Source organism: Aquibacillus rhizosphaerae (genome assembly GCF_030282825.1).
Classification (GTDB): Bacteria; Bacillota; Bacilli; order Bacillales; family Amphibacillaceae; genus Aquibacillus_C; species Aquibacillus_C rhizosphaerae.
This window is the reverse complement of sequence record NZ_JASTZU010000063.1, coordinates 1-230,686: the sequence shown is the minus strand read 5'-3', so window position 1 is coordinate 230,686 and position 230,686 is coordinate 1. Positions and strand designations below refer to the sequence as shown.

The 230,686-nt window shown below is 34.7% G+C and carries 259 protein-coding genes, 1 tRNA gene, 1 rRNA gene, 1 pseudogene and 1 other annotated feature (1 of these 263 cut by a window edge); of the genes and pseudogenes, 71 read left to right on the top strand and 191 right to left on the bottom strand.

The annotated features are described in order from the left end of the window. On the top strand, positions 1–1,092 hold the 3' portion of the coding sequence (locus QQS35_RS21265; protein WP_285934262.1) for a class II fumarate hydratase. The gene continues 288 nt to the left of window position 1, outside the view; the window shows 1,092 of its 1,380 coding nt (coding positions 289–1,380); the start codon falls outside the window, past its left edge; it ends in the stop codon at positions 1,090–1,092. Between the two features lie 274 nt (positions 1,093–1,366). Here QQS35_RS21265 and QQS35_RS21260 read toward each other — a convergent pair. Next, positions 1,367–1,439: transfer RNA gene (locus QQS35_RS21260), tRNA-Val, on the bottom strand. Between the two features lie 143 nt (positions 1,440–1,582). Here QQS35_RS21260 and QQS35_RS21255 point away from each other — a divergent pair. Next, positions 1,583–2,008 (top strand): hypothetical protein, encoded by a 426-nt coding sequence (locus tag QQS35_RS21255; RefSeq protein WP_285934261.1) that lies wholly within the window; start codon positions 1,583–1,585, stop codon positions 2,006–2,008. Between the two features lie 51 nt (positions 2,009–2,059). On the opposite strand, the gene QQS35_RS21250 is transcribed toward QQS35_RS21255, so the two are convergent. Next, positions 2,060–2,629, bottom strand: coding sequence for a biotin transporter BioY (locus tag QQS35_RS21250; protein WP_407933998.1), 570 nt, complete (start codon positions 2,627–2,629; stop codon positions 2,060–2,062). Between the two features lie 210 nt (positions 2,630–2,839). On the opposite strand from QQS35_RS21250, the gene QQS35_RS21245 reads away from it, so the two are divergent. Continuing rightward, on the top strand, positions 2,840–3,895 hold the full coding sequence (locus QQS35_RS21245) for an iron-containing alcohol dehydrogenase family protein (protein ID WP_285934259.1): 1,056 nt from the start codon (positions 2,840–2,842) through the stop codon (positions 3,893–3,895). A gap of 60 nt (positions 3,896–3,955) precedes the next feature. Here QQS35_RS21245 and QQS35_RS21240 read toward each other — a convergent pair whose 3' ends face one another. The 4 genes from QQS35_RS21240 to QQS35_RS21225 form a co-directional block, all read right to left on the bottom strand. After that, positions 3,956–4,135 (bottom strand): hypothetical protein, encoded by a 180-nt coding sequence (locus QQS35_RS21240; protein WP_285934258.1) that lies wholly within the window; start codon positions 4,133–4,135, stop codon positions 3,956–3,958. 108 nt (positions 4,136–4,243) lie between these two features. Next, a complete protein-coding gene (locus QQS35_RS21235; RefSeq protein WP_285934257.1) occupies positions 4,244–4,591 on the bottom strand; it encodes a hypothetical protein in 348 nt (115 codons plus the stop codon). 162 nt (positions 4,592–4,753) lie between these two features. Beyond that, positions 4,754–4,981, bottom strand: a complete 228-nt coding sequence (locus QQS35_RS21230; protein ID WP_285934256.1) for a DUF4367 domain-containing protein — start codon at positions 4,979–4,981, stop codon at positions 4,754–4,756. 17 nt (positions 4,982–4,998) lie between these two features. Further along, positions 4,999–5,229, bottom strand: coding sequence for a hypothetical protein (locus QQS35_RS21225; protein WP_285934255.1), 231 nt, complete (start codon positions 5,227–5,229; stop codon positions 4,999–5,001). A gap of 330 nt (positions 5,230–5,559) precedes the next feature. Between QQS35_RS21225 and QQS35_RS21220 the strand changes: the two genes are divergently transcribed. Both QQS35_RS21220 and QQS35_RS21215 read left to right on the top strand, forming a co-directional pair. Next, positions 5,560–6,150, top strand: a complete 591-nt coding sequence (locus QQS35_RS21220; protein ID WP_285934254.1) for a cell wall hydrolase — start codon at positions 5,560–5,562, stop codon at positions 6,148–6,150. A gap of 205 nt (positions 6,151–6,355) precedes the next feature. Further along, positions 6,356–6,868 (top strand): DUF3231 family protein, encoded by a 513-nt coding sequence (locus tag QQS35_RS21215; protein ID WP_285934253.1) that lies wholly within the window; start codon positions 6,356–6,358, stop codon positions 6,866–6,868. A 126-nt stretch (positions 6,869–6,994) separates the two neighbouring features. Here the strand turns inward: QQS35_RS21215 and QQS35_RS21210 are convergent, their stop codons facing one another. Then, positions 6,995–7,165 (bottom strand): hypothetical protein, encoded by a 171-nt coding sequence (locus tag QQS35_RS21210; protein ID WP_285934252.1) that lies wholly within the window; start codon positions 7,163–7,165, stop codon positions 6,995–6,997. Positions 7,166–7,231: 66 nt separating this feature from the next. Next, positions 7,232–8,080, bottom strand: a complete 849-nt coding sequence (locus QQS35_RS21205) for an SDR family oxidoreductase (RefSeq protein WP_285934251.1) — start codon at positions 8,078–8,080, stop codon at positions 7,232–7,234. Between the two features lie 206 nt (positions 8,081–8,286). Here QQS35_RS21205 and QQS35_RS21200 point away from each other — a divergent pair, with 206 nt between their 5' ends. The 4 genes from QQS35_RS21200 (at position 8,287) to QQS35_RS21185 (ending at position 11,222) form a co-directional block, all read left to right on the top strand. Next, positions 8,287–9,015, top strand: coding sequence for an alpha/beta hydrolase (locus tag QQS35_RS21200; protein WP_285934250.1), 729 nt, complete (start codon positions 8,287–8,289; stop codon positions 9,013–9,015). Positions 9,016–9,132: 117 nt separating this feature from the next. Continuing rightward, complete coding sequence (locus tag QQS35_RS21195) at positions 9,133–9,645, top strand: YjcG family protein (protein ID WP_285934249.1); 513 nt, start codon at positions 9,133–9,135, stop codon at positions 9,643–9,645. A gap of 9 nt (positions 9,646–9,654) precedes the next feature. Further along, entirely contained in the window at positions 9,655–10,077 is a 423-nt protein-coding gene (locus QQS35_RS21190) for a GNAT family N-acetyltransferase (RefSeq protein WP_285934248.1), read from the top strand. 167 nt (positions 10,078–10,244) lie between these two features. Beyond that, on the top strand, positions 10,245–11,222 hold the full coding sequence (locus QQS35_RS21185) for an NAD-dependent epimerase/dehydratase family protein (protein ID WP_285934246.1): 978 nt from the start codon (positions 10,245–10,247) through the stop codon (positions 11,220–11,222). Positions 11,223–11,469: 247 nt separating this feature from the next. Here the strand turns inward: QQS35_RS21185 and QQS35_RS21180 are convergent, their stop codons facing one another. The 4 genes from QQS35_RS21180 to QQS35_RS21165 all read right to left on the bottom strand — a co-directional run bounded on the left by QQS35_RS21180 (position 11,470) and on the right by QQS35_RS21165 (position 14,375). Next, positions 11,470–12,066, bottom strand: a complete 597-nt coding sequence (locus QQS35_RS21180) for a class I SAM-dependent methyltransferase (protein WP_285934245.1) — start codon at positions 12,064–12,066, stop codon at positions 11,470–11,472. Positions 12,067–12,177: 111 nt separating this feature from the next. Continuing rightward, complete coding sequence (locus QQS35_RS21175; protein ID WP_285934244.1) at positions 12,178–12,780, bottom strand: DedA family protein; 603 nt, start codon at positions 12,778–12,780, stop codon at positions 12,178–12,180. Positions 12,781–12,895: 115 nt separating this feature from the next. After that, positions 12,896–13,537: a PAQR family membrane homeostasis protein TrhA gene (gene trhA, locus QQS35_RS21170; RefSeq protein WP_285934243.1), complete on the bottom strand. Its 642-nt coding sequence runs from the start codon at positions 13,535–13,537 to the stop codon at positions 12,896–12,898. Positions 13,538–13,868: 331 nt separating this feature from the next. After that, positions 13,869–14,375, bottom strand: coding sequence for a hypothetical protein (locus QQS35_RS21165; RefSeq protein ID WP_285934241.1), 507 nt, complete (start codon positions 14,373–14,375; stop codon positions 13,869–13,871). A 219-nt stretch (positions 14,376–14,594) separates the two neighbouring features. On the opposite strand from QQS35_RS21165, the gene QQS35_RS21160 reads away from it, so the two are divergent. Further along, positions 14,595–15,272 (top strand): DUF421 domain-containing protein, encoded by a 678-nt coding sequence (locus tag QQS35_RS21160; protein ID WP_331490899.1) that lies wholly within the window; start codon positions 14,595–14,597, stop codon positions 15,270–15,272. 33 nt (positions 15,273–15,305) lie between these two features. Here QQS35_RS21160 and QQS35_RS21155 read toward each other — a convergent pair whose 3' ends face one another. The 4 genes from QQS35_RS21155 to QQS35_RS21140 form a co-directional block, all read right to left on the bottom strand. After that, positions 15,306–16,211: an MBL fold metallo-hydrolase gene (locus QQS35_RS21155; protein WP_285934240.1), complete on the bottom strand. Its 906-nt coding sequence runs from the start codon at positions 16,209–16,211 to the stop codon at positions 15,306–15,308. 68 nt (positions 16,212–16,279) lie between these two features. Then, a complete protein-coding gene (locus QQS35_RS21150; RefSeq protein WP_285934239.1) occupies positions 16,280–16,552 on the bottom strand; it encodes a hypothetical protein in 273 nt (90 codons plus the stop codon). Positions 16,553–16,634: 82 nt separating this feature from the next. Further along, on the bottom strand, positions 16,635–16,838 hold the full coding sequence (locus QQS35_RS21145) for a hypothetical protein (protein ID WP_285934238.1): 204 nt from the start codon (positions 16,836–16,838) through the stop codon (positions 16,635–16,637). A gap of 58 nt (positions 16,839–16,896) precedes the next feature. Next, positions 16,897–17,175 carry a hypothetical protein gene (locus tag QQS35_RS21140; protein WP_285934237.1) on the bottom strand — a complete coding sequence of 93 codons (279 nt, stop codon included), beginning with the start codon at positions 17,173–17,175 and terminating at the stop codon, positions 16,897–16,899. A 211-nt stretch (positions 17,176–17,386) separates the two neighbouring features. Between QQS35_RS21140 and QQS35_RS21135 the strand changes: the two genes are divergently transcribed. Continuing rightward, positions 17,387–17,845 carry a CotY/CotZ family spore coat protein gene (locus tag QQS35_RS21135; RefSeq protein ID WP_285934236.1) on the top strand — a complete coding sequence of 153 codons (459 nt, stop codon included), beginning with the start codon at positions 17,387–17,389 and terminating at the stop codon, positions 17,843–17,845. A gap of 52 nt (positions 17,846–17,897) precedes the next feature. On the opposite strand, the gene QQS35_RS21130 is transcribed toward QQS35_RS21135, so the two are convergent. The 4 genes from QQS35_RS21130 to mgtE form a co-directional block, all read right to left on the bottom strand. Further along, complete coding sequence (locus QQS35_RS21130) at positions 17,898–18,527, bottom strand: CotO family spore coat protein (protein WP_285934235.1); 630 nt, start codon at positions 18,525–18,527, stop codon at positions 17,898–17,900. A 198-nt stretch (positions 18,528–18,725) separates the two neighbouring features. Next, positions 18,726–19,505, bottom strand: a complete 780-nt coding sequence (gene fabI, locus QQS35_RS21125; protein WP_285934234.1) for an enoyl-ACP reductase FabI — start codon at positions 19,503–19,505, stop codon at positions 18,726–18,728. A 169-nt stretch (positions 19,506–19,674) separates the two neighbouring features. Further along, positions 19,675–21,537, bottom strand: a complete 1,863-nt coding sequence (locus tag QQS35_RS21120) for a monovalent cation:proton antiporter family protein (protein WP_285934233.1) — start codon at positions 21,535–21,537, stop codon at positions 19,675–19,677. A gap of 18 nt (positions 21,538–21,555) precedes the next feature. After that, entirely contained in the window at positions 21,556–22,923 is a 1,368-nt protein-coding gene (gene mgtE / locus QQS35_RS21115; RefSeq protein ID WP_285934232.1) for a magnesium transporter, read from the bottom strand. Positions 22,924–23,301: 378 nt separating this feature from the next. Between mgtE and QQS35_RS21110 the strand changes: the two genes are divergently transcribed. Next, complete coding sequence (locus tag QQS35_RS21110) at positions 23,302–24,474, top strand: FtsW/RodA/SpoVE family cell cycle protein (protein ID WP_285934231.1); 1,173 nt, start codon at positions 23,302–23,304, stop codon at positions 24,472–24,474. 79 nt (positions 24,475–24,553) lie between these two features. Continuing rightward, positions 24,554–25,297 carry a bis(5'-nucleosyl)-tetraphosphatase PrpE gene (gene prpE, locus QQS35_RS21105; protein WP_285934230.1) on the top strand — a complete coding sequence of 248 codons (744 nt, stop codon included), beginning with the start codon at positions 24,554–24,556 and terminating at the stop codon, positions 25,295–25,297. A gap of 375 nt (positions 25,298–25,672) precedes the next feature. Here prpE and QQS35_RS21100 read toward each other — a convergent pair whose 3' ends face one another. The 3 genes from QQS35_RS21100 to QQS35_RS21090 all read right to left on the bottom strand — a co-directional run bounded on the left by QQS35_RS21100 (position 25,673) and on the right by QQS35_RS21090 (position 28,038). Continuing rightward, on the bottom strand, positions 25,673–26,518 hold the full coding sequence (locus QQS35_RS21100; RefSeq protein WP_285934565.1) for an RluA family pseudouridine synthase: 846 nt from the start codon (positions 26,516–26,518) through the stop codon (positions 25,673–25,675). A 72-nt stretch (positions 26,519–26,590) separates the two neighbouring features. Further along, the gene (locus tag QQS35_RS21095) at positions 26,591–27,394 is read right to left on the bottom strand and encodes an NAD kinase (RefSeq protein ID WP_285934229.1); all 804 of its coding nucleotides are present in this window, start codon (positions 27,392–27,394) and stop codon (positions 26,591–26,593) included. 23 nt (positions 27,395–27,417) lie between these two features. Further along, a complete protein-coding gene (locus tag QQS35_RS21090; protein WP_285934228.1) occupies positions 27,418–28,038 on the bottom strand; it encodes a GTP pyrophosphokinase in 621 nt (206 codons plus the stop codon). Between the two features lie 339 nt (positions 28,039–28,377). On the opposite strand from QQS35_RS21090, the gene QQS35_RS21085 reads away from it, so the two are divergent. The 3 genes from QQS35_RS21085 (at position 28,378) to QQS35_RS21075 (ending at position 30,387) form a co-directional block, all read left to right on the top strand. Continuing rightward, positions 28,378–28,947, top strand: coding sequence for a CYTH domain-containing protein (locus QQS35_RS21085; protein WP_285934227.1), 570 nt, complete (start codon positions 28,378–28,380; stop codon positions 28,945–28,947). Positions 28,948–29,101: 154 nt separating this feature from the next. Then, the gene (locus tag QQS35_RS21080) at positions 29,102–29,497 is read left to right on the top strand and encodes a globin domain-containing protein (protein ID WP_285934226.1); all 396 of its coding nucleotides are present in this window, start codon (positions 29,102–29,104) and stop codon (positions 29,495–29,497) included. After that, complete coding sequence (locus QQS35_RS21075; RefSeq protein ID WP_285934225.1) at positions 29,494–30,387, top strand: ClpXP adapter SpxH family protein; 894 nt, start codon at positions 29,494–29,496, stop codon at positions 30,385–30,387. The genes QQS35_RS21080 and QQS35_RS21075 overlap by 4 nt, the downstream gene beginning before the upstream one ends. Before the next feature lie 551 nt (positions 30,388–30,938). Here QQS35_RS21075 and pepF read toward each other — a convergent pair. The 11 genes from pepF to QQS35_RS21020 all read right to left on the bottom strand — a co-directional run bounded on the left by pepF (position 30,939) and on the right by QQS35_RS21020 (position 44,164). After that, on the bottom strand, positions 30,939–32,756 hold the full coding sequence (gene pepF, locus QQS35_RS21070) for an oligoendopeptidase F (protein WP_285934224.1): 1,818 nt from the start codon (positions 32,754–32,756) through the stop codon (positions 30,939–30,941). A gap of 126 nt (positions 32,757–32,882) precedes the next feature. Beyond that, a complete protein-coding gene (locus tag QQS35_RS21065) occupies positions 32,883–34,061 on the bottom strand; it encodes a competence protein CoiA (RefSeq protein ID WP_285934223.1) in 1,179 nt (392 codons plus the stop codon). Positions 34,062–34,244: 183 nt separating this feature from the next. Further along, the gene (gene mecA / locus QQS35_RS21060; protein WP_285934222.1) at positions 34,245–34,931 is read right to left on the bottom strand and encodes an adaptor protein MecA; all 687 of its coding nucleotides are present in this window, start codon (positions 34,929–34,931) and stop codon (positions 34,245–34,247) included. Positions 34,932–35,258: 327 nt separating this feature from the next. Continuing rightward, positions 35,259–35,654: a transcriptional regulator SpxA gene (gene spxA, locus QQS35_RS21055; protein WP_285934221.1), complete on the bottom strand. Its 396-nt coding sequence runs from the start codon at positions 35,652–35,654 to the stop codon at positions 35,259–35,261. Between the two features lie 296 nt (positions 35,655–35,950). Beyond that, entirely contained in the window at positions 35,951–36,544 is a 594-nt protein-coding gene (locus tag QQS35_RS21050) for a GNAT family N-acetyltransferase (RefSeq protein ID WP_285934220.1), read from the bottom strand. Positions 36,545–36,754: 210 nt separating this feature from the next. Next, positions 36,755–37,969 (bottom strand): putative glycoside hydrolase, encoded by a 1,215-nt coding sequence (locus QQS35_RS21045; RefSeq protein WP_285934219.1) that lies wholly within the window; start codon positions 37,967–37,969, stop codon positions 36,755–36,757. Between the two features lie 256 nt (positions 37,970–38,225). Beyond that, positions 38,226–39,161 (bottom strand): ABC transporter ATP-binding protein, encoded by a 936-nt coding sequence (locus tag QQS35_RS21040; RefSeq protein WP_285934218.1) that lies wholly within the window; start codon positions 39,159–39,161, stop codon positions 38,226–38,228. Beyond that, entirely contained in the window at positions 39,158–40,219 is a 1,062-nt protein-coding gene (locus QQS35_RS21035) for an ABC transporter ATP-binding protein (protein ID WP_285934217.1), read from the bottom strand. Before QQS35_RS21035 ends, QQS35_RS21040 begins: the two co-directional genes overlap by 4 nt. A 16-nt stretch (positions 40,220–40,235) precedes the next feature. After that, complete coding sequence (gene opp3C / locus QQS35_RS21030; protein WP_285934216.1) at positions 40,236–41,384, bottom strand: oligopeptide ABC transporter permease; 1,149 nt, start codon at positions 41,382–41,384, stop codon at positions 40,236–40,238. Beyond that, a complete protein-coding gene (gene opp3b / locus QQS35_RS21025) occupies positions 41,384–42,316 on the bottom strand; it encodes an oligopeptide ABC transporter permease (RefSeq protein WP_285934215.1) in 933 nt (310 codons plus the stop codon). The genes opp3C and opp3b overlap by 1 nt, the downstream gene beginning before the upstream one ends. 147 nt (positions 42,317–42,463) lie before the next feature. Beyond that, positions 42,464–44,164 (bottom strand): peptide ABC transporter substrate-binding protein, encoded by a 1,701-nt coding sequence (locus tag QQS35_RS21020; RefSeq protein ID WP_285934214.1) that lies wholly within the window; start codon positions 44,162–44,164, stop codon positions 42,464–42,466. Between the two features lie 438 nt (positions 44,165–44,602). Between QQS35_RS21020 and QQS35_RS21015 the strand changes: the two genes are divergently transcribed. Both QQS35_RS21015 and trpS read left to right on the top strand, forming a co-directional pair. Then, a complete protein-coding gene (locus QQS35_RS21015) occupies positions 44,603–44,878 on the top strand; it encodes a DUF3899 domain-containing protein (RefSeq protein ID WP_285934564.1) in 276 nt (91 codons plus the stop codon). 57 nt (positions 44,879–44,935) lie between these two features. After that, positions 44,936–45,149: a binding site (T-box leader), on the top strand. A gap of 82 nt (positions 45,150–45,231) precedes the next feature. Then, entirely contained in the window at positions 45,232–46,227 is a 996-nt protein-coding gene (gene trpS / locus QQS35_RS21010) for a tryptophan--tRNA ligase (RefSeq protein ID WP_285934213.1), read from the top strand. Between the two features lie 58 nt (positions 46,228–46,285). Here the strand turns inward: trpS and QQS35_RS21005 are convergent, their stop codons facing one another. The 4 genes from QQS35_RS21005 to QQS35_RS20990 all read right to left on the bottom strand — a co-directional run bounded on the left by QQS35_RS21005 (position 46,286) and on the right by QQS35_RS20990 (position 49,731). Beyond that, a complete protein-coding gene (locus QQS35_RS21005) occupies positions 46,286–47,056 on the bottom strand; it encodes a YjbA family protein (protein ID WP_285934212.1) in 771 nt (256 codons plus the stop codon). Between the two features lie 80 nt (positions 47,057–47,136). Next, positions 47,137–47,358 carry a hypothetical protein gene (locus tag QQS35_RS21000; protein WP_331490895.1) on the bottom strand — a complete coding sequence of 74 codons (222 nt, stop codon included), beginning with the start codon at positions 47,356–47,358 and terminating at the stop codon, positions 47,137–47,139. Between the two features lie 127 nt (positions 47,359–47,485). Next, positions 47,486–48,724 (bottom strand): beta-ketoacyl-ACP synthase II, encoded by a 1,239-nt coding sequence (fabF, locus tag QQS35_RS20995; RefSeq protein ID WP_285934210.1) that lies wholly within the window; start codon positions 48,722–48,724, stop codon positions 47,486–47,488. 71 nt (positions 48,725–48,795) lie between these two features. Beyond that, the gene (locus QQS35_RS20990; protein ID WP_285934209.1) at positions 48,796–49,731 is read right to left on the bottom strand and encodes a beta-ketoacyl-ACP synthase III; all 936 of its coding nucleotides are present in this window, start codon (positions 49,729–49,731) and stop codon (positions 48,796–48,798) included. Positions 49,732–50,025: 294 nt separating this feature from the next. Between QQS35_RS20990 and QQS35_RS20985 the strand changes: the two genes are divergently transcribed. Continuing rightward, positions 50,026–50,268: a hypothetical protein gene (locus QQS35_RS20985; RefSeq protein ID WP_285934208.1), complete on the top strand. Its 243-nt coding sequence runs from the start codon at positions 50,026–50,028 to the stop codon at positions 50,266–50,268. Between the two features lie 73 nt (positions 50,269–50,341). Here QQS35_RS20985 and QQS35_RS20980 read toward each other — a convergent pair whose 3' ends face one another. Together QQS35_RS20980 and QQS35_RS20975 are read right to left on the bottom strand one after the other, a co-directional pair. After that, positions 50,342–51,307 carry a BMP family ABC transporter substrate-binding protein gene (locus tag QQS35_RS20980; RefSeq protein WP_285934206.1) on the bottom strand — a complete coding sequence of 322 codons (966 nt, stop codon included), beginning with the start codon at positions 51,305–51,307 and terminating at the stop codon, positions 50,342–50,344. Positions 51,308–51,441: 134 nt separating this feature from the next. Continuing rightward, positions 51,442–52,092: a Rossmann-fold NAD(P)-binding domain-containing protein gene (locus QQS35_RS20975; protein WP_285934204.1), complete on the bottom strand. Its 651-nt coding sequence runs from the start codon at positions 52,090–52,092 to the stop codon at positions 51,442–51,444. 119 nt (positions 52,093–52,211) lie between these two features. Here QQS35_RS20975 and QQS35_RS20970 point away from each other — a divergent pair, with 119 nt between their 5' ends. Beyond that, positions 52,212–52,388, top strand: a complete 177-nt coding sequence (locus QQS35_RS20970) for a DUF2929 family protein (RefSeq protein WP_285934203.1) — start codon at positions 52,212–52,214, stop codon at positions 52,386–52,388. 170 nt (positions 52,389–52,558) lie between these two features. Here the strand turns inward: QQS35_RS20970 and QQS35_RS20965 are convergent, their stop codons facing one another. After that, positions 52,559–52,885 (bottom strand): hypothetical protein, encoded by a 327-nt coding sequence (locus QQS35_RS20965; protein ID WP_285934202.1) that lies wholly within the window; start codon positions 52,883–52,885, stop codon positions 52,559–52,561. Between the two features lie 98 nt (positions 52,886–52,983). Between QQS35_RS20965 and QQS35_RS20960 the strand changes: the two genes are divergently transcribed. Both QQS35_RS20960 and QQS35_RS20955 read left to right on the top strand, forming a co-directional pair. Beyond that, a complete protein-coding gene (locus QQS35_RS20960; protein ID WP_285934201.1) occupies positions 52,984–53,805 on the top strand; it encodes an undecaprenyl-diphosphate phosphatase in 822 nt (273 codons plus the stop codon). A gap of 60 nt (positions 53,806–53,865) precedes the next feature. Beyond that, the gene (locus tag QQS35_RS20955) at positions 53,866–54,558 is read left to right on the top strand and encodes a Crp/Fnr family transcriptional regulator (RefSeq protein WP_285934563.1); all 693 of its coding nucleotides are present in this window, start codon (positions 53,866–53,868) and stop codon (positions 54,556–54,558) included. On the opposite strand, the gene QQS35_RS20950 is transcribed toward QQS35_RS20955, so the two are convergent. The 3 genes from QQS35_RS20950 to QQS35_RS20940 all read right to left on the bottom strand — a co-directional run bounded on the left by QQS35_RS20950 (position 54,555) and on the right by QQS35_RS20940 (position 56,843). Continuing rightward, positions 54,555–55,271, bottom strand: coding sequence for a YwiC-like family protein (locus QQS35_RS20950; protein WP_285934200.1), 717 nt, complete (start codon positions 55,269–55,271; stop codon positions 54,555–54,557). The two genes, QQS35_RS20955 and QQS35_RS20950, sit on opposite strands and share 4 nt — an antisense overlap. Before the next feature lie 26 nt (positions 55,272–55,297). Further along, positions 55,298–56,422, bottom strand: coding sequence for a TIGR04053 family radical SAM/SPASM domain-containing protein (locus QQS35_RS20945; RefSeq protein WP_285934199.1), 1,125 nt, complete (start codon positions 56,420–56,422; stop codon positions 55,298–55,300). A gap of 178 nt (positions 56,423–56,600) precedes the next feature. Then, positions 56,601–56,843, bottom strand: a complete 243-nt coding sequence (locus QQS35_RS20940) for a DUF2249 domain-containing protein (protein ID WP_285934198.1) — start codon at positions 56,841–56,843, stop codon at positions 56,601–56,603. 347 nt (positions 56,844–57,190) lie between these two features. Between QQS35_RS20940 and QQS35_RS20935 the strand changes: the two genes are divergently transcribed. After that, positions 57,191–57,883, top strand: a complete 693-nt coding sequence (locus QQS35_RS20935) for a Crp/Fnr family transcriptional regulator (protein ID WP_285934197.1) — start codon at positions 57,191–57,193, stop codon at positions 57,881–57,883. A 96-nt stretch (positions 57,884–57,979) separates the two neighbouring features. Here QQS35_RS20935 and QQS35_RS20930 read toward each other — a convergent pair whose 3' ends face one another. Beyond that, positions 57,980–58,291, bottom strand: coding sequence for a metal-sulfur cluster assembly factor (locus QQS35_RS20930; RefSeq protein WP_285934196.1), 312 nt, complete (start codon positions 58,289–58,291; stop codon positions 57,980–57,982). Positions 58,292–58,408: 117 nt separating this feature from the next. Then, positions 58,409–59,173: an alpha/beta fold hydrolase gene (locus QQS35_RS20925; protein WP_285934195.1), complete on the bottom strand. Its 765-nt coding sequence runs from the start codon at positions 59,171–59,173 to the stop codon at positions 58,409–58,411. A 175-nt stretch (positions 59,174–59,348) separates the two neighbouring features. On the opposite strand from QQS35_RS20925, the gene QQS35_RS20920 reads away from it, so the two are divergent. The 3 genes from QQS35_RS20920 to QQS35_RS20910 all read left to right on the top strand — a co-directional run bounded on the left by QQS35_RS20920 (position 59,349) and on the right by QQS35_RS20910 (position 60,648). After that, complete coding sequence (locus tag QQS35_RS20920) at positions 59,349–60,182, top strand: Cof-type HAD-IIB family hydrolase (RefSeq protein ID WP_285934194.1); 834 nt, start codon at positions 59,349–59,351, stop codon at positions 60,180–60,182. 113 nt (positions 60,183–60,295) lie between these two features. Next, positions 60,296–60,445, top strand: coding sequence for a hypothetical protein (locus QQS35_RS20915; protein ID WP_285934193.1), 150 nt, complete (start codon positions 60,296–60,298; stop codon positions 60,443–60,445). An 11-nt stretch (positions 60,446–60,456) separates the two neighbouring features. After that, complete coding sequence (locus QQS35_RS20910; RefSeq protein ID WP_285934562.1) at positions 60,457–60,648, top strand: DUF3813 domain-containing protein; 192 nt, start codon at positions 60,457–60,459, stop codon at positions 60,646–60,648. 25 nt (positions 60,649–60,673) lie between these two features. On the opposite strand, the gene QQS35_RS20905 is transcribed toward QQS35_RS20910, so the two are convergent. From QQS35_RS20905 to QQS35_RS20895, 3 genes are all read right to left on the bottom strand, one after another. Then, the gene (locus tag QQS35_RS20905; protein ID WP_285934192.1) at positions 60,674–63,505 is read right to left on the bottom strand and encodes an ATP-binding protein; all 2,832 of its coding nucleotides are present in this window, start codon (positions 63,503–63,505) and stop codon (positions 60,674–60,676) included. Further along, the gene (locus QQS35_RS20900; RefSeq protein WP_285934191.1) at positions 63,498–63,860 is read right to left on the bottom strand and encodes a response regulator transcription factor; all 363 of its coding nucleotides are present in this window, start codon (positions 63,858–63,860) and stop codon (positions 63,498–63,500) included. The genes QQS35_RS20905 and QQS35_RS20900 overlap by 8 nt, the downstream gene beginning before the upstream one ends. Positions 63,861–64,067: 207 nt before the next feature. Continuing rightward, positions 64,068–65,687 carry a GGDEF domain-containing response regulator gene (locus QQS35_RS20895; RefSeq protein WP_285934190.1) on the bottom strand — a complete coding sequence of 540 codons (1,620 nt, stop codon included), beginning with the start codon at positions 65,685–65,687 and terminating at the stop codon, positions 64,068–64,070. Between the two features lie 197 nt (positions 65,688–65,884). On the opposite strand from QQS35_RS20895, the gene QQS35_RS20890 reads away from it, so the two are divergent. Then, entirely contained in the window at positions 65,885–69,004 is a 3,120-nt protein-coding gene (locus QQS35_RS20890; protein WP_285934189.1) for a hypothetical protein, read from the top strand. Positions 69,005–69,035: 31 nt separating this feature from the next. On the opposite strand, the gene QQS35_RS20885 is transcribed toward QQS35_RS20890, so the two are convergent. From QQS35_RS20885 to QQS35_RS20875, 3 genes are all read right to left on the bottom strand, one after another. Next, entirely contained in the window at positions 69,036–70,388 is a 1,353-nt protein-coding gene (locus QQS35_RS20885; protein WP_285934561.1) for a glycosyltransferase family 2 protein, read from the bottom strand. 56 nt (positions 70,389–70,444) lie between these two features. Then, positions 70,445–71,500 carry a HEAT repeat domain-containing protein gene (locus QQS35_RS20880; protein ID WP_285934188.1) on the bottom strand — a complete coding sequence of 352 codons (1,056 nt, stop codon included), beginning with the start codon at positions 71,498–71,500 and terminating at the stop codon, positions 70,445–70,447. Positions 71,501–71,563: 63 nt separating this feature from the next. Further along, complete coding sequence (locus QQS35_RS20875) at positions 71,564–71,992, bottom strand: hypothetical protein (protein WP_285934187.1); 429 nt, start codon at positions 71,990–71,992, stop codon at positions 71,564–71,566. Between the two features lie 258 nt (positions 71,993–72,250). On the opposite strand from QQS35_RS20875, the gene QQS35_RS20870 reads away from it, so the two are divergent. Continuing rightward, entirely contained in the window at positions 72,251–72,514 is a 264-nt protein-coding gene (locus tag QQS35_RS20870; protein WP_285934186.1) for a NifU N-terminal domain-containing protein, read from the top strand. 165 nt (positions 72,515–72,679) lie between these two features. Here QQS35_RS20870 and QQS35_RS20865 read toward each other — a convergent pair whose 3' ends face one another. From QQS35_RS20865 to QQS35_RS20855, 3 genes are all read right to left on the bottom strand, one after another. After that, a complete protein-coding gene (locus QQS35_RS20865) occupies positions 72,680–74,830 on the bottom strand; it encodes a heavy metal translocating P-type ATPase (protein WP_285934185.1) in 2,151 nt (716 codons plus the stop codon). After that, on the bottom strand, positions 74,823–75,191 hold the full coding sequence (locus QQS35_RS20860) for an ArsR/SmtB family transcription factor (RefSeq protein WP_285934184.1): 369 nt from the start codon (positions 75,189–75,191) through the stop codon (positions 74,823–74,825). Before QQS35_RS20860 ends, QQS35_RS20865 begins: the two co-directional genes overlap by 8 nt. A gap of 182 nt (positions 75,192–75,373) precedes the next feature. Beyond that, positions 75,374–76,219, bottom strand: coding sequence for a YitT family protein (locus QQS35_RS20855; RefSeq protein ID WP_285934183.1), 846 nt, complete (start codon positions 76,217–76,219; stop codon positions 75,374–75,376). Positions 76,220–76,509: 290 nt separating this feature from the next. On the opposite strand from QQS35_RS20855, the gene QQS35_RS20850 reads away from it, so the two are divergent. Together QQS35_RS20850 and QQS35_RS20845 are read left to right on the top strand one after the other, a co-directional pair. Then, the gene (locus QQS35_RS20850; RefSeq protein WP_285934182.1) at positions 76,510–77,370 is read left to right on the top strand and encodes a DegV family protein; all 861 of its coding nucleotides are present in this window, start codon (positions 76,510–76,512) and stop codon (positions 77,368–77,370) included. Between the two features lie 182 nt (positions 77,371–77,552). Beyond that, positions 77,553–78,419, top strand: coding sequence for an SDR family oxidoreductase (locus QQS35_RS20845; protein WP_285934181.1), 867 nt, complete (start codon positions 77,553–77,555; stop codon positions 78,417–78,419). A 282-nt stretch (positions 78,420–78,701) separates the two neighbouring features. Here the strand turns inward: QQS35_RS20845 and QQS35_RS20840 are convergent, their stop codons facing one another. From QQS35_RS20840 to QQS35_RS20820, 5 genes are all read right to left on the bottom strand, one after another. Then, positions 78,702–79,739: a LacI family DNA-binding transcriptional regulator gene (locus QQS35_RS20840; RefSeq protein WP_285934180.1), complete on the bottom strand. Its 1,038-nt coding sequence runs from the start codon at positions 79,737–79,739 to the stop codon at positions 78,702–78,704. Positions 79,740–79,813: 74 nt separating this feature from the next. Next, positions 79,814–82,174 (bottom strand): glycoside hydrolase family 31 protein, encoded by a 2,361-nt coding sequence (locus QQS35_RS20835; RefSeq protein ID WP_285934179.1) that lies wholly within the window; start codon positions 82,172–82,174, stop codon positions 79,814–79,816. Positions 82,175–82,292: 118 nt separating this feature from the next. Beyond that, positions 82,293–83,135 carry a sugar ABC transporter permease gene (locus QQS35_RS20830; RefSeq protein WP_285934560.1) on the bottom strand — a complete coding sequence of 281 codons (843 nt, stop codon included), beginning with the start codon at positions 83,133–83,135 and terminating at the stop codon, positions 82,293–82,295. Between the two features lie 5 nt (positions 83,136–83,140). After that, positions 83,141–84,439, bottom strand: coding sequence for a carbohydrate ABC transporter permease (locus QQS35_RS20825; RefSeq protein WP_285934178.1), 1,299 nt, complete (start codon positions 84,437–84,439; stop codon positions 83,141–83,143). A gap of 79 nt (positions 84,440–84,518) precedes the next feature. Continuing rightward, entirely contained in the window at positions 84,519–85,820 is a 1,302-nt protein-coding gene (locus QQS35_RS20820; RefSeq protein WP_285934177.1) for an extracellular solute-binding protein, read from the bottom strand. 313 nt (positions 85,821–86,133) lie between these two features. Between QQS35_RS20820 and QQS35_RS20815 the strand changes: the two genes are divergently transcribed. The 3 genes from QQS35_RS20815 (at position 86,134) to QQS35_RS20805 (ending at position 91,029) form a co-directional block, all read left to right on the top strand. Beyond that, complete coding sequence (locus QQS35_RS20815) at positions 86,134–87,891, top strand: glycoside hydrolase family 13 protein (RefSeq protein ID WP_285934176.1); 1,758 nt, start codon at positions 86,134–86,136, stop codon at positions 87,889–87,891. 19 nt (positions 87,892–87,910) lie between these two features. Continuing rightward, on the top strand, positions 87,911–89,590 hold the full coding sequence (locus QQS35_RS20810) for a glycoside hydrolase family 13 protein (protein ID WP_285934175.1): 1,680 nt from the start codon (positions 87,911–87,913) through the stop codon (positions 89,588–89,590). Positions 89,591–89,670: 80 nt separating this feature from the next. Beyond that, positions 89,671–91,029: an MATE family efflux transporter gene (locus QQS35_RS20805; RefSeq protein ID WP_285934174.1), complete on the top strand. Its 1,359-nt coding sequence runs from the start codon at positions 89,671–89,673 to the stop codon at positions 91,027–91,029. A gap of 49 nt (positions 91,030–91,078) precedes the next feature. Here the strand turns inward: QQS35_RS20805 and QQS35_RS20800 are convergent, their stop codons facing one another. The 7 genes from QQS35_RS20800 to QQS35_RS20770 form a co-directional block, all read right to left on the bottom strand. Continuing rightward, on the bottom strand, positions 91,079–93,154 hold the full coding sequence (locus QQS35_RS20800; RefSeq protein WP_331490890.1) for a cation:proton antiporter: 2,076 nt from the start codon (positions 93,152–93,154) through the stop codon (positions 91,079–91,081). A 48-nt stretch (positions 93,155–93,202) separates the two neighbouring features. Then, entirely contained in the window at positions 93,203–94,666 is a 1,464-nt protein-coding gene (locus QQS35_RS20795) for an alpha-amylase family glycosyl hydrolase (protein ID WP_285934172.1), read from the bottom strand. 113 nt (positions 94,667–94,779) lie between these two features. Further along, positions 94,780–96,627, bottom strand: coding sequence for an asparagine synthase (glutamine-hydrolyzing) (gene asnB / locus QQS35_RS20790; RefSeq protein ID WP_285934171.1), 1,848 nt, complete (start codon positions 96,625–96,627; stop codon positions 94,780–94,782). 416 nt (positions 96,628–97,043) lie between these two features. Further along, positions 97,044–97,409, bottom strand: coding sequence for a YisL family protein (locus tag QQS35_RS20785; RefSeq protein ID WP_285934170.1), 366 nt, complete (start codon positions 97,407–97,409; stop codon positions 97,044–97,046). A 113-nt stretch (positions 97,410–97,522) separates the two neighbouring features. Continuing rightward, on the bottom strand, positions 97,523–98,023 hold the full coding sequence (locus QQS35_RS20780) for a GDYXXLXY domain-containing protein (protein ID WP_285934169.1): 501 nt from the start codon (positions 98,021–98,023) through the stop codon (positions 97,523–97,525). Further along, positions 98,020–99,228, bottom strand: coding sequence for a DUF2157 domain-containing protein (locus QQS35_RS20775; protein WP_285934168.1), 1,209 nt, complete (start codon positions 99,226–99,228; stop codon positions 98,020–98,022). Before QQS35_RS20775 ends, QQS35_RS20780 begins: the two co-directional genes overlap by 4 nt. A 2-nt stretch (positions 99,229–99,230) precedes the next feature. After that, complete coding sequence (locus QQS35_RS20770) at positions 99,231–100,418, bottom strand: DUF418 domain-containing protein (protein WP_285934167.1); 1,188 nt, start codon at positions 100,416–100,418, stop codon at positions 99,231–99,233. A 123-nt stretch (positions 100,419–100,541) separates the two neighbouring features. Here QQS35_RS20770 and QQS35_RS20765 point away from each other — a divergent pair, with 123 nt between their 5' ends. The 7 genes from QQS35_RS20765 to QQS35_RS20735 all read left to right on the top strand — a co-directional run bounded on the left by QQS35_RS20765 (position 100,542) and on the right by QQS35_RS20735 (position 102,733). After that, entirely contained in the window at positions 100,542–100,760 is a 219-nt protein-coding gene (locus QQS35_RS20765) for a spore germination protein (protein ID WP_285934166.1), read from the top strand. A 10-nt stretch (positions 100,761–100,770) separates the two neighbouring features. Continuing rightward, positions 100,771–100,980 (top strand): spore germination protein GerPB, encoded by a 210-nt coding sequence (locus tag QQS35_RS20760; protein ID WP_285934165.1) that lies wholly within the window; start codon positions 100,771–100,773, stop codon positions 100,978–100,980. Positions 100,981–101,047: 67 nt separating this feature from the next. Beyond that, complete coding sequence (gerPC, locus tag QQS35_RS20755) at positions 101,048–101,638, top strand: spore germination protein GerPC (protein WP_285934164.1); 591 nt, start codon at positions 101,048–101,050, stop codon at positions 101,636–101,638. A gap of 2 nt (positions 101,639–101,640) precedes the next feature. Then, entirely contained in the window at positions 101,641–101,844 is a 204-nt protein-coding gene (locus QQS35_RS20750; protein ID WP_285934163.1) for a spore gernimation protein GerPD, read from the top strand. Beyond that, positions 101,837–102,214, top strand: a complete 378-nt coding sequence (locus tag QQS35_RS20745; RefSeq protein ID WP_285934162.1) for a spore germination protein GerPE — start codon at positions 101,837–101,839, stop codon at positions 102,212–102,214. Before QQS35_RS20750 ends, QQS35_RS20745 begins: the two co-directional genes overlap by 8 nt. A 48-nt stretch (positions 102,215–102,262) precedes the next feature. Beyond that, complete coding sequence (locus tag QQS35_RS20740) at positions 102,263–102,481, top strand: spore germination protein (RefSeq protein ID WP_285934161.1); 219 nt, start codon at positions 102,263–102,265, stop codon at positions 102,479–102,481. Positions 102,482–102,514: 33 nt separating this feature from the next. Continuing rightward, a complete protein-coding gene (locus QQS35_RS20735; RefSeq protein WP_285934160.1) occupies positions 102,515–102,733 on the top strand; it encodes a spore germination protein in 219 nt (72 codons plus the stop codon). 551 nt (positions 102,734–103,284) lie between these two features. Here the strand turns inward: QQS35_RS20735 and QQS35_RS20730 are convergent. The 5 genes from QQS35_RS20730 to addB form a co-directional block, all read right to left on the bottom strand. Continuing rightward, a complete protein-coding gene (locus QQS35_RS20730; RefSeq protein ID WP_285934159.1) occupies positions 103,285–104,760 on the bottom strand; it encodes a DUF4153 domain-containing protein in 1,476 nt (491 codons plus the stop codon). Between the two features lie 107 nt (positions 104,761–104,867). After that, the gene (locus tag QQS35_RS20725; protein WP_285934158.1) at positions 104,868–105,500 is read right to left on the bottom strand and encodes an HAAS signaling domain-containing protein; all 633 of its coding nucleotides are present in this window, start codon (positions 105,498–105,500) and stop codon (positions 104,868–104,870) included. Then, entirely contained in the window at positions 105,497–105,829 is a 333-nt protein-coding gene (locus QQS35_RS20720) for a PadR family transcriptional regulator (RefSeq protein WP_285934157.1), read from the bottom strand. The genes QQS35_RS20725 and QQS35_RS20720 overlap by 4 nt, the downstream gene beginning before the upstream one ends. Positions 105,830–105,982: 153 nt before the next feature. Further along, a complete protein-coding gene (addA, locus tag QQS35_RS20715; protein ID WP_285934156.1) occupies positions 105,983–109,708 on the bottom strand; it encodes a helicase-exonuclease AddAB subunit AddA in 3,726 nt (1,241 codons plus the stop codon). Then, positions 109,708–113,202: a helicase-exonuclease AddAB subunit AddB gene (gene addB, locus QQS35_RS20710; protein WP_285934155.1), complete on the bottom strand. Its 3,495-nt coding sequence runs from the start codon at positions 113,200–113,202 to the stop codon at positions 109,708–109,710. The genes addA and addB overlap by 1 nt, the downstream gene beginning before the upstream one ends. 124 nt (positions 113,203–113,326) lie before the next feature. Between addB and QQS35_RS20705 the strand changes: the two genes are divergently transcribed. After that, positions 113,327–114,463 (top strand): MFS transporter, encoded by a 1,137-nt coding sequence (locus QQS35_RS20705; protein WP_285934154.1) that lies wholly within the window; start codon positions 113,327–113,329, stop codon positions 114,461–114,463. A 496-nt stretch (positions 114,464–114,959) separates the two neighbouring features. On the opposite strand, the gene lepB is transcribed toward QQS35_RS20705, so the two are convergent. Together lepB and QQS35_RS20695 are read right to left on the bottom strand one after the other, a co-directional pair. Next, a complete protein-coding gene (gene lepB, locus QQS35_RS20700) occupies positions 114,960–115,508 on the bottom strand; it encodes a signal peptidase I (RefSeq protein WP_285934153.1) in 549 nt (182 codons plus the stop codon). A gap of 54 nt (positions 115,509–115,562) precedes the next feature. Beyond that, a complete protein-coding gene (locus QQS35_RS20695) occupies positions 115,563–116,243 on the bottom strand; it encodes a TVP38/TMEM64 family protein (RefSeq protein ID WP_285934152.1) in 681 nt (226 codons plus the stop codon). A 294-nt stretch (positions 116,244–116,537) separates the two neighbouring features. Here QQS35_RS20695 and QQS35_RS20690 point away from each other — a divergent pair, with 294 nt between their 5' ends. Continuing rightward, positions 116,538–116,924: a hypothetical protein gene (locus QQS35_RS20690; protein WP_285934151.1), complete on the top strand. Its 387-nt coding sequence runs from the start codon at positions 116,538–116,540 to the stop codon at positions 116,922–116,924. A 37-nt stretch (positions 116,925–116,961) separates the two neighbouring features. Here the strand turns inward: QQS35_RS20690 and QQS35_RS20685 are convergent, their stop codons facing one another. Then, entirely contained in the window at positions 116,962–117,363 is a 402-nt protein-coding gene (locus QQS35_RS20685) for a hypothetical protein (protein WP_285934150.1), read from the bottom strand. Between the two features lie 155 nt (positions 117,364–117,518). After that, positions 117,519–117,872, bottom strand: coding sequence for a competence protein ComK (locus tag QQS35_RS20680; RefSeq protein ID WP_285934559.1), 354 nt, complete (start codon positions 117,870–117,872; stop codon positions 117,519–117,521). Positions 117,873–118,306: 434 nt separating this feature from the next. Here QQS35_RS20680 and QQS35_RS20675 point away from each other — a divergent pair, with 434 nt between their 5' ends. The 3 genes from QQS35_RS20675 (at position 118,307) to QQS35_RS20665 (ending at position 120,857) form a co-directional block, all read left to right on the top strand. Further along, positions 118,307–118,753, top strand: a complete 447-nt coding sequence (locus QQS35_RS20675) for a hypothetical protein (RefSeq protein WP_285934149.1) — start codon at positions 118,307–118,309, stop codon at positions 118,751–118,753. Positions 118,754–118,942: 189 nt separating this feature from the next. Next, positions 118,943–119,407 carry a hypothetical protein gene (locus QQS35_RS20670; RefSeq protein ID WP_285934148.1) on the top strand — a complete coding sequence of 155 codons (465 nt, stop codon included), beginning with the start codon at positions 118,943–118,945 and terminating at the stop codon, positions 119,405–119,407. A gap of 277 nt (positions 119,408–119,684) precedes the next feature. Beyond that, positions 119,685–120,857 (top strand): agmatine deiminase family protein, encoded by a 1,173-nt coding sequence (locus QQS35_RS20665; RefSeq protein WP_285934147.1) that lies wholly within the window; start codon positions 119,685–119,687, stop codon positions 120,855–120,857. Positions 120,858–120,911: 54 nt separating this feature from the next. Here QQS35_RS20665 and QQS35_RS20660 read toward each other — a convergent pair whose 3' ends face one another. From QQS35_RS20660 to QQS35_RS20650, 3 genes are all read right to left on the bottom strand, one after another. Next, on the bottom strand, positions 120,912–121,154 hold the full coding sequence (locus QQS35_RS20660) for a DUF3006 domain-containing protein (RefSeq protein ID WP_285934146.1): 243 nt from the start codon (positions 121,152–121,154) through the stop codon (positions 120,912–120,914). Between the two features lie 12 nt (positions 121,155–121,166). Further along, a complete protein-coding gene (locus QQS35_RS20655) occupies positions 121,167–122,783 on the bottom strand; it encodes an S-layer homology domain-containing protein (protein ID WP_285934145.1) in 1,617 nt (538 codons plus the stop codon). A gap of 172 nt (positions 122,784–122,955) precedes the next feature. Further along, positions 122,956–123,345 (bottom strand): hypothetical protein, encoded by a 390-nt coding sequence (locus QQS35_RS20650; protein WP_285934144.1) that lies wholly within the window; start codon positions 123,343–123,345, stop codon positions 122,956–122,958. A gap of 285 nt (positions 123,346–123,630) precedes the next feature. Here QQS35_RS20650 and QQS35_RS20645 point away from each other — a divergent pair, with 285 nt between their 5' ends. Beyond that, the gene (locus QQS35_RS20645; protein ID WP_285934143.1) at positions 123,631–124,578 is read left to right on the top strand and encodes an S-layer homology domain-containing protein; all 948 of its coding nucleotides are present in this window, start codon (positions 123,631–123,633) and stop codon (positions 124,576–124,578) included. 118 nt (positions 124,579–124,696) lie between these two features. On the opposite strand, the gene QQS35_RS20640 is transcribed toward QQS35_RS20645, so the two are convergent. The 30 genes from QQS35_RS20640 to QQS35_RS20495 all read right to left on the bottom strand — a co-directional run bounded on the left by QQS35_RS20640 (position 124,697) and on the right by QQS35_RS20495 (position 146,688). After that, positions 124,697–125,485 (bottom strand): N-acetylmuramoyl-L-alanine amidase family protein, encoded by a 789-nt coding sequence (locus QQS35_RS20640; RefSeq protein ID WP_285934142.1) that lies wholly within the window; start codon positions 125,483–125,485, stop codon positions 124,697–124,699. A 51-nt stretch (positions 125,486–125,536) separates the two neighbouring features. Then, positions 125,537–125,773 carry a phage holin gene (locus tag QQS35_RS20635; RefSeq protein ID WP_285934141.1) on the bottom strand — a complete coding sequence of 79 codons (237 nt, stop codon included), beginning with the start codon at positions 125,771–125,773 and terminating at the stop codon, positions 125,537–125,539. 14 nt (positions 125,774–125,787) lie between these two features. Continuing rightward, positions 125,788–126,129 (bottom strand): hypothetical protein, encoded by a 342-nt coding sequence (locus QQS35_RS20630; RefSeq protein ID WP_285934140.1) that lies wholly within the window; start codon positions 126,127–126,129, stop codon positions 125,788–125,790. Between the two features lie 133 nt (positions 126,130–126,262). Continuing rightward, complete coding sequence (locus QQS35_RS20625) at positions 126,263–126,568, bottom strand: hypothetical protein (protein ID WP_285934139.1); 306 nt, start codon at positions 126,566–126,568, stop codon at positions 126,263–126,265. A 15-nt stretch (positions 126,569–126,583) separates the two neighbouring features. Next, the gene (locus tag QQS35_RS20620) at positions 126,584–129,751 is read right to left on the bottom strand and encodes a phage tail spike protein (RefSeq protein WP_285934138.1); all 3,168 of its coding nucleotides are present in this window, start codon (positions 129,749–129,751) and stop codon (positions 126,584–126,586) included. Then, positions 129,748–131,247, bottom strand: a complete 1,500-nt coding sequence (locus QQS35_RS20615; protein WP_285934137.1) for a distal tail protein Dit — start codon at positions 131,245–131,247, stop codon at positions 129,748–129,750. The genes QQS35_RS20620 and QQS35_RS20615 overlap by 4 nt, the downstream gene beginning before the upstream one ends. 11 nt (positions 131,248–131,258) lie before the next feature. Then, entirely contained in the window at positions 131,259–133,829 is a 2,571-nt protein-coding gene (locus QQS35_RS20610; RefSeq protein ID WP_285934136.1) for a phage tail protein, read from the bottom strand. 4 nt (positions 133,830–133,833) lie between these two features. Continuing rightward, positions 133,834–134,160 (bottom strand): hypothetical protein, encoded by a 327-nt coding sequence (locus tag QQS35_RS20605; protein ID WP_285934135.1) that lies wholly within the window; start codon positions 134,158–134,160, stop codon positions 133,834–133,836. Between the two features lie 41 nt (positions 134,161–134,201). Then, positions 134,202–134,591 (bottom strand): tail assembly chaperone, encoded by a 390-nt coding sequence (locus tag QQS35_RS20600; RefSeq protein WP_285934134.1) that lies wholly within the window; start codon positions 134,589–134,591, stop codon positions 134,202–134,204. 54 nt (positions 134,592–134,645) lie between these two features. After that, on the bottom strand, positions 134,646–135,191 hold the full coding sequence (locus QQS35_RS20595; protein WP_285934133.1) for a phage major tail protein, TP901-1 family: 546 nt from the start codon (positions 135,189–135,191) through the stop codon (positions 134,646–134,648). Positions 135,192–135,202: 11 nt separating this feature from the next. Next, positions 135,203–135,592 carry a hypothetical protein gene (locus tag QQS35_RS20590; RefSeq protein ID WP_285934131.1) on the bottom strand — a complete coding sequence of 130 codons (390 nt, stop codon included), beginning with the start codon at positions 135,590–135,592 and terminating at the stop codon, positions 135,203–135,205. A 1-nt stretch (position 135,593) separates the two neighbouring features. After that, positions 135,594–135,941: an HK97-gp10 family putative phage morphogenesis protein gene (locus QQS35_RS20585; RefSeq protein WP_285934130.1), complete on the bottom strand. Its 348-nt coding sequence runs from the start codon at positions 135,939–135,941 to the stop codon at positions 135,594–135,596. After that, positions 135,932–136,243 (bottom strand): hypothetical protein, encoded by a 312-nt coding sequence (locus tag QQS35_RS20580; protein WP_285934129.1) that lies wholly within the window; start codon positions 136,241–136,243, stop codon positions 135,932–135,934. Before QQS35_RS20580 ends, QQS35_RS20585 begins: the two co-directional genes overlap by 10 nt. Continuing rightward, positions 136,243–136,581, bottom strand: a complete 339-nt coding sequence (locus QQS35_RS20575; RefSeq protein WP_285934128.1) for a phage head-tail connector protein — start codon at positions 136,579–136,581, stop codon at positions 136,243–136,245. The genes QQS35_RS20580 and QQS35_RS20575 overlap by 1 nt, the downstream gene beginning before the upstream one ends. A gap of 4 nt (positions 136,582–136,585) precedes the next feature. After that, a complete protein-coding gene (locus QQS35_RS20570; protein WP_285934127.1) occupies positions 136,586–136,927 on the bottom strand; it encodes a hypothetical protein in 342 nt (113 codons plus the stop codon). Positions 136,928–136,939: 12 nt separating this feature from the next. Then, a complete protein-coding gene (locus QQS35_RS20565) occupies positions 136,940–137,158 on the bottom strand; it encodes a hypothetical protein (protein WP_285934126.1) in 219 nt (72 codons plus the stop codon). 52 nt (positions 137,159–137,210) lie between these two features. Beyond that, positions 137,211–138,200, bottom strand: a complete 990-nt coding sequence (locus tag QQS35_RS20560; RefSeq protein WP_285934125.1) for a major capsid protein — start codon at positions 138,198–138,200, stop codon at positions 137,211–137,213. A gap of 22 nt (positions 138,201–138,222) precedes the next feature. Then, positions 138,223–138,906 carry a capsid assembly scaffolding protein Gp46 family protein gene (locus QQS35_RS20555; RefSeq protein WP_285934124.1) on the bottom strand — a complete coding sequence of 228 codons (684 nt, stop codon included), beginning with the start codon at positions 138,904–138,906 and terminating at the stop codon, positions 138,223–138,225. Between the two features lie 128 nt (positions 138,907–139,034). Then, complete coding sequence (locus tag QQS35_RS20550) at positions 139,035–139,169, bottom strand: hypothetical protein (RefSeq protein ID WP_285934123.1); 135 nt, start codon at positions 139,167–139,169, stop codon at positions 139,035–139,037. 10 nt (positions 139,170–139,179) lie between these two features. Next, on the bottom strand, positions 139,180–140,133 hold the full coding sequence (locus QQS35_RS20545; protein WP_285934122.1) for a minor capsid protein: 954 nt from the start codon (positions 140,131–140,133) through the stop codon (positions 139,180–139,182). A 9-nt stretch (positions 140,134–140,142) separates the two neighbouring features. Beyond that, positions 140,143–141,543 carry a phage portal protein gene (locus QQS35_RS20540; RefSeq protein WP_285934121.1) on the bottom strand — a complete coding sequence of 467 codons (1,401 nt, stop codon included), beginning with the start codon at positions 141,541–141,543 and terminating at the stop codon, positions 140,143–140,145. An 11-nt stretch (positions 141,544–141,554) separates the two neighbouring features. Beyond that, positions 141,555–142,841, bottom strand: coding sequence for a PBSX family phage terminase large subunit (locus QQS35_RS20535; protein WP_285934120.1), 1,287 nt, complete (start codon positions 142,839–142,841; stop codon positions 141,555–141,557). After that, positions 142,831–143,271, bottom strand: coding sequence for a terminase small subunit (locus QQS35_RS20530; RefSeq protein ID WP_285934118.1), 441 nt, complete (start codon positions 143,269–143,271; stop codon positions 142,831–142,833). Before QQS35_RS20530 ends, QQS35_RS20535 begins: the two co-directional genes overlap by 11 nt. Before the next feature lie 71 nt (positions 143,272–143,342). Next, positions 143,343–143,534, bottom strand: coding sequence for a TMEM175 family protein (locus QQS35_RS20525; RefSeq protein ID WP_285934117.1), 192 nt, complete (start codon positions 143,532–143,534; stop codon positions 143,343–143,345). 182 nt (positions 143,535–143,716) lie between these two features. Beyond that, positions 143,717–143,926 (bottom strand): hypothetical protein, encoded by a 210-nt coding sequence (locus QQS35_RS20520; protein ID WP_285934116.1) that lies wholly within the window; start codon positions 143,924–143,926, stop codon positions 143,717–143,719. A 137-nt stretch (positions 143,927–144,063) separates the two neighbouring features. After that, the gene (locus QQS35_RS20515; RefSeq protein WP_285934115.1) at positions 144,064–144,555 is read right to left on the bottom strand and encodes a sigma-70 family RNA polymerase sigma factor; all 492 of its coding nucleotides are present in this window, start codon (positions 144,553–144,555) and stop codon (positions 144,064–144,066) included. Further along, positions 144,548–144,778 (bottom strand): hypothetical protein, encoded by a 231-nt coding sequence (locus QQS35_RS20510; RefSeq protein WP_285934114.1) that lies wholly within the window; start codon positions 144,776–144,778, stop codon positions 144,548–144,550. The genes QQS35_RS20515 and QQS35_RS20510 overlap by 8 nt, the downstream gene beginning before the upstream one ends. Further along, positions 144,760–144,933 (bottom strand): hypothetical protein, encoded by a 174-nt coding sequence (locus QQS35_RS20505; protein ID WP_285934113.1) that lies wholly within the window; start codon positions 144,931–144,933, stop codon positions 144,760–144,762. Before QQS35_RS20505 ends, QQS35_RS20510 begins: the two co-directional genes overlap by 19 nt. 88 nt (positions 144,934–145,021) lie before the next feature. Beyond that, positions 145,022–146,488 (bottom strand): hypothetical protein, encoded by a 1,467-nt coding sequence (locus tag QQS35_RS20500; protein ID WP_285934112.1) that lies wholly within the window; start codon positions 146,486–146,488, stop codon positions 145,022–145,024. Continuing rightward, positions 146,485–146,688 (bottom strand): XtrA/YqaO family protein, encoded by a 204-nt coding sequence (locus tag QQS35_RS20495; RefSeq protein WP_285934111.1) that lies wholly within the window; start codon positions 146,686–146,688, stop codon positions 146,485–146,487. Before QQS35_RS20495 ends, QQS35_RS20500 begins: the two co-directional genes overlap by 4 nt. A 232-nt stretch (positions 146,689–146,920) precedes the next feature. Between QQS35_RS20495 and QQS35_RS20490 the strand changes: the two genes are divergently transcribed. Then, positions 146,921–147,085: an aspartyl-phosphate phosphatase Spo0E family protein gene (locus tag QQS35_RS20490; RefSeq protein WP_285934110.1), complete on the top strand. Its 165-nt coding sequence runs from the start codon at positions 146,921–146,923 to the stop codon at positions 147,083–147,085. Positions 147,086–147,108: 23 nt separating this feature from the next. Here the strand turns inward: QQS35_RS20490 and QQS35_RS20485 are convergent, their stop codons facing one another. From QQS35_RS20485 to QQS35_RS20400, 18 genes are all read right to left on the bottom strand, one after another. After that, positions 147,109–147,579 carry a hypothetical protein gene (locus tag QQS35_RS20485; protein WP_285934109.1) on the bottom strand — a complete coding sequence of 157 codons (471 nt, stop codon included), beginning with the start codon at positions 147,577–147,579 and terminating at the stop codon, positions 147,109–147,111. After that, positions 147,576–147,941, bottom strand: a complete 366-nt coding sequence (locus tag QQS35_RS20480; RefSeq protein WP_285934108.1) for a DUF1064 domain-containing protein — start codon at positions 147,939–147,941, stop codon at positions 147,576–147,578. The genes QQS35_RS20485 and QQS35_RS20480 overlap by 4 nt, the downstream gene beginning before the upstream one ends. After that, positions 147,941–148,117 (bottom strand): hypothetical protein, encoded by a 177-nt coding sequence (locus QQS35_RS20475; RefSeq protein WP_285934107.1) that lies wholly within the window; start codon positions 148,115–148,117, stop codon positions 147,941–147,943. Before QQS35_RS20475 ends, QQS35_RS20480 begins: the two co-directional genes overlap by 1 nt. Further along, positions 148,117–148,260, bottom strand: a complete 144-nt coding sequence (locus tag QQS35_RS20470; RefSeq protein WP_285934106.1) for a nucleoside triphosphate pyrophosphohydrolase family protein — start codon at positions 148,258–148,260, stop codon at positions 148,117–148,119. Before QQS35_RS20470 ends, QQS35_RS20475 begins: the two co-directional genes overlap by 1 nt. Then, on the bottom strand, positions 148,260–149,495 hold the full coding sequence (locus QQS35_RS20465; RefSeq protein WP_285934105.1) for a DNA cytosine methyltransferase: 1,236 nt from the start codon (positions 149,493–149,495) through the stop codon (positions 148,260–148,262). The genes QQS35_RS20470 and QQS35_RS20465 overlap by 1 nt, the downstream gene beginning before the upstream one ends. Continuing rightward, on the bottom strand, positions 149,492–149,722 hold the full coding sequence (locus QQS35_RS20460) for a hypothetical protein (RefSeq protein WP_285934104.1): 231 nt from the start codon (positions 149,720–149,722) through the stop codon (positions 149,492–149,494). Before QQS35_RS20460 ends, QQS35_RS20465 begins: the two co-directional genes overlap by 4 nt. Further along, positions 149,719–150,669 (bottom strand): Lin1244/Lin1753 domain-containing protein, encoded by a 951-nt coding sequence (locus QQS35_RS20455; RefSeq protein WP_285934103.1) that lies wholly within the window; start codon positions 150,667–150,669, stop codon positions 149,719–149,721. The genes QQS35_RS20460 and QQS35_RS20455 overlap by 4 nt, the downstream gene beginning before the upstream one ends. Further along, positions 150,662–150,856 (bottom strand): hypothetical protein, encoded by a 195-nt coding sequence (locus tag QQS35_RS20450; protein WP_285934102.1) that lies wholly within the window; start codon positions 150,854–150,856, stop codon positions 150,662–150,664. Before QQS35_RS20450 ends, QQS35_RS20455 begins: the two co-directional genes overlap by 8 nt. A gap of 3 nt (positions 150,857–150,859) precedes the next feature. Beyond that, positions 150,860–151,669 (bottom strand): PD-(D/E)XK nuclease-like domain-containing protein, encoded by an 810-nt coding sequence (locus QQS35_RS20445; RefSeq protein ID WP_285934101.1) that lies wholly within the window; start codon positions 151,667–151,669, stop codon positions 150,860–150,862. Continuing rightward, the gene (locus QQS35_RS20440) at positions 151,620–152,522 is read right to left on the bottom strand and encodes a hypothetical protein (RefSeq protein WP_285934100.1); all 903 of its coding nucleotides are present in this window, start codon (positions 152,520–152,522) and stop codon (positions 151,620–151,622) included. Before QQS35_RS20440 ends, QQS35_RS20445 begins: the two co-directional genes overlap by 50 nt. After that, a complete protein-coding gene (locus QQS35_RS20435; RefSeq protein WP_285934099.1) occupies positions 152,497–152,694 on the bottom strand; it encodes a hypothetical protein in 198 nt (65 codons plus the stop codon). The genes QQS35_RS20440 and QQS35_RS20435 overlap by 26 nt, the downstream gene beginning before the upstream one ends. Before the next feature lie 98 nt (positions 152,695–152,792). Beyond that, positions 152,793–153,011 carry a YqaI family protein gene (locus QQS35_RS20430; protein WP_285934098.1) on the bottom strand — a complete coding sequence of 73 codons (219 nt, stop codon included), beginning with the start codon at positions 153,009–153,011 and terminating at the stop codon, positions 152,793–152,795. Positions 153,012–153,070: 59 nt separating this feature from the next. After that, positions 153,071–153,283, bottom strand: a complete 213-nt coding sequence (locus QQS35_RS20425; RefSeq protein WP_285934097.1) for a hypothetical protein — start codon at positions 153,281–153,283, stop codon at positions 153,071–153,073. Between the two features lie 67 nt (positions 153,284–153,350). Further along, on the bottom strand, positions 153,351–153,539 hold the full coding sequence (locus tag QQS35_RS20420) for a hypothetical protein (protein WP_285934095.1): 189 nt from the start codon (positions 153,537–153,539) through the stop codon (positions 153,351–153,353). An 89-nt stretch (positions 153,540–153,628) separates the two neighbouring features. Continuing rightward, complete coding sequence (locus tag QQS35_RS20415) at positions 153,629–153,913, bottom strand: hypothetical protein (RefSeq protein WP_285934094.1); 285 nt, start codon at positions 153,911–153,913, stop codon at positions 153,629–153,631. A gap of 4 nt (positions 153,914–153,917) precedes the next feature. Then, complete coding sequence (locus QQS35_RS20410) at positions 153,918–154,439, bottom strand: XRE family transcriptional regulator (protein WP_285934093.1); 522 nt, start codon at positions 154,437–154,439, stop codon at positions 153,918–153,920. Between the two features lie 57 nt (positions 154,440–154,496). After that, positions 154,497–154,628: a hypothetical protein gene (locus QQS35_RS20405; RefSeq protein ID WP_285934092.1), complete on the bottom strand. Its 132-nt coding sequence runs from the start codon at positions 154,626–154,628 to the stop codon at positions 154,497–154,499. Further along, complete coding sequence (locus QQS35_RS20400; RefSeq protein WP_285934091.1) at positions 154,629–155,390, bottom strand: BRO family protein; 762 nt, start codon at positions 155,388–155,390, stop codon at positions 154,629–154,631. A gap of 67 nt (positions 155,391–155,457) precedes the next feature. Here QQS35_RS20400 and QQS35_RS20395 point away from each other — a divergent pair, with 67 nt between their 5' ends. Continuing rightward, positions 155,458–155,808 carry a DUF2513 domain-containing protein gene (locus QQS35_RS20395; protein ID WP_285934090.1) on the top strand — a complete coding sequence of 117 codons (351 nt, stop codon included), beginning with the start codon at positions 155,458–155,460 and terminating at the stop codon, positions 155,806–155,808. A gap of 3 nt (positions 155,809–155,811) precedes the next feature. Here QQS35_RS20395 and QQS35_RS20390 read toward each other — a convergent pair whose 3' ends face one another. Then, the gene (locus tag QQS35_RS20390) at positions 155,812–156,015 is read right to left on the bottom strand and encodes a hypothetical protein (protein WP_285934089.1); all 204 of its coding nucleotides are present in this window, start codon (positions 156,013–156,015) and stop codon (positions 155,812–155,814) included. Then, positions 156,015–156,248, bottom strand: coding sequence for a helix-turn-helix transcriptional regulator (locus QQS35_RS20385; RefSeq protein ID WP_285934088.1), 234 nt, complete (start codon positions 156,246–156,248; stop codon positions 156,015–156,017). The genes QQS35_RS20390 and QQS35_RS20385 overlap by 1 nt, the downstream gene beginning before the upstream one ends. 163 nt (positions 156,249–156,411) lie before the next feature. Between QQS35_RS20385 and QQS35_RS20380 the strand changes: the two genes are divergently transcribed. The 4 genes from QQS35_RS20380 to QQS35_RS20365 all read left to right on the top strand — a co-directional run bounded on the left by QQS35_RS20380 (position 156,412) and on the right by QQS35_RS20365 (position 160,307). After that, positions 156,412–156,804 carry a helix-turn-helix domain-containing protein gene (locus QQS35_RS20380; RefSeq protein ID WP_285934087.1) on the top strand — a complete coding sequence of 131 codons (393 nt, stop codon included), beginning with the start codon at positions 156,412–156,414 and terminating at the stop codon, positions 156,802–156,804. 294 nt (positions 156,805–157,098) lie between these two features. Continuing rightward, positions 157,099–158,766, top strand: a complete 1,668-nt coding sequence (locus QQS35_RS20375) for an AAA family ATPase (RefSeq protein ID WP_285934086.1) — start codon at positions 157,099–157,101, stop codon at positions 158,764–158,766. Positions 158,767–158,823: 57 nt separating this feature from the next. Then, positions 158,824–159,699, top strand: coding sequence for a DNA adenine methylase (locus tag QQS35_RS20370; RefSeq protein WP_285934085.1), 876 nt, complete (start codon positions 158,824–158,826; stop codon positions 159,697–159,699). 86 nt (positions 159,700–159,785) lie between these two features. After that, positions 159,786–160,307 (top strand): ImmA/IrrE family metallo-endopeptidase, encoded by a 522-nt coding sequence (locus QQS35_RS20365; protein WP_285934084.1) that lies wholly within the window; start codon positions 159,786–159,788, stop codon positions 160,305–160,307. Between the two features lie 54 nt (positions 160,308–160,361). Here the strand turns inward: QQS35_RS20365 and QQS35_RS20360 are convergent, their stop codons facing one another. Continuing rightward, positions 160,362–161,249, bottom strand: coding sequence for a hypothetical protein (locus QQS35_RS20360; protein ID WP_285934083.1), 888 nt, complete (start codon positions 161,247–161,249; stop codon positions 160,362–160,364). Between the two features lie 129 nt (positions 161,250–161,378). Between QQS35_RS20360 and QQS35_RS20355 the strand changes: the two genes are divergently transcribed. After that, entirely contained in the window at positions 161,379–162,818 is a 1,440-nt protein-coding gene (locus QQS35_RS20355) for a recombinase family protein (RefSeq protein ID WP_285934082.1), read from the top strand. On the opposite strand, the gene QQS35_RS20350 is transcribed toward QQS35_RS20355, so the two are convergent. Further along, positions 162,815–163,024 (bottom strand): competence protein ComK, encoded by a 210-nt coding sequence (locus QQS35_RS20350; protein WP_285934081.1) that lies wholly within the window; start codon positions 163,022–163,024, stop codon positions 162,815–162,817. The two genes, QQS35_RS20355 and QQS35_RS20350, sit on opposite strands and share 4 nt — an antisense overlap. Before the next feature lie 219 nt (positions 163,025–163,243). Here QQS35_RS20350 and QQS35_RS20345 point away from each other — a divergent pair, with 219 nt between their 5' ends. After that, on the top strand, positions 163,244–163,714 hold the full coding sequence (locus tag QQS35_RS20345; protein ID WP_285934080.1) for a DUF3939 domain-containing protein: 471 nt from the start codon (positions 163,244–163,246) through the stop codon (positions 163,712–163,714). Between the two features lie 39 nt (positions 163,715–163,753). On the opposite strand, the gene QQS35_RS20340 is transcribed toward QQS35_RS20345, so the two are convergent. From QQS35_RS20340 to QQS35_RS20330, 3 genes are all read right to left on the bottom strand, one after another. Continuing rightward, positions 163,754–164,965, bottom strand: a complete 1,212-nt coding sequence (locus tag QQS35_RS20340) for a M48 family metalloprotease (RefSeq protein ID WP_285934079.1) — start codon at positions 164,963–164,965, stop codon at positions 163,754–163,756. 73 nt (positions 164,966–165,038) lie between these two features. Further along, on the bottom strand, positions 165,039–166,034 hold the full coding sequence (locus tag QQS35_RS20335) for a lipoate--protein ligase (protein WP_285934078.1): 996 nt from the start codon (positions 166,032–166,034) through the stop codon (positions 165,039–165,041). Positions 166,035–166,128: 94 nt separating this feature from the next. Then, positions 166,129–166,860, bottom strand: a complete 732-nt coding sequence (locus QQS35_RS20330; RefSeq protein ID WP_285934077.1) for an MBL fold metallo-hydrolase — start codon at positions 166,858–166,860, stop codon at positions 166,129–166,131. A gap of 109 nt (positions 166,861–166,969) precedes the next feature. Here QQS35_RS20330 and yhfH point away from each other — a divergent pair, with 109 nt between their 5' ends. Then, the gene (gene yhfH / locus QQS35_RS20325) at positions 166,970–167,098 is read left to right on the top strand and encodes a protein YhfH (RefSeq protein ID WP_285934076.1); all 129 of its coding nucleotides are present in this window, start codon (positions 166,970–166,972) and stop codon (positions 167,096–167,098) included. Between the two features lie 545 nt (positions 167,099–167,643). Beyond that, positions 167,644–168,696: a tRNA 2-selenouridine(34) synthase MnmH gene (gene mnmH, locus QQS35_RS20320; RefSeq protein WP_285934075.1), complete on the top strand. Its 1,053-nt coding sequence runs from the start codon at positions 167,644–167,646 to the stop codon at positions 168,694–168,696. Between the two features lie 225 nt (positions 168,697–168,921). Here the strand turns inward: mnmH and QQS35_RS20315 are convergent, their stop codons facing one another. The 8 genes from QQS35_RS20315 to QQS35_RS20280 form a co-directional block, all read right to left on the bottom strand. Continuing rightward, entirely contained in the window at positions 168,922–169,170 is a 249-nt protein-coding gene (locus QQS35_RS20315; RefSeq protein WP_285934074.1) for a hypothetical protein, read from the bottom strand. Positions 169,171–169,191: 21 nt separating this feature from the next. Further along, positions 169,192–169,893: a hypothetical protein gene (locus tag QQS35_RS20310; protein ID WP_285934073.1), complete on the bottom strand. Its 702-nt coding sequence runs from the start codon at positions 169,891–169,893 to the stop codon at positions 169,192–169,194. Beyond that, positions 169,890–170,636, bottom strand: a complete 747-nt coding sequence (locus tag QQS35_RS20305; RefSeq protein WP_285934072.1) for a hypothetical protein — start codon at positions 170,634–170,636, stop codon at positions 169,890–169,892. The genes QQS35_RS20310 and QQS35_RS20305 overlap by 4 nt, the downstream gene beginning before the upstream one ends. After that, entirely contained in the window at positions 170,617–171,519 is a 903-nt protein-coding gene (locus QQS35_RS20300) for an ABC transporter ATP-binding protein (protein ID WP_285934071.1), read from the bottom strand. The genes QQS35_RS20305 and QQS35_RS20300 overlap by 20 nt, the downstream gene beginning before the upstream one ends. Continuing rightward, positions 171,516–171,902, bottom strand: a complete 387-nt coding sequence (locus QQS35_RS20295; RefSeq protein ID WP_285934070.1) for a GntR family transcriptional regulator — start codon at positions 171,900–171,902, stop codon at positions 171,516–171,518. Before QQS35_RS20295 ends, QQS35_RS20300 begins: the two co-directional genes overlap by 4 nt. A gap of 143 nt (positions 171,903–172,045) precedes the next feature. Beyond that, positions 172,046–172,990 (bottom strand): ferrochelatase, encoded by a 945-nt coding sequence (gene hemH / locus QQS35_RS20290; protein ID WP_285934069.1) that lies wholly within the window; start codon positions 172,988–172,990, stop codon positions 172,046–172,048. 32 nt (positions 172,991–173,022) lie between these two features. Then, positions 173,023–174,057 carry a uroporphyrinogen decarboxylase gene (gene hemE, locus QQS35_RS20285; protein WP_285934068.1) on the bottom strand — a complete coding sequence of 345 codons (1,035 nt, stop codon included), beginning with the start codon at positions 174,055–174,057 and terminating at the stop codon, positions 173,023–173,025. A 143-nt stretch (positions 174,058–174,200) separates the two neighbouring features. Then, entirely contained in the window at positions 174,201–176,363 is a 2,163-nt protein-coding gene (locus QQS35_RS20280; protein WP_285934067.1) for a transglycosylase domain-containing protein, read from the bottom strand. A gap of 176 nt (positions 176,364–176,539) precedes the next feature. On the opposite strand from QQS35_RS20280, the gene QQS35_RS20275 reads away from it, so the two are divergent. Further along, the gene (locus QQS35_RS20275) at positions 176,540–177,055 is read left to right on the top strand and encodes an antibiotic biosynthesis monooxygenase family protein (RefSeq protein WP_285934066.1); all 516 of its coding nucleotides are present in this window, start codon (positions 176,540–176,542) and stop codon (positions 177,053–177,055) included. A 54-nt stretch (positions 177,056–177,109) separates the two neighbouring features. On the opposite strand, the gene QQS35_RS20270 is transcribed toward QQS35_RS20275, so the two are convergent. The 6 genes from QQS35_RS20270 to QQS35_RS20245 form a co-directional block, all read right to left on the bottom strand. After that, positions 177,110–177,577, bottom strand: a complete 468-nt coding sequence (locus QQS35_RS20270) for a thioredoxin family protein (protein ID WP_285934065.1) — start codon at positions 177,575–177,577, stop codon at positions 177,110–177,112. Further along, on the bottom strand, positions 177,574–178,011 hold the full coding sequence (locus QQS35_RS20265) for a disulfide oxidoreductase (RefSeq protein ID WP_285934064.1): 438 nt from the start codon (positions 178,009–178,011) through the stop codon (positions 177,574–177,576). The genes QQS35_RS20270 and QQS35_RS20265 overlap by 4 nt, the downstream gene beginning before the upstream one ends. Positions 178,012–178,123: 112 nt before the next feature. Next, positions 178,124–178,756, bottom strand: a complete 633-nt coding sequence (locus QQS35_RS20260; RefSeq protein WP_285934063.1) for a response regulator — start codon at positions 178,754–178,756, stop codon at positions 178,124–178,126. A 14-nt stretch (positions 178,757–178,770) separates the two neighbouring features. Then, the gene (locus tag QQS35_RS20255) at positions 178,771–179,808 is read right to left on the bottom strand and encodes a sensor histidine kinase (protein ID WP_285934062.1); all 1,038 of its coding nucleotides are present in this window, start codon (positions 179,806–179,808) and stop codon (positions 178,771–178,773) included. A gap of 12 nt (positions 179,809–179,820) precedes the next feature. Continuing rightward, on the bottom strand, positions 179,821–180,597 hold the full coding sequence (gene liaF, locus QQS35_RS20250; RefSeq protein ID WP_285934061.1) for a cell wall-active antibiotics response protein LiaF: 777 nt from the start codon (positions 180,595–180,597) through the stop codon (positions 179,821–179,823). A gap of 180 nt (positions 180,598–180,777) precedes the next feature. Then, positions 180,778–181,443: a phosphatase PAP2 family protein gene (locus QQS35_RS20245; protein WP_285934060.1), complete on the bottom strand. Its 666-nt coding sequence runs from the start codon at positions 181,441–181,443 to the stop codon at positions 180,778–180,780. A 157-nt stretch (positions 181,444–181,600) separates the two neighbouring features. Between QQS35_RS20245 and QQS35_RS20240 the strand changes: the two genes are divergently transcribed. Both QQS35_RS20240 and QQS35_RS20235 read left to right on the top strand, forming a co-directional pair. Further along, entirely contained in the window at positions 181,601–182,065 is a 465-nt protein-coding gene (locus QQS35_RS20240) for a ferritin-like domain-containing protein (RefSeq protein WP_285934059.1), read from the top strand. Between the two features lie 826 nt (positions 182,066–182,891). Next, complete coding sequence (locus QQS35_RS20235) at positions 182,892–184,064, top strand: M20 family metallopeptidase (RefSeq protein WP_285934058.1); 1,173 nt, start codon at positions 182,892–182,894, stop codon at positions 184,062–184,064. 129 nt (positions 184,065–184,193) lie between these two features. Here QQS35_RS20235 and QQS35_RS20230 read toward each other — a convergent pair whose 3' ends face one another. The 3 genes from QQS35_RS20230 to QQS35_RS20220 are packed head-to-tail and all read right to left on the bottom strand — an operon-like array spanning position 184,194 to position 186,874. Beyond that, positions 184,194–184,907 (bottom strand): EcsC family protein, encoded by a 714-nt coding sequence (locus QQS35_RS20230; RefSeq protein ID WP_285934056.1) that lies wholly within the window; start codon positions 184,905–184,907, stop codon positions 184,194–184,196. Positions 184,908–184,920: 13 nt separating this feature from the next. Further along, on the bottom strand, positions 184,921–186,135 hold the full coding sequence (locus tag QQS35_RS20225; RefSeq protein ID WP_285934055.1) for an ABC transporter permease: 1,215 nt from the start codon (positions 186,133–186,135) through the stop codon (positions 184,921–184,923). After that, positions 186,128–186,874 (bottom strand): ABC transporter ATP-binding protein, encoded by a 747-nt coding sequence (locus tag QQS35_RS20220; protein ID WP_285934054.1) that lies wholly within the window; start codon positions 186,872–186,874, stop codon positions 186,128–186,130. Before QQS35_RS20220 ends, QQS35_RS20225 begins: the two co-directional genes overlap by 8 nt. 514 nt (positions 186,875–187,388) lie before the next feature. Here QQS35_RS20220 and QQS35_RS20215 point away from each other — a divergent pair. Both QQS35_RS20215 and QQS35_RS20210 read left to right on the top strand, forming a co-directional pair. Next, positions 187,389–187,820, top strand: coding sequence for an HIT family protein (locus tag QQS35_RS20215; protein WP_285934053.1), 432 nt, complete (start codon positions 187,389–187,391; stop codon positions 187,818–187,820). A 114-nt stretch (positions 187,821–187,934) separates the two neighbouring features. Continuing rightward, a complete protein-coding gene (locus QQS35_RS20210; RefSeq protein ID WP_285934052.1) occupies positions 187,935–188,297 on the top strand; it encodes a YtxH domain-containing protein in 363 nt (120 codons plus the stop codon). A 71-nt stretch (positions 188,298–188,368) separates the two neighbouring features. Here the strand turns inward: QQS35_RS20210 and QQS35_RS20205 are convergent, their stop codons facing one another. From QQS35_RS20205 to QQS35_RS20195, 3 genes are all read right to left on the bottom strand, one after another. Continuing rightward, complete coding sequence (locus QQS35_RS20205) at positions 188,369–189,301, bottom strand: glycine betaine ABC transporter substrate-binding protein (RefSeq protein ID WP_285934051.1); 933 nt, start codon at positions 189,299–189,301, stop codon at positions 188,369–188,371. 74 nt (positions 189,302–189,375) lie between these two features. Then, positions 189,376–190,218: an ABC transporter permease gene (locus QQS35_RS20200; protein ID WP_285934050.1), complete on the bottom strand. Its 843-nt coding sequence runs from the start codon at positions 190,216–190,218 to the stop codon at positions 189,376–189,378. Next, positions 190,211–191,407: a quaternary amine ABC transporter ATP-binding protein gene (locus tag QQS35_RS20195; RefSeq protein WP_285934049.1), complete on the bottom strand. Its 1,197-nt coding sequence runs from the start codon at positions 191,405–191,407 to the stop codon at positions 190,211–190,213. Before QQS35_RS20195 ends, QQS35_RS20200 begins: the two co-directional genes overlap by 8 nt. A gap of 314 nt (positions 191,408–191,721) precedes the next feature. On the opposite strand from QQS35_RS20195, the gene QQS35_RS20190 reads away from it, so the two are divergent. Further along, positions 191,722–192,225 carry a GbsR/MarR family transcriptional regulator gene (locus tag QQS35_RS20190; RefSeq protein WP_285934048.1) on the top strand — a complete coding sequence of 168 codons (504 nt, stop codon included), beginning with the start codon at positions 191,722–191,724 and terminating at the stop codon, positions 192,223–192,225. Between the two features lie 9 nt (positions 192,226–192,234). On the opposite strand, the gene QQS35_RS20185 is transcribed toward QQS35_RS20190, so the two are convergent. After that, positions 192,235–192,573, bottom strand: coding sequence for a DUF1878 family protein (locus tag QQS35_RS20185; protein WP_285934047.1), 339 nt, complete (start codon positions 192,571–192,573; stop codon positions 192,235–192,237). A 173-nt stretch (positions 192,574–192,746) separates the two neighbouring features. Here QQS35_RS20185 and QQS35_RS20180 point away from each other — a divergent pair, with 173 nt between their 5' ends. Beyond that, entirely contained in the window at positions 192,747–193,283 is a 537-nt protein-coding gene (locus QQS35_RS20180) for a DUF3267 domain-containing protein (protein WP_285934046.1), read from the top strand. A 109-nt stretch (positions 193,284–193,392) separates the two neighbouring features. Next, on the top strand, positions 193,393–193,572 hold the full coding sequence (locus tag QQS35_RS20175) for a hypothetical protein (protein WP_285934045.1): 180 nt from the start codon (positions 193,393–193,395) through the stop codon (positions 193,570–193,572). Positions 193,573–193,817: 245 nt separating this feature from the next. Here the strand turns inward: QQS35_RS20175 and QQS35_RS20170 are convergent, their stop codons facing one another. Then, entirely contained in the window at positions 193,818–193,901 is an 84-nt protein-coding gene (locus QQS35_RS20170; RefSeq protein ID WP_259868645.1) for a YjcZ family sporulation protein, read from the bottom strand. A gap of 197 nt (positions 193,902–194,098) precedes the next feature. Between QQS35_RS20170 and QQS35_RS20165 the strand changes: the two genes are divergently transcribed. Continuing rightward, positions 194,099–194,998 carry a peptidylprolyl isomerase gene (locus QQS35_RS20165; RefSeq protein WP_285934044.1) on the top strand — a complete coding sequence of 300 codons (900 nt, stop codon included), beginning with the start codon at positions 194,099–194,101 and terminating at the stop codon, positions 194,996–194,998. A gap of 72 nt (positions 194,999–195,070) precedes the next feature. Here the strand turns inward: QQS35_RS20165 and QQS35_RS20160 are convergent, their stop codons facing one another. The 10 genes from QQS35_RS20160 to QQS35_RS20115 all read right to left on the bottom strand — a co-directional run bounded on the left by QQS35_RS20160 (position 195,071) and on the right by QQS35_RS20115 (position 206,307). Beyond that, positions 195,071–195,259, bottom strand: coding sequence for a sporulation YhaL family protein (locus QQS35_RS20160; protein WP_285934043.1), 189 nt, complete (start codon positions 195,257–195,259; stop codon positions 195,071–195,073). An 83-nt stretch (positions 195,260–195,342) separates the two neighbouring features. After that, positions 195,343–196,602 (bottom strand): MDR family MFS transporter, encoded by a 1,260-nt coding sequence (locus tag QQS35_RS20155; RefSeq protein WP_285934042.1) that lies wholly within the window; start codon positions 196,600–196,602, stop codon positions 195,343–195,345. A 27-nt stretch (positions 196,603–196,629) separates the two neighbouring features. After that, a complete protein-coding gene (gene yhaM, locus QQS35_RS20150) occupies positions 196,630–197,574 on the bottom strand; it encodes a 3'-5' exoribonuclease YhaM (RefSeq protein ID WP_285934041.1) in 945 nt (314 codons plus the stop codon). 87 nt (positions 197,575–197,661) lie between these two features. Beyond that, positions 197,662–198,213, bottom strand: a complete 552-nt coding sequence (locus QQS35_RS20145) for a GbsR/MarR family transcriptional regulator (protein WP_285934040.1) — start codon at positions 198,211–198,213, stop codon at positions 197,662–197,664. 151 nt (positions 198,214–198,364) lie between these two features. Further along, positions 198,365–201,322: an ATP-binding protein gene (locus QQS35_RS20140; protein WP_285934039.1), complete on the bottom strand. Its 2,958-nt coding sequence runs from the start codon at positions 201,320–201,322 to the stop codon at positions 198,365–198,367. A 5-nt stretch (positions 201,323–201,327) separates the two neighbouring features. Next, positions 201,328–202,557 (bottom strand): metallophosphoesterase family protein, encoded by a 1,230-nt coding sequence (locus tag QQS35_RS20135; RefSeq protein WP_285934038.1) that lies wholly within the window; start codon positions 202,555–202,557, stop codon positions 201,328–201,330. A gap of 663 nt (positions 202,558–203,220) precedes the next feature. Then, positions 203,221–204,486, bottom strand: a complete 1,266-nt coding sequence (locus QQS35_RS20130; RefSeq protein WP_285934037.1) for an ABC transporter permease — start codon at positions 204,484–204,486, stop codon at positions 203,221–203,223. After that, positions 204,479–205,378 (bottom strand): ABC transporter ATP-binding protein, encoded by a 900-nt coding sequence (locus tag QQS35_RS20125; protein WP_285934036.1) that lies wholly within the window; start codon positions 205,376–205,378, stop codon positions 204,479–204,481. Before QQS35_RS20125 ends, QQS35_RS20130 begins: the two co-directional genes overlap by 8 nt. Before the next feature lie 76 nt (positions 205,379–205,454). Further along, on the bottom strand, positions 205,455–205,976 hold the full coding sequence (locus QQS35_RS20120) for a DUF2812 domain-containing protein (protein WP_285934035.1): 522 nt from the start codon (positions 205,974–205,976) through the stop codon (positions 205,455–205,457). Beyond that, a complete protein-coding gene (locus tag QQS35_RS20115) occupies positions 205,957–206,307 on the bottom strand; it encodes a PadR family transcriptional regulator (protein WP_285934034.1) in 351 nt (116 codons plus the stop codon). Before QQS35_RS20115 ends, QQS35_RS20120 begins: the two co-directional genes overlap by 20 nt. A 156-nt stretch (positions 206,308–206,463) precedes the next feature. On the opposite strand from QQS35_RS20115, the gene QQS35_RS20110 reads away from it, so the two are divergent. After that, entirely contained in the window at positions 206,464–206,649 is a 186-nt protein-coding gene (locus QQS35_RS20110) for a YhzD family protein (protein WP_285934033.1), read from the top strand. Positions 206,650–206,765: 116 nt separating this feature from the next. Here QQS35_RS20110 and QQS35_RS20105 read toward each other — a convergent pair whose 3' ends face one another. Then, on the bottom strand, positions 206,766–207,119 hold the full coding sequence (locus tag QQS35_RS20105; protein ID WP_285934032.1) for a YlbF family regulator: 354 nt from the start codon (positions 207,117–207,119) through the stop codon (positions 206,766–206,768). Positions 207,120–207,189: 70 nt separating this feature from the next. Then, positions 207,190–208,326, bottom strand: a complete 1,137-nt coding sequence (locus QQS35_RS20100; RefSeq protein WP_285934031.1) for a DUF445 domain-containing protein — start codon at positions 208,324–208,326, stop codon at positions 207,190–207,192. 204 nt (positions 208,327–208,530) lie between these two features. Here QQS35_RS20100 and QQS35_RS20095 point away from each other — a divergent pair, with 204 nt between their 5' ends. The 4 genes from QQS35_RS20095 (at position 208,531) to QQS35_RS20080 (ending at position 212,318) form a co-directional block, all read left to right on the top strand. Then, positions 208,531–209,811, top strand: a complete 1,281-nt coding sequence (locus tag QQS35_RS20095) for a YheC/YheD family endospore coat-associated protein (protein ID WP_285934030.1) — start codon at positions 208,531–208,533, stop codon at positions 209,809–209,811. Between the two features lie 54 nt (positions 209,812–209,865). Beyond that, positions 209,866–210,048, top strand: coding sequence for a hypothetical protein (locus QQS35_RS20090; RefSeq protein ID WP_285934029.1), 183 nt, complete (start codon positions 209,866–209,868; stop codon positions 210,046–210,048). 143 nt (positions 210,049–210,191) lie between these two features. Then, on the top strand, positions 210,192–211,103 hold the full coding sequence (locus QQS35_RS20085; protein ID WP_285934028.1) for a PucR family transcriptional regulator: 912 nt from the start codon (positions 210,192–210,194) through the stop codon (positions 211,101–211,103). Positions 211,104–211,217: 114 nt separating this feature from the next. Continuing rightward, positions 211,218–212,318 (top strand): ABC transporter ATP-binding protein, encoded by a 1,101-nt coding sequence (locus QQS35_RS20080; RefSeq protein WP_285934027.1) that lies wholly within the window; start codon positions 211,218–211,220, stop codon positions 212,316–212,318. A 178-nt stretch (positions 212,319–212,496) separates the two neighbouring features. Here QQS35_RS20080 and QQS35_RS20075 read toward each other — a convergent pair whose 3' ends face one another. The 9 genes from QQS35_RS20075 to wrbA form a co-directional block, all read right to left on the bottom strand. Then, entirely contained in the window at positions 212,497–212,745 is a 249-nt protein-coding gene (locus tag QQS35_RS20075) for a hypothetical protein (protein WP_285934026.1), read from the bottom strand. A gap of 646 nt (positions 212,746–213,391) precedes the next feature. Next, a complete protein-coding gene (locus QQS35_RS20070) occupies positions 213,392–213,595 on the bottom strand; it encodes an alpha/beta-type small acid-soluble spore protein (protein ID WP_285934025.1) in 204 nt (67 codons plus the stop codon). Between the two features lie 90 nt (positions 213,596–213,685). Continuing rightward, complete coding sequence (locus QQS35_RS20065; protein ID WP_285934024.1) at positions 213,686–213,889, bottom strand: alpha/beta-type small acid-soluble spore protein; 204 nt, start codon at positions 213,887–213,889, stop codon at positions 213,686–213,688. Positions 213,890–213,991: 102 nt separating this feature from the next. Continuing rightward, positions 213,992–214,195 (bottom strand): alpha/beta-type small acid-soluble spore protein, encoded by a 204-nt coding sequence (locus QQS35_RS20060; RefSeq protein WP_186579206.1) that lies wholly within the window; start codon positions 214,193–214,195, stop codon positions 213,992–213,994. A gap of 128 nt (positions 214,196–214,323) precedes the next feature. After that, entirely contained in the window at positions 214,324–215,709 is a 1,386-nt protein-coding gene (gene fumC, locus QQS35_RS20055) for a class II fumarate hydratase (protein WP_285934023.1), read from the bottom strand. A gap of 328 nt (positions 215,710–216,037) precedes the next feature. Then, a complete protein-coding gene (locus tag QQS35_RS20050; RefSeq protein WP_285934022.1) occupies positions 216,038–216,907 on the bottom strand; it encodes a M15 family metallopeptidase in 870 nt (289 codons plus the stop codon). 200 nt (positions 216,908–217,107) lie between these two features. Further along, positions 217,108–217,353 carry an IDEAL domain-containing protein gene (locus tag QQS35_RS20045; protein WP_285934021.1) on the bottom strand — a complete coding sequence of 82 codons (246 nt, stop codon included), beginning with the start codon at positions 217,351–217,353 and terminating at the stop codon, positions 217,108–217,110. Between the two features lie 147 nt (positions 217,354–217,500). Beyond that, positions 217,501–218,802, bottom strand: coding sequence for an MFS transporter (locus QQS35_RS20040; RefSeq protein ID WP_285934020.1), 1,302 nt, complete (start codon positions 218,800–218,802; stop codon positions 217,501–217,503). Between the two features lie 105 nt (positions 218,803–218,907). After that, positions 218,908–219,510 (bottom strand): NAD(P)H:quinone oxidoreductase, encoded by a 603-nt coding sequence (gene wrbA / locus QQS35_RS20035; protein WP_285934019.1) that lies wholly within the window; start codon positions 219,508–219,510, stop codon positions 218,908–218,910. A gap of 268 nt (positions 219,511–219,778) precedes the next feature. Between wrbA and QQS35_RS20030 the strand changes: the two genes are divergently transcribed. Continuing rightward, positions 219,779–220,669: a cation diffusion facilitator family transporter gene (locus QQS35_RS20030; protein WP_285934018.1), complete on the top strand. Its 891-nt coding sequence runs from the start codon at positions 219,779–219,781 to the stop codon at positions 220,667–220,669. 77 nt (positions 220,670–220,746) lie between these two features. Here QQS35_RS20030 and QQS35_RS20025 read toward each other — a convergent pair whose 3' ends face one another. The 14 genes and pseudogenes from QQS35_RS20025 to rrf form a co-directional block, all read right to left on the bottom strand. Continuing rightward, a complete protein-coding gene (locus QQS35_RS20025; protein WP_285934017.1) occupies positions 220,747–221,277 on the bottom strand; it encodes a GNAT family N-acetyltransferase in 531 nt (176 codons plus the stop codon). A gap of 25 nt (positions 221,278–221,302) precedes the next feature. Continuing rightward, positions 221,303–221,602 carry an AzlD domain-containing protein gene (locus QQS35_RS20020; protein ID WP_285934016.1) on the bottom strand — a complete coding sequence of 100 codons (300 nt, stop codon included), beginning with the start codon at positions 221,600–221,602 and terminating at the stop codon, positions 221,303–221,305. Then, complete coding sequence (locus QQS35_RS20015; RefSeq protein ID WP_285934015.1) at positions 221,599–222,324, bottom strand: AzlC family ABC transporter permease; 726 nt, start codon at positions 222,322–222,324, stop codon at positions 221,599–221,601. The genes QQS35_RS20020 and QQS35_RS20015 overlap by 4 nt, the downstream gene beginning before the upstream one ends. Before the next feature lie 336 nt (positions 222,325–222,660). After that, positions 222,661–223,416, bottom strand: coding sequence for a type I methionyl aminopeptidase (map, locus tag QQS35_RS20010; protein WP_285934014.1), 756 nt, complete (start codon positions 223,414–223,416; stop codon positions 222,661–222,663). Between the two features lie 235 nt (positions 223,417–223,651). Beyond that, a complete protein-coding gene (locus QQS35_RS20005) occupies positions 223,652–223,798 on the bottom strand; it encodes a YjcZ family sporulation protein (protein WP_285934013.1) in 147 nt (48 codons plus the stop codon). Positions 223,799–223,942: 144 nt separating this feature from the next. Then, a complete protein-coding gene (locus QQS35_RS20000) occupies positions 223,943–224,053 on the bottom strand; it encodes a YjcZ family sporulation protein (protein ID WP_285934012.1) in 111 nt (36 codons plus the stop codon). 342 nt (positions 224,054–224,395) lie between these two features. Then, a complete protein-coding gene (locus QQS35_RS19995; protein WP_285934011.1) occupies positions 224,396–224,500 on the bottom strand; it encodes a YjcZ family sporulation protein in 105 nt (34 codons plus the stop codon). Positions 224,501–224,776: 276 nt separating this feature from the next. After that, positions 224,777–225,532, bottom strand: coding sequence for a (S)-benzoin forming benzil reductase (locus QQS35_RS19990; RefSeq protein ID WP_285934010.1), 756 nt, complete (start codon positions 225,530–225,532; stop codon positions 224,777–224,779). Positions 225,533–225,553: 21 nt separating this feature from the next. Further along, positions 225,554–226,054, bottom strand: a complete 501-nt coding sequence (gene mug, locus QQS35_RS19985; RefSeq protein ID WP_285934558.1) for a G/U mismatch-specific DNA glycosylase — start codon at positions 226,052–226,054, stop codon at positions 225,554–225,556. A 136-nt stretch (positions 226,055–226,190) separates the two neighbouring features. Next, on the bottom strand, positions 226,191–226,343 hold the full coding sequence (locus tag QQS35_RS19980; RefSeq protein ID WP_285934009.1) for a hypothetical protein: 153 nt from the start codon (positions 226,341–226,343) through the stop codon (positions 226,191–226,193). 184 nt (positions 226,344–226,527) lie between these two features. Beyond that, a pseudogene (locus QQS35_RS19975) lies at positions 226,528–227,100 on the bottom strand (C39 family peptidase); the annotation flags it as partial. 690 nt (positions 227,101–227,790) lie between these two features. Continuing rightward, complete coding sequence (locus tag QQS35_RS19970) at positions 227,791–228,924, bottom strand: zinc-dependent alcohol dehydrogenase (RefSeq protein WP_285934008.1); 1,134 nt, start codon at positions 228,922–228,924, stop codon at positions 227,791–227,793. A gap of 353 nt (positions 228,925–229,277) precedes the next feature. Continuing rightward, positions 229,278–230,420: a trans-sulfuration enzyme family protein gene (locus QQS35_RS19965; protein WP_285934007.1), complete on the bottom strand. Its 1,143-nt coding sequence runs from the start codon at positions 230,418–230,420 to the stop codon at positions 229,278–229,280. A gap of 174 nt (positions 230,421–230,594) precedes the next feature. Beyond that, positions 230,595–230,686: ribosomal RNA gene (gene rrf / locus QQS35_RS19960) — 5S ribosomal RNA — on the bottom strand; the annotation flags it as partial.

Below are 230,686 nucleotides of genomic sequence, written 5' to 3'. Positions count from 1 at the left end.
TATCAAGCAGGAGCAGGTACTTCACAAAATATGAATGCCAATGAAGTAATTGCCAATCGTGCAACAGAAATAATGGGGGGATTGCAGCGAATTCACCCAAACGATCATGTTAATATGTCGCAATCAACGAACGATACATTTCCTTCAGCACTAAATATAGCGGCAGTCGAAATGATAAATAAACAGCTTCTACCAGCACTTACAACTCTGGAACAAACTTTTAGTCACAAAGCAGATCAATTTATGCCTATATTAAAATCAGGACGTACTCATTTGCATGATGCCGTTCCAATCCGCTTAGGTCAAGAGTTTTCAGGTTTCACCGAAACAATAAGTGCTGTAAGAAGGCGGTTAGAAGAAAGATTAGACGCATTATACGAAATCGGTTTAGGCGGAAATGCAATAGGAACGAAAATTAACTTACAACCAGAGTACATCCCAAAAGTCATTCAAGAGGTTTGTACACGGACGAACCAACCTTTTCGTCAACCTACCAACATATTCGCTTTTATGCAGAATACAAGTGAGCCAATCCGTTGTATGCTTACCCTTAAAGAACTTGCGGTTCATCTAATTAAAATTACGAGTGATTTGCGTTTACTAAGCTCTGGGCCAAGAACAGGATTATCAGAAATTACATTACCGTCTGTACAACCAGGTTCAACAATTATGCCCGGAAAAGTAAACCCAGCTATTCTAGAAATGACACATATGGTCTGTTGCCAAGTAATCGGCTATGAAACGGCTATTGCAACTGCTGGAATAGCAAGCCAATTGGAAATAAATGTGATGATGCCTATGATTGCACATACATTTTTACATTCCATTGATATCCTTTCAAATGCGATACAAACGCTTGAAGTAAGGTGTATTCGTGGTATTCAAGCTAATCAAGAACAATGCCAAAAGTGGATGAAAGAAAGCCTTTCTTTGGTTACCGGTTTGAGTTCAAAAGTGGGATATGACATGGCATCCCAAATTGGTATGCAAGCAGATATAGAAAATAAATCCTTAAAGGAAATTCTTCGAGAAAAAGGTTTACTTACTGACGAAATGTTAAAGGCCATTGATCCAAAGGGAATGGTCGAATAGTTGGCTAATACGATAATAATCTCTAAAAAGGTCACTACCTTATGTGGCCTTTTTTGTGAAGCGATTTAAATAATTTTATAAGAAAGAACTAAATATTTTACAATTGAAGTATAGAAGTTTTATTTATATATAGTGTACATTTCTATCCAAGTATTTTTGAGCGAAAAGTAAACAAAATTGGAAAGGTCCTCAAATCGTCCCCCATCGCATCAATTTCAAATAAATTGTAATAATAAAAAGAAAAGAACCCTTATCTATCAAGGGTTCCTTGGTATGATTCCGACTGGGCTCGAACCAGCGACCTCTACCCTGTCAAGGTAGCGCTCTCCCAGCTGAGCTACGGAATCTTGTTATAAGATAGTGAACTGGATAAATATTAATATAATCGGAATCCATTACTTTTGTCAATAAAAATTAAATTTCTCCATAAAACAAGCAACCATACACTTCTAGATGAATATCATGTATTGGAAAAGAAAGGAGGAATAAAATGAATATAGAAAATCAGGAATATAACAATAACGAGTTCCCATCTAGAAATATGCATGATCACTGTCACAAATACATGCATCATCACGTTATGTTAAATAGTACGGATGGAAGTTCATTTGATGGAATTATTGTTAATGTAGATGTAAATAATGTTACGGTATTAATCGGTGAAGATGTGATGGAAAGAGAAGACCAACAACAAGGGCTTAATCGTCAATATGGTGACTATGACGGTTATGGTTATGGTGATAATGATGATTATGGACGTCCACGTCGTAGAAGAAGGTACAGACGATATAGACCTCGGACATTCCCACTTGCTAGCTTAGCTGCACTGTCACTTCTACCATACTTTAGCCCTGGTTATAATCCTTACTATCCACCTTATTATCCATACCCAGGACCAGGCTATCCGTATTATTAAGAATAAGCGCTATAACAGAGCCATCAGTGATGGCTCTGTTTTCATTCCTTCTCAAGCAACTTGTTTATTCGTTTGTGGAACTAACTTCGCCTGAATTAATCGTTTTCTAACGGTTATTCCAAGCCAGCTAGCTAAATATGCTTTTATTAGCCCAACAACAATAAACGGATAAACGCCAGTAACCAATGCCTGTCCCCAAGTCATGTCGAGAACAAATTTCAACTGAGTAGCTCCAAATGCTAACGTAATGATCATCCCTATCGTATTAGCAATCATAGCCATCGTTATTGTGAACTTTGTTTTTTCTAGAATCAGTCCTGTCACATAAGCAGCTAAAATAAACCCAAATATGTATCCACCAGTCGGTCCAATCAATACTTGCACGCCACCTTTAAATCCTGCGAATACCGGTAATCCGGTTGCACCTAATAAAGCATAACAAATCATAGCAATTGCACCGTATCTACTACCGATAATTGTTGCTGTTAAACCAACGGCTAACGTTTGTCCACTTATTGGTACGATAGGTATTGGGATTTCGATTTGTGCTAATATAGCTGTAATAGCTGCAAAAATACCACAAATAATAATTACCCTAAGTTTTGAATTACTGTTATACAAAATAAAACCTCCATTGTTAACCATATAATAATTTAGGTTAACATACTAATTTGGAATAGGCTAGTATTTTTATATAAATTTTAAGAAATTAAATATCGACAATAAGATGGTCATTGCAGCACTGTTTTACTAACCTTCATTACAGACTATATAAATGGTACAATTTAAACTAACATTTAGAAACATACAAATTTAAGGAGATATGCCACTATGTCACAGCCAATAACAAATATCCCTATCCCTGCGATACTAGAAATTAATAATGGTGCTGTTTTGCAAATAGAAAAGATATTGAAAAAACACTTCTTTTACAATGTTGTTTTTCTTTTTGATGAATTTACATATGCCAATTATGAGCATGTTATTAAAAAGTCGATTACCACGTTGAAAGTAAACACCGTTAAGATGGATGCTGATTTAGACATCCAAGATCTTATTTCACAGGCATTTTCAATGGAACGATATGATGCTGTTGTTGCAATGGGTGGTGGTTCCGTTATTGACTCTGGTAAGTATATTGCTTTTTCTCGACGTGTCCCATTTATAAGCATCCCTACTTCCGCTTCCAATGATGGATTTGCTAGCAGTAACTGTTCCCTTATGGTTAATAACAAAAAAACAACTGTTCCAGCCAAGGTTCCCTATGGCATTATTGCAGACTTAGATATTATTCAGCATGCACCTAAACATTTCATTCTAGCGGGAATTGGTGATTTAATGTCAAACTTAACTGCTCTATATGATTGGGATTTTGAAGAGGAGAACGGAGTAGCGGACGTTAATCACTTTGCTGCGATGCTAAGTAAAAAAGCAGTGAATAGCTTTATTCGAACACCTATGGACGATATAAAACAGCCGATTTTTCTAAAGGAACTTGTAAGCTCATTAACAATGGGGGGTATTGCTACGGTTATCAGTGGCAACAGCGCGCCTATAAGTGGATCAGAACATCTAATTTCCCATGCACTTGATAAAATTGCTAAAAAACCTGCAGCGCATGGAATCCAAGTCGGAGTCGCTACCTATATCATGGCACATACACAAGATCATCGCGCAGAGCGAATGGATAAAGTATTTTCTAGAACCGGATTTTTCGACTATGTGCAAGGGCTTGAATTAATAAAAGAGGAATTTCAACAAGCAATCGAAATCGGTCCAAGTATAAAGCCCAGCCGATTTACTTTTTTACATGATAAACAGTACCAAAATAAAGCGTTACAATTTTTAGATGAAGATGCTCTTATGCAGCGAATTTTCTCTAAATAATAGGATACCAAAAAAAGATGAACTGACGTGCTATGCGTTCACCTTTTTTACAAGATAAACCTATTCCCGTTTATCTTGTATTCTCTCAAGTAGATGGATCATTTGATTGTTTTGTTTGACTTGAATTTCACTATTTTTCTTTATATTATAAACCCAAATTAGTAATAAGACTGTAATTACGATTGGTATAAGAAACATAATGGATGACAACATTAAACCTACTGGTGCAAAACTTTCCATCATTGACTCCCCCTATTTAGTTATATAATCTATCATATCTTTGAATACTCCTTAAACCTTTTGAACTATTAACTTTGCTTATTGCATTTTATTGTTAATTTAGCTAGGTTAAACAATATTGTTGTTTTTTTGTCCAAAAGATAAGAACCTCAAATTCGTAAGTTGTTTTTCAAGTTTTAGGATTGTTCTTTGCAATGGGACTCCTCCCATACTAACATTTCTCTCAATAAACAGATAATTTTTTCCGTCTATTATAAACCTGCTATGACCTTTGTAATAGACTTCTTTACCTTCGTTTTCAAGTTTGTTTTTAATGGCTTTTACATATTCTTTTTGATTGAAATAGCGTTCTTCAAAATCAATCGTTATATTTCCTTTTTTGTAACCCATTAACCAGTTAAATAAGAAAAGACCTCCAATACCTGAAATGATAAAAATAGTGATAGTTATATACATTTATATACCCCCTTATACGACTAATACGGATTAGTTAATAAGAGGTTCCATAAAACTCTTAAAGTAATTATATATATCAACAGAGTTGTTTAACAAAGCTATAAAATTAAAATTTTGTACCATCAGAATCCAAATACCTCCATCAACTTCCACCAATCGACGTTAACCAAAAGACTCTGCCATTTTTATTAATTGTCTTTTACTAATCTCTTTCCTTGTTACTTTCGGAAAGTATGTAATTTCATAATTTAGTCCACTGTCCATCCACGTAACAGTCACTTTTCCATCATTATTTGGTATGTATATACCTTCAACACCAGCTATATTAATCTTCTTTTGTTTTATCTCATCAGAATAAACGTTAGATTGATTGCTAATGCGTAGTAACATCGAATTTTTATTAACATTTATAAAATCGTATCACTTCCATTATGTGAAATAATCGAACCGTATCCTTCCATATTTTTAAACGGAACTTTACTTGGAAGTTTGTATGCGGAAAACTTTTCTTGAAACTGGGAATCTGAATCTAGTTCCGTACGATCAAACCCATACATTCTATGACCTTCGAATAAAAACAATCCCGAAATAATCAAAGTTGGAATTAGTAGAATGAATATCCACAGGCGCTTTCTCATAAAATCCTCCTTTTTATTTTATTTATCTCTATGTACAGGCTAGGCAAATCATTTATTTTTTATATCATACCATATTTTTACAAAAGTAATGCAGCTCTAAACTCTGTCACCAAGCTGAAAAGTAGTTGTTATAATTGACCCTAAATCTACCATTTTACTAAACTATTGGAAATTTAATAGTACAGGAAATCATTTCCTTGTTCTATGTTCAACTTACTTACTGGTATAGTTTCTTCAAGGTTACTACAATTGGGCTTTTTTGGTTAATGATAATCTATGTTACAACTGTTAGCATTTTAGTAGTCAACAAGATTACTAGGAGGTTATTACATGAAAAAATTTAAAAAGATATTACTTACATTAACATTATCTATAAGTGTATTTGTACTTCCTTACACGACAGATGCTGCATCTTATATAGTGCAATCTGGAGATTCATTTTGGACAATTTCCAATAAATTCGGTGTAACATTATCAAACTTGCAAAAAACGAATAATCGTACAGGCAGTGTTTTATATGCCGGAGAAACGTTAACAATTCCTTCATCCATAGCGAATGCAGATAAAGAGTTAATGGCAAAATTAGTACAAGCTGAGGCTAAAGGGGAATCTTACGCTGGAAAGGTAGCTGTAGCCACAGTTATTCTTAACCGCGTGGATAGTAATTTGTTTCCTAACACAGTGAAAGCCGTCATTTATGAACGCTCTGCTGGAGGCTACTATGCTTTCAGTCCTGTTAAAAACGGGACAATCAATCAAACTGCTACTGCGGAATCCAAGCGAGCTGTTAACGAAGCAATTGCATTTAGAGGTCAGGGGTCTGGTTCATTGTATTTCTATAATCCTAAAACTGCGACAAGTTCTTGGATTACGTCTCGTCAAGTTACAGTGACTATCGGAAATCACCGTTTTGCAAAATAAAGTTGAAAAGACTAATTTTTAGGCTCAGAGTATCCTTCTCTGAGCTTTTTTTATTCATTAGTTATTGTTCACTACATAGTCAAAACAATTCAATTAAATTAGAAATCGTTAGCATACTTACAAATAAATTAAACAGTTATGGAGAATATAACACTGTGCATAAAGAAAGGTGGCACATTACATGAATATAATTAGGAGGTTTACAATGGGAATTTTAAGCGGAAATCCAACAGATGAACCGATGCATTACGGAGAAGTATTTAGCACATGGTCATTTCTTATGACAGCTCAAGATGCAATTGCAGGCTATCAGACGAAGCTAAATCATGCTGGTGATGAAGATTTACAAAAGTTAATAGAAGAATCTATTCACCAATGCCAACAAGAAAGCAAACAGATTGAAACATTGTTAAAAGACAACGGCATTGGTTTACCACCAGCTCCACCTGAGCGCCCAAAAGCTTGTGTTGATGACATCCCTGCAGGTGCTCGCTTCCAAGACCCTGAAATAGCAGCAGCTTTGTCTGCAGCAAATGCCGCTGGTCTTGTTGGTTGTAGTACAGTTATCGGGCAGTGCATACGCGAGGATATTGCCATGATGTTTAGTCAATTCCATACACAAAAGGCAACACTTGGAGCGAAATTATTACGCCTAAATAAAGAAAAAGGTTGGTTGATTCCACCTCCACTTCACCATTCAAAAGCAAAAGATTGCTAAAATAATTTTTCCACAAAAAAATTACGGTGTATAGAATGAAGCTAAAAACATTGAACCATGAAAAAAACGCATGCGAATTTGATTGTATCAAATCCATGCGTTTCATTTATATAGATAAAAACAAAATTAACCCATTTTTCTACGCGTGTTGCTCGCCTTTTTCGTTTGTTGACTTTTCATACGCTGACTTGAACTGTTCAAGTTCATTGAGTTCTTACTACCAGCCTGAGCTTGTTTCTTTTTTTCAAGTTGTTGCTTAACTAATTCCTGTGTACTAAGTTTCTTTTCGCTAGACATTATTTGTCTCCTCTACAAATTTCTGTTATTACTAACTTATTATAATACAACTTAGGCAAAATTAATCTATTTTTCTTTTAAAATGGTGCTAATTATTATACTTTCCCAGCGCCGCCATGACAAAAACTGTTTCAACTTAAGCTGAATCTTTACTCCTTTTCCGATTGGGTATCTAAGTTTTGTCACGTCCTCCAGTAATGCAATGTTACATATCAGATTAGCAACACGTCTAGGATCCTCATGATTCTTCTTTCCAGCCTCTAAAGTTGAAGTTAACTTTTTCATATATGTATAATACGGTGACTGCTCATCGTCAGACCCTGCAGTCATTTCCATTCCGAATGACCAGATATTTGTTTTAAATGATCCTGGTTCTACCAAAGCAACCTGGACACCAAATGGTTGCATTTCTAAGCGTAGACTTTCTGAATAACCCTCAATCGCATGTTTAGAGGAGACATAGGCAGAAAGACCAGGGAAACCAACCTTACCACTTATACTACTCACATTTATAATGGTACCACTTTCCTGTTTACGCATTTTTGGTAGCACCGCTTGTGTCACAGCCATTACCCCAAATACATTCGTTTCGAACTGCTTACGGTAATCATCAATAGGAATCTGCTCCACAAATCCGCCAATCGCCATACCAGCATTATTAACGAGTACATCTAATCGATCTAAACTTTCTACTTTGTCTTGAAATACTTCAATTGAATCCTTGCTCGTCACATCCAATTCAAACACTTCAATTCTTCTCAAAACGTTTGAATCTGTTGTGACCGTTTTAAGTACATCTTGCTTATTTAGATTACGCATCGTTGCAATAACATGAAATCCTCTTTTTGCTAATGCGATCGTTGTTAATAACCCAAAACCACTAGATGAACCTGTTACAATTGCAACTCTTTGCATCTATTTTCTCTCCTTAATTTTCACTTTCAACTGATATTTATATAGCACTTTTAATTATAGTTTCAAACATATTCATTAATGTTACTTTATTTTACTTTGTGAACTTTAATATATCCACTCTTAGGAACCAAAGAAAGCATGCACATCGTTTTTTTCTAACTATTTTGCTACACTAAAAAGAAAAGTTCGTTTTAGGGGTGTGAATATTGGGTCGAAAGGGAAAAATGGTAGAAAATGAAATAAATAGTTCTTATTTAAATGAAAAGATGATAATTACCTGGTACTTACCAGAAGCTTTTACACCGTTAAGTTCTTATCATGTCTGCATTATGCAGGATGGAAAAGATTACTTTCAATTAGGAAAAATTGCAACATTGAGTGACCAGTTACACGGTGATGGAGAAATTGACAACACGGTTTTTGTAGGTATACATTATCGGGACCGCTATGATCGGTATGAGAAATACCATCCTAATGGGGCACAAAATAGTGCTTATATTCAATTTTTAATCAGAGAGTTAGTGCCTTTTTTGGATGGGGAGTTACCTACTTACCAAGTTGGAGGTTCACGGGCATTGATGGGAGACTCTCTTGCTGGGACATTAGCATTAATGACAGCGACTAAATACCCAAATACGTTTGGCAAAGTAATCATGCAGTCTCCATATGTCAATCAAACGGTACTTGATGCAGTTCGGAGCGCGGGAAATCTAGATGCGATTTCTTTTTACCATTCCATTGGAACGCTGGAAACTGCCGTCAATACAACCAATGATGGTGAATTGAATTTCATAAATCCAAACCGTGAGTTAAACGAAGCTTTCCAACAAAAACAGTCTGATTACATATATCGAGAGTTCGATGGAGATCATACATGGAAATATTGGCAAAGAGAACTGCCAGATGTATTAAAAATGATGTTTGGTTGGGATTAATATTAAGTTATTATTAGAAAGTACTCCATATGTTTTTTTGTTATAATTAAAAATACCAATAGAAGTTAAAGCAACCAATCTGTTTATGAAGATACAATAGAAAAGGAGGACAACCAAATGAAATATGGTGTAGCTATTTTCCCATCAAAAAAAATACAAGATGAAGCTAATTCTTACCGGATGCGTTACGACCCGCATTATGCTCTCATACCACCACATATTACTCTAAAAGAACCTTTTGAGGCTGACGAAAAAGATCTTGATAAGATTATTGAAGAACTAAAAAACGTAGCAAAATCAACACACCCATTTCAATTGCGTATTAAAAAAGTCAGCTCATTCTCTCCAGTCACAAATACGATTTACTTGAAGGTAGAACCTGTAGATGAGCTAATTGATTTGAACGAAAGATTACACACAGGGAAACTTCCTAAGGAACAGTCCTTTGCTTTTGTGCCGCACATAACCATTGGCCAGAAACTTTCAGACGACGAATTTTCTGATGTATTTGGCAGCTTAAAAATGCAGGAATTCAATATAGAAGAAACCGCTGATCGTTTTCAATTAATGTACCAGCTAGAAAATGGAGCTTGGACCGTGTACGAAACATTCACTTTCAATAAGGAGTAAGAGAAATAAATGATTGTAAAAATTGTAGCAACAGATGAACAATTAAAAGATGCTTATTATGTAAGACGAACTGTATTCGTTGATGAACAAAATGTTCCCCCAGAGTTAGAGATTGACGATTTGGAGAACGAAGCCATCCATTTTGTTGGCTATGATAATGACCTACCAATTGCTGCAAGTCGGTTACGTCTTGTTGAAAACTATGGAAAATTAGAGCGGATATGTGTATTAAAAGGATTTAGGGGATTATCATATGGTAAGCAAATCATTTCGAAAATGGAAAAGGTAATCACAGACAAAGGGTTTACACAAGCAAAACTTAATTCACAAACACATGCTGAGGAGTTCTATCAATCACTTGGGTATCAAACCAATTCGGGTGAATTTATGGATGCCGGAATTCCACATGTTACAATGATCAAAACATTATAAAGCGAAGACCTTTCAATTAAGGACATGGACTATCTAGAAGTATGTTACTACTTGTGGATAGTCCCTCTTTATATTTAAAATTGTATTGTGAAATCATGAATTTGGTTGACTTCCAATTTATTACATCTTATGATTGAGTAAGGGGTAACATTTTCCGAGGAAGGAACGTGAACAATTTGAGAGATATTCAAGTCATTTTTGGTACGGGGCCATTAGGTATGACCGTAATGGAAGAACTCCTCCTTCAATATAAACACGTTATTATGGTAAGTAAGAGTGGAAAAGCTAATTTAGCTGATTTACCGAAATCGGTCGAATTAGTTCGTTGTGATGCCAAAAATCAAGATATGGTTGCTGAAATTTGCAAGCGTGCTTCTGTAGTGTATAACTGTATTGGTCTACCTTATAAAGATTGGGGAGAGTTCCCTGACATTATGGAAGGGTTAATTAACGGCGTTGGTCAAACGAACGCAACACTCGTTTTTGCTGATAACTTATATGCCTATGGGCCTACTGAAGGAGCCATGACTGAGCAAACAAGCTATCATCCTGTTGGTCGTAAGACAGAAATTCGAGCAAAAATGGCTAATCAAGTAATCGATGCACACAACAAAGGCAAAATCAAAGCAACTATTTGCAGAGCTCCAGACTTTTATGGTCCAAGAGTTAGAGAATCAATTCTCGGCTCCAGAGTAATTGAACACCTGATGCAAGGAAAACCGGTAGAAGTTATTGGTAACATCGAGTTGCCTCATTCTACTATTTATATAAAAGACTTTGCCAAAGGACTAGTTCTATTAGGGTCTAAGGAAGCGTCGCTAGGTCAAATTTGGCATATTCCTTGTGATGAAACAACGACATTGCATGAATTAATTGAAATGTGTGCTACAGAACTTAAAACAACAGCATCTTATCGAGTGGCAAATGGGGTTATGCTAACTATAATGGGGATTTTTAATCCAGAGATGCGTGAATTGAAAGAAACCTATTACCAATTCAATAGACCTTTTATCGTTAGTCATGAAAATTTTCATCGTTTGTTTTCTTTAAATGTCACTCCTCACTATACGGCAATAAGAGAAACGATTGCATGGTTTGTAGAAAACCAATCCGAGAAACATGAAAATGAACAAGAAATAAGTTAATTTTAATAGCCTTACATACCTAACTCAGAAGTTAATGGTAATCATTAACCTCTGAGTTCTTTTTTATAAAATTTCATCAAGAATTTATTTTTTTTACGAAAGTTCCTGTTAAGGCTTTTTTTATGTTGACGTTTGGCATCGCAGTTGAAAAACTTTGAAAAGTACTGAATGACTCACTGTTTATCAAGTTGAGTGCTCTCACAAGTTAAACAATAAAGCAATACAAATTGTCACCAACCTTTTCAATTCACTTAGTATCAATGGTCGCAACAATTGATACTACCAGACTGGAAAGATAAGTATTTTTGGATACTATTCTAAATCCGCTTTTTCTAATCATCGATTCTGTTTCACGATCAAGATGACAACCGTCAGCAATACGTTTCCATACAGGCGTTAGTATTTGTTGGAGACGTGCATAAATCGTTTTTTCCATTTTCACATGTTCCAACACTAATAAGTTCCCACCTGGCTTTAAGACTCTTCTTAACTCCTTTAACGCTATATCCATATTATCAACCGAACACAGGACAAGCATAGATACAATGGTATCAAAGTGATCATCTGGTAAAGGAATTTTTTCAGCACTACTATCCATTACTTTAATTGGAACACCATTCAGATTAATTCGTGATTTAGCTTTCTCTATCATGTAAGGATTCGGTTCAATGGCAATCACTTCCTCACATTTGTTATAAAGCGAAAAATTCACTCCCGTTCCTGCGCCTATTTCTAACACCTTACCTTTTGCATAAATAAGTAGTTTTTTTCGCCACGAATTAATGTACCTTTTTTCTAAAGGAGCCATTGCATAATCATATATCCTCGCAAAAGACTTTTGCATACTTTCCTCCAATTAAACACAAATATTTAAATATTATGTACTTTAACTAATCAATTTCATAATACCAATTTTGTCGTCACCTAGGTAATTATGAAATTGACTCAAACATTACTATTTTCTTTTTTTAATAAATTTATATATAAATAGGAGAAATAATATAAATACGATTACATAGATAGTATTAGAATAGATATCCATATAGCTAACGATAACATCCCATGACCCCCCAAGTTTTGCACCTAAATTCACAAGTACAACGTTCCAAATTAGAGTCCCTATCGTTGTAAAAAGCAGAAACAAGCCTAGATTCATATGTGACATTCCAGCAGGTATCGAAATTAAACTACGGATAATAGGAATAAATCTACAAATTAAAACCGTCCAAACACCATATTTATCAAACCAAGAATCAGCCTTATATATATCTTGTTTGGTTAGTCGAAGTAAGCCGCCCCACCGATCAATTATCTTTTCTAATCTGTTAACATCAAGTTGCAAACCGATTCCATAAAGAATCATCGCCCCTATCACAGATCCCGCTGTGGATGAAATGACTACGCCCATAATTGTAAGGTCAGAGGTGGTAGTCATGAAGCCTCCAAATGTTAGTATTATTTCAGACGGAACTGGTGGAAAGATATTTTCAATAGCAATTAAAAACATAATTCCCATATAACCATATTCATTTATAATTCCAATCAACCAATTTTCCACTAGCTACTCCTCCTTCAACTTACTCTCCTAGTTAACTTGCTTTGAAACGAGTCTTATATAATAAACAGGTGCAAAGATTCTAAACCAATGCACCTGTTTATTGTGTACTATAATTCTATGGTAATAGATAGAGTAATACGCAGAAAAAGTGTGTAGTAGTACCAGCAATTACGAAAAGGTGCCATACTGCATGGTGAAATTTAAATGCTCTCCATACGTAAAAAACAGCTCCTAATGTATAACAAATACCGCCTGCTACAAATAGAATAACTCCATTAATATTTAAATTTTCAACTATTTGGTTCCAACCAAGTACAACCATCCATCCCATGACAATATACAATACTGTCGAAGTAAATAGATATTTTTTAACAAAAAAAGCTTTGAAAACAGTTCCAGCAATTGCTAATCCCCATATGATTCCAAACATCGTCCAACCAAGAGTTCCTTTTATAACAATAAATGTAAACGGTGTGTAGGATCCTGCAATAAATAAGTAAATCGAAGAATGGTCAAATATCTCAAACAAGTCCTTCGCTTTACCTTGGGGTAATGCATGTACCATTGTCGAAGACATATATAGGATGAACATTGTCGAACCAAATATAGTAAAACTAACTACATGCCAAGCCGTTCCATAGATTGATGAATAGACAATCAATACAACTAATCCAACAACGCTTAACATGGCTCCTATTCCGTGTGTAACCGCATTTGCGATTTCTTCACCTTTAGAAAAAATATGTGTTTGTGCCAATAGATCATCATCCCTTAAACTTTTGTATTCATAGATTAATCAATTTCATAATTACCTTATTCAGTCATCTGCGATAATATATAGTTTGGAAATGGTTTTATCCAACTATATATTGTTATAGGTGACGACAAAATTGGTATTATGAAATTGACTCAGATAAAAAGCATGTCAAAAAAGTTAACTCAAATCTGTAACTTTTATTGATTATATCAGAACTAAGCAATGAAAAGTTAACATTTTAAACTGCATGTGTTGAAGCTTCTATAAAAAAGCGTTCTTTTATACAAAGTTGTCACAATTTCCATAGACAATTATTACTTCACTTCGAATATTAATCTTCAATATTTATAAGAAATTGTTTCGTTACATAACCCTTATCATAAAGATCAGCAATTATTGCATTTTTCACATCCATTTCCACTTCTTCATTTACACTTATATGTACTTCAAGTTCTTTATCCTCTATTTTAACTATTTCCACGCTTTCACTTAGGCGATTTGGCAAATATTGATTTAAAATGTCAATAAGATCTTGGGTTGCTTGGTCATGCATCTTTTCTAATTTATACGTATCTTCAATAGCTCCTGAATACAATGATTCCCCTATATAAAATCTTATATCGGGATTTTCTTTTTCATAAGCTGAACCAGTATATGAACTATGTATAAAGTCATATTCAACACTACCTAATACTAATTCTTCATCGTATGAAGCCAAATGACTTTGGAAAGAACGTTTAGCTTCCATGTAGTTCCAAGGAAGTCCATAGTTAAATACATACCAAAAAATTACTATTATTAATCCCACTATCAAAAAGAAATAAGATTTTTTTGACAAGATTACGCACTCCCTTGAATAGCTCTATTACATTTAAAATAGGTTACCTCGATTGGTATTATTATCAACTCTATAATAATCATATTTTAACATATGTCCCAGTGGATTTTATTTGCTGCATTTAATTTTTTATACTTGTCAGTTCACTTCCTTTCGTATGAAATAGGTTGGTTTGGTCAACAATAGGTAATGAATTTTCAATGGAGGGGATGAGTCAGATTGGGTAGAACTGGTTCGATTTTAGTGGAAACACTATTTGGTTTTTTTGCATTATTTATGATTGCTAAGATAATTGGGAAAACACAAATTTCTCAGCTAACAGCATTTGATTTTATATCTGCACTAATATTTGGGGAACTTGTTGGGAATGCAATTTTTGATGACCAATCGGGTATTAAAGAAATTGCTTTTGCTGTATTTCTTTGGGGAAGTTTACTGTATATAACAGAGTTATTAACTCAAAGGTTTAAAAGAACACGGGCATTATTTGAGGGAAAGCCTAACTTAATAATACATAAAGGTAAAATGCAACGTGAAGAGATGAAAAAGAGTAAGTTAGACGCAAATCAATTGCTCCATCTTCTCCGTGGTAAAGGGGCATTCTCTGTAAAAGAAGTAGAATATGCTGTGTTAGAAACGGATGGGTCGTTATCAGTCTTAAAAAAGACTCTGGATCAAACACCAACACGTCAAGACATGAACTTGATGGCACAGGATGTATATTTACCATTCATGTTAATCAATGACGGGGAAATAATTAAGGATAGTTTACATGAGATAGGAAAAGACGAACCTTGGCTAAAAGAAGAATTAAACAAACAGAATGTTCGCTCGCACAAAGACGTTTTTTATGCAGAGTATCAAAAAGGTGAGGCATTGTATGTACAAACATTTTAATTACATAGAAAAAGTGAGGATCTCTCTAGATCTTCACTTTTTGTCACGCGCGCGTAGTATCCACTTTGCATCTTCAATCTCACTTATTATTTTTTCTTGTTTTATTAACGCTATGATATAGCTTGTAACAGCCGTTCGAAATAACACCCACTGAGACAACTGGGTTGATTGGACTCCAAAGTGTAGACACATATCTGCAACGATTGTTTCATGCGTTAATCCTTCTGGATAGCAAATGATTTTTTGCTCTAACCAATTTAACAAGTTATGATGATATTTAATATTTTTATCTACAGTAATTTGAAAATTTTCTTCATATTCACCATGACCAGGCAAAGCTCCATCACATTGAATTTCTTTTAATTTGTATAAACTTTTTATCGCTAGGTCTGCGTCAGTTAGAAATGGAATTTTATGCTTAAAGAGTTGTTCTTCACCAAAGTATCCATCAGCTGCAAACAGAACATTATCGATATGAAACGCTAATTGATAATAACTATGACCAGCTAAAAGAATAGTTTTAAAGGTGAATTGATCAATTTGATATTGCCCTTCTTCAATCACTCGATCAATTCTAATTGGATTTGCTTCCAAAAATTTATTGCGAAGTTCAGGAAGTGGATCATTACCAGTAAATAAATAGGTTGGTTCTAACACGGGATAACGCATAATTGCTTCTTCTAAGAATGGAGCAATTGTAAGTATATGATGTTGCTCTTGCAAGTAATGCGCTCCACCAAAATGATCAGCATGTGCGTGGGTAATAAACAGATGCGTGATTGGAAGCTCATTTTCTTTGATTTGCCTTAACACTTTTTTCATTGTTGCTTTATCAATACCTGAATCAATCAACATCCCTTGTGAATTAAGATGTACATATCCGATATTCACTGGACCATGAAAGTAAAAACACGTTTGGTTTATTCTCCTTAATTCCATTCTACCTACTCCTTATTAAAGGGGGTTAGGTATAGAATACAGAATTTCACCTTGGAATTCCAATAGAATTAAACAATTTCATTCAAATACTGTCCTTTTCCAGTTAGTTCTGTATAGACTTTTTCGATGACTTCATTGTTTTGTTTCATGGTTATTTGTTGCTCTTCTTTTGTTTGCATTTGTGATAACTGTTGATATTGTTGTTGATCTTCTTGTGTATAAGACATACTTAACTGTGCAGGATAGGGTTGTTCGATTGGATATGGATCTCTTTTCGGTTGTGATATCCGGTTCTGATACTGTTCATACTGGTAATTAACTATTGGTAAAATATATCCCATCATTTTTCCTCCTCATACACGCTATACTAACTTATACCCTTTTTTGATATAAAGTATGCCTTAAAGTTAACATTTATTTATATTAACGGCGCTCCTCACGATAATCACCCATTGTTTTTTCTAATTCATTCATACTATTTATAAAAGAACGATTCCATTCAGTTATTTCACCTTCAAACTCTTTCATACTTATTTCTGGTCTTTGTAACCATTTCTCATTCTTGTTTAGATGTTTATCAAATATCCTTAAATTTTTAATTACCTGTTGGTGAAACTTTGACAACATATTCTACTCACTCCTCCTAAAAAAATAAGGTAGCCTTAAAAGCTACCTCAATAAAAGATTATATCCAAGAAAATGGTCTTCTATGATCATCATCTCTCTGATCGTCTTCTTTTTTATAATCATCCTCTACTGTTTCAACTTCTTCATCCGCTTCAACTTCTTCTTTTTTTTCGTGTTTATCTTCCACCACTTCTTCTGCTAAGAATTCTTCTCTTCTTGGACCGAAAAATGGATCGATTGGTCGCGGACGTGGCTGATGTTTTGGTGGTTCGATCGTTACATTGTCAGCTTTTATTACTAAGTCTTTCACATAAATGACTTTTTTCTTTTCAGACATTTAAATTTCCACTCCTTTATTAGAAAACTTGGTCGCTATTATCCTATGTAAGAGTCTAAGAAAGGATATGGACATCAGCCCGGTTTTACTATAATCCAAAGGCATTTTCCTCATTTTTATAGAGAAAGGTGTTTGCCCACACATTAGGAGTGGTTTTACATAGTCTATTAGTGACGAATGAGTCAATAAAATTTGGAAGGGGTAAGATACAATGGCATGTGGAAGTAAATTTGATTCAGGAAACTGTGTAGCGGATATTTTACGTGAGATTGCAGACGCTCAAACAGATTTAGTAAGTGATTGTACTACTAGCTGTGAACAATCAATTTCTGATTTACTAGGAGACACTTCTCCATCAGCAAACAATCTAGATACTGTTCCAGTAATTCTTTACTGTAAAGGTGACTGTAAACCATTTAAAGGATACGGGGTACCAGTAGAAGATTTAGGAGATGCATTTGGTAGCTTCTATTTCCGTGTTAAATCTGTAGACGAAGATAACTGTGCAGTACTAGAGTTACTACGTGAAGATGATGATCACGAAGATGATCCATGTTCTCCTGCAAAACAAGATACTAGTCACTTAGAAGTAACTGGTGTATGCATTACAGTTGATTTAGACTGCTTCTGCCACATCACTTGTCTTCCAGCAATTAATGCGCTTGACTAATTAGTACGCATTTAAGGGTCTGCCTCTTTTTTGAGGCGACCCTTTTTGTTTGTTAAAAACTTATCAACCGTATTTTTTTAATTTCATCAATAGGAATTGTTTTGTTTCTAGGTCTTTTTACAGTTATCATGTGGACAAATTCATCCCGGTAATCAGTTATAACTCCCCTATGCCGCTCATTTTCTGTTAGAACTTCACATTTCATTCTCGGTACCTGCGAAGGAAGACCAACAAAGTAATAAATCTTCTCCTCTATCGTCATGTCTCCAAATCTTTTTCGACCAGTTTGAGGACGAATCACAGATTTATTCTGATTTTCATCTTTTTTATTCGATTTAGATTCTCCTTCATCTTCATTACCTGTTACATATTCTGAGTCTGTATCAACAGATTCATCACTAGTTTTCTCACTTTTTTCATTATTGTCATCCTGTATTTCTTCTATGACATCCTCTTGGTCTCCATAAATAAAATCTTTCTCTTCTTTTTCAATTGGTTTTACTTTAGGTTTTTTCTTTTTAATTTTCTTTGCTCTGTCCGAAACATCAAGATTCATTGGTTGTCTTTCTTTCTTCTTTTTTGGTGTTCTATATTTTGACTGCATAGACGCTGTAGGTTGTTTGAATTCGGGCTGAGAAATATACAACATTGGATTCTTTGCATACGCTTTTTTTCTTTTCATAAAATGGATTACACTCCTCTACTCAAAACTCTTCCAGACATTATATGTAAGAAATTAAGAAATGTGCCCAAAAAATTAAGTTATTCTCACCACAAAACGAAGCCTCGTCTCACATTGAAAAACTAAGAAACACCTATTATTAAGACAAATAAAAAAAAGCCTAATTCAAGTTTTCAAAACTCAAATCAGACCTTTTTTCTATGATAAACCTAGAATGTTATATCCTGAATCAACATGAATGATTTCTCCGGTTACGCCTCGAGAAAGATCACTTAACAAATAATATGCTGTATCTCCTACCTCTTCTTGTGTTACCGGACGACGAAGTGGTGCTTTTTCTTCAATCTGTTTTAAAATAGAATTAAAATCACCGACACCTTTTGCCGATAAAGTACGGATCGGACCAGCTGAAATTGCATTTACGCGAACGCCATGTTTACCTAAATCATTTGCCAAATACTTCATGCTTGCATCAAGACTAGCTTTGGCAACACCCATGACATTATAATTTTGCACGACACGTTCGCCGCCTAAATAAGTCAGCGTAACAATACCGCCACCCTCTGTCATAAGCGGTTGCGCTGCACGTGCCACCGATACAAGTGAATAGGCACTTATATTATGCGCTAAAAGAAAACCGTCACGACTCGTATCCACAAATTCACCCTGTAAATCTTCTTTTTTTGCAAAAGCAATACAATGTGCTAAACCGTGAATTGTACCAACATCTTGTTTGATTTGACCAAATGTAGTATTTACCGCTTGATCATCCGTTACATCACACTCATAAAAAAGTGCTTCTTGTCCATCTAGTGACGAAACTAACTCTCTTACTGGTTTTTCAAAACGTTCAGAAGCATAGGTGAAAATAAGACGTGCTCCTGCTTCATGTAATGACCGTGCAATCCCCCATGCAATACTCCGTTTATTCGCAACACCCATAATCACATATGTACGTCCTTCTAATGAAAAATTCATCACTCATCCTCCTCTTATCTAAATACTCACCTTTTTTATACCTTGTTATTAGTACCTAGTCCTATTTTAGCTTAATTTCACTAGAAACTCAATTATATATCAAAGAAATCTCTTTTCTAAGTTAATAAGAAAAGCCCTGCTAATTGAGCAGGACCTTTCGCTAACTTTTTTAATATGGACTACCATATTCTAAAATGGACTGTAATTCATCCACATATTCATTAGAGCCTGTTACAATAAGGCGATCACCTAATCGTAATTCAGTATCGCCGTGGGGAACAATGGAATCCTTTCCTCTAAATATACGTACCATGATTACATCTCCATTAAAAGGGAATTTCCTTAACATAACACCATTGTACATTGGATTATTCATACTAATTTCGTAAAGTGCATTTTCTTGATTCGTTAGAATATCAACAACACTCGGTGCCTCAATTAATGCTTTTAACAATGTTTTTGTTGAGAGCAACACAGAGAAAACATCGATACCTTTTCCTTTTAATTCTTGATCAATTCTTGAAGATTCAGCTCTTGCAATAACACGTGCTACGCCTTTTTCTTTTGCATACGATGCAATCTCTGCATTTAATCCTTCATTACCTGTTGAAACTACAACCATATCAACATCAAATACACCTTGATTCTTTAGGTTTACAATATCGTAATTATCTAGTTGAGTAATATCAAAAACAGATCTTGTAATCTTTTCATCAATTTTATCTTGTCTTGTGTGATACAAATGAGCCTCAAATGAAGATTGATCTAATTCTCTTACAACCGGTAAAGTTGCTTGGTTGGATCCAACAAAAGATATAATTTGTTTATGTGGAACTTCTTCTTGTTTAACATAGAATTTTTTGAAGAAAGGTGGTGTAACTAAACAAGTCAATACGGCTACTAATATTAGAGCACCTTCCATTTGTTTATTAATAACACCCATCCGTTCCCCTATCGTCGCAGCAGCGATAACTAGGGATAAGGTTGAGGTTAAAATCATTCCTGCACTAAATACAGTTTTCCAATCATACCATTTACTTAATATTGCCACAGGAATAAGTTTTGAAAGCAATAATGCGATAAACAATAATGGAATCAGTGCAATAACAGTTGGGTCTTCAAACAGTGACCAAATGTTAATATCGACACCTACCATTACAAAAAAGATAGGAATAAGAAAACCATAACCAAAGCTATCCAGTTTTTGTACTAATTCTTGATTTGGAGAAAGTAATGAGACTAATGCACCTGCTAAAAATGCTCCTAAAATATTCTCTGCACCAACAGTTTCGGATAAAGCTACTAAGAAAATAATTAGTGTAAACACAGCTCTTGTTCCGATTTGAATAGTTCCTTTGGACATAGTTTCGATAAATGTTTGATTTCTGAAATATTTACCGATGAAATATAATAAAATACCTGCACCAAATAAAATCAGTAATAGCCACATATTTCCTGATCCATCGCCATAAAAAGAAACAAATACCGCTAATAATATCATCGTAACCAAATCAGCGATTACAGCTATTAATAATATTGTTTGACCAACTGCTGTTTTCATTGCCTGCGCTTCTTTAAGCGTAGGCACTACAACTCCTAGCGATATCGTAGATATGATTAAAGTCATTAAAAATAAATTATCTATAAAACCTACAAGTACAAACAGATAAGATAAAAGTAAGGAAAGTGCAAAAATTCCAATAAAAACGATTGTAGCTAATACAACTGGATTTGGAATGGCTGTTGCATCATTTTTAACTCTTCCTCTGTTCTTTTTATTAGCAAATATTGAAAAATCTATCTCTAAACCACTCAAAAACATTAAGAAGATAAATCCTAACGTCGATAATGTTTCAAGCCATGTACTTTCGTCAACTAAATTAAATCCACTATGGCCAATAATCAGCCCTATGATAATTTCGGCTACTACAACTGGAATCATTTTCAAACGAAACCTGTGCATCAAAATTGGTGTTATAAACGCAGCTAAAATTACAATGACAAGTGAACTAACAGATTCTGCATGTTCCATATAATACCTCCCCTTTACCTAGTGAATTAATAAATTCATAAACGCCGTAGCCATTCCAAAATATATTAATATTGAAATGATATCATTTATTGTTGTAATAAACGGACCTGATGCCACCGCAGGATCAATCTTAAAGTGATTCATAACAATTGGAACCATTGCTCCAGCTATGGTGGCAACAATTAATGTTGCCATAATTGAGATTCCTACTAAAAGACCTAAATAGAAATCCTCTTTCCACACATATACAGTAATCGTAATTAATATTCCACATGTTACACCATTTATTAGGCCTGTTAAAGCCTCACGTCCAAGAATTTTAGATATTCCTTGTTTATTAATTTCACCTGTAGCAATTCCTCTTACAGCGACAGCTAATGCTTGCGTACCTGTGTTTCCGGCCATGCCTGCAATTAAAGGAATAAAAACAGCTAATATAGCTACTTGATCAAGTGTTTCTTCAAACCTACCAATAATACTTGCTGTAAACATTCCAAGGTACAAAAGAATAACGAGCCAAGGAAGTCTTTTCTTTACTGAAATAAATGCATTGTCATCCGGGCCATCCATATCAGTAACCCCGGCTAGTTTTGAGTAATCATCACTCGCTTCTTCTTCCATAACGTCCATAATGTCATCAACTGTGATAATACCCAATAAATGATTTTGAAAATCTACAACAGGAAGCGCTAGAAAATCATAGTCTCGCATCATCTGTGCAATATCCTCTTGGTCTTCACCAACCGGTACAGAAACTACTCGATCACTCATAACCTCTGAAATAAGCCAATCACCTTCAGCAATGATTAAATCTCTTAATGAAATTACACCAACTAAGCGCTTTTCCATATCTACAACATATAAATAGTATATGGTTTCTGCTTCAGGTGCCTCTTTTCTTAAATGCCTCATCGCTTCCTTGACTGTTTGTGTTGTCCGAATGACTACAAACTCCGTTGTCATAATACTACCAGCTGTTTTTTCTTCATAGTGAAGCAACTCTTTAATCTCATCAGCTGCTTCTTTATCCATAATAGTTAAAAAACTTGCAACTTTATTCTTATCTAATTCGTTTAATATATCAACAGCATCATCGGTAGACATTTCAGCCAACACACTTGCTGCAAAAGAAGGATTCATTTCAGCAATAAATTCTTCAATAAAGTCACTATCGACGTGCTCTATTACATCGGCAATTTCTTCTGGAGACAAATACGTATAAATGATGTGGCGAGTCTCTTCGGATTGTTCTTCGAATATTTTCGCTTGATCATAAGGGTGCATCTCAAGAAATTCAGCGCGAAATTGGTCAATTTGTTCATTGATTAACGCATCTTGAACTTTATTCCATAATTTTTCTCGTTCGTCAGCTTCTAAATAATCCATTGGTTCACCCTCCTATCTCTAGACCGTATAATAGTAATAGGGAAACTACATATTAGTCAACTTATAAATGTTGTTTTATTATTTTTTTCACGGAATTTAGTTTTACATTTGTGGTAAAGATTAGCTATTTTTTAGTTTTATAAAACTATACTTAAAAAAAGTAGCAATATGTTGTAAACTTAAAATCATAACACTTACTGGATAATATTTTAAACTGTTATCTTTTCTTATAAGAGTGGTATAAAAATTTAAGACTCTTGGATAAATCCTATTTTATATGAAAAGCTACCATACAGACAATTTTTTGTCTGTAAAATTAGTTTCAATATATCTTTAGTGAACTCTACCCAAAATTTAAAGTGAAAGAAAGGTACCGACATGAGTTCAAAAAATACGAATAACAATATCGATTACTCATTAATATTAATTATCCTTTTATTAGGCATTATAAGCTGCTTTACACTATATACAATAGAACCGTTTTTACCCACTATCTATGAAGATACTAATTTTGTTTTACAACAGATTGTTTGGTATATTATAGGATCTATGGTAATTGTTGTTATCATGCTAATTGATTATGATCGCTTAAGACAAATAAGCTGGATAGTATATGGGTTTGGTATGATAACTTTGCTAATGCTTTTTTTCAATGTTCCTTCTTCAATTGTACACGAAGTAAACGGTGCAAGAGGATGGTTTAGGTTTCCGGGAATTACCATCCAGCCGGCAGAGTTTATGAAAGTCTTTTTAATTATCATGTTAGCTCATATTATGGTGAAACATAATGAAAAGTTTAAAACCAGAACAAACAAGAGTGATATTTGGTTGTTAATTAAAATTGTCGTAATCTCTGTACCTCCAATGGGATTAATTGCAGTTCAACCCGACTTAGGAGGATTTCTTGTTCTGGCAGCGATTGTTACCTGTATGACATTGGTTTCCGGTATTCGGTGGCGAATATTATTTTCTGTCTTAATCGTTCTGTTAATTAGCGTTGGCACCATTGTTATATTCTATATAAGATTCCCATCTGCAACGAAGGAATTGTTAGATAATGTAGGGTTCGAGCACGTGATAAGCCGATTTAATGGATGGTTATACCCTGAAACTTATGGTGATTCTGGCTATCAATTAGTTCGTGCTATGTTATCCATCGGCTCTGGCCAATTATCGGGAAAAGGAATTGGAGACATGGAGTTAAATATTCCAGAACGTCACACCGATATGATTTTCTCTGCGATAGCTGAACAGTTTGGATTTGTTGGATCAAGCCTAGTAATCACATTATTTTTCTTATTAATTTACCGCTTAATTCACATTGGATTACAAAGTAATGATCAACTTGGTAGTTTTCTTGTTACTGGCTTTATCGGCATGTTTACTTTCCAAATATTTCAAAATATTGGGATGTCCGTTCAATTACTACCTATCACGGGATTACCGCTACCATTTATTAGCTATGGAGGAAGTTCGACATTAACCTATTTAATTGCAATTGGGATTGTACTAAATATTAATTTCAGAACAAAAGTATATATGTTTGATTAGATATGATTTGAGGTGGAAAAGCTATAATTTATTAGCTAACCACCTTTTTATTTTAGTTGAAGTTAGGAGGACTATTGTTATGAAAGTTGATATTATTGGTGATGTTCATGGATGTATAGATGAATTATATGAGTTATTCGATAAATTAAATTATGAGTGGGAAAACGGTGTTCCTCAACATCCAGACAATAGAATACCTGTATTTGTTGGTGATCTCACTGATCGCGGTCCTAACTCGATTGCAGTTATCGATTTAGTTTATACGATGGTAATGGACAAAAGCATAGCTAAATACGTCCCTGGGAATCATTGTAATAAATTGTATCGCTATTTTTTAGGAAATAATGTTAAAGAACAACATGGGCTAGAAACTACCGTTTCCGAATTCAAAAAGTTAAACCAAAAGCGACAGAAACAAGTACGCTATCGGTTCATTTCTCTTTATGAAAATGCAGCCATATATATAGAGCTTCCTGAAGTAAATACTATTGTTGCTCATGCCGGTATTCGTGAAGATCTGATTGGAAAAAATAATAAAAAAGTGAAGACCTTTGTATTTTATGGAGATATAACAGGGGAAACTCATCTAGATGGGCGTCCTGTAAGGAGAGATTGGGCGCAGAACTATCAAGGTGAACGTTGGATTGTTTATGGACATACACCTGTAAAAGAACCTCGGATTGTGAATAAAACAATAAATATTGATACTGGTTGCGTCTTCGGAAATGCACTATCAGCATTTAGACTGCCGGAGGAAAGAGCTGTTTCTGTCCCTTCCAAACAGCCTTTAGTCGAAGAAAAGTTCAATTACTTTGATAGTTAAAACATGATCTCTATGAAGCTAAATTACCTTGTAGTAACATAAATTAGTCAGCCTAGAAATTGGTTTTTACTTTTAATCTTTCGCAGTTGATAGAAAGATTGCACTAATAGCTATGTTGATTTCCGCTTCTGAGTGGATCTTCAGCTCGTGGGACTGCAATCACTCGCCCCACCCTAAAACATTTGCTCACGAGGAGACTGAAGCGTTCCCCATGGAAAGCGAGTATTTTTCCGTAGCGTCGATTTACCACTAGACTAGGAAAGTATTTCATAGAAGTTAAAAATAATTAGTGCAGACTTTATATTTTATTTGTCATAATTAACCACAAACTTAGAAAAATGGCTATAAAAATAACCCCTCTTCATAGAAGAAGGGTTATTTATTTATTATATTGCTCATATCTTCTGGTATTGGAGAAGAAAAAAACAGCTCTTTTCTACTAATAGGATGTGTAAAAGTCAATGACCTACAATGTAACGCTTGGCGATTAATATGTGCTTTACTGCCTCCATAGAGATCATCACCAGCTAAGGGAAATCCCAAATAGGAAAAATGCACCCTAATTTGGTGTGTACGACCAGTTTCAAGTTTCACATCTAGTAAAGAATGGCTCTCACTCTCTTTTTCCACATGATAATGAGTAACTGCTCTTTGACCATCGTCTGCAACCACTCTTTCAATAATGGAATCGGGGTGTCTTGCAATTGGAGCATCAATTACTCCACTAACCTGGGACATTCCCCCCTCGATAATAGCAAAATAACGGCGATTAACTTTACCTTGTTTTTGATCACTGGATAAAAGAGAATGACTAAATCGATGCTTTGCAATTAGTAACAAACCCGATGTATCTCTATCTAACCTCGTAACGATATGTACTGTATATGCTATCTGTTTTGCTTCATAATATCCAAGGATTCCATTAGCAATCGTTCCAGAAGGATGATGAAGAGAAGGGATGGTTGCAATTCCAGCTGGTTTATTAATTACCATTACGTCTTGGTCTTCATAGATAATGTCAAGTGTCATATTTTCCGGCTTCATAAAAGCGCCTCTAGTTTCAACAGGAAAGATAACGTCAACTTCATCACCAACTTTGAGCATTCTACGAACCGTTGCAATTTCTCCATTTACAAGCAGACTACCGCCTTGAAATTTTACTACTTTAATAATCCGACGTGAAAAACCACCTACTTGTGAAAGGTATTCTCGCAGGAGCATACCTTCATGCTCTTTTAAAACTTTACTTTTCACAATGTTGTCACCCTTCTAAGTACTACTAAGCTAAATTATCTACCGTTCATCTGATATAAATGAATCATGTACCCTCTTCCAAAATGGAAAAGAACGAAATCTAGCAAATCGGATTTTTTTGTCTGATACACTGCATTCTATAGATCTGACATCTGTATATGTTTTCGTTATATGGTCGACGGTAATTAAAAAACTCCGGTCATCATGAATTGGTATAAGTTCACAAACATGATGTTTTGGTAATATTAATGGAGAACCAACTGTACGAAAAACCCGATTGTTAATCGAGGCCATCTCTGTAACCTGAATCGTTTCTAGTGACGGGTGGATAATACCGCCTCCTAGGGCTTTATTATATGCCGTACTTCCAGAAGGTGTAGAAATACATAAGCCATCACCACGAAAACGCTCAAAATGCTCTCCCTTGATATTTACATCAAGCACAACGGAACCTTCTGCAGTCTTAACAGACCCTTCATTCAAAGCTAAGTATCGATCTATCTCTCCACCATTTTTTGGATGTATCTGTATTTCTAATAATGGATATTCAATAATTTGATATGGATTTTTCGCAATTTCGATAACTAGCTTTTCCACCTCATCAGGTACCCAATCAGCATAAAAACCTAAGTGCCCTGTATGAACACCTATAAACGCAGTGCGTTCCAAGCGATCACTATAGGTATGAAAGGCTTCAAGAAATGTCCCGTCACCACCTACAGATATTGCTAGATCAGGTTCCTCTTTATCATATTCCAATTCAAAGTCTTCTAAATATTGAATAATTCTTTTTTTGATATCCTCGGACTTTCTATCACCTTTAGATGTAATTGAAAATTTCATAGTATTAGGAAGGGCTCCCTTCATTAGTGTTTATTTTTATTTTGATAAAAAACCCGTTGAGCTTCTTGTACTTCATCTTTGATTTTCGACATCTCTTCATCAAGCTTAAAAGCGGCCTCAGCTGCACGTTTCAACCTTGCTTTTACATCACTAGGAATCTGACCATCATATTTATAATTTAAAGAGTGCTCGTTTGTTGCCCAAAAGTTCATCGCTAATGTTCGTATTTGTATTTCTGCAATTACTTGTTTCTCACCACGTATCGTTGCAACAGGATATCTTATGATAATGTGGTAAGATCTATAACCACTGTCCTTTTTTTCTCTTATGTAGTCTTTTTCTTCAATAATTTGAAAGTCATTTCTTGATCGTAACATGTTAATAATAGTATAGATATCATCTACAAATTGGCAAACCACTCTTACCCCAGCAATATCTTGGATTTCTTCCTCCAGTTTATTCATGGGTAGATTTTTTAAGCTAGCCTTTTCCAAAATACTTGTCAAAGGCTTAACTCTCCCAGTAACAAACTCAATTGGGGAGTGTTTGGATTCATATTCGAATTGTGCTCTCATACCTCTTAATTTAACTTTCAACTCTTCAACTACCTGCACATAAGGTGCCAAAAAAGCCTCCCAATTCATAGCATGCACCACCTTTTATCATCTCTTTCAGCATATCACATGAATGAAATCTTTTAATATAATTGTATCACAAAGTGAACAAAAAGTCGGTTACATCCTACTTTGTAGAATCTTTCCTATTCTTATATGTTGTCCTATTTTTATAGTATCTTCTCATTAAGGAAGATACTTAGATTTAATCTTTTAAATTATCAACAATACACCCCTCATACCTGTTAATATTCTTTAAACTCCATATACTAGAGACAAATATTAAGGTATAGAGATAGTTAACTTTTGCAATTTCTTAATAAATTCTACAAAATATAAATAAACACAAATACAGGGGGATTCTTAAATATGGCGCAGGAAATCGAAATTGAATTTAAAAATTTGTTAACAGAAACGGAATATGAGCAACTACTTCAATATTTTGAATTTAAAAAAGAAGATGCAATCATTCAGACTAACCACTACTTTGAAACAAAAGATTTTAAACTAAAGGAAAAAAATTCCGCTCTTCGAATTCGTGAAAAAAATCATTTATTTCAGCTAACATTAAAAGAACCACATCCAGAAGGCTTGCTTGAAACTCATGATACATTATCCGAAGCCGAAGCACATTCATGGTTCAATAATGATATTATTCCAAAACCACATGTCGCAAAACAACTCAACCAATTAGGCGTTGATTTTGCTGATTTACACTATGGTGGAAAACTTTCAACACACCGTTTAGAGACTACTTATAAAGATACTACTATTGTTCTAGACTACAGTAGCTATAGTAATACGTCTGATTATGAATTGGAGATTGAAGCAAAGAACAAAAATCATGGGGAAACCATTTTTAATAACCTATTAAATGAACATAATATTCCTAAAAGAGTTACTCCAAATAAAATTAAACGCTTTTATTCAACACTTTAACACATTATTTTACTAGGTATGTATTCTCCTTCATATTACCTATAAAGCTTGAAGCTGTTCAAACAGATAAGTTGCCCAAGTTAACCATTGCCTGTTACAATAAATTACAAATGAACAGTACTATATCACGATACGGTTGAAGGGTTTGTTATATATGACAGGTAGCATTTATGAAGCTATTGGAGGACAGGAAAAAATAGATACTTTGGTGGATGCATTTTATGCAAAAGTTGCAAACCATTCAGAGTTAGCTCCTATTTTTCCTGTTGATTTAACTGAAACTGCAAGAAAGCAAAAGCAATTCCTAACACAATTTTTTGGCGGACCCGCTTTATATATTGAAGAACATGGACATCCAATGTTAAGAAGAAGACATATGGAGTTTCCAATAACACCATCAAGAAAAGATGCATGGTTGTCTTGCATGAAGGAAGCTTTAGAAGAGATTTCTATAGAAGAGCCTTATAAAAGTGTGATGTTTGAACGTTTAACATTAACCGCTCAACATATGATGAATACACCGGAAGAACAGAAAGGAGAATCGATGTGATTTGGAACCCATCTGGGCCATCAAATAAGCAAGAAACAAATACTACGGCACAGTATGGCTTTTTCGATCTGTTAAAAAAACCAGTTGAGTTATATGTTTTTGTTGATCCGCTATGTCCAGAATGTTGGTCTTTAGAACCATATTTAAAGAAATTATCTATTGAATACGGTAGGTTCTTCACTATTCGTACGATTCTAAGTGGTCAGTTAGCTACCTTAAATAAAGATAAATTTGATAAACCAAAAAAACTTAAAGATATATGGGAAAAAACAGCTAGTCGTACCGGTATGAGTTGTGATGGAGACCTATGGATTGAGAACCCTATTTCATTTCCATGGATAGCATCTCTTGCAATTAAAGCTGCAGAATTGCAAGGTAAAAAAGCCGGGAGAAAATTTCTAAGGAAACTTCAAGAATATGTATTTCTCGATAAGAAAGATATCTCTAAAGAGAGTGTTCTTACTAAATGCGCGGAAGAAGCAAAGTTAGATATAGAAGAATTTAAAAATGATTTATATTCAACCTCTGCTAGAAAGGCCTTGCAATGTGATTTAAAACTAACTAAAGAAATGGATGTAGAATACATTCCAACAATGGTCTACTTTAATGAATCTGAAGAAGAAGAAGGTTTAAAATTATCTGGACTTTATCCTTACGAAATTTATGTAAGAGTGCTTAAGCAGATGCTACAAAAAGATCCAACACCTGCTCAAAAACCTTCGCTTGAAGATTTCTTATCCCATTATGACTTTGTAGGTACAAACGAAATTGCTGTTGTATATGATTGGTCCAATGAAAAAGCTGAAAAAGAAATGAAGAAACTACAAATTAAACAAATGGTAGAAAAAGTCCCCGTCAAGTACGGTTGTTTTTGGAAGTATGTGCAATAATTGCCCTTGTTATTATCAAGGGTTTTTTTTGATTAAAATTAAGTTAATCTACTCCATTGTTTTAGAGCGATTAGCTGAAAAAAATAAAAAAGATATGCCTTTGACATATCTTTTTTCCTAGTCTATTTCTAGACAAGGGGGGATGGGAGAAAGTTTCAGGTCAAACAAAGGGGTTTTTGTTTGTTAAACATCTCACAATTAAAATATAACAGGGTATTATCCATTATGCAATAGCATTGTGTATTAATTCACAAAACTGTCACACTTCTATTTTCTAAATTTAACTCATACATTTTATTATCTTATATACCTGAAAAAGGAGGGTTTTTAATGGAGCGCTTCTTTCCTTACTTTTTTCTTGTCTTAACACTAGTAGCCTTTTGTTTTAACATTTTTGGATTAATGAGGCTTATTCCCATGATCATAACATTTCCTATGTTATTGATATCAATTTATTTAACACTTTTTTCTTTCACTCGGAGAAGAGCTTTTCGAGGATTTAAGTAAAATCAAGATGACTGCATGCCAGCAGTCATCTTGATTTTTTTAACTTATTCCATTTTATCTAACAATTTTTCCATTTCTTCTAATTTATCTTCAAAGACATCTAGAGCGGACAAAATTGGTGCCTTTTCTGTCATGTTAACACCAGCTCGCTTTAACACTTCTATTGGATAATCACTATTTCCCGCTTTTAGGAAATCCAAATATCGCTCTACCGCCGGCCCTTTTTCCTTAAGTATTTGTGAAGCCAAAGACTGAGCTGCAGCATAACCTGTTGCATATTGATATACGTAATAATTGTAATAGAAATGTGGGATACGAGCCCACTCTAAACCGATTTCTTCATCAATAATTAATTCATCACCAAAGTATTTTTTGTTTAAATCATAATACACTTCAGTAAGTTTATCTGCTGTCAAAGCTTCACCATTTTGAGCAAGAACATGAATACTATGCTCATATTCAGCAAACATTGTCTGTCTAAATACAGTTCCACGGAACCCTTCAAGAAAGTTATTTATTAAAAACAATTTTTCTTTTTCATCTGTTGTTTGATTTATCATATATTCATTTAACAATGCTTCATTACAGGTCGAGGCAACTTCTGCTACAAAAATGGAATAGTTTCCATAACGAAACGGCTGGTTTTCTCTAGTGTAATAGCTGTGTAATGAGTGCCCTAATTCATGACCGAGCGTGAATAAATTATTTAAGTTATCCTGCCAATTCATTAAAATATAAGGATTCGTTCCGTAAGCACCTGAAGAGTATGCTCCACTTCTTTTCCCTTTATTTTCTTCGACATCAATCCAGCGATTATCAAATCCTTCTTTTACTCGTTTTACATACTCTTCACCAAGCGGTTCTAATCCTTTTAAAATATGAGATTGCGCTTCTTCATATGAGAACTTCATTTTTACATTTTTGACTAATGGTGTATATAAATCATACATATGAAGCTCTTCAAGGTTTAGGACTCTTTTACGTAAAGCCACATAGCGGTGAAGTAAAGAAATCCTTTCATTTATAGACTCAACAAGATTATCGTACACCTGCTCAGGAATATTATTATTGTTTAATGCAGCATGCCTTGCAGAATCATAATTACGAACTTTAGCATAAAAATTGTTTTTCTTAACTGCGCCTGATAGTGTAGATGAGAATGTGTTCTTAAAACTGCCAAACGTGCCATACATAGCTTTAAATGCATCTCTTCTTACTTCTTGCTTATCAGACTCTAAAAAGTTAATGTAACGGCCGTGTGTAAGTTCTACTTCATTACCTTCTTCATCTTTTACGCAAGGAAAAGTTAAATCTGCATTGTTCAGCATACCAAACGTTTGCGCGGAATTTTCCATAACTTCGGATGCTTCAGCTAATAACTCCTCTTCTTTTTGACTAAGGATATGTGGACGTTGTCTTGTAATTTCACCTAAAGCATGTTTATAAAGCTTTAATTCTTGCTTTTCTTCCAAGAACTTATTTAACGTTTCCTCATCGATAGATAAGATTTCTGGGACGATAAAGCTCATTGCACTTGAAGCTTGTGTAATAGCACTTTCTGCTTTGCCATTAAGTGCCTGATAAAAAGAATTAGTCGTGTCTTGATCATACCTCATATGAGCATATGTATATAACTTTCCAATTCTTTGAGATACTTCATCTTGAAGTTTTAATAGCCCATATAAAGATTCCGCTGATTCAGCAATTTTTCCTTGATATGCTTTAAAAGCTGGAATTTGCTCTTTTAAATCATCTAGCTCTTTTTCCCATGCTTGATCTGATGCAAAAATATCTTCTAGTTTCCATGTGTTTTCTTCTGATACTTGCTTTCGGTTTTTTAATTCTTTGGTTGTTTGTGACATAATTAATCCTCCTTCATTCAGTAAAACTATTCATTTAACATTTAACCTATACAACCTATTTCGATACATTTACAGAATATCCTTTTTTCAAAACTCACTCCACTATTATTATATCGTATCTACCTGTTAATCATGCGTAAGAAAACTTGGAGATAACATTTGCTTAATTAGTTGATTGTCTTCATCAATCGCCATATCGACTGTCTTTGGAAATGTAATTTGCTTGGATACATAATATCGTGTATCACTAATCTGTTTCAAAGTGTGGAGTTTTACAAGTAAAGTGAGATACTCAGAGACGGGATCATTCGGACCATGTATGAGGGGAAATAAAGACTTATTATGCATATGATTTGATAGTATGTGGTGGCAAGATTGAAGTGTAACATATTTTTTATCTTGAAATAAACTTATCAATAATCTGCTTTGCCAAATCCAAGGTGCCGTCATCATCCTCCACTGTGTTGCAATTGGCAGATGACAAATGGAGGGAATTAAATTAGCGTTAATTTTTTGTACATATAACCATTGTCTCCATTGTTTTTCTTTTCTTCCGATATAATGAACGGGCTTTATCCGACGCTCATACATTTGTTTTTTCCAATTTTCATATATATTTATTTTATTAAAGTAGTATTTTCTAAATAAGTCATTAAAATTCATATCATGAAGACTTCTAAAGACTAATTCTCCTATTGTTCGCTTCGTTCCAGTTGTTTGTATATGATGAAAACATGCAAATTGGAGATTATCTGGACAGTAGTAATAAATAGTAAGAGGTAAGTCAGAGGAAAATTGATGTAGAAACAGAAGATCAGATGATGACATTGATAAATAGGAAGAGGATTTTCTTGTCATTCGATTACCACCAAGAATCCAAATCGGAGTTATATTCATTTGATGATATCCCTTGTTTCTTTGAATAAATTCATTCATTGTTATACGTGCACATTGATACTCAATTGCGATAACTTTCTTACCAACCTTAAGTAATATATCTGGCCGTTGTTTTATATGTGATATGTACCATTCTAACCATACCGCTAATCCTTGTCCTTTTAGCCATTGGTACAAATGAAGTTTACCACGTTCATGATATTCACCTTCACCTCCCGATGAGTTTGGACATAGGCTTTTTTTATGATGGGCAAAGTGTGCAATTGTTTTAGAACCTGCTTTAACTATTACAGGTGCCTTGCACATTGGACAGTAAAAATATTTCTCCTGCTTATATCGTTGAACTTCAGTACTAGGTAATAATGCTAGTATTATATAGTCTCCCTTTTGATCTATTGCTTGCAACATGCTATCACATCATCCTTTCTATAATTGTTTAATTATTTCTATATTGATTAGAGAAATCCTTTTTTAATTCCACAAAAAAGTTTAGTGAGACTAATATACGTTCACAAATTTGAGACAAAGCTAATTGAACATTAACCTAAATTTGTTCCAAAAAAAACAGGCCCTCAAACTAATGAGTGCCTGTTACTTAATAGGAAAGTACTTTTTAACTTGCATTAGAGATTCGCTATCGAAAATTACTTTACCGTACTCTTCTAATCGATAAATTGTCATGTTTGACTCTTGACCAAATTCTAAAATTTGACTAAGAATGTTTTCTTGTTCTTCATCAGTTAACTGCTCATCATCAAACTGTAATAGAAGCAAGTATTTATCTTCAAAATGGTACAAGGTATCTGTTAGGCCTTCAACGGAAGGAAAGTAGTGACTTAATTGTATTACATCTTCAAAGTCTGCGAAGCTCACAACAAATGAAAGATCAATTTGGGCATTATTTTCAGGAGAATCTCCGTCCTCTTGATTATTACCAAACTTTTCATCTAGTAATGACTCAATCTTTTCATCAACAGGCATGTCAATTGTTTTACCATTTTCGGTTGGTAGTTCCAAGTTCTGACCATCCTTAGAGATTTGTGCTTTTGTTACAACAATCTCCAACCCTTTATCTAGTGCCTGCACTTGAATCCATAATGGTCCATCTATATTAAAATCATCATCATTGTAATTTACTTCATCCATTACTTGCCAAAAAAGTTGTTCGCTTTTTTCACGATTATACCAAATTTCTTCACGGTCAAAGCCGCGGTCTTCAATATCTAAATACGAAATATAAAATTTAACCGTATTTTCGTTAATTCTCTCTATTTCCATTTCTTGACACTCCCTTCTAAAAGATAATTAGGTGGAAGGGATAACTTCACCTAGTTTTAAAATCCTTAATAACAACATACCCCATATTGATTATATTCAACCCTATTTTTCTAATTGTGTTTCTATTACTATTTTATGATACTTGAGCATAAAAAGAAAATAGAAATACTTAGAAATTAATAAACAGGTATATATCACGATAATTACTATATGGATAGTATAGAGTATTAAATATATATTTTATCGCATTTATTTCTATTTGTCACTACAATCGCTTTGGAATATAGTAAAACGCAGATCTCAATAAACAAAGATCTGCGTTTTATACTAGTTAACCATTCGCTGTGCTTCACGTAACTGAAACGTACGAACTTTTCTAGGTAAGAACCTTCTAATTTCATCTTCATTGTACCCTACTTGAAGTCGCTTCTCGTCAAGTATAATTGGTCTACGAAGAAGTCCAGGATTCTCTTGAATAAGATTAAATAAATCCTTCAATGGTAGTTGGTCAAGATTCATATCCAATTTTTGAAAAACTTTAGATCTTGTGGAAATTATCTCGTCTGTACCATCTTCAGTCATTCTTAAAATCTCTTTAATCTCATCTAATGAAAGTGAATCTGAAAAAATATTTCTCTCACGAAATGGTATGTCGTGTTCTTCTAACCATGCTTTTGCTTTTCGACAAGATGTACAACTTGGTGAGGTATAAAGTGTTACCATGGAAACTTCACTCCTCAATATAAAAATTTATTTAAATTCATTAATATACTTTGAAGAATTTATTAGATTAAAATTACTTTAAATAAACCTTCTATGTATGAGTATACTACATTTGTCAACTAAGGGGTAGATGTTCAGCTAATTTTACATACATTTTTCACAATAATTTGTTCTATATAATATAAATACCCCAATATACAATTATTAAACATAATTTTTCAGAAAAATAAAAATTGATCCCTGCTACATATGATGGTAACAGGGATCTAAATGTTAGCACCATTTCACCTATTTTATTAAGCTTTTTCTTCGACCTTTAATACATCAAAAATATCATCAGCATCTCTTTTATCATCGTACGTCAACACTTCATCAACTGGTTGATAAGACTTGCCGTACAACTGTTCATCTTTATACGTATGAATATCTTCATACATTTTCTTCATTTGTTTATAGATTGCTTCTTCATCTTCATTTTCAGGTGTCCAATACAGTATCTCCATTGGATTTTCCAAGTTTGTAGCTAATGAACGACGATTGTAACCAATTGATTGGGCGTGAATAAAACCTTCTCGTTGATAAAAACGCAGTCTTTTCTCAGAATCTGTGTCTTCATAATCAACTGGTTCAACTTCTAATATAATCGGTTTTTTTCTTACCTTAAGTTTTTCAATTAGCTTATGACCTAATCCTTGACCTCTGGATTGAGAAGATACATATACGTAATCAATAAAGATAAATGTCTTGAATTCCGCGTACATTAGAACATGATGAGGGCCTTCGTCTTTATAATAGACGTCCCCTTTTTCTTTTAAAAGCATCTCCATGTGTTCTCTTGACTTCATCTCTTCAACAGGAAAATACTTATTTAACTTTTCATACCAATTCATTGATCTACTCCCTTTATTTTCGTAGTCATTATTTATTATAACGAAAAACACCGCACTTGTTAAACCCAAATTTTTATGTCACTTTATTTATACCCATTATCAATATAATTAATCCACAAATTTCGGATATTAATTATTTGTTGCACATTCTGTATGTTTATCTTGATAATTATATAAATAGCCTTCACCAATGGTGAAGGCTATTTTTTATTAAGGTGTATAATCTACACCCTCCGTGTAAGTATTTCCAGCATTCCAAAGAAGAAATTCTTCAATCCCATTCTCATTTAAGGCTTTTATTTGTGCCTCTACTTCTTGTACGCCATACTGTTTTGTCGCCCCTGAATATAACCATGGAGCTTCAAAATCTTGAATCCATGGTCTTGAAGTCGGTGCATTTTCCAATTTTCCTAAGACTTCATTTTCCACCTTAGCATATTCATTTACTAATTCATATGGTTTTTCATCTGGCTTATCAATTCCGAAATAAGGCGTCCAATGACTTGGATAAATCATGGATGAAATGACATCAACATTATCAGAAATTTTCGAGAAATTTTGCCCAATCCCTGGTGTCTCTTCTATTGTAGCTGCATACCCGAATATATCAACCGATACATCTACATCGTAATAGTCTAGCTCTTCTCTAGCATATTTCACGAAGTCTGTTACCGCCTCTACTCTTTTCTTAACATTATCAAGTTCAGAGTCTTTATAGTCACCTAAACTGTAACTTAATTCCTCATCTCTTTTCTCAAATCCTTCAGGAAATCTAACGTAATCAAATTGAATTTCTTTAAAACCTAATTCAGCAGCAATTTTAGCTACTTCAACGTTGTATTCCCATACTTCTTTTTGGAAAGGACTTACAAATGAATCACCTTTACTATTTGACCAAACTTTACCATTTTCAGTAAAGGAAAGGTCTGGACGTTCCTTAGCTAAGATGGTATCTTTAAAAACAACAATTCGAGCAATTGGATAAATCCCTTCTTTTTCAAGAACTTTAAGCATTTCTCTGGGATCTTTTATAAAATTTTTTCCCATTTTCTCAAATTGATGGCCTTCTTCTAGCTCAAAAGTTATATAACCATGGTCATCTTTTATATCAATAACCATTGCATTCAATTCTGTGGAATTGATTAAATTAATCAAATTCTCAAATCGACTTCCTCCTGCAGAATGTCCTGTAACATAAAGACCACGTACTGCATCGGGATATTCAAAGGTAAGACCTGAATCATAACCAAATCTACTCATTGATTCTGGCAGCTCATATTTCACTGATACAGCGGAACGTTTTTGATGTTTGTTCATTTTCATTACTTCTGCGTTTGCTGCTTCATATGTATTAGTCGGTACGACCATACTAAGAAGGAGAAAAGTAATGATAGCCATAATGAATTGTAGTCTTTTCTTCTCCATATAGATCAATCTCCCATTGGTGTATTTTTCTCTATTATATAAAAGATTTACCTAGAATAGTATGAAAAACCGAAAATTTTTATGTGAATTTTTTTCAAAAGTGGTAGACAAAAGCACATCGTTCATTTTTATAACAAAATGAACTTAGATTAACTTCACGTTAATAAAATATAACCCTTACCAGCTGGTAAGGGTTTTGTATATATATAGATTGTACTTAATTTTAATTTTTAAATGTTTTCTTTTTAAACATCTATTAATTGTTTATCTCTTGTTTATATGCTTCTAGTTCCTTTGTTGTACATAACACCCAATGGTTCGGTCTTATTTCTCTAAATTCAGGTTCTTCACTTGTATCGTGTTTACTTGGATCATAAACAATACGTGTACGATTACGTTCATAATCAGGATCTGGCAAGGGAATTGCAGATAAAAGAGATTTAGTGTAAGGATGAAGCGGATTTCTATAAAGTTCATCACTATCTGCTAACTCTACAATCTTACCAAAATACATAACAGCAATTCGATCACTAATATATTTTACCATGGATAAATCATGGGCAATAAACAAATAGGTTAATTCATGTTGCTTTTGAAGATCTTTCATTAAATTTACAACTTGTGCTTGAATAGATACGTCTAGTGCTGAAATTGGTTCATCGGCAATAATAAATTCCGGTTCAACCGCTAAAGCTCTTGCTATCCCAATTCTTTGACGTTGTCCACCACTGAATTCATGTGGATAACGATTAGCATGTTCTTTATTTAATCCAACAGTTTCTAGCAAATTATGAACTCTATCCGTTCTTTCTTTATCTGTTGAAACTAGTCCATGAATATCCAAACCCTCTGAAATAATATCTTTAACAGTCATTCTAGGATTTAAAGAAGCATATGGATCTTGGAAAATCATCTGCATTTTACGGTTAAATTCTTTCAAGTTTGTTTTAGATTTTTTACCATGCACATCTTTACCTTTGAATTTCACATCACCATCAGTGGCATCATAAAGACGAATAATCGTACGGCCAGTAGTAGACTTACCACAACCAGATTCTCCGACTAGACCAAAAGTTTCTCCTTTGTAAATATCAAAAGAAACTCCATCCACTGCCTTAACAGTACTGTGACGACCAGTCTTAAAGTGTTGTTTTAAATTTTTCACTTCTAATAATTTCTCTTTACTACTCATGACTCCTCACCTTTCTCATCAGAGGCATCTGCAGTTGCAAAACCCTTCATCCGCCTTTTCACTGCTGCTGGAGGCTCGACTTGTGGAGCATCTTCATGGAGCAACCATGTTGCAGCATAATGCGTATCAGAAACTTTAAATAAGGGTGGTTCCATTTCCGTATCAATTTTCATTGCATATGGATTTCGTGCAGCAAATGCATCACCTTTAGGTGGTTTCATTAAGTCTGGTGGTGTACCAGGGATAGCAATTAATTCATCTTCCTTACTATCTACTGTTGGCATAGAACCAAGTAGTCCCCACGTATAAGGATGCTTTGGATTATAAAAGATATCGTCTACTGTGCCAATTTCAACAATTTTCCCAGCATACATAACAGCTACACGATCTGCAACATTAGCTACTACACCTAAATCGTGTGTAATAAAAACAATCGATGTTTCAGTTTTTTTCTGAATATCTTTCATTAATTCTAAAATTTGTGCTTGAATGGTAACGTCTAAAGCTGTTGTTGGTTCATCTGCTAGTAATATTTTAGGATTACAAGCAAGTGCAATAGCAATAACTACCCTTTGACGCATACCACCAGAAAATTGGTGCGGATACTGATTAATTCTTTCTTTTGGATTAGGTATTCCTACTAAATCCAGTAATTCTATTGCTCTATCTTTAGCTTTTGCCTTATTCATCTTTTGGTGTTTAATCAAACCCTCCATGATTTGACCGCCAACTTTCATCGTTGGATTCAACGAAGTCATCGGATCTTGGAAAATCATAGAAATATCGCGACCACGAATTTGTTGCATGTGTTTGTCGTTTAACTTAGCTAAGTCTTTTCCTTCAAAGATAATTTCTCCTTTAGGAATCTTACCAGCTGGTTTAGGGATTAATCCCATTAGCGCTTTTGTTGTGACTGATTTACCTGAACCAGATTCACCGACAATAGCTAGAGTTTCACCCTTTTTTAAATTAAAATTCACGCCACGTACGGCTTGAACTTTGCCTCCGTATGTGTCAAAAGTTACGTGCAAATCTTTGACTTCTAATATGTTTTCCATGCCTTTCACCCCCATTCTATTTTCTCATTTTCGGATCTAATGCATCACGAAGACCATCAGCAAGTATGTTAAAGCCGATCATTAATAATGAAATGATAATCGCTGGATACACTAGCATATACGGATATACACGGTATGAATCAAATGCAGTATCTATTAATGTACCTAATGATGCGTAGGGTGATTGTAAACCTAATCCAATAAAGCTTAAGAAAGCTTCAAAGAAAATCGCACTTGGAATCGTAAACATCGTATTAATAATAATCATTCCAGTTACGTTGGGGATAAGGTGTTTCATCAAAATTCTTTTATCTGAGGAACCAAGTGTTTTTGCTGCAAGTACGAATTCCTGGTTCTTTAATTTCAATGTTTGCCCACGAACTATCCGGGCCATACCAATCCAACCAGTAATGGTCAGTGCGATTGTAATCGCTAATAACCCTGGCTTCAATACAATTATCATTAAAATAACAACAACTAAATTAGGGATACCAGATAAAATTTCAATAATTCTTTGCATATAGTTATCTACTCGTCCACCATAGTAACCAGATATACCACCATAAAGAACACCCACAACCATATCAATAAGAGCAGCTAACAGCCCAATATAGAGTGAAATTTGTGTCCCTTTCCATATTCTAGTCCAAAGATCTCGTCCCATACTATCTGTACCAAACCAGAAATATTCATCTTCAAATCCTTTGGCAGAATAAATATCTACTTCAATATCTACAGAATAATAGTTATCATTTTGTTCACTTGGTTGTTCCACTACTTCTGAACCAAGAAGATATTGCTCTTCCACTTCATATCCTTCTAAACCTCGTTGAATAGCTTCTTCAGGTGTCTCACCTTGTACTGTAAAGGTTTGATGACCATTAAAGCCAGCCCACTCTAAGCCTTCTACTTTAGGCGGTAGAAAAGCAGCATCATAATTTGCAGAATCAAACTCATAATCATTTAACAACGGACCGACTAAAGAAATTAATATAATAAAGACTAATACAATTAATCCCATAATCGCACCTTTATTTTTTCGAAGACGAATCCACGCATCCTGCCAATAGGAGAGTTCTGGACGGGTTAGTTCTTCACTTTTTTCCCCAGCTAAATCAACCGGCTGAAACTGTTCTGGTGATAGCTTTTCTTTTTCCTTGTCCACTACTTTTTACCTCCTGTCAAGCGAATCCGAGGATCAATAATTCCATATAACAAGTCTACAATTAATACTACTCCTATAAATAACACCGAGAATAACAATGTTGTACCCATAATCATAGGATAGTCATTCACATTTATAGAACGTACAAACTGTTCACCTAGACCTGGAACCGCAAAAATTTGCTCAATAACCAAGGTACCTGTCATTAAACTTACTGTCATAGGACCAATTACCGTAATGACTGGAATTAATGCATTACGTAATGCATGTTTGAACATAATTTTATTATTAGAAACACCTTTTGCTCGTGCCAATTCAATATAATCAGACCCTAATACTTCCATCATTTCCGTACGCATAAACCGTGCACAAATTGCCATTGGGAATATCATCAAAGCAATTGTTGGTAGTACGGTGTACTCTGGTCCCTCCCAAAACGATGGTGGGAAAATTCTCCACTGGACAGCAAAATAGTATTGTAAAAGACCAGCAAAAACAAATGACGGTATTGATATACCAATTACCGCAAGAATATTTGATGTATAATCAACCCAGCTATTATGTCTTATAGAAGCAACCATTCCTAAAATAATACCTAGTATTGAACCAATGATCATCGCTTGCGCACCTAAATATGCAGAAGGACCAATACGAGTCATGATTAAGTCTGTAACTGCACGGTTATTATATTGAAATGACACGCCTAAATCACCTTGAATTAAGCCACCAATATACTTAAAATACTGGACTGGTACTGGGTCATTTAATCCATATCTGTCTAATAAGATTTCCATCTGAGCATCTGATAACTTTGCTGCTACTTGGTTAAATGGAGAACCTGGTAATAATTTCATCAAAAAGAAAGTTGCTGTTGCAATAATAAATAACGTAATAATCATATAGATAATACGTTGTGCAATATACTTTGCCATAGTCCCACCTCCTATACGCTAAATATTTTGATTCTATTTAATATTCAAACTATTCTCAGAAAATGGCAAAAGAGAGTACATGACCTGATCTTATGGTCTATACTCTCTTTTTATCCACTTGAAAATACTTACAGTTTTATAGACAACTTACTTATCAAGTTCAACGTACTTAAAGCTATAATCGTTACCAAACGGGTTTAGCTCATCCATTCCATTTACATAGTTCTTGGAAAGTACAGATGTTTTACGTTGCATAATTGGAGCAATTGCCGCTTCTTCTAAAGCGATTTTTTCTGCTTCTTGCATTGCTTCAAAACGTTCAACTGGCTCTAATGCCAATTCACCTTTTGCAGATTTTACAAGTGCATCATATTCTTCATTAGAATAACTAATGTCATTATTTGCTCCACCTGTTACCCATAAGTCAACAAATGAAATTGCATCAGCATAGTCAGGACCCCAACCAGATACAGCTAATTCATAAGTTTGTTCTTTCATAATTTCTAATTGCTCACCCCAAGGTACGTTTACTGTTTCAATTGTAAGTCCTTCAAGGTTTGTTTCTAATTCAGTTTTCATAAATTCACTGATTGCCTTAGACACATCAGTATCACCACTTAAGAAACTTAATGTAATTTCTTCAAAACCTAATTCTTCTTTTGCAGTTGCCCAAAATTCTTGTGCAGCTTCTACGTCATATTCAAGAACATCACTACCAGTTTGGAAGTCTTCTCCTGTTTCTGGGTGTTCTACAAATTGTTCAGGTACAAAGAAATTTACAGGGTTTGAATCATTTCCATAAACAACATCTATATAAGATTGTTTATTAAAAGCTTTTGCAAGTGCTTTTCGGAAGTTTACATTTTGCATTTCTTCTCCAGCAGTTTCAGAGCCTTGGTTAAACTTCATCCAAAACACAGAAGTTTCAGCTAAAGAGTTGAAATCAGGACTAGTTTTATTATCATTTACCTGAGTACCAGATAACGACGTACGATCAATTTCTCCAACTTCATAGTTAGCAAGAGCCGTGTCAGAATCTTTTACTACTTTTACAGAGATACCATCTAGAGCTACATTTTCAGCATCCCAATACGTATCATTTTTCTCAAGTTCCCATCCAGCTTCAGCTTCCCAGCTAGCCATCGTGAACGGTCCGTTAGAAAGGATTGAATCAGCAGAAAGTGCATAATTTTCCCCTTGTTCTTCTACAAACGCTTGGTTTGCTGGTAAGAATGTTGGGAATGCAGCAAACGATTCAAAATATGGTACAGGAGTTAATAATTCTACCACTAAAGTATAATCATCTTCTGCAGTTACACCTAGTTCTGTAGGTGCCATCTCACCTGCATAAATTTCTGCAGCATTTACAATTTTACCACTCATTAAGTAATCTGCATAAAATGACGCAGTAGCAGGGTCAATCGCACGTTGCCACCCATATACAAAATCATTAGCAGTCACAGGATCTCCGTTTTCCCATTGCGCATCTTCACGTAAATGGAAAGTATATGTTAATCCATCTTCACTTACTTCTGTTTCGTCTTTATTAGCGATACCAGAAACAATTTCTCCACCTGGAGCTAAACGGTATAAACCTTCCAATACAGTATCTGTGTACTGAATTGAAACGTTATCTTCTGCTAATGGCGGGTCCATTGTTGGAATATCAGAAGTAGACGCGATACGTAAAACATTTTCTCCGTCAGTTGCTTCGCCTTCTGTTCCTTCTTCCGTTGTATCTGTGTCGCCTGTATCTTCCTCTGTTGTATCATCATTTCCAGAACAAGCAACTAGAACCGCACTAAGCATTAAAGCTAGTACTAATAAAAGCCAATGTTTGTTTCTCATGTAGTGATGACCTCCCCAAATTTTTTATATTTTTATGGATTATTTAATCCACAAATTGAATTATACAAGTTTTCTAACAATTTTGCATTATTTTTTTTTCATAAAAATATGGAAAACTGCATATTTCATGCATTTAGATGAAAAAAGATAGGACTAATTACCTAACATGTATGAAAAATACTCGTTAAACAATCTTACAAACAGGTGACTTGTCCTTACTATAACGTGCTATACTCTATTTTATGCATTTTTTCTGAGATTATTTTTTTTACGTATATTGATGTATAATAAATATCGTACTTTGTCGAACACAATCGAATCTTTTATGAAAGGGTGAATATTAAATTGTTTACTAGTAAACGAAATTGGTTGATTTTTTTTATAAATATAATTTTATGTTTCATATTGTTCCTACTTTTTGCTCCAATATACAACTTAATGCATTTAATTAATTATATTTTTTATGTTGGATACACCTATCTATCTCTATCTATTCTTTTATTTGTAATTAGTAGAGGTTTTTTTGATGGAATTACCTATGGATTTAGAAGGTTCGCTAGTCGCTTAGCTCGAAATAAAGACTTGTTGGATGATTGGCAAGAACATCAGCTACCATCAGAAAGGATAAGCTCTCCTTTTCTTAAACTAATTTCTTTTCAAGGAATAACCCTTACTATTGTAATGATAGTTTTATTATTTATTTACTATTTATAATGGAGAGTATCTTGCATTCCACTAAAAATTTATATATAATCCAAATCAACAAGCTAAAATGAAGCGATGATAAAGGTTAGTACTTATTCCTATTGGTTATTTAGAGAGTCTGTGGTTGGTGAAAACAGACACCAAGGAATTTTGGAAATGGACTTTGGAGCTATGTGTTTCTATAACACCGTATGTCAGGCGTTAACTGAGGCCAATTGGCGATAAGTGATCTCTATTATAGAGATAATAAGGGTGGCACCGCGGTTCATTCGTCCCTTTCCGAGGGGAATAGAATGGGCTTTTTTTGCGTTTATATTTTGCTCTTTCCTTAAAAACAAATATACTTTGAAAGGTGATATAAAATGAAAACCATATTTTCAGGAATCCAACCTAGTGGCACATTAACAGTTGGCAATTACTTAGGCGCGATGAAACACTTTGTAGATTTACAGGATGAGAACCATTGTTACTTTTGTATCGTAGATGAACACGCTATTACTGTCCCACAAGAACGGTTAAAATTAAGAGAGAATATTCGTTCTCTTGCTGCTCTCTACTTAGCATCTGGCATTGATCCTACTAAATCGACATTATTTATTCAGTCAGAAGTTTCAGCACATACACAACTCGGCTGGATGCTGCAATCAATCAGTTATATTGGTGAACTAGAAAGAATGACTCAGTTTAAAGATAAATCAACTGGTAAAGAAGCGGTATCATCATCTTTACTCACTTATCCACCTCTTATGGCTGCCGACATTCTTCTATATAATACAGATATCGTCCCTGTAGGTGATGATCAAAAACAACACCTAGAATTAACACGTAATTTAGCACAGCGTTTTAACAACAAATACAATGACATTTTTACGATACCGGAAATTAGCATTCCTAAAGTCGGGGCGCGGATTATGTCACTACAAGAACCAACAAAGAAAATGAGCAAGTCTGATGAGAATCAAAAAGCCTCTATTTTAATGTTAGATGATGAGAAAAAAATTGAGAAGAAAATAAAAAGCGCTGTAACTGATTCGGAGGGTATTGTAACATTTGATAAAGTTAACAAACCTGGAATTAGTAATTTGTTAACCATACACGCTAGTTGTACAAGTGAAACAATAAGTGAACTTGAATCAAAATATAAAGGAAAAGGATATGGTGAATTTAAACAAGACACTGCAAATGCAGTTATTAATACACTTAGACCTATTCAACAACGTTATTACGAATTAATTGATTCTAAGGAATTAGACGATATTTTAGATGCAGGAGCCGATAAAGCCGAATTTGCGGCTAATAAAATGCTCGCTAAAGCTAAAAAAGCAATGGGTCTTGGTAGAGTCAAAAAGAAAAAATAAACTTAATATAAGAAAAGGGGTGTTCATATGGGAACACCCCTTTTCTTATAGGTAGATTTTAAATCATTCGTTTATAGGTATTATTATATTGTTCACTGCCCTGTTCTAATTCCCACATCTTCTCAAAGAAAGGTTGTCCTTTTATTAACTTCCCACATAGGTCCTCATGTGCTCTACTCCAACCTTCAAATACACCCTGATATAATGCATTCCATGCTTGCTCAAAGTTCATATTTCTTATTTCCGGATACTTGTCTGGATTCCATTCTGTTAACCAATATCGTACTTCTTCACTATTTTTAGTACTCTCTAACTGATCTAACGCCATCATCAATAACTGTTTTAATTGTCTTTCTTTTCTAGTAAGACCTAACATTGTATTCGGTGGCAATGACAAAATATGATATTCTTTATCGTCTTGATTATCCTGAAAAGAAAATTCATGGGCATTTGTCCCTTCGATCATATCGTAAACCAATCGTTCTTGTCTTGGAATCAACCGACTTTTTCGAACAGGTAGATTATATCCCATCGTATCAAAGACAATAACTGACTCGCCATTTGTTACAATACATGCATAGTCTAGTGAAATCCTTTCTTGATTTTTTCTTAAATAACCACGCTTATAAATGCTGTCTAACAAGGGTTTTGGTAAATCTTGCAGGTCATTTTCAATATAATGGTACAATACATCATCTATGTATAGTATCGGTACTTGATCAAGAAGTTCGATACCATCTTCTTTTCGCCATTCATGAAAATGACAAACATTGTACCCATTTTCTTCTCCTTCAAACCAGTTCACCCATACATCGTGTAAATATAACATGTGTAGAACCCTCGCTTTGCTTTTTAAATCTGTTAATAATCATTATGACCAAATCAGGAAAATTTATTCTACGTATCCTATTATTTAACAGGTATATTCGTAAATTTATTTATTGTAATTGCCATGATAATGAGTCCAACAATTAAAAAATAACACTCTATTCTTCCTTGAATAAAGACAAAATACTCCGTCCATGACAATCCTGCTGGGATGAAGTTTAAATATAATATGATTGAAATTCCTCCTGAGACAGTTAAACCGAATCCTATTAGAAAAAATAAAAAATAGAACAATTCTATCACCCCTGCTTGTCCGATAATATTTACTATAACTATATGATAGAAAACAGTGGAACATGTCTATCAATTTTGAGTAACTAAAAAAAGAGCCTAAGTTGCAAAATTGCAACTTAGGCTCTTAAAACATGTTTTATTCATATTTTTTAAATATTAATGTTGCGTTGTGGCCACCAAAACCTAATGAATTACTTAAGGCAACATTCACATTTTGTTTCTTTGCTGTATTCGGAACATAATCAAGATCACATTCCGGATCTGGCGTTTCATAATTAATTGTAGGTGGAATAATGCTATCTTGGATTGATTTAATACATGCAATTGCTTCTACAGCACCAGCAGCTCCAAGAAGATGTCCAGTCATTGACTTTGTAGATGAAATAGAAAGATTATACGCATAATCACCAAAAACCTTTTTAATTGCTTTTGTTTCAAATGAATCATTTAGTTCCGTACTTGTACCATGTGCGTTCACATAGTCAATCGAACTAGATTCAATTCCAGCATCCTCAATTGCTTGATTCATAGCTCTTACAGCACCTTCCCCTTCAGGAGCTGGAGAAGTAATATGGTGAGCATCTCCTGCTGACCCATACCCGACTAATTCAGCATAAATTTTAGCTCCACGTTTTTGTGCTGATTCTAACGATTCAATGATTAATGTACCAGCACCTTCTCCCATAACAAAACCATTCCGATTTTTATCAAAAGGACGACTTGCTGTTGCAGGATCTTCATTCGTAGACAATGCTTTAGCAGAAGAAAATCCTGCAAATGCCATATTTGTAAGTGGCGCTTCTGCTCCACCAGTAATCATAACATCAGCATCACCACGTTGAATCACTTTGAAGGCATCACCAATCGAATTTGTTCCAGAGGCACAAGCTGTGACTGTACATGAATTAATTCCCTTTGCACCTAATTGGATAGAAACCTGACCTGAAGCCATATCCGGAATTAGCATTGGAACAAAAAACGGACTAACTCTTCGATATCCTTTTTCATTAAACTTCTTGAATTGCTCTTCATAAGTAGCCATGCCACCAATACCTGATCCTATCCAAACCCCAACTCTTGATGCATTTTCCTCCGTTATTTCTAACTTCGCATCTTCTACAGCTATTTTAGCTGAAGCGACAGCATATTGAGTAAAAGGATCCATCCGTTTCGATTCTTTTCTTTCCATATAAAGTGTCGGATCCCAGTCCTTAATTTCTGCGGAAACTTTTGCAGGAAAGTCATCTTTGTTTACCTTGGTGAGATAATCAATACCTGATTTACCTTGAACAAGGTTGTTCCATAACTGATCAATTGTATTACCAAGAGGTGTTACAGCTCCAATTCCAGTAACTACTACACGCTTTTTTTCCATTAAGGTCTCCTCCTTATCCTTACATATCTGATAATTTATTTTATTGATTTACTTATTAAAGATAGTTTAGTTTACTTGCCCCAACGAATGGCTACCGCTCCCCAAGTTAAGCCACCACCAAAACCTACTAAAACTACTAAATCATTTTCTTTTATCTTACCGTTTTTCACGTCTTCAGATAACGCAATTGCTATGGAAGCTGCAGAAGTATTGCCGTATTTCTTCACCGATGTAGCCATTTTATCTTCAGATATCCCAAGTCTTTCTCTGGCTGCATCCATGATTCGAATGTTTGCTTGGTGTGGAATTAAATAATCTACATCTTCTTTTTTAAACCCAGCTTTTTCTACAACATTAACAGATGATTCAGGCATTTGCCTTACAGCAAATTTAAACACTTCTCGGCCGTTCATACTTAAATAATCTTTATCTTGAAACAAATATTTTCCACCGCTACCATCTGCACCTAACTCAAAAGAAAGAATTCCTTTTCCCTCACTAACCGGACCAACTACAGCAGCGCCAGCTCCATCACCGAAAAGTACACATGTGTTACGATCAGACCAATCTGTTATTTTTGAAAGTTTTTCCACACCTACTACTAATATATTTTTATATGATCCTGTTTCAATAAATTGCTTTGCAGTGATCATACCATACATAAAACCTGAACAAGCTGCACTTAAATCCATTGCCGCTACCTTCCTTGCGCCTAATCGATCTTGAAGCATACAAGCAACAGATGGGAAAGAAGTGTCCGGAGTAACTGTTGCAACTAATATCATATCTAATTCCTCAGCAGTAACTTTTGCATCTTCTAATGCATTAACTGCTGCTAAATAAGCCATGTCAGAAGTATCCATTGAATCTTCTGCTATTCTTCTTTCTTCAATACCAGTTCTAGTTCGAATCCACTCATCATTTGTGTCAACAATTTTTTCTAAATCGGCATTGGTTAAAATCTTTTCTGGAACGTAATGACCAGTACCTATAATACCAGCGTTCATCTATATCATCCTCTCAGGGAGTTAAAATTTATATCAAATATTAAGACTTGGTACTAATTTTAATTGAAATAAAAGTTTTAATCAAGTTTTTTGAGTCAATTTCATAATTACCTTATACAGCCATCTACAACAAAATATAGTTGGAATTGTTTTTATCCAACTATATTTTGTTGTGAACGGCGTTAAAATAGGTAGTATGAAATTGATTATTTATATTGTTTACTTGAGATAGTGGACAATAGCCTTATCTTTTTCTTTTAAAAATAATATGATGAATAATAAGGAGGTGTTTCTATGCCTGATAAAACGGATAGTAAAAACCAATCAGTAAATCCCTTTGACCAATTAATGTTTGGTCAACGCCCACCTAGACAATCCATCAGTTCAAAACAAAATCAAGATGAAGCACTTGAAAACAATGAGGAGGAACAATCCTTTGATTTGTTTAATACCGCTCAAACAATGGCTGAAACGTATAAGCAATTATCGCCTTATGTAAAAGGGATTTCTGGAATGTTCAAAAAATTCAAATCCTAAAGATTAAGATGCGGAAAAAGGACAGAAGCCATTCACGCTCCTGTCCTTTTTTATAATAAATACATCCACACTTTTACATTTCGTTTGGTAATAAGCCGGTTTCAATATAATCTTCAACCGCTTTATTCATTTGTTTTTGAAAACTCTCAGGTACCCTGGGACTGTATTCAGTTAATGATATAACATCATCTTGAAAATCGTAGGTGAAGATACCTCCTGCTAGCTCACCTTCATTAAATTTCTCAGCTGCTAATAAATATAAATGGTCCACATGTTGTAAAGTACTCGTCAATACATTATCACCAGCAACGTTAGACTGGTCTGCTACAAAACCAATCCCATACTTATCAATTTCTTTTACTTTTTCTATTATAGAGACACTAAATGTGTCTCCTGCTGGATAAAACACATCGACACCTTGACTATTCATTTCGTTAAATAATTGAAATGCTCTTTCTTCATTATCCCAGTTATTAACAAAGTTCATGGAAACGTATGCATCTTCATTTTGATAATGCACCCCTTCGTAAAAGCCTTCTACCTCTGGTTGCCACTCATAAGCTGCTATGATTCCGACTTGATTTGTTTCCGTCATTTCTCCAGCAACCATACCAGCAAAGAATCCCATAGCGTGAGAATTAAAATTAAGACTGGTTAAATTGTCATCATAATATCCCCCGTTAAAATAAACAAAATGAATATTTGGATAAGAACTACTTATACTTTCGAACATTTTACCGTATATGCTACTATGTCCAAATACTAAATTAACCCCTTTAGCAGAAAACTCTTCCACTGCACGATTAACTTCCTGTTGTGTTTGAATTTCTTCTTTAAAATACACATCTACATCAAATTCTTCTTTAATTTCAAGTAACCCTTTATAACCTTTATTTCCCCAAGTCTGATCATTGACTGAGTTTTCTACAAGCATTCCTACTTTATCAATTTCACCTTGATTAAAGTAAGAATTGCAACCCGTTAATATGAAAAGAAAAAATATAATTACAATTAATAAAGCAACATGATTTCTCAACACGTGCACTCCTATTCAAATAAGGACTTATTCATAGTCCTATTCTACCGTCTAAAGTGACACACGTAAATGTATTTAGGTTTTACAAGTTTATTACAGATGTAAACTTCTTCTATATGATTCGTATTTTGAAATTACTATGAATCATAAAAAGAATGAAATTGTTCATAATGTGTTTTAATTTTTTCTAACCTTTGATCCACGTGTTCTCCTTCACGTACAAATATTGTCTGATATTCTATACGTTCCCCTTGATGTCCTTGATTGTTTTCTTTAAAAGGCTTAAGTTGTATATGGCTTGGAATGTGGGATGATTGAACCAATTGAAATATTGCATCTACAAAATCTTCAATATAAAGTGCTTTCCTCTTAAAATCTCCTGAATTGAAATAAATAAAATCTTTCCCATAGATAAAGCCTGATTTTTTTCTAGGCATCCATTCGCCAAACAACAGTGGTAAATCAATAACAATTTTATTATTTAAATTAAGCTTGTTAGGAGTTCCTAATTGAAACCATCTTCCTACTTTCATTCTCAGTAATCCCTCAACACTTTTTTGATCCAATAGATTAAAACATGCGTTAAATTTCTTTGACTTATACCCTTTAACTATATCCTCTTTATTATCCAATTTAGTAAACAAACTATTACGTCCAAAGAACATTGACAACTCATCTTCTTTTTCTGCATCACCTTCATCAAAACCAATTACATGATATCCTTCTTTTAATAACTTATTTGTAATATGAAAGCCTATCCAGTGATAACACCCTAAAACTAAATACAAGTTTTTCACCTCTTTGTTATTATCGTTACTAATTATCTATGTAGAAAATACAAATATTATTTATTTTCTTACTGGGATTTGGTAAACTATATAAAGAATGCGAAAATGAGGTGGAAAATGTGCGTTATTTAATTACAATAATCTGGGCACTATTAATTAGTTTAGTTATTTCTTATGTACTTACAAGTATGGCAGGGGAAGAGTTACGAATGGCACCAATTTTCTTCTTAGTTGCAATTTTTAGTATTGTCACTTTTATAGTTGGCGACGGTATATTAAAGGAAGATAAGAAATAAAAATGTATTTTCGTATGTTTAAACCCTTGCCTTCAAGGACTGGCAAGGGTTTAATTTGTTTACTATGAAGTTAGAGACAAATCTGCAGTACCTAATCTCCTAAGATGCAAGTTTTCATACAACATCCTCGGAATGAAATACAAGAAAACAGTTTGGTAATAAAATAGCACTTAATACCATGGTAAAGCACTTAGCGCTGTTAATGCTGCTAGTGGCAAGACAAGCCGTCTAAAGCGAGCACCAGGATAAGCTACCGGTGGGTATGGGTAAGGTCCATACCCATATCCAAATCCGTAACCAGGAAATCCAATTGGAGATATCCTTTCTTCGTCACGTTGATTTCCGAAATTAGGAACAGCCATGTAAACATATTCTTCATCTAAACCAGTAATAATCCCATCTATGCTATTACCATCATTTAATTGAATTAATACATAGGCATGAATATGCTTTTCACATAGGTCATACATATGATGATAGTTATGTGGTCGATACATTTTTATCTCCTCCTTTTCACTTTTTAACTTATTCGAAAATGAAAAAGTTTGTGACAATAGCGGAGGCAACTAACATTAAATTTTTTGGGGGAAAAGATATGGAAAGCTTAGCAGATATTGGATTACTAATAAAATATATTTTTCTTGGGTTGGTGCAAGGATTTACCGAACCAATTCCAATATCATCTAGTGGACATTTAGTTATTGTACAAAACTTATTTAATGTAAAAATGGATAATTTATCATTTGAGATTTTAGTTAACTTTGGATCTTTAATTGCGGTATTAACAATATATCGTAAAGACATTTTGCGTTTAATACAAAATGGAATGATTTATATCACTACTAAAAAACCTGAAGCGAAAGATGATTTTAATTTTATTTTATATTTAGTTATTGCCACCATTCCTGCAGGAGTAATTGGAATTCTATTTGAAGACCAAATTGGTGATATCTTTGATACATCAAAAATGATTGGCATTACCTTAATAATCACTGGTATCGCTTTATGGATTATTCGTAACTTAAGAGGAAGTAAAAGTGATGGGGCGTTAACAATAAGGGATGCCATTATTGTTGGACTTGCACAATCTGTCGCATTAATTCCAGGCATTAGTAGATCAGGTGCAACCATTGTTGCTGCGATGTTAATTGGAATGAAACAAGAAACAGCGTTAAGGTTTTCATTTCTATTATTTATCCCAATTAGCCTCGGTACACTTGTATTATCCATTGGGGATATCATTAACGATCCAGCGTTTAATGTAATGTGGATACCTTATACATTAGCCTTTATTGCCTCGATAATTGCGACTTATTATTCACTTAAGTGGTTTATGAATATAATGGCTAAAGGCAATCTCAAGTACTTTGCATTTTACTGCTTCATCGTTGGGACACTTGCCTATCTATTATTATAATGTGATAATCATAGGTGTTTAAGAAACCTTTTAAAAGGAGGCTTGATTCATATGAACGAAATTTTGAAAAATCATAGAATGTCAGAAGACCTTGCTTCGATTTTATCTACTGTCGATCATACCATGAAAATAGAAAAAAACAGCTTCCTTTTTCAACAAGGTGAAGAAGTAACAGAGTTATATATCATTTTATCGGGGAGAGTTCAGATTGGTAAAATTTCTCCTGACGGAAGAGAGTTAACACTCCGTATTTGTACAAAGGGAGATATTGTAGGCGAATTATCCTTTGATTCAGAAGAAGTCAAATATATCTTAAATGCAAAAGTGACCGAAGATGGTGAAGTTGCTGTAATAAAGAAAAACACACTGGAAGAAAAGCTTCTCACTGACAGTAAACTAGCAATGGAATTCATGAAAATAATGAGCGTGAATTATCGCAGAGATCAAACAAAATTTCGCGATTTAGTACTTCATGGCAAAAAAGGAGCTCTCTATTCCACTTTAATCCGTTTGACAAACAGTTACGGGGTTAAACAAAAAGACGGAATATTGATTGATATTATTCTTACCAATCAAGAGCTCGCTAATTTCTGTGGTACATCAAGAGAAAGTGTCAATCGCCTATTAAATGACTTAAAGAGAAGTAATATTTTATCTATTAATAAAAGTAAAATAACAATTCATGACTTACAATACTTAAAAGACGAAATTAACTGCGAGGATTGTCCTGTTGTCCTATGCAGTATTGATTAATAAAAGTAAATTGACATGACAATAAAAAAAATAGCCGAATTTACTATTTCAATAATACCCATGTTCATTGGTTTTAATGTTTTTCCAGGAAAATAGATAGAACGAATTAAGCTTGGTATAAAGGCTAAAGCCATTAAGCCATTTCCAATAATAATTAAAGCAAGACACAAGATACTATGATAAGTCCAAGAGATCCAGCGATATGCTGGATTTTTCTTTTCTCTTATTAACGTCTTTATAAAAAAAGTACTCCCTACAAAAAACAAAATACATACACTAGCTACTACCCAAGCAGTGGCATTCCATTGATTTGTTCCAAGGTAGTAGGTAGCTAATCCGCTTAAAGAAAAAGCAATTATCGCACTTAAGTCATTTAAGAAAAGACGATCCTTTTTTTTCCTACTGAAATACAAGTTTAAGAAAAAGAAAGGCGTCATTAATAAGCCAACAATAATGATAACTGGTTCTTTAAGCATGACTGGAGTAATGAATATTAGTGCTATAATAAAATATATTGCCGACCATTTTAAGTGAAATTTAATTTTTTTCTTCTTTACAGCTAATAATAATGGATAGGTTGATAAATATAGAGCAATCCAAGCCACGCCAAGCGGTATCTGTAACCAATCCATCCCTCCGGAAACAATCCCTAATCCAAACGGTACGATAAGCATTGCCCATGCGCCGTGTTGTTTTGGCAAAAATAATTTCATTTAATCACCTCAAACGTTGTTCTCCTTTAGGCACGCTTCTGTTGACGCATCACCTTTGGAATATAAGTGCAATATGGTTCACTTTCCAGATAATCTCCTGTTACTGCATACGCTCTTGATCTAGAACCACCACATACATGACGAAATTCACAAACTCCACATTTCCCTTTATACTTATCTGGATTTCTAAGATTTTTTAAAATATCAGAATCACGATATATTTCTGGTAATGGTTGATCTCTTACATTTCCAACTTTGACAGGAAGTAATCCACTTGGATAAACATCTCCAATATGAGAAATAAATATAAAGCCATTGCCATCATTTACACCTTTGGGCGCTCGCCCAAGTCCATCAATGCCACCAGTTTCCCCTTTAGTTAATGCATCCTGATAATTAATGTCTGGTTTACTATTTCCATCTTTGTTTTCTCGAATCTTATTTTGAATCACTACACGCCTATAATGTTGACCAGCTGTTGTTTTTATGTCAAATGGTACTTTTTTCGATAACTTGTACAACCACCTAAATACGCGCTCATGCTCTACAGCGCTAATCATGTCCTTCTCCTGCCCTCTTCCTATTGGTACAAGGAAAAAGACACTCCATAGGACACAATTTAATTCCTCCATCAATGATGCCATTTCTTCTAAATAGTCAACATTGTACCGTGAAATCACAGTATTAATTTGAAGTGGCATTTCCAATTCATGCAAGTACCGAATAGCATTCATTGTTAAATCAAAAGAACCACTCGTTCCTCTGAAGTGATCATGAATTTCAGCGCAATGTCCATCCAGACTAAACGCCCATCTAGATAAACCAACCTCTTTAGCTTTGTTCATCGCCTCCTTCGTTACATTTGGAGTTGCTGACGGTGTCATGGACACACGAACGCCTTTGTTTATTGCATATGCTGCAATTTCAAAAACATCCGGACGCATTAACGGGTCCCCACCAGTGAAGACAAGCATTGGATTATTCATTTCTATAATTTGATCAATTAATCTTTTACCTTCTTGAAGGTTCAATTCACTTGGGTGACGGTGATACTGCGCATCAGCACGACAATGTAAACATTTCAACTCACAAGCTCGGGTAAGTTCCCATATAACAATAAAAGGATCCTTATTATAATCACGTGCTTTCATATTAATCCCCTCCTAATTACATTGATTTATTGTAACCGTCTTTAGAGTTTATTAAAGTGATTTTATTCACAGGTAGTTTCATTTCAAATAACTTTCTAGATGAATAAAGCTATTCCAATTCTAAGTAAACTAGTGGAATAGCTTAAAATAAATATATTATTGTACTATGTGAAAAAACTTACTTTAATTTTGAAATAGCTACACACCAAGTCGTTGGACCCTCTTGCAAATACTCCCAATTAAACGTTCCTTCGCGTTCAATCATAAATTGATAGTGAAGTGGTTTGGGATCGTGATCATTTGTTAATTCCATCACTTCACCTGCTTGTAAACCATCAAAAGTTTCAAGTATCATTGGATGACGAAACCTTGGCTCTATTTCAGGTGCGTTAATTTTTGCTGCATAGTTTACTTGACTCATACTATTTGTACCTCCTAATAGAAATGTTTTTCTATACCTAGGTTATATATTTGCTAATTGTTATGGAGTGAGGTACAACAACAAATCTCTATGATTTTAATCACACCCTTGGATTTTGATCAATAGTATGATATAAGTACAATAATAAACGTGAATGGAACTTCTATTTTAATCAATTTCATAATACCAATTTTGTCGTCACCTACAACATTGTCGCAGATGACTGAATAAGGTAATTATGAAATTGACTCATTTATATTAGATAAAATAATAAAAATGAAGACAAGCCAATTCCGATATTCGGATTAAACTAGTCGCTGTTATTTTACTGAGGAAAGGAAGGTATAATGAATTCAAAATCAATTCAAGATTTGTTGCAAAAAGTCCCTCTCTTTAAAGATCTAACCATTGATGAAATAAACCCTATTATTGAACTTGCTCAGTCAAGAAGATATCGACGTGGTACCCATATTTTTATGCAAGGTGATCCATTATCGAATGTGTACTTCATCCATATAGGGAAAGTGAAAATATACAAGACTGACTTTCACGGTAAAGAACAGATCGTTAACGTTTTACAACCAGGCAATATGTTTCCACATCAAGGATTTTTCAGGCAAGACAAGTGCCCAGCTCATGCTGAAGTAACTGAGGACGCGACGTTGCTATACATTCCGATACACTTATTTGAAAACTTTTTGATGAATAATCCAGCTATCTGCGTTAAATTGTTTAAAGTTTTAGGTGATTTAATAGTAGACTTACAAAAGCGTTTAGAAGAGCAAATCTTACATAATACGTATGAACAAATCATTATGCTTTTGTTGCGTTTGACCGAAAACTATGGAGAAAAGTTAGAAGATGACACATTTAAATTAAGTATGAATTTTTCAAACCGTGAACTAGCTAATATGATAGGTTCAAGCAGAGAAACAGTTAGTAGAACGCTAACACAACTAAAAAAGGAAAAGTTAATATCTACCAATAAAAAAGGAGATATACTCTTAAATAGAGAAGTTTTAGAGAAGGAGCTATTTTAACAATAGCACTGACGCTTCTGGAGAAGTAGCAAACAAGATATTCAGAAAAACCGACTCGTAAAGTTAATACGAGTCGGTTTTGATTTACCTATAAAATCAATCTGGAATACCTAATGCAATTTTTGCATAACGTGACATACGGTCCTTTGTCCATGGTGGATTCCAAACAATATCCACTTTAGTATCTTGTACTTCTGGAAGATCCTCTAATACGCGTTTTACATCTGATTCAATGTGAGCAGCTAAAGGACAACCCATTGCAGTGAGCGTCATTGTCACAGTTGCAATACCTTCATCATTCAAGTCTACACCATATACTAATCCTAAATTAACGATATCTATACCAAGCTCTGGATCAATAACATTCTCCAAAGCACCCATTAGATTTTCTTGTAATGCCTCTTCCATACCAATAAACCTCCTTTATTATCTTATTTATTATTATAAACATAAATGTTCATAAAATTAAATGATTTAAATCACTACTTATGAAATATTTATGAAACTGTTTGATTTAAGTTGCGATTACAATTGTAGTTCAAACCAATTTACTGTTTCGATAATCGCAAATCGACTTACCTTATGATCACGGTTTACTTCTCTCAGGAACCGAATATTCTCTGGATTTTTATAAAGTTTCGTAGCTTCTTCATAAAAGTCATATGAATGAGCAAAAGGTACAACGGAATCATTTTCACCATGCCAGAAAAACAACGGTCGTTCATTTAACTTTTCGATTTGTTTTGATAAATCAATTTGTTCTAATGAATTATATATTGCTTCGAGCTCTTCCACCGCTATCGGTAATTCTCCTCTTACTTCTTTTATATTAGCAACTAATTCTCTTGCATAATCAGATATTTTTGGCGAGCCCATAAGCACTGCAGCCGCTTTAACCCAATCAAACTGTGTTAATGCCGCAGCTGTTGTAATACCTCCCATACTCGTACCAGCAATACCAAAACGTTGATTCTTAATCAGCGCTCTTTTTGTTAACTCATCTTTTATTATTTGTAAATCTTTAAGGTTTTGCTCCACAATTTTAAAGAACTGAAGTTGCCTTTGATCATTAGGAATATCACTTTCCCTTTCACCATGGTACAAGCTATCTGGCAATATAACTCGGTAACCTTTTTCTGCTAATAAATAGGCTAACGGCAAATTATTTTCCTTTGCACTTGTAAATCCATGAAAATACGTAAGCACTGGTAACGGTTGGTCTTGATACTCAGATTTAACTGCTATTAATACCGGTATATCTTCCCAATATTCTTTATGAATTTCTATCATATAACTTAATTCCTCTCCTAATGATGATAATATAAAAACTACTTCCAAATAAATCTCATACTACTATCATATAATTTGATTTGAAAACTTGCAAAAAATAGGAGATAATATACAGATTCTTTACATATATACATTTCCGTTTTACACTATATATACTAATAAGAGGTGAATTGCTATGGAAAAAAACAGACATCTAATTGCATTAGATCTTGATGGAACACTTTTAACTGATAATAAAGTGATTAGTAACCGGACAAAACAAATTGTACTTAAGGCAAAAGAAGCAGGCCATATTGTTGTTATCGCAACCGGAAGACCCCACCGTGCTAGTATTGATTATTATCATGAACTTGGTTTAGATACACCTATGGTTAACTTTAATGGTGCATTAATCCACCACCCTACAGATAAAAAGTGGGATGCGCTGCACAGTCCACTTCCGAACCGTACTGCATTAAAAATTATCCAGACATGCTATGAACTAAAAGTCAAAAATATATTTGCCGAAATTAAAGACGATATGTACTTAGACCGTTATGATAAGGAACTTTTTGATATTCTTCATGGTACAAAGGAAGATCAGCCAATTATAATCGGTAGTTTAAAGAACGAACTACGAGACGATCCTACTTCATTACTTATTCACCCACGTGAAGATCATATTCAAGAACTTCGTCAAAAGTTAGATGACGAACATGCGTCCGTGATTGAACACCGAAATTGGGGTGCTCCTTGGAATGTCATTGAAATCGTTCGAAAAGGTATGAATAAAGCTGTGGGTTTAAAACGAATTGCCCATTATTACCATATTCCACAAGAAAATGTTATTGCTTTCGGCGATGAAGATAACGACCTTGAAATGATTGAGTATGCTGGTGTTGGTGTTGCTATGGCTAATGGAATTGACCAACTAAAAGGTCTAGCAAAACATATAGCTGCATCCAATGAAGAGGATGGAATTGGCTATTTTCTTGAGGATTATTTAAAACTCAATGTAAAGACACTTTAATTTTCCATAAAATACATTTCATTTATCACATAAGATTGTACCATACTAAGCTTGAACGTAATATTGCGTTCAGGCTTTTTCATTTTAGTTGTTCAAACTGGGAGGAATTACTGATGAGTAGAAAAAGTAAATCGAAACGTTTTACTCAACAAGGTGCAGATTCCGTTAAGCAACATGATGAACGCTTTCCTTATCACGAACGCTTTTCTGACGTTCAAGAGTCAAAAGAGAAAGCTGATAAGCAAACTTTAGGAGGTTTTTAGTGATGGCTAACATGGCAAATAATTTATTTCAACAGGCTAAAAATGCTGTTAACCGTATGACGGGTGGTCAAACCTTTGACGAAAGCGATAAGCAAGCCGCAAGGAATGCTATTCAGTCTGCTTATACAAATGCTACACCAGAAGAACAACAAGAGTTGCAACAACTAGAACAACAGCTTGAGCAACAAAATGAAATTAAATAACCTCTAACATGATAATACCCCTTCATTATGAAGGGGTATTATCATTATAATCTTTTGCATATAAGATTTGGCCAGTCTTTTCATACTGTAACATGGTTTGTAAAATAACTGTTGATAGCTTATTTGGTGGATACGGCTTCGTTAAATAATGCTCAATACCAAGCTCTTGTCCCTTTTCATTTTGCTCAAGTGCACTCGAAATAAATATAGGTATATTCGATAGATGGTCTTGTTTTTTAATTTCTTGAATAACATCCCAGCCAGTCATACCTTTTCCTAGCATTAGATCGACGACAAAACCATCTGGTTTAATGCTATCAAGAGATTTTATTACTGATTCTCCGTCCGTGTACTTTTTAACAAAGAATCCAGAATCCCTTAATTCATCCTCCAATAATTGTGATAAACTCTCATCGTCTTCGATTAAAATAATTTCGGGTAGTAAATGATTTTCATCAATAATTTCTAAATTTTTTACTGTTTGATCTAGTGGAATAGTTATTGTGAACACACTACCTTTATTAAGTTCGGACCTTACAGCAATTTTACCGCCATGTGCTTCAACGATTTCTTTACAAATGGCTAGTCCTAAACCAGTCCCTCCTATTTTCCTCTGACTCGAATTATCAATACGATGAAATTTCGTAAACAACCGTTTTAGCTCATAATCAGGAATCCCGATACCTTTATCCGATATGTGAACAAATAAATTTTCATTACTGTTATTAAATGAAAGTACCACATCCCCACCATCAGGGGAAAATTTAATTGCGTTACCAATTAAATTATTAAATAACTGTCTTAGACTTTGTGGGTCAGCTTGGACGAAAGATATATTACTTTGATCGATTAACTTGATAGAGTGAGTAGTGTGATTTACTTGGAAAGATTCAACTACTTCACTAGCAACCTCAATCATGTCAACTTTTTCAAATTTATATTCTTGACGACCAGCTTCCATTCGTTGTAAATCCAGAAAATCATTAATTAAATTTGTTAACCTTTGGGCTTCTTTATGAATTGTTTTCAAATAACGTTCTTGTCTATCTGGTTTTAGTTCTTTGTTTATCATCAGTTCTGTATATCCCAAAACACTTGCGAGTGGTGTTCTTAATTCATGACTTACCGTACTTACTAAGTCAGACTTCATTTGATCAACTTCATACTCTGCAGTGATATCCCGGTAGACAAATAAAGTTCCTATTCTTGTATCCTGACGATACACCGCCTCAGAATAAACAATGATCACTCTGCTACTATGGCTGTTTTCTACCTCAAATTGATAATGTGTACCACTATGATTATCTGTGAACATTACATTTTGTAAATAGGTGATGAATCCATCTTTGCTTTTGACATGCCTTGCAGTTTGTTCTAACCAAACTGATCCTGTGTACAATTTATTAATATGATAGGTTTCATTAAGTTGAAAGAATTCCAACCATTTTTGATTAAATTGGACTAAGTCCCCTTGCACATCTACAAACTGTATTCCTTCATTTATGTTATCTATAATATCTTGATTTAATTGACGACTATTTTCTGTTTGCTCAAAATAGGTGATCTTTTCTAGTGAGAGCGAGACACGATTTAGTATTCCTAACAATTCTTCTATTTCAGAGTCTGTAAAGTTACTAGCAACTCTTGTACAAACAAGTACTGCTATTAATTCCTTGTCAGCACTAATAATCGGCGCATGAAAATCATAGCAAATAGCATTTGTTTTGTAACCAAATTCTCCTTGAATCGCTTCCCTTTCTGTCACAAATGGTTGAGAGTTTTTTTTCAAGCGATGAATAACCGTCGCAAAATAAGATTGAATAGAACCTTTAAACGTATCAGCTTCTATGCCAATTGTAGCAAAATCTTCAGATTCTAGCGTAAATAACACACCATGGTCAAAGTGGTAAATAACTGCTAGATCACCAATTACTTGGTCTAACAACTGTTGTTGATTTTGTGCAATTGATAATGCATGATTTAATTGATTATACCTTTCAAGTGTTTGCTTCGTATTTTCTAGTTGGACCGCTTGCACTTTTAATTGATTATTTTGTTTTGATAAATTATCTTCTCTATCCTTAATCTCATAAGCCATATCTGCAAAACTATGTGACAGTGTTCCAAGCTCATCTAACCGATTAAGACGAGTAACTTTTATATGTTCGCCTTTGGCTAGTAATTTAGATGCTTTAGAAAGCTCTGAAATAGGATTAGCAATCATTTTTGTTAAACTTCTAGCAGCAAGACTTAACACAAGAAAAATTAACACTAAAAATAATAAGAGAAAATAATTTGTATAGTTTATGGTGTTCAGAAAGGAGTCTTGACTATCCATAAGTTTAACTTCTATACTGCTATTCACTTCACCAATTTCATCTAATAACTCATTCACTAGTGTTGTAGATGATGTAGTTCTACTCGCTTCTTTTAATGCCTGGTAATCATTCGATTCAATCAATGGTTGCATGAAAGGTAATAAGTCGTTCCAGTAACTATCTTGAAATGCTTCCATTTCATTAACAATGACTCGTTCTTCTTCCGAAAGATTTAATTGTTGATATTCAACAAGATTCTTTTGTAAATTTTCATTGTAGAATTCCGATTTACTTAATTCATCTGTGTTTCCAAATGCAGCATATCCGCGCATATGGACCACCATTTGGTAGACATTTTCCTGCATATCACTAAGTAGGCTACCTTTTTCAGTTAACTCTTCCCTTTGCTCAAAATATTCTGTCTTAACTGCATTAGTAAAGATAAAAATTCCCGCAATACCTATAAAAGCAGTTACTGAAACACCCATCATTAAAAAGAAAAATTGGCGGCGAATTGTGCGTTTCAAAAAATTAGGCATCTAGAATATCCTCCACCAATAATACTAGTTGGGCTGGACTAAACGGCTTTGCCATATAAAAAGGGATGCCAGCCTGCCTTGATTCCTCTAAATCCGATTGCTGTGTTTTAGCAGTAAGCATTAAAATTGGATGATTTTTTTTCCAATCATCGTCCAATTGCTGCGCGACTTCAATCCCTGTTAATCCAGGCATCATATAATCCAAAATTACTAAATCAAATATATCCTTATTTATATGTAATAATGCGTCTTGTCCGTCTACAGCCTCAACAACCTCATGTCCTTCATCTTCCAATGTATCCGTTATTAACATTCGAAGTACTTCTTCATCATCTGCTACTAAGATTTTAGCCATAAATTAATTCTCCTTTACATCCCCATTAATAAAAGCGCGGGGCGCCTTCGAAACAAGGAAAAGCCTTGTTTCTGTGATGTCTTTCTATGAAGTATCCCTTTGTGCTCACCTAAGGCAATGAAGACAAATATCTATGTGGTGTTCTCTACCATAAAGATGTTCGACTTGGGTAGGTACTGGAGCTAGACATCATCACATTTTCCCAAACTAAAAAAGTCTGTTTACTAACCTTTTAATGCGTGCTTCTAATTGCTGTAAACTGAAGGGTTTAGTAATATAATCATCAGCTCCGAGCTCTAATGCTTTAACGATGTCTTTATCTTTTTGACGACCAGTAAGCATGATAATTCCCATATTTTTTTCATTTTCAGTTTTTCTTAATTGGGATAGCACTTCTAAACCATCCATTCGAGGCATTATTCCATCAAGCAAAATAATGTACTTACCTGATTCTTTATACCAATCAGTTTCTAAAAAGGATTCGCCTTCCCTAAAGGCTTTTACTTCAATGTCAAAGTTTTGAATAGCCATCTTGGATAATTGATCATAGAGTAATTCTTGAATAACTCGATCATCATCAACGATCGCAATTCGTAATGAATTGTCTTTTTTTACTAATTGACTGTTTTTCTGCAGGTCAGGATGATATCCATGAACAGATTGTCTTCCATTTTGCTTTCCGTAATATAAAGCGAGGTCACTCTGAACAATGAGCTGCTCAAGTGATTGAACAGATTGTTTCATTTCTGCCACACCGGATGTGAAGCTCAGTTTCAGATTTACACCATTTACTTCTGTTCTGTCATCCATAAACTTATACAACAACCTTTTAACGATATCGATAGCCTCTTCTTGTCTTGTATCCTGCAAAATCAACAAAAATTCTTCTCCACCATAACGAACAAGATAATCCTCAGGTCGGATGTTTCTCAATATCAATTGTGAAAATTTTGCTAGAACCATATCACCTACGGCATGTCCATAGCGATCATTGACTTGCTTAAAACGATCTAAGTCTAACAAAGCAAAGCTAAAAGGAGAGTTACTTTCTCGAAAGCTTTTGTGTAAGTCTTTCCATTTATCGTTTAAGAAAACTCGGTTATATGCATTGGTTAACTCATCAATCATTACACGTTTTTTAAACCATTCCTTCTGGCGCAAACGATTTTCAATAATACTTAAAAGTAAACCATGATCGATTGGTTTTTCTATGATATCATGTGCATTAGCATTATATACCTTCTTCTTAGAGTCAATCGAAACTTCATCACTAATAAACATAACAGGAGTAAATGTACTTAAGACATTTTTTTCAACTTGCTTAAGAAAATCTAGCCCTTGCTTATTTTTTATATAAAAGTCGATAATTACTAAATCTGGATGGTGATCATAAAACAACTGGATTCCACGCTCTAGTGTAGTAGCAATAAACACCATGAAATTATTATCTTCTAAAGCATCTTTTAAATCGTTAAGCAAATCGATATCATCATTTAAAATCAAGATTGTATTCCTGGAAAGATTATCTTCTACTGATATCTCTGAATTTTCTTTTGGTTGCTCTATATTTTCATCGAATAACAAAGCTAGTGGTTGGATAAAATCAACCCACTCATCTAATTGCCACATCGACTCTTCATCTTTATTTATTTTCTCAAGTAATTCATTTGACGCCTCAGTTAAGTTGTGAAGTTCTATCGAAGATGCGGTTCCTTTTATCGAATGCAAAAAGCGATATAATTCTTGGTTGGTGATCACTTGTTTTTGTTTCCATTGTTCAAGCATATCTTTATACCGCTTTAGAAACATCATTTGATACTTTTTCAAAACATTCACCCCTAATTTTAAAACTACTTTATTATTCTAACACAGATACTAAAAGTCGAATTATGATATTATGTGAATTATTGATACTATACTAATTTAATGAGTGTGATAACATGAAAAAAGTTTTCCTTATATGTTTAATTGTTACTTTTATAATAATACTCCCTTACCTTTTTTGGAAGTTGATAGATTCCTCCATGGGTAAAAAAATAACAATCATCGACAAAACTGTGCCATCAGAGGACTATCGTGAACATCACGGCCTAACCTGGATCATGAATTACTTACATTACGCTACTCCCAATCATGACAAATCTTTAGACCCTGAACGAGATTATATTGGTTATAAACCAACTTCTGATTCAATGGATAGTATTGATATACTTAAAGACGAAGTTAATCAAAGTGATATCATCTACATTGCAGATACGTATGGTGTTTATGAACAAGAAGACGATGGAGAGCAGATCACCACTAACAAAATAACTGGTGGCTTAAGCGAAGAGGAATTAGCAATTATTGATAACAAATTGCAACAAGATCCCACAAAGTTGTTTATGGAATTTAACACTTTTGCATCTCCAACTTCCTCTTCTGTAAGACAACAAGTTACTTCCATGCTTGATACAGAATGGACAGGTTGGACAGGACGTTACTTTTCCACACTTGATTTAGATACAGAGAATGAAATCCCTGAATGGATTGAAAGAAACTACCAAGAACAATATAACCAGTCATGGTCTTTTACTAATGGTGGGTTTGTATTCACACACGAAGATGGTCGAATTATTATCATAGAACACAACAATACAAACGACGGCATCTTATTTTCTTTCACCGATATCGGTGAAGAAATTACCGGTATAAAAAACAGTCAAGCGTATGGTTATTGGTTTGATATTCATGTATCAAAGGATACAAATAACGTCTTAGCAGAATATAAATTAGAACTCAATGATGAACAATTAAAGATATTAGAAGAGGAAGGAATACCATCTACTTTTCCTGCTGTATTTTCAAGTCAGTATCATAATTCAATGCTTTACTATTTTGCTGGTGACTTCGTTGATATTGGGAGTATCCCTTCTTTTTATCAATATAAGGGACTACCACTATTCCATCAGTTAAAAAGCATGTTTACACAAGATACCCAAAAGGCTTTCTTTTGGAGGACTTATATGCCAATGGTACAAGAATTACTTAAACACCCTTTGCCAATCGTTGAGGAAGAAAATGAGGTTTCTATATACGAAGAAGAGGAAGTAAAACAAACAGCTAGGCTTAAAGATGCCCGCATGGAGATTTACACAGATGATAAATGGAGTTCTATACTAATAAAAGGAGTTAACATAGGGATGGCTAAGCCTGGTTATTTTCCAGGTGAAGCGGCTATAACAGAAGAAGAGTATTTTAGATGGTTTGAACTGATTGGAGAAATGAATGCGAATACGCTTCGGGTTTATACCATACACCCACCTGGGTTTTATCGCGCGCTAAATAGATACAACCAACAATCGGCAAGCCCTTTATATGTACTACATGGGGTCTGGATTGAGGAAGAGCCTTTCCAGGAAACACCGAACGCTCTAGATGCAACAATCAGTCGTTCCTTTGAGCAAAATATTGAAGATACCATTGATGTCATTCATGGTAATGCAAATCTACCTGAACGTGATGGACATGCTAGCGGACTCTATCAAGCAGATATCTCACCTTATGTTATAGGATATATAATTGGCATTGAGTGGGACCCACTTATGGTTGAAAATACAAATCACTTAAATAAGGAATATGGACAATTTAACGGAACGTTCATTCAGACTAAAGATGCTAATCCTTTTGAATATTGGTTAGGTTCCATGCTTGATCATACAGCAATATATGAGCAGGAGAACTATAACTGGCAACGTCCATTAAGTTTTACAAATTGGGTAACTACTGATTTACTAGATCATCCTTATGAACCACTTGATGAAGAAGATCTTGTTAGTGTTGACCCAAATCATATAACCGGTACAAGTTCACACTTACCAGGACTGTTTGCTTCTTATCACGTTTATCCGTATTATCCAGACTTTCTAAACCATACACCGGGTTACTTAAGTTATACGGATCATCGTGGTGAACAAAACAGCTATGCAGGCTATCTAAATGACTTGAAACAGGCACACAACATGCCTGTACTTGTTGCAGAGTTTGGCGTTCCCGCTAGTCGGGGCAAAACGCATTCAAATCCATATGGATGGAATCAAGGTGGACTATCTGAAGAGGAGCAAGGGAACATTAACAAACACTTATACGAAGACATAACAAATCAAGATTACATGGGTGGATTGTTGTTCTCTTGGCAGGATGAGTGGTTCAAACGAACATGGAATACGATGGAGCTTGACGATCCTGATCGTAGACCTTATTGGTCAAATGTTCAAACAAATGAACAACGTTTTGGTTTGCTGAGTTTTGACCGTTTCAAAATTAATGTTGATGGTGAGCTTTCTGATTGGAAAGAGGCAAAAGAAGTAACAACTATTTCGGGCCAACAAAAAGGTATAGATACTATTCAGGTTACACAGGATGAAACGTATTTATATACTTCCGTTCAATTTGATTCAAATCAAATTGCTCAAGGGCTACCAGATAGCTATTTATTATTAAATACAATACCTAATCAAGGTAATAAAACAGTACCATTTGATCAAAATATAACCTTAGACAAGGGCATAGACTTCATCGTCCAACTTTCTGAAAATAAAGCAAACGTATTAGTAGATGGTTACTATGATGCTTTTGATGTTCAATACGGTAATGAACTTAATCAGGAAAGTACAGAAACACTAACTGTAAATAGTGGCAAGTATCACCCAATTCGTCTAGCCTTAAACAAACAAATGACAATACCGATTAAAGATGAGCTACTAGCTTTTGAATACTATGAAACGGGAGTTCTTACTGAAGGAACAGCTAATCCAACTCAAGACAATTATAATTCTTTGACAGATTATAATTTTAACGAAAAAAATGGAGTATTAGAAATTCGCATACCTTGGCTTTTACTTCATGTAAAAGATCCTAGTCAACGAAAAATATTAGGTGACATTCGAAAAGATGGGTTGGATAGTGAACAATTTATCGATGATATTTCCATTGGTTTTGTTAGCTACTTAAACAAAAATAAGCCCACGGTTCTAGCAGAAGAACAAAATACAGTGAGACCAACTTTATATTCGCATACATGGAATACTTGGGATTTGCCTAAATATAAAGAAAGATTAAAAAAATCCTACTACATTATGCAAGAAGCATTCACACCTAAATAAAGAAAAGCGAGCCTTTGCGCTCGCTTTTTCTTTATTCAGATATACCTTTTCTATCCATTTCTCCCCAAGAAGAAGATTTTTGAAAAGCTTGGATTATGCCTTCAAACCTCCAATACACCGTCATTGGCTTGTACCATAAGCTTTCTGTTAATGCATATAAAAATAAAACAATTAAGTTCTTTTTAGTCGGATAGCGGTTTACGCTCCATTCCTCAAGCAAAACCGCTGCCATTGATAAGAAAGAACCTAAAATAACAGATAATGAAAACATTAATAATGCAATTGGCAAATTAATCATCGAAAATAAAAGACCAAAAGGTACAATAAAATAACCGATTACTTCAATAATCACCCCAAACAACTCAAATATTAGATAGAATGGCATCGAGGCCATTCCTACTAAACCGTATTTTGGATTTCCTATCATATGTTTATGATTCCATAGTGATTCAAACAATCCTCTTTGCCATCTACTTCGTTGTCGTCTTAAGATTTTTGTGGAATAAGGAGCTTCCGTCCAGCAAACTGGATCTGGAACATAAATAATTTTCTTATCAGACTTTTGATCTTTAATTAATTGATGTAATTTCACAACTAATTCCATATCTTCGCCAACCGTGTCGGTTCTATATCCACCAGATTTAATAACCCATTCTTTATTGAATACACCAAATGCTCCAGAAATAATTAATAAAAGATTAAACTTACTTAGTCCATTGCGCCCAATTAAAAACGCTCGTAAATATTCAATTACTTGCATGATTACAAGCGGAGACTTTGGGAGTGCAATTTTCATAATCTCTCCACGCTTAATCACACAACCGTTCGCAATTCGAATACTGCCACCAGTAGCTATAACTTTTTCATTAGACTCTATGATAGGTTTCATTACTTTTAAAAATGCATTTCTATCTAACACGGAATCTCCATCTATCGAACAGAAATATGGATATTGAGATAGATTAATACCAGCATTTAATGCATCTGCTTTTCCTCCATTTTCTTTATCCACCAAATACACATTTGGATTTGTGCGTGATTGATAGACTTGTTTTATCGGTTTTGAAAGCAGACGTTTTCTTACAGGATAGTTAATTGGTTTCATACTAAACTTTTCAATTGTTAGCGGTAGTGTTCTGTCCTTACTACCATCATTCACAATAATGATTTCGTACTCTGGATAATTCATACTTAACAACGAACGAACACTGTTATATATACCTCTTTCTTCATTATATGCTGGAACTATAACAGTAAGTGGTTTGGTGTCATATGAAGTAAGATAATCTTGATACGGTTGCTGTTCATGCAACAAATAACTTTTCCTTAGTTGTTTTGCAGAAACTAAAAAAATAACAACATATATACTAATACTGAGCACCATATAAGCAATAGAAAGCCATACAAATACCGTAAATATATAGGATGTTACATTAAGAATTAAATCCAAACTTGATCACCTACTTCTAACCATTGAACAGCTAAATCACGAGCAAAACGATCTTGATGTGATTCCAAAATGTATTCTAATATAATATTCCCGTCAGAATAACTAGCTATTGCTTCACCAACCGCTTGCCTAACAAACCAATTAGAGTCAGTGACCATTTGAATTAACAATGACTTTAATCGCTGCTTTTGCATAATCATAGCTAATCTAGCAAACAAAACACGTTCTTGATAAAGTTCCGAACTAGAAAATTCTACAATCAAATTCACATCAGAAACCACTCCAAGATGATATAAAGCCTTCAGTGCACTTATTCTAATTTCATCTTGCTTATCATGAAGGGTCGCTTCGATAAAAGAAATCTTTGATAGTTCTTTCACCTCACCAATCCATTCCAAGATGGCTTTTTTAAAGTTCATAGGGAGTAACGAGAAAAAATTAATATACTGGAGGGAATAGGATTTATCGAAACGTTGCAACATATCTTTATAGATAAATTTAGGATGTTCTTCTTTATCAAGTACAGAGAAATTAAAGTAATCATAACTTTGATTGCTACTCAACACTCGCATCACTTGATACTTTTCACTTAGATCCTCATAATTATTTTGTCGATATCTTTTCATAAGTTCTTTCTCGAAATAAGTTATATTAAAATCCTCTATATAATACAATGCATTCATTCGAATCGATAGACGTCTATGTTTTAATTTTTCTTGATAATATTCTAATAAATAGGCTTGAACTAAGTTGTCTATTCTATCTTTTTCATTTTCTTTATTTACATAGCTATATAGTTGATATAATTGTTTTTCTAGCACTTCAAAATAAATACCTCTTTGTTTAAACAGAGTTCTCGGAATTATTTCTCCATTAAATACAAATGCTTTAACATAAGGATCCATAAACAAATTAATTTGCTTCATTTCATTTTCTTTCTTTGTTCTTCTATCTTTTACTATTAGCAAATAACTTAAGAACAACAACAATAAAAATAAAATAGAAACGTTTAAAAATATTAAAACGACTTTGCTTTGGAAATCCATAAACCCCATCCTACTCGCTTTTTTCCACACTGTTTCATTCTATCATAATTCAAAGATATGCTATTATCTACAACCAATTTTTACATTACTCCGGAAAACTTTCATGAAAATAATTGCATACAGTATATGCCCAATTAACCAATAGAAAATTGCCTCCATATCTAGAACTGACGGTGTTTCTTTTTTAGCTATAATTGTTAATGGAAAATAAGATAGTGAGGCTAATCCACTTAAAATGCAGACAATACTCCATTGTATTTTTATACTCGGATATGTCTTCATTCGTATTAAGACGACAAAAATCAATGATATTCCCCAGGAAATAGTCATATGTAATAACCACTCTAATATTAGTGGTATATCATTAATAACAAAATCCACATTCATAAGTAAGGTATAAACCCTATTACCAGTTATCCATTCAATTACAAATAAAAATATAGCTAAAATTAAACCTGCAACAGTTCCAGCAAATAAACTTTTAAATGCCACAATATTTGATTCCTCCAAAATTACTTAATTAATTGAAATTTCCCTATTCTTCTTTCGGTCAAACCCACTATTAATCTCACCATGTTTGTCTTGCACTACAGTAACAAGTACCATCATATTTAGTACAAAAAAAGAAAATTTCCAACTATAATTTTTCAAATATTTAAATCATTTTATAAAAAGTTAATGTTTCTTTTGTATTTAATACTTTTCTGCTATCATATAGCATATAAGCAAGAAATCTAGGAGGAAATATTGATGAGTGTTCATATTGAAGCTACACCAAACCCAAATGCAATGAAATTCACAACAGACTCACTGATTTTTGAAGGGAATAGTAGTATTTCGGTCATGCCCGGGCAAACTAGTGAACATAAAATACTTAATGACTTAATGGCGTTAGACGGTGTTGATAACGTATTCGGATTTCAAAACTTTATAACTGTGAATAAAAAAATGGATGTAGAATGGGAATCTTTGACTTCCCGTGTACAAGACGTACTAAACACCTATGGTTATTAAACCATAGGTGTTTTTTTTGATTATCCAGGAGATTAGAAAATTATCTTAGTGTAGATAACATGCAGAAATAGCTATGTCCAGTTCCTGCGTTTCCCCGAGTCAAACTAACATCTATGTGGTAAGCAATCTACCTGGGCATTTCTTCTTATAATACTAAATCTATAATTATGTTTTTTTACGTTGTTTAACTTTAACCTTTAATAATCTTAAACTGTTTAACGTCACTAATAAAGTTGCACCCATATCAGCAAAAATCGCTATCCACAATGTTAACCAACCAGGTATAACAAGGAGTAAAGCAATAGCTTTTATTGCCAGTGAAAAAGTGATATTTTGTTTTATTATCGTTAGAGCTTTTCTACTTAATTTTATTGTATATGGTAGCTTACTTAAATCATCTGACATTAGCGCAATATCAGCAGTTTCTAAGGCAGTATCAGTACCCGCTCCGCCCATAGCAACTCCAACTGTAGATGCAGCTAACGCAGGTGCATCATTTACCCCATCACCAACCATTGCGACACTAGTAAATTCTTCGCGTAGTTTTTTTATGAAATTCAGCTTTTGTTCTGGAAGCAAATCAGCTTGCACATCTGACACACCAACTTGTTTACCAATTGCTGTAGCCGTTTGGTAGTTATCGCCTGTAAGCATTATCGTTTTTTTAATACCAAGCTGGTGCAGTTTGCTAATAATATCTTTTGTCGATTCCCTTACTTGATCAGCTACGGCAATTATACTGATAATCTCATTGTCGGTCCCTAAAACCATCACTGTTTTTCCTTGTACTTGTAATTGTTTTATTTGTTCGTCTTTCTCTTTTGTTATACTATTTGGATTCAATTCTTGAAAAAGTACTGGGCTACCAACATAATACATTTCACTATCAATTTTTGCTCTTATTCCTTTACCCGTAATAGATTGAAAATCTGAAATAGAAATGTCTTCATAGTTCAACTTAAACGCGTCTGCCTTTTTTAATATCGCTGAGGCTAGTGGATGTTGTGAGCCTTTTTCAATTGCTGCTGTTATTGCTATCCATTCATCTTCATTACCACGGTAAGTGATTATATCAGTTACTACTGGAATTCCTTTCGTCAGAGTACCCGTTTTATCAAAAGCAATAACTTTTAAACTTCCCGCTTCCTCTAAATGAATCCCGCCTTTAATTAGAACTCCGCTTCTCGCAGCATTCCCAATTGCTGTTACTACCGCGATTGGTGTAGATACAACTAATGCACAGGGACAACCAACAACTAATACCGCTAAACCTTGATACACCCATTCTTGCCATATTCCTCCCAAAAATAGAGGTGGAATAATAGCAACAAGGAAAGCTAGTATAATAATAGCTGGTGTATAGTATTTTGCAAACTTATCAACAAACGCTTGCGAAGGTGCACGTTCAGCTTGCGCCTCTTCCACTAAATGAATAATCTTTGCTAATGTTGTATCTTCTACTCGTTTTGTTACCAATACATGTAACAAACCTTCTTCATTCAACGTTCCTGCAAACACCTCGTCGTCAGGTGCTTTGCTAACAGGCACACTTTCTCCTGTTATCGCAGCTTGGTTAATGGTAGATGTACCTTTTTGAACTATCCCATCCATAGCTAATTTCTTTCCAGGTTTGACAACCATAATATCATTAATTTGAATGGATTCCACATTAACTGTCATTTCTCTATTGTCACGAATTACAACTGCTTCTTTAGGAGCAATGTCCATCAGTGATTCAATGGACTGACGAGCTTTATCCATTGAATACCGCTCTAATGCCTCACTAATAGCAAACAAGATAACTACAGTTGCTGCCTCTCCCCATTCACCTATCACCATAGCCCCTAAAATCGCTATAGTCATTAACGTGTTCATATCAAAATTAAGTTTTGCTAAATTTTTTAAGCCCTTTATAAAAAGTGTATAACCACCTATTAGAATAGATAGAGTAAAACCAACTGTAGGTAGGACATTCTCTTCACCAAGTTGTTCACCCAAAAGCCAACTAATTAATAGTAACAAGGCAGATATATATACTTTAATATTTTGTTTTTGTTTCCAAAAAGATTCTTTTTTCTCTATTTTTTCTTTTTCGCCTCGTACTTTTAAATTTTCAAAAGAACCTGCTTTTTCAAGTTCTTCTTTCGTTGCATGACCAGTTATCGTTAATTTTGATGCACCAAAATTAACTTTTGCATCTGAAACACCTTCCAGGTGTTTAACGTTCGTCTCGAACGTTTTTGCGCACCCTGCTCAGGTGAATCCTTGAACTCGGTACGTTTGGGTCTCTTGATTGTTTTTGTTGTACTCAGGCATCCACTTTCACCTCTTTTCCAAAAGCTAAACCAATCTTAATTAACTGTTTTATATCTGGGTTATTTATCGAATAAAAAGCCAGTTTGCCTTGTTTGCGAAATTTCACAATTCCCTGTTTATGGAGTAACCGTAAATGATGGGAGGTATTTGCTACCGGTGCTCCTATAATATTAGCTAGATCACATACACATAACTCTTCTTCCTGACACAAAGCATAGGTGATTTTAGCCCTATTATCATCAGCAATTGCTTTAAATAATCGAGATACGCTAGATATATCAACATTTTCTATTTTATTTTGGACTTGATTCACTTTTTCTTGATTGTAACAATAAATCTCACAGGTATCCTTGCTTTTCAAAACTAACAACACCTTTCAATCAAATATATATTTGATTAAATATAGCATATAGTAATAAAACGCTTTAATCAAACATAAATTTGAATGATGAGTTAAAAAAAACCCTATAGATAGACATGTTCATCTACTCTATAGGGTCATTGTATGTTTTGTCTATGCTTACTGTTTACAAATCAGTTAACTTAATCTCTCCTAAAGAACCCAAAAATACCTGCAGTTTCAACGACATTGGTAAATGCCTGAGGATCAACCTCATTAATAATTCTTTCTAAGTCATACAATTCATATCTTGTAATAACTAGAATCATCATATCCTTATCTTCCTTCGTATAGGCACCTCGAGCAGGCAGAATCGTAATCCCTCTGACCATTGTATTATGAATTTCTTTTTGCAACTCATCTGCTTTGCGTGTAACAATCATTGCTGTTACTTTTTCATGTCTCGTGTGTAATCCGTCAATAACTCTTGTCGTAACATAGAAAGCCAATAATGTATAGAGAGCATTTTCCGGCTCATAAATAATACCTGCAAGAAGGATGATTATCCCGTTAATTAGCATTAGATAACCACCAATAGGTTTATCTTTTAAACGTGATAAAACCATTGCAACGATGTCAGAACCGCCAGTAGAAGCACCCCACTTTAATGTGATTCCTATACCAACGCCACCAATGACACCACCAAATACAGCATTTAACATGATATCGCCTGAAATTTCTATAATAGGTAATACGGCTAAAAATATAGTTGTAAACAGAACAGAGAGAAAACTATATATCGTAAACCCTCTACCAACTTTCAGCCAACCTAAAATCGCAACTGGAATATTTAAAATTAATAGTATAATACCTGTACTTATGCCTTGAATATTCAAAAGGTCAGCAAAGATACTAGATAATAATTGGGCAATACCTGTAAAACCACTTGCATATACGTTTGCTCCGATTAGGAAGAAGTTCAATGCAATCGCATTTAGCAAAGCTCCTAACATCACAACAATAATTCTTTTTGCTTCAAATAAAAACATAAAATCCCCCCTGTATAACTTCTAACAAATAATTTTCTATGTATGCTATTCTCTGTTTACATACCCGTCAATCTTACAGGGTAACCCCTTTAAAAGTAAAATAGCGAAAATATATTTTGACTATACGGTTCGCTACCAGTAAACTAAGAAGTGAATAGTCGGTGTAATGCATATATAACTTCCATTACTCTAATAGCTCATACATTATTTAATATTATTCACATCTTTTATTTATACATACGTTTCTTTAAACTACACATTATATAATTCTACCCTCGGAGGTGAATGATTTGACAGTTAAAATTATTGCAGATTCAGCAAGTGATTTATCAAAAAAAAGCTATGAGCAGTATGATATTGATATCGTATCATTAACTGTTCAATTGGATGAAAAAAACTATGAAGATGGGAAAACAATTTCAGCTAAAACAGTTTATGATTCAATGCGAGAAGGAAAATCACCTAAAACTTCACAAGTGACACCACAAGCTTTTAAAGATACTTTTGAAAAGTATGCTAAAAATGATCAAGCTTGTCTTTATCTTTCCTTTTCATCTGAACTTTCTGGAACATACCAATCAGCTAAGTTAGCAGAATCTGAACTAAAGGAAGATTATCCAAATTGGGACTTGCAAATAATCGACACAAAATGTGCTTCCCTAGGTTATGGATTAGTTGTTTTGCGCGCTGCTCAGTTAGCGCAAGAAGGTGCTAGTATGAAAGAAATTTCGGAAATTGCTACGTACCACGCAGAACACATGGAACATATCTTTACCGTTGATGACTTGGAATACTTGTTCCGAGGTGGTCGCGTAAGTAAAACTGCAGCATTTGTTGGAACGTTACTAAAAATAAAGCCTTTACTACATGTAGATAAAGGTAGATTAATACCATTGGAAAAAATCCGAGGTTCTAAAAAAGTGTTGAAACGAATGTTGGATGTTATGGAAGAAAGAGGACAAGACTTTACCAATCAACCAATAGGCATTAGTCACGGAGATGACTTAGAAAGAGCCGAACAATTAGCTAGTCTAATTAAGGAACAATTTGGTGCAACTAATATTCATATTGAGATGGTGGGCTCATCTATTGGTTCACATTCAGGTCCAGGAACTATTGCATTATTTTTCTTGAATCGAGATTATAAATAATTTAAACATCCACATATGAACAGAAAAAGAGAAAGGCACATACTGCCTTTCTCTTTTGTCATTTTCATTTAAAAAATAAGATCTTTTAACAAAAACCGGTCACAATTTCTATGATTTAATCTCATTTATTATGGGAAGTACTATTTACATAGTATTTATTTAATAATTTAGGAGGTTTTAAAATGTCTTCAAATAATAAAAAACAAGTTCTACCAAAACAACATCAAAATAAACAACCAGGTTATGAATATAAGATGGATCCATTACCAAAATATATCGATCCTAACTATAAAGGCAGTGAAAAACTACTTAATAAAGTAGCTGTAATTACTGGTGGAGATAGTGGAATAGGTAGAGCTGTCAGTATCTACTTTGCCAAAGAAGGTGCAGATGTTGCCATCATTTATTTCGATGAACATAAAGATGCTGAAGAAACTAAAAGTTTGGTTGAAAAAGAGGGACGTAAATGTATATTAATAAGTGGAGATGTAAGTGATCCCGATTTTTGTCATTCCTCCGTTGAGAATATTATCGGAGAGTTTAATAAGATTGATATTCTTGTTAATAATGCCGCGGTACAATATCCACAGAACGATATCTTGGATATTACTAACGAACAACTTGAAAAAACATTTAAAGTCAACATATTTTCCTTCTTCTATATGACTAAATCGGTATTACCACATATGAAACAAGGTAGCTCGATTATCAACACTTCCTCTATCACAGCATATAAAGGAAATGAATCATTAATTGATTACACTAGTACAAAAGGGGCCATAACTTCTTTCACTAGAGCTCTGTCCCAATCTTTAGTTAAAAAAGGGATTCGTGTAAATGGTGTTGCACCAGGACCAATTTGGACCCCACTAATTCCTGCTAGCTTTGATGAACAGCAAGTGTCAGAGTTTGGTTCAGATACACCTATGGGAAGACCAGGACAAACATATGAACTAGCACCGGCATATGTTTATTTAGCTAGTGGTGACTCTAGTTATGTTACCGGTCAAATGATTCATGTTAATGGCGGCATTGTGGTTAATGGATAGGTGTGACCTGTACTACGTTCTTGTTCAAAAACAAAACAAGGCTTATTGCTAAAAATAGATAAAGTCTGCACTAACTACCTTTAGTTATGATTTTCTTCTGAGTTAGCTGAAGCCGTGCCCGTGGAAAGCGGGGTATTCTGCCGGAACGGAGTATTACCACTCAAGACTCATTGCAATGGAAAAGAAGTTCACAAAATTTAAGAATACTTAGTGCAAACTTTATATTTCATTGCGAGATTCATAAGCAAAAAGTCTTGTGAAAAGATCAAAAAAAAGAAGTTACTATTTTTTCGTAACTTCTTCTCTTTTATTTGTTGATTGTCTATATTTAATTTTATACGGAATGATTACCCGCTTTGCTAACTCTTCTTTATTTTTCACTTTTTCAATTAGACATCTAGAAGCATGGACACCTAGTTCATAAATTTGTATGTCTACGGTCGTAAGTGGTGGCCTAGTAATTTCTGATAAGTAAACATTATTAAAACTTGTTATAGATACATCACGAGGAACATTTAACCCAAACTCTTCCAACATTGTAATAACACCTAAACTCATTAGGTCATCAGCAATAACTAACCCCGTTGGTGGGTTTTCCAAAGAAAATAAATGTTCAACCGCTTCTCTACCACCCGATTTCAAAAATTCAGTGTGAATTTTATACTCATCAGGACTTGGCAATCCAGCTTGCTTTATTGCAGATTCATAGCCAGACATTCTATCGACAGTAACAACTAAATCTGTCGAACCCCCAATAAATGCTATATTTTTATGACCAAGTTCAATTAAATGTTCAGTTATCTCCTTACTAGCCTTGAAATTATCATTATCCACATAAGTAATTTCATTTTCCTGATCATACGGTTTACCTACTACAACAAATGGAAATTTTCTTTCCAATAAAAAGTCAACAACTACATCATTCATCCGAGAATAAAGTAGGATAATTCCATCCACTCGATTACCATGAACCATCCGTTTTATTTCCTCAAATAATTCCTGCTCTGTTCCACCAGTTGAAACATATAACGAATATTCCATTTCATGGGCGACAGAACCAATACCTCGCAAAACCTCAGGAAAAAATGGGTTTTGCAATGCTTTATCAGCAGATGAGGGCATAACCACTCCAATAGCTTGTGTAGATCGAATTGCTAAATTTCTAGCATTCACATTAGGATGGTACCCTAATTCCTTCATCGCTTTACGAACTCTTTTTTTAGTTTCTAAACTAATGCGCGAATTATCGGCAATAACTCTAGAAACAGTAGAAGGAGCAACACCTGCTATCCTAGCTACATCTTTGATTGTAACTGCCATCGTTTTCACCCTTTGATTAATTGTTAGATGCTTTCAACTGGTAAAGTTTACAAGCCTACCAAATATATTATAAGCTAATCTACTAGAGAAATAAATACACCTTCAGTCAGATTTTCAATCTTTTTCTTGTTCACGAAAACACTTTTCTCTTGTAAATTATGCAGGTCCAACTTCATTTTATTTGAAGGTAATGGATAATTCCCTGTATGTTTTATAAGATTTATTTCCACATACTTGGATGTATTAATAATTTCAAACATTAAATACAAATATTCTTGATTTTCATAACTGAAAGTTTCACCATCATCTTCATAAAATGTGTGGATATAATTACTGTCTTTATCATGGGTGTATACATGAAGAATCAGTTCTTCTTGTTTCTCTTTTAGTGAAGATACAACTTTACCATGAGTAATAGCTGTACCATTCTTAATAAAAATCGGAAGTTGATCGAGATTAGCATGAATCAAGTGCGTTTGACTGCCATGATACGTTTGATTGGTTTCATAATCAACCCAATCCCCTTCAGGCAAATAAACTGCACGATCTGTAATTCCGGGATTCATAATAGGAGCAATGACAACATTATCTCCAATCATAAATTGGTCATTGAGATTATATGTTTTGACATCAAACGGAAATTCCATCATAAGTGGCCGCATGACTGGAAGGCCTTGACTACTAGCTATATAGAATAATGAATATAACTGGGGCATCCATTTATAACGTAATTGAATATACTTCTTCATGATTTGCTCATACTTTTCGCCAAACTGCCACGGTTCCTGATAAACAGTTCCTATTGCTGAATGATTTCTAAAATATGGCATGAATGCCCCAACTTGCGTCCATCGAGTAAGTAACTCCGCATTTGTATCATGGGCAAATCCACCAACGTCAGGACCAGTAAATGGAATACCTGATAATCCTAAATTCATACACATCGGTAACGACATTTGCAAATGCTCCCAAAAACTTCGGTTGTCTCCTGTCCAAACGGATGCGTAGCGTTGCACACCAGAATACCCAGCTCTAGTCAATAGAAATGGACGTTTACCGTTTAAAAGACTCTTCATTCCATCATATGTCGCTTGGCCCATCATTAATCCATATATATTATGAAGTGCTCGATGGGTATCTGGACTACCATCATTTCGATGAATTACATCTATGTCCATCGTTTTTGTTTCATTAAATACAGCTGGTTCATTCATATCATTCCAAATACCTTCTATTCCTAAATCACTATAAAATTTATGCTTATCTCCCCACCAGCTTCTCACCTTTTCATCCGTGAAATCTGGAAAAGCACTAATGCCAGGCCAAACTTCTCCAAAATAATGGTTTCCCTCTATATACTTACAAAAGTGATTTGCTAGTATGCCTTCTTTGTATATCGAATATTCCGGATCCTTTTTCACACCTGGATCAACGATAGGAACAATTCTAATTCCTAGTTCTATTAAATCATCTATTAGTTTTTTTGGATTTGGGAATCGGTCTTTGTCGAATGTGAATACGCGATATTCATCCATATAGTGGATATCAAGATAAATAGCATCGACAGGGATTTCTTTTTCAATGAACATTTTAACTAACTCTCGTACTTCAGCTTCTGTTTCGTAACTATACCTGGATTGATGATAGCCCAGTGACCACTTTGGAGGAATCGGCATTCTACCTGTAAGATAACTATATTGTTCTACAACATCTTTTGGCGTAGGACCGGCAAAAACGTAATAATCCAGTTGACCACCTTCAGCCTTAAATGAGTATTGATCTTGAAGTGACTTCATATCAAATGTAGTTCGGTATGAATTATCAAAGAAGATTCCGTGTGCTAATCCATCACGAAGTGTCATAAAATATGGGATTGATTCATACAAAGGATCGGTTTCCGGATTATGTGGTGCATAAACATCCGAATTCCACATTTGATAACGCTCACCTCGTTTATCAAGAAACCCTGTTTTCTCACCAAAGCCATAAAAGTGATTGTTTTCATCCATTTCTTTAAAACAAATCACTTCTCCATTTTCCTTTAAACCCATACCATATTTTCCCTCTTCAACTAATAAATTATTATTACAGTCTACAATCTTAATCCGAAAAGGACTTTTCTTAGCTTCAATGGTTAATTTCTTTGAATTAAGCTTTACTTTATCATCAGTTTCAGAATAAGTAAGATTAACATGATTTGGTTTCACAACCACTGCCCTTGACGGGTAGGTTGTTGTTTGATTACTAGTTTGCATAGTTATCCGAACTATATCATCACGATAAAAAGCAATCGTCACACTACCCTTTTCGCAATGGAACAAAAAATAGTCATGTTTTTGCTCAACACTTTGTAACCTTCCGATATCAATATACGCTTGTTCATCCATAACCTGCTTTTTTCCAGGATGGATGGCAAAACTAGTATCTTCTAACATTCACTCTTCCTCCTATTCGCTATTTCACTATGGACACTTAATAATAAGTAGGATATGAACAGAAACAAAAGAATAGTCACTAATATGTTACTAATGCCTTTGTTTCTCCTTGACTTACTTAACCTTTTGTTGCACCCGCTGTCAAACCACCTATCAAGTATTTTTGTAATAGTAGAAACACAAGTGCTATTGGTACTGCAATTAAAATTGAACCTGCAGCAAACTGTGTAAAGTTTGTCGAGAACTGATCATTTATAAAGTTATATAATCCAAGAGCTAGCGTATATTTCTCTGGACTAGTTAAAACAATCTTTGGTAACAAAAAGTCCATAAATGGTGCCATGAAATTGAATAATGCAACAACAGCTAGAATAGGTTTTGCAAGTGGAAGTATAATCGTCCAAAAGATTCGCAAATGGCCTGCACCATCAATTTTTGCAGCTTCATCAAGTTCCTTAGGAATCGTATCTAGATAACCTTTAACTAGCCATGCATTAAATGGAATCTGTCCACCAAGGTAAATTAGGGTTAAACCCACTAAAGAATCATTCAAACCAATTGTCGTTAGTAAAATGTATAATGCGACCATTCCCATTAATACCGGAAACATTTGCAGTAATAAAAACATATATAAACCATATTTTCTACCTACAAATTTGAATCTTGAGAACGCATAAGCTATTAATGAAGTAAGTACAATTGAACCTAACGAGTTAGCAATTGCTACACCTAAACTATTTTTATACCAAGTTAAGTAATCACTATTAGGACTTGTAAATAACCATTTGTAATGTTCTAATGTGGGATTCTTAGGAAACAATTGTGTTACTAACATATTAGATCCAGGATTTATACTCATCATTACTGTCCATAACAAAGGATAAGCAATAACGATAAACATTAATAAGAAAAATAAATATATGAACGTTACTTCTATTTTTGATTTTGTTTTTTGTTTCATCGCCATTAGTAACGCCCCTCCTCTTTAAATGCTGCGGTTTTACGGAATTGGAAGAAAGCAAATATAGATATCATTAACCCCATAATTATCGTAATTGCGGCAGCCATATTATAGTTGTTCGTTTCAAAAGTAAGCTTATAAACCCATGAAATTAAAATATCAGTTCCACCAGCATTTTGTCCCCTAACTGCTGGGTCACCTTCATTAAATAGATAAATAATGTTAAAGTTATTGAAATTCTGAGCGTATTGCATAATTAATAATGGTGCTGTCGCAAATAGAAGATGTGGCATTGTAATAAATTTTAACTTTTGCCACCTTGTACCTCCATCTACATCAGCTGCTTCGTACATGTCTGCTGGTACACTTTGCAAAACACCTGTAAATAGAGCAAAAACAAATGGGAATCCAAGCCATGTTTGAATCATAATAATTGCAACTTTTGCCCAAAATGGATCTGACAACCAAGGAATAATCAAATTAAATTGACTCAGAATATCTCGATTTATTGCACCAAAGGTTGGATTAAATAATGCTGAAAAAATTAGTATCGAAACAAATGCCGGTACAGCCCAAGGTAGTATAAGTACGGTACGAATAGTCCTTTTAAACTTGATTCGCTTGTCATTTACCAACAGAGCTAAAAATAAACCAAGAACAATTTGCAAGGTTGTTGCAACAACTGTCCAAACAATAGTCCAAGTAAATACATTAATAAAAGTATTTTTCCAAATATCTAAGCTAAATAAATCTATGAAATTATCAAATCCAACCCAACTCAATAAATTTCTAGGAGGTGCGTTGTATTGGGTATAATCAGTAAAAGCTATACCAATCATAAATGCCAGAGGTAATACTACGATAAAAATTAACATAATTAATCCAGGTAAAATCATGAAATAAGGAAAACCATCATTATAAAAATTAGTAAAGCCTTTTAAAAGACCTGGATTCGGCTTTCCATTCTCTTTCGCTACCGCATCGCTTCTCGCATCTTTTATATTGAATAGATAAATCGCTATACCAAATAACAACACGATAACAGAAATTAAACCTTGAATTAGCAGTTGTACAGAATGATGTTCTCTAGGGATTGTTCCAAGTGTAAACAATCCCCAGATACCAATATCTAAAAAGTCCCAAGTAGTTATTAGGAAAGATGTGGCAATAATAAAAAGAAATATTCCTTTTAAAAAGCGTCTATTGTACATCTGACCTAGACCTGGAACAATAATGGATAATAAAGTAGCTAGATTTCTAGGGCGTTTCAAACTATATTTACTACTATCATTTGATGAAGCCATTTTTTGTTCCTCCTCTTATATAGATAGAAAATGATATATGGAAAGTTTATCACTTTCCATATATCATTTTATTAATTATTTATTGAGCACCAGACGCTGCAATATTGTCAGAAATTTGTTGAACAGCTTCATCTAATACTTCTTCTACGGGTTCACCTTTTGAGAAAAATGTTGCTGCTTCATTAATTGGATCCCAAATTTGTTGAACTGCTGGAACACCCGGCATCGCTTGACCATAACTAGCTTGTTCAGCAAATGGTTGATAAATTGGGTCATCTGCAATAGCAGGATCTGAAGCTGCTTCAATATGTGCAGGAATTTCACCAGCAACATCATAATATAACATTGAATTTTCAGCATTCGTAATATAAGTCATCAAATCTGTAGCCCACTCTTTGTTTTCAGAGTAATAAGAGAGTAAATAACCCTTTACGCCAACAGCTGATGGTTGCGGGTCTCCATCTTCATTTACTGGAAGTGTTGCAACTCCTAAATCATCACCTAACGCATCTTGGTACTCTCTGACCATCCATGGTCCATTAATAACGGCAGTCACTTTTCCTTCTTTAAATAAACCATTCATTATGTCTGGAGTTAAATCCTGTGGAATGTATCCGTTTTCGAACCACGACTGAATCATTTTCCCTGCTTCAACAGCGCCTTCGTTATTTAAACCTATATCATTTATATCATAGTTGCCATTTTCATTTGCAAAAATATACGCGCCTCTATCAATATAAAAAGGATAAGTAAAATAGAAGTTTGCTGCTTCCATTAAGAATCCAAATTTATCTTCTCCAGTATTTGTATCCTCTTCTGCAATTGTCATTAATTCTTCCATTGTTGCTGGTGCTTCATCAATAAGAGCTTTGTTGTACATCAATGCGTATGTTTCTGTTACCGCTGGTGCAGCATAATATTTACCCTCAATAGTAAAAGCGTCTAATGCAGTTTGTGTATATTGTGATTCACTATCACCTAAGTCAACAGCGTCAACTAAACCACGCATCGCTAAATCTCCAACCCGGTCGTGTGGTTGGAAAATGACGTCCGGTCCATTTCCAGCAGGACCCTCAACATCTAATTTTTCGACCTGATCTAACATGTTAATCGGAATTAATTCTACCGCAATACCTGTTTCTTCTGTATATTTATCAGTAATTTGCGTAACCGCCTCTTCTTGTTTCTCTTCAGCATTTACCCATACGGTTAATTTTTCAGGCTTTTCTGGCATTTCAGCTTCTCCGCCACTATCATTTCCATCTGTGTCTGTCTCTGTTCCGCTTTCTGTATCTGTCGGTTCAGATTCTTCTGGACCACAAGCAGCCAAAAGACCTATAATTAAAATTAAACCAAGTAGTGTTCCCAACCATTTTTTCATGTAATTAACCCTCCCAAGTTTTTAAATGTTCGACATGCGTCTTATCTGTGAAAACGATTGCGCATTTCTTGATTTTTATTATACATACCCTCCAATTGTTTGACAACCCTATTTTTTATCTTTTTTTTAAAATCATTAATTTAATGTAAATATCATCATATAAAGATGGTTAACGCTTTCAATATTCTTTCTTTTTTATTATAATTGTATTAAATGATTAGTTGGTTTATATTGTAACAAGTGAATTTTAAAACATGAATCGCTCATAACAAATCTCGTTTATGCGCAACCGTTTGTTCAAGGAGGAGAACTAATGATAAAAGAATCTATCTATCATCGTCCCAAAGATAATTTTGCATCTGCCTATGACAAGGAGACATTGCACATACTGTTACAAACTAAAAAAGGAGACCTTGCTAGTGTTGAGCTAATTCACGGAGATCCTTATCAATGGAAGCAGGATAAATGGATCAATCAACATAGCAGTATGAACAAAACAGGTAGCTCTCTATTATATGACTATTGGTTTATTGCTATTAAGCCCCCGTATCGCCGAATGCGTTATGGCTTTCAATGTACAGATCAGCACGATTACACATGTACGTACACGGAAAGAGGCTTTTATGAAAAAGAACCTAACGATGTAAGTTTTTATTTTAATTTTCCGTTTCTTCACGAAATAGACATATTCACAGCTCCTAATTGGGTAAAAGATACAGTTTGGTATCAAATATTCCCTGAAAGGTTTGCGAATGGAGATAAATCTCTGAATCCAGAAAATACATTAGCATGGGAAAGTATATCTCCTTCTGCTACAGATATGTTTGGAGGCGACTTTCAAGGAGTTATCAATCATTTAGACCACTTAGAAGAACTCGGTATTAATGGTATTTACTTTACACCAATTTTCAAAGCCTATTCAAACCACAAATACGATACGATTGATTACATGGAGGTTGACCCACAATTTGGGGACAAACAAACATTTAGAAGGTTAGTCAAAGAATGTCATCACCGCGGTATTCGTGTAATGCTTGATGCAGTATTTAACCATAGTGGTTATTATTGGCCACCATTTCAAGATGTGCTTAACAAGCAAGAGAAGTCTGTTTATAAGAACTGGTTTCACATATGGAACTTCCCTGTTCAAACGGATGGAACACCAAATTACGACACCTTTGGATTTGTGTCTTCAATGCCTAAACTAAACACTACAAATCCAGAGGTGAAACAATATTTATTAGATGTTGCTCGTTATTGGATTGAAGAGTTTGATATCGATGGTTGGAGGTTAGATGTTGCCAACGAAGTTGACCACACATTCTGGAGAGAGTTTAGAAAGATAGTTAAAGCAGTCAAACCTGACGTATATATACTTGGGGAGATTTGGCACGATTCAATGCCCTGGCTAGAAGGAGATCAATTTGATGCGGTTATGAATTATCCGTTCACAAATGGAGCTATAGATTTTTTTGCAAAACGAACAATAACTGCAGAAGCATTTGCGGCTAGCATTACTAACGTATTGCATATGTACCCTACAAATGTAAATGAAGTTACTTTTAACTTACTTGATAGTCATGATACACCAAGGATTTTAACGCTTGCGAAAGATAATAAACAGCTTGTCAAACTATTATATTTATTTCAACTTTCTTTTGTCGGAACTCCTTGTATTTACTATGGAGATGAAATAGGCATGAGCGGGGATCAAGACCCAGATTGTCGTAAATGTATGGAATGGGATAAAAGCAACCAGGACAGAGATTTATTTGCATTTGTAAAAAAACTAATCCAATTAAGAAATGAATTACCTGTGTTTGGGAATAAAGGTGCTTTTCGTTTCTTACAATTTGATAATAAGAAAAATACTGTTGTCTATGAAAAGGTTACCAGTCACCAACAACTCTTATTTGTAATAAACAATAGCGATATTGCGCTTCAGATCGATGTCGACTCTCTATCTGAACAGACATGTTTTGAATTATTTACGAACAAACAAGTGCACTTTAATAAAAAAGCAACGATTCAAATAGAAGCCTATGGATATCGTTGTTACCAAATTAAGTGAAATTAGGAGGATACATAGAATGAATAAAGCATGGTGGAAAGAAAGTGTTGTTTATCAAATCTACCCACGTAGTTTCAATGATAGTAACAATGATGGTATTGGTGATATTCTTGGAATTATAGAAAAGCTTGATTATTTAAAAGACCTAGGTATTGATGTAATCTGGCTTTCACCAGTCTACGAATCTCCGAATGATGATAATGGCTATGACATTAGTAATTATCAGGCAATTATGGCTGAGTTTGGAACAATGGCAGATTGGAATCAACTTTTAAAAGAAATACATCGTCGTGACATGAAATTGATGATGGACTTAGTCATCAATCATTCTTCTGATGAGCATTCATGGTTTGTGGAATCAAGAAAATCAAAAGAAAACGCCTATCGCGATTATTATATCTGGCGCCCTGGCAAAGATGGTTACGAACCTAATAATTGGGAATCAGCTTTTAGTGGTTCTGCTTGGCAATATAATAAAGAAACAGATGACTATTTCCTTCATCTTTTTTCTAAAAAACAGCCTGATTTGAATTGGGAAAACACTACTTTACGAAAAGAAATTTATTCTATGATTACATGGTGGTTAGATAAAGGCGTTGATGGTTTACGAATGGATGTTATTAACTTTATCTCCAAGGATACTAATTTTCCAGATGGAGAAAACCCTGAAGGGAAAAAGTATGTTTCGGGGGCAAAATACTTTATGAATGGTCCTAAAATCCATGATTACTTACAAGAAATGAATAAAAACGTATTATCGAAGTACGACGTCATGACAGTAGGAGAAATGCCCGGTGCAACACCTGAGGAAGCTGTACTTTATACTGGCGAAAGACGTGATGAATTAAATATGGTATTTCATTTCGAGCACATGGACATCGACTCGGGTTTTGGAGGGAAATGGGATGTAAAACCATGGTCACTCATCACATTAAAAGAAATATTATCTAAATGGCAATATAAATTGGAGCATGATGGATGGAATAGTTTATATTGGAATAATCATGACCAACCCCGTGTTGTGTCGAGATTTGGTCATGATGATGAATATAGGAATAAATCAGCAAAAATGCTAGCTACTACCTTGCATATGATGAAAGGTACTCCTTATATTTATCAAGGTGAGGAAATTGGGATGACTAATGTTCGTTTTTCAACTATCAGTAAGTACAGAGATATCGAAACACTAAACGCATATAAAGAAAAAGTTACAGAAGGTTGGCCTGTGGATAAAATTATGCAAGCTATCCATATTAAATCTAGGGATAATGCACGAACACCGATGCAATGGGATACTACAACAAACGCTGGTTTTACCGAGGGGGAACCATGGATTCAAGTAAACCCGAATTATACTGATATTAATGTCAAACAAGCTATCCAGGATTCTAATTCCATTTTTCACTATTACAAACAATTGATTCAACTCCGAAAGAAATATGACATTATTGTGTACGGCGCATATGACTTACTATTAGAAGACAATCAAGATATCTTTGCTTATACACGTCAGCTAGGTAGTGAAAAGCTTTTGATTATTAGTAATTTCACAGAAAAACAAGTTGCCTTTTCTACACCTATAGATGTAAAGTTATATCGTACTCATAAATTATTAATAAGTAATTATGAAGCAACAGATGAATTAGAAGATATCTCACTTCAACCGTATGAAACACGTGTTTACTACTTTAGCAAATAACATGATTGATTATGGATGTAAGCGTTGGATTTTATAGCTCCTTCTATTCATTGTCTGCTTTAGGAGGAGAATGATCATCAATGGGAGAGTCAAAACAACAAAAGTTAACTCTATTTGCATTAACTTGGCCAATATTTATTGAAATAATGCTTCATATGTTGATGGGGAATGCTGATACACTTATGTTAAGCCAATATTCCGATCATGCAGTAGCTGCTGTTGGTGTAGCCAATCAAATTATCTCTGTTATAATCGTCATGTTTGGATTTGTCGCAGCTGGCGCATCAATTCTTGTTGCTCAAAACCTTGGGGCTAATCAACCAACAACCGCTGGGAGGATAGCTGTAACTTCTATCAGTCTTAATCTGTGGTTTTCATTGTTCTTGAGCATTGGCTTATACCTATTCAGCGAAAATATTCTTGTCATGATGGACCTTCCAAATGAAATAATGGGAGAAGCAAACACATATATGGCAATTGTAGGTGGATTCATCTTTGTTCAAGCTCTAATCATGACCGTAGCTGCTATTTTAAGAAGTTATGGATTTACCAAAGATACGATGTATGTAACGATTGCCATGAATATTGTAAATGTTGTGGGAAATTATTTTGTTATCTTTGGCCCCTTTGGATTTCCGATTCTTGGTGTTGAAGGAGTAGCTTACTCAACCATGATTAGTAGATTTCTAGGTTTCGTTGCCCTACTTCTCATTTTAATAAAAAGAAGTAATAAACAATTACCATTCACTTCGTTCTTTAAATACAAAAAAGAACACGTTAAAGATTTGCTAGGTATTGGAGTTCCTTCAGCTGGAGAACAGCTTTCCTATAACGGTAGCCAAATGGTCATAACGTATTTTATCGCTCAGCTTGGCACTGTTGCTTTAACAACAAAAGTCTATGTACAAAACATTATGATGTTTATTCTTCTGTTTTCAATCGCTATTGGCCAGGGTTCTCAAATACTAATTGGTCACATGATAGGTGCTGGTGAAGTAGAGAAAGCCTATAAACGGTGTATAAAAAGTCTACAAATATCTATTATAATAAGTACTGTTGCTGCTGTTATAGTCTACTTTTCAAGCGACTTTTTGTTAGGTATTTTTACAGAGGATACAACCATAATTGAAAAAGGCGCTTTGCTTCTACTGGTTACAATTATATTGGAGCCTGGTCGAGCCTTTAATCTAGTGGTGATAAATTGTTTACGAGCTACTGGGGATGTAAAATTCCCTGTGTTTGTGGGTATTTTATCGATGTGGGGTGTAAGTGTAACATTCGCTTGGTTTTTTGGAATTGTACTAGACCTAGGACTTATCGGTGTTTGGATTGGATTTATCGCTGACGAATGGTTACGTGGCATCATTATGTTACACAGGTGGAGATCCAAAGTATGGATACGAAAAGCCTTTGTTAAAAAGGAAAAATCTACAGTCTAATAGAAGAAAACCCATGGCGTCAATACATGACATCATGGGTTTCTTTCTGTTAATCGTTATAGTCTTTCTTGAATAATACTTCTTTAGGTAATTCAGTTCCCCTTGTACCCCGGACATCAATCTCATCACTTTCGGAGGGATAAAAGACCAAGTAACTACTTGATGTTAATTCAGTTAGCTTACCAGGTAGAACTTCTAATTCTGGTTTCCAAGCAATTGTACCTTTCCTAGCACTCATTATTATAATTAAATCATCTTTCCTAACCTTACCCATATAATCAGAAAATAAAGAGTCAATTGTGTTTATCTGAAAAAAGTCTGTTTTAACGGAAGGTTTTACTTTCTCGTAAACATCTCTATATTCTTCTATTGAATTTTTTATAATTACACAATGAATACTAGCACTTAATTGAATAGCAATCCCTTTAATGATAGCTAATGCATTATGAAATCCCGGCTTGCTAATTATATATTTTGGAAGAACTAATATAATGCGATCCGTTGTGTTTAATGGATTAACTAATTTCGCGACTATAATTCGCTGATTTGTATGGTCTAAAAAATTATCTATTATACCACCAAATAGTTTTTGACTAACTGATTTCTTCCCATTCCAACCAACGATTGTAGTTGTTATTCTTTCTTCTATTACAGCTCTTTCTAGTCCTCTACCAATATTTTCATCGACGCGTGTTAACAAGCGAATTGGGACTTCAGCTCCAGATGCATACATAACCGTATGCCCCAACATTTTCTCCGCTTCAGCAACTTGTCTATCAGCCTTTTTTATTGCTTTTGGAACAACTGTAAGAGGATATATGGGTTCTTCGGTTCCCTTTGCTTTTCTAATTATAAATCCAAGATCCAATAATGACTCCATTGTATTTGGATTTGCTAATGGAATAAGAATCCGCTCCGGTTTTTTTTCAACTTTTTTAGACTCAAGGTTTCCTTGTACAGCAAGTTTCCTAGCGTACTTTTCCGTGAAATATGGACCCAGAACACAAGTTACTAGTATCATTACAATTACAGCATTAACTGTTTCCTGATTTAACAAACCAATCTCATAACCTACTAATGTGGACGCTAACGTAGCAGCAGCTTGCGAAATGGAAAGTCCAAAAACAAGCTTATTTTCTGTACTTGAATAATTATATATTTTACTTGTAATCCAACCTGAAAATGCTTTTCCAAAAACAACTGAAATTAAAATTAACAAGGTAACTATCCATGCACTTGGATTGGAAATAAGCACTCTTAAATCCATCAGCATACCTACAGATAAAAGGAAAAATGGAATGAATAGAGCATTTGCAGAAAACCTTAGCCTGTTCATTAAAGGACCATGGTCAATTATATACCGGTTCAAGGATAACCCCGCCAAAAAGGCTCCAATAATTGGTTGCAGTCCAGCAAAAAGAGCTAAAGCTCCTGAGGTAAACAAAATTACTAGGACATAATTAAATTCAAAGGTGCCATCGTTATTTGAATTTTTAAAGAACCATTTAGACAATAATGGAGTTCCGAATAATATTACAATTGTAAAAATTAGTGTTGATACAATTAATTTTAACCAAAAACTAAAATTCACTTCCCCTTCAGAAGTACCTGTTATGACAGCTAGAACCAACATAGCCAGGGTATCGGTAACAAGTGTTCCTCCAATAGCAGTCGTGACTGCCTTATTTTTTGAAACGCCTAACCTACTAGCTATAGGATAGCCTAATAAAGTATGCGAACCAATAATTGAACCAATCAAAATAGAGGCAGCCCAACTAAAGCCTAAACTTAAACCGATTACAGTACCAATAACCAATGGGATGTTAAACGATAGTAGGCCAAATAAAAGACTTCGATTGCGGTACTTTTTAAAACCTTCCATATCTAGTTCCAGACCAGCAATAAAAATAATAAATAGTAACCCTACTGTTCCTAACAATTCAATCGTACTTCCACGTTGTAATATGTGTAATCCATTTGGACCTACAATAATTCCCGCAATAATCGGTCCAATGATTGCTGGCAAACGGAATTTTTTCATCATTAGTGGAAAAACAAGAAAAATAATAACTGTCAATCCAAAAATAAGAACCGGATCACTTAAAGGAAAATCCAAACTACCCACCCCTTCTCAAAAGCAACAATACTGATTGTATAGCTTCTTGTCTAACAATTATTTTTCTTGCTTTTTGGACTTTCTACTTAGAATCACTACACTAGTGACAAATCCACCCAACACTAGTACAACAAAGGAAACGAATAGCCAATTAATACCTGTATCTTCTTCTATCATAAATATATCAGCAGTTTCTCGCTCCAGCGCTATTTTGAATACCCCATCCTGTTGTTTTCTAACAATATTATCCTGCAGTAGACCTGTAAGTTGCATGCCTTCCGGAACATCACTTAGTGTTATCGTTTTTGTTTCTGTATCATTATTTATTGCAACATAAATGGTCTCACCTTCAAAAGTTCGCTTAAACATAGTCATTCCATCGTTATTTTCAACTAACTCTATATCTCCTTTTGTTATGGCAGGAAATTGTTTACGGATAGCTGCCAACTGTTCCATGTAGTTTTTCAATTCTTCATCGCCACTATTAAGCTGTGCCATCCGATGGTCAGGCGCGTCCATTCCATTGTCCATCGTAGTTTCTGAACCTTGGTAAATAATTGGTGTTCCAGGAATCGTATAAAGATAAGTTAAAGCTAACTTCCATCTAGTCAAAGGATTTTCACCTTGCTTAACGGCTTCCCTTGTAAACCTCGGAGTCACAAGACTATCCATATACAAACCCCGCTGATTATTTTGGCCGTCCCAGAACTCAACTAAAGGTTCTAGTGAATTACCTGACTTACTGAAAACTGTTGACATCACTTGACTTACCTCATGATTTATAACCATTTCGTTAGAAGCTACTGCATGATCAATCACCATCTGATCACTTGTGTCCGTGAACACAATTAAATTAGAATCTTGTGATTTGATGTATGTAGCAAAATCACTGATAAATTGATTTGGTGTTGATGAATCAATATACAACCGGTATCCATCTACATCTGTTTGATTAATCCAATAAGAAGCTGACTCCATAAAGTAATCACTTACCACCGGTTTGTCCAATGCTGGAGTTGGTAAAGCATCACCCCAGATTAAGTCTTTATTATCCTCTATCCAAGTTGGATTCGAAGTTAGCCAGCTATGCTCTTCACTAACATGCGTAACGACGAAATCTAAGATCACCTTCAGATCTCGATCACGTGCCTGACGCACTAACTCACGCACATCCTCCATCGTTCCAAACTGTTCATTTATTTTCTGAAAATCATCAATTAAAAATCCGTGGTAACCTTTTGGGTCATTACTCATGATTGGACTTAAATTAATGGTAGTAAATCCAAGTTCCTTGATATAATCCAATCTATTTATAATCCCTTGGATATCTCCACCATGAAAAGAACTCGCATCATTAATATCTATGTTATAGTCGTTTTCCGAATCTCCGTTAACAAATCGATCAACTAATATGTAATAAACTGTTTCATCCTTCCAATTACTATCCTCATCTGCATACACACTTGTGGTAAGTCCTAAAAATACCAATAAACTTAAAATCAACGTTATATTTTTTTTCATTTTAATCCTCCAAAAAGAATACCTTTAATATGAGCTTCGTTTCTATTATTAACTTAATAAAAGCTTACCATTAAAAGCGTGTGATTTTCACTAGAAAATCACACGCTAAAAAGTTAATGTTCAATTATAATATCATATTTTCTGAGCCAATGATCGATTTGACCTAAATGAGCAAGTAATTGTGGTCCTGTCATTAATTGACCAAACCATGGTGCTTCTATTTCTTTTCCTTCTGTTTCGACTAACTTGCGAACTGCGTCTTTATCAAAAATTTCAAAAAGACGCGCTCTTGGATCATCTAAGATTTCATTTACCCATTCAATTACAGCATTTTTATATTCAGGATTATGCGTCTTTGGATAGGGGCTTTTCTTTCTATATAAAATTTCATCAGGTAATAACCCTTCTAACGCTTTTCTTAGAATACCTTTTTCTCTGCCTTTATATGTTTTCATCTCCCATGGAACATTCCACACATATTCAACAAGTCGGTGATCACTGAACGGCACGCGCGCTTCAAAGCTAGCACCCATACTCATACGATCTTTTCGATCTAATAATGTTGGCATAAACCAATGCATATTCAAATAAAACATTTTCCTACGATGTCTTTCCATCTCACTATCCCCTTCAAATTCAGGAGTTTCATCAATTGTTTCTTGATATCTTTTGAGCATATAATCTCGTAAATTTAATTTTTTTTGCCATTCATCATTTAATAATGATTTTCTCACATCAGCTGAACGAATCCAAGGGAATCCTTCCCGTTTTAAATCTTCTTCTCGGTAAAACCAAGGGTATCCTCCAAAAATTTCATCCGCACACTCTCCAGACAAGGCTACTGTTACTTCCTCTTTTGTTTGTCTACAAAACCACAGCAAGGAAGAATCGACATCTGCCATCCCAGGTAGATCTCGTAGTTCTACAGCCTCTTTCAGCATATCAGCTAACTTTTTATTATCAATTACAAAATTATGGTGTTCGGTATTATGCGCTTCTACGACAGTTCCAATAAAATCCTGATCACTATTCGGTTGGAAATCACTTTTTTCAAAGTACTTATCGTTGTCCTCATAATCAATCGAAAATGTTTTCAGTTGATCCTTTTTATGTCTCTTTAAATAATTCGATGCGATAGCAGTAATCGCACTTGAATCTACTCCTCCTGATAAAAAAGTACCTAAAGGGACATCAGATATTAATTGACGTTCAACAGCATCCGTTAATAGATATCGGATGGTATCAGCTGTTTCTTCGACATCATCCGTATGTGCTGTACTCGTAACATTCCAATATCGTTTTGTACGGAAACCATTCTTATCAAAAATACCAATATGACCTGCACGCAATTCATTAACACCTTTAAACACACCATGACCCGGTGTACGTGATGGCCCTAAAGCTAGAATTTCACTAAGGCCTTCTTGATCTAATATCGGCTCAATTTCATCATGTGCGATTAACCCCTTTAGCTCCGATGCAAAAAGAAGTCCACCATCTTTTTCTGTATAAAATAAAGGCTTCACACCTAAGCGATCCCTTGCTAAAAATAATTGTTCATTCTTAGCATCCCATATACTAAAGGCAAAAATACCATTCAATTTATCAACACACGCTCCTCCCCATTCGATATAGCTTTTTAATAACACTTCCGTATCCGAATGGGAATTAAATATCCAACCCTTATTAAGTAGTGATTTTCTAATGTCTTCTGTATTGTATAGCTCGCCATTATAAACGAGAACATAGTTTGAGTCGTTTTTTTTACACTCCATTGGTTGCTTTCCACCATCTGGATCGACAACGATAAGGCGTTGATGTCCAAAGGCCACATGATCAGAAATCCATTCATTATGCTGATCCGGCCCTCGATGTTGAATTGCATTTGCCATTTTCCTTACGTTATCTATTTCCTGAGATAAATCTCGCTTAAAATCAATCCAACCTGTAATACCACACATATTATAATCAACACCCTTTCCTAACTTGTTCGTCACTGTACATATATATGACAAAAGTGCCTAGAGTGTGAAAGCAATGATATGATATTGTTTTCTAAAAAATTATATATTGCTAACGGAGTCAATTTCATAATTACCTTATTCAGTCATCTAAGACAATATATAGTTTGGAAATGGTTTTATCCAACTATATATTGTTGTAAGTGACGACAATATTGGTATTATAAAATTGATTAAACTAACAATCTATAACTTTTATCTCGTTTCTTACAATACTTTATTAGGTTGGTGGTGACCTAGCTAGCTCTACTTTCAGCGTAACAATGTAGTTACGTTGACTACGCAGTTTAAAAAACAAAATAACTTTTATAAAAATAACCCTCTAACATTTTTTGTTAGAGGGTTTACTTTGTTCATTAGCTCATTGGTAACAGTCCACCTGGTAATCGCCCAAATCCTAATACTAATACTAGAACTAAAGATATTGCCAGTTGAATCCAAAAGCTTTTTGTTGGTTTGTCTTTTGTCATTTTAACTAATATCATTTCTAATGAAGCAATTACCCAAATACCTGCTAAACTTTTTACAATTACTTCAGGTATAAAACTAGTACCAAGATACTCCGTAAATAAAGAGCCGCCTGAGTATAGAATCAACAAATAATCTAACCTTAGAATCATATGAAGAATTTTACCTGCTTTATTCCCTTTTTTATAAAACATTCTCGCTACAAAAAATAAGATTAACGCTAAAACCCATGCCGTAATATGTAAGTGTACCATAAATTATCTCCTCCTAATTAAAGGTCAAGCATATCATATCATTTTTTAATGTTAATTTCATATATTAAAGCTTAGAATACCCGCTCCTTGGTTATGAGCGGGGTTTTTAGTTGTTATTCAATACCAACAATTTTTTTCTGACCCCATGGCGCTATGGCGACAGTCACACTCATCTGTCCACTTTGTTCAAACTTCCCACCTGTATTATCCTCTATATAATAGCGACCAAGTCCATAATCAACATAATGTACTTTTGTCGTGGAGTCATAATAGTCAACTTTAGCTTTCATTATTACTTGTTCGTTCGTCGTACCCATCTTTTCTGAAGATGCCTTGGCTACTTGATAGTTACTCTCTGTCCCTTTTTCTAGTAGCACATAAATAGTCTCTCCATATTCTGGATCCTTTTCAGCATCCCATTTTGCGTCCGGTATTTCTTCAATTTGATAGCGTAACGTTACGTAATCTCCATAAAAAATATCTTGAGGATCTACTGGCAACGTTTCGAGCTTTATCGTCTCCCCAAAATAATCAATAAGATAGAACGATACAGCTAAACCAATTAAAAATAAACATTGTAAGCCGATGGTTAAATAAAAAAGGATTCGCTTCATTTCCCGTCTCCTCCTTGGACCTCGTTTTTCACTGTTCTCCTTTTCTTTTCCAAGAAGTAACTAAGAACAAACAGTAATGCACCGCCAACAAAGAAAAATAACGACTTATCCAGAAAAGCCCAAGCAAGGTGGACGTAAGCAATTAAAGTACTTATTAAAAATGTAATGGTTCCATTCGTTACTCTTGCATGATCCTCCTCTTTATAACCTAAAAGTAACAATCCTAAAGAGAAAGCAAATAGGCACAGCATTGAAAACATGTCTCCAAAAGTTACGTAAAAAACAGGTAAAAATAACACCAAGTCAATCAATTGCCATGATTGTTTTTTTACTATTTTTAATACAATTGTAATGACAAATATGCTCAACCAAATAAACATGAAACTCACACTTTTATCGATATTTTCATAGAAGTATGAATTACTTAATAAAAACACTTCAATAATACTTAATAAAAATACTGAGATGACACTAACTGATTTAAAAGGTAATCTTATGTCTTGCTTACCAACTACATCACCAATTACATATAGAACTAGAAAATAAATTAGTAACCAATAATAACCCTGGCCCGTGGAAAAGGTTAAAACAAGTACATGAATGACAAAGCTAACTGAAAATAAATAACCGTATAAACCTCTAGCTTGATGATAAGTGTAATGACCAAATGCTAATACAAAAATTACAAATAACACTATATAAAATGAACCATAAACCCATGCACTATAAAGCTGACCAACCGTAGTAATCGTCATTGCGATAACAAATAGGGAAGGATGTTGATACAATATAAATAAAGCAATTGCAGCAATTGCCCATATTAAAAATGGAATTGCTTGAAAATACATATAGTTATACATTTGGCCAGTTAAAAAGATACCGGCACCAAAGATAAATAATCCTATTGTAATAAAGCTCAATCCAACACGAGCAGACTTATTTCGGTAAACCCAATCCCCAGTTAAATAGAATGCTAGCATAAATACAAGAATTACACTCATTTTTCCAAGTTGGGGAATTAGTGACCAATTGGAGGCAATCAATGTTAAAAATCCTAAACCAATAAACAGACTAGCAAAAGTCAATAACAATGAAGTCCGTTTTTTTGCAGGGTACCGATTTAAAATTTGTTTTTGTTGTTCCTCCGTAATTATACCTTCATTTAACCACTTCAACGACTCTTTCTTGAGTGAATCACGATTCATCCTCACTCATCAACCTTTCGTTTTATTGGTAATTTCTCCCGATACATAAGACGTCTCCATACCCATTCTAAAGGCCCAAAGCGATACTTTGCAAGCCACCACTTACTTAGAAATATCTGAATAACAAATACGACTACAACGATAATTACGCTTACTAAGGGACTTATATCCCCATATAACCCAAAACCTACCGAATAAAATAAAATAAAGCTAAAAAGGGATTGGAAGATATAGTTTGATAACGACATCTTACCAACATACGTAAATGGAAGTAATAACTTTTTCCATCTTTCTGTTTGAAATGCGAGTGTGATAGATACGAGATAGAAAATTGCCGATGCGGAACCACCAATGAAGTCCTGAAGCATCGTTAACCAATAAGGATTTCCAACTACATATGGTCCTCCCTTTAACACGATAAAAATAATTAGGGTGATCAGCCAAATCTTTTTTAAAACCTTCTTATGTTGGTTTACGTGATGTAACCACTTCTTTCTTGCTGTGTAAACCCCAAATAAAAATAGAGGTAATAAGTTACACGTCAAAATAATGTAAGAAAATACACCATTACTGTAGGACCAGTCTTGGTAGTTTTGTTGCCAAATATCAATAATTGTTCCGTTCCCGTAATTGTCAAATGCCTGGTTTATTGCTTCATAATTGGTTAAATCGATTGGACCAAGCAAGCTTGCGAGCAATAATAAGACAGAATAAAGCATAGTTGGTATAAACAATAATCCAAAAGCCCAGTACAGCAATGTATTATCTGCCCTGTTAAAAAATAAAAGTAAAAACATCCCGATTATTCCATAAGTAAGTAATATATCGCCATGCCAAATTAAAAATGCGTGAATCAAACCAAACCCTATCAAGATTGCTAATCTCCGGAAAATAAATTCATTAACCTTTAATTGCCTGTCGTTTAGTTTCTCGACAATGATTTGCATACCAAAACCAAATAAAAATGAAAATAATGTATAGAAACTTGCTTGGAAGAAAATATCAATGATAGCTCGGACCGTTACATCAATTTGGGATGCCCAATATTGTTCTTCACCACCATAAAGAAAAAATGGTGCATTAAATGCTGGTACATTAACCATAAATATACCTAGAATAGCAAACCCTCTTGCTGCGTCAATCCACTGTAATCTTTGATTTGCCGTTAATGGCGAACCTACTTTGTCCATTATTATTCCCCTTTCAACAATTGCACTTTTCCTTCATTGTACCAATAATTAGAGATATTGATAGAAAAATATTTAACAGAAATTATTAATGCTCATAAACTAATTCTAGAAGGAGGAATCGTCATGCCCGCAGTTGTAGGAGCTGTAAAAGTTATTACGATAAGTTCATCAAGTATATTTAACATTGGTGACGTTTATGCAATGAGTCCATATGCGACAGCCAAAACGTTCGCAGGAGGCGGTTCGTTTAATACCGGTGATGGCATCAGAATTAACTTGAACCAATCGAAATCAAACGTTTACGATAGAGATAAATTTGATCAAATAGTTACCGGAATGTGAGGTGGAAAGTATGCATTTGACTATTCATCAATCCATTAATATTCATATGTTAAAAGTGGGCAGTGTTTCGAATTCATCCGTTTTACAAATAGGAAGTGCTGGGAGTATTCAAGCTTCTGCGAAACTTTATAATACCGGTGAATACACAGAATTAGCAGAACCCATTTCGCCAGAAGGGGCTGAAACTCCTCTCGTTCCACTTATTGGTCCAACTTCTTAGTCACACTAAATAGCCCACTGCATAAACTAGGTAGTAATTAGGTCATAGCCTAGGAGGGGTCTTCGAAATGAATCACTCAAACCCATGGTATGAATATGTATATAACTTACAAAAATATGTAGAACAACAAGATAAAAGAGTAAATCAATTAGAACAGCGACTCTCACAAGTGGAAAATAATCAGGCGAACGCCAAACATACAACCATCGAAAAGTTAGAGTATAATTTCGATCAATTAAAAATTGAAAGGCTAGATGGAACACTCCATATTGGTGTATCACCTGATGACCTTTCAAAAATTGATGACCTTTCACTGAATCAACAGCCACTCTCTAACTTTCAACAACCACATTCTATAAAACAACAAACAGTCTCTCAGCTAGACTCTTATTTATCCGAACAGGGACCTAGTTTCTTGAACCAGCTTTCCAATGATTATAATTATCCAGTTAACGAGTCCTATCAAGAAATGATGTTAAATGATGTACGTAAGCAATTACCAGAAAGAGTTGCACACTATGAAAAAAATGCAAGGAACGAATCATCATTAAATAATGATAAACAGTTATCTAACTATATATATGAGCAAGTTAAAAGTGAAATCAATTATTCTTTACAACAATTTTTCGAAAATGAAAAAACTAAGGGAGATCAATAAATATGAATTATGAAGTCCATAACTGGGATCTACATGTCGGCAATGTAGAAATTACAGGGGTATCCTCATCGTCTGTTTTTTTAATTGGGGATAATGAATCAATCAGCCTTACTTCCATGTACGACACGCCACCTGATTCTTATATTGTTGGAGGTTCCCTAGTTCCATTAAGCAGGTCAAAGCAGGAAGATGACTCTCATGAATAAACGGATTGCCAACGTAAAAAAGGCAAGTCTGAATTCATTATCATATAGTTCTATTTTTGAAATTGGTGACGCAAGAACGTTTACTCCAAAAGCGTTTGCCATAGCTGTCCAAAAACAAGGTGGAGTTCGCACAGATGAAGGCTTTGATTTTGATAGATATGAAATCTTTGATCGAAAAATTATAGAAACTCCTTTTCAGCAAATACCCATTCAAAAAAAGACAGTTCACCACGACTCAACTATTTACGTGAATAACATAGATATAACAGGGGTTTCTGCTTCTTCTATGGTCCAAATAGGAAGCCTTCAAACGATCGATGCGGAAGCTAGGATAAAGCACATTCGTGTATTGAAACAGGAACAATTTTAATAATAAATCAATATAATGATATAAATACAGAATAAGAAGGTGTTTTATATGCCATCTGTTGTAGGACCAATTAAAATTAACAGTGTTGATGGAGGCGTGATTAATTTTGGAGACAGTTTTTACCTATCTCCAAAAAGTGCTTCTAAAACTGCCGCTGGATCTGGTGCCTTTAATACCGGTGACTTTATTAATACTAATAACGGCATGAATGCAACCAACTCATTTGATCCAGATGCAGTTGACCAAGTAGTTAGTGGAAATGCGTAACTTTACCTTTCTAATATTAAAGAGGTGTACACTATGCCATCGATTGTAGGACCAATTAAAATTAATAGTGTCGGGGGAGGCGTAATTAATTTTGGAGATAGTTTTTATCTATCACCAAAGAGCGCTTCTAAGACTGCCGCTGGATCTGGTGCCTTTAATACCGGCGACTTTATTAATACGACTAACGGTATGAATGCAACCAATGCGATTGACCCCGATGCAGCTGACCAAATCGTTGGTGGGAATGCTTGAAATAAGAGAACAGCACTCATTGAAGTGCTGTTTTTTTTACTGAGCTGTTACTATAAAGTACGCATTAATCTTAGTATGATTTTCTTCTGTCTTTACAAGATGAGTATTGATCAAGCGCTATGAAAAAACACTCGCTTTCCGTGGGGAACGCTTCAGTCTCCTCGCTCGCAAAGGACGCTCCCTGCGGGCCCTTCAGACTGTTCCTTTCCCACTGCAGTCTCGCATTTTTTCTCCGCTTGAATAATTTTTCTTATAGAGAAGTGAATTACACCACAAACAGTAATTTTGGGATATAAACTCGTCATTAAATAGAATATTAAAACAGTGGAGGCGGAATGCGCAGACTCCTATGGGAACAGCGCGAGGTGAAGACCCCGGAAGAAGCGCTCTTTGCTTCTGAGGAGGCTGAGGCCGTGCCCGTGGAAAGCGTAGTATTCTGCCGTAACGATGTATTACCACTCAATCATCATTGCAATGGAAAAGAATTTAACAAAAGTTAAGAATAGTTAATGCGCACTTTATATTTAATGTGACGTGATTTTTTCAACAGTTTAATTGTCTAAATCTAAACCAAGCAACTTTTGACGGACCTGATGCTTTTGTATATTATATGATTGCCAATTTTGATCGTCATACTTGATGGCTTCTTTTTTCTCTATTAATAGCATTTGCAAATCAGGGTAATTGGGATCTTTTTCATATAATTGTATCATTCCTTCTAAACCAGATGAGGAAAGCCTGCTTAAATAATCAACATCAATTTTTCCTGTTTGTTCATAACGTTCTATGTTATTATCAACAATTATATTTTCTAAAGAGACAACATTAATAGCAGTATAAAACAATAAACTAGCTATGATATAAAAGTGAATTAATGATAATTTTTCTATCCATATTCGGATAAAGGTGTAGGTAAAGATAATCATTAAAAATATCATAAATGCATGTGCTAATATGCGATCAATTGTAAAGCCATAAGCTGATTCATATAAGCTTAAGCGTTGAAATGCTGATGCAAGCATTACCCCACTGACACCAATTAGAATCGAGTACATAATTTGAAGTGTGATTTTCAACTTCGTTCTCGTTTCTTTTACAACGGACAATGCCGTTATCAAGATTGTCCAATTTACTAATGTCACCATGATTAACTCGGAAAAACCTTTTCGAGCATAGGTTGCATACGTATAACCTTCTTGTACTGCTGTTCCAAAAAAGTACGTAAATTGCACAACAGTAAATAGCAAATAAATTCCATTTAGTAAAAATAAAACAGTAAGCACAACAATACTATCAAATGAAAACTTTTCTGCATTTTGTTGTTCCGTAATTCCATTACTTCTAATCTTTTCCCACGTTAGTATTTGAAAAGTGCCAAAGAAGATTACTAAATATAAAAATACAATGATCGAACGAAAAAGTTGTTCTTGTATGTTTAGGTTCACGAAAAATTCAGGTATTTCACCGAGCATATTTTCAAAGACAGTATCAGCAGACATAAGTAAGGGTGTTACAACAGCTAGGATTGGAATCCCTATCGCTAAACCAAGCAATATTCTTTTTACTATCTGTGCTTTTTCCTCATCCATTTGCTTGAAGACAGCGTTGAAACAATGGCTAATAAACAAAAAATCATAATTCAAAGCTAAACCTACTTTTATTGCCATTAATCGAATAAATTTCGGTGTACACCATTCCAGTTGTTTTGGTGAAGTAATTAAAATAATATGAGCGAAAATCAGAAAAGGGATGATAAAAATATTAAGTGAGTAAAGGAAAAATGGTGGATCTAAAAAAAAGTAACTTGCAGATAATAACCAAATGGATACCATTAAGAGTAATCCAATTCGTCGATGCGTGAAAATTGTTGCACGATACCTTACAAAAAACACAGCATAAAACCCAGTAATAAAAATTAAATAAGAAACACCTATCATTCCATGAAAGAAGCTTAATTCTGCTAATATAGCTAACCCTATGCAAACAATTAAAAACAATACGTCATTTTTAACAATCCGAATATCCATTAAATCAACCACCTAACATTGTTATTCTATATACATAGTAATTCTATGTATATAATTAAAAAAATAGTTCGTTATCCCACGGCACTTTAGAAAGGGAAGCACCGTGGTTATACAGAAGCTTTTTTCCCCCATTGGTAGCCCATCCAGCTTATCGGGTAAAGTAACGCAGTAAAACCAATACAGACTAAAATGAATGGCACACTTAGCAAAGGCTGAAACCATTGACTTGGAATAAGTTGAAAAACTGTGACATTTGCCAATAGAACATTAGGAGCAATACAAATTAAAAATGTATTACGTAATAACTTTCTACCACGATGTCCAAATTCTTTTCCTATTTCATAGCCCAACAACCCCCAAAACACTAAATATAACATGATTATAATCGATGGAATGGCGGTTAGTTGTCTCCATGTGAAATCTATCCAATTCCAATCAAATAAGTTGTATCCAACTGTTAATAATCCTCCACCTACAAATAAACAAAGGTTAAAAGTGACAAAAATCCACTGAGTTTTCTTCGGTGTTATCCGAACTTCCTGCATCCACATTTTTGCAATCTCTTTTGGAGTTCCTAGCCGTTTCTCAATTGTTTCATATGCTTCTGTTTCATCCTGGATTTCAATCTCATTAAAAATCTCATATAAATGGATTTCATACTCTGAAATAATTTCTTGTTTATTAGGAAATGGACCTAGTGATTGATCTAACTGTTCTAAAAAATGTTGTTCGGCGTTCACGATTCATTTCTCCTGATGAGACTATTCATTACTTGCACATAGCGATACCACTCACTGGTTTTTTCATCAAGGATACTTTGCCCCTCTGTTGTTATCCGGTAATATTTACGTGCCGGCCCCTTTGTTTGCTTTTCCCAATAGCACTCAATGTACTCCTGCTTTTCGAGCTTATGTAGCGCGGGATATAACGTTCCTTCTTTAATTTGAAAGTTATGATCGCTTCGGTTATCCATTTCTTTTACTAATTCATAACCATACATATCGCGTTCGGTTAATAATTGCAAAACAAGCAAAGACGTACTTCCTTTTACAAGCTCACGATTAAACATATTTTCACCTACCTAGAATATTGAGGTATTATGATATATCTTATACTAAAATTTGTAAGATGGCAATAAAAGTCTTACTTTTTTTTACAAAAAATCAACACAATAATAAACAGTTTATTATTGTGTTGATAAAGTTACAAATAAGTGCCCTATTTAACCTTCTATGAGCAATGCTTTATCAAAGAAATATAAGTACTTTTCTTTAATTGGTTGTTTCCAAATTGAAGCTAGCGCTTTTTCATATAACTCTAACTGAACATGGTATCTATTCTTTAATCGTTCTAGCAATTCAGGAGTAATCTCCTCTGCTATTGTGTCTGTCTTATAGTCTAGTAATACTAAACCACCATCAACAGGAATTAGACAGTCAATGACACCTTGAATTAGTACTCTTTCCTCTGTTTGGTCTTGCCATTCATGGTAAATTTCACCTGCATTAATGGTATAACTAAATGGAATCTCTCGATGAATAGTCGGTGACTCTATCAAACGTCCACCCATAGTTGACTCGAAAAATTGATGAATCGCAGCAACATCAACTACAGCTGCTTCCTCACTTGTTAGTAACTCCTTCGTAACCATATACTGAACAAATTCATCAATTTCTTCAACACTCATGACCTTCTTGAGCGGTAGGTGTTGCATTACCGTATGAAGTACAGTTCCTTTCTCTGCTGCTGTTATTTTTTTCTCTTTTTGCATGAATTTTGGCCGATTCACAATTGGTGCTTTGAATGGTTCTACTAGTTGCGAATCACTGTATTCATCCTTCACTTCCCGTTGTCGTTTTATTTCAGTAACTGATTGTTTAGCACGATACATGGAAGCATGATGATGCGGATAAACAAAGGACAAACGCTTATCAACTTTTTTATCAAGGTCATCATTTGTCCCTGAAACAGGTTCCCACTTTTGAATTGTTTGCTTTAGATTTACTTCTTGTTTATCTTCTGTTTGGTCTAAATTAGCAAACTGACTACCATGGACAAGTTGTACGTTCCAACTTGAGCTATCCTCACGTATCGTCTCCGGTACTTGTACACTCACTTCAATATTTCGGAGCAGGTCATTTTGCTTATGCCTAATCAATGCTGGGCCTACCCAATCTAAATACGTTTTCGCTTCAAGCCGGTAATGTGGTGGTAGCACCCAATCTTTATGGTCAATTACTTCCAGCCATTTTTCTTGTTTTTTTTCATAGGATGCCACATTACCAACCATCACCAATTTTTCTTTTGCTCTTGTTAATGCTACATAAAGTACGCGCATTTCTTCTGCCCATAATTCACGTTGCTTTTCTTTTTTTAGCGCATGGTGGGCTAGTGTAGGATAAATAATTCTTTTTTCTGGATCAATATATTTACTCCCGAACCCTAAATCTTTATGCAGTAAATATTTCTGCCTTAAATCTTGCTGATTAAACTGCTTATCCATAGCTCCTAAAATGACAACAGGGAATTCCAATCCTTTACTTTTATGAATCGTCATAATCCGAACAACATCTTCTTGTTCGCCAAGCGCTCTAGCGGCCCCTAAATCGTCACCTTTTTCTTCCATTCTTTCAATAAAACGCAAGAAACGAAACAAACCACGGAAAGATGTAGCTTCATAGGCGCGTGACCGATCATACAATGCTCGCAAGTTTGCTTGACGTTGCCTACCACCAGGGATCCCACCAGCAAAATCATAGTAACCTGTTTCACGGTAGATTTGCCATATTAATTCAGATAACGCTCCTTGTCTTGCACGTAAACGCCATCCCTTTAATTGATTCAAAAATTGTTCGACTTGATGTTTCTTATTTAAGTCGGTTGTTTCTTTTGAAAAAGCAGTTAATGCATCATAATAAGATGACCGTTTTTTAGCAAGACGTATTTGTGCTAAATCTTCTTCATCCAGCCCTACAATAGGCGAACGCAGTACAGAAGCTAACGGGATATCCTGTTTAGGATTATCAATAACTTTCAACAGGCTAAGCATCACTTTAATTTCAATTGCTTCAAAATAACCTGTGGAAAGCTCCGCATAGACAGGAATACCTTGTTGTTTTAATTCTTCTGTAATCGTCGGTGCCCAAGTCATTGAGCGAAGTAAAATAACAATATCACGGTATTGCAAATCGCGTTGAGCACCAGTACCCTTGTCGACAACTTGCATTGGGGCTTGATCCCGATGTCCAATCCACTTTTGAATCATACTCGCATAGGCTCTAGCCTCGATTTGCGCTTTCTCTAAATCTTGAAAACTCTCTTCACCTTGGTTTTCTGAACGTTCATCTTCCTGGGCTTCCCGATCAATAATGACAAGCTCAGCGTCCGTGTCACTCAACGTAAGTTCGTCGTATATCGTGTTGGAGTAAATCAATTCTGCCTCTTTTTCATAATTCATTTCTCCAACTTCTTCATTAAGCAATTGTCTAAATATATAATTAGTAGCCGATAGTACTTGTTCTCTGCTTCGAAAGTTTCTCGCTAAATCAATACGTTTAGCCGGGAAATCAGCATCTGCAAAACGTTTGTACTTTTCGATAAATAAAGATGGTTCTGCATGACGAAAGCGATAAATACTCTGTTTAACGTCGCCAACCATAAACATATTACCCTTTCCTTCTTTATCAGAAATAAGGGAAATGATTGTTTCTTGGACTAGATTGGTATCTTGGTATTCATCGACTAAAAGCTCTGTGAATTTTTGTTGCATTTCTTTAGCTACTTCAGATGGTTTAATTTGATTCACCGTTGATGTTTCGTCTAATAAAATTTGGAGCATATAGTGCTCTAAATCAGAGAAATCAACTAATGCTTTTTCTTTTTTTAACTGCGTATATCGAGCCTTAAAGTCTTTCACCAATACTGTCAGTTGCACAATTGTTGGGTGAAGTTTGGCCATATCTGCAAGGTAGGAGGATAGCTTTCTAGAAAACCAATCTGTAGCTAAATCATTCCATCTTTTTTTATAGCTGTTCCGTAATGCTTTTACCTTTTCTTTCTTTTCTTCATCACACTCTACCTTTTTACGTGATAAGGCTTTAAACTTAGCCTCGGTAAATGTAGTCTGCAGTTGATCCCATGACATTGCTAATAATGCCTTGGCTTCTTTAATTAAAGCAAAGTCAGCATCAATTGCCTCTGCATAATGATACGGACCATCGCTTTCTTTCGTTAGTTCCATTGCTAAACTTGCTTCTGCATGCATTGCTTCTAGTTGACTTGCAACTTCTCGCTTTAAAATTGCAAGCCATGGTAGATTCGTCTCAGCTTGGTCAGGTTTTACATCATACATCTCTGTCATGTCATGTAACCACTTGTCTGGCCAAGGGTTTTGCATTGAAAAATCATATAAATTTAAAATAAGTTCTTCTACTTCCAAATCACTCCGGTCACTGGAGAAACGATCGACAACCGCAAAGAAAGCTTCTTGCTCTTTCCCTTCTTTGCCATACCATTCTTCAAATAACTCCTCTAATACCTCTTGACGAATCATATCGCCTTCCACGTTGTCTGCAATACGAAATCCTGGATCAATATCTAGTAAATAAGCATAACGTCTCACTAACTCCATACAAAAAGAATGCAACGTAGAAATCGATGCTCGCTGTAATAATGATAGTTGTTTTTTCAAATGAACCGAGGAAGGATTTGTTTGCAAAGCAGCTTCTAGTGCTTCTCCTACACGATTTCTCATTTCTTGAGCTGCTGCATTTGTGAAGGTTACAACAAGTAGCGAATCAATATCGATTGGATTCTCTTTATCTAATAGTTTCTGGATAATTCTTTCCACTAGGACAGCCGTCTTTCCTGACCCCGCAGCTGCCGCAACTAATATATCACTACCACTAGCATAGATTGCCTCTTCTTGTTCTTTCGTCCACTTTGGCATTAACCTTCCTCCCTTCGTACAATTGACTCTATGATTTCTTCGTCTTTCAAGTCTTGTAGTTTACGATAATTATTTTCTTCAAGTGTCGGATCAAATTGGCATACAGAACGGAATGAACAAAACGTACAAGCTGTTTGTTGTTTTTGCTGAAAAGGATTTAAATGAACAGCACCATTTGTAATATCCATTCCTGCTTGTTTCATCAGATCACGGATATAACCTTGCAAATAACCAAACGTCTCTGTTTGTGCCGTATTCGAACCACTACGAAATTCACCGTTCTTTTTTAAACCTGCAGGAACAATTTGACTAGATCCAGTGTCTAGACCTGTATCCATCATTTTTACAATTTGCTCATTTTCTACTAACAACCCTTGCATTTTAAACTTTTTAAAAATCTCTTTATCAATCGCACTGTCTTCTAACTTTTGATTACCAGAAATCATTGGATTATGCACGTGGAAGTATAAGACACCTGCTGGCGTTGCTTTTGTTCCTAACCATTTTTCTGAATTCGACAAAACCACATCTAAATAAGCCAACATTTGTAAAGCTAGTCCATAGTAGACCTCAACAAGATTTAACCCTTTCGAACTTGATTTATAATCAATAATTCGCAAAAATAACTGTTCTTGATTGATTGCTCGATCGACACGGTCAATTCTTCCTCTTAAAACTAATTCAAAGCCATTTGGCAATTGTAAGTTCATTGGAGCTAGCTGATTTTCTCCAGTACCAAATGCTAGTTCTAATCCAACAGGTGAAAACTGACTTTGACGTGATTGCTCACTTAATACAAATGCAGCACGCGCAATAATTTCCTGTAGCTTTTGTTGTATATATTGATAACGATTCGAACTATGCAATATTTGGTGTTGTAAAATAGGCGCAAGATTCCCAACCGCTCGACGTGCATACTGTTTCGATTCTTCTTGATATATTTCGGAAAAGTCTTTACCTTCAGCCTGAATCCATTCGGTTATTTTTTTTAGTGCCTCATGAAATAGTTGTCCAATATCTGGTGCATCTAATTTGTAGGTCTGTCTTTCTTCCAACCCTAGGCTATAACGAGCAAAATGCTGGTAAGAACAACGATGGTACATTTCTAATCGAGACACACTTGCCTTAATCTGCTTGGGATAAATCTTTTCAACTGTCTCTTTCGACAATGACCTCGGTGTATTTTTGTAGAATAAACTTTGAAGAATTCTGTTCGTTATTCCGGTTTTATCATCATTATTAATATACCAATTAAGTACACTCCACCAGATATCATCAATTGGATACCCTCTGACGGTTCTTGCTAATTGTGCAGTTAGTGCTGATCTTGATTTAACTGCAGTTGTTACAAACCGGTCTGCATCCGTCATCTCTTCTGGATCTTGTAAAAGTAACTGATCATTACATGCAGGAAATAAATCTTCTATTCTTTTAATTAATTGAGAAGGCACTTTTGATTTACCAGCTTCATCGCTTAATGGATAACTAATCCAGAGCCGGTCTTTTGCAGTCGTAAAAGCTAAATAAACGTAAAACCAGTCATCCAATAATTGACGTTTACTACCATCTGCCAACTTCATTCCTTGCTCTTTTAACAAGTCTCTTTCTTCTTCTGAGATCATGCCATCTGCGGAAGGTTTCATTGGCCATACACCCTCATTTACTCCTAACAAAAAGGCACACTTTATTCCACTCATACGAGAACGATCAATCGTACCTGTTACGACATGATCCATGCTTGGCGGAACATGGGCGAATTTTAATGATTCAAACCCTGTTTCCAGAGTAGTACGAAATAATTGCAACGATATTTGCTCATCACCAACAATTTCCACCATCTCATCGAGCAATTGAATAATAGCATCCCAAACCTGTTCTTGTTCTCTACCACGTTCAATTTTCCCTTGTTGATCAAAATGCTCTCTTGTCGCCTCTAATTGTTCCGTTATACCAATTGATTCTAACCACTCAAATAATACGATAGCTTTTGCTTCAATTGTTTCTGCGTCTCTAAGGTTGTTATCAAAATCTTGCATTGCTTTCATTATTTGAGAACGGTAACGGTTAATTCTTGTTTGAGTTGCCGTTTCTTCATCTGTCTGCGTCATTTGATCAAAACCACGAAAACGCTGAAATACCCATTCGCGGTCACTAAACCAGCGGCTTCTACCACGAACACCATACTCCAACACATAGTTCTCAAGTTCATCAATCGCATCTTCATCTAACGGAAACCGTTTGTCAGTTGCAGGAATAAACCCTGTTTTCAACACACGAAAAACGGCATCATAACGCCAATTGCTTTCCACAACATCTAGAACCGACCGGATTAGTTCAACCAAAGGATGGTTTAACATCGTACGTTTTTCATCAATAAATACAGGAATTCCGTAATCATTAAAGACTGTATCAATTAAATCGTGATATACATCCGTTTGCCTGATTAAGATAGCCATATCCTTAAAGCGGTAATTTTCATCACGAACCAATCGTAATATCTCTTGAGCCGTCCCCTCTACTTCTGCTCTCGGATGAACGGCTTGCGCAATTTGAATCGGAACGTCACCCTCGAACTTAGGTGCTGGCCTCACATCAAAATAGTTCTCTAAATGTAAAAAATAAGGTCGATCACGAAACATCCCATCAGCTTCCTGCAATAACTCACTTTTCTCAATTTCAATATTGTTTTCTGTTGCTAACTGAACTAGTACTTGATATGTTTCCTTTGTCTGACAAAATAAATCTAGCTCAGAAACCTTACTTTCCTCTGCTTGATCCATTGTTAACGTAACCGAGACATTGTTTGCTTTTTTCAATAGTGCTTCAACAACTAATAGTTCTTGTGGGGTAAAGCGATGAAACCCGTCCACATAGATATCAGCCCCGTCTAAAAAGTCAGCTTCCTCGATTTTATCAGCTAACTGCTGCAATTGATCTTCACTATCAATATAGTTATCCTTTAGGGCAATAACTAGTTTGTCATAAATATAGCTTAGGTCCTCTAACTTATTTTTCAGCGCAACTTCTCCAGCATATTTATGCTGGAAACGGTCCATATCAATAATTTGCATTGCTAGCATTTCTGGTGTAATCCGGTATCGCTTAAATTCAGTAATCATCGTTTCTAATTGATCCATAAATCCTTGCTTTTCAATAGCCTTCTGGAATACTTTCCATTCCGATTTTCTCTCTTCGGTAATCTTACGTAACATCATCTGGATACCAGTGGAACTAATAAACTTCCTCGTTCCTCCACCAGTTTCCTGAAATACACGCCAAGCAAGACGAGAAAAACTAAATACTTGTGCACGAATACTTCCATTCACGTTTCGATTATTTAGTAATGCATATTCCTGTTGGAATGTCATTTGATCAGGCACGATATAAATAATCGGTGGGCCCTGTGGATTTTCTATAAGTTTAGTCTTTATCTCATCTAAACACCGATCACTCTTTCCAGTGGCCGCTTTTCCAAGTAAAAAACGAATCCCCATGAAAAAATCCTCCTTTTGTTGCACATCTATTTAATAAATTCATATAGTACATTAGTCTATATTGCCGCATTAACATGCGGTTACTATTTTCAGGAAAAGTCACGCTATAACGTGAGGTGAGTTAATGAAACATACAGTCACTACAGCAAGTACACTTATTTATTGTTCTATCTTTGTTGCAAGTAGTATCTATGTGATGATTCCACTTCAACCAAGATTGTCAGAATTGTATGATGTATCCGTCGGTTTTGTTTCACTTTCTAGCACCCTGTTTGTTTTACCGTACGCTATTGGTTTACTTATTTTTGGTGTGCTTGCTGACCGATTTCCATTACGAACTTTATTATTAGTTGGAATGGCACTTCTTACGTTTTTTACTGGTTTACTTGCTCTAAGTGATTCTATTTATAGCCTAGTTGTGCTTCGCATTTTCCAAGGTGTGTTAGCAGCAAGTTTTGCACCCGTAGCATTTTCTTATTGCTTCAAGCATTTTAGCGGAACATTACAAGCATTTGTAATCGCAATGATTAATACCGGTTTTTTGTTTGCAGGTGTTTTTGGCCAAATGGTTTCTGCCTTTTTTGCAGATTTATTTTCCTATCACGCTGTATTTATCGTTTTTTTCTGTTTTTACCTCACTTGCTTCATAGGTTTATTTCAAACATTACAATTCTCAAGCACACAACAATCTTACCGATTAAAAGATTTGTCTGCTACCATTTTATCATGTTTTAAAAATCAAGTACTACAAAAGCTCTATGTAATCGCTTTTTTCTTATTATTAACGATCATGCTATTTTATGGATCATTTGAGATATATTTATATAATAATTGGGTAGACTTTCCTTTTTCATTACAGCTTTTTCGCATGATTAGTTTGATTGGAATCATACCTGCTTTTTTTGCTAGTAGCGTCATGAAGTGGTTCGGAGCAGTTAACGTTTTAAGGTTTCAATTAGGTATAATGATTATAGGGTTTATTCCCTCCATATTCTTTTTACATGTTGGTTCAGTTTTATTCGCCTCTTTCATGATGATCACATCTACTTCATTATCTATTCCAATGGTTGTACTACTTGTCGGCAAACACGCAACGGTTAGTAAATCAACTGCAGTCGCTCTCTACTCTTTTGTTTTACTAATCGGTGCTAGCCTTGGATCAACACTTGCATCATCGATTTCTTTTTTGTTGGTAATTGTTCTTGTTCCGATTACATTCATAGCACTTGTAGTATTCACACGATTATTACCAAAAGAATAAAACTTAATTGGCTGTACTAAAAGATTGCTTTTATTGCTGATAAAATATAGAGTTTGCACTATTCATTAGATTAGCGCTTAATCAAACACTTCGGAAATACACTACGCTTTCCGTGGGCTCGCGCTGAGTCTCCGCGTATTTCTTACATTAGTATTGTGGTTTGATATATAAGTTCCTCTTGTCGTAGGAAATAACAGTAATTATATGTGCCACATCACTAGGAGAGCCATTTATTGGACGCATTCACTAGTGGATCAAGCAAAATTGGTGACACTCCTGCAGGAACAGTGCGAGCTGAAGATCCACTCAGAAGTGGTTTTCTTCTGAGTTAGCTAAGCCGTGCCTGCGGAAAGGGAGCCGATTTTGCTTGAGGAGCGCGGCCAGTGCCTCTATTGCAAACTTTCTATCAACTGCGATATAGTGAAAAGCAACAAGTTTTCAATCCCATAGCATAAAAGAAGGCGTTAACTTCAAACACTGAAGTTAACGCCTTCTTTTATTTTGTAAAACTAAACCCTACTTGTGAAACCGGCCAATACCTAATATCCACTTTTCCAACAACAGATTCTTGGTCAACAAAACCGAAGTATCTACTGTCAAGGCTTTCTCTGCGATTATCACCTAATACAAACAACTGACCTTCTGGCACTTGTAATTTTCCTGTTTTTTCTTCTAATGAAAAATCATCTGTTAGTGGTTTTCCATCATCTTTGCGATAAGGGTCTAAATAATGTTCAGCTATTCGTTCTCCATTTACATATAGTTCATCGTCTTTATATTCAATATGATCACCCGGTTCACCTATGACTCGTTTCACATAATCTTCTTTTTCATTTGCATGAAACACAATCACATCAAACCGATCGATATCGGCTAGATCGTAAACCATTTTGTTTACCATGAGTAAATTTCCATCATACAAAGTAGGCTCCATCGATTTTCCATCTACGACATAACTCGCAAATAAATATGAACGAAAAAACACGGCTAAAACAATAGCTATTAAAACCGTTCTCAAAATCGGCCATAACCTTATTTTTTTCATTTTGTTTTCCTCCAAGGTATCCTTCTATAACCATTTTACCCTGTAGGAAATAATTTAATCCCCTTTTCGGTCAATATGGGCTTGTATAATAGCCCTTTTTTGTAAGCGCTTCTCTATGTACTTGCCAATTGCCCAAAATAGGAGTATTCCAATACCAACCAAAATAGTTTTTAGTGGTTCTTTTGCAAAAGACATAATACTGTCTCCTATTGTTACAATGGAAAGTATCATAACAGTTTTACCAAGTAACACAGCTAGTACAAACTGTTGAATACTAATTTTCGATAGACCCGCAACAATATTAATCACCGCAGATGGAGAAAATGGAAAGCACATTAGTAAAAATAATGGACCAAACCCGTGTCTTTCTAACCAATTTGTCACTCGCTCCACTTGTTTATTTCTTCTTATCCATTTAAAAAACCGCTTTTCCCCTAGTTTACGTACAAGGAGAAATACACAAATTGCACCTATACTTGCACCTATCCATGAAAATAAAAAACCTTTTATTAATCCATACGCTGCTCCATTTGTCATGACAAATACTACTAAAGGTAAAAAAGGAAGAAACGCTTCAATAAACGGTAATAAAATTCCCGGTAACGGTCCTAAACTTTCATAACTCTTTAGCAATTCAGTAATTAAATCATCAAATTGATTATTTTCAATCAATTCCTTTATGTAAGATATATCTATACGTTCACTTTCAAGATCATCGACAGTCGATACATACATTTTAACAAAACTCCTCTTAATTACTTACAAATATCGCCTTTATAATAGTTTCCCTCTTTTTATTTTAATGTAAACAAACAAAATTGCCTATTGTTTCGTTTGCCTGCAATATATTTTTTTGAAAATCGGATTACTTTATATAGATACACAAAAACTTATCACTACAAGTTTAACAGAGTACCTAGAAATCTTGATATATGATACTAAAATATTAAGTTCTTTTAGTATATTTTTGTTTTACAGTACGTATATTTATTGTATAATAGAACACATGTTCGTTAGGAGGGGGAATTAGTGCGTTATCTCAGTGAAGAGGAATATGAGTTAGCTTCACGTTTTTTATTCCTTTCTATGGCTATTCTTGTAATTCAACAAGATATGCAAAACATCGAGAAGGGAACAACATTTAAAATTAAAGAGCCTTTTACCGACCTTTTAAGTAAGATGGAGTATGAAGCAACATCAGAACGAAGACATTTAAGAAAACGTATGGCAACAAAACAGTTACAAGTGGTCTCTCTAAACAAAAATGACTCTTTTTCCTCTTTCCTTTTTATTTGTAAGGGACGAGAAGAAAAAAGGAACTATTTTAATCCAGCCATTCGTAAAAAGGTTGAGAATATTATACATGACCTGATGCAGAAAGCTTTTCGATCGTTTCAACCAGCCTCAACAAAATAGAAGCAGAAAGAGCGTCTATACATCGCTCTTCCTGCTCCTATTTTTCTATAATTTGCTCTAACTCTTTTGATTTCTCATTATCTAGTTTACTTAATAAATCATCCACATTGTATTTTACACCTAATGATTTTATTTCTAGAATAGTTTGCCCATTCTCTTCTGTAATTAGAAAATTTTCTTTTGAGAGCATACCTAGTAAGCCAGTATCACTATTATCTTCAAATAATGTCGTACCGGTATCTGTAAGGTCTTTTCCCTTATCAATGACTTCCTGCGGCTTAAAACCAAAGAAAACAACCAACACTAAACCAATTACAGTAACAACCATCGCCACTTTAAATAATGATTTTACAATACTGATAATTAGCATAACAGCAACAATCATTATCCCAATACCTATAATAGGATGTTCTGTTACCAAAGTTACTATCGTGTCCAACTGTTCTGCCCCTTCCTGATGTTTAAATTACATACTAGTATTAGGATTAGTTAAAAATACCATTTCTAAACATCAGAAAAGCGTTTGGGTATGTATTAGGTCTTTTGCTTCTCATTTTATATTACAGCGCTTACAATATTAATTAGTGTAGTTGTTTATACAAAAGGTTCTGCAACGACGTCAGTATAATGTTTGCTTTTTAAAACATATTTTATTCGGTTTTGTAGTAAGTAACGAAATTGTGCCGTTCTTTGCACTTGATTTTGCATTGATCCGTGGGATACTGGTAGAGTGACAGTTCTACCATTTTTAAATATAATTGTTGTGCAGTGATCCGGCGCTCGATTAATTTGATCAATATGCGAGTGAGAAATCCATGAACAGTTGGGGTTCTGAGGAGATGATGTAGGGAAAAAATACATCCCACTAGAATGATCAATTGAAATTGGTGACTTATGTGTAATGCCACAAACATTTTTAGTTCCTTCTTGTCTTCCTCTCGAGGTAATGGTACTAGATAAAAATGGACTAACGTAATATAACTAGTAAATAACAAGTCCAACTCGAATACACTTATTTGACCATAAAACCACTAACATAAAAATCGTTAAAGAAGAGGCTACCTATTCATAGTGAATGGTAGCTTAATCTGGTTTACTTAATTGTACTTTAATCTAATTAATACATTCAAATTTAATGACCGCGAATATAGTCACTCCTGATTCCTACCTGAACAAGATTAATATAAATAGTAAAAATTATGCATATACCATCCCTATAACAATGAGTATTTTCCTCTATCCGAATGATATTAATTACCTGTTTTTTCTATTTATTCCATTTAATTTCCATCAGGTGTTTTAATCGTTTTTTCGGTGTGTTACTGTAAATTTATGGGAGGGAGAAGGTTATATTCTTACAAATTCAAAGGAGGAGTTACTATATGAAGGGGAAGATTGTAAAAGTCTTTTTAGGTGTTATAGCAACACTACTAATTTTCAGCAGTGTTGCACCGTCATATGCAAGTGCTAAGACTAGTGTAGCAAATACAACTACAAACTCAATAGCACAGAAAGATACTAGTCTAGCATCTACCGATCCGAAACTTAAGAATCCAGTAGTCCAACCGCAGAGCATTAAAACTAAGGCTGTAGGTCAAGCTTTAAGATATGGCGGTTATTGGTTAAATCAACTCATAAAAAAAATCCCTTACAAGTGGGCTGACAGGTTAGGGGATAGCGTTGAAAGATGGGGACACACTGCTGCGAACGTAGTTGACGAGTTAACTGAATATGGTGAAACAGCTGTTACAATTGCATTAATGAAAGCTGGTATACCACCAAATGACGCTATCTTAATGGCGAAATTCATAACTTTCTTTCTACCTTAGAAGTATACTTAATTAAAATCCTCCCATAAACAATAAATATTAATATATTACTTTTTGACAGGAATGGAATACCCATTCCTGTCTCTTAATTCTCGAATACTTATAATAATTCTTTTTATAAAGGAGGAATTCATTATTGCTACAGTACTTAATGTTGCCATTTCTTTTTTTATTTTCGGATCTATAATAATGCTATGTTTTATGTTTATTTATGAAAAAGTAAAAGAAAAAAAACCTGATCCTTTATACGAAAAAGTAATTGCAGCTATGGGTTTATCATTAATATTAACAATTTTATTACTTATTTGTATTTTTATTATTACTGGTTCAACTTCGCTAACTAACTCTATCTTTAACTTAAATGTCGATATAAAAGACATTATAAAAATTGCTTTATTGACAGTTGTTTATGCATATACACTAGATAGTTTTTTTGAAATAATAGTAAAGTATATATTTGGAATTGGTTTAATTAGTAAAGTTATACTTAATATTGCTAGATTCTTTTCGTTATTATTCATCGGACAAATGGTGGCTATAAGTACGAATTCCAATCTAATATTTTCTATAAGTATTACTATAATCTTCATTCTTTTAGATGCACTGAACCACTTAATAGACACTAAGCAAAAAGAAAAGAATATTAATACATGACACCTAACCTCTCCTTCCAAACGATTATATACACGAGGAGGGAGTTTTTATGTATAACCACTATAAATTAAACGATAGTTATTGGAGATCCTGGACACTAAAAGTGAAAATGACTACACAGAAGAATCGTACAAAGATAGAAAAGTATGGGTGAAATTTACAGATGAACCGATTGATAATGATTACGAAGAGTTGTGCAGAAAATTGTCCGGAAAAGTTATGATTATAAAAGGTAGTAACGGGCAAGACTAGAATAAAAGAATAAGGAGGGTAATTAATGCACAAACCAATCTCTTCTGTATATGGAAAAATTAATCGTATGCTATTAACGTTCCCTAATACTTCTGTGTTACCAGATGATATTGTTTTACAACGTTATAAAGGAATATTCGAGTCCCTTGATAAAAATGTTCATTATGTTATTTTAGCAGATAAAAACGTACATACTTCTATTCGACAATCAGCCCTTAGATCAGGATTAGATCCTGAATACAACTTAACATTAATAAACGCCACATCAATGTATCCTGCGTATGTTACGCAGATAATTCGACGAATTAGAGATAATGTGTATGAGTGTGAATTAGAGAGTGGGTGGCACTCAATATGGGCACAAGATGGATATAGTTGTATTAAAAAAGAGGATGGTACAACTGTTTTATTAGAATCACTAGATTTTACAAGAGGTGGCGATCACTTTGTCGCGGATCAAATAGCTGCTGAAACTGATTTAGAAATTGAAGTGACAAAGTACCATATAGAAGGCGGGAACATTTTAGCGGGAGATAATTATCTCATTATCGGGAAGGATTATCTACATCTAAATGAAGAGATAACAGGAGAAAACCAAGAAAAGATAACAAATGAATTTAAGAAATTATTTGGTGTTGAACATGTGATATGGTTAGGATTTGATGAACCTGTAGATTTTCCGATTGATGTTTTCCAAGGGGAATTCCAGCCAATATTTCATATTGATATGTATGTTACTTTAGGGGGAAAGGCAGACAACGGTAAAGAACTAGTATTTATCGCAGATGTAAAAATGGCAAAAAACGTCTTAGAAGAAGATATGCCTCCAACTGAAATTTCTGAATCCCTTGATAGAACCGCACAGTGGTTAGCAGAATATAACATTGATGGCTTGAGTTTTGAGGTGAAAAGAATTCCAATTGATTTGTGGGACTTAAACGGATCAACCGGAACATTTCTCACCTACAATAATTGCCTTATTGAAGTCTTTGAAGGCACAAAAAATGTCTACTTACCAGCTTATTCTTCAGTCGCACCCGGAAGTATCAATAGACGTAAGCTAGATGAAGCAGTAGCTAATATTTTTTCAAATAACGGATTTACTGTCAAATTATTAGAAGGGGCTTATGAGGAGTTATGTAAAAGAGGTGGCTCACTTCACTGTATAACAAAGGATCTTGATAGACTAAATTTATAATTTTTGTTAATAAAAGCCCTTACCGATTAAAGTGAGGGCTTTTCCTATTTGCTTTTAATTGTTTTTATTTTTTAACTTATTCAACAGTTCTTTAGCTTCATTTCGTTGTGAATTGGTTTCATCGATTTGAATATTATACTTTAACCTTTCACCTTCGAAACTTTTTTCTACAATATCGCCTTCTTTAATGATTTCAGGAAATAATTCAATCGGTACATCCTTTTGTACAGATTCATTTCCTTTAGTTAGAAGCACTACTATGTTCCCTTCTATCCGGTCTACAATGTATTTGTTCATTAATAACACTTCCTAAATAGTAATGTATGGTCTCATTTCTTCGATAGTTGCTGGCCCAATATATTTAACGTTATCTAATTCTTCTATTGTTCTAAAGTGTCCATATCTATTTCTATAATCAATAATATTTTCTGCTATTGATGGACCGACTCCTTTGATTAATAACAAAGTTTCATAATCTGCTGTATTTATATTTATTGAATTATTTGGTTCAGGATTTGGTTCAGGAAGCGGTATAATTTCAGTTGCCCATGGATTTACGTTAAAGGTAATACTATTGCCATTAGTAGTTAAAACAATATCACCATTGTATGCTGTTGAATAAATATCAGCACCTTGGTTACGTAATACATTCACAACCCTGGAATCAGGATGACCATAAGAGTTACCTTCTCCATAGCTGAAAATAGCAAAGGATGGTGATACTTCATTTATGAAAATATCGCTAGAACTTGTAATAGATCCATGATGACCAACTTGCAACACATCCGATTCAATATTGAAGTTATTTACCATTTTCAATTCTTTATCTTCCTCTGCATCACCAGTCACTAGAAATGAAAAACTGTCATAGACTAAATGTAAAGCAACAGAAGAATTATTTAAATCATCTCCTGGCTCACCACTATTTACTACTGTGATATCAACTTCACTATCAATAGTTACCTTATCTCCAATTGATGGGACTTTAAAAGGAATATTATTATTATCTATATGAGTTAGATAATTTATGTAAGTCTGAGAAGTATGTTCAATACCAGAATCAATTACTTCACCAATTTCAAAGTTTTGCATAACCTCTAACATACCACCAATATGATCTTCATGAGCATGTGTTGCAACTAACTTATCGATTGAATCAATACCAGCTGACTTTAAATACTGGACAATTTTTTGCCCTGAAGATGAAGAACCAGCATCAACTAGAATCGTACCCCCATTTGGTGTAATGATTAATGTTGAATCACCTTGTCCTACATCAAGGAAATGAACTTTCATATCCTGAACAGGATCTACCGGCTTAACCTTAAAGCTATCATTCATAGCTCTTGATAGCATAATAGAAAATTCTACACGATTGATATTACTATTCGGTTTAAAAGTGCCGTCTGAATATCCATTAGTTATACCATTTGCAGCTAAACCTTCAATATACTTCTCTGCAAAAGTGCCTGGAATATCTGAGAAATAGTTTCCACTTTTTGCGTTTAATCCATATGCTACTGAAATAATTTTAGCCATTTGTCCTCTTGTTAGCGTTTCATTTGGACGAAAAGCACCATCTGAAAACCCATTAATAAAACCATTCTCTGCTGCTATTTGCACTGCTTCATAATAAAAAGAACCTTTTCTAATGTCAGAAAACATCGGTTCTGCTGGTGTACTTCCCCCATCTAATTTTTTTGCTCTTACAAGCATGACAGCAGCTTCACTTCGTTTAATGTTATCATTTGTTCCAAATGTACCATTTGGATATCCGTTGGTTACATCTGAATTAAATAGATAGGAAATCTCATCATCCGCCCATGTTGGAACATCAGGAAATGTTGCAGCACTAACATTTGAAAAGAATAAAAATGAACATAAAAACACTGTCATTGTCGTAAGAATTTTCTTTCTTAGTGACATATTAACGCCTCCTTTTAAATATATAATCACATTGTATCATTTAAGATTATAAATAGTTATAGTTTATAAGGGAATTTATGTAAATGGTTTTATGCAAACAAAAACGATAAGATTTCAATGCTTACTGGTTCAATCGAGAGGGAGAAACTAAAGTATCCATTTAATAAGGTTTTTATGACAATTTTTCAGCTAACAGTTTTGCGATATTTTCTACGTCTTCTTTATTAAGTATTTGAAGTGGTCCTTCATAATCTTCTTTTTGAATTCTACTACTTCTACTTGAATTTCTTTCAGGATATAGCCATAATAGTATTGTTTCAGAGGTGTTATCTTTATAATTTAAAATAAGATTTAAGTTTTCACTTTCTACAGTCATTGGACCTGAATAAGGTGTAGAATTTTTAATTGCTTTTATAATCACTTCCATTTCTTCTTCTTGTTTAAGAACAACCTTTCCATAATTGGGTTGCGATTGTGATTGTTCCTCAGTATCTTCTATAAAATACCCAAGACCATTACCTGTTACAGTAATCGTGTTAATATCCGTTGTAACTATATCCACATCATCGCTACTATTTCCTTTATATAATCCAAATAAACCGAGTAATATAACCGTTAAACATATAACTAAGACAAATTTCTTAATATTGAATCCTCCTTCATGAATTACTTTCTTTATATAATTAGACGAAGATTATCTATTTTAGTTACAAGAGTATATAACTCGTGATTCCTCACTGTTAGACAAATAATGCTAAATTCCTATTTTTTTAAAGGGTTTTTTTAACATATTACCGAAATTATAATTAAATGATAAATTATTTATATTTGAAAGAAGGTTAGTGTATTGAAAAAACTTGTTTTTATTATCGCTATTTTTGCTTTTATTAATATCTTTCCTTTAAGTGAAAATGTAGCAGCAGAAGAATTTGAAGATGTTTCTAGTAAGTCAAACTTTTTTGAAGAGATTACTTACCTTTCATCGCACAATATAATTTTTGGATATAAAGATGGAAGTTTTAAGCAAGGCAAAGAAGTCACCAGGGGTGATGCAGCTATCATGATAGGGCGAGCACTAGGGCTTGACGGGACCAAAAGACCGAATAAATTTTCTGATGTAAGTACAGAATCCGTTGCGTCTGGATTTATTGCTTCTGCAGTTGATAAAGGTATTATAAAAGGGTTTGGTAATAATACATATCGCCCTCGTGATGTTGTAACTAGAGGTCAAATGGCTATATTTTTAGCTAGAGCATTTAATCTAGAAAAACAATCCTCTATTGCATTCACTGATGTGTCAGGAGGTAAGGCTTCATACGAATCTATAAAAAAGATATTAGCTAATGGTATAACTACGGGATATGCTGACAACACCTATCGTCCTAACAATCCAGTAACAAGAGGGCAATATTCAGCTTTCTTAGCTCGTGCGTTAAACGATCAATTCAAGGTAGACATACCCACACCTCCAATTAATCCTAATGAGGGAAGTTTTACAAAAGCAGTCAGAAATGCTTTACCAAACGGTTATACCGCTGCTTCAGGAGTAAGGTCAATAGAGGTATCTAAAAATAACATAATTATTGCCAGCGTAACACATAGTGGGTTATGGCTTGGGTCTCTTGATGTAGATGATATCAATGCAGGCGTTATGGGTGCTGAAGCATTAGCAGGGAATATCCCCTACATTCATGAAGTAATTAACGAGGCATTATCAAGCGTATTTGCAGAAAAGGGTGATGTATCAGCTTTTACAAAAGACGGTCAAATGATAGTAACTTGGAGTCTCCCTTAACGAACAATTACATGAAGGTTTTAAAAAAGCCCCCACTAATTAAAGTGAGGGCTTTTTAGGGCTTTTGCAGTTTTATTTTATTCAAATTCTATTGGCTTGTTTGTGACTTTTGTTACAATTATTTACCAAACCTATCATGATACCTTTTAAGCATGGTTACAACTTCTTGTCTAGTGATAGCATCTTTAGGATTAGAACCATCTGTAATCTTTTGTTCTTTCGCCCACTTCCATGCTTCTGTCGCCCAAGAACTAGGTTGTTGATTTGCCATTTTTGTTGCCCCCTTTACTTTTTTATAGATTAAACCGAAATATCTTAATACCGCCTTCTCATGAATGGTTGCGATATTATCCAGTTGTTTAGAATCTAGCAGGTATTTTTTAAGCTCTGCTGGATTCGAAAAGAAAAAGTTTTCTGTTAAACCAACTGGCATTTTTGTGTTTGTTACTACATAGAACCAGCTCCACCCATCACGAGGGTTACAAGCAAATGTTCCACCCTGCCATAGAGGATAGTTAGCTTTTTTCATTTCATCCGCATAGTAATTAGCGAATTTTTCACCAAGGCTGTTAGGATAGTAAAAGCAACAAGCACCTGTTGCACTTCTTCCACCTGCGTTACTATGAATGAATACAACAAAATCAGCGCCTACATTATTACAATAGTCCACACGTTCTTTTAGTGTCATATCCCTTCCATTTCTTTGAGGGAAGAACACTTCTAACTCATCATAAGTTTCTAAACGTTCGACTAGCTCACGAGCAATTACAATATTACTGTCGTATTCTTCATAGACACCATCAGCTACTAGATTAGTGCGGATACCTTTACCGCCAGTAGTTTCCCATGTGTCATCATCATGGCCGGCGATAACAACTAATTTACGCTTCTTAAATGGATATGCCATTACTTATTCACCCCTTTATAAAATAATAAAAAGGCACCCATAATGAGCGCCCTACTTTTTGATTAAACTTTGAGCCTGAAGTGCTTGCTTTTGTAGTCCACCTTTTGCAGTTATATAGTTATTTTTAAACCAGGCAATTACTGCGGCAACAAATGTAAATCCTGTTGCAATAACTTCACCCCACATTTCTTCTGTTCCTGGGATTGGAGTTAAACCATTAGCCATTAATAACTGGTTAATCAAAGCAAACACTAAAACCACTGTACGAATTACTGTACCTTTGTCCATACCTCTCACCTCCTTTAATTTGTTAAAAATGGCATAATTAAAGCGATAACTGCTACAGCTACAGCTACCCATGACGGAAATGTTTTTTTCCAATTATCTTTTTCTTTCACAATTCTTTCTATATCCTCTTTACTTGCCTTGGTGCTAATTTTGACATGCATGCGCTCAATATCTTTTTCATTTTCAATGGAACGTCTTTCTGCGCTGTTTGCAGTATCATAAGTGGAATCTACTTTTTGTTTAATGTCTAATAAGTTATCTAGCTTAGTGTTTTGCTCGGTAAGTGAAATCTTTACTTCCATGAGCACAGTCATGAACTTCTCCATATCCTCCACTTCCTTGGTTTGATCTGACATGTTAGACCCCCTAACAAATACTTTTATAATCGAATCCTTATATTGCCATCCGAAGTATTACCCCCTCATCGGATGTATAGATAAGGGGGCGTATACGCGCCCCCATTTTATTTTTTGGCATAAAAAATACGCCCTAATTGGCGCTTATCAAATCTTCTCTAACTAACCTCATCAAATACCGAACGTAATACCTTTGTACTTCTTCTCTTTCTGAAATATCACCTGTTGCAATAGGCTCGTCCGTATCATTGATAGGTATGTTCATATTGTATGTTTCTTGATAATCGCAAACAGGACATTTTACGATGTAGTTCTCGTATTCTCCAAACTCCTCTAAATACTTCTTCACTTGCCCTGGTGCTTCTGCTTTATCCGAGTATAGGTGTTTACATGAATCACATTCAACATCAACATTCCTATTTTTAATACCTACAATCAATAGTCTTCCCTCCTTTTATGCGTTATAGTTACCTCTCCAATAAGAGTAATCGGCCTCTTTGTTTACATATAACCAGAAACCATCTTTAGTGATATTAGCTACCCTACCTGTTGCTGTGTACGAAGTTCCACTTAATCCTACTGAAGAAGGTATATAGGTCTTTTTCGTTCTAAAGTTTACTCCCACACCTGAAACAGCACCGGTAAAACTACTCTCCGTATTCCTAGCTCCAGTTCCACAAAAACCATTTTCTGGTCGCATTGTTGTCGGGTCGCCTGATGATTTAAAATCTATAACATCATTCACATACCCAACCCTTAATCCGAGACCGATAACCGTATCAATATCAAAAGATACTGAACCGCCTTGAGTCTCTCCTCCGTAAATGGTAAGATTCCTTTGATTTCTCAGGTCGATAACTAACCCGTCAGCTGTACTTCCGAGTCTACCTTGTAAGATCCCATCTCTAATGAAATTAATGTCTGATAACAAGGTCCCTGTTGTATTTAAACTTAAGCTTTTACCTATACTCATGTCTTTATCTGTCGACACACTACCTGAAAAGTTTCCATCCGCACCATTCAACTTCCCTGCAAATGTAACATTACCATTAGCATCTACAATGAATTGATCATTCACATTTAGCCCTAATAAGGATTTAATGTGATTGGCGGTAATGGAGTTAGCTATAATAGCACTCTCTCCAAACGGTGCTTCTACCCATAAACTACCATCAAATCGATACATCTTATAATCGTTGTCTATATCAAACCATACGTCATGTGTTTTGCGTCCTGTTGTTGATGGTTGTGTAGGCGAATATAAAACAGTGTTCTTGCCATCCGCAGTTGTTTTAGCGCTATCGGCTACCGATTGTGCATTATCTGCTACATCTTGAGAAGTGTCCCCATAATCGGAATTCCTTGTGTATGTAGTATATCCTGTAGGTATACTACCAACTTCCCAATCCAATCCTACCCATCCTGAACTCTGGATATTTTCTGTTATCCAGCAATGTACACTCATTGGAGATCGGGAATTGCTAGGTATAAAAACTTCTAGATATACAGGATCATAAACACCATACTTAACAATCCTAACCTTCTGGAATACCGGAGTGCCTCCATATCGTGTGGAGGATAGTACTGTAATAGTGGGTCTACTTCCATAATTCACAGACGCTTCGAAAGTTAATACTGCATGATTACTCGATGTGATATCCTTCAATATAAATTTACCATGCGCTCTATTACCGGAATTATAAGCAATCCTATACCAATCGCCAGGAACTACATCCGCCTGATAATAATAGTTTTTGCCTAAAGTATTAAAAGCTTCACCAAAGCTGGTATTCCCATCAACTATATTTGGACCCTGAGCGCCCTCTGGCCCTATAGGACCCTCGACCCCCTGAGGTCCAGTATCGCCCTTCTCACCTTTAACTCTATTCCAAGTATAATCACTGACATTATTACTGTCAGGGCTACTAAAATCCACATAAGTACCAATATAAGTACCAACAGTTTCACCGTTATTCGCTGTAAAGGTATTACCACCATCATTACTATATCTAATGTGTAAATGAGAAGTTTTACCATCTGAACCAGTTTCACCTTTTACACCATCTGAACCTTTTATTAAAGTCCAAGTGTAGCTAGTATAAGAAGTCGGAGCTATTGGTTCTGTGGTTGTAACAACCCCTATATAAACCGCGTTTGTCGGATCAGTGGTCATTCCACTACCATCTGAGTTTTGACTGTACCTCACCCATAAGTAAGAACTAGTTCCATCTTGGCCATCCAAGCCATCAAAATAATCAACACCCTTAATTGGTGTATAGCCGTCCTCACCTTTTGGACCACTCGGGCCCAGCTTCCATTCCGTTCCATCCCATACCTTCCAAACAACATTATCAGGGTTACTATTGTCTACCCAGATTACACTTTTATCTGTTGGTGCCGTGGTGCTCATTACTTTCTTTTTCTCTGCGTACTGTTCAGTGAATACGGTACTGTCTTCATATGAGGTTTGGTCTTTACCATCAATCGTGTTCTTGTCATAGGTGACTTCCAACACTTGGAGTTCACTCATTTTTTTACTTATTTGAGTTTGTAGCGACTTCCATATAGCCTTTACTTCATCTTCAGTAAATTCCTCATAATCACCTAAAGTAACTTTCTTGTTGCCCTTCTTAACAATATCCCTATCCATTGTGTGAATTCTTGCTTCTAAATACAAAGATGGATCATAGCTAGTATCCTTAATTCTAATTGTGTCAGCAAAACGGATGCGCTTGTTTTCCATTCCCGGCATATGCTCCAAGTCAGCTATACCACCTTTATATTCTACAGATGCATTGATTCGTTTGTTTAATTCTGTACGGGTATATTGAGTTAATTGTTCTTCAGTCATATCTTGATTGGTACTTTGAGGCTCATATACTTCAATTAAATGTCTTCCATTACGACCCCAACGTTGCAAGGCATCTTCATCTGTTACTAACACGTCTAATCGTGTTCCATCTTCTTTCTCAAATACACCTCTAAGAGCAGTAACAATCTGATCCGTTTTTTCTATACGTCTTAACTCAAGCAAGTCTTGTCCAAATTCAACCGTTCTCCCTCGCCAATCACCTACACGTTCTACTAAATCAACATATCTACCAGTTATTTGAGAACCATCATGTTCTATACGGAAACGCAGTTCTAATCCGAATTCACTAGCAACTTTTTTTAGATATGCGAATGGATTCGTGTAATTATCAAAGATAATGGTTCGAACGCCCGCATAAGCAATCGTTCCTGGTTGCCATTCTGCACCTGATAAAGCATTAATTGTATGAACTTCTGCGCTATCTGCACCTGTTGTATGTGGCGCTATTACTCTTGTTTTCTTTAAATCTAAGTAACTAGCAGATGTATATACTTCTGAGTATCTTTGAATCCTATCAACTCCAGCTTCAAAGATAACAAACTCAATAAATTCTCCGTCTTCACTAGGAATAATCACTCGATTCCTTTTCCCAAGATATTTGGAAAAGCGTTTATCAGCAAATGTTTCAAACTGAAATGTTTCTAAATTGTTTTGTAAGGATTTGCGATGTTGGTTAGATAATATATTCTCTTTTGATATAACGTCCAAGATAGTGTCTGTTTGTCCATCTGCAATAAAAATCTCACTCATTTAAAACGCTCCCTGTACTTAACCCTTGTAATAAAACTATTAATTGGCTGTACAATTAATTGATTTTTACCTTTTGCTAATTTAAAAAAGTCGGCACCAAAATTAATCAAGTCCATTCGCAATTCTCCATTAATCAAGATATCTTTCGCTTTATGATCAAGTGTAATGATATCTCCTTCTTTAGCTATATATGGGATTCCATCAGGTTCTTGATTTATCTTATAAACCTTAATATCATTGACTCGTTGATCTGTTGCTTCCGTTGTTGGCCACTTTCTCATTGCTACTTGTATTTGAGCAATAGGTGCTGCGTACTTATCCAAACCATCTACATATTTAACGGTTGATTTAACAGCTACATGCATCCCATCTGGTCGAATGATTGCCCAATAAGGGCGCCAAACATTGCCTATTCTTTCAATGCGTAGCAATCCATTAAAGTTATTCCACCCAGTAGATTTGTTTGGCTCTATACTTACATTATGTCTATCATCAATTGGACCGAGTTGAAATTTACCAACGTTCTTGTCCTGGTATGCCCAACGATCTTCAATACCAATCTTAGCAACGGTATTATCTGCCGCATCTAAAAAGTAGATTTCTAGCATTCCATTTTGGAAGTCTAGGTTATTTTGCTCAACCATGATTTCTGCCCGAAAGTCTTGTAACGGTTCAGATAAGGGTTTTTTATCTGATGGACCTTGCCATGTTGGTGGTTCTATAACATCTCCATAAAGGTTAGGATACATACCTGCTCCATCCGATACCATTTCACCGGATATATTCCCATTGTCTACATAATTCGCCTGTGTCCATCCTGTCATAGTGCTCATAGTATCGTGTAAGATAAGTATTTCTGGCTCAAACACCGTATCTTCAATTGAAAGAGGTTTACCCACCATCATATATTCATTGTCTTGATTTTGAATCATAGCAAAGGTGACTGGTGCTAACAATTCCATCTCGAATATTGGATTCGCTTCTGTTGTACCTTCGTTTGTTATAGTGGCGATATCATTTTGGAAAGATGCTGGTATTTCTGAACCATATTTATATGGGTCAGAACAAAGAAAAGTGATTGTACCTACTAAACTATTGCTATTCTCTTCAGGAAGTTCATTTACTGATAATGTCGCATAAAAAATAGCATCCTCATCAGAGAACACTAATTCCTTTTTGGAGCCTTTCAACAACGAATTCAATCTGTTACATCGTTGCCTAAACCCTGCATTTGTTTTATCAGTTATTTGATACTTAACGACGATTTCTCTTTCGCTACTTGTATGTTCTTCTGATTCAAGTAAACCGTCACGTCCTGGTACTTCAGTGGTGTCAATTCGATTACTTTGATTGCTCCTACCAGATACAGTCAGAGTCGTAAAACTACCAGTGTCATCTGTTAACATATCATCTAGGTTAAGACTATTAAACGTGGTTTGAATTGATAAAGAGGTGCTAAGCACACCTCTTTCATTAAAGTCAACGAATCCGTACATAAAGCACCTCCTTATTGAAATCTACTTTTCAAACGAGCTTCTCTTTCTTGAGTAGTAGAGATATCGTCTACAAAGGTATTATATTCTCTTCCGCCAAGGTTCAAGTTAATATATGCTGGCTGTTTGTTATTAACTTTTATGTCAGCGTTAACCGCACTACTTACCTGTGCAGCACTATTACGTTTCAATCCCTTTAGACTAGATGTAATCTGCGATGATTTAACGCTTAAGTTTGGGTTGAATGAATTGGCTGTTGTTGCAGCGAGTCTTTCGGTTTCTCGTTGTATAGGTTTTTTTGCTCTTTTGATTGAGTCGCTAATAACACCAAAATCCATTCTATGAATGTCACTCAATGGTCCTGTTTTAGCAGGTGAGAAAGGCCAAAAGTCACGAACGTTACTAACGATATCTTCAACCGTTCCCAATATTTTATTTTTCACAGCTAAAATTCCATCAATAGCACTTTGAATAATCGCTTTACCACTATCATATAGGTCGATATCTGAAAAGAAATCCATCACATTATTCCAGATATCAGAAACTGTATCTTTTATATTTGTCATCTGATTTGATACCGCATCAGCCATTCCCTGAAAATCGCCAGTTAATAGCGCTTTTACGAAAGCTAGTGCATTTTTAAAGCTGTTTTTTATGAATTGCCAAACTATTTTTATGTGATTTAGCGCAGAATCCATATAATTTTTAATCACGTTATTAAAAATAAACGAAAATACTTGTTTGAGAACTGTTTTTATTGTTGATGTTGATGTTTTGAAAATATCTATCCAAAAATTCAAACTACTCGACATGAAACTACCTATTACAGAAAATATCTTTTTGGTAGTCTTCCAAATGGCATCCCAATTTTTATAGATGATTATTCCGAGTAAAATCACTGCTTGAATAGCTAATCCAATTGGACCACCAGCAAACCTTAGTAAGGAGCCTCCAATTCGAACAACCCACGGTATAACTTTCATAATTACACCGCCAACACCTGAAAAAGCAGAAACAAATGCAATGATATTAGGCACTATCGCAATAAGAACACCCGCAACAACTGTAATTATAGCTATGATCTTTCCTATAATTGGATAGGATTCCATCATGGAATTTGTCCAACTAATAAAGCTGTTGATGATGCCGAGTAGAGCTGCGCCCATAGGAGCAAGCGCAATACCTAGATTGATAATAAATGAAATAATATTTCCGATTAAAGCAATTACTTTAGGTCCATTCGTTTCTACATATTCAATAAATTTCTGAAATCCATCACTCTTTTTAACTGTTTCAGACCATTTTCTGAACTTGGCCATCATCTCAGCTAGTTTAGTAAAGATAATAGAGCTATTATCACCGAATGAAGCGAATAGGTTAATGATACCCTTGAACGTATCACCAAAGATTGACCGGATAATCGGTATATTCGTCCTTACATAGTCAACAAACTTCTGAAACCCTTTTGAGTTTTCGAGTCCAGCTGTCCATTCTGAGAAGCGTTTCATCATGTTCAAAAATCCATCTTGCATATCCTCAGATAATGGACCAAACGCAATCATAAGGTTTTGGACCCCCATCATTGTATGACCAAATGCTTTTCCAAGAGTAATCATTGCTGGTTCAACTGTATCGCCTAAGAATTTAGTGAACTTCTTAAACTGATCAGATTGAATCGCTCCACCTAGACTTTTAGATAATACATCAACTGCTTTCACCGCACCATCAAAGACCGGTTCTAGTTGCTTAATAAGTCCTTGTAACTGGTCTAAGCTACGGATGAATATATCCATAACAGGTTGTTCGAATTGTTTTGCAAACTTACCCCAGAACTTACTGAAACCTTGTAGTGATTTCAGTCCTTTTTGTTGCTCCTTAGATAATCCTTTAGTTGCCTGGGCAATTTGTTCATTGATTTTTGCTCTTTCTTTTGCGTCTGATGTATTTGCTAATTGTTCCTGAAATGCGGTAACTTCTTTGTTAGTCTCAAAAACACTTCCAAGCGCTGATGTAGCGACCGCACCAAATGCAACAGCACCAGAACCGGCAACTGCAAATGATGTAGCTAGTCCAGCAACACCACCACTAAGTACACCAATTGCATTTCCAACCGCCATAATGGCAGGTACCATTGATGCAATAATTGGAACTAGTGTTGAGGATATTGATATACCAATCCCTTGAAATGTGTTCTGAGCAACGGTATCAAACGCACGAATCGTATTAGCAATACGTCCCATCGCTGTTTGAAATTTGCTTATTCTAGCTTCAACAGGTATGACCACCGTTTTAGATAACGCTAGTTTGGCAGCCATTAAGAAACCTATCTTCTTTTTGGCTTCCTGGTTGTTTACATCCACATCGACATTCACATCTTTAGACGCACTAGCTCTAAAAGCTTCCATCTGCTTACGTGCAATTTTGATATTACGCTTTAATGGTTTTATGTTAGCGTCTAGTTCGGTATCTTCAGCGCTATCAGATTCACTCTTAAACTTCTGCGTTACCTTTCTAGCTGCATCGATTGCTTTCTTATACTTACCAACACTTGCTTTTAGTTCGGCATCAATGGAATAATCAGCCATTTAGTCACTCCTTTCTGGAGTTATGTCGTAATGCTAATTGAGCTGGTGATAATTTTTTATTAGGAGATTCTTTCTTCTTTTCTTCTTTAATTTCTTGATCTACAGATTCCAATGCCTTTTCATAATCAAAGAAGTCTTTGAAATTCTTGAAAACATATTCTTCTTTCGGCTTCTTGTCTGTACCTGTGTTCTCTGTTACGCTCGCATTACGTGTTAAAAATGCAAGCTTATGCATCCTGTATTCTTCATCAATTTCTTTGTATTCCCGCGCATATCGCTTGTAATGAAACTCAGTCAATGTCATTTGTTCCACGTCAGCTAATCGATTCATATCAAGCTTACGCATGGCATAAATAACAATTTCGTTATACGTTATACTGCTTTGGGTTTGCTCTCCTTCTTGACCTTCTTCAGCTCCTGGTACTTCTCTGGAACTAGATTTCGGGTCATAGGTCGCTTTCCCAACTCCCCCATTACTTGCGCACCAAACTCTTCTAACCCTTCATCGTCCGCAATGTCATCAAGAATAGCTTCAAATTCTGCGTCCGTTTTAGGTGGGTTTTTATCATGTGCGGTCGCTGCCTTAATCAGCTTGTACAAACAGATGACGTTACCTGATTGTAAGCCAGGTGCAAGCATTGTTTCTAAACCTTGACCTAAACTTACGCTTTCTACCTCTAACCCTAATGATCGATCTATTTCTGTCAGTGTTCTAAGCCCGAATGATAGTTCTATGTCACGTTCTTTAAATGTAATATGCAAAGTAATTCCTCCTGTTTAATTCAAAATAAAAAGAGAGGGGAATAATCCCTCTCTTTAAGCTGGTGCCGGTTCTGCTAATCCATCATCTGCTGGGTCTTCTGTCAGCAAGTCATGGAAAACATAAGATAGTGTTTCTAGGTCTGCTTCTGGAATAGTAACTAACCCTTTTTGTCGCTTAAATGATGTTACAAAAGTTCCAGATACTTCTGGGTCATCTTCTGCACCATCTGTTGTTTCCCATTCAGTAATATGACCTTGTCGATACTCAGCTGCATACTGAGTAACTATATCTGGTTCAACTCCGGTTTCTGTTGGTTTTGATAAATCAACTTCCCACATTTCAACCGGGAAATCATCAACGATTGAATCGCTTAACATAACAAATGTTGGGTCCGTTTCTGCTTGTAATGCTGAAATACTTACCTCATCTTCCAATGGTCCTCCATTTGAGACATTGCCATCTTTGGTAACGGTTGATTCACGATCACGAGAGTATGATTTAGAGTGTTCTGTTTGAAACACGAGTTTTGCACCTTCTGAAGCTTCACCTAACTTACGAAAATATAATACTTTGCTAACTCCTTTAGCTATTTCAGCCATATCATGACCTCCTAAGATATTTTGTATTCGACTTGAATAATCCCATGCAATAGGTTATCGGTCGTGGTATTGTCATAGATTTCATTCGAATCTAAGGCTATCAATCTCACATTATAATTAGTTAACCTTGTGATTTTTCTGAATTCCTTTTCTAGCTTGTGCACCATATCCGCAAATGTCGCCCTGTCGGTTGCTAATGCCCACACATGGACCGTTTGCGTTAATGTACCTGTTATGACTGTTTTATTGTTAATCACATCAGCACCAATCGTTTCGCCCACATGAACGAAGGGATAAGGTACCCCTTGTTCCTTTGGGGGAGAATAATCATAGGTGCTATAATTCAACGCTAATGATTTCTTAAATACAGTGTTAAACAGTTGTATTTTTGGTGACTCCATACTATTTCACCAATCTTTCTATATCCTCTAAAAATTTCTTTCTCTGTTTGAAATAAGCATCACGTAGAAACCATGTAGCATCCATGTAACGTGTACCGTAGTTGAGATAACCGCCGTGTTCAGAAGCTACATTCGTTCGGTAGTTTAACTTATCGACCTTTTCCGTTTTCGTATTCCTCATGGTGTAGCCAGTCGCATACCCTTTATCAAAACGTTGTCGCTCATTTTTAACCGTTTCTTTCGTCATCTCAATCGTATTGTTCTTAACAATCTTATCGACATCATCTTCGATTTCATCATGCATACGATCAAGATTAGCTAGTAGAGCATCCAATCCATCTAAGTCCATGCAGATACCCCCTCGAGATAAAAAACGCTCTCAGAACGATGTGGTACATGTCTGAGAACGTTATATTTATCACCATTAACAACTGCTTTGTCAGCAAAGTCATTATATGGACGTTGCAAGCGTACTGTCGTGACTTTTTGATTGATGGAACCAAATACTGCACTAGTCTTTTCTAAGCTTACAGGTGATGCATTACACGGTAGTGTTACACCTTCATCAACTGTCACTTCTGTTTTACCAGTAGAAGGATTGTATTGGCTTCCTTGACTTTTGTGTAAGGTGATTCTATCGCTGTATCGCATCAGAAGAACCTCACCTTTCCTACACGATCATCTTTTGGTGTGTATGTTTCTAAGATTGATAGATAAGGTTTGAAATCATCCTCATTGAATGAAACTGAATGCCCTTCAACTGATTCCGACTTCATCCCCTCACTACCGATTCTGTTGTATCGATTGATTGTCATTTCTTCAACGATGAATTGCAATTCTGTAGGGATGGCATCTAATTCAGCATGTTTCTTAAGCCATATTTTCAACCGTGATTCGATATTATTGATAATTAAGTTGATTACATCATCTTGTAACGTGTCCTTAATACCTAATATGACTTTCACATTATCCTTTGTAGTTGTGGCCATAAGATCACTTCAATTCTTTTTCGGCTTCTAGTGCTTCTTCTTTCCCTTGTATCTTTTCACCATTGGAAAGTTCGAACCATCCACCGCCAGTGTGTTTAGGGAATTCTTCATCACCTAGGGTAGCTTCCGTTTGTTCTGTCGCATCCTCAGCTAAATTACCCTCATCCGAATTACCTTCATTTGGTTCAACAACCTCTTCAATAAGAACCATCTCACGATCGTTATCCTCAGAGGCTAATTCTTTTAATCTATCCTCTGATACACCTTCAACTGGATATTCTTTGTCTTTACGATAGACTTTATTTGTATGTTTATCTGTAAAACTAGCAATTACTCTGTATGTCATAAATAACCCTCCTTATGCTAATGGTGCAGATAACAATTCAGCTAATTCCTGTTTGTCATCTGTTGATTTATACTCAATTTCCAACTCGTCTAATCGTGCCCTGATTTCATCATTGGTATATTCTTTGATTTCTTCTACAGTTAAATGTTCAAGTACTATTTTGGGCTCTTGTTGCTCTTTCTCTTTTTGAGCTTGTTCTCTACGCATTCGATTAAATGCAAATAACCCCACGACTTCACCCACTTTCAAAAATTAATAAGCGCCCTGTTAAGAGCGCCTATCATCATCCGTTTGTAATTAAAGAAACCACTTTAATTTTTTTGTTTTCATAAACTTTAGACCAATTTGCTGCATCTTGTAATTCGGCGTTCGTTGGAGCGTGACCAGAAACATTAGCGTCATTCCACTTAATTCCACGTGGATGCAAGATAAAGTGTTTACGTGTAACCATTACAGAATCACCTGCAAGAATGTCACGGTCTGTCTCTGTAGGATGTTCAGGTGCACCTTCGCCATATCCAAGGAAACCACCACCGAATAAGTAAGATGTATATTTCTTAGATGGGCTTGTGCCATCTGTTCCATCCTCTACAGGGCATCCATCATCAACAATAACGCGTTTCCCAAGATAAGTAGGAATTGTTAGATTACCTTGGCTATCTTTGATATATTCAATTAAATCTTGCTTTACTAGATTGAAATAAGGAACCGAATGCATAACGATAGCACGAAGTACCTCGTGTGCATCTCCTAACTTCGAAACAGTATCTACAACAGCGCCACCACTTATTTTAGTAGTATCTGTAACACTTCCTTGAGCTTCAACAGCAATTTTATTCTCGTGCGAATTTTTTAATCCTGCTGCAAAGACACCTTTTAAAGTAGAGACTGTTACGGCTTGCATACGGCGGTCCCAATATTTAGCGACCAAATCGCCTATAGCCCCCGATGGATCCGCACCTGATAATGTAGCTGCTAGATCGTTTGTGCTCCATGAACGACGACGTAATTGACGCACAGCTACATCTTGACCAGTTCCAATTTTCCCTGGTACAGATGGAGTAGTATCGCTATCCACTTCATCTTCACCTGATAGGTCATTGAAGTGCGGCATGTTTACGGTACGTCCTCCGCCTTGAGCTAGTCTATCGTACTCGTCTGACTGCTCGATGATTCCACTTTGGTATAAAGCAGAAAGTTCCATTGTTCGATTGATTACATAGGGGTTAAAAACTTCTGGTACGATAATATCTGATACTTGTGTAGTTGGCATTTAAATCATCCTTTTACATTTTTTATTTGGCCTGCGCCATTAATTGCTTTGCTCGTTCTGGGTTTTCTTTAAAAATCCTAGTTTGTTCTGTTAAGTTGATTTCACCTTGATTCCAAGGGTTCTTGCTTCCAGAAGCGCCGGTTGAACCCTTTGGTGTTTCTTGGCGTAATGCTTCCTTAACTTTTTCTTGGACTGCATCATCAAAAGACTTTTTTAGAACAGAGATTTGTTTTTTTATCTTTTCGTTATCTTGGATAGTTAGAAGTGATTCAGCAAATTCACCAGGTAGGCTATTATCCTTTAAATCTGTTTGAATTTCAGAAAGCAGTTGTTTGTTGTTTAATTCTTGCTCACGCTTTTCTAATGCTTCAACACGCTTCTGATACTCAGCGTCTTCTTTTTCTTTAGCTGTCAGTTTCGCGTATTCCTCAGCAGTTTTCTTAGCGTCAGCTTCAATCTGTTTCTTTTCTTTCTCCCATTCAGCCCTTTTCTTTTCAAGTGACTTAGAAAGCTTCCTATCTGCTTCTGCTTCAATCTTCTTGTCCAACTCTTCCTGAGTTAACTCCAATTTTGCTGGTGGGTCCTGCGGTGGATCTGCAGGAGGGTCAGCTGGTGGATCGTTTGGATCAGCAAAGAATTGAAGATTTAGCTTTAATGGTTCAGGATTAAAAAACTTTGAGTTCATCACATTTATTGGTTTTGTCATTTGTCATTCTCCTTTGTCCCATCAACACTTATACACACGCATTCGCCCATGTAGTAGCCCTGATACGATTGATTTTTAGTCAAAATAAATAAGCCTGTTTATAACGTCTGTTGCTCAAAGACGCATATTTACTTAGTTGCCTTATGCTTAATTTCCTTACGCTTAGGTTGCTCAACATTAATCGGTTTTGGAGGTTCGTTCATTTTCTTTAATTCTTGCAAGATGCTTTTTAATGTTTGATCTATTGATTTCATGTGTTCCACCTAATCACTCCTATAAACTATATTCACCTTCTCTTTCAGCAAAGAATTTCGTTCTCCAATCACCTAATGTAAGTGCGCTTGAACTACGACAAAAAGGATGCATGGGAGCTGCGTTAACTCCTGGCACCATATCTTTAACCTTAAATACTTCACCGTTCAATCCTTTGCATATCTTCGTTGTATCATTATCCATAATGGCGATAAACTCGTATTCAGCATCGTCTTCCTCTTCTGTAATAGCCTCATAGGATAGTTTCTGCGCTTCTGTTTGCACTCGACCTGTTTCAGTGATTAATAACCTTCTAGCTTCATAGGTTGTAACGTCAAAGCGTTCTCTTAAGTTCTTTACATACTTGTTTGGATGAGCACCACGAATGATAGCACTATTGATAATCGTATCTAATTCATTTCGCAAGCCTTCCATATCGGACCAGATACGTTCTGACCAGGTAGCATTATAAAAAGAAGCACCAACGATCGCTTTGAGTGTAGCTGTTGTAATACTCATATCTACACCTAATATGCCTGCTTGTCTCGCAACCTCAGATATGCCTGCCTGTTCTAAATACTCCTGAAATGTCTTAACTGTTTCATCAGCCATTGCGACCAAGTGAGCGTTTAAATACATCATCAGGAGCTCTTGACGATTGACTCTCATTTTTGTGTTGTATGTGCTTAGAATCTTGTTAGCTCTGGCGCTAAAATTTTTATTCTTCACATATCTTTTAGCTAGCTTTTCATATTTGGTTATATCAAACTCTGAAACACGCTTCTTAGCTTCACTAGGAGATATTTCTTTCTTAGCTGCATACTTGAGATAGAAAGTATTTATTTCCTTCTCTACCTCACCCATAGCGTGCTCAATGATATCCTTAAGCTTTTCTGCCACTTCCGCATCCTTCATTTGCTCGAGTTTGATGTTTTCCTTCTCGCGCTTTACCCAATAGCTTTCTTCTTCGGCCATCTAATCACCTCAATTCTCCATAAAGTTAGATGATGGACGTTGCTTGCTCCGTTCTTCTTCAATGCGTTTTAGTTCTTCTTGTGGGTCATCAATAAACGGTAGCAAGCTTAATTTAGTTACCTCGGATAATTCCCCACCTAATGAATTAAACATTTCAACAGTTTCAGTTGTGCTTTTCGGTAGATTTGGAGTGAATTTAATTACGATATCATTCAATGTGTTATCATCTATTTCTCTTGCTTTAGCAGATATACTGTTCACTAATCGATATCTATACATCATAGAACGTTTAAAAAACCTTTCTTTGATGGACCTCACTTGCTCCAATCCAAACAACTTATATTTCATAGCTTCACCAGATATCGGACTATTTGAACTTTGACCTGCTTTCTCATCGTTCAAATTAGGTGTATTCGTAAACTTATGAATATCATTTTCTATCCTAGTTTTATAGGCTTCGCTACCAGCAACATCATACTGCTTATAGATGTAATCTGCATCAGCGCTTCCTGCTCTACCTTCTGAATCTAAACTAGGTGTAACTAATATCATGTTGGCGTCTTTCATTGCCTTAGCTTCTTCTATATCCAATTCAACATTACCAACAATCTTAAGCATGGCATCATTTAAATCAGTCATATAGTTAGCTGAATCTGATTGTGCAGCATCATATAGATCAATCAAATTTAGTACATTTTCAAAGTCACCTTGCCTAAATCTATTATTCTGATATTCGTTGATTGGTACATCACCAAAATAATGTTCTTTTTCACTTTTTAATTTGTAATCTTTGCTTTCTCCTTCTACATGATAAGTAAATATTTTATTTTCTGTATAAAGCTCAACGATTTGTACTTCGTCACCTTCGTGAGTCTGAATCCGATGCCTTACACCTGCAATCGGCAATCGTTCGACTGTATCATCATAAATGACGAATGTTTCTAAAGGAGATAGCAATGTAAATCTATTTTTGTCAGCTTGGCTACGGAAGATTAATTCATACGCTCGACCATATACGGAGCAATCCAGTGTTAATTCACTATTTAAAGCATCAGCATCGTTCAAATCATTAATATCCGTTAAAACTTGTTGTACAGCATCTTTATCATGTGTCACAGTGATTGGATTACCTGTAAGATATCCAACGATAAACTGACTCACATACCTAGCATGGTTGTGCGTTGACCTGTGATCTGACATATGTTCTTCTTTACGTCGCTGACCTTCTAGTATTGTTTTATTGTTACCTAAGTAGTAATCATCCAATTCTGATAATCTAGGAACCTGATGTGACAGATGATGATCAACCATTTTTGCTAAATCTTCGATGTTTTCTAATAACGTTGCAGCATCTGCATAGGTATATACTTTGTTGGCTTCTGCGCTGAAACGTTGTTTTGATTCTGCCATACGACCACCTCCTATAAACCTAATGATTTTAATGCTTTATATGTCTTGCTTTTATCTGATACACCCATATGATATTGCTCTAAGCTATATCTAAGCGCATCAATAATGTGGTTATTTGCATCGATTGGCTCGTTCAACCATTTACCTTCTTTATCTTGCTGGAAGGTGTATGTGTTGAATTCCTCGATGGTGTATTCACATTTCGGATGAATGTAGACTTTGAAACCTTGTATGAACAATATCCCTTGATTGATAGAGCCTTTACCTTTTACAGATGCCCTCAATCGTCTAATGCCTTTATTGATTAACTCTTGAATAAGTCTCTTCTCGGCTGAATCAGCTGTTATATGTGACTCTTTCAATCCTTTGTTCACAATCATGTTATAAATATCAGCAGTTAACATTGCTTTTTCGTAATGCTCATCGTAGATCCATAGCTCTTTCTTTTTCAAATCGACAACACTACTCGGCAATGTCGTAGGGTCGTTGGTAAAACCAAAGTCCATCCCGTGAGCAGTCTCTTGTATTTCTTTGATTTTCTGTTGAATGTCGAAGTCCTTAACATGGAAGTTATCAAAGACAAGGCCTTCTGCAACGCCCCATTCACCATCACAAACGATTCTGGCACGTCTAGGATTCGTTCTATACAAATCTTCATATCTATCTCTATCGACCTGGTCTAACCATTCATTGCATCTAAACGTAGTCGTAATAGCAAATGTATCTTTTTCTTTTGTCTCTTCATCAAAGAAAGTCTTTTTAAGCCAGTGTCGTTCTGACCAAGGGTTAAACGTAACAGTTATCTGTTTGAAGAAATCAGGATCGTCATACATACCACGAATCGACTCAACAACCGTTCTAAATTTACTTTCTGTTTCTATCTGGTAAGCTTCCTCGAACCATGCCCAACAAAGGATACCAACATCAACGGTAATCGATGTGATTTTTAATTCATCATCCAACCCTCTAAACAATATCTTTTGTCCAGTAGGTATATAGGTTATTTCTGGCATGGATTCATTGAACTTAAATAAATGGGCAACCCCTAATTGAGAGGCTGCCCATTTTAAATCTGTATAGGTTGATTGTTTATTTGTATTGGAATATCGCCTAACCACTAATAAGTTGGCCCATTTATACTTCATGATTCGATGAATGAAATTGATTGCTGTATTCTTGGACTTCTTACTACCTCTGGACCCTTTAACAACTCGATAGAATTGTTTATTGTTCCAGAAGCGATTGTAACCCTTACCGATGGTTTTCTTGATTGATACTCGGTTTTCTTTAGTCGTCATCTTCCGGCACATCCTCAACAAATACCGGGGTTACATTTTCTACTTCCACTCTATCTTTGAACATACCAAGATGTTTACCGATTAACTCTGTTGCCCTATTGGCTCCGTTACTATCAAATTGATATTCTCCAGTCGGAACAAGTTCTTTTGCTTCGTAATCAAACTCCATTACTTGTTCAGCTTGCATTGATCTATCCGATATATCCATTAATCGTTTTAACACCCAATAAGCATCAAGATTAAGTCTGTCAGCTCTCGTTTTCTTGCCTTCCTCTATGCGCGCATGTACTTCAACATTCTTCAACAGTCTCTGTCCTTGAGAGTATGCCGTCTTCTCACTGTACCCTGCTCTTATTGCTGCTTGCGTTGCATTTAAGTCAATTAGATACTCATCAATAAACATTTGTTGTCGTGCAGTTAACTTAGCCATCACATCATCACCTATCCCTCCTAATTAATTTGTGCAAAAGAAAAAGCACCGCATTGGGTGCTTGTTTATAACTATTCTTTATCCTTATTAACATCGTGTTCTACAATTAATTGAGCTGCTATAGCTGCGCTTGAAGTTATAATTGCATCAGAAAGAGCTTCCAACCTCGTGTCGTTGAATTGACCACGTATGTTTTCATCAATCGTCTTTTTAGCAATCTCCTTAGCTCTTTCTACCAAAGCTTTATATCTCTCTTCATTCATGAAATCCCCTCCCTTCTCATTCGAACTATTTCGACAAAAAGGAAGGAATTACCTCTAATTTCTCAACCTGTTTCTATCACTTTCTATATAAAACTATCACGCCTTACACATCTTTCCTACTGTTGTTCCATATTCACCCTCTATTTCTATTGTTACATTTCTACAAATTTAATTGATTCCCTCTAGGTAAACCATAGAAACCAATAATAGCCAGAAATAAGAACTGCTGCTATCAATAGAAATTTAACAATAGAATCGGGTATCTTAAATGGTATTATTCTAATAATTAACATTGTTATAATTGCTACCACTGTCATAGTTAAAATTAAAAAACCTAATTTAAGAGCTAGTCCCCACATTTGACTATAAGCTGATTTCGGAAAAATATCCATGTCCCCACCTCTTTCTATAGGGACATTATACTACATAATATTTGTACTGCTTAATCTATAAAGAACTTTCGTTCTTAATTACTAACTCTTACTAGATAAGTGCTCTACCTATAAGACCTTTTACTAATAAGATTATTTCATATGACACTCGTATGACATAACTTTTTTTGATTTATTTTTTTCTTAGCGCGATCAATGAACTTTTGAACACTGGGCTTCTTAATATCTAGTTCGTCAGCAATCTGCTGCATGCTTAATCCTTGCGCGAAATATAATAAATAGCATTGCCTTTCTCTATTCGATAAATCGATTAATAAATCGTAAATAACTCGCTTTTCATCGTCTGATAATTCTTTTTCTTTAGGCTGGATTTCAAGCGAAGGAATCAAATCAACGTCAACTAATGCGCGTTTTTGGTATGCTGAACGTTTATCAATACCTCGCATGTTTCCTGGTCTGCGTCCTCGCTTCATCCAATCAATAGAGAACGTCATGCTTGAAACCATGCTGTTGATCTGCGTTTTATCTGAAGTATCTACATAACTATCTGTTAGTTTGGAATGTTTACGTTGTAATGCCTTTCTTCCCTCTTCGTATTGAATGATTAATGTGTCTGACCAGTTATTCATTGAATCCAGCTCCTTTATCGAATAGTACTTGCGCATAGTTACTACGTTCAATCGACTTCATCACACCAGTACGCTTGTCCTTGCGATACTCACTAACCTTCCAACAAAAACGAGGTCTAAATGATTCAACACTTTCTTGCGTTATCTCTTTCATCGCTTCTTCAATCGTGATGCCTTTCTCCATAAATACGATAATACCGTCTACTAATTGGTTTTTGTCCATGTAATAAACCTCCCGATTAATCTAATTAAAATAATTGCTGGCCATAAGCTAACAACAGAGATCAACACATACATGAAGTAATGTTTCTTCTCTGGTGGTTCTTCTTCGAACATTGCATAGACAAAACCAATGATTAAGTAGATAATCCAAAACATTAAATCACTCCTTTTTGATAAATAAAAAAGGACACCAAACGGCAGCTGTTACGCTGTCATTCGGTGTCCTCCAGTTAGCTGGTAGAACTTATTCAAAAGTACTTATAAAAGTTAATAATGTGAAAATTAACGTCAGCAGAGATATTACTATTGTTATAACTGTTAATATCAACATTGTACTTTGTCTCTTGAAGTTAATTATATTGTCCAAAAAATGAATTTGGTTGGTTACTTGATCATAAATGGACTTAAACATAAAATTACTTTGATCAAATATATCTATTGGAACGTTTGTTAAAGTCTCACTTAATTTATAACTTTTTAAAATATTAGTTGTTTTTCCAACTTCACGCTCATATCTTTTGATCATATATTCATAAAACTCATAATTAATCTCTCGATCCAACCTGCTAAAATGGAAATTATTTTTTTCCATTTCAATTTTCAATCTTGATAACATTCTATACTTCACTAATTTAGGTAAATTAATAGAACTAACTTTGTCATACTTTTTTTTATGTTTTAAAGTTCTTTTTTCATACAACTTAGTCATTGTTTGTATGCTAAGAAGTTGAATTAGATACGGATTTGCAATATGTGGAATTATTTTATTACTAATTGTTGAAGTATGGTTCTCATTATATACCTCATTTAAATGCATTTTAATACTTATGTCTCTGTTGTTTTGAAAATCATCATTAAAAACTAAATGAATATCGCCTCGCTCATTTGATTCACACAAAAAACTACTAAAAATACCTGCAGATTCCATTTTACTTAAAAGTTCATTTCCTTGTAGAGGTAAGGATATAAGATGGGTGTTATATACTTCAATTGAGGGTGATATAACTTTATTTTTAAAGAAATATAACGGCAAGTACTTTGATAAATAGCAACTAACTTCCCATTTCAGTTCTAAAATTAAATCTTCTATTAATGATAATTTATATTCTTGTTTATTAAAGGAAACAGTCTGCCAAGAGTGTGGTTTTAAGGTATCTTTTATATATCTAGGTGGTATCATTTGAATGAATCCTTTATCTGTGTCGCCTTTCATCGCTTCACTAATCATCGTTTTAAAATTATCAGAAGGAGAAATATGAATGTTTATTGCAACTATGGAATTTGAGACTGATGCCAAACTAAAGGTTAATTCTTTACAAAATTTTCTCAGCTGTACATCTTTAATAGTCATTTTAAAGGTGTTTTGTATATTCCTTGATCTTATATTGGAAAATAAACGTTCAAAAAAATCATCAATGTTTCTAGGATTAAAATAATAATAACCCTGGTTTTGATTTAATTTAAATAATTTATGGAGGCCTTTTTTAAGTCGATTAAAGTCTTCCATAAATACAATTTCACTCATTAAAATATGGTTAATCTCCACTCTAATATCGCTTGGTAAAAGTACATCATCATCAAATAATTTGAAGTTAATTTCAACTTTGTTTTTATTTAAAAATTTGTTATTAACAATAAAATTCCCAAGTTTCTTTTTTAACAAATTTTTATTATAACTTTTACTTTTAGTATACGGATTTAATAATTTCAAAATTCTTCCCCCTCATCAAACTTAACCCTCTTCACCTTCCCTTGGTGCGTAATAACTCTCGTCTCTCCATGATCAGGTAAGTATGTGAATTTAGCTTGTCCTTCACAATATACGACACAAAACGGTCTATTTCCTTCTAAATCAACATCTATTTGTATTTTCTTGTCATTTATTTCTAGTGGTAAAGAATTTAGTCGCATAGAACAGGCCCCCGTGATATAATTGTATTAACAGGTACAAAAAGGTCAGGAGCTCTGCTCTTGGCTTTTTTTATGCCGTTATTTCTTTAAAAAACTAATCACACCCAACCTTCGAACTATTAATTTTGTTAAGTATTGACACATTTTGTCGAAACTATTAACAAACTATAAATAAAAAGGTAATATACTCCTATTCTATATTTATTAAAATGATGATACAGGAGATAGCCTTATGAAAAACCTTAGTATTAAAATAATTTTCATTAAGTTCGAAATATACATATTAAGAAACCACATGATTTATAGTGGGAAAAAGAAAGGATTAACTCACCCCGAAACTATTAAATCTAGTCAAGCATTGGACACAGCTTTAAACAAATATCAGCGTGTTAGCTAATTTTGTTGTGATTTAATTTAATTTCAACTATGCATAACAATTGCCTTGGCTTCATCTCTATGCTCAACTAACATTTCACTAGCTTTGAACCAGGAACATTCATGATAACTTTGAATCGACTTTACATAATCTCTCCACTGCTCCTGTACTTGTTTAAACGCTTTGGTCTTAACACCGTGATTACACTCCAAAGGCGATATAACCTCATCAGGTATTACAACTCTTATTTCTAATGGATTCTGTACTACTTGCTCTGGTTCAGCCTCAATAAAGTCAAACAGATCCATTTGCGAATAGTCTTCACATTTCTCTTGGTGAATTGTTGCAACATCTTTTAAAACTTCAAACCGAGATGCTCTATAACAACCAAAATGTGCTGTCTTTCTATCAAAATTCGAAACATAGAAGCTACTCTCCCCATTGGGAAAGATAAAATATTCTTGGTCTTTCTCCAGAGTAGTGGTATTTGAAGCATCTAAACACACGCCTTTCATACTTCAATCCACCCTCTCGCTCTATCAAACTTCAACACCGACAGTTTTAAATCATAGTGATAATCAAATAGCTTACGTTTGAGCGCAAATTCTTTGGTAATTGCTCCCTTTACGTCTACAATCTCTATCGACCCGTCAGCGTACTCTATTTCAAAATCAGAGATGTATTCTATTTTTCTAATAGACTTGTTAGCCTTTTTGTATTTCGGCTGTAATTCAAATCTAGGCTGTAAGCTAAAATCCTTTATATCACCAGCCTTTTTACGGTAGATTAGTTCTTGGTAGTACCTGGCTTCTGCTTTAGAATCAAATTTATGTCCATCGATAACAATTTTCTTATTGCCGTACTTACTGCGACGCATCACTCTTCACTCCTAGCAATCTCATTAGCATGAACATGCTTCAAGGTGAATAAGCTAACATCTTCTATCGGTCGTCCATCTGGCGTTTCATAGATTTCAAGTTTGTAAAGATCGTTGATGATTTGCGTTATCTCGTCCGATTCAAAGCGCATCTTTTGTTCGAATAGTGTTTGCATCAGCTTCCCCCTTTTACCATCCCTTGGCATAACTCCCCGAGTTCTTTACCTAGCTTTAACATTTGTTTGTTTGGATTAGCAGTATCTAGGTTTCTATCTTTCGCCCATTGTTTAATGTGTTTTGTTGCTTCTGATAGATTCATTAAGTTACCTCCAATTTTCTAGCTATCTCGTAAATAACGTTGACCGTCACTGAGTTTCCTGCTTGCTTATATAGTTGTGAATTAGAATTAACTTCTGCAGCACAATCAAATGCCCAATCTGGAAACCCTTGCAACCTCCAACATTCTCTAGGTGTTAACTTTCTTATTCTTAATTCATTAGTTACTACACCTTGTTGGCATCCCGTGTCTAATGTATTTGCTACACCTTTTCCCACACGTCCTCTTCTCGTTTTGCTAGTAGGTACTGAGTAGTTAATTGAATCACCAGGAATAGCTTCTACATATCCTTTATTGGTAGCTTCTTTGATTGATATTTTCGGACCTTCACCTTTGTTTGTAGTTAATGTTGGAGATATTCCTTCGCTTTTATAAACTTGCCCATTCATCCCTTTACCTGATGGGTTTATATTCCCAGCTAACATAATTCCATGCCTATCTTGGCTAGTTAGAGTAAACATCGGTTCTCTGTTATTTTTGAACCTTCTACCGTTCTGTCTTTTATTCTGTCTATCTGGAGTTAACACAGGTTGAATTACTTTAGGCTCTCGATTGCCACCTTGCATAGTTGTTAATGTTCTTGCTAAACCTTCTGGATTTAAAACATAATTTACATCTTTATACCCATCACTTAAGTATCCAGCGATGCTAATAGCGTTTCCGTTTTCTCCTTTGATAGGAAAAACTCCTCTTCCGGATTGTCCTCTAAGATGTCCGACAATGAACACCCTTTCTCTGTTTTGGGGGACTCCGAAATTTTTAGAGTTAAGCACTTGCCATTCCGCATCATACCCGAGTTCATCCAAGGCTCTGATAATGGTCTCGAACGTAATCCCTTGATCGTGGTTAAGGAATCCTTTGACATTCTCAAGGAATAAATAGCGTGGTTTGAGGATATTGGCGATGCGTACAATTTCAAAGAATAAAGTTCCTCTAGTGTCATCGAACCCCCCTCGTTTCCCAGCAACTGAAAAAGATTGGCAAGGGAATCCTCCGCAGATAATTTCCACTCGTCCTCTATCCCCAAGCTCTCGAATATGTCTATCTGTGACGGTTGTAATGTCATGTGCTGTCCACTCCCCTTCTGTATCGTGTATCGCTTCATAACTTTTCCTGGCATATTTATCTATCTCTACATAACCAACACACTCATGACCTGCCTGTTCCATTCCTAATCTAAATCCACCGATACCTGCGAACAAATCTAAGAACTTCACGCCTTTTCCCCCCTCACCTCTTTATACCGAAATCCTATAGGCCTTATCTCGCATTTTTTATTAACAGCCATATGCCTTAAACAAAATACAATCTCCCATTCATCACGTTTGAATTTAGTTGCAAGGTTTTCTAATGATTCACCTTTGTTCCAGCGCTTAATAATAGCTCTGGCAGTGTAATCCTGAATACCATGATCTAAGTCTTCGTTCATAATCATCAAAGTCAAGGACCATCACCTGATGCCTTGTTTTTCTTATAGTTTTCTAGCATGATTGCAACATCTTCCCCTTGTTCTTGTTGTTTAGGTTTTTCTTGCTCTTGCTGCTTCTTCTTTTGTTCAACAAACCAATCAGGTACATTCTCTTTCGGCTTATTGTTTTTATATTGATTTTGCTGATTTAGGAACTCAACTTCTTCTGCTTCAACCTTTTCTATCGTGTCGATGCCCTTCTCGTTCCACTTTCTCAAGATGCCCTCAACATAGGACCAACTACTTTTGTTTTGTTTCAAGGTTTTATCCATGGCTTTTATAACCATCGCTTCACCACTGTCTTTAATCCAAGCAAGCAAAATCTCGCTCATAGCTGGTCTAATCACTCCAAAGTTTTCTTGATAAAAGACAATAGCATCGTCTGCTGCAGGTTCCTCTATTTCCTCTGCTTTACTTTCCTTTACTTTCTCTTTACTTTCCTTTACTTTACTTTGTGTACTAATGTCGTCATTTTCATTAGTTGAGTTGTGGTTAATGCATACATTAACTAATGTTAAGTTGTTATTTGGTAATTCATTAACATCGATAAGGAAAAATTCTTTGTAAATTAACACATTTTTTCTTCTGGTAGTTGCCTCAACATATCTAGTTTGGATACCTTTAGAAGTTAAAATTTGATGTTCTTCAAAGAGGTTATTGTTGAATAAACCTTCCTCTAAGCATGTGTTAATGACATCATTAACTACATCTAAGTCGAATAAATTCTTACGCGAAAAGATTTTAGCTTTCTTTTCATCCCACTCAATGTAGTAGCCTTCCTTATATACTTCCATTAACAGTTTGACTACAATTGCAAAGCCTTCCCAACCGTGGTCAGCTTTTACAAGATATATTTTGTCATCTTGGTCCATATCGACATCCATGGGGAAATAATCTAATCCAATCTTCTTAGGTCTAACCAATTGATTCACCACCTTGATGTGTGTTCTCTCTTCTCTCACAAATTGCCGTCATACCTTCTATCTTCACTAACTCACAACCCGGATAATTATTTCTCACATAACCGGCAACATATTTCCTAAAAACTTGTCCACGCTTGACACTAGTTGCACTCATCCATACATAGCAATAAGGTATAGGAACTTTCATGAATCATTCATAGATTAAAGCACCAACTTCAATCGTGTCCTTGAGTTCCTTCGTTGACTTGCAGTAATTGCATTTATCGCAACGTATAGGCTCTATTTCTTCTTTCTTGATCTGTAGTATTCGATTGAGTTTCATTTCAGCGTATTCGTATTCAAAATCGAATCGTGATTCATCAAAGTGGACAACCGCCTTATTAGGTGGATTCTCTTTTGTTACAGCGATGATATAAGGTGTACATAAAGCACCTGTAGCTAGTTCAATTACTTTGCGATAAATAGCCATCTGGAGCACGTAATCCCATGATTCGATGAATGACACCCAACCATCGTATTTCGTTGACCAGTAACGCTTATATAAGTCCTGTGTCGTCTTAATGTCACTGAATGTTTTACGGTCAAGATTAACCGAATCAACTTTTATCTTCCATTCCGTTCCGAACAGATAAGCAGTGAATATTTGTTCTTTTTCACCTTCTAATGCAAACATGGCAAAAGAATCATTTTTAAGTGCATCAATCATCAAATCAGCTTGTGTAAAATCAGCGTATTTTCCACCGTTCTTTTTAAATATCGCATCGCTATTTTCTTCAACCACTTCGTTAAATACTTCATTATTTTCGAATGCTGCATGAACGTAAGAGCCAACCAACAAAGCGTTGGTACTTGGCTCTACATATTCACCTTTCAACTTAGCAAGTGTCTTAGCTTCGCAATTCACAAAGCTTTTAAACTGTGAAACCGACATATAGGCAAGGTCTGCTTCTCTAGAGTGATAGTTTTTCTTGTTCAGCTTCATTTTCGTCAATGTTGTCATTCGGCTTCACATCCTCGTTAGAAGGCTTATCTTCCTTTTGGGTGTCTTTATCACCTTTATTGAATTGGTCTGCTAGACCGCTATTCTCTTCTTTCTTTGCACCTTTACTAAACCAATCTTCCGGTTTGCTCATTCCATCTTTTAAAGAGTTGTAAATCTTAATTAAGTCTGCAAGGTCTCGTTCGGTGAATGCATCTAAGTTGTAACCGAATCTTCCTTCAATTTGGTCTTGAGTGACTCTGTATTTTTCTTTGAACGCCGTTAATGCAGATGCGATACGATCTTTAAAAGGCGATTTATTATTTCCTTGCATTGTTCTGTTGCATTCCTCTACAGCTTTTTCTACAATGTCACCTGGTATAACTCCTAAGATGCAAGAACGAACACGTCTAGCTCCATTGTTTGCTACTAGTTCATAAATATCGCGTGGATCATCAAGCTTTTTAATGTTTCCTTTCGCTTTACGTGAATGTTTCACCGTGAATACTTTTTCCTGTCTAACATTCGTTTCTAAATCCCACGCATAAGCTAATGCAACCGACTCACCTTCACGTTGTTCTAATTCCTTAACACCGAAGCTAAGATTTCCCCAGTTCTGAGCTAAAACTTCTGCTAGTCTGATAGATGGACCTTCTACCTTCGTTCCACCTCTTGGGTAGCTATATACTGCAACCTGAGCAAGAGCTGGGCGTTTACAGTTATCTAAAATGCGTTGTTCGGATTGAAATACATTTCTAGGAAACTGTCTCGCCATAAATATCTGACCTTTTACCTCTTCCATTTCACGACTACTAGAAGCTTGCGCTAACGCCCCTTGTTGTTGACCTTCATACTGCTGTTGTAATTGACTCATAATATTTAACCCCTTTCGAATGATCTTCATAAGCTTTTGTAACGTCCATTAACTGTTCGTGAGTGCCCCATTTATTAGAACCAAGACCCTTGCAAATCCCAGAATAGATAAGCATTGGTTCCCATTCTGGATATTTATTTATCATCTCGAAAAAATGTTTGTAGTAATCCATAAAAGCCCTCCTTGCGTATTTTTGGACGACCGTTTATAATTAAGTTGACATTTAATTTACTTGATCGTCCTGAACTCGTGCCTTTTGGTGCGAGTTTTTTATATTGCTTCTTTAATCTCAAACCCCAACACTTCCACCAAATATTTTTCTAAGTTTTCATCCAGTACGGTTTCACCATCAAATTCATAAAACTTATCTCCTAGTAGGATTTCTGAACCAAAGTAATCAATGCCACAATGTTCATCCTGTGCAATCATGTTTGCGTAGCCTGTCCGATTAATCCGTGTGATTGATGGATGTTCTAAATCAACTGCCATGTTAACCCTCCTTCATATAAGACGGCCGTTAATCAAGCGACCGCCACCTACTTTCTTTACTACAAAACCGTTATGACTAGCGCATATGTATCACCACCTTTCTGGAGTGGGTTATAAATAACATCGTAGATCATAAGTGTTTGACTAAAACATATGAACGGTGATGGATTGATTAGTTCCATCTCAGCGACCAAGAACCAGACCAAGGGGTGATTATTTGATTGAATAGGAGAAATCAAATAAGCTCCTGGTCGCTGAGATAGGACTAGCATTAGTCCCTACCTCGTGATATAATTTAAGTACTATAAAATATGCAGCTAAGTTACTTTGGACGGTGGCTTAGCTGTTTGTTTGCCCTTTTTTAACGAATGATTCTACTATCTTAAAGAAATGTTCTGGATCAAAAGTTTTCTCTTCATCCTGTGTTGATTCTACATAGCCAAATACTCTAGTAAGGATTCTGTTCTTTTCCTCATCATCAAGACCTTGCATTTTTGTGAACAGCTCGTCACGTTGCTCTTTATCCACTTAACCCCTCCTAAAATGTCAAACACCAATGGATCCAAAATACTAAAACTACCAATCCAGTTATCCGAATTTTCCAAGTATGGAATTCATCACTCATCGCATTTAAACCTAGTAATCATCTGATTCACCTGTTGTTGTGGTTGAATCTGAAACGTGGCCACTTTTATTATCTTCATTTCATCTTCTTGCTTTAGCTTCGTAAGTCTGTCCAATTCAATTAATGATTTTTCAGCATCACTCAAAAGTTTTTTTGCAACTAAATACCTTCCATTGTTAAATTCTTCATTAGCACGGTCGGTACAATCTATGAAGCAATTCCTTTCCTTTCTCGCTTTCTCCTGATCTTGTTTTCTTACATCTAAATTGATGTTCACACGATCAACTCCTTACAAATTGTTTAGCTTTCAATTTGGTTTGATTCTTATCCCATTCTTCTGACCAACTTAATCCGTATTCATCACAAACTATTGCTACCCAAGTGATACTCGCTTTAGTAGCATCTATAATTTCCTGTACCGACCTCTCAACATCTTGTCTCTCAAAACTTTGAATCATATCTGGGTTGAGTGAAGTTTTAACTTTCTTAATAGCCTCAATAGCTTCCTCAAGTTCTTCTAGCAACTTATCCTTGACTGAACTCCTATGTAAATCAGCAGCTCGTCCATCCAATCTAGTTACTCCCCAACCGATGTATTCATTAGCCGCCTCCATCGCAACCCATGGATTGTTGTATTTATTGATAAAATGCTTAGTAACATCCGGTTGGACTTTATATGCTTCATTCTCTTGCTGGCAAAATGCTTCTCTACTTAAAAATGTTTCCATTGATAATTGTTGCTGCGTCTTAGAAGTAAGTTTCCTCCCCAGTTTTAAAGCCTTTGAGGCTCTTCCTTTTTCCAATTGTTTCCTCTCCCTTTCTACCTTCATTTATTTGGTTTACTAGTATGCTAGATATTGTTACATAGCTTTTGTTTCATCTGATTCTTTTGATTTCTTAGCTAGTAATCTAGGCACTGAATGTTTCATGAAGAACCTCATGATAATTAGTTGTGTCTCTTTACTAATCTGAGGTGGTTTAACATCTTTCATTTAAATCACCGCCTTGAAATCTTTTAATAGTAGCTCTGCGAATTTAACTTGTCCTTTTCCGGTGATTAATATAGTAACCGATTCAACGTCACCTTCTGTTCGACTTATCATTGTGACCGTTGTAGAGAATAACCCCTGTTCAATGTACTGTTGCTTAGGATTGTTTTTTTCTCTACCGAACTTGATTAAATAACCTTTAGCACGAAGCCAAGCGAACATTTTATTACGACCAATTCTTAAGTTGTGCTCGTCATACATCATTTTTGCGAATGTTCCAACGTTTATAGATGCATTTGAATTCGATACGGCTTTTCCAAAGTTTGTGTAAGGCAGATCTGCTTTGTGTTTCTGTTCTAGTTGTTCAAATTCTTTTCTTTCAGTAATCCAGATTTCAGCTCGTTTGATTGGATCATCAATCATGTAAGATGGTTGATTTCGTTCAATTTGGTAAGAACCAGTCTTTCTAATAGAAGGAAGTACTTCATGTGTTATCCACCTTTTAAATTGTTTTGCTTCTGACTTGCGACTAGATAAAACTAAATTGTAAAGACCAAATTCATTCACAGCTGTTAAATTTCTGTTTTGGCTACCGTCATTTAAAGTGACACCAGTTTTTTCATCTTCATCTAGACGGGTTACTGCCTGTCTGCTGTTGTTAATTTCTAAAATGTCACAAACATCCTTTGCGACAAACCAAGATTCGCTGTCTTTTTCAATAATTCTTAGTTGCTCACCATTAAACATTTTTGTTAGTTGATTCATTGTTTTTCCTCCTAGTAGGTAATTTCTCCCTTCCTGTCGAATGGTGTATAGGAAAGGGGGTGAAAATTTGGAATTGAATCCTGATGTTCTTCGTGAAACGCTTTTTACAATCGAAGAACAGCCTTACGGAACTGAAAAGAAAATTGAACAATTTGTTAAAGCAAATAGGCTGAAAACTTTCGACCCTTATGCTGTTGCATATTGCTGTGAGAAATTGCTTGAAGAAGGTTTCATTAATGGGACATTCAGAGTCACCAAGTCAGGAAAAATATTAATAATTGAAGATTTAACTTATCCTGGTCATGAACTACTCGAAATAGTTCGAAATGATACAATCTGGAACAAAATTAAAAAGAAATCTTCAAAAGTCGTTCCACTAACCCTGCCAGCTTTGTTGAAATTGGCACTGGAACAATAAAATTTATAACTGAATCTCCTGACCAGTAATAAATATTAATTCGCGACCGACATAATCATAGGGGTAATGTTCTAATTTTTCGCTGAGGATTTTGATTGCTGACACAATCATTCCCTCGGCAACCTCTTTGCTTTGATTATTTACGTTCACTTGTGCGAATCGAAGCATCTCTGCCGCTAACATGTTTTCAGCAAGTTTTAATTCCATTAGATTGCCTCCTTAGATTTTGTATGAGTATTTTGTACCCTAATACCAAATAAAAAGCCAACATCACTTTCTAAGATGTCAGCTACTTTAAAGGCTACTGACAAAGGGGGAACTGAATGACCATTTTCCCAATTTGCAATTGACTGTCTTCCTTTATAACCAAGGATTTTGGCAAACTGCTCTTGTGTTAGTTCTTTATTTTTTCGAGCTTCTAATAGCCTATTGTTTTTCAAATGAAACACCTCTTTTGTATGAGATTCTTGTACCTTGAATTTCATTATAAGTACAAAAATCTTGTATGTCAATACATTTTGTACAATTATTTCATACTTAATAGAAAAAGAACTTTTTTGCAAGTACAATATACTTGTACATATATAATTAGGGGGAACCTATATGTTCTCAGATAGATTAAGACATTTAAGAAAATTAAGAGGTTTGTCTCAGGAGAGTCTAGGAAAAATAGTAAATACCACTAAGGCTACCATTAGTAATTATGAAAATGAGTATAGCTCACCATCAAACTCAATGCTTGTAGATTTAGCAAAAGCTTTAAATACAACTACAGATTATCTATTAGGAAATGTAGATAGTTATGAAAGAATAAAGGAGAAAGATTTTGATCCTTTAGTTGAAATCAACAAACTTATCAAAGAATACGGCATCACTGACTCAGGGTTCTTCGATATCGATAAGTGGAAGGCTATGGGGCCTGAAGAGATTGCTCAGCTAGAAAACTATTTTCAGTTTTTATCAGAACAAGCTAAGAAGAAAAATTTAGATAAATAGACATTTTTTATGGGCTTTTTTAAAACAACACATAAGCAATATCGCATATGTGTTGTTTTTATAAAGATACATAGAGAACTATCTATATGATTTAAACTAAGAAAAACATTTCCTATTATGAAACATTTGAATTTAGTACACTGACTTTAATATCGTAGAGTTTGCAACGTGGAATTGGTGTTACGGAGTATAAAACAAAGAATAAAATACTATCATACCAAATTATATTGGCATGATAGTATTTGGTATTAACTAGATTATAGCTAACAGATTTGAGAGGAGATTTTAAATAAAATGGTTAATATAAGGAACATGTTAAACTCGATTACTATTGAGAGGTTTCGTAAATTAAAAGGAATTGAAATTGACATAGCAAATAGAATTACAGTTATAGCTGGACATAACGGCATCGGTAAATCTACAATACTCGGCTTAGTAGCTAATGGATCTGAACTTAAGGGCCACAAAAGTTACTTTGATAAAATCTATCAAAGTCAATTTCAAGAAATCTTTCACTTGGATGAACGCAGTGATTATATTAATAATCAAGATGAAAAGTACTCTACTTTTCTTAAATATGAATATGAAGGTGAAGAACTATTAAAAAAGTGTACTGTATCCAGGCATGGAGACCGTCTAAAAGTTGTACCTAGGAATGTAAAGGAAGATGGAAAACTAACTAATCAACACTTTCTTAATGTGGGTGCAGATGCTAAGGTGCCTATACCTACAATATATGTAGGAATGAGCAGAGTTATTCCAATAGGAGAATCCGATAAGAGCCTCTATTCACTTAGCTCCAGCACTAATGTACATGAAGATGATATAAGATTTATAAATGAAGCTTTCACTGAAATTATTGGCAATGAAAGTGTTGAAAGTGAAAGAATCTCCAAACAAAATTTAAAACATAGTAGTAAACGATCTATTGGACCTGAATTTACTGATTATCCGTTCCAAACAGTATCATTAGGACAAGACAGTTTAAGTACAATAATCACATCCATTATATCTTTTAAAAAGCTGAAGAGAGAATTAGGTGATGAATATAAGGGTGGAATTCTAGTTATTGATGAAGTAGATGCTTGTCTACATCCATCTGCACAGGAGAAATTGATTGGTATTCTTGATAAAGCCTCAAAACAATTAAATCTCCAAATTATTGTCACATCTCATTCACTTACAATTATAAAAGAGATAATTGGTAAACAAATCAAGACAAGGCAAAATCCGGCAGATGATAACTTATATTATAATGTGATTTATTTACAAAACACAATTAATCCAAAAATAATGAGAAATCCTACTTATAAAAAGATTAAGAATGACATGTTTTTACGTTTTAATTTCTACCAAGATAATGATCAAGAAATAAAGATATATTTTGAGGATGATGAGGCCTTATTTTTTTATAAAAGAATGGCTAGCAACATTCCAGACTTAAATATTGATGGAATTAGATTTGATGCAATTAGCGCAAGCATGAGCTGTGATACCTTATTAAAACTGCCTTCAAAAGACTCATATTTTCAGAGTGTTATTATATTGGCCGATGGTGATGTTAAAAAGAGCTTGACTTACCAACAAATAATAGATAATTACGAAAATATGTGTGCTCTACCAGGAAGAGAATCACCTGAAAAAACTATACATTTATACCTTGAAGAATTAGTAGCTGATCAAGATCACATTTTTTGGACAGAAAATCAAGATATCATACATTCTCAATTGGTTAGGGACAACCTAGTCAAAAATATTGATGACAGGATTAGGAATTTAACTGATAAAAAGATGCGCGAGGAATATAAAAACTGGTTTCGAGAAAATATTAGGCACTTTGAAAATACTAATATAATTAGACATTGGATGAATGACAATCCAGATAATGTTGCTGAGTTTGTTTTTCAATTTAAGATTGCGGTAGATTATATCAGGAATAACTATATTATGAATGATTTATAAATCATTCATTTATTCTAGTGGCCATATCAATAATAGTGAGTTACAATTACAGAGGAGGTGATTATTATTCCAGTAACCGACTCTCCACTGCGTTATCCAGGTGGAAAAACACAAATGAAAAAGTTTGTTGTAGATATACTTAAAGAAAATACAATACATGAAAATTATGTTGAGCCTTTTGCGGGCGGGTCTGGTGTTGCGCTATTTTTATTATTTAATAACTACGTAAATAGAATATACATTAATGATTTAGACCCATGCATTTATTCATTTTGGAATTCTGTTCTTAATCAAACAACTGAGTTTATAAAACTGATAGAAGAGACACCAGTTACACTTAAAGAGTGGCATTATCAAAGGACTATCCAAAAGAATCCAGATAGATTCACAGAACTAGAAATTGGTTTTGCAACATTCTTTTTGAATCGAACTAACGTATCCGGCATAATAACCGGAGGACCTCTTGGTGGAAAAAATCAACAAAGTAATTACAAAATTGACTGCAGGTTTAATAAAGTTAATTTGATTAAAAAAATCAAAAGGATTGCTAGTTTTAAGGAAATGATTGAACTTACGAATCATGATGCCGAAGATTTCATTTCTAATGAAATTTGTAAGTTGAATCCGGAAAACACTTTAATATTTTTTGATCCACCTTATTACAAGCAAGGTAAAAATTTATATTCTAATTTTTATGACCACGATGATCATGTTAGTTTGAGTGAAAAAATCAAATCATTAACAGACTATTTTTGGATAACAACTTATGATTCATCAGAAGAAATAGAAAAAATATACAGCGGTATAAGCCAAAAAGAATATAGTTTAAATTACTCTGCTAATAATATCCGCAAGGCCACTGAGTTACTATTCTATAGTGATAGAATAGCTTTACCTGATTCTGAAAACATTTATTATATTGAAAAGGTGTAATAACCCTCCTATTAAAAAGGCAGGGTTATTTTTATATTGAAAATCAGAACATTTGTTCGTATAATTGATATAAGGATGGTGTTTTTGTGTTACTTTCTAACTATACAACAACCGCACTAGAAGATTGGGTTTCAAATTGGTATCAGCGAATCGGTATCAACAACCCTAAACAAATTAACTTAAAATACATAGCTCGTTATTATGACGTATTTATCCATCAAAAAGAAATGCCAGCGAGATATGATGTGTTCGGAAGATATCAAGCTATTACACTCGATTCCAGAACAAGCGTGATAGAACAAAGAGAACAGTTCTTTCATGAATTCGCTCATATTTTACGACATTGTGGAAATCAATCAATGCTTCCAGATGCTTTTAGACAGTTACAGGAATGGGATGCTCGCCATTTTACGATGTACGCAGCTCTCCCCTATCACATGCTACATAATTATGAATGGGATAATCCATGCCTAATCGAAGATTTAGCTCATGATTTTAGAGTAAGTGAAAATCTTTGCTTGGAGCGTATCGAAAAAATAAAGCGAAATAATTCTACCAATTTTCACATAGAAACGATGTATGCTAAAGCTAATGAGGTGATGGAATGAAAACGGCAATTTAAATCTAATATATAAGAAATCTAATCTGAACGATTGTTACGTTTAAGAATCTGACTTGAAAAATTTAGTAAACGTACTACTTAAAGTGGCTATAACTGTAATATCAACCATTCTTACAGACAACATATGAAAAATATAAGTGAATTGACCACTAAGTTTTTTGTTTAATTCAAGTTGTATTAATTCACCAACATCTGAAATAGGAGTTAGAAAATGTAATGAAAAACTGTAATAGTAAAAATCAAAAAAACTATATTCTTTATCAGTAAAAACATCAAAATAAAATCCGTACATTACTTCAGAAACAATTACATCGGGAATAATAAGACAACCAGCTATTAGCCAAGGTGATACTTTCACAAACCAGGTGTTATTACTACCTTTTACTAACGGAACCAGATTTATAAGGAGGTTTACTATAAAAACCCCAAAGATAAGTCCATTTGAAATAATGATAAAATTAATAATTTGAAGTTCACTAAATGGTAATAATTCTATATATTCATCTGCAAAAACGGTTAATACGAAAATTATATTTAGATAACTAAGCACTCCAAATACATGAATAAAAACATTTAACAACGGCTTTATATCATTAAACCATTGCAACCTACGTGCAATAAAAATAAAGATAGGAATAAGGGTTACTATAATTAATATTAAGACTGAATAAACAATTTGAAAAACATGAAAATAACTAAGCGCTACGCAAACTATAGATGCAAGAAGCAATATAATTGTTTCTTTCTTATTTAGGACAGAATAACTTAAAAGTAACCAGATAAATATATTTATTATTGATATTAAAATAAAAGGAAATGAAACTTCCATATCCATAATTGGAAGAAAGCTATAATACAAAATACTTGCTAGAATTATATTTAATATAAATTTTCTGTTTATTAATTTTATTTTTTCATTACCGTTCATACTACTCCACCTATCAATTTATATTGAGAAAAGTCGAAACATGTATAATTTTATATTTATTGATTAAATTTTTCCATAATATATTTTAAATCGGTGGGAATAATATTTTTTTTTGCAGGAGTTGATAATGTGAAAACCGCAATTTACATAAGAGTATCGACAGCTGAACAAGCCGAGCACGGTTATTCCATATCGGCACAACGTGAACGATTAAAAGCATACTGCATAGCGCAAAACTGGGATATAGTTGGATTCTATGTTGATGAAGGCATTTCCGCTAAAAATACAAAACGTCCAGAGTTACAGCGTATGATTAATAACATTGAAATTGGCGAGATTGAATGTGTTCTAGTTTATAAGCTAGATAGACTCACTCGATCTGTTTTGGACTTATATAAGCTGTTAGAAACTTTCGAGAAGTATGATTGTAAATTTAAATCAGCAACAGAAGTATATGAAACTACTACGGCAATGGGTAGAATGTTTATAACGTTAGTTGCTGCACTAGCACAATTTGAACGAGAAAACATGGCAGAACGTATTAGTATGGGATTACAAGAGAAAGCTCGACAAGGTAAGTACACACATAACCAACGGCTATTTGGCTACAATCTTAAAGATGGTGTGCTAACAATCAAAGAAGACGAAGCAGAAACAGTAAAAATGATTGTAGACATGTATTTGGGTGGTAAAGGTGCTGGAACCATTTGTAAGTACCTAAATGAAAGAAATATAGGCACTCGTGACGGTAATTACTGGAATGACAAGCCATTAATCCAATTACTTAAAAATCCTGTTTACAAAGGAACTTCTACCTGGTTAAGAGATACCGAGAATGAAATACAAATTGAACATGCTCACCCAGCTATAATAGATGAGCATACATTTGAACAGATTCAGAAAACTATCGATAGACGTAGATCTCTATCACCCATGCAGGTATATAGCGACCATATTTTCTCTGGAAGATTGAAATGTAAAAATTGTGGCCAAGCTCTTACAGGATATCGAACTTATACAAAGAATGCTCGTGGCCAGAAAGTGAGTTATAAGAATTATAGATGTATGCATAAGAATACAGGGAGATGCCAGGGTGTAAAAACCGTCTCTGAAAGGACACTAGAAAAGTTTTTTATTTCCTATATAAAAGAATTTAATTTCGACCAAGCAGCTAGGGAAACATCTGATAAAGATGTAGTACAACTAAGAGACAAAAAGGCTGAAATAAAACAAGCTGAAAAAGACTTATCATTAGTAGAAAAACGCAAAAAGAAATGGCAGTATGCTTGGGCTAATGAAATGATGAATGACTATGATTTTGAAATACGAATGCGAGAGGAAAATAAAATTGAGTCAGAAGCTAAAGAAGTGCTAGATGAATTAATAGTTGAGGAAGAAAGTACATTTGATAAAAAACAGATGAAGATGATTTTAAAGAACTTCACTTCCAACTGGAGTACACTTACGGATCAAGAGAAGAAAAACTTGGTACAGTTAATTGTTAAAAACATTGAATATGACTATGATGAGAATAATAAATTCTATATTAAAATTGTGGAGTTTTTTTAATTTTTGAGTAGTACCATAACCTTGAGACCTTTTAAACTACTTCCAAAAAACTTACACGCATGATCCATAACCTTTTTTGGTGATTGCTTCACATAATAATCTTCACTTTCACCATTCTCCATTATCATTGATACATACTGACCGTCAACTTCTTCAGCAATTATTGCTAGAGTCTCTGGATTTACTTCATAATTTAGTTTTAACATTTGATCACCCTTTACATTGTTAAATGGTGAGCAAAAGACCTAATTAGAAAATACCACAAACTTGTAATATATGGTAGAAAAATAACTAAATATACTTAATTTTGTCACATTTACCATTTAAAAGCTTACTTTTTGATACAATAAAGCTAAGTATAAATCATTAGACCTAGCTCCTTTATTAACTTTTCAAAAAAATCATTCTATGAAAGGAGGCCTATTATGTGGGAAAAATTCAAAAGGAAAGCACCTATAAAACCAAAGCAAAAAAAGGATTACCCATTCATTAACATCTCCTTACCTGAAATTAAAAGAGCTATTCAAAAATATAGCTTAGAACTACCTGATGATATTCCACTTAGTGTAATTATTAATGATGATTTAAGTATTGATTATCATTTATTAGCTCCAATATTAAAAGGAATTCCAAAAGAAAAGTATTTTATGTCACGAGAAACGTATGAGATTTATGAAGAACAAGACTATAAATTAGCACTAGAAATTGATATGGTCCAAAAAGCAGTAGATAATTATATGAAACAAACGGACGATCTACCTGTTATCCACGGTGATCCTTACAAAAAGGTAAGCTTTCATAAGCTTGAAAAACTAGATTTAATTGATTACCGTCCAGCCTATGATTTTTACGTAACCAATGAAGAGTACTTAATAACAAACGAGAAACCAAATTAACTAGTCAAAAGAGGAAAACTAATCAACACTGCCTCGTAACTACGAGGCAGTGTTGTCGTTTGTTTCCCGTTTTTGGATTTCTTTTTCCAATCGTTCAATTCTTTCTTTAATGGATGGATGACTTGAACGCATCCATTTCACCCAAAAAACAGGATCAATATCACTCTTTGATTGTCTAGCCATTCTCTGATAGCCTTCAATTGCTGGTTCTAATTGTTCTGTATGCTCAATTGCATATGTATCGGCTGAGATTTCTATTTGCCTAGACACATACGTTGAGATAGGCTGTACTATTGTCAATAAAATTGAAATGGTTAATAACAGGATTGGAACTGCTCTAAGATCATTAGGACTTTTAAAACTAGTCTTATCTCGAAAATTTAACCAAACGCGTTTGTATATAAATGCAGTTAAGAAAAATAAGAATAGGCTAAGTAGCAAATACCCAGCTACCCCTAAATAAACATGGTGCATAACATAATGGCCAATCTCATGAGCTAAGATAAACATAATTTCGTCCTGTTCCATTCCAGCTAAAGTTGTATCCCACATGACGATTCTTGCATTCCCCATTATCCCAGTCACATAAGCATTAAATGTCGTTACTTTTTCACTCATATTCACTTGAAGTAACGTCGTATCCTCAAGGCCTATACTCGTAGTGAATTCTTCAATTGCTGTTCTTAACGGACCTTGCTCCATTTCAGTGAAATCTTCATATAAAGGATCAATCCAAACAGGTTGGATGTATATAATAAATAGTGCAATTGGCAAGACCAATAACCATAATACCAACCACCAGAACCGCTTGAACCTAACCATTAGCAATCGGGAAACATAAATAGCTACCGATAAAATAATCCAGTAAAAAAACAGATCTAAACTCATTTCTAACAACCAGTCACCAAAGGGTTGGCGACTCGTTCCTTCCCAATGTGTAATGTTGAACCATACTAAATTAAAAGGGAAGCGAATTAAACCGTAACCAACTACCAATAAAAAAGAGAAAATTATAGTCTTTACTGATTCTAGTTTGGTTAGCTTTTCTATTTTATCTACCAAAACAATAGAACCTTGCGTTTTTATTAAGCCATATAGTAATAACCATTCAAGTGGTAACTTTGAAAAAAATACAGCATGAGCCAGAGCGGCATAATTGGATTGACTATAAGATTCTAGTGGATAAAAGAAATAGAAATAAACCCATACCAAGATAAGGTAAATAAAATAAATAGAAAGTGACTTTTTCATGGATAACCTCTTTTCTTGTCGTAGCTATAAGTATAAACAATCCCTTGTCACTTCATTGACAAGGGATTGACTATTAATAGATCAAGTTAATAAAGTCTTCTTTAGAAATTTTACCAAGGTAATGAGAGACGTCTACATCACGTAGCGCCACTTCCATTGCTTGACGCTCATATCGTGTTTCAGCAAGGCGTTGCTCTATTTCACTTACATCACCCACGCCGAAAAAGTCACCATATATTTTACAATTCTTAATAATTCCTTTTTCCACGTCCAAACGAACATCAACTAAGCCAGCATCAAATTTGTGGGACTGTTTCACATTAAATGATGGAGATTTCCCATAATTCCAGTCCCACTGTTGGTATCTTTCCTTAGATAATTCGTGAATATTTTTCCAGTCTTGCTCGGTTAATTTATATTGAGGTACGTCTTTTACATCCTCAACGTCAAAAATATAACGTAAAATATGTTCCTTAAACTGATCCATGGAAATTTTCTCTTCCATGAAATCAACAATATTGGTTACACGGCTACGAATCGATTTTATTCCTTTAGACTTAATTTTCTCCATTTTCACATTTAAAGCTGATACAACATTTTCTATTTCTGAATCAAACATTAATGTACCATGGCTAAACATACGACCCTTTGTAGTAAACTGAGCATTACCAGAAATCTTACGACCATCAGCAACTAAATCATTTCTACCTTTAAGCTCTGCTGGTACACCGAGTTTATTTAAAGCTTCTACAACAGGTTGAGTGAATTTAGCAAAATTATGAAAACTATCCCCGTCATCCTTCGTAATAAAACTAAAATTCAAATTTCCCTGATCATGATAAACAGCTCCACCACCAGATAGTCTTCTTACTACATGGATGCCAAATTCATCTACATAGTTCGTATTTATCTCTTCAACACTATTTTGATTTTTCCCGATAATGATGGATGGCTCATTAATATAAAATAATAAATATGTATCTTCTGCTCCGAAATTTTTCAAGATATATTCTTCAATCGCTAAGTTAATGTGCGGATCTGTAATACCTTCATTATCTATAAATTTCATAACACAAATCTCCTACCTTTGCTTGTTTGTATTCGTATCATTCACTTCTATTAGTATAAAAGAAACAAAATTAGAAGGCAATTAAGGCACTTTACTAGAAACCCCAAGTCAGTCCTTCTCTTGCTAGTTGAATATTTCCTGCATAATAGTTCTGGGCTTCGCGTACTAAATCTTGTGTGTTTCCAAAGTGAGGATGATGACTGAGTATCAATTCAGGTATATTTGCTTTCCTAGCAATGTCAGCACACTCTTTACTGTTCATATGTCCTACCTTTGTTCCGTCTTGATTTTCGTAAAAACTACATTCACTTATCAGTAAATCTGCTCCTTCACTAAAAGAAATAAATGAATCGATATAACTAGAATCAGCTGTATAAACAAATGATTTTTCACCATCTGTAACTCTCATCGCAAAGCATGGAACAGGGTGTTTGGTTTTCATGAATGTTATTCGAAACGGCCCAATTTCTAACACTCTAGTAGGGTCATATGAAATTCCCTTTGTACTGTTATGAGTCAGCTTTTTAAAGTTCTCCTCATCTTCGCTATGTCCATAGATAGGTAAAACTTTATTGGTGTTTTGTATCGAATTCTGTACAAGCCAGCTATATTGCAACACACCCACATCGGCGATATGGTCATTATGGTAATGCGATAACACGACAGCATCAATGTCCATTACATCTTTATACGATTGAAGTCTTGAAAGAGCACCACTTCCACAATCCAACAAACAACTATACCCGTCTTTTTCTAATAAATAACAAGAAGTTGCACTTCCTTGTTCTGGGTATGCCCCCCAAAAACCTATTACCGTTATTCTCATCGCTAATTCCTCCTTAAACTAATTACTTTTAAATTGTTATAATACAGCATTGAATTTTTATACATGTTATAATACAATAGGTATACAATAAAGATTCGGAGGGATTCTAATGATTAGTATGGTTGAATTTTTCAGAAATCTACCTCGCAAAAAATGTTCAAAATGTGGAAATGATATAGTAGAGAAGGCGGACTGTTACGTTAATTTATGTGACAATTGCGACCACCCTGCCTTATAATAAATGATTAATTCTAAAGCAACTTATTTACTAAGTTGCTTTTTTCTTTGTTCCTGGCTGAATCGTTCCCTACGAAAAAACGAGTGTTTTAAAGCAGGACTCGAACTAGATAGAAGGAAATGACAATGAAGCTACGTCGGATTTTTTATCAACTTTGAAAATCAAAAGGCAGCAAAATTCACGCAAGAGCCTTATTTTAATATAGAAATCGATTGTATTATAACAGTATCTTCATTGCTTTTAAATAATAGGGATAACATTTTACGTAATCAATTTCATAATACCAATTTTATCGTAACCTACAACAATGTAGTTAAAAACCATTTCCAAACTATATATTGTCGCAGATGACTGAATAAGGTAATTATGAAATGGACTCAATGACCAATATTTTTACATTTTTTATAGAATACTATACAATTTATATAGACAAAGATAAATATCTTTTATTTTCAGACGTAATACTTCCTATTAATAAAAGTATTACTACCTGATAAACAGGTTGAAGTAAATTGTATTTAAATACATTCGTTGGAGTGGAAACTATGTTTCAAGACATTCGACTAGAAGAATTATTAGAAATGAAACAACAACAAAAAGTGGCAATCGTTGATGTCCGTTCTCCTTCAGAGTTTGCAAATGGAAATATACCTGGAAGTATTAACATCCCTGTTTTCACAGATGATGAACGCGCGGAAGTTGGAACACTGTACAAACAAGAAAGTGTTAGCGTTGCTAAACAACGTGGGCTTGAGATTATGTCAGCTAAACTACCTCAATTTATTAGTACCTTTAGTGAAATTCATAAACCAAAAGTTGTATATTGTTGGCGAGGCGGGATGCGGAGTAAAACAGCAGCAACGGTTATCGACTTAATGGATATACCTGTCTTACGTTTAGAAGGTGGGATACGTGCCTATCGTAACTGGGTAGTCGATACACTAGAAACTTTTGAAATGAAACCAATCACTTATTCATTAAATGGATATACAGGGACAGGTAAAACGATTATTTTGGAGAGTTTGCAAAGAGAAAATTACCCCGTCATTGATTTAGAGGGAATGGCCGCTCACAGAGGATCTATTTTTGGGCAAATTGGACTGGAGCCAAGTAACCAAAAGACCTTTGATGCGCAGTTACTTGATAAGTTACTTTCTTTCCGAGACTCTCCTTTTATCTTAATGGAAGCAGAAAGCAGAAGAATTGGAAAAGTAATATTACCAGACTTCTTACTAAGAGAGAAGGAACAAGGAACACAGATTCTTGTTGATATACCAATAGAAGAACGTGTGAAAAACATATTAGATGATTATCAACCTTGGAAGGATCCTAAAGAATTCATTCGCGCCTTTAAGATTATTAAAAGAAGGATACACACACCTATCGCAACTGAAATAGAAAAAAACCTTCTTGGAGAAAATTACTCAGAAGCCGTTTACTTATTACTTAAACATTATTATGATCCACGCTATGATCATACAATCAATCAATATCCAGATGCTAGAAATTACACGATCAAAGCAAACAATGTTCAAGAAGCTATTGCACCTATCAAAGAACTTCTAAAAAATATACATGTACAATTACAACAAACATAAAAAGAAAAAGCATGCGTAGCATCTTATCTTCTTCCATACAACCCATCACCAAAGAGAAAAATTCTTATAAGTAAGTTAATTTCATAATTACCTTATTCAGTCATCTGCGACAATATTGGTATTATGAAATTGATAGAGTAAATACATAAATAGAGTTAACCATTTATTGATTAACTCTATTTTTCGACGTTTATAGTGGTTTCCAACCGCATTAATATAATTTCTTTATACCATCCAATAATCAAACAAGAATCCTACAAGAATAAGACACACTCCAATAGGAAAGTAAACTTCTTTTTCATTGACCCCTATCTTTTCAAGAATGAGATTAATAGAAATGATGGTGCCTATAAACACGGCACTACGAACAAAATAATTTAGTTCTAAAAATATTTCTGGTGAAAATCTCTGTATTAGACCAGCTAGAAGGCCACAAGTAAGCAATAATAACGGAATTCTAAGTTTCCATTTCATAAATAATCCTCCTGTCTTAACTTACTTTTCCACAAATTCCACATCGCCTGTTATTTTAACGTTATTTGGGACTTTAATATAAAGTAATTCCGGTCCACGGATACCAAATGAAAAATATTCCGTTTTGAATTGTGCTGTTTTACTAAATTGAGTCGTTGTAAATTCAGCATCAAAATGTTGTAATTTTAAGTTTACTGGATTTGGTGACATAATATTTAACGTATTATTTTCAAGTTCTACATCGTACGCAATCTGATCGTTTCTTTTTAGTAACATGGAGTTAGTTGCATAGTGAACGACTTCAATCGTATTATCCATTTCACTCTTCACTTCAGCTAATATAAAAATATATTCCCCATTATTAGTTGAAGAAATGATTAACTCATCCTTTTGGAATGGAATGCTCCACTCATTCACTACATCCAATTCCTCCATTTGATCAATCGCCTCTTGGTCATCTGCCTGGTATATATTATTCTGTATCTGTTCTAACTCTGACCACCCTAGTGGATTTTTAGGTACACTAAGAAATTCATCATCAGGTAATACATAAAATAGGATAGTTGCGATTAGTAAAACGAGTATATAACCAACCAAAAACCGGTTTGTTCCAAATCCTCTCTTTTTCCTTTTGAAATTAAAACTTTTCTTTATTACAAAAAAGCATACACCTACTAATCCAATCATGATTAAGATTGGAAGAAATGTCGTAAGTATTGTCATTGTTTTACCTCCATTCGATTTGAAAGGGTTATTGATAGGAGGAAGAGCAGTCCAACCGTACCAATCATTTTTAAAACGAATAGTAGAATTGACGTTTCTTTTCCATACGTATCCATAATCCAAACAAGGAGTAAGGAAGTATCATGTGTGTTGGTACCGATAAACATACTTCCGATAATCAAGGTAGGAATTACAACAATAAACAATTTATGAAATTGTACAATTGTTCCGACTAGGTAACCACATGCAGCAAATGCAAAGATGTATAATATAGTTACGAACGTTCCCATTAATAAACCTTGAAAAGTAATGTCTGTAGCTATAATATAATCAGATTCATAAAAGAAGTATGCGATGACTTTATTGACGTTTCCAGTCATTATCGATGTAATTCCAGCTATGACACTAGCACTTAATAAAAACAAAAGATTAGATAGGTTACTCGTCAACCTGTTTGTAACAAATGTAAAATCATCATTTCGATAGGCGCGTGTCGTTATTAGAATTGAAGAAATAAATGCCCACAAAAATGTAAAAGCAATAACAACATTACTCGAATAAGTTCTGAATTCAATCGAATGTTCGTCGCCACTAACACCTCCGCTACTAACGCCTCCAAGTGAGAAAAGCATTCCAATCACTTGAATAGCCATAAGCGATGTGTACATGCCAGCGTAGGATTTAAGTTTAAAGGCATGTTGCTTTCGAACAAGACGCCACGTATTAATCTCTGGTAAAGACATCATCGATTCCTCCCTTATCGTTGCTTGTAAGATGTACACTTAGATCATCAATAGATACAGGAGATATTTCCAACCCCTCGATATGCGCTTGTTGCTTATCTAACTCATTTAACTCATTTCTAACAACAACATACGTATTTCCTACACCTATGTCTTTTTTATATAAAACTTCTTTCGTTTTTGTCCAATTCGAAATGACCTGTTTATTCCCACTAACTGCGATTGCATATTCTTGCAAATCTAAAACTGAAGAATGCAAAAGTACTTGACCCTCTTTCATCAGCAAGATGTCTTCTAACATATCATCCATTTCATCCAATAAATGACTAGATATGATAATTGTTCGAGGATGCTCAATATAATCTTTTAGTAGTGCCCGGTAAAAGTCCCTCCGGACAGCAGAATCCATTCCTGTCGTTGGTTCATCAAAAATGGTTAAGGGACATCTAGCAGCCAAGCCGACAATCACATTAAATGTGCTTTTCATTCCTTTCGATAGACTTTGATGCGTTTGCTTGGGATGGAAGGAAAAGTAGTCAAACAAGCGCTTAGCCAATTCCATATCAAAATTATTATAAAAACTGGCAGCGGATTCTAATAGCTCTTGTAAGTTTAAGGCAGTGGGAGGGGTGATGTTATCGTCAATAAAAATCATGTTAGCTGACACTTTCAGGTTATTAAAAGGTTGATATGAAAAAACATGTACTTCTCCGCTAGTTTTACGAAAAAAACCGGCAATCACCTTTAACAATGTTGTTTTTCCAGCCCCATTTCTTCCGATTAATCCAGTGATTTTGTTTTCTTCTATCGTAAAAGATAGATTTCTTATGGCTTGACGCCTTCCATATGCCTTTGTTAATCCTTTGCACTCAATAACATTCATTCTTCATCCCCCTCATCATTTTTACCTGCATCTTTTATTAGCTGAATTAGCTCACTTTCACTGACATTAAGGTGTTCCGCTTCAACAACTAAGTCTTTTACTAATTTTTTCAACGTTTGATCTTTCCGCTTTGTTAAAATAATTTGCTTAGCGTCAATTGATACGAATGTTCCTAGTCCACGCTTTTTATATAAAATCGCCTCGTTGGCAAGAATACTAATTCCCTTGGCAGCTGTTGCTGGATTAATGTTAAAAATATCAGCAAGCTGGTACTGCGAGTACATTTTCTCGTCAGCTTGAATATTCCCATTCAATATTTCTGTTTCCAACCATTCGGCTATTTGTACATAAATAGGTTTAGTACCATCAGAATTAATAATCAAAGCTTCACCTCCTTATCAAACTTAGTGCATTAGTGTTGTAATGCACTATATAATATTTTCCATAATGTTGCAAGTGGTAATATAAAAATAGGCATAAAAAAAACTTCGACTTTAAAAGTCGAAGTTTGAATGAACATACCTTTTTAAGAATGGACACTGCTTTTATACTTTTGCAAAACGACATCCGCTAAAGTTGCAATAAATTCTGGAGCAACATTCGGCATTTCCGGTCGGTAATAATTAGCGCCTAGTTCATCACAAACGACCTTACACTCATAATCATTATCATAAAGTACTTCTAAGTGATTTACGATAAATCCTACCGGTGCATAAACAAACGAACGGTAGCCCTTTTCATTGTATAAATCTCTTGTTAAATCTTGAACATCAGGGCCAAGCCATGGATCAGGCGTATTGCCCTCACTTTGCCAGCCCAGCTCATAATTCGTAATACCGGTTGCCTCAGAAATAAGTTCAGCTGTTCTTTTTAATTGATCTGGATACGGATCACCATCTTCAAGGATTTTTTCAGGCAAGCTATGTGCAGATACAACAAGCACAGCCTTTGCTTTTTCTTCATCATTCATTTTGGCATACTCACTTTCAATTGCCTTAGCCCAGTAGTCAATAAAACCAGGAGCATCATACCAGCTTTCTACGGAAGAGATTACTGGTTTACCATGCTTCTCAGCCTCTTTTTGGGCACGTCCATTATAGGATTTAACACTAAACGTAGAGTAATGTGGTGCCAATACAATTGAAACTGCTTCCTCAATACCATCATCAGCCATCTGTTTTACCGCATCTTCGATAAATGGTTCAATATGCTTTAAGCCTAAGTAATGAACAAACTCTACTTCGTCTTGCGTTTGATTCAATTTTTCTTCTAGAGCATTTGCCTGTTGTTGCGTAATCTCTGCAAGTGGAGAAATACCACCAATCGCCTTATATCTTTCTGTTAAATCTTCTAACATTTCTGGAGTTGGTTTTCTACCATGTCTAATATCCGTATAGTATCTTTCAATATCTTCTTCTTTATATGGCGTTCCGTATGCCATTACAAGTAAGCCCACTTTTTTCTTTGCCACGTTGCAAGCACCCCTTATCTATTTGTGTGTTGTTACTTTTTTGAATAACTATGAACAAACGCAGTCAATCGTTTTAATGTTTCTGGATTAATCTCTGGAGTCACACCATGTCCTAGATTAAAGATATGTCCTGGCTGCACTTTACCCTCATCAAGTATTGCTTTCGTTCTCTCCTCTATTACTTTCCAGTCAGATAAAAGTAGTGCTGGATCCAAATTACCTTGTAAGGCTTTTGTAACACCTAATTCCCTAGCCTCAGTGATTGACATACGCCAATCTAATCCGATGACATCTAGAGGTAGATCATTCCATTCCATGATAAGATGTCTAGCACCTACACCAAACATAATCAACGGAACACCGGTTTCTTTTAGTTCAGAGAAAATACGATGCATGATCGGTTTGATATAGTAACGGTAATCACTGACATTTAATGTACCTACCCAGGAGTCAAAGATTTGAATCACTTTAGCACCTGCATTCACCTGCGATTTTACATATGTAATAATCATATCTGCTAATTTATCCATTAATGCAAACCAAGTTTTCGGATCACTATACATCATTGCTTTCGTTTTATGATAGTTTTTTGAAGGACCACCTTCCACCATATAGCTTGCAAGTGTAAAAGGTGCTCCACTAAAACCAATAAGTGGTACGTTTAATTGTTCTTGTGTAAGCAATCGAATCGTATCAAGCACGTAAGGTACGTCCGATTCCGGATCAATTTTCCCTAATCTCTCCACATCTTTAAATGACCGAATTGGATCATCAATAACTGGTCCAATTCCAGATTTAATTTCTACATCGACACCGATTGCTGGAAGTGGCGACATAATATCCTTATACAAAACGGCCGCATCAACGTCATACATTTCAACAGGTAAACGAGTTACATAAGCACATAATTCTGGTTGATGGGTAATTTCAAATAATGAGTATTTCTCTTTTATTCTACGGTATTCTTGTTGCGATCTTCCAGCCTGTCGCATATACCATACTGGTGTATAATCAGTTTCTTCACCCTTGAAAGCTTTCAATATTGTATCATTTATTTTTTTAGACATTTGTTTCACCCTTTACATCTAATCCATTCCAATAATCACTATAACGAACTAACCTGTATCTGTATAGCAGAAGACACTAATTGTCACTAAATTGTAATTATTATAATAAAATAATTGTTGTTTTTTTATATTGTAATACTTTTTTACAAATTAATCGACAATTTAGCTTTATTTGATGGATTTCCTATTTGTTTTGTTAATGGATCATACGGTACCACATAATATATTTCTTCTTTAAAAGGATTAGCTCGTTCAATAGTAAATGTACCTTTTCCTACTACTTCCCCTATCTTAATATCTTCATTCTCTGCTTGCTTATAAACCTGATAAATAACTCGTTGATCACTTGATGTCGTCCATGTCAGTTCGCCTTGGACAAGTGAAAAACCACCTAACTTATATGTAGCATCTAGGTCACTAATCGTAGGCAGTTCTATAGGAATCGGCAGTTCCTCTACATTATCTGGTTTTTCAAATGTTTGTGCCATTTTTTGTTGTTTACTAAGTTCTTGTAAAATATTTTTAGTAACAACAGTTGGTGCTGTACTGCCCTGAGTTAAATAATGCGTTTCATCCACCTGATCATACCCCATCCATAATGCGGATACATAATCAGGTGTAATCCCCACAAACCAAGCATCATTTATTTTTCCTTCTACTTGAGGATGTTGCGTAGAACCCGTCTTTCCAGCCAAGGCTAAGTCGTAATTACCAGTTTGCCCAGTTCCGGTTTCTACTACACTTTCTAACATACGCAACATATTCCATGCCACTTGCTTTGAAAAAATGGTTTTCGATTCTGGATTAGATTGGGCTATTACTTCATTATTACGATTATGAATTCGATCAATCGTATGCGCATTAGTCCATTCTCCTCCGTGAGCAAATGTCCGATAACTTTCCACCAATTGTATAGGAGTCAAACCTTTTTCTAATCCACCAAGCGCAATAGCCAAACCGCTATCTGAGATGTTTATATTCATCTTCTCCAAATAATCCTTACTATATCCAATTCCAATTTTATCAAGTAACCATACTGCAGGAGCATTTTTTGATTGATTGACAGCGTCGTACATGGTTACAGTCCCATTATATTTTCCGTCTGCGTTAGAAACGTTGTAGCCATCGTAACTAATATCTTTATCTGTTAGTAAGGAATAGGGCTGATAATCCTCTAACTCCATCGCTGGTCCATATACAGCTAGTGGCTTGATTGTTGATCCAGGTTGTCTTGGTACAAGTAACCGGTTAATATCACCGCTTTGAAAGTCCCTTCCACCGATTAAAGCTTCTAGCTGGCCATTTTGTTGATTCATAAGTACAAAGGCTCCTTGAGTACCTTCTACAGAACCATAAAAGTTACCATCATCTTGAAACTGCTCATAGGCGATTTGTTGTGCTTTTTCATTTAGGTAAACTTCAATGCGATAGCCACCACGCCTTAATTCAGTTCCGGTTAATTGGTATGTATCAGCAACCTCTTTAACTACTATATCTATATAATCATCCAGCCAAGGGCGTTCTGGTTGTTCTATTTGATTTAACCCTAACGTTTTCCCTTGTAGCTGAAGCGTTTCCTCTGTTTTCAACATGTTTTGTTGATTCATTTGTTGCAACACTAAATCTCGCCGTGTTTTGGCTTGTTCCGGGTTATTAAGTGGTGAATAAGTATTTGGTGCCTTCGATAAAGCTGCAAGCATTGCTCCTTCAGAAACGGTTAAGTTTTCTACTTGTTTACTAAAATAAAAGTTAGCTGCAGTTTCAATACCATATAAACCATGAGCAAAGTAGATTTCATTCAAATATAATTCTAATATTTCTTTTTTTGTAAAATTTCTTTCTAAATAAATAGAAGCCATTACTTCTTTTGTTTTGCGCATCCATGTTTTATCATTCTGTAAAAACAAGTTCTTTGCTAGTTGTTGTGTAATCGTACTTCCACCCTCAACTTTTTCCATCGCAATGATATCTCTATATAAAGCACGCATAACAGAAGGAAAAGAAACGCCTGCATGGTCATAGAAACGCTTATCCTCAATGGCAATAAACGCATTTTCTACATGGTCAGGTATTTTCTCAATCGTTACAGGAATCCGATTTTCTTCATATAATTTTCCAACTACCTCACCATCTTTAGTTACAATCGTAGTTGTGGCTGGTAAAATCAAATCACGTTCGTTCACAACAAATCGTCCACCAAATATAATAAATAAATACCCTAAGATTGCTAATGAAATAATTGCAATGATTACAGCTATAGGCCACTTAAGCTTAACGGCCCAAGCTGGGAGTTGTTGTATTTTCACGATGAAACACCATCCTTATAGATACTTCTGTATATTTATATGCGGAAGCAATATTTTCTAATTATACGATAGTTATCTACCAACTTAAAGGTAGAGTTTATCACCTGCTTGCGGTTTGAGGTTAAATATTGCTAAACTAAACGTAAGATAATCATGTTATGAAAGGGTTTTATAAGATGCACGCCTATATGACAAACGGCACCCTAGACTATTTAAGCAAAGTTGCTAACAAACATCCACAGTTGAATATACTTTTTTTAGAGGATCAAGATAAAACCGTTGTTTACTATGAAGCTGACAAACCAACTATCTTTGAAGCAGCTAGAAAATACGACATCGTTGTTTCTAGTGGTAATTTAAAAGAGGATGGATTTGTTGTTATGAATAACATCCCTGTAACAGATGAAGGGAAGCCGATATTCGAAAGCCAGTTCAAAAAAAGAGCTAGTCTAATTGATAACACGCCAGGATTCTATGGCTTACGTGTGTTACGACCTTTTCAAGGAAATACATATGTAGTCATGGTGCAATGGCAAGATGAAGCAAGCTATGAAATGTGGAAAGATTCGGATTCCTTTAAAAAGTCGCATTCCAAAACAGATAAAACAGAAAAGAAGCCTCCTTATACTGCTGGCCCATCTTATGTAACTACCTACAAAATGGTTGACTTTGAGGAAGAGCAAAATTCCTAAATCAAGCAATATAAGTAAAGAGGCTTGTCACTTGGAATATCAAGTGACAAGCCTTTATTCAACTACATGATCATTAAAGAATTGTTCAAAATTCTCTTTTGGATGCTGACCAACAATACGTGATACTTCTTCACCGTCTTCAAAATGAATAAGTGTCGGTGTACTTTCGATGCTATATTCAGGCACTTTAAACTCCAACAAGTTCAATTTTTTAAGATCAATTCCCATTTCTTCAGCCAACGGTACAACTATTGGCGTTGTATTTCGGCAATAAACACAAGTTGGACTATAAAAATATACGGTAACATCTTCATTGTTTGCTAATTTATCTTCTAATTCATCTGGTAAAATTTGATTTTGATAGTTCTCGTTGTCCAATTGATCGATCGTTGCTTGATCAAGGTTATCTTTGCCATACGGATTTCCTTCTAACTTATCATTATTTTTAGAATTGATAACAAAAATCAATGCTCCAATTATTAGAACGATAACTAGTGTAAATAAAATCATCTTTTTTATCATTGTTTTTTTCTCCTTTGTTGTAAAAGTAAAGTTATGTGCAAGCCAAATATTACGATAAACGCAACTAAAGCTAGAAATGGAATGGTTATAAAACCGAAATAATTAATGTATTCAAGATTACAAGAAACTACACCACAAGAGTCTCCAACCTCACTTAAGAAAGACCACTTTTGTAACAGATAATGATAAGCAGATACAAATAAACCGATACCACTCATAAATAAGCCTGGTAATCCAATCTTCCAATCTTTTTTCACAAGAGCTGTACCATAAATAATAACTAACGGGTACATTAATATACGCTGGATCCAACACAACTCACACGGAATAAAACCCATTATCTCTGAAAAGAATAGACTTCCTAAAGTCGCAACAACACTCTGCGCCCATATAAAGAACATTATTTGTTCTGTTTTGTTTTGCTCATTAGACATAACTAGGTCCTTTCTATTAATCTTATATTTATTAGCTATATTTAAAGATATTCTACTGAAATATATTTGTCTACAGAAAAACCTTACCAACAGGTAAGGTTTTTTGTTCTGACTATTTTTTAACAAGTCCATTTTTATGAACATACACAGCCGCTTGCGTACGATCATTTACACTAAGCTTACTTAGAATATTACTCACATGCGTTTTCACCGTTTTTATTCCGATAAATAATTTATCTCCAATTTCCTGATTTGTTAAACCGTCTCCGATGCACATTAATACTTCTAGTTCTCTTTCCGTCAATTGATCATGGGCTTTACTCATATGAGATCTAAAACTAGTCATCATCTTATTAGCTACTTTTGATTCAATCACTGTTTCACCACTAAAAGCCTTTTTTATCGCAGATGAAATTTCATCTGCAGCTGATGTCTTTAACATATAACTGAATGCGCCTGCCTCTAAGGCTGGAAAAACTTGTTCATCATCATAATAACTAGTTAGGATGATTACCTTGCAATTAGGGTTTTCCTCCATTATTTTTTGAGTAGCTTCAATTCCAGTTCCATTTTCCATTATTAAATCCATTAGTACTACATCTGGTTTCGTCTCATTCGCAACTTTTACACCTTGAGTCCCACTCGATGCTTCACCAACAATTTCCAAGTCTGGCTCTGTCATCAAGTATGCAATTACTCCTTTTCGAACGACATCATGATCATCTACTACTACAACTCGAATCATTGGTATCCCCCTTATTATAATGGAATTCGAATATCGATATGCGTTCCCTCGCCTTGCTTGGATTTTATAGCGAAGGTACCTCCAATTTCTTCACTTCGTTCTTTCATTGTTTTTAATCCATATGATGTTTTCTTTTGTTGATCTGTTTCTAAATCAAAACCTTTCCCGTTATCCGCTACATGTAAAAATAGCTCCTGATTACGTTCCATAATATCTAAAGTTACCTCTGTAGCACCTGCATGTCGCAATATATTTGATAAAGATTCTTGGACAATACGAAATAAGTGGTCTTCTGTTGTTTCTGATAAATCACTGATTTCTTCTATTTCAATTACAAATTGAATTTGACATTTTTGCTTTAATTCTTCTACTAAATTATGTATGCCGATTTGTAACGGTTCTCCAGATAGGTGTACAGGTCGCAAATGCAATAATAATGCGCGCATTTCAGTTTGAGCCTTCAGAGCTGTCTCAGCTATTTCCTTCACTTGTTCCTTAGCCTGTTCTGGGCTTCCATCAAACAAGCGTAAAGAAGCTTGTGACATCATCGTTAATGCAAACAACTGTTGACTAACCACATCATGCAGATCACGAGCCAACCTCTGACGCTCTTCAATCGTAGCTGCTTTGTGTGCTGACTTTGCATATTCTGACTTTTCATCCGCCATCCTTTGTAAAGATTTCACCTGGCTTTGCATCTTCTCGCCCAACTCATTTAATTCTAAACCAATTCTAGCGATTTCATCATCTGAGTTATCATAGACCCTCGAACTATAATTCCCTCTTGATAATTGCGCAATTAATACTGATAGATAATCCATTCTTGTTTTCATGTCACCACTTGATTTAAATCCTACATAAACCGAGAAGAAAAATGCTAAGAATATATACAGGATTAAAAAAATAAATATACTGAATGCACTCAACCAGGTAGGTTGAAATAAAACATGAATCGATAATAGGATTGCCAATAACGTAACTGTCGTTAAAAATAAACCATATAAATGAGATTTTATATAGGTATAGCGGATTGTATTCAAGCGTTGTAACATAAAGTTCCCCTCCTATACTTTATCAACTCTAATTGAACCTGCCTTTAAGCTCAGATAGATTGTTAGTTTTCTTGTTGCAACTTCATAGTTTGGGGTCACAAATGTTAATGTCCGATTTATCCCTTCAGCACTTTGCCCAAATACATTAATATCTCCAGCTTTTACATGCGCTTCAAGGGAAAAATCTATATTTTCAGGCATGAGAATCCTTACATCTCCCGCCCATCCTTGTATCCGTATAGGAATTTCTTTATCTGGTATAAACGCCTTCGTAAAATCAATATGATAGTCTCCAACCGCATTCCATAATTCCAATGGTTCAACTTTCCAATTTGGTGTGTTGAACTTATGATCACCTACTACAAACTTTTGTTTTTTACCATACATTTTTTCACTATCTTTATGATCATCTGAATCAAAAATAAATTGAAATGTTTTTTTCTTTTTACGCTTATTCGATGAGCCAAATAAACTGAATCCCAAATAAACAATTAATAACGGCCATAATTTATAAATATCCATAAATTTAAATTCTAATAACTCAAATCTATCCATAAGTAATAATCCGCCAAAGACTGTTAAAAAAGACCCTGTCCAAAGTCCTCCCTTACCTTTCAGTCCATCAAAAAACCACTTACATCCTAGTAATATAAAAAAAGCAGGGTAGACATATAACCAAGCCTCAGCGAACTCCCATGATACTAGTCCTACATTTATTAATACTAAAGCCGTCCCTAATAATATAATGATAATAGCTACGATATTTCGCATGAAGTTCTTTTTTCTCATTGCGACTCACCCCTTACAAATACTTATTATTTATATTCGAATTGGATAGTAGAAAATCCTTTATTAAAAAATTGAACTACTATATTAATCGTTTATAATTTATTCCATTACTACTATAACATTAGTATAAATAAAAAACTGCCGGTCAATAACGACCGACAGAAGGGTTTTAACTCAGTCTTAAGTCTGAGATTTATAATAAAAGAACCTTTTTTTCATACGAACGATAAGATGATATAAGCCAATCCAAATCATTAAGAATATAAAACCGAACATATATCCAGCTAGTACATCCGATATATAATGCACACGAATCACATATCTACTAAACCCAATAAGTATAATTAATAAAACACCTATGATGTTGATCCATACTTTCAAACGTTTTGATTTTGTATTTTGCGTTAAAAAATATACATAAAGCCCATATGCAATCATCGCACCCATTGCATGTCCAGACGGAAAACTATAACCTATTCCCTCTGCTTCCTCCATTATTCTCGGTCGCTCCCGTTCAATTAGCACTTTAATCCAATGATTAACACGATAGCCAAGAAATGTTCCCAATACTACCATAAATGAAGCAATCCAATCCTTGGAAAACCTCCATAAAAACAGGGAGAATAATATTGTGAACGGTGTAATGAAAGTCCCTGAACCCAACTCTGTAATCCAACGAAAGCCACTAAAAATAGTTGTATTGTCTAAATTAGCAACTAATGGAGAAGCCCAAAGATCAATAACTGGCATATCCTCACTTATGACCCGAACGGTTAACAATATACTACTAACAACAGCTAAGATAAAAAAACTGACATAAAAATAGTTACGTTTAAACTTATGCAAATTATTCACCTCATCCCATACTATTAAATACTATTGAAACATTTGTCAATAATTTAAACACTGACAGGTTTTTTCATGTTTAGGATAGCTGTAATAGTGGAAAGTTATAAGTAAGAATAAAATAGTTATAATTTATTTATGAAAGGATGGATGAATAATGGCTGATAACGTAAGAAATATTAAAGACAATAGTAAATTAGAGGAATTAATTGATGGATTAAATGTAGACTTAGCGAACGAATATTCTGCTACAATTATGTACACGTATAACACTTCTGTGGTTTCGGGTTTATACCGACCACTGTTAAAACCTTTCTTCGAAGGTGAAATCAACGATGAAATAGGACACGCTCTTTATTTGTCTGAAAAAATTAAAACACTAGGTGGAACGCCAACTACAACACCGGTTAAAGTGAAACAATTAACAAGTGCTAAAGATATGTTAGAAGAAACTAGAAGAGCAGAAAAAGATACTATTGAACGTTACGAAAAGCGTAAAAAACAAGCGGAAGAGCTCGGGTTAACTGAATTAGTCGTAAAGCTTGAAGATATGATTGCAGATGAGACTGGACACATGGAAGAAGCAGATAGACTTTTAGCCGATTCCAGCTTCTTCAAATAAGTAACATAATCTCTTAAGAGACCTTCACTACTGTGAAGGTCTCTTTTTGACTCGATTTTGATAAATGATTAAAATTCATATCTCTTTTCGTAAACATTATTGCTTTACAGCCCTCGGATTTGATATAAAGTTTGCACTAACTTTAGAGTAACTTCCTTACATTCTTTCTAAGATGGGTTAAATTGAGCGCTCCGGAAAAATACTCCCTTTCCGGGGGCAGCACCTTAGCCTCCATCTCGCTCAAAAAGAAACGTTTCCTTGAAAATGAACAACACTTTTCCTGCGTGCGATGTCATTCCACTGAAGCTTTCCTTACCCCCTGGGGTCTTCGGAAGCTGCTCTTACCCCACGAGTGTCGCATTTTTCCGCAGCTTAGTATAGTTTTCTTTTTAAGTAAAAGGTAGGCCCTTGATTTTGTGTACTAAGAAAGGTTATTAAATAGATGCTGTTTTCAGCGGATCAAGCAAAAATGGCGACACTCCTGCAGGAACAGCAAGTGTTTTCGCTGGGGTGAGTAATGGCAGTCCCACGAGCTGAAGATCCACTCAGAAGCAGTTTTCTCTGAGTTAGCTGAAGCCGTACCCGTGGAAAGCGAAGTGTTCTGACGGAACGGAGTACCACTCAAACATCAATGCAACGTAAAAAAATTATCACAAAAGTTAAGAATATTTTGTGCAGACTATATATTTTTTTCTGTCGTAAACACCAATTTTTTTAAAACAGTCGATTTTAAATAATTATTCATTAACTATCATGCTCTTGCTCTTAGTTGCTACACATTTCCTATGTTATACTGATTTAAAATAGCTTTCGGGAGGATACTTTTATGTGGAAAGAATTAACAACAGCAATCGATTCTTTATATGATGAAATGGTTAATATAAGAAGGTATTTACATCAATATCCTGAACTTTCATTCCAAGAGGAAAAAACAGCACAATACATTGCAGATACATACGAAGAATTAGGTATACCACATCAAATCAATGTTGGGGGAAACGGCGTAATCGCTACATTAACAGGTGGAAAACCAGGAAGAACAGTAGCGTTACGTGCTGATTTTGATGGATTGCCAATTCAAGATGAAAAAGACGTCGCCTATAAGTCTAAAATCGATGGCGTAATGCATGCATGTGGGCATGATGCACATACTGCAACATTATTAACCGTTGCTAAAGCAATGCAACAATATCAGTCAGACTTGCCAGGTACGATTGTATTTATCCACCAACACGCTGAAGAACTTGCACCTGGTGGGGCTAAATCAATTGTAGACTCCGGTGTACTAGATAATATCGATGCTGTTTTTGGTACACACTTATGGACAAATACACCTTTTGGAGTTGTCGAAACTTCTCCAAGGGAATTTATGGCTGGTGCCGATCGCTTTTCCATTACGATTCAAGGTAAAGGTGGACATGGTGCAATGCCCCACCAAACAAATGATGCTATTGTAATCGGTTCTCAACTTGTTACAAACCTTCAGCAAATCGTGAGCAGACGAGTTGATCCATTAAGTACTGCGGTACTTAGTATTGGTACATTTAATGCAGGAAATACATTTAATATTATTGCAGATACGGCAACAATTACAGGAACAGTACGTACATTTGATCCTGACTTACAAAATCAGATTATCCAAGAAATGGAGAATATCATTAAAGGTACATGCACGAGCTATGAGGCTGGATATACATTTAACTACGAGAAAGGCTATCCACCTGTAGTTAACCATCCTGAGCAAGCTGCTCTTGTCCTACAAGCTGCTTCTGAAGTAAATGAGGTGGAAAATGCAAGAGAAGTAGTTCCGAGTATGACAGGGGAAGATTTTTCTTATTATCTACTAAAAAAACCTGGTGCGTTCTTTTTTACAGGTGCTCAAAAAGAAGGACATATTTATCCACACCATCATCCAAAATTTGATATTGAAGAAAGATCCATGGTGCTTGCAGCCAAGACTTTGATAAATACAGTGAAATTATTCCAACAGGAAAAGTAAAAACAATCCAGATACACGAAATGTATCTGGATTGTTTTGTTTAGATAGAAATTCTCATTTCCACAACTATAACTTGATTTCATTCCGGACAAAAATGAAATTCTCGAATCATTCTCTTGTTATTTCCTACTATTTCAATAACCTTAGTCGATACATATTAATCGTCGTATCACCTAATTGCTGTAGTAACTTCCGATTAGCAACAGCACCTACGATTGCACCTAATCCAGGAATTAACTGAAGCATTTTCACAAAGTCAAGTGAGTCTCTATATTCAAGCTGCAGTGTTTTCCAATCAACTTCTCTAAACTTGTTTTTTGAATCATCCCAATCCAATAACGTTTGCAAAACCTCTTTCCGCTTATCATCACTAGAAAAAGCTAATAAGAAAACATGTAACAAGTACATTCTTTCTTCGTATTTTGTCACGTCATAGCCATAGATTTGCCCCGCGTCAAAAATAAACTTCATTTTAATACTCAGTAACAAAGGAAAGTCAGCTACACCCAACCATATTCCACCTGCTCCAGTACCAGCACCTTCAATCATTGCTGTTTTTTTAGATTGAAGTAAACGTGCTTTTACGAGCTTTTCCTTCTCTTCCATCGTTGAATCTGGACTAATCTCGACTGGGCGTATATATTCTGACGATGTTAATGCCAATTGAATCATTTTTTTGATACTTTCTGTAACGATTACATGAATCTTATCTGGTATCTTATTATTAATTTTAGTTTGTAGTTTTTTGGATGACCGTTGGATGATCGAAGACTTCTTACGCATCGATCTTTCAAAATGCTTCGCTTCACTTAACACTTGCTGTTCGTATGTTACATTACTCATATTTTGTCTCCCTTTAGGTTAGACGTTGTTTTACGTATCCATGGACAAATAAATAACTAAACATTAGCCCACCTAAACTTACGACTACAACTCCTGTTAGGTTCCCTATGTAGAGAAATAACAAAGCAAAGACAATTGTTTGGATAATCATAAGCTGCTTTAATAAGCCCAGTACTGCATCTTGTCTTGATTCTTTTGGTATAGGATATAAGTCAAGCCATGTTACCGTACGATGGTGCTGCCATATCGTCATCATTTGAAAGGAACTTAGATAAAGAAATAAAAAAGTGAAAATCAATTTCATCCAAATATTAGGTACATAATAGACTGCAAGTCCACCAATCACCATCAATCGAATATACATTCCTAAGTAATCTCCACTTCTAATCATTGTAATCCGATATAAATAAACATAAGAAGCTTCTTGTTTAAATCGAACATTTCTTGCTATGATTGATACAAGCCAGTGTCGTTTTTTGATTTGCATCTTTAAATGTGGAACATCTGTAAACATATTAGCAATTCGGTAAAACGTGCGCATTCGCATTCTATCTTTATCAACAAGCACGTCCCATACTAGCCCGGAATGTTGTTTAGATAAATAATAGTTATAAACAAAAAGTACAAATAGAATTAATGTTGTAACCGCCGCTAACAATAACTGACCTTGTATAAAGAAAAAAAAGATAACCGCGTTAAGTAAGAACCTTATAACTTGGTCGGTCCACCTCGTTTTCCAATCTCTAATTTTCAACATCCACCAGTTGGCTAATAAATTCCAAACTTTCAATATAAATAAAACAACGACAATCAGTAAGTATTTACTTCCTGGCTCATTTGGATAACTTGCTAGATATAGAGGTCCAAGAGCAGCAGCAACTAATAAAATTAAATAAAGTTGAATCACGAAGCTGTATATTAACGCATTTCGAAAATAAGTACCCATCTTAAATTCTGCTGGTAACAAAAAGACTAAATCTGGTTCCCGTAGCAATGTTCGTACTGGACTATAACTGGCCATAAATCCAAATCCCAAGCCAATAATCAGTGCAGTTGGAAAAGTATCTGGAATCGTTTCTAACCATTGTTGGTAATAAAAGCTAAGCGCTGATACAAGAAAGAGCATGGCAACGGCAATATGACCATTAAATATATATTTTAAATACCGACTCGTTTCTTTTAGGTGAGCTGAAAACCTATCTTTAAAAAAACGGTTTGCATCAAACATAGTTATCTTCTTCCTTTGTGAGTTGAACATAAAGGTCATCTAAAGTTGCCCTTGGCATGTGGAACTCTTTACGCAAATCCTCCAAAGTACCTTTAGCTTTTACTTTACCATCATGTAAGATAACAAAACGATCACAATACCTTTCCGCAGTAGCCAGGATATGAGTCGACATGAGTACACCGGAACCTTTTTCTTTCATCTCTTCCATTAATTGCAGATAAGATTGTATTCCTAATGGATCAAGACCAACAAATGGTTCATCGACTATGTATAAAGGTGGCTCAATTAAAAATGCACACATAATCATTACTTTTTGGCGCATTCCTTTAGAAAAATGAATTGGAAACCATTTTAATTTTTTTTCTAATCTAAATTCTTTTAATAACGGATCTAGCCTTTTTTTAAAGATATCCTCAGGAATATTATAGGCCATTGCTGTTAGACGTAAATGTTCATACAATGTTAATTCATCATATAAGAGTGGCATTTCAGGAATATAGGCAAACTTGCTTCGATAAGTATCTGGCGATTCTTGAAACGACTTCCCTTCTATGGCGACCTCGCCTTGTTTTGCTTGCATTAACCCGATTATATGTTTAATCGTTGTACTCTTACCAGCACCATTTAAACCAATTAAACCAACTATTTCATTAGGATATACGTCAAAAGAAATTCCATGTAAGACATTCTTGTTCGTATAACCACCTTGTAAATTCTTAATATGTAATAAAGGCTTCAACATCGTAACCTCCTGCTTTTTCTTCAAAATGCTTATTGATTAAAATTTTACCATTTTACCTCAACTTTGCCAAAAATATACCGAATAAGATTACCGATAACTGTAGAGAATAGCTAGAGAAGGAGTTAGGATTTACTTTTTCGTCACAGTCATATGTTGTGGTAACACACGAAATGAGGTGTCGGTGAAAGATAATTATCTTAAATTAAACCAACTTCAATAAGAAAAGCAACAACAACTCTAACCAAATGAGGTGTTGACAGCAGGTTTATAACTTAAAAATCAACCGAATCATTCCCCTGATTCTAATGATTAGTATTTAAGAAAGCATCCCTACTCCTTCGACAGCGGGTTGTCCCAATACAGAAAAGTCTAAGGACTTATACTGTATCGGCGACTAACCCGCTTGTTTTTTACTTGGGTTTAAAAAGACTGATTTTTCACACCTTAGGCTTTACATACTGCACAGTAAATTATTACAATTAAATTACTATATGAATAAAGGAGTAATGTTATGAATTCATCAAATGATTGCTTGTTTTGCAAAATTGCAACTGGTGAAATACCGTCAGCTAAAGTTTATGAAGATGAAGATGTCTATGCCTTCCTAGATATCGGACAAGTTACGAAAGGACATACGTTAATAATTCCTAAAACACATGCCAAAAATATTTATGAAACACCTAGTGACATAGCAGAAAAATTATTTAACCGAGTACCAAAAATAGCTTCAGCTATAAAGGAAACCTATAAGCCAATTGGATTAAATATTTTGAATAATAATGAAGAAGCCGCTGGACAGTCTGTGTTTCATATACATATTCACCTTATTCCTCGATATGGAAAAGGAGATGGGTTTGGTGCTGTTTGGAAAACAAACCCCGACCAATACTCTCAAGAGGATCTAAATAAAATAGCGAGTGAAATCAATAACAACATAGAATAAAGCTTTTAAATTCTTAAAAAGTTATAATTTATAAAAAAAATTAAATCTTTTTGAGGTTTCACATCTACTAATAACGAGAAAATAGTATAATGAGAAAAGAAAGGAGTGTAAGCAATGGTTAACGGAAAATCTTTACTACTCGGTATTTTAGCTGGTGGAGTTGTAAGTGCTACAGCAACATTACTTAGTACTCCACAATCAGGAAAAGAACTGCGTACGGATGCAAAATTACGCGGAGAAAAATTGGTCGATACATTTGATAAGATAAAAAGTGATGGAATTCAGTTGACGGAACAAATTGCCCAAACGTCTAAGGAAGGTGCGTTGTTAGTAAAAGAGTTATCTGCAGATGTTAAAACTTCCTTAGAAACATGGAAGAGGACAATTGAACCACATCAAAAAAACATTCAAAAACACTTAGCAAAAATTGAAGAAAGCCTAAAAGAGCTTGAAGAACAGACTAAAAAAGAAAACTAAAACTTAGGCTGATGCTATTTTAGCCTAAAAAAAAGAACTACCTTTCTAAAGGTAGTTCTTTTTACACTAAATTATTCTAATCCTGCAGTCCATTCGTCAACTAAGTCTTGATTGTCTTCGATCCACGCTGCAGCAGCATCTTCTGGAGATGTACCATTTTCAATATCTAGCATTACTGTTCCCATATCTTCTGAAGTCCAAGCAAACTGATCAAGAATTTGATATGCAGCAGGACTGTCTTCTTCTAAACCTTGACGTACCATCGTTTCAATTGTTTCTGCTCCACCAAATGAACCTTCAGGATCTTCTAAATACTTAAGATCATATTTAGCAAATTTCCAGTGTGGAGTCCAACCAGTAACAACGATTGGCTCTTCAGCATCAACAGCTTCACCTAAGGCAGTTGCCATTGCACCACTAGATGATGTTTGTACTTCCCATCCTTCTAAACCATAATCTTCAATAGACTGTTCAGCAGATTTAACAACACCTGCACCAGCTTCAATACCAGTGATTTGACTGTTTAAGTCATCTGAAAAATTTGCAAGGTCTCCAATTGTTGTTGCATCCATGTATTCTGGAACAACTAAACCAATCTTAGCACCTTCTAAGTTAACACCTAAGTTAACAACGTTATCTTTGTGCTCTTCGTAAAGATCTCCGTGAGTTGCAGGTAACCATGCAGCCACCATCCCATCAGCATCTCCATTTGCTACCGATTCCCACATAATAGCATTGTCAATCGGTGTTATTTCAACATTGTAACCTTGTCCTTCAAGAACTTGCGCTATGACATTAGTTGAAGCAACTTCAGAAGCCCATTCCACATATACTAATTCTAAATCTTCTGTACCTAGGTCAACTCCTGTAGCTTCTTCACCAGTGTCTTCTCCACCTGCATCAGTGTCAGTACCTTCTTCCTCTTCTGTGCCACATGCAGCTAGAAGTAAAGATAGTACAAGTACGGCTACTAAGCCAAAATGTTTCCAAGTTATTTTTAACATAACTATAAATCTCCCCTTTTTCTTTTATTTTATATGGTGAACTTTTCATAGGAAAAGTATTCCAACTTTATCATTTACTTTCTTTTGGTATTTAGGTTTTGTGTAAAACGATCAATAATAATTGCCAAAATAACAATACTAATACCCGCAACAAAACCTGTACCTGCTTCCGCACGTTGAAGAGAAGATAATACATCTCTTCCTAAGCCCGGTGCACCGATCATCGATGCAATAACAACCATGGATAATGACAACATAACAGTTTGGTTAATCCCCGCCATAATTGTACTTTTTGCCATGGGTAATTCTACTTTAAATAACTTTTGCGATCCAGTACTTCCAAATGCATCAGATGCTTCTACTAACTCTGTAGAAACTTGTCTAATTCCTAAGTTAGTGAAACGCACAGTTGGTGGTGTAGCAAAAATTAGTGATGCAAATATACCTGGTACCATGCCGATACCGAAGAAGGCAACAGCGGGAATTAAGTAGACAAATGCAGGCATCGTCTGCATAAAGTCTAATATTGGTGTAATAATTGCTTCTGCAGTTTTACTTTTAGACATCAATATACCAATGGGTACACCAACTAAAATCGATAAAAGACTCGAAATTAGTACTAAGGCAAATGTCTCCATTAAATGTTCCCATAAACCCTGATTATAAATAAGCCATAGACCTATAACTGAAAAAGCGGCTAAACCAAATCGTTTTCCACTCACAAAAAAGGCCAAGATACCAACAATTAGGATAATAATGATAGGTGGGATTGCTGACAACTGGTCAGAAGACCAATCCATGAAGTCACCAAATTGGTTTTTAATAGGGTCAAACAAAAATGAAAAAGCATCCGTGAGCCAATCGGTAAAAAATTCAATTGCTTCAGCTATTCTAATTTTTTCAATAAAATCAAGCATTTAAATTCACCTCGCCTTCTCCAGCAAGTGCAGCAATCACAGCACCACGAACGACAATCCCTAACAACTTACCATCTTCTACTACGGCTATCGGAACTGGAGTGTTATGAATCACTTCAAATATGTCATGCATCGAAGTATCTTTAGAAACGGTTGGTACATCCGTTTTCAGGATTTCATTAAGGTCACGCACTTCATTTTTTCGCGCTTCAGATGCATCATCTGCTAAAACATAGCCTTTTAGATTTCGTTTTCCATCTGTTACATAGATACTGGATATGCCTTCTTCCTTCATTCGCTCTAAGGCAACTCTTGGACCATGCTTTTCAATATTAATCGTTTCTGGACGTTTCATAATATGTTCGGCAGTTAAAACTTTGGATCGATCCACATCTTCAACAAATCGTTCAACATAATCATTAGCAGGATTGACGAGAATTTCTTCAGGCGTACCAATTTGTACAATTGATCCATCCTTCATTAATGCTATTCTATCGCCAATTCGTAATGCTTCATCTAAATCATGTGTAATAAAGATAATTGTCTTCTGCATCGACACTTGTAAATCGAGCAGTTCATCTTGCATATCTTTTCTAATTAATGGATCTAATGCAGAGAACGCTTCATCCATCAGTAATACATCTGGATCGTTAGCTAACGCTCTTGCTAGACCAACACGTTGTTGCATACCACCAGATAATTGCTCAGGGTGTTGATGAATATAATCTCCTAAACCAACTAGTTCTAATGATTCTTTCGCTTTTTTACTTCTTTTTTCTTTTTCTACACCTTGAATTTCTAGACCGAATTCAGCATTTTCCAAAATTGTTCTATGTGGAAACAATGCGAATTTTTGAAATACCATACTCATTTTCTCTCGTCGAACACGGCGAAGAATGTCTTTGTTTACCTTTGCTAAATCTTCACCATCAATAATGACACTTCCCTCAGTGGGTTCAATTAAACGATTAAGTAAACGAACTAACGTAGATTTACCGCTACCTGATAAACCCATAATCACAAAAACTTCCCCTGCTTCCACTTCAAAGGTAGCACGGTTAACCCCTACTGTGTTGCCAGTTTGCTTTAATATATCTTCTTTTGACTTACCTTCATCTAGAAGCTTCAAAGCTTCTTTTGTATTTTTACCAAATACTTTAGATAAGCCTTCTACTTTAATCACCGGCATAAAATTCACCTCTTTTAAATTTACGATATTTGTCATGTTAATGGACATTTACCAATTTAGATCCTCTTGTTTTAATGTTCCCAAGTCAAAACTAAACATTCCTTTAATACTATATCCCTTTTCCTACATAAAATTCAAACGATAAATACTATGATTTTCGTTTATATTTTACGTACAGTTTACACTGTACAAACTTTAGAAAGTAAATACTCTGTTTTGCAACCATTTACTAGCGATTACATTACTAAACAGAACTACCAATTATTTCTTTTTTATTGTAGGCTTATCTTAACAACGGTTTGAAGGAGGATAATATGTCTGAAAACCATTTAGAAGATATCAGCAATTTAATAATCACTGAGTTTGCAAAAACAGTAGAAATGTTCGATATAAACCCTTCCGAAGCACGGCTCTTCGCCATTTTGTATATAGAGGGAACTCCAATGACCTTGGATGAAATGAGTGATGCTTTAGGTAAAAGTAAGACGTCGGTTAATACTGGTATACGCACTTTAGTGGATTTAAATTTGGCTGAGCGAGTGTGGAGAAAAGGTGTACGAAAAGATTTGTACAAGGCAGATGAAAATTTATATCGAAAGTTTATGAATTCTTTTATTCATAAATGGATTGATGCAGCTTCAAGGCAAAAAAGTTCACTAATAGAAATAGAAAAAAAACTACAGGAAGATTTTTTTAACAATACAGAGACAGAGAAAGAGGAGGCTAATATATTATATAAAAGAGTTAAAGAAATGATAGCGTTTCACCATTCATTAGAAAGTGTTTTTCATGAGATAAAGTCTACAAAGAAAACTTAATTAATATACTTATTCTCTTTTGTTATGTGCTGTAATCAATACCTCCATTAAGGAAGGATAGTATCCTTCCTTGACTAATGCATGCATTGTTTCTTCCGGATTCAACTTTGTATTTAATAACCCAACAAAATGTATTAATAAAGATTCAAAGTTTAAAAAACCCTCTTCTTTCTGATTAATAAAGTATGTATTAATCTCCTCTAGTAATTGAATTACACCTTGATATTCATCGTTAGTTAATTCACTATCGATTACAATTTTCGTAAAAGGATACTTATTCATGTCACATATATCAAGTAGTAATCTAACTTTGAATTGTAATTTCTCCATTTCACCATCTAAGCCCATTCAAAAATCCCCTTTACAACATATCATTTTAATAAACTCTATATATATTATTTTCATTTTTTCTCATAAATCTATTGATTTTTACCGTAAAACGTACTATATTCATTGAAGGATAAGTCCCTAAATCAACTTATATATATCAATTAACATCACTCGTAAAGGGGGAATTGATGATGAATTGCTGGAAAACAGTAAATGTTAACAGAGAAGTCGGCATCAATCGCATTTATTTAATATCTCTACTTTTAGGACTTTTATCATTTATATTTCTTTATATTCCCTTTTCCATTATTCATCAATCCAATAACTTTAAGGATCATGGGATATTCCCTTTATTGATAGGCTTAGCCTTATTACCTTTGGTGCATAAGCTTACGCATATTTTACCATTAATTCTTACAAATAAAAAAGTTAAAATTAAGTGGCGCTTAAAATCAAAATTTTTTCCCGTGTTCTTCTTGTCAACAAAAACAAAAATGTCTAAACAGACTTCTATTTTCACCTTATTGGCTCCTACATTATTCTTAACAATACCAGGACTAATTAGCAGTTATCTTTTTGTTGACTATTTTGCTTACTTTTTAATATTCACTGCAGTAAATATTGGTTTATCATTTACAGACTTTATTTATGCGAGTAAATTTCTTAGTGCACCCAGAAAGTGTATCGTTGAAAATGATGATGATGGATATGACATTTTAGTTCACTAATGATACAAATGCACTCTTTTTAAAGAAGGGTGCATTTTTTTTGCTTTATACTGTTCAAGCGAGAGAAATTTTGATAAAGTAGTTTCATAGGAATAAGGAGGTCATACTTATGGCGATCGTGTTCGTTCCCTTTGCTTTATTCATACTTTTTGCGTTTAATTCATTAACACACAGATTATGCTTGCAAACTGAGATGTCTAAAGAAAGACAACCGAATGTGTTTAGAACGATAAACATACTTATTACCATATTACTTATTTCTTCTTATATTGAAGTTTCATTCACTTAAGCTAATTCCTAGCTAATGAAACCATATTTGAAGGTAACTAATGATGTAATAACCATTTACCATTCTTGTCTACAGAGTGTACACATTCTTTTGTGGAAACCAGTATACGTAGATGAACTCAGGGCTACCCTCTTTCTAAGAGTGCCTTAGTAGATATACTAAATATAGTGCAAAAAAGGATGATAAAATGCTCAAAGCATTTTATCATCCTTTTTTAATTAGGGAAAACATCTATACTGGCTATACTATAGCCATGCTGCACCTACAATTATTAGCAAGATAAACAATACAACGATTAACGCGAATCCTCCAGTGTATGCTGCACCCATGAACAAACACCTCCTTAAGCTGTTTACTTCATCGTATGCAGCTGTCCCCTATTATGGATAGGCATTTGTCTCTAATTTATGTAAAAAATAAGTAATTTGATGCTACACTATTATTTTTATACAAATATGTGTTATATTATTTCAAGGGCTTGAACAAATTAGCCGGATTAAAGATATAAAATTAGGAGTGTTCTTAAATGAAAAAACTAGTTATGGCAACAACCATCGCTGCAGGCGTCCTAGCACTTTCTGCTTGTTCATCTGATGATCCAGAAAATGTAGTTGAAACAGAGGCAGGAAATATTACTAAGGAAGAATTTTATCAAGAGCTAAAATCAACTAGTGGTGAATCAGTTTTACAAAAATTAGTACTAGTAAAAGTACTTGAAGACAACTATGAAATTGATCAGTCAGAAATTGATAGCCAAATTGAAACTTATAAAGAACAGTATGGCGATCAATGGGAAGCTATCCTACAACAAAGTGGTTATGCTGATGAAGAAGCTTTTCGTGAAGACTTAAAAGTGAATTTACTACAAACAAAAGCTGTGACAGAAGACATTGAAGTAACAGAAGAGGAATTACAACAAAGATATGAGCGTATGCAAACGAACTTAGTTGCGAGTCATATTCTTGTTGGAGACGAAGAAACAGCTAACGAAGTAAAAGAAAAACTTGAAGCTGGAGAGGACTTCGCCGCACTAGCGACAGAATATTCAACTGACACAACTTCAGCAGAGAATGGTGGAGAGCTACCTGAATTTGGTCCTGGTCAGATGGTTCCTGAATTTGAAGATGCTGCCTATAACCTTGAAGTAGATACAATTAGTGAGCCGGTTGAGACACAACATGGTTTTCATATTATCAAGGTAACTGAGCGTAATGACGTCGAGGATGTTGAACCATTCGAAGATATTGAAGAAGACTTACGAGATCAAATTGCTAGCAGTAAAGTTACAGATGCAGAGGCACAAGCGAAGTTAACTCAAATAATGGAAGACGCGAATATCGATGTTCAAATTGAAGAATTTGAAGATTTATTTGAACAACCTGAAGTAACTGAACCAGAAGCTGAACCTGAAACAACTGAAGAATAGTACACAAAAAGGATTAGTTATCACTACAAGATAACTAATCCTTTTTTTTACTATATTGTTTACTTTAAATAATCAACCGGAAGTAATTTCTTTTTTACTTTTACGTTCTTCTTCCATTCTATCTAAATATACTTGTCCTTGACTTTCAATAAATTGTTTTTCTAACTTCCTCTCAGCTACCATAGCTCTAAAAGCCATATAACCACTAAAGAATATTAACAATATAAACAAATAAACCCACCACGAGATACCTAAAATCATCTGTACCGCCCCCTTGTCCATCTTATTACCATATATATGCACATAACATATAAATATGATTAAGGGCTGATTATCTAATATAACTATGTACTCAACTTAACTTCCATTTTCTTAAACATGATAGAATAGATAAATGCACTAATAATAGCAAAAAAACCTAACAACATGAATACATGTGAATAAGAAAAATAGCTAGTCAACACTAAACTTAACGGAGCTAACAATTTACCTACAGTAAACCTAAGACTAGCTGCGGAAAAATACTGACCTCTCATATCTTCGGGGGCTAACTTAGCAACAAAGCTTTCTTGTATTCCTACCACCATTAGTTCGGCCATCGTAAACAAACCCATCGCCAAAATAAATATCCAAATGTTTTCTGTTAAACCATATAAAGTTATACCAGCAGCATACATTAAACTTGAAGTAACAAATACTTTACGTTCCTTCACATTATTCATTATACGTGTAATAAACACAGTAAAAAGCGCAACTAATAAACCATTTTCCGCCAACACTAATGCAAATGCTGTTTCCCCACTAACACTTAAATGAAAGTCACCTAGTCTTATAAGTGTTTGGTTGTTAATTACTTCACTCGTGTACACAGCAATTAAAATATCTAATTGCATAAATGTTTGCGCTACAAATACTCCAGCTATAATAAAAAGTAAAAAGGTTTTATCTTTAGCAATCAACCGATAAACACGTAGTTCATCCCAAATAGATTTATACCATACTGTGTTTGATTCCTTTATTTGCTCTTTTACACTAACCGTTTCCTCTAAATTATTATGAAGTATAATAGATAAGCTTGCTGTTAGTAGGGCACCAGCAATTAACATTTCAAATCGGTAGCTATAAAATATAAAGCTTCCAATAATGGGACCAACTACAACTGCTATATTGATAGAAGTATAAAATACTGCAAAAACGGATGCTCTATGTTTCTCACTTACAACATCAGCTACCATTGCATGAGACGCTGGCCAATATAATGCTCCCCAAACACCCAGTAATGAAAACGAAATAAACGTTATGGTCGGTGAAGTGTACCAAGGAGAATTTGCATAGGCAAACAAAATAAACGTTAAACATTGTCCTAAAGTAGCAAGAACCATCATCCGTTTTCTACCAAATCTATCAGCACAATATCCCCCTACTAGACTTGCAATTACTGAAAAGGCTTGTGAGGCCATTAATAATAACCCAGCCTTGTCTTTACCAAATGAGCGTTCAAAAAAAATAGTCATAAAAGGAAAATATGACCAAAATAAAAAATTCATTGTCCCTTCGCCAAATAAGCGAATTCGTAGGTTTCTGTCCCAATCTTTCCACTTCATGCTGGTTTCTCCGTTCTAGGCTGCTAATTACTCATCAAATACCGGTTTGTAAAATGCCCGATTTTCCATTGCAAATAATCGCTCGGTAAATTCTCCTGGTTTGACCTTCTCCAATGATCGATTAAGCATATTCATCTTCGCATCGATAAGATCAATTAAATGTAATAGTTCGGCTTCACGAACTAAGGGAGCTTTTGGGCTTCCCCATTCCGCTTTACCGTGGTGACTTAATACCATATGTTGTAATATAGTAACTTCTTCACCTTCTATTTGTAGCTCTCTTGCTGCTTGACCTACTTCTTCAACCATCATTGGTATATGCCCAATCAACTTTCCTTCTAATGTATAAGACGGTGTTGCAACACCAGATAGTTCTTTCAATTTACCTAGGTCATGTAATATGATACCCGCATAAAGTAAGTCTGCATTGATATCTGGGTATAACTGCTTCAATTGCTTTGCTAGATTAAGCATGGAAACAATATGATATGCTAGACCTGAAACATATTCATGATGATTTTTTACTGCAGCAGGATAAGTTAATAAATCATCTTGATATTTTTTAACAAAGTACCTAACAATACGCTGCAGATTAGGATTTTTCATTTCAAATATAATTTCTGTTAAACGACTCATTAACTCTTCTTTATCAACGGGAGCCTTTTCAATAAAATCAGAAGCTTTAACACCATCTGTAGGCTGAGCTGGACGAATTGTATGAATTTTCAGTTGAGATCTACCACGAAATTGATTTACATCACCTGTAATTTTCACTAACTGTTCGGAATGAAACAACTCCTCATCCTCTTGTGTAGCATCCCACAACTTCGCTTCGATTTCACCAGTTATATCTTTTAAAATTAAAGTTAAAAATGGTTTTCCGTTACTAGCAACGCCTTTTGTTGCTGATTTGACTAACATATAATAATCAAATATTTCTCCTACATTATAATAAGCAATTCCTTTTTTCATTATTCTCCTCCTCTCAACTTGCTTTCTATTATTGAACCCTTACCACACATATGGAAGTAAGGGTAACTCTACATTGATTTATTTCCGTCAAGGTTTGTACTTTGGTACAAAATTGAATATTTCCCCTGACTCAACAACTTGAATGAAACGCATCAACCAACGATAGTAATCTTTTGCATAAGTTAATCGTTCAATATCTAAATCTATTTTTTGCATTAGTTGTTCATCATTTGTACTATTTCTTATTGATTCTAATTCATAAATGGCCTCCTCCGCCTCCTCTATATTTGTTTCTGTATGATGTCTCCACCTGTTCCCAAATAAGGAGGTAAATGACTTATACCAATCTTCCTCTGACTTGTATAAATCCTTTCTTACTCCTTTTTTAAATGATGGTTCGACCATCTTCATCTCAGCTAACGCCCGAACTCCTGTGGACATACTTGTCTTACTCATTTCAAGGGAATCTCTCATATCATCCAAGGTCATAGGTCCTTCATTAAAATAAAGCGTTCCGTATAATCTACCTACTGATGGTGTTATTCCGTATAGGTTCATATTCTTAGCTATAACTTGAATAAACTTTTCGATTATTTCTTCATATCCTGACCATTCTTTACTACTTTCATTGTTCGGCAATGCCAGACCCTCCAACTATACCCCTATTTTGTTCTTATTCTTATGCAATAACTCTTAACTTGCGCTGTCACACAACTACAAATCATATCTATTAAAGGATAATTTCGTAAATATTTTAGCATTATTATAATAATAATGCTAACCATGATTATTAAATTTGTTGGATATCCATAACTTGGTTATTCGAATATTCAATTATTGATTCTTGACAAGTAAACAATAACACCTGCTGCTTTTCAGCAATTTTTTCTAATATTTGCATCATAGAGGCGCGGCGGACACCATCAAAATGAACAAAAGCATCATCAATAAAAAATGGCATCTTACTTATCTCACTAGTCACTTCACTTAATGCAATGCGTAATGAAACAAAAAGTTGATCCCGTGTACCTTGTGACAATTCAGTTACTTGATATCTTATACCATTACCACATTCCACATACAACACCTTTCCTTCCTCTAGAGGAAGGATTCTTTTGTAACTTCCATTCGTTAATTTCTCAAAATATATTGTTGTTCTTTCGATAACTTTTGGTAAGTAATGTTGTTGATACATTTTTTTCGTATTAACTAATTTTTCTTTAGCCACTTGCAAGACGGCCCATTGTTTTGCTATCTTATTTAATTCTCCTATTTTCACTGAGTAGAAATGTTTCATCATTGAATAATCTTCTGTTCTTTCCAAATGACTAATCACTGATTTAATATCAGCTAATTGTTGTTGTTTGTCTTTCAATTGGTTTTCTAATTGTTTCTTTTCCGTTTCCTGTGTTTTAAATTTATCTTCTAGTTCCCATCTATCTATCAAATTTCCTTCGTCGATTTGCTTCAGTTCATAATCATATAAAAATAGTTGTAATTGATTGTAATATTCACTTATTTTTCTCTGAAGCTCCTCTTTTTCTTTTTTTTGAGTTCCTTTTCTTAAAAAACTTTCTTCATCAGCTACATTAGCTATACTCCACAACCGATTAATCTCCGTTTGATAAGGTTTCAATTGGTTTACTAGCGATTGCATCTCAGCATTTGTCTGGTCAATCCATTGTTTGTATTGATCTACTTTGCTATGAAGATTGGACTGTTCATTAAGTAATGATGTTAAGTAGTCAACCTTTACTTTGATAGGGTTATTCAACTCTAACCATTTATACTGCTCGAATAACAAACAAACTTCATCTTCGAATTTTTTGATTTCATCGTTCAGCCTGTCTAATTCTTGATTATAAGTTTTTATCTTGTCGAACTTTTCTATACAAAATCTTAAGTTGTGTAATAGATTAGGCCAATATTCTACTGCAATAGGACGTAGGAAAGGATAGATTTCTTTATGATCCCTAGTTAGTTGATCTAATCGATTTTGTTTTTGTTCTAAGAAACTATTTCTCTCACTTGATTTTAGCTGATCTACTTTAATCTGATTTAGCTTAATCTCAAGATTTTCACATCTTTGTTTTAGGGATTCTTGTTCATGCAATAGTTGTTCTATTTCTCGCGACTCACGATCACCAATGACATTTCTATGCTTCAGAGTCGTATTTTCAAACAATACCTTCTCCATAGATCGCGCAGAAAATAGCAGCAATATTTTTTGTAGAACAACACTTACTCCAACTAGGCCACTCCCTATATATAAAACATCCATTTGTAAAAGCCAACCTAGTAACATGAGTGAAATAGTTACTAAAATACCAATACCAAATATAGTATTAGCAAGTTTTGTTTTTTTCTGTTGCGCTATTTTCCAGCTCTCTTTTTGTTTCAGCTGGATCTCATCGCTTTCTCTTAAACGATCCATCTCTTTCTTTTTCTTAAGTTTATCTTGCATATCATTAAATTCACTTGTTTCAAGCATCTTTTCTTGAAAGGAATGTAACTCGTTTTCTACATATGTCCGCTGCTTACCTAGTGAGTGGAACTCCGAGTCGATTCTTTCTTTCTCTAACTTGAGGTGTTCAGCCTCCTGTTTTAAATGGTTCCAGGCATCCTCAATATGAAAAGGAATCGTCAGTGTATCCATATCTTCTATAGTTAGACCGAGTTGTAGCTTTGTTAAATCATTTGATAGCTCTATGTTAACTTGGTGCCTCTCATTATTTTTAAATTGTTGTTCATTTAATAACCTATGATAGTTAGGGAGTTGATTTACAAGAAGTTCAATGGTGTTACTTAGTTTCTCCGGAATCAGGTTAGATTGAACTGATTCCATCTCTTGTTTGGTTTTTGTTAAACTTCCTTCTAATACAGTTAGCTCACTTTTCAATGGCATTACTTGCTCTTTCAATTGTTGATAACGATCTAAGCCATTTTCCGGGTAATCTACATGATTAGAGAATTGGTTTAATTGTTGTTTTGAGTGGTAATACGCTTGGATTAATGTGTAGGAATTTAATTGTTTCTCACACTTACTAAGCTCTTTAATAAGTGTTTCTATCTGGTCTTGAAGTTCTTCAATCTCAAGAGATAATTTTTCTTTTTCAAACTTTTTACTATTAAAGGTATTCTCACGTTTCTCTAAATCCATTAGTTGTTTATACATATGGTCTATATCCAATAACAACTGGTTTATTTTTGGTTTTTTACCCTGCGGTTTAAATAATTGATTCAACTCATTATCTAACCATTTTTCAGTAGTATATATTTTATCGGTACCTGTCATGCCAATACCTAATAAAACATCTCCTAAATCCTCCATTTTAATGTTTTGTATCTCATTCAAATCATTAGAGTCAAATGAAAAAATAGATTCAAATGTTTTTTGATTGATTCCATTAAGCTGATCTTTTAACCAAGATTCAGGTAATATTTCACCAGAAGGTACTACACAGGTGGCCTCGCCATTATTTCTATCATGGATTCGTTCAATCGTACAATCACCAATACCTGGAAGTGATACCGTTAACCTGCCACCCATTCTTCCTCCTGTTTTTGGTAGGTAAATAACGCGTTTTTTTGGAGGAAAACCGTACAACATAAATAAAAAGAATTGACGTATAGTAGTTTTTCCCGATTCATTATTACCACTTATAATAAGAAGAGGACTATTATTAAAAGTTATTTTATAATCCTGCCATTTTCCAAACCCATATATATATGCACTTTTGATTTCCATTTTTTTCATTCCTTTAACAGCTGATAGATTAATAAGTCCTCTGCTTTTTGTTTAATATCGGCTTTTTCTTCATCAGTAAAATGATCTAAATATTTTCTGGCCTGTCTATGTGTAAATAAGGATTGTAAATCATTCTGCATTATTTCATCTGTATCAAAAGAATGTAGAAGCTCTCCTAAAAAGCTATGACCTGACTTTATTAGTTGTTTATCCCATTGCCCCGTATATGTTACTCGTACATCTTGGATAAACACCCAATTTTCTTCCCGATTATTTAATTCATTTATAAAATCTATTATCTCGTCTAGAATACTCGAACGGTACCATTGTTCTAATAGAACGGAATCACTAGTAATATGGAGACGTACAATCGATTTGCCAAATCTTTCACTCGTTTGTTTCATCGTTTTTTCTACTAGCACTTCCAACTCTTGAGGATCTTTACAGTGATCAGCTTGAATTGTGATTTCTTCAAACCTTATATACTGAAGTGGAAAAAATTCTAACTGTCGATTAGTTTCACTTATTTCCACATGATAGCAGCCTTTTTCACCAGTTTCTTTTATGGATCGTCCCTGTATATTTCCAGGATAAACGATAAGTGGTTCATCGTTTAATTGTTGTCTTTTATGTATATGTCCCAGAGCCCAATAGTCAAAGCTTTTACTTGTTAAATCACTAATTTGAAAAGGGGCATATACATCATGATCCGTATTACTACTAACACTTCCGTGTAGCATAGCTATTTGATATGGCGTACTCGTTACTGTTTTAAATTTATTCGCTTTGTTATCAAGAACTTCACGTTCAACATAACTAAAACCGTATATTGTTGCTAATGGAACATCATCTTTTTTGAAGATAAAATTGTCTACATGTTCGCTTTCAAATACATAAACATTATTGGGATAATCATAATCAAATAAGCGTCCGTTTACATGGTCATGATTTCCATATGAGATAAATACGTCAATGCTATTATCCCTTAATTTTTCAAATGCTCTAGTTAAACGGGATTGAGCTTTAATACTTTGTTGATTCTGATCGAATAGGTCCCCAACCATTAGAATAAAATCAACACGCTTAGATATTGCAAGGTCTACTAGATTATCTAATGCTATAAATGTACTTTCTCTAATATCTTTAAACTGTTGTTCTGGGATATTACTTAATCCTTTAAAAGGACTATCAATATGTAAATCAGCACAGTGAATAAAGCTAACTTTATCTGTCATTACAAAATCCCTTTCTTATTAATAGTAGTAAACCTAATACTTTCCATTTTAACAGATTGAAAAAACGAATGCACGTTCGATTCATGTGTATAGGTTAAGTACTGTAAGTGGATTGAAATAGTTTGATATTTATATTCTTTGTTAATTAGATGCAGTTTCCTAAAAGCTTGTTATTTAAGACAGATAAAATATAAAGTATGCAATAGTTTCCTCGCTCGCAAAAGCCGCTCCCTGTGGGGCCTGTTCATTTCCCACAGGAGTCTCCCATTTTTCCGCAGCTTAGTATAGTTTTCTTTCGAGTGAAAATAATGTAACAAATATTAACTATCTATCTCAAAATTGGAGAGTTATAAAAGTGAAGGCAGAATACGAAGACTCCTATGGGAACAGCGCGAGGTGAAGACCCCGGAAGAAGCGCTCTTTGCTTCTGAGGAGGCTGAGGCCGTGCCCATGGAAAGCGTAGTATTCTGTGCCGTAACGATGTATTACTACTCAATCATCATTGCAATGGAAAAGAATTTAACAAAAGTTAAGAATAGTTAATGCGCACTTTATATCTAATGTGAAGTTTAAAAGACACAAATTTAAGAAAGATAAAAAATTACTAAAAAGCACATTTAACTTAGGTAAGAAAGTTAAATGTGCTTTTTTTCTTTGTTAAATTTACTCTTTCTTAGACAATTGCAAAGCCTTTTTGAAATCTTTTAAAGAAGTGGCTCGACCATACATTAAAACTCCACCTCTATAAACCTTTGCACCGATAAACCCTAGAATTGTAATCGAAACAATCATAATGAAAATGCTTAAACCTATTTCCCAAAATGGTACGTCTAGCATTCCTACTCGCATAAACATAAGCATTGGTGTAAAAAAAGGTATAAACGATGTTATCGTCACTAATTTGGAGTCTGGCATATTCAAACCAAACATTGCAATCATAAATGCAATAACAATTAAAAAGATTACCGGCATCATTAATTGCTGTACATCTTCAATTCTACTTACTAACGAACCGAGCATTGCTGATAATGTTGCATAAAGTAAGTATCCTAAGAGGAAAAAGATGATTGCATAAACAAAGGTGGATATAGCAACATCTGAAAGTCCAAAATATTCAAAGAATCCGCCAACCATTTCATCTTTTTTCTGCTGTATTATTGTGTATCCAATGATACTAAATAATCCAAATTGGGTAAGTCCTAACAAAGCAATCCCGATAATTTTAGCAAACATCTGGCTCACTGGTGAGGAGCTTGAAATTAAAATCTCCATAACTCTTGACGACTTTTCGTTTGCAATGTCCATAGCAATCATATTTCCATACGTAATCACTGCAAAATATAATAAGAAAAGCATTATATAGACAAGACCACGAGCATTATTCAGTTCCTCTTCCGTTTTTGCTTCTTGTCCTGATTCATTTTCAATCATAACTGTTTCAAAGGGTACTGGTGAATAAATTTCTTCAACTGTAGCTTGATCAATACCTGCATCACTCGTTGCCATTGCAACTTTAATTTGTTGCAAGTTATTTTCTAGTTGATACGTTAACTGAGAAGAAGAGATTTCATTGGTGTGAAAACTAGCTTCTGGAAGATTATCTTCGCCCGTTGTAATATGAAGTAAAGCCTGATAATTACCCTCTTGCACTTCACTTTCTGCTTCTTCAACCGTACCTTTATATTCACTTAATTCTATCTGTACATCCGCGTTTGCAATATTTTCTATCAGAGCTTGATAAACATTATTTGAGTCATCGATTACTGCAATTTTATCCGGTTCTTCTTCCCCCGAGAACATATCAATAATCGTTTGTATATTAGCTAAACCTAGAATGAGTAACAAAATAAGCGCTGTAGTTATTAAAAATGATTTTGATTTAAAACGACTCCAATATGTTTGAGCAAGTACTATCCAAAATTTATTCATATGACTCACCTGCTTTCTCAATGAAAATATCATTTAGAGATGGTTCTTCCAGCTCGAATTTTCTAACAAATCCTTTCCCTTGAATAGCAGTAAAAACTTTTTGCGAAGTTTCTTCATTTTCAATCACAAGCTTGCACCCCTCTGGAATGTTCTTAAAACCGATTACTCCAGGGACATCTTGTATATAAGACAAATCAAAGTCTGCATGAATAAATAAATTCTTTTTTCCAAAAGAGCGTTTGATCTCTTTTAGTGCTCCATGAACAATAGGTTTTCCTTGTTGCATAATACATAGGTGTTCACAGAGTTCCTCTACATGCTCCATTCGGTGTGATGAAAAAACAATAGAAGTACCTTGATTCTTTAAATCAACTACAGCCTGCTTTAACATCTCAACATTTACAGGGTCTAATCCAGAAAATGGTTCATCCAAGATTAATAGTTTTGGTTGATGTATAACTGCGGATATAAATTGTATTTTCTGTTGATTTCCTTTCGATAATTCTTCGATTTTTTTATCTAAATAATCTGGTACCTTAAATCGCTCCAGCCACACCTTTAATTCTGATAATATATCATTTTTCTTCATTCCTCGTAATCTACCAAGATAAACAATTTGATCTTTCACCTTTAATTTCGGATACAAGCCTCTTTCTTCGGGCAGATAGCCTATATAATTACTCCTGCTATAATCAATTGGTTTTCCATCCCATGAAATATCTCCAGACGTTTCATCTAATAAACCGAGTATCATTCTAAACGTAGTTGTTTTACCGGCACCATTAGCTCCCAAAAATCCAAATATTTGTTTCTCAGGAATCTCTATCGTTAATTGGTCAACAGCAGCGACACTTCCAAACTTTTTAGTAACATTGGTTAATTGTAATGTCATCATTCAACCTCCTTGTTCTAATTAAGTTACGATTTCATTCATGAATAGTTTCAACCAATTTACTATAGCCAATTTGCTATAGCATTTTCGTTTCAGATACTCTTTTTATTTTCTTTTGAATCAAAATAATGGCTAGAACGAATAATATTATCGAAAGCACCGGAAGAAGAAGTAGATACCACTGAATATGTTTAGGAACATAAAACAACGGTGGAATATTGAGCACTAATATAGCCAGAAGAACCGTAAGTAATGTCTGTAACACCCTTCTATATTTTCCGATTAAGGAATCCTGATCAGAATATAATTCTTCGGTAAACACCTCCGCTTTCTTCCCCCTAAAATAATGCCATCCTAGATAAGATGTTACATATTTCCATCCCGCTTCCTCGAACAATGCTTGATAGGATTTGAAATTCGAATAATTAGTTCTGTAATCCAATTTATATAAATAATTTGCAGGAGATTTTTTCTCAAATATATAATAAAACAGCATGTATTTTTTAAAAATCCAGCCCTTTTCTGCCATGCTGCTTAACCATTGTTCTTCACTCTCATCCTGCCATACGAAAAATAGTTTAAAAACCCTTTTGTTCAAATTCACCATCTCCTAGATTTCTAATAATCGCATTACTATTTACAACTAACCGCTTAAGACGATTATATTCCCTTTTTACTACCTTCTTACCTAGTACGGTAAGTACATAGTTTTTTCTTCTTTCCCCTCCATTCACTTTTTCTATTAATTGTTGTTTTTCTAATTTACTTAATGCCCCATATAATGTACCTGGACCTAATCGCACTTCACCATCGCTCATCTCTTCCACTTTCTGCATGATTCCATAACCATGGAGGGGTGTCACTAATGCAAGTAAAATGTAAAATGTTGTATGTGTTAGTGGTAAATAATCTTCCACCCGCTTTTGCATATCAATCTCCGCCTTTCTATTGGATTAAATTATATCACCATACGATATAACGTTAAACGATATAATTATTCGTTTGGTTTTTTTCAAAAAAAGTAAGTATTTTAGAAGGAATTAATAATTAAATACAGAACTGTTTAATATTAAGAGGTGAATTTAATGAGTAATTATGCTTTAACAGTATTTGAGAAAAATGGGGCTACTTTGTTAAACGAATTATTTGAAGCTTCTGATCATGATGAAGCAAAAAAAATCAGTAAACAATTATTGGAAAAATCAGGATATACCGAATACACGTATAGATGTGTGTCACCAGACGGGCAATTACTATTATTTCAAAGATAGTTAAAAACCTTGCTAAATTATAGCAAGGTTTTTAACTTATCAAATAAAATGAGAAACACTATCTCACTAGAATTTATACTTGTACAACACCCTAGTGTATAGCCTTTTCAAGTTTTTTATTGTTCTTCTGGCGTTCCGTACAATTCTTCTAAAGGCTTCGTAATAATTTGACTAACATCATTAATTAAAACATTCAAGCGTTGCTCCTGTTCCATTAACTTAGAGATGTCCTCATGTTGCTGAACAAGTTCTACAACATTTTTTGCTTTTTCAACTTCTTCTTCTGTGATTTCTTGTCCTTGCATTTGCTTTTGTTGTAATTCAATTTGTGTATTGCGAAAATCTTCGAACATTTTACTTGCAGATTCATCGGACATTACTTTATCATATGCTTGCTTTAAGTCCTGAAACTCTTCACTACTTCTGATTGCTTTTTCAAGGTCATACGCGCTATCATAAATATTTGCCATTTTATTTCTTTCCTCCTAAAAATTCGCACATTTGTTTCCTACTCAACAACTATAACAAACCTAGTAGGTGTTATCCAACCAATAAGACTATAATGCCTTGAATCAATCCAATAAGACCACCAAGAAGAGCACCCAAATAAGTAATTAGAGTAAACTCTTTTCTAGAAATGTTTAATACCAATTGTTCTACTCTTTGGATTGGGAATGCAGCAACTTGCTTTTCAACAATTTCTTCGAGGCCTATATTCTCCAAAATTATATCTGTACGATCAACAATTAGATTTAACCCCTTATCCATTAAATTCGGTAATATATTAGAAATAATGTTTGATTTAACAGGTCTAAACCAATCTCTCATCGGCCTTTGTAACCAAGCCTCTATAGGCACGCTATGAGATACGATTTTTCCTAGTGTTGTTTTAATTGTACGATTACCTACCTTTTTCTCAACTTGATGTATAGGTTCATCCAATAAATGATTCCATTCATTTCTAATAATCTGCTCGATCCAAGTCTTTCCTTCCTCTGATCTAATGTATTCCACGATCATTGGTTGAATCTTGTCAGCTAATCCTTCATTTCCTAGAAAAGAAGACATCATATTTCCTAAAAACCCTTTACCATCTAAGTACGTTTGAACTAGCTCATTAATTTTGTTTTTTGTAGTCTGTCCGTTTGCAATAGTAATTAGTTTATTTTGAGCATAAATAGCGAGTTGATCTACTTTTTCATCCATTTGCTCGATCCATTGCTTATCTAACACGGAACGAACCGTTTCATTTTCGTATGATTTAATAAATTCAGTATAATGATTCTCGGTCCAATTCAATAGTTTTTTTCTGAGGTCTTCTTCGTTAACCGAAACACCAAAACTTGCAAGCATTGATTGGACACTATCTTCTTTAGACAATAGGTTATCTATTTCACCTTGTACCCATGTGTTAAGTTGTTGTTTAAACTCTGCTTGATTTAGTTTATTTTTTATTCCTTCTGCTGTTAATAAATGTTCTACAACCATTTTCCCAAGTTGCTTTGCAAGCTCATCTCTCCGCTTCGGTATTAAACCAGGTGTTAAAGGTATCCTCCAACTCCCAATATATTTCGGTTGATAAGGGCGAAATAACATCTTTATAGCCAATGAATTCGTCAGCCCACCGATGATGGCACCAATTAATACCATCATTAATACGATTAGAATTTCTGTCATTTAAAACTACCTCTCTTTTTTCCTTTTCATCTATAGTTTAGCACCCGTCATTTTACTTTGTATAAAAGACTCATTTTTTTATGTACGAGACTAGTCATTAGTTGAAAAATTATAACATATATATTAAAAAACTACACGAAGGAGGGACAACTTATTACTACCTATACGTTTGATATTAAGTTCTATCCTGGGAAAAATAAGAGAATGATTGTCCCACAACAGTATTTCAAGCACTTTTTTCAGGTTAGAAAAATTCAATATGGACCCTACAAAACATCTATAGAATGTTTAACACATCAGAAAAATGAACGAACTTTATATATATCTTCTGCACTTAAATCAAAAATTAATCTATCCACACATAAACAACTAACGCTGTTAATAAATGATGATACTTGCATTATTACATTAACAATGGGAGTTTTTCTCGCAGGTTTTAATAATACAGATCCATTAGGTGAACGAACAAAGATTTTCGAACGGATGAGTGAAGCTGGCGACACACTCGGATTTAGAACGATTTTCTTTGGACATCAACACGTTTTAAAAAACAAAAGAAAAATAAATGCTTATTATTTTGAAGACAGGCAATGGAAACGGGATATATTTGATTTTCCGTCGGTTGTATATAATCGGATACCTAACCGAAAGATTGAATCTCATCCTGAAGTAATGGAAACTAAAAAAAAGCTTAATAACCATGCTAGCTATTTTAATCAAAGTTTCTTTAATAAATGGGAAGTTTACGATATCCTAATGAGAAATTCCGAATGCTCGTACCTATTACCTGAAACTATTTTGCATCCATCCAAACAAAAAATTATAAATTTATTATCTAATTTCGCAGTCTATATTAAACCTATTCATGGTAGTCGTGGAGATGGCATTGTAAAATGTACAAAACTACATTCTAATGAAATAGAGTGCCTTTACTACGATAAGGATAAGCCACAAATTAATCGTTATACGAATATCGATTCGTTGTTTGCCCAGCTGTTTCCTAATGGATTGAAAGGTTATGTTGTCCAAGAGGCTATACCCTTAATAAAAAAAGGTAAAAGTTCGATTGACTTTCGCGTACATACAAACAAAAATCATCGAAACAGTTGGGAAGTAACCTTAATTGGAGCAAAATTCGCAGGGAAAGGTAGCTTAACAACACATGTGCAACGGGGTGGAAGTGTTCATGAAGTCGATGAATTATTTCCAAAAGAACAAGCCAATCATATTATTAAGAAGTTATCCAATACGGCTTTATTTTTATCTACTTGCCTGGAAACCCGTGTTCCAGATCCAGTCGGCGAAATTGGATTTGATTTAGGAGTTGATGAAGAAGGAAAGGTTTGGTTATTTGAAGCTAATTCAAAACCGGGGTTTAGCATTTTTAATCATCCAGAAATTTACAAAAAATCCCCAAAGGTACTTGCTTATCCATATAAATACGCTTTTTATTTACACAATACACTAATGAATAAATTAGTGTAGGTGCATTCTCTATCCCTTTTTGCGAAAACTATCTAGCAAAAGGAGGTTTTATATATGGATAAAAAGAAATATAGCCACGATGCTTATGAAGACCAAAAAGAGCATGAGTTAGATGTTGATCGCATGATAAGTGAGGGTATGGCTGGTGGTACCACTTACTCGAATCATGGAAGAATGCAAATAGAGCAAGCGAGAAAGCTTCCAGAAGAAAACGAACCCTTTCCAGAGGAGAGTTAATTACTATTTCAAGCGCACATTCAACGTTATGTGCGCTTTTTGTTATAAAAAACGTATGATATCCTACAATTTAAAACCTAATTTTCCATATAACTACTTTAGCTTTGTTATAATAGAGAAAATGTAAGGAAAGAGGCAGAACTATGATTGAAAAATTAAAGCGAATTTTCCCCTCTATTGTTGAGGCGCAATCCGATATTCCTATGGATACAGATACTTATCTCTGGTTTAGTACAAACGAAAATAATATTGTTGGTATTGAAAAACTAGATATAACAGAAAAAGAAAGAATGTTATTAGAGACAATCTTAACACCTTATTATGCTAATCAACCACCAGTTACAAAAAGGGAAGAACAGTGGATTAATATACTTTTTAACGATGCAAATCAACAAGAATTAATGAACGACCATAATTTAAACTACAGGTTTGTCTATTTTTCATTTTCTGATGATACAGTGGATCCCTTATCTTTTCGTGAAGCAATACATGGACTATTTCCTAATCGAGTCCCTATTATTTGGGAAAACAACCATGAAGGCATCATAATAGAAGAGAACCAACTTTCTGAAGATGATATGATATCTTATAATGAAATAATTGATGTGCTAATGAGTGATTTCTATATGAAAGTGCATTTATTTATCGGTCCTTATTCACAAAATATTTCAAGTGCAAGAACACAATATCAATGGGTAAAACAATCCTTTCATACTGTTCATTATTATGATAGTAGACCTGTTATTAATTATATCATGGCAGTACCTTATCTTCTACTTGAGCCATTAGGCGAACAATCTATGGTGCATATCATTGAATCAATCTTACAAGATACAATTAAAGAAGAAGAACTGTTACAAACAATCCAAATATTTCTAGAATGTAATTCTAACGCAACCCTTGCAGCAAAAAAACTATATATGCATCGAAATAGCTTACAATATCGTGTTGATAAGTTCATTGAAAAAACCGGCATTGATGTAAAACAATTTGAAGGAGCGCTTTCCGTCTACTTAACTTTACTAATTAAGAATAAAAAACATCGCTCTTTGTAAGCGTGCACAAATAAGTTTCACTTTTTTGTGCACTGTTGCCATTTACCTGTCCACCATAATTAAGTAAACTAAATACATAAGTAAAAACGCTTTCATTAACAGGAGGGAATTATAATGGCAGAGTTAACATTAAAAAATATTGATAAAATTTATGAAAAAGGCGCGGACAAAGCTGTAGACAATTTTAATTTAGATATTGAAGATAAAGAGTTTATCGTTTTTGTTGGTCCGTCTGGTTGTGGTAAATCAACTACACTACGTATGATTGCAGGACTTGAAGAAATTTCAGGTGGAGAGTTTTATATTGATGATACACTAATGAACGATGTTGCACCAAAAGATCGTGACATAGCGATGGTATTCCAAAACTACGCACTTTATCCACACATGAACGTGTATGATAACATGGCTTTTGGTTTGAAGCTACGTAAATTCAAAAAAGACGAAATCGAAAAACGCGTGCAAAATGCTGCGAAAATTCTCGGTCTAGAAGCATACTTGGATCGTAAACCAAAAGCACTATCTGGTGGTCAACGTCAGCGTGTTGCGTTAGGACGTGCAATTGTTCGTGACGCAAAAGTATTCTTAATGGATGAGCCATTATCTAACTTGGATGCGAAATTACGTGTACAAATGCGTGCGGAAATCCAAAAATTACACAAGCGTTTACAAACAACTACTATTTATGTAACACATGACCAAACAGAAGCGATGACGATGGCAACACGCCTTGTTGTTATGAAAGACGGAATTATTCAACAAGTTGGTGTTCCAAAAGAAGTGTATGATAAGCCTGATAACATTTTCGTAGGTGGATTTATTGGATCTCCTTCCATGAACTTCTTTAGTGGGAAATTAACTGATGGTAAATTCATAGCTGGTGACAGCGAGATTGAAGTACCTGAAGGAAAAATGAAAATTCTTCGTGATCAAGGATATGTTAACAAAGAGGTCATGCTTGGTATTCGTCCAGAAGATATGCATGATGAGATGGTATTTATGGAAGCAAATCCAGGTACTAAGATTACTGCTACAATTGAAGTTGCTGAATTAATGGGTTCTGAATCATATCTTTACTCAAAATTCAACAATGAAGACTTTGTTGCAAGAGTTGACTCTAGAACAGACATCCAAGGCGGCGAAAAGATTGAACTAGCCTTTGACATGCACAAAGCTCACTTCTTTGATGTTGACACTGAAGCTCGTATAAAGTAATTTGAATTTTTAGGCTACAAGTTTTGACTTGTAGCCTTTTTATTTGTTGCTTAAGTAATATAGTATTTATTTTTTTAGATGTAGATAAGATGTTGGAGCATTCACCTTAAGCTCCTCTACCACACCGAAGGTCTTGTCGCCCTTGTCTTAGCTTGGTCGGTAAGTGGGGGATTAACTTTTATCTTATCTCTTGGATTGGTACATTCAATTGTTGATTACATGATGTACAATAAAAAAGGTGTAGACACGTATGATCTTGTGTTGAATTCAATTCACCATCAATTAATTTAGTACCTTCATATTCCAGATATGGAATATAATCCCCCATAAAGTCAACCGTTCTTCCTTGGTTATCCATTACCTGTTGACAGTTAGGACAATTTAAATTTATTGATTTTAATCCATTGCAAAGTGGACATGCGTACATCATCAAACCTCTCTTTCAATGGTTTTTCCTTGCACTTATCTTACTCTTTTACTGGTAATTATAATCATACAAAACTTGGATAGAATTTTTCAATCGTATAAATGAGTCAATTTTATAATTACCTTATTAAAAAGTCATCTACGATAATATATAGTTTCGAATGGTATTATTCGTAGATGACGACAGAATTAGTATCATAAAATTGATTAAAATAAACTAATTTTGTGAATAAAAGGAAAGTGTTGGTTAAAAATATAATTAACATGAATTTTAGTAATTATAAAAAAATTATTTTTAACAATCTAGTTTCTAGGGTGGTTAATCTAAATATCGAAAATTATTTATAGTTTAATCAATTTCATAATACGAAATTTGTCGTCATCTACAACAATATATAGTTGGATAAAACCATTTCCAAACTATATATTGTCGCAGATGACTGAATAAGGTAATTATGAAATTGACTCAGTTGATACTGCTTTTAATTAATTGGATAAAGTATCTTAATGATTAGTTACATAACTTGATACAATTCTCATAAAGATTTGATTAAATGTAACTGTTTTCTTATTCAAAGAATATATAATACAAAATACAAAAAGGAGACACCCTAAATGGTGCCTCCTTGGCCATAGCTTTTATTAAATTATTGTTGTTGTCCACCAAACTGTTGTTCAGCAGTTTGTACTAGACGCTTTGTGATTTCTCCACCTACAGAACCGTTAGCGCGAGAAGTTGTATCAGCTCCAAGATTAACACCGAATTCTTGTGCAATCTCATACTTCATTTGATCTAGTGCTTGTTCTACACCAGGTACTAGTAATTGGTTTGAGTTATTGCTTTGTGCCATAGTTTCTTCACCTCCTGTATCTTTTATTGTTTACAACTAATCAAAAAATTATTTAAAATCTTGATTGGTAATATCTTGATTAACAAGCTATTACTTCGTTTGCCCGCCAAATTGTTGTTCAGCAGTTTGTACTAGACGTTTAGTAATTTCTCCACCAACAGATCCGTTAGCGCGAGAAGTTGTATCAGCACCTAGATTCACACCAAACTCTTGTGCAATCTCATACTTCATTTGGTCTAGTGCTTGTTCCACACCAGGTACTAGCAATTGGTTTGAGTTGTTGCTACTTGGCATATCTCTCACCTCCTGTACCCATTATTATTTACCAACACCCATAAATTTTATGAGTTATTTTTTGTGAAAATATTGGTAAAGATTATCTTAGTTTTCTAGAGATTATCTAGTTTGTCCACCAAATTGTTGTTCAGCAGTTTGTACTAGACGTTTAGTGATTTCTCCACCTACAGAACCGTTAGCGCGAGAAGTTGTATCAGCTCCAAGGTTGACGCCAAATTCCTGTGCAATCTCGTATTTCATTTGATCTAGTGCTTGTTCTACACCAGGTACTAGTAATTGGTTTGAGTTGTTGCTGCTTGGCATGTCTATCACCTCCTGTACTCAATATTGTGAACAGGAAATAGACATCTTATGATACTTTTTTTCTGGCAAAATAATGAAACAAGCTCAAAACCTAATACACCGGTTTTGAGCTTGTTTTTAAATTACGATTATTTCGGATAAGTCATTTCTTTTGGAATAATATAAGTTTCGAACTGTTCCTCTGTCAATAAACCTGAGGACACTGTTGCCTCTTTCAATGTGGTATTCTCTGTAAAAGCTTTTTTTGCAATCATAGCTGCGTTTTCATACCCAATATGTGGGTTTAGTGCTGTTACTAACATTAATGAATCATTTAAATTCTTTTCAATGTTTTCATGATTAGGCTCCAACCCTTTTACACAACGTTCATCAAATGAGAACATACTATCTGCAAGAAGTTGTGCTGATTGAATAAAGTTATAAGCAATTACTGGTTTGAATACGTTTAGTTCAAAATTACCCTGACTTGCCGCAAATCCGATTGTTGCATCATTTCCCATTACTTGTGCTGCAACCATTGTAACTGCTTCGCTTTGTGTTGGGTTTACCTTTCCAGGCATAATTGAACTTCCAGGCTCATTTGCAGGAATAGTAATTTCACCTATCCCACAACGTGGTCCACTTGCCAACCAACGTACGTCATTTGCAATTTTCATTAAGTCTGCTGCTAGTGCTTTTAAAGCACCATGTGCATAGACTAATTCATCGTGACTCGTCAAGGAATGAAATTTATTTTTTGCCGAACTAAACTCTTTGCCTGTGAAGTTACTGATTTCCTTACAAACGCGTTCTGAAAACTCAGGATGAGCATTCAAGCCTGTTCCGACCGCAGTTCCTCCTATTGCCAACTCTTTAACATAAGTAGTACTGTTAGTAATCATTGATTCTGCTTTTTCAAGCATTCTATGCCAACCACTTATTTCTTGACCTAAAGTTAAAGGTGTTGCATCTTGAAGATGTGTTCTGCCTATTTTCACAATGTCTTTAAACGCTTCCATCTTTTCCTTCAGTGTATCCTTAAGTGTCAACAAAGCAGGCAAGACATTAGCTTCTAACTTGATAACGGCTGCAATATGCATAGCTGTTGGATACGTATCATTTGAGCTTTGTGATTTATTTACATCGTCATTAGGATGCAATGTGTAGGAACTATTTTGTCCTTTTAACCATTCATTCCCTACAAAAGCAATTACTTCATTCACATTCATATTGGATTGTGTTCCACTACCAGTTTGCCAAACAACTAAAGGGAAATGTTCTTCTAATTCACCAGAAATAATCTTATCTGCAGCATATGTAATAGCATCAGCTTTCTCTCTTTCCAGTAGACCCAAATCGCTGTTTACAACTGCAGCACTTTTTTTAAGAATTGCAAAACCTGTAATCACTTCATGTGGCATTAGTTCTTGGCCAATCGGAAAATTTTGCTTACTTCTTTGGGTTTGTGCTCCCCAATATTTATCAGCTTGTACCTTCATTTCACCGAGTGTATCTTTTTCAATTCGAAAACTCATTGATGATTCCTCCCTAAATTTTATATCCCTATTCTATTGTATCAAATTTTGCTGTGAAGATATAAATGGAAGCAATATTATTTTTTGGTAATCGTACAAATACTGATTTTAAAGATTTAGACTATGTTATAATATAGTTACTAGAAGAGGAGAGGAGAGAATCTAAAGCCTTACAGATGGATTCATCTCAATAATCTTTTTTAGTTAATGAAGTAGGTAAGACCTCTGATTGTATCGAGGTCTTTTTTGTATTATATGAGCTTCTAGAAAAATAAAAAGAGCACATAAACTCTATATTATATAAAGTTTGTGCTCTCCTTTTATTGGTTTAATATCCATATCCAAAATATTCTTCTAATGTAATGCCTTTTTCATAAATTTCCTTCGCTATCTCATTCCCAACATAACGAATATGCCATGGTTCATAACTATAACCCGTAATGTCACTTTTTCCTTCAGGGTACCGTATGATAAAGCCAAACTTGTGGGCATTTTCTGCCAACCAGCTACCTTCACTTGTTTGTTTGAAAGTTTGTTCCAATGCAAATGCAACTTCAGCAGTAGTGACATCCATTGCTAATCCTGTTTGGTGTTCACTAGTTCCCGGTTGCGCTGAAAACTTATCTGCATGCTCTTTGCCATTAGTTGCTACATTATTTTCATAGATAACTTTCTGTCTATCATAGGAACGATATCCAGATGCAGCTACTAAGTTTAATCCTTCGCTTTCGGCTGCATTAAATAGTTCTTCTAATGCATTAGCGGCAACTTGCTTCATTTGTTTTTTTGGTAAGTATTCGTCAAAATAAAATGGGACATTTGGAACAACTAGATTAGATGGATTCCATCCATCAGGTAATTTACGTTGTTTATTTACAAACACTTCAATACTATTTGGATTATCAACTACTGTTAATCCTGAGTTGTTTGCATCTTCATTTACAGCCTCATCATTTTGGTTCGAATTATTTTCAGATTCTTTGTTTTGATTCTCTTCTTCTTTTGAATTTTCATTACCTTCTTCTGGATTTTGATCAGAATCAGGATTAGTTTCTTCCGCTTCATTTATTTCTATTTGTTCTTTATCTTTCATACTTCTATTACTTTGACTTAATTCATCACCTGGTCGTTCATCTTGTTGGCAACCAATTAAAATGGTGCCTATGAATAATATAACGAAAATAGAAAAGAATTTCATTTTAAAATCACCTCAATAAAATATACTGTATCTCCAGAGTATTTTGGAAAACACAAGTAATCTAGAATAAATCCTTAATAACTATAACATATTTTAATGGTATTAGAAGGTAAAACATTGACTTTCCAAATATAGTAAGTACAGTAAAATATCTAGCCATACAGAAAAAAACCTTGTCATAATTGACAAGGTTTTTTTAATTAATGTTCCCATGAGTACATCTGGAACTGTTTGCTTAATTGTATAAATGTTTCTTTGTCATTTGAATCAATCGATTCATTTATCCTGTGTTCTAAGTGCGCCTTATTCCAGTTAAAACATAATTCGTCTAGTACTAATTTTGACGCAAGCTTAATTTCATAAGAAATTTCCCTCTTTGCAACAATCCTAGATACCTTCTTCGTGCTATAAACTTTTAACTTATAACTCACCTTATGCTTTTTCATGGAACATACGCCCCCTTGTTCCTTTTTTTTATTATCCTAGATTTTGCAACTTTTTGCAATGGTTTTCATTAAATTTTCTGAATATTTATTTACCAATTCCCATTATTCCATCTCATTAAACAAAAAACTGACAACAATACCTGATAATCAGGTATTATTGTCAGTTTTTTTTGCATCATATTTAGTAAATAGTGTACTTGAAGACTGAGATCCTCCCGATTGCGGTTTAATTGTCCGGAATGCAAGGATTGCAGCTAATATTGCTAATATCAAAAATGTAGCAACCATCCAGGTTAGATTTATATTCATAAATAGCGCTGCAACTGGGGGCCCAGCAGCTACACCCATATACCTAGCCGAACTATATATACATGTGATTGTACCTCTTACAGCTTTTCCGATACTTTCTGTAATTAATGCATCTAAACAAGGTAATCCAACTCCAATACCAATTCCACATATAAGAAAAACAATTAACAGATAAATAAATTGTTCTGAAAACCTTATAGCTATAACTGCTCCACCGGTAACTAAAATCCCAAAAAAAGTAATCCATTTCATTTTAACTAAGTTATCTTTAATTACTTTTCCAGTTATATAGGATGCAAGACATAAAGCGGCAAGAGGACCGGCTAAATATAACCCTTTTGTTAAACCTTTGTAATCATATGTATCCTCCAAAATACTTGAAAGGTAAAAAAGAATACCGAATAGAATAAACATTAAGATAGCACCTATAATAAAGACCGCAAATAACCAGTTACCATGTTGATGGAAAGCTTGTTTTGTATTGTGCCAGAATTCTTTAAATTGTGGTCCTTTTTTTTCGTTTTTAGGTTTTTTAACTAGGAAAAGAACTAAAATTGCTGATGTCAAACAAAAAACCGGAATTGAAAAAAAAGGTAAATACCATATAACTCCTGCTAGTAATGCTCCTAATATGGGACTTAAAACCTTTCCGAAAGTATTGGATGTTTCAACAAGCCCTAATGTTGCACTGACATCCTTCTCACGTTTAAACATATCGCCAACAAGTGGTAACACAATTGGTGCGGTACCCGAGACGCCTATCCCTTGCAATATTCTTCCTAATAAGATAAACGTATATGCGTTATCCAACTTCCATGCTGCATATCCCGAAAGTAGTCCACCTAAACCAGATAATATTAATGATGGAATGATAATAACTTTTCTACCAAATCGATCAGATAAAAAACCAGCAATCGGAATTAAAAAAATGGCAACAATGGAGTAAACTGTAATAATATAACTTGACTGTAATTTCGATATATCAAGTTCTTTTTCCATTAAAGGTAATACAGGAATTAACATGGAGTTACCTAAAGTCATAATCAATGGAATGGATGCCAAAGAAACAATAGCCCATCTTTTTTCATGCAAGTCGTTTTCTTGTTCTTCTGTTTTTTTAGCTCCTTTATTGTCAGACATATATAGACCCCTTTCTATTTTAGCTATCCCTAATATTGTCCTAAATTTGTATTTTCCATTCACTCAAAATAAAAAACTCACCTTGAAAGGCGAGTTTTTTATGAATTATTGTGCAATTTTTTTCGTTATTTCTATAGTTCTTCTAGTCTGGTGTTTAACTGCTTTTTCTACATCTTCTTGCATTTTTCCATCTTGATCAACCGTAACACTTACACCATAGGGATTTCCACCTGCTGCAAATAATTCTTGATTTGTATAGCCCGGGGATGCAATGATTGCACCCCAATGAAACATGGATGTGTACAAGTTTAAAATTGTTGCTTCTTGTCCTCCGTGTGGATTTTGAGCAGATGACATTGCGCTAACTACTTTATCTACAGTCTTACCTTGTGCCCATAGCCCCCCAGCTGTGTCCATAAATTGTTTCACTTGTGCAGGTACATTACCAAATCGCGTCGGAACACTAAAGATAATTCCGTCTGCCCATTCCAAATCATCCATCGTTGCTTCTGGCACATCCTTCGTAGCTTCATAGTGTGCTTTCCATGCTGTATTTTGGGCAATTGCCTCTTCAGGAGCTAACTCCTTAATTTTTCTTACTTTCACATTAGCCCCTGTTTCTGTTGCCGCTTCCTCAGCCCATTTTGAAAGCTGATAATTTGTACCTGTTGAACTGTAATAAAATATTGCCAAATTAACCATATTCAATCTCTCCTTTCTCATGTCGGTATTAGTATAAACTTTACGTTTATTTTCCATACCAATTATCAAGTTTATTAACCATAATGAAATTAGATTTGTATTTCTTTCCGTTATTTGCACAAAATTAGTCATAGGTATTATTATTGTTTGATGAAGGAAATTTCCTTGCTTGATTGCAAGTTATATTGACAAAAGCATTTATGTTTCTCTAGACCCATTAAACTATTGTTTGATAAGCTATAAATGCTTATGAAGAAGAATTGGAGGCATTTATATGAGCAGCCAATATGATAATTTAAAAAAAGGCGAACGGGGAGCTTGGATTAGTATTATAGCTTATCTATCGTTAGCTGCCAGCAAGTTAATCATTGCCTATATCGGTAGTTCAGCCGCACTGCGGGCTGACGGATTGAACAATACAACAGACGTCATTGCTTCAGTAGCAGTGTTAATTGGCTTGCGAATTTCTAGAAAGCCCCCTGACAAAGATCATCACTATGGTCATTTTCGCGCTGAGACTATTGCTTCACTTGTAGCTGCTTTTATCATGGTCACAGTTGGTTTGCAAGTAATCTTCGGTACAGTGCAAGCAATAATAGAAAATAATCCTGTCAAACCAAACCTATTAACTGCATGGACGGCATTGTTAGCTGCTTTTATTATGTTAGGAGTTTATCGATATAATTTGAAACTATCTAAACAAATTAATAGTAGTTCTTTATATGCAGCAGCCCAAGATAATCGATCTGATGCAATAGTAAGTATAGGAGCTTTTATTGGAATTATAGGTGCTCAATTTGGACAATACTGGCTTGATCCAGTGGCAGGATTATTAGTAGGGATTATTATATGTAAAACAGCTTGGGGCATTTTTAGGGATGCCAGTCATGCACTTACAGATGGATTTGATGAGGAGCAATTAGATAAAATCAAAACCAGTATTGCAAAACATCCAGAAGTAGAAGAAGTAAAGGATGTGAAAGGTCGCTTGCACGGGAATCAAGCATTAGTAGAAGTGACAATCTACGTAGATCCTGAACTAACTGTGCAAGAAAGTCACGATATAACAGAAAAAATTGAATCACTCCTAGACGAAAAACATGATGTGCCACATGCACATATACACATCGAACCTTATAACGAAGAAAAAAATAGGGATGACTAGTTTCACAACTACTGTAAAGTTTGTACATTAAATAAGCAAATGGCATGCTCGTGTTGATGAGCATGCCATTTGCTTATTTAAAATTGTTCAAGTAGCATATCTATACTTTCCCAACCGAATGCCGTTTCTTGATAGGTCCCTTTACCAATGGTTGTCTCTTCTTTATCAATTTGCTTGGCACCGTAATCTAAATAGAATTTACTTGACGGATTCTGAGTCAGGACCCATACGAGTATCGAATGATAGCTAAACGTTTTCATTTCTTTGGCAAAAGCATTTAACATCATAGAACCTAGACCTTTACGTTGATATTCTTGTAGTAAGTAGATTGCATAAATTTCACCATCGTAACCAAATCGCTTCGTTCTTTCCTTACCTCCTGAGATGAAACCTACTATATTGCTCTGTTCATCAAAAACTACTAAAGCAACTTGACCCACCATTGGCAAACTCAGGACAGTTTCCCAAAATACTTTTCTGTTATCATAGGTGATGTTAGACATATCTTTTTCATTAATTAATTCTGAATATGTTGATTTCCAACTCTTCACATGAATTTCTGCAATCTTTTCAGCATCTTCTAAAATTGCTTTTCTAATAAAAAACATGGATATACCCTCCCCTATTCCATTATCATAAAATTGTCGTTAAAAAAAAGACCGTAGCAATAGCTCCAATGACCACTAATATAATATTTAATCTCAAAACCGCTAATAGGATGGCAATCAAACCACCAGTTAATCCTACATACGGTTGATCGGGTTTTACTGTTAAAATCCCAGGAAAGATTAGTGCTCCAAGAGCTGCGTAAGGGATCGCATTTAACCACCTATTAACCCAGTCAGGAAAATGCACATTATCAACTATATATGCTGGCATAAACCGAGGAATCATCGTAACCAAAGACATTCCTAATATAATTATTAAGATCACTTCTTTTCCTCCTTCAACACAAAGACACCAATTAGACCACCTATTAACGTACCTAAAACTATTGCCCAACCCGTATCAAGAAACTGACTAAATATGAAATTAACTAACATCGCGATTAGAGCAATCAAACCCATTTTAATTTCTTTTTTTACAGATGGAATTAACAAACCAATAAACATTGCATAAAGTGCTATACCCATACTTTGACTTAATGACTGAGGCATTACATCACCCAATAAGGCACCTAAAAATGAGCCGGAAATCCAAGATAAATAAGCAGTAAGCATTAATGCTGCATAGAAATATGTACCATTCTCTTGTTTCGCTTTCTCTCCATGTAAAGAAGCCACAGAAAATGATTCGTCAGTTAACCCCAAAGATAGGGGCACCTTCCATTTGAGCCCAAAGCCTCTCAAACGATTCATAAAAGATAAACTCATAACAAAATGACGAAAATTCAAAACAAAGGTTGCTATAATTATTTCGATTGCACCAGTTCCAACAGCAATAAGGTTAGCACCCATAAATTGAGCTGCACCTGCATAAACAAGTATGCTCATTAGTGTTACCTCTGCAATTGTTAAACCAGATTGTTTAGCCAGCACCCCATATGCTATAGCTATTGGAAGGTAGCCTAACATAATTGGAATTCCTGTGGCAATCCCTCTTTGAGCTTGAATTAGTTTAGTAGATGTAGCGTTTTCCATAACTTTTGTTACCATATTTTTACGTTCTCCTCTTAAATAATGTGTTAAGTTCTCTATCCAAAAGGAAAGTTTGAACCATTAAATAAATACCGCACATATATACATTAAAATAACTTTATCACATAAATTGGCTAGGCACACTAATCTTTTTTTTCGCAGGCTGTTTTATAAAATGAGTTATTATTGATTAAAAACTATAATATTTAATGCTATTTCTAAGTTTTTAGACCACTTATTAATTTTATTACGAAGTTTTCATGAACTATCAAAAACTCAACCATCAGTGATAATTTAGAAACCTTCACAAAAAAATGGGCAAACCAAATGATGAATGATGGTTTACCCATTTTTTTATTCTTCTTCTTGATCTGTTAAAAGCAATGGTTTATCGTTGGTTATTACAATCGTATGCTCATATTGGGCAGATCGGCTACCATCGACCGTTCTCGCTGTCCAATTATTAGCATCCATCTTGCTTCGCCAATCACCTTCGTTTATCATTGGCTCAATGGTAACAACCATACCTTCTTTTAAACGAAGCCCTTTACCTGCCTCTCCAAAGTGTGGGATATGAGGTGCTTCATGGATAGTTGGGCCGATTCCATGTCCGGTAAAATCACGAACAACAGAAAAGCCTTCTGCTTCTGCATATTGTTGTATCGCATGACCAATATCACCTATTCTATTCCCGGCTTTAGCTTGTTCAATCCCTTTATATAAAGCTGTCTTAGTTACATCTAATAAGCGTTGTGTCTTTTCATCGGCATTTCCTACTACATAAGTCCAAGCTGAATCAGCTAATCCACCATTAAGGTTTACTACCATGTCGACTGTAACAATGTCACCTTCAGCGAGCCGCTCATTTCTTGGAAATCCGTGACAAATCTCATCATTTATAGAGGCACACGTAGCAAATTCATAACCGTTGTATCCTTTTTGTTCGGGTGTAGCACCATTTTGAGCTAAGTATTTCTCTACAAAGTCATCGATTTCCTTTGTCGTGACTCCTGGTTTCATTTTCTTAGCAATTTCCTTGTGACAGGAAGCCAATAACTTTCCCGCTTTCTGCATCATTTCAATTTCTCTTTTACTCTTACGTGTAATCATACTGATACTCCCTTTCTCTCTATATGTACATTATCGTTTTTAGCTAGGTGAAATTCTATTTACTCATCAATTTTATCATATTCCACACGTATATATCTTAGACTTTATATACCAAAAAATAAAGAGAAATAGCACCGAACAACTATTGACGCTTTTAGATCATTTGAAAAAAACCAATAAATATGGAGATGCTTCACTAGGAAGCATCTCCTATTATCATTTATTTTAAAAACTCTTAGTAACCATAACCACCATATCCAGCATAACCGCCGCCTGTGAACCAAGAAGAACCGACGATGATAAGCAAGATAAATAAAACTACTATTAACGCAAAGCCAGATCCATACCCTCCAGCTACGCCTTCACCTGCTACTGCACTCATCTATAATTACCTCCTTTTTCTGATATATTATATTCCATGCTGTCTTAAAGAGAAGGGAATTACTTTTTCTAGGTATTCCCTTCATAAACTTAAAGAAATACTAAGAATAAGCATCGTTAGTTTTGTTCCATAGAAACTTGGTACTTAATAAGCGCCATATCCGCCCCAAGAAGCACCTACGATAATCAATAGGATAAACAGAACTACTATTAACGCAAAACCTGCACCATAACCTCCGCTATAAACTTCACTCATCTGTGAACCCCTCCTTTATTTCTTTCACTAATAGACTATGTTACGATCACTATTTTGGAAGGGGATTATGAATAAATAGGTAAATACCTATATTTTCATGATTTCAATTGTATATAACCATGGTAAAATCCCATAAGAAAAGCGTAACTCATGCCTGACCCTAGGACAATTAAAGCTGACTCGAGCAGTGTTTTCCGCCAAATTTAGTTATCCTACGCGAGATAGGCTCTGTAGATAAACGTGGCCACGTGTTTATCTACAGCACATTTAATCTTGCTTTGCTATAAAAAAAGGTAGAGGATTCAAAAGAATCCTCTACCTACTTCAAGATTCGGCGACTACTTAGTAAGCGCCATAACCCCACGAAGCACCAATGATAATTAACAGAATAAACAATACTACGATTAACGCGAAGCCTGAGCCTCCAGTTGCATAACCTGCACTCATCTTAATAACCCCTCCTTTATTTGATTCACTTATAGACTATGTAATAATTAAAAGAATGGAAGGGCTAAAATAAAAAATGGGTGAATGACTATACAAATTATAATGCTTCATGTTGTATTCATACTACATGCAAACTATTTAGTCTTTTGTCAAATATGCTTCTATCACCTTTTTTAGCAAAATCAATTTTTTTGTAACCATATATTTTCAGCCATCATCTTAGATTACTTTACTTAGCCAAGAATTATTTTTTAACATGAAATATCTAAAGCTTTTTTATAATAAATCTTTAATGTTATAATTTTTACCGTTCGTAATCTCTTGATGTTTTATAAGAACGTCAACTAGTTTATTGGCAACTAAATCAGAATCGCGCAAACTATTATCTTCTTTATATTGCTTAAATGTTTCTACATCTTTAAAAGCTTGTTCACTCGAGGACCTTATTTCTCCTTGCATATTTGTATCCATTATTCCTGGATTAAAAAGAATAACTTTATTATCTGTATTTAGCTCATCTTGTTCCATTGCGACTGTCTCCGTGTAGCGATTTAATCCCGCTTTCGTACTGCAATAGGCACTCCATCCATAGACAGAACGATCCGCAGCACCAGATGTTACGTTAGCAATAACTACTGGTGTATCTTTACTTGATTTAGTTAAAAATTGTGCAGTTGTAGCCATTGGGGATAGCAAATTAACATGAACATGGTCAGTTAACTCCTCAAACGTGTGATGGTCTGTCGTATCTATAGGAGCCACCATTCCAGCATTATTTACTAAATATACCAATTCCGCTTGTTGTGTAAATACCTGTTCAGTGATTGATTCAAATACCGCCTTTACCTGATCTATATTGGATAAATCACAGGTCTCATGATGGTAAGTAACAGCATATTCGCTAGCTACTTTTTCTAGTTCAACATTTTTGTTTCTAGCTACGCCAATAACATGTATTCCCTGTTTTATTAATAACATTGCAATCGATTGTCCCAGGCCTCTAGAAGTACCTGTAATTACTGCATATCTCATGTATTATTTCTCCTCCTAGTTTTATATATAGTATTTTAATTGCTTATAAATATCGATAATTTCCACTAACTTCATTCTGACAAGTCCACTTGATGAAGGGGCTACAAATTCAATACCGTTTGAAATAGATTGGTCTTGCTTCCCCCACGGTAAGGTTTTCTGTTTACTAAACTCTTGATAAACACCTTTACCAACAAAACATATGACCTTTGGCCCATATTGATTAATTTTTTCTAACAATTCTAATCGTCCTTGTTTATATTCTTCTTTTGTAATCTCAGCAGCTTCTTTTGTTGGTCTAGCAACAATATTTGTTAATCCGTAACCGATTTCGGCAAGCTTATTATCCTCTTCTGGACTTAGTTTAGTCGGCGTTAACCCCGCCTCAAATAGTATTTTCCAAAAACGATTATTTGGATTTGCAAAATGATGACCTGTTTCAGCAGACCTTATACTTGGATTAAAACCGACAAATAGGACTTGCATATCTTTATGTAAATAATCTGGAATAGGCTTTAACATCACTTAAATTGTCCCACCTTTGTAGTTCTCTTAATTGAATTTTACCATCTCCTTTTCTAATTTAAAAATAATAAAAGAAGTAGAACAATAATTCTAGCTACGAACAAGTCTTAACCATCTTGTTCGTAGCTTTGAGTTATTCACTTGATTCAGTTATATTAAAGAACATAGGATTATCATCTTTATTTTTCTCTTCTGTCTGTCTCTGTTTATTGTTTTTTTTATCTGTACCCATCACTCCATCAGATTCATAACTCTTTTTAAATTTAGGTTCTTTTTTGTTATCCATCCTATATGCCTCCTTTCCAACTAGTTTTGCCTAGTTACAAAAGGATATTCTATAAGTGAATTTAAGAAAAATCTAGGGATGCCTTGTTAAACCCCGACAAACTTAAGACCTCAGGCAGGTTAGACCTGGAGCTAGATATCTCTGAATCTTTTAATACTTCTTAGCTTTCAAAAAAAAGCAATTATTATTTAGTAATAACAATTGCTTGGCTTCCCATCTGTTCCCAGGCTAATTCAAAATTATCACGATTGACTTTCTTATTTTTCTCACCATAAGGATCATTTACATATACATAAGATTCATCGTAGCCTGTTACAGCACCACTATGCACACTAAAAGTGATATCTACTGGACCTGAAGGAGTCTCCCATGTCTCCATATTTCCAACAGGTACATAGTTAGCTGTAGTTATAATCCATACAGGAAGACCTTGATCTATATACTCATACATTGTGTTTGAATCCTCACCAGTAATATCTACAGCTTTCTTACCTACATATTTTTGTGCAAGTTCTAACATAGGTTCATGATAGACACCAAGTCCTGGTCCATCAGCCATATCACCAACAAATCCTTCATTAGGATTTCCTTTTAATCCGTTTGAATAAGTTAGCGGTACAGTAGCAATTTCCTCAGATAATTCATTTTTATTTGCATCAATACCGTGATATTGTAAAATCATTGCTAAACTAGTAACCTCGCAACCATTATACAATCTCGGAGCTTCCATTTGTTTTATTAATGGTACATCTAAAGGAACTCCCACCGTCGCACGTTGTCTTTCTATCGTAATGTTAAGGTTAGGTTGTTGATTAATAGCTATAAAAAATTTCAGGTTTTCTTGCAAAAACGCTAAAGAAATATAAAGGTTACCATTCAAATCAAGTACATCATAATCGGTTAGTTTTTTATGGTCCTTTTTTGATGATGACAGTAATTCCGTTGATTGTAGCGATGTATATGGAAGAAGAAAGTCATTTTCTTTATAGTGGAGAGTAATGATATTTAATAACGGAGTTTCTACTATTTTCCCACCAAGTACTTGGTCGATAATAGTAAGAGGAATATAATAGCCATGATCATACAAAATAACTTGACCATTTACTTTTTGATTATTAATATTCAATTCTGCATTGATTTGATAATTTTCATTTATTACTTCTTGTTGATTCGCAATTACTTTACTCGTTGTTGCTACTCTATCCTCCTTGGAACATGCACTTGACTTAGTAACTAGAAATACAACGGTAAAACTTAAAAATAAAATAAAACAAGTAATAACTTTGTTAATTTTCATGTGTTCAACTCCCCATATTCCTATCTAGGTGATTGATGTATTTAATTATTATATTAATTTCCACCTTCTTTGTAGGATTAATTACATTCTATAACCTATATATTCAAAAAAAACTGAATGAACACTATATGTTCATTCAGTTAACTATGTTTAGGGTCGTAATATTACTTTTATGCAATTATCTTCCTTTTTATTAAAAATATCATATCCGTGTGCCGCTTCGTCTAGTGGCATCTTATGTGTTATGATTTTTCTTGGATCAATCTCACCATCAATAATTTGTTGATAAAGTGGCTCCATAAAAGATCGGGCATGTGCTTGTCCCATTTTTATATTAATATTTCTTGAGAAAAATGGACCTAACGGAAACATATTATATAGTCCTCCGTATACGCCAGTAATCTGATAAGTTCCGCACTTTCTAACTGCTTTTGTAGCAATTTGAATCGGGCCTAATGTACCACCTTGTAACTTTAATTTTTGTTCGACAAACTCCAAAGGGGACTTTTTACCATCCATTCCAACACAATCAATTACAACATCTGCACCACCCTTCGTTGTTTCTTTTAACACTTCACCCATGTCATCATGTTTTGTAAAATCGAATACTTCTGTTTTATTTGTTTTTTTGGAATGTGCTAGACGATTCTCTATATAATCAACCGCAATAACACGTTTAGCCCCCTCTTTCCATGCAAACTCTTGGGCCATTAATCCAATCGGTCCACATCCTAAAACGATAACCGTATCTCCAGGTTTCACTCCAGCATTTTTAACACTCCAATAAGCAGTAGGTAATACATCTGATAAAAACAATAAAGAATCATCTTCTAATTCACAACTTTCTGGAATTAAAAACGGTGTGTAATTTCCAAATGGCACTTTTAAGTATTCTGCTTGCCCACCTGGATGGTTACCAAATTTCTCAGAATAACCAAAGTACCCCCCTGAATCATAATGAGGATTAGCATTATCACATTGACTTTCATGTTGTTCATTACAATACCTACATTGCCCACATGCAACCGTAAAAGGAATAACTACTCGATCTCCTTTTTTAACCTTCGTTACACTTGGACCAATTTCTTCAACAATACCCATTGGTTCATGACCAATACTATATCCAATTGGAAGTGGAAAATTCCCTTGATACAAGTGTAAATCCGATCCACAAATTGCTGTAGAGGTAATTCTAACAATAACATCTTCTGAATCTTCTATCTTAGGATATTCTTTTTTTGTAACAGCAACTGAATATTTACCTTGATAGGTTACAGCTTTCACACTACCCCTCCTATACTCTCATTATTGTTTCATCATTATATTTGGCTTCTCACATCTAATTTATGTATTTTAAAAAGAACACAAATTTGAAGTGTCATAAAATTAAAGGGAACTTTATAATGTTTTATGAAGGAACAAAAGCTCAGGGCGCCTGCTCACCCTAGGGCAATTAAGACGAACATCTATGTGGTGCTCTTCACCACATAGATGTTTGACTCGGGTAGGCGCTGTAGCTGGACGTGGCACATGCAATAGTCAGTTATCCACAGGACACTAAGTCTATAATTTCCTGGTGTATGCTAATAAAAAAACACAAGACTGCTATGTCCTGTGTTTCCTTTACATTTTTGCTTTTAAAATTTTGACAACTTTATTGCTTGTTCAAATGCATCTATAATATCCTCAGTGTTCTCAATACCTACTGATATTCGAACTAAGCCTTCTGTGATGCCAAGTTCAACCTGTGCTTCTTTCGGTAGAGCTCTATGTGAAGTTGCTAAAGGATAAGAAACTGATGTTTCCACTCCTGCTAAAGTTGGAACAATCTTTACCCATGAGAGTGACTGAAAGAATTTTTCAATATTACAAAAACCCGTTATATCAATGGAAACAATAGCTCCATTTCCTTTTGATGATACAGATGTAGGATAATATACTTTGTCTACATCTTTATTTTGTCTTAAAGCATCAGCCAATGCTTGGGCATTTTTTGAATGCCTCTCCATTCTCACGCTTAATGTTTTAATACCGCGGCATGCTAGCCATGCATCAAATGGACTAAGGTTAGTACCAATATTAACGACTTTGGATTTGGCCTTCTCTATTAGCTCCTCCTTGCCTACAAGAACTCCTGCAGTCAAATCACTATGTCCACCTAAGTATTTCGTAGCACTATGTACAACCAAGTCCACACCATCTGTATATGGCTGGCAGAGATAAGGTGTTGCAAATGTATTATCAATCATAGTATATAAATCATATTTCCTTGCTAATTCAACCACTTCAATAATATTTTCAACACGTAGTAACGGATTAGTTATCGATTCAGAATAGATAAGTCTTGTATTACTCCTAATATTATTCTCAATTTCGCTAGAATGTTCAAAATTCACAAATGATACTTCTATGCCAAAATCAATCAATTCATTAGCTAAAAGTTGATATGTTCCACCGTAAATATCTGTAGAAGCAAGGACATGATCACCTGACTTCGCAATAGCTAGTATACCAACTAATATAGCAGATAGTCCTGATGATGTTGCTATCCCCTTAGGCGCCCCTTCTAATTGAGCTATTGCACTGCCTAGTTCATCAGTATTCGGATTCCCAACTCTCGTATATAAGTAATCCTTTTTACCTTGATAAAAGTTTTCTAAATCTTCAAGGTCTGTGAATTTAAATGCAGAAGTTTGATATATAGGTGTGACTTTACTATCTATAGATTTTGTATCCTTAGTTGATAGATGTACTGATTTTGTATCAAAATGTTGCCCCATGAGAATATCTCTCCTTCTAATCTTTATTACTTCTACTTTACCCTATCAATCCCAAAAAGCCAATTATAGTTTCTTATAATTCATATCATGTTTACATGTATATAGCATAGCCTAGATAGAAAAAACAAAAATAACCCTCAAAAGAGATAGAATCCTTTTGAGGGTTACATCATTGCCTAGCGGCGTCCTACTCTCGCAGGGGCAAAGCCCCAACTACCATGGGCGCTGGAGAGCTTAACTGCTGTGTTCGGCATGGGAACAGGTGT

Coding starts and splice junctions, on each gene's coding strand:
- QQS35_RS20480 (WP_285934108.1), bottom strand. CDS start 147,941: ATGCGTCGCAGTAAGTACGGCAATAAGAAAATTGTTATCGATGGACAT.
- QQS35_RS21035 (WP_285934217.1), bottom strand. CDS start 40,219: ATGGAAAACATATTAGAAGTCAAAGATTTGCACGTAACTTTTGACACA.
- QQS35_RS20655 (WP_285934145.1), bottom strand. CDS start 122,783: ATGTCACTAAGAAAGAAAATTCTTACGACAATGACAGTGTTTTTATGT.
- QQS35_RS20130 (WP_285934037.1), bottom strand. CDS start 204,486: ATGAATAAATTTTGGATAGTACTTGCTCAAACATATTGGAGTCGTTTT.
- QQS35_RS21100 (WP_285934565.1), bottom strand. CDS start 26,518: ATGCTCCTGCGAGAATACCTTTCACAAGTAGGTGGTTTTTCACGTCGG.
- QQS35_RS21040 (WP_285934218.1), bottom strand. CDS start 39,161: ATGAGTAGTAAAGAGAAATTATTAGAAGTGAAAAATTTAAAACAACAC.
- QQS35_RS20845 (WP_285934181.1), top strand. CDS start 77,553: ATGTCTTCAAATAATAAAAAACAAGTTCTACCAAAACAACATCAAAAT.
- yhaM (WP_285934041.1), bottom strand. CDS start 197,574: ATGAAAAAAGGAATTGCTTATTATAATGTAGGAGAAATATTTGATTAT.
- QQS35_RS20925 (WP_285934195.1), bottom strand. CDS start 59,173: ATGATAGAAATTCATAAAGAATATTGGGAAGATATACCGGTATTAATA.
- QQS35_RS20225 (WP_285934055.1), bottom strand. CDS start 186,135: ATGTTTGATGCAAACCGTTTTTTTAAAGATAGGTTTTCAGCTCACCTA.
- QQS35_RS21205 (WP_285934251.1), bottom strand. CDS start 8,080: ATGCAAAGAGTTGCAATTGTAACAGGTTCATCTAGTGGTTTTGGGTTA.
- addB (WP_285934155.1), bottom strand. CDS start 113,202: ATGGGGATTCGTTTTTTACTTGGAAAAGCGGCCACTGGAAAGAGTGAT.
- QQS35_RS20555 (WP_285934124.1), bottom strand. CDS start 138,906: ATGACAAAACCAATAAATGTGATGAACTCAAAGTTTTTTAATCCTGAA.
- QQS35_RS20190 (WP_285934048.1), top strand. CDS start 191,722: ATGTCTGAAAACCATTTAGAAGATATCAGCAATTTAATAATCACTGAG.
- QQS35_RS21180 (WP_285934245.1), bottom strand. CDS start 12,066: ATGCAAAAGTCTTTTGCGAGGATATATGATTATGCAATGGCTCCTTTA.
- QQS35_RS20060 (WP_186579206.1), bottom strand. CDS start 214,195: ATGCCAAGCAGCAACAACTCAAACCAATTACTAGTACCTGGTGTAGAA.
- QQS35_RS20575 (WP_285934128.1), bottom strand. CDS start 136,581: ATGGCCACAACTACAAAGGATAATGTGAAAGTCATATTAGGTATTAAG.
- QQS35_RS20025 (WP_285934017.1), bottom strand. CDS start 221,277: ATGTTTTTTATTAGAAAAGCAATTTTAGAAGATGCTGAAAAGATTGCA.
- QQS35_RS21220 (WP_285934254.1), top strand. CDS start 5,560: ATGAAAAAATTTAAAAAGATATTACTTACATTAACATTATCTATAAGT.
- QQS35_RS21145 (WP_285934238.1), bottom strand. CDS start 16,838: ATGTTGTCAAAGTTTCACCAACAGGTAATTAAAAATTTAAGGATATTT.
- QQS35_RS19965 (WP_285934007.1), bottom strand. CDS start 230,420: ATGGGGCAACATTTTGATACAAAATCAGTACATCTATCAACTAAGGAT.
- QQS35_RS20090 (WP_285934029.1), top strand. CDS start 209,866: ATGGATAAAAAGAAATATAGCCACGATGCTTATGAAGACCAAAAAGAG.
- QQS35_RS20135 (WP_285934038.1), bottom strand. CDS start 202,557: ATGACAGATAAAGTTAGCTTTATTCACTGTGCTGATTTACATATTGAT.
- QQS35_RS20345 (WP_285934080.1), top strand. CDS start 163,244: ATGTGGGAAAAATTCAAAAGGAAAGCACCTATAAAACCAAAGCAAAAA.
- QQS35_RS20235 (WP_285934058.1), top strand. CDS start 182,892: ATGTGGAAAGAATTAACAACAGCAATCGATTCTTTATATGATGAAATG.
- QQS35_RS20640 (WP_285934142.1), bottom strand. CDS start 125,485: ATGGCATATCCATTTAAGAAGCGTAAATTAGTTGTTATCGCCGGCCAT.
- QQS35_RS20255 (WP_285934062.1), bottom strand. CDS start 179,808: ATGTTACAACGCTTGAATACAATCCGCTATACCTATATAAAATCTCAT.
- QQS35_RS20545 (WP_285934122.1), bottom strand. CDS start 140,133: ATGGCCGAAGAAGAAAGCTATTGGGTAAAGCGCGAGAAGGAAAACATC.
- mecA (WP_285934222.1), bottom strand. CDS start 34,931: ATGGAAATAGAGAGAATTAACGAAAATACGGTTAAATTTTATATTTCG.
- QQS35_RS20920 (WP_285934194.1), top strand. CDS start 59,349: ATGGAAAAAAACAGACATCTAATTGCATTAGATCTTGATGGAACACTT.
- QQS35_RS20185 (WP_285934047.1), bottom strand. CDS start 192,573: ATGGGCTTAGATGGTGAAATGGAGAAATTACAATTCAAAGTTAGATTA.
- QQS35_RS20520 (WP_285934116.1), bottom strand. CDS start 143,926: ATGGATATTTTTCCGAAATCAGCTTATAGTCAAATGTGGGGACTAGCT.
- QQS35_RS20450 (WP_285934102.1), bottom strand. CDS start 150,856: ATGAAAGTTCCTATACCTTATTGCTATGTATGGATGAGTGCAACTAGT.
- QQS35_RS20745 (WP_285934162.1), top strand. CDS start 101,837: ATGAATAAACGGATTGCCAACGTAAAAAAGGCAAGTCTGAATTCATTA.
- QQS35_RS20890 (WP_285934189.1), top strand. CDS start 65,885: ATGGGTAAAAAAATAACAATCATCGACAAAACTGTGCCATCAGAGGAC.
- QQS35_RS20880 (WP_285934188.1), bottom strand. CDS start 71,500: ATGGATTTCCAAAGCAAAGTCGTTTTAATATTTTTAAACGTTTCTATT.
- QQS35_RS20595 (WP_285934133.1), bottom strand. CDS start 135,191: ATGGCTGAAATAGCTAAAGGAGTTAGCAAAGTATTATATTTTCGTAAG.
- QQS35_RS20335 (WP_285934078.1), bottom strand. CDS start 166,034: ATGAAATTTATAGATAATGAAGGTATTACAGATCCGCACATTAACTTA.
- QQS35_RS20810 (WP_285934175.1), top strand. CDS start 87,911: ATGAATAAAGCATGGTGGAAAGAAAGTGTTGTTTATCAAATCTACCCA.
- QQS35_RS21095 (WP_285934229.1), bottom strand. CDS start 27,394: ATGAAATTTTCAATTACATCTAAAGGTGATAGAAAGTCCGAGGATATC.
- QQS35_RS21155 (WP_285934240.1), bottom strand. CDS start 16,211: ATGGAATTAAGGAGAATAAACCAAACGTGTTTTTACTTTCATGGTCCA.
- QQS35_RS20905 (WP_285934192.1), bottom strand. CDS start 63,505: ATGCCTAATTTTTTGAAACGCACAATTCGCCGCCAATTTTTCTTTTTA.
- QQS35_RS20670 (WP_285934148.1), top strand. CDS start 118,943: ATGCTATGTTTTATGTTTATTTATGAAAAAGTAAAAGAAAAAAAACCT.
- QQS35_RS20780 (WP_285934169.1), bottom strand. CDS start 98,023: ATGAAGCGAATCCTTTTTTATTTAACCATCGGCTTACAATGTTTATTT.
- QQS35_RS20950 (WP_285934200.1), bottom strand. CDS start 55,271: ATGAAATTATTTTTGCCAAAACAACACGGCGCATGGGCAATGCTTATC.
- QQS35_RS20635 (WP_285934141.1), bottom strand. CDS start 125,773: ATGGACAAAGGTACAGTAATTCGTACAGTGGTTTTAGTGTTTGCTTTG.
- QQS35_RS20270 (WP_285934065.1), bottom strand. CDS start 177,577: ATGATAAAAAAGATGATTTTATTTACACTAGTTATCGTTCTAATAATT.
- QQS35_RS20000 (WP_285934012.1), bottom strand. CDS start 224,053: ATGAGTGAAGTTTATAGCGGAGGTTATGGTGCAGGTTTTGCGTTAATA.
- QQS35_RS21195 (WP_285934249.1), top strand. CDS start 9,133: ATGAAATATGGTGTAGCTATTTTCCCATCAAAAAAAATACAAGATGAA.
- QQS35_RS20540 (WP_285934121.1), bottom strand. CDS start 141,543: ATGGCAGAATCAAAACAACGTTTCAGCGCAGAAGCCAACAAAGTATAT.
- QQS35_RS20275 (WP_285934066.1), top strand. CDS start 176,540: ATGCACGCCTATATGACAAACGGCACCCTAGACTATTTAAGCAAAGTT.
- QQS35_RS20045 (WP_285934021.1), bottom strand. CDS start 217,353: ATGAAAAAGCATAAGGTGAGTTATAAGTTAAAAGTTTATAGCACGAAG.
- QQS35_RS20140 (WP_285934039.1), bottom strand. CDS start 201,322: ATGGAAATCAAAAGTGCATATATATATGGGTTTGGAAAATGGCAGGAT.
- QQS35_RS20605 (WP_285934135.1), bottom strand. CDS start 134,160: ATGAATCGATTAGCTGACGTGGAACAAATGACATTGACTGAGTTTCAT.
- QQS35_RS20825 (WP_285934178.1), bottom strand. CDS start 84,439: ATGGCTTCATCAAATGATAGTAGTAAATATAGTTTGAAACGCCCTAGA.
- QQS35_RS20855 (WP_285934183.1), bottom strand. CDS start 76,219: ATGTTTTTATTTGAAGCAAAAAGAATTATTGTTGTGATGTTAGGAGCT.
- pepF (WP_285934224.1), bottom strand. CDS start 32,756: ATGTCACAAACAACCAAAGAATTAAAAAACCGAAAGCAAGTATCAGAA.
- QQS35_RS20805 (WP_285934174.1), top strand. CDS start 89,671: ATGGGAGAGTCAAAACAACAAAAGTTAACTCTATTTGCATTAACTTGG.
- QQS35_RS21140 (WP_285934237.1), bottom strand. CDS start 17,175: ATGTCTGAAAAGAAAAAAGTCATTTATGTGAAAGACTTAGTAATAAAA.
- QQS35_RS20630 (WP_285934140.1), bottom strand. CDS start 126,129: ATGTCAGATCAAACCAAGGAAGTGGAGGATATGGAGAAGTTCATGACT.
- QQS35_RS20115 (WP_285934034.1), bottom strand. CDS start 206,307: ATGCAAAAGCGGGTGGAAGATTATTTACCACTAACACATACAACATTT.
- QQS35_RS20765 (WP_285934166.1), top strand. CDS start 100,542: ATGCCCGCAGTTGTAGGAGCTGTAAAAGTTATTACGATAAGTTCATCA.
- QQS35_RS20915 (WP_285934193.1), top strand. CDS start 60,296: ATGAGTAGAAAAAGTAAATCGAAACGTTTTACTCAACAAGGTGCAGAT.
- QQS35_RS20390 (WP_285934089.1), bottom strand. CDS start 156,015: ATGGAATTAAAACTTGCTGAAAACATGTTAGCGGCAGAGATGCTTCGA.
- QQS35_RS20485 (WP_285934109.1), bottom strand. CDS start 147,579: ATGAAAGGCGTGTGTTTAGATGCTTCAAATACCACTACTCTGGAGAAA.
- QQS35_RS20240 (WP_285934059.1), top strand. CDS start 181,601: ATGGCTGATAACGTAAGAAATATTAAAGACAATAGTAAATTAGAGGAA.
- QQS35_RS20100 (WP_285934031.1), bottom strand. CDS start 208,326: ATGACAGAAATTCTAATCGTATTAATGATGGTATTAATTGGTGCCATC.
- QQS35_RS20675 (WP_285934149.1), top strand. CDS start 118,307: ATGAAGGGGAAGATTGTAAAAGTCTTTTTAGGTGTTATAGCAACACTA.
- asnB (WP_285934171.1), bottom strand. CDS start 96,627: ATGTGTGGTATTACAGGTTGGATTGATTTTAAGCGAGATTTATCTCAG.
- QQS35_RS20885 (WP_285934561.1), bottom strand. CDS start 70,388: ATGGTGCTCAGTATTAGTATATATGTTGTTATTTTTTTAGTTTCTGCA.
- QQS35_RS20215 (WP_285934053.1), top strand. CDS start 187,389: ATGAATTCATCAAATGATTGCTTGTTTTGCAAAATTGCAACTGGTGAA.
- QQS35_RS19990 (WP_285934010.1), bottom strand. CDS start 225,532: ATGAGATATGCAGTAATTACAGGTACTTCTAGAGGCCTGGGACAATCG.
- QQS35_RS20775 (WP_285934168.1), bottom strand. CDS start 99,228: ATGAATCGTGATTCACTCAAGAAAGAGTCGTTGAAGTGGTTAAATGAA.
- lepB (WP_285934153.1), bottom strand. CDS start 115,508: ATGAAAAAAATAAGGTTATGGCCGATTTTGAGAACGGTTTTAATAGCT.
- QQS35_RS20835 (WP_285934179.1), bottom strand. CDS start 82,174: ATGTTAGAAGATACTAGTTTTGCCATCCATCCTGGAAAAAAGCAGGTT.
- QQS35_RS21080 (WP_285934226.1), top strand. CDS start 29,102: ATGACAGGTAGCATTTATGAAGCTATTGGAGGACAGGAAAAAATAGAT.
- QQS35_RS20770 (WP_285934167.1), bottom strand. CDS start 100,418: ATGGACAAAGTAGGTTCGCCATTAACGGCAAATCAAAGATTACAGTGG.
- QQS35_RS20470 (WP_285934106.1), bottom strand. CDS start 148,260: ATGAATCTATCAGAAGCAACAAAACACATTAAACAATGGGCGAAAGAT.
- QQS35_RS20820 (WP_285934177.1), bottom strand. CDS start 85,820: ATGAAAAAATGGTTGGGAACACTACTTGGTTTAATTTTAATTATAGGT.
- QQS35_RS20945 (WP_285934199.1), bottom strand. CDS start 56,422: ATGAAAGCACGTGATTATAATAAGGATCCTTTTATTGTTATATGGGAA.
- QQS35_RS20785 (WP_285934170.1), bottom strand. CDS start 97,409: ATGGTACACTTACATATTACGGCATGGGTTTTAGCGTTAATCTTATTT.
- QQS35_RS20615 (WP_285934137.1), bottom strand. CDS start 131,247: ATGTACGGATTCGTTGACTTTAATGAAAGAGGTGTGCTTAGCACCTCT.
- QQS35_RS20330 (WP_285934077.1), bottom strand. CDS start 166,860: ATGAGAATAACGGTAATAGGTTTTTGGGGGGCATACCCAGAACAAGGA.
- QQS35_RS20510 (WP_285934114.1), bottom strand. CDS start 144,778: ATGGACAAAAACCAATTAGTAGACGGTATTATCGTATTTATGGAGAAA.
- QQS35_RS20515 (WP_285934115.1), bottom strand. CDS start 144,555: ATGAATAACTGGTCAGACACATTAATCATTCAATACGAAGAGGGAAGA.
- fabF (WP_285934210.1), bottom strand. CDS start 48,724: ATGGAAAAAAAGCGTGTAGTAGTTACTGGAATTGGAGCTGTAACACCT.
- QQS35_RS20660 (WP_285934146.1), bottom strand. CDS start 121,154: ATGAACAAATACATTGTAGACCGGATAGAAGGGAACATAGTAGTGCTT.
- QQS35_RS20160 (WP_285934043.1), bottom strand. CDS start 195,259: ATGATTTTAGGTATCTCGTGGTGGGTTTATTTGTTTATATTGTTAATA.
- QQS35_RS21065 (WP_285934223.1), bottom strand. CDS start 34,061: ATGTTGCAAGCAATAGATCAAAAGGGAGACTATATAATACTAGCATTA.
- hemE (WP_285934068.1), bottom strand. CDS start 174,057: ATGTCTAAAAAAATAAATGATACAATATTGAAAGCTTTCAAGGGTGAA.
- QQS35_RS21245 (WP_285934259.1), top strand. CDS start 2,840: ATGTCACAGCCAATAACAAATATCCCTATCCCTGCGATACTAGAAATT.
- fumC (WP_285934023.1), bottom strand. CDS start 215,709: ATGAGTTTTCGAATTGAAAAAGATACACTCGGTGAAATGAAGGTACAA.
- liaF (WP_285934061.1), bottom strand. CDS start 180,597: ATGAGAAAAAAGAACTTCATGCGAAATATCGTAGCTATTATCATTATA.
- QQS35_RS20795 (WP_285934172.1), bottom strand. CDS start 94,666: ATGAAAAAAAATATAACGTTGATTTTAAGTTTATTGGTATTTTTAGGA.
- QQS35_RS21225 (WP_285934255.1), bottom strand. CDS start 5,229: ATGAGAAAGCGCCTGTGGATATTCATTCTACTAATTCCAACTTTGATT.
- QQS35_RS20530 (WP_285934118.1), bottom strand. CDS start 143,271: ATGGCTAAGTTAACTGCACGACAACAAATGTTTATTGATGAGTATCTA.
- QQS35_RS20760 (WP_285934165.1), top strand. CDS start 100,771: ATGCATTTGACTATTCATCAATCCATTAATATTCATATGTTAAAAGTG.
- QQS35_RS20935 (WP_285934197.1), top strand. CDS start 57,191: ATGAATTCAAAATCAATTCAAGATTTGTTGCAAAAAGTCCCTCTCTTT.
- spxA (WP_285934221.1), bottom strand. CDS start 35,654: ATGGTAACACTTTATACCTCACCAAGTTGTACATCTTGTCGAAAAGCA.
- QQS35_RS20940 (WP_285934198.1), bottom strand. CDS start 56,843: ATGAGTCAAGTAAACTATGCAGCAAAAATTAACGCACCTGAAATAGAG.
- QQS35_RS21210 (WP_285934252.1), bottom strand. CDS start 7,165: ATGTCTAGCGAAAAGAAACTTAGTACACAGGAATTAGTTAAGCAACAA.
- QQS35_RS20815 (WP_285934176.1), top strand. CDS start 86,134: ATGATAAAAGAATCTATCTATCATCGTCCCAAAGATAATTTTGCATCT.
- QQS35_RS20435 (WP_285934099.1), bottom strand. CDS start 152,694: ATGGATTACTACAAACATTTTTTCGAGATGATAAATAAATATCCAGAA.
- QQS35_RS20720 (WP_285934157.1), bottom strand. CDS start 105,829: ATGTTTAATCGTGAGCTTGTAAAAGGAAGTACGTCTTTGCTTGTTTTG.
- QQS35_RS20380 (WP_285934087.1), top strand. CDS start 156,412: ATGTTCTCAGATAGATTAAGACATTTAAGAAAATTAAGAGGTTTGTCT.
- QQS35_RS20200 (WP_285934050.1), bottom strand. CDS start 190,218: ATGCTTGATTTTATTGAAAAAATTAGAATAGCTGAAGCAATTGAATTT.
- QQS35_RS20990 (WP_285934209.1), bottom strand. CDS start 49,731: ATGAACGCTGGTATTATAGGTACTGGTCATTACGTTCCAGAAAAGATT.
- QQS35_RS20040 (WP_285934020.1), bottom strand. CDS start 218,802: ATGTCTGACAATAAAGGAGCTAAAAAAACAGAAGAACAAGAAAACGAC.
- QQS35_RS20585 (WP_285934130.1), bottom strand. CDS start 135,941: ATGGACTTAGATGGATTGGATGCTCTACTAGCTAATCTTGATCGTATG.
- QQS35_RS20260 (WP_285934063.1), bottom strand. CDS start 178,756: ATGATTCGAGTTGTAGTAGTAGATGATCATGATGTCGTTCGAAAAGGA.
- QQS35_RS20570 (WP_285934127.1), bottom strand. CDS start 136,927: ATGACATACAGAGTAATTGCTAGTTTTACAGATAAACATACAAATAAA.
- QQS35_RS21135 (WP_285934236.1), top strand. CDS start 17,387: ATGGCATGTGGAAGTAAATTTGATTCAGGAAACTGTGTAGCGGATATT.
- QQS35_RS20015 (WP_285934015.1), bottom strand. CDS start 222,324: ATGGTAACAAAAGTTATGGAAAACGCTACATCTACTAAACTAATTCAA.
- QQS35_RS20870 (WP_285934186.1), top strand. CDS start 72,251: ATGAGTGTTCATATTGAAGCTACACCAAACCCAAATGCAATGAAATTC.
- QQS35_RS20965 (WP_285934202.1), bottom strand. CDS start 52,885: ATGTATCGACCACATAACTATCATCATATGTATGACCTATGTGAAAAG.
- QQS35_RS20095 (WP_285934030.1), top strand. CDS start 208,531: ATGATTGTCCCACAACAGTATTTCAAGCACTTTTTTCAGGTTAGAAAA.
- QQS35_RS20840 (WP_285934180.1), bottom strand. CDS start 79,739: ATGGCAGTTACAATCAAAGATGTAGCTAGGATAGCAGGTGTTGCTCCT.
- QQS35_RS21110 (WP_285934231.1), top strand. CDS start 23,302: ATGAGTTCAAAAAATACGAATAACAATATCGATTACTCATTAATATTA.
- QQS35_RS20525 (WP_285934117.1), bottom strand. CDS start 143,534: ATGAATGAAGAGAGATATAAAGCTTTGGTAGAAAGAGCTAAGGAGATT.
- QQS35_RS20070 (WP_285934025.1), bottom strand. CDS start 213,595: ATGGCACAAAGCAATAACTCAAACCAATTACTAGTACCTGGTGTAGAA.
- QQS35_RS20405 (WP_285934092.1), bottom strand. CDS start 154,628: ATGAAAGATGTTAAACCACCTCAGATTAGTAAAGAGACACAACTAATT.
- QQS35_RS21020 (WP_285934214.1), bottom strand. CDS start 44,164: ATGAGAAACAAACATTGGCTTTTATTAGTACTAGCTTTAATGCTTAGT.
- QQS35_RS21230 (WP_285934256.1), bottom strand. CDS start 4,981: ATGTTACTACGCATTAGCAATCAATCTAACGTTTATTCTGATGAGATA.
- QQS35_RS21120 (WP_285934233.1), bottom strand. CDS start 21,537: ATGGAACATGCAGAATCTGTTAGTTCACTTGTCATTGTAATTTTAGCT.
- QQS35_RS20430 (WP_285934098.1), bottom strand. CDS start 153,011: ATGGCAGTTGATTTAGAACATCCATCAATCACACGGATTAATCGGACA.
- QQS35_RS20610 (WP_285934136.1), bottom strand. CDS start 133,829: ATGGCTGATTATTCCATTGATGCCGAACTAAAAGCAAGTGTTGGTAAG.
- QQS35_RS21015 (WP_285934564.1), top strand. CDS start 44,603: ATGCATTTAATTAATTATATTTTTTATGTTGGATACACCTATCTATCT.
- mgtE (WP_285934232.1), bottom strand. CDS start 22,923: ATGGATTATTTAGAAGCTGACGAACGAGAAAAATTATGGAATAAAGTT.
- QQS35_RS20110 (WP_285934033.1), top strand. CDS start 206,464: ATGAGTAATTATGCTTTAACAGTATTTGAGAAAAATGGGGCTACTTTG.
- QQS35_RS20400 (WP_285934091.1), bottom strand. CDS start 155,390: ATGAATCAACTAACAAAAATGTTTAATGGTGAGCAACTAAGAATTATT.
- QQS35_RS19995 (WP_285934011.1), bottom strand. CDS start 224,500: ATGAGTGCAGGTTATGCAACTGGAGGCTCAGGCTTCGCGTTAATCGTA.
- QQS35_RS21045 (WP_285934219.1), bottom strand. CDS start 37,969: ATGGAGAAGAAAAGACTACAATTCATTATGGCTATCATTACTTTTCTC.
- QQS35_RS21235 (WP_285934257.1), bottom strand. CDS start 4,591: ATGTATATAACTATCACTATTTTTATCATTTCAGGTATTGGAGGTCTT.
- QQS35_RS20310 (WP_285934073.1), bottom strand. CDS start 169,893: ATGACAATACTTACGACATTTCTTCCAATCTTAATCATGATTGGATTA.
- QQS35_RS20165 (WP_285934044.1), top strand. CDS start 194,099: ATGAAAAAACTAGTTATGGCAACAACCATCGCTGCAGGCGTCCTAGCA.
- QQS35_RS20195 (WP_285934049.1), bottom strand. CDS start 191,407: ATGCCGGTGATTAAAGTAGAAGGCTTATCTAAAGTATTTGGTAAAAAT.
- QQS35_RS20315 (WP_285934074.1), bottom strand. CDS start 169,170: ATGAAATGGAAACTTAGAATTCCGTTATTATTGCTTACTTGTGGCCTT.
- QQS35_RS20425 (WP_285934097.1), bottom strand. CDS start 153,283: ATGCTAGTCCTATCTCAGCGACCAGGAGCTTATTTGATTTCTCCTATT.
- QQS35_RS20105 (WP_285934032.1), bottom strand. CDS start 207,119: ATGGCAAATATTTATGATAGCGCGTATGACCTTGAAAAAGCAATCAGA.
- QQS35_RS19980 (WP_285934009.1), bottom strand. CDS start 226,343: ATGGATAACAAAAAAGAACCTAAATTTAAAAAGAGTTATGAATCTGAT.
- QQS35_RS20910 (WP_285934562.1), top strand. CDS start 60,457: ATGGCAAATAATTTATTTCAACAGGCTAAAAATGCTGTTAACCGTATG.
- QQS35_RS20085 (WP_285934028.1), top strand. CDS start 210,192: ATGATTGAAAAATTAAAGCGAATTTTCCCCTCTATTGTTGAGGCGCAA.
- fabI (WP_285934234.1), bottom strand. CDS start 19,505: ATGAATTTTTCATTAGAAGGACGTACATATGTGATTATGGGTGTTGCG.
- QQS35_RS20580 (WP_285934129.1), bottom strand. CDS start 136,243: ATGCGATACAGCGATAGAATCACCTTACACAAAAGTCAAGGAAGCCAA.
- QQS35_RS20445 (WP_285934101.1), bottom strand. CDS start 151,669: ATGACAACATTGACGAAAATGAAGCTGAACAAGAAAAACTATCACTCT.
- QQS35_RS20005 (WP_285934013.1), bottom strand. CDS start 223,798: ATGAGTGCAGTAGCAGGTGAAGGCGTAGCTGGAGGGTATGGATCTGGC.
- QQS35_RS20375 (WP_285934086.1), top strand. CDS start 157,099: ATGGTTAATATAAGGAACATGTTAAACTCGATTACTATTGAGAGGTTT.
- QQS35_RS20230 (WP_285934056.1), bottom strand. CDS start 184,907: ATGAGTAATGTAACATACGAACAGCAAGTGTTAAGTGAAGCGAAGCAT.
- QQS35_RS20175 (WP_285934045.1), top strand. CDS start 193,393: ATGGCGATCGTGTTCGTTCCCTTTGCTTTATTCATACTTTTTGCGTTT.
- QQS35_RS21050 (WP_285934220.1), bottom strand. CDS start 36,544: ATGAATTGGTATGAAAAGTTAAATAAGTATTTTCCTGTTGAAGAGATG.
- yhfH (WP_285934076.1), top strand. CDS start 166,970: ATGATTAGTATGGTTGAATTTTTCAGAAATCTACCTCGCAAAAAATGT.
- mnmH (WP_285934075.1), top strand. CDS start 167,644: ATGTTTCAAGACATTCGACTAGAAGAATTATTAGAAATGAAACAACAA.
- QQS35_RS21085 (WP_285934227.1), top strand. CDS start 28,378: ATGGCGCAGGAAATCGAAATTGAATTTAAAAATTTGTTAACAGAAACG.
- QQS35_RS20475 (WP_285934107.1), bottom strand. CDS start 148,117: ATGCAAACACTATTCGAACAAAAGATGCGCTTTGAATCGGACGAGATA.
- QQS35_RS20695 (WP_285934152.1), bottom strand. CDS start 116,243: ATGTATGTATCGACTGTCGATGATCTTGAAAGTGAACGTATAGATATA.
- QQS35_RS20535 (WP_285934120.1), bottom strand. CDS start 142,841: ATGACGACTAAAGAAAACCGAGTATCAATCAAGAAAACCATCGGTAAG.
- QQS35_RS20340 (WP_285934079.1), bottom strand. CDS start 164,965: ATGAAAAAGTCACTTTCTATTTATTTTATTTACCTTATCTTGGTATGG.
- QQS35_RS20750 (WP_285934163.1), top strand. CDS start 101,641: ATGAATTATGAAGTCCATAACTGGGATCTACATGTCGGCAATGTAGAA.
- gerPC (WP_285934164.1), top strand. CDS start 101,048: ATGAATCACTCAAACCCATGGTATGAATATGTATATAACTTACAAAAA.
- QQS35_RS20075 (WP_285934026.1), bottom strand. CDS start 212,745: ATGTACGCATGTCCACTTTGCAATGGATTAAAATCAATAAATTTAAAT.
- QQS35_RS21090 (WP_285934228.1), bottom strand. CDS start 28,038: ATGAATTGGGAGGCTTTTTTGGCACCTTATGTGCAGGTAGTTGAAGAG.
- map (WP_285934014.1), bottom strand. CDS start 223,416: ATGATTACACGTAAGAGTAAAAGAGAAATTGAAATGATGCAGAAAGCG.
- QQS35_RS20490 (WP_285934110.1), top strand. CDS start 146,921: ATGAAAAACCTTAGTATTAAAATAATTTTCATTAAGTTCGAAATATAC.
- QQS35_RS21190 (WP_285934248.1), top strand. CDS start 9,655: ATGATTGTAAAAATTGTAGCAACAGATGAACAATTAAAAGATGCTTAT.
- QQS35_RS20265 (WP_285934064.1), bottom strand. CDS start 178,011: ATGTCTAATGAGCAAAACAAAACAGAACAAATAATGTTCTTTATATGG.
- QQS35_RS20155 (WP_285934042.1), bottom strand. CDS start 196,602: ATGAAGTGGAAAGATTGGGACAGAAACCTACGAATTCGCTTATTTGGC.
- QQS35_RS21240 (WP_285934258.1), bottom strand. CDS start 4,135: ATGGAAAGTTTTGCACCAGTAGGTTTAATGTTGTCATCCATTATGTTT.
- QQS35_RS21005 (WP_285934212.1), bottom strand. CDS start 47,056: ATGTTATATTTACACGATGTATGGGTGAACTGGTTTGAAGGAGAAGAA.
- QQS35_RS20125 (WP_285934036.1), bottom strand. CDS start 205,378: ATGACATTACAATTAACCAATGTTACTAAAAAGTTTGGAAGTGTCGCT.
- QQS35_RS21215 (WP_285934253.1), top strand. CDS start 6,356: ATGGGAATTTTAAGCGGAAATCCAACAGATGAACCGATGCATTACGGA.
- QQS35_RS20560 (WP_285934125.1), bottom strand. CDS start 138,200: ATGCCAACTACACAAGTATCAGATATTATCGTACCAGAAGTTTTTAAC.
- QQS35_RS20590 (WP_285934131.1), bottom strand. CDS start 135,592: ATGGAGTCACCAAAAATACAACTGTTTAACACTGTATTTAAGAAATCA.
- QQS35_RS20300 (WP_285934071.1), bottom strand. CDS start 171,519: ATGAATGTTATTGAGTGCAAAGGATTAACAAAGGCATATGGAAGGCGT.
- QQS35_RS21150 (WP_285934239.1), bottom strand. CDS start 16,552: ATGGGATATATTTTACCAATAGTTAATTACCAGTATGAACAGTATCAG.
- QQS35_RS20050 (WP_285934022.1), bottom strand. CDS start 216,907: ATGAAATTCTTTTCTATTTTCGTTATATTATTCATAGGCACCATTTTA.
- QQS35_RS20985 (WP_285934208.1), top strand. CDS start 50,026: ATGCCTGATAAAACGGATAGTAAAAACCAATCAGTAAATCCCTTTGAC.
- QQS35_RS20705 (WP_285934154.1), top strand. CDS start 113,327: ATGAAACATACAGTCACTACAGCAAGTACACTTATTTATTGTTCTATC.
- QQS35_RS20440 (WP_285934100.1), bottom strand. CDS start 152,522: ATGAGTCAATTACAACAGCAGTATGAAGGTCAACAACAAGGGGCGTTA.
- QQS35_RS21130 (WP_285934235.1), bottom strand. CDS start 18,527: ATGAAAAGAAAAAAAGCGTATGCAAAGAATCCAATGTTGTATATTTCT.
- QQS35_RS20180 (WP_285934046.1), top strand. CDS start 192,747: ATGAATTGCTGGAAAACAGTAAATGTTAACAGAGAAGTCGGCATCAAT.
- mug (WP_285934558.1), bottom strand. CDS start 226,054: ATGTTAAAGCCTATTCCAGATTATTTACATAAAGATATGCAAGTCCTA.
- QQS35_RS20495 (WP_285934111.1), bottom strand. CDS start 146,688: ATGCGACTAAATTCTTTACCACTAGAAATAAATGACAAGAAAATACAA.
- opp3b (WP_285934215.1), bottom strand. CDS start 42,316: ATGGCAAAGTATATTGCACAACGTATTATCTATATGATTATTACGTTA.
- QQS35_RS21255 (WP_285934261.1), top strand. CDS start 1,583: ATGAATATAGAAAATCAGGAATATAACAATAACGAGTTCCCATCTAGA.
- QQS35_RS20065 (WP_285934024.1), bottom strand. CDS start 213,889: ATGCCAAGTAGCAACAACTCAAACCAATTGCTAGTACCTGGTGTGGAA.
- trpS (WP_285934213.1), top strand. CDS start 45,232: ATGAAAACCATATTTTCAGGAATCCAACCTAGTGGCACATTAACAGTT.
- QQS35_RS20740 (WP_285934161.1), top strand. CDS start 102,263: ATGCCATCTGTTGTAGGACCAATTAAAATTAACAGTGTTGATGGAGGC.
- QQS35_RS20665 (WP_285934147.1), top strand. CDS start 119,685: ATGCACAAACCAATCTCTTCTGTATATGGAAAAATTAATCGTATGCTA.
- QQS35_RS20030 (WP_285934018.1), top strand. CDS start 219,779: ATGAGCAGCCAATATGATAATTTAAAAAAAGGCGAACGGGGAGCTTGG.
- QQS35_RS20170 (WP_259868645.1), bottom strand. CDS start 193,901: ATGGGTGCAGCATACACTGGAGGATTCGCGTTAATCGTTGTATTGTTT.
- addA (WP_285934156.1), bottom strand. CDS start 109,708: ATGCCAAAGTGGACGAAAGAACAAGAAGAGGCAATCTATGCTAGTGGT.
- QQS35_RS20505 (WP_285934113.1), bottom strand. CDS start 144,933: ATGTTTTGGATTATCTACTTAATCATTGGTTTTGTCTATGCAATGTTC.
- prpE (WP_285934230.1), top strand. CDS start 24,554: ATGAAAGTTGATATTATTGGTGATGTTCATGGATGTATAGATGAATTA.
- QQS35_RS20735 (WP_285934160.1), top strand. CDS start 102,515: ATGCCATCGATTGTAGGACCAATTAAAATTAATAGTGTCGGGGGAGGC.
- QQS35_RS20930 (WP_285934196.1), bottom strand. CDS start 58,291: ATGGAAGAGGCATTACAAGAAAATCTAATGGGTGCTTTGGAGAATGTT.
- QQS35_RS20620 (WP_285934138.1), bottom strand. CDS start 129,751: ATGAGTGAGATTTTTATTGCAGATGGACAAACAGACACTATCTTGGAC.
- QQS35_RS20205 (WP_285934051.1), bottom strand. CDS start 189,301: ATGTTAAAAATAACTTGGAAACATTTTGGCTTAGTAGCCGTACTTGTA.
- QQS35_RS20360 (WP_285934083.1), bottom strand. CDS start 161,249: ATGAACGGTAATGAAAAAATAAAATTAATAAACAGAAAATTTATATTA.
- QQS35_RS20080 (WP_285934027.1), top strand. CDS start 211,218: ATGGCAGAGTTAACATTAAAAAATATTGATAAAATTTATGAAAAAGGC.
- QQS35_RS20900 (WP_285934191.1), bottom strand. CDS start 63,860: ATGGCTAAAATCTTAGTAGCAGATGATGAAGAAGTACTTCGAATGTTA.
- QQS35_RS20960 (WP_285934201.1), top strand. CDS start 52,984: ATGGAAAGCTTAGCAGATATTGGATTACTAATAAAATATATTTTTCTT.
- QQS35_RS20210 (WP_285934052.1), top strand. CDS start 187,935: ATGGTTAACGGAAAATCTTTACTACTCGGTATTTTAGCTGGTGGAGTT.
- QQS35_RS20830 (WP_285934560.1), bottom strand. CDS start 83,135: ATGAAACAAAAAACAAAATCAAAAATAGAAGTAACGTTCATATATTTA.
- QQS35_RS20305 (WP_285934072.1), bottom strand. CDS start 170,636: ATGTCTTTACCAGAGATTAATACGTGGCGTCTTGTTCGAAAGCAACAT.
- QQS35_RS20730 (WP_285934159.1), bottom strand. CDS start 104,760: ATGGATATTCGGATTGTTAAAAATGACGTATTGTTTTTAATTGTTTGC.
- QQS35_RS20350 (WP_285934081.1), bottom strand. CDS start 163,024: ATGTTAAAACTAAATTATGAAGTAAATCCAGAGACTCTAGCAATAATT.